Here is a 229636-nt window from a genome sequence, read left to right on the forward strand (position 1 = left end):
ATATCCTCCGTTTGCTGGAGGGTCTCGGGGCGAATATCCCGTGAGTCGAATAAATCGCCTGGAATCAGAATCGCGTCGGCGTCGTGTTCGCGTGCCTGGGAGAGGAATTTCTGAAACGAGAGTCGCCCATCGACTTCTCGTTGTGAGAGCCCATATTGCCGGTGACCGAGGTGTATATCGGCTGCGTGTGCTAAGCGCATAATCTTAGTTACTCCTTGTTGAGTGTTGTTTTCCGATGACCGTGTGGCACCAAAATGGCTGATAATTCTGCATTAATGTCCTATCGGAGATGAATAACGTCCAAGGAATTAAAACTCGTCCTACCGAGGTGAAAGTGGTCGGGACAGGTGGCTGAGGAAGGGGAAGCGAATCTGGACGCATTGTTCGCGCATATCGACGACGAACTAGATGTCACTGCACTTTCTGAGGATGCTGCCGAGCGGGACGGACCGCAAGCCCGAGTGACAGCACCGTCTGTCGCCGTCGCTGGCGGTGCTGGTCGAACAATTCGTAACATTTTAGCCGCGGAATTTGGTGTCGAGCCAGAGCAGGTCATCGACTTTCTACGGTCCGGTGACCCAGTGGACCGGCTCAATACGGCTGTTGAAGCAATTGAGTCTGCTGAAGAGGTCACGAAATCGGAGTACTACGGGCAGATTGTGTTTGTCCGACCAGCGTATCGCTACCGACTGACCGAGCTGGCGATGGAACTCGTGTAGTACCGCGAGAGGTGGACAGGGATCGAGGCGACTAGTCCCCGAACAACCGAGACAGGAATCCGCCGGAGTTGTCCGTATCCGATGCGTCTTTTGTGGTGGCTGACTGCTCGGTGTCTGTGCCGGTTTCGGCCGCTCCGTTCAGGAGGTCGTTGACGGAGTATCCGATCCACTCGGCGAATTCCTCGGGTGCGCCGATGTAGACGCTCGTGGACGATTTCTCGGACATGAACCGTTTGGGGAGACGCTTCTCGTAGTCGTACACCTCGTACTCTTCGCGGTCGAAGTCAGCTGTGATGGCATTCGGCTCCGACTCGAACGTGACACGGCCGCCTTGAATGTCGCGCTGCCACTTCAACCGTCCCGTGTCATACGTCTTCTCGGCCGGCTCGTCAGCGGGGAAGTACTCGGGCTGCTCTCGACCCGCTTTGTCGTAGAATTCACGGACGATGCGGCGAACGTCTTCGATAGTGCCGTTCCCATCGGTCCACGGTTGCTCGGTGAGCATTCGGCGGGCCACGTAACTGAAGATCGGGTTCTGCCGTTCCAGCACGTCCGAAAGGTCTTCTTGCGCTTCGCGGAAGCCCGGGTCCTCCGGGTTGGAGGGGAAGGAAACGTCCATGCTCAGGATTTTCATTCGGTTCCGAAACTCGGATTTCGGGAGCGCGTCATTGGTCGTGAATATGAGGCACGGCTGATCGACGCTGGTGGGCGTCCAGTCGCCCCAGTAGTTTCGGATTGGGCTCCACCGCTGGATCTTCTCCTTCTCCGCGTCGATGATGGCGTACGGGAAGCATGTGTCCCACTCGCGGACGCCGCGGACCTCCTTGACGCCGACGTCGTCTGCATCCACACCGGAGATAACTGTGTTGTCGGAGACGAGTCGCAGGATGTACTCGGTGAGCTTGTCCTTCCCCGCGTCGCTCTTCCCTTCGATGTACAAGTGTTGCAGGACGTTGTCCAGCGTCCGAGACGGAGACGACAACGCCTCGGCGTACTGGTTGGCGAACGGTGCCCAGAACCCGTAGAGGAACGCTTCGTACATCTGCGCCATTACTGCGGTCTCGGATTGCGTGTGGCCGTGGTTCTCGACGGTCTCGATGTAGTCTTCGATGGTTTCGAGGCAGTGATCCAGGACTTCGGGGGTCGGTTCGTCGGTGGCGACAAGAATCATTTCGTCATCCTCACCGATCACGACCTGCTCGGTCTCCGGTAGGACCGACATCGTCGGAATAGCCGTCGACTCCTTGACCTGGTTGTTATACGCACTCAACGGCGCGGTAATGCTGTGGTCCTCGACGGTCGCACCGCGGTCACGAAGACCAGCCCCGAACTCGTCGGCAGTGTCCTTATCCACCTTGCTGGTTCCCATCCGTATTTTCTCGTCGGGCGCACGAATCCGCGGACGGTCGAGTCCATCCCAGCCCCGTTTCGTGATCCGACTCGACGAGCCCGACGTCCGGTGACTCGTCGTCGTCCGGGTCGACGGACGAGTCTTCCTCGTCTGTGGGAGCGTCCGGCTCGACGACGTTTCGGTCGGCGTTCTCGGGTTCTTCGACGAACGCAACTGTCTCGTTAGCCTCCTCTGGGTCGTCGACGACGGCAGTAATTTGGTCGGCGACATCTTTCAGGTCCTCGACGGCGTCCTGATTTAGGGCGGCAGTGTCGCTCACGTCGAGGTCACCGGCACCAACCCAGTACTCGATGCGGTTCTCCCGCTCTTCCGGCGAATCGGCTTCCTCCAGCGCCTTGACGAGCCCTTCGAGGAGCGTCTGGTCGCTGTACCCCTCGCGGTACTCGTTGAGGAACCGCTCGAACTCTTCGTCCAGTTCGGTTCCGACGTCGGTCTTGAAAACGGATATCTGGTTCGTGTGGTACTCCCAGGAGTTCCGCGAGAGGTTGGCCGACCCTTGGACGAGCTTCACCGTGTTGTCCGGCATGACAATTCGGTAAATCTTAGAGTGGACAGTCTTTCGGTTCTTCAATCGAACCGTGAGTCGGTTGTCCTGTCGAAGTCGGACGAGAGACCTGGCTGTCGAGACTTCGCTCACCTGGTCGGCGTAGTTTTCCGCGTTCCCGATGAGCACGTCGAGCGAGCCGATGTCGTACTCGGTCAGCATCGTTACCATCAATTCGGGCGTCTCCGCGTACGTCACGGCGTCCACGTGACGAGCGCCAGCGAACAAATCGAGAAAGTCATCCCGCTCTTTCACCATCGTCAGGCGGTATTTCGCAGCCCCCGATCCGTAGAACTCCGGCATATCCGCGAACCTGTCGAACGAGATATTCGCTGTCAGTTCATCCATAAACACGGAAGCGGCCTGAAACGAATAAAAGCATGCCGTGGAGCGGTAGTGGAGCATACGCTGTAGACTCCCAGAGACACTTACCGAACCTCGCTATGGAGAGACTGGGAGGGGGCGATCACGACCTGGCGCGTCCACTCCACAGTCACGTCGAAGCTTATAATCTGTAGCACGATAGTTACGCTATGGCCTATCGATTCGTGCGGGCTCAGCCAAAACGTGATCGGTTGACCTCGTTACGTGAGCGATTAGATAGCGGTGAAATCGAGCAGATTGAGCCGTTTGGTCGTGCGATGACGACGGCGCTACAGCAGGCCCGGTTCGATCCTGCGAGCGGTGAAGCGGTCTGGGTTGAGGAGGATTACTGTTCTCCGCCACTGGCGATGGAACGCGCTGAAGTCCTTGACGACTACTTTACGGACATCACGATTGTTGACGAGGATGTAGATGAAGCAACGGGATGGGAACGAATTAACCATCTTCCCGGCCTCTGGAATCAGGTTCTTGACGAGGTATAGGTTTAATCTGGACGACCCAAAGCATCCCGACAGACGAGGCTAAATACCACTCCTGTCGCGGCGTCCGGTGCGACCATAGCTGTGTACCGGGTAGAACGGCAACCCCTTGAGTGGCTTACCTTTTTAATTCACAAGGTCATGAAACTGCATTACTCTGATGTCTCACACTGCTACAGAATCAGATTCTGTCGGCCGGTTACGACTGTCTACTGGTGAGTGCTACACCTCCCAAGATACCGAACGGGTTACCGATACCCAGAGCGGGGAAGTTGAGTCACCTGTCACGCCTTACGGGACTGAGAGACCGAGTGACAGTGATTGGGAACCAGCTCCGGATCGATTCGACGAGAGCACGTATGAAACCCTCGTAAAGAGACTTCGGACGGCAGCCGACGCTGTTCTTGATGCCCTCGATCCCCAGCTGCCCGAATCACTACAGGATCAGGTTACAGAGTGGTGCGAACTCCACGGGTTTGACAGTCCGGCTGCCAAGCGCACGCGAACAATCATCGCTCGGCAAGCTGTGCTGAACGTACTTCTCAAAACGTCACTCTACGAATGGCACCACCAACACAGTGACCTGCCATCGCTTCCTCCCAATGAGCGAGAGGCACTTCGACAAGCAGTGGATCAAACAGAGAATCCAGCGTTCAACGAGTACGTTCTTGATGAGCTGGTGTGGCTCGCTGACGACCTCGATCTCGAACCAGTGCTTAACGCTCGGGACTGGTTACTGGGGTCGGGAGAACCAGCTGAAACCATCGGCCGACTCTATGCGGACCTGATGTCGAACGACGACCGCCAGAAACTCGGCCAATTCCGGACGCCGCCGAACGTCGGGACGCTCATGCGGACGTGGGCAGCCGATGGCGATGATAGCGTACTTGACCCAGGGATGGGAGCAGGTGTCCTTTCGAGCCCACTCCACCCGCAGTGGGACCTGAGTACAGAACCAGTCCACGTACACGGGATTGACCGGAGTCGTCTCTCGCATCTCATGGGCACGACCGCGTTGACATTGTATAGGCAGGCGCACGAACCGCATGCGGCGGACTTCCTCGACCTCTCACCGGATGACCTACAGCGAGGTGTCGACGCGATCATCTGCAACCCGCCGTACACGAGTGGAGATTCACTCCCTGCAGCGTACAAAGACCGAATCAACACGCAAATCGAGCAATCGATCGAGAGCGAAATCAGCGCACGATCGCCGCTCCACGCGTACTTTTTCTACCACGCACGGCAGTTTCTCTCCCCGGCTGATCGCGCGGCATTCCTCACACCACTAAGCATCCTCACGGCGCGCTATGGAGAATCACTCAAGCGGTTCCTCCTGGAGACGTTCTCGATCAAGGCGTTCGTCCAATTTGATCCGGCTGGTGAACGAATCTTCCCGGACGCTCACACGACTGCCCTCATCACGTTCTTGGAAGCAACACCTGAGAACGAATCGGGTGGCAATACGCGGTTCATTCGCGTTGATGAATCAGTTGATGGGTACGATCTTCGTGTAGCAGTCGAGAACGGCACGCCAGGGAACACTGACTGGGGGTCGATCCATTGCGTGCCACAAGCACAGCTTGATCCGACCAAGAACTGGGAGGCATTATTCACCCCGACAGACATCGATACGAGCAATCTCACACGACTAGGAGAGTTCGTCACAGTTCATCGAGGGATGACAACTGGCGCAGTCGATTTCTTCTGCCTCTCACAGACCGAGGTAGACAATCTTGAACTCGACAACCAGTACCTGTCACGATTGATTCGGCAGCCGAGACTCGTCGACGGGTATGATTTCCGTGACGAAGACTGGGAGGCACTACGGGAGAGAGGGGAAGACGTGTGGCTGTTCGATCCTGACGCGATCCAAGCGATTCCGGAGTCAATTCACGTGTTCAGCGAGCAGGTAGCCGGTGACTCATCGGTACTACCCGACGACTCTGGCATGGTAGGGAATCTGCTCGCATATCTGCGCGACGGTGTCATGGAGCACGGTCTGCCAGGGACGACTGCGCTCGAAAACCGCCCGTACTGGTACCGGCCGGAGAGGCAAGACCCTCCTCGGGTGCTGGTTCAAAATGGGAGCCGAGACGGATTCACGTTCCGGCTGAATGAGACAGATGCCCGTAACATCCACAACTTCGATGGGCTCTATGACGTGACGGTGAATGAGACGGATCTGAAGGCGTTGCTCGCGTATTTGAATAGCGGCGTTGCCGAGCGTGTCGTTCGCAATCACACGCAGACACGGCAAGGTGGTTTTGAAAAACTGGGGCCAGGTACTCTCAAAGAACTGCCTGTAATCGACGTGACCGACATGGATGACAAGATGACAACTGACCTTGCTGACTCGTTCGATGCACTGCGAGAGACAGCACGACGCGACGGTGATTGCGAGCCCATCATTAATCGCATCGACGCTGTACTCCAGCAAATCCTCTGATTCAGAGAGCGTCTTTGACGCTATGACCGGCTAAGTGACCCTGACTCTCCGCTACGAGAATAGTAGCAGGTCAAGACGGCTACAGTGCCTCATTGTCGAGCCATCTCGGAGAAGTTCATACCGGCGAGGGCGTGGTGTCGAGGATATGGAACAGCGAATTTGATGAAGGACATAATCCTTTCGCGCGCGCGACCAGCTGGTACACGATCTGAGCGTCACCAGCTAGCAACGATATAGAACCGAAAGCAGAGTCTGGTCAACAGATTTAGAGGGAAGGTCAGGCCGTCAGTTCAACCCGCACCCGGAGAATCGATGCGCACAGTTCCGCAGGCATTTGAACTGTGAGTCTAATGCCGCCTCCCGGATTTGAACCGGGGACAGCTCGATCTTCAGTCGAGTGCTCTCCCAGTCTGAGCTAAGGCGGCCTGTACGGTTCTCCGTCGATAGCACAAAAAAGGATTTCGAATGGCGTCGCCGGTGTGGTACTGGGTGGGTACCGACCGGTCCCCCGTCGACGGTACTCGGTAGGGACAGTCTTCGGCCCGTATACTTGACGAACGGATATTCAAGACACACTTTTGCCGGTAAGCGGGTAACTAGTGGTTATGGCACCGCTTACAGAGGAAGCGGAATCCGAGGATCTCACGGCGGACACTATCCTCGAATTACTCGCGAACCGCCGTCGTCGGTACCTCCTCTACGCGCTCAGGGGCCGGACCGAGCACGTCGAGCTGTCGCGACTGGCGGAAACCGTCGCGGGGTGGGAACACGACGTGCCCCCGGACGAGGTGCCAAAGAACGATTACAAGAGCGTCTACGTCTCGTCCGTCCAGTGTCACGTGCCGAAACTCGCCGACGCGAACGTCGTCGATCACGATACGGACGATCACTCGGTCATCCTCGCGGAGAACTACGAGCAGCTCGAACCCTACCTCGAGGTCGTTATCCGGGACGAACCGGAAAACTCGACCCTTCAGCGGGCGCTCGAATCGCACACAGGCGACGGATTCTTCCGCTCCATTCGCGAAAACGTATCGCGACTGACGCACTGATTTCGACACTATGGCGCAGGCTCAAAATCGGAAATGGGTATTGGAAACCGACAACGCTTTCCTCACCGTTCGAACCCTCGCGTAGCGACCGAATCGGTCGCAGGCGGTGTATCGGAATCGGGTCGGGGACACTGATCATCCCCGCCACTCTAGTGGTGCGTGAAGGATTCGGGAGAGCCGATATCAACCGCTCCCGTCCGCACCAGGGTACGATCGAGTGGTATGGACCCGGCGAGACAGGTCGTCCCGTACCGCGTCCCGGTTCCCCGAATCGTTCGAGCCATCACCATGACTACCGACGGCACCTCGAACACCGATCCGCGCTCGTTCGCTCTCTTGACGCTCGCGTTCGGCGCGTTCGTCGTTCTCATGAACGGTCAGCCGACCGTCGTCTTCGTCGCGACCGCCGTCTCGATGCTCGTCTACTTCGGGGCCGACCTCTCGACGATCGAGATAGCCGACTGGCTCCGTATCCAGTTTCGGCCGTCGGATCGTGACGACGAGTGATCTTCGATCGGCGCAGTCGGACCCTGCTGTGGAGCGCGCTACAGCGACACGAGGAGATAGCCCACGGCGTCAGCTGTGGGAGGAGGTCACTCGTCTCGTTTCGCGGCCGGGTTCGTCACCGCGCCGTTGGCCGCCGATCCGAACGCCTGGCCGTACTTCGCGAGGACGCCCGAGGTGTAGGCGGGTTCGGGATCGTCACGCGCCGCCAGTCGGGACGCGATCTCGTCGTCAGAGAGGTCGACGGACAGGTCGCGATTCGGGATGTCGACGGTCACCGTATCGCCGTCTTCGATGGCGCCGATCGGCCCGCCGTCGAACGCCTCGGGTGCGACGTGGCCGATCATCGGCCCGCGCGTCGCGCCGGAGAAGCGGCCGTCGGTGAGCAGCGCGACGTCGTCCTCGTGACCCTGGCCGACGACGGCGGCCGTGACGCCGAGCATCTCGCGCATACCGGGCCCGCCGCAGGGCCCTTCGTTCCGGATGACGACGACGTCGCCGGACTCGATGTTCCCTTCCTGTACCCACGCCATGGCATCCTCTTCGCGCTCGAAGACGTGGGCCGGACCCTGGTGGTAGAGTTCGTCGTCACCGGTCACCTTCAGGACCGAGCCGTCGGGGGCGAGGTTGCCGCTGAGGATGACGAGTGCACCCTCTTCGTGGATCGGGTCCTCGATCGGGCGGACGACCGCCGGGTCGACCGTGTCGTCTGCCGGCAGCGAGAGCGCGTCGAGTTCGTCCGACAGCGTCCCCCCGGTGACAGTCATCGCGTCGCCGTGGAGCAAGTCGGCCTCGAGGAGCCGCCGGAGGACGACCGGAATCCCGCCCTGCTGGTGGAGGTCGGCCATCACGTGCGTTCCACCGGGGCGGACGTCGACGATGTGGGGCGTGCGCCGGGAGATCTCGTCGAAGTCCTCGATCGAGAGGTCGACACCGGCCTCCGCCGCCAGCGCGAGCAGGTGGAGGACGGAGTTCGTCGACCCGCCGATCGCGACGTCGAGCGTGATGGCGTTCTCGAACGACTCCCTGGTGAGGATGTCGGAGGGGCGTCGATCCGCTTCGACTGCCTCGAGTGCGAGTGCGCCCGCCTCGGCGACGATCTCGGCGCGTTCGTCCGTAACGGCGGGTGCGGTCGCGGAGCCCAGGGGAGCGAGGCCGAGCGCTTCGCTCATCGAGGCCATCGTGTTCGCGGTGTACATGCCGGCGCAGGAGCCGGGGCCGGGACAGGCGGCGTGTTCGAGTTCGTCGAGTTCCTCCCGAGAGAGGTCGCCCTCGGCGTGGGCGCCGACGCCCTCGAAGACGTCCTGAATAGTGACGTCGTCGCCGTGGAACTCGCCAGGGAGGATGGTTCCGCCGTAGCAGAAGACGGTCGGCAGGTCGGTTCTGATCGCCGCCATCATCATGCCCGGCAGGTTCTTGTCGCAGCCAGCAAGCGTCACGAGGCCGTCGAGACGCTCGCCGAAGGCGACGAGTTCGACGGAGTCGGCGATGACCTCACGGGAGACGAGCGAGGCCTTCATCCCCTCCGTGCCCATCGAAATCGCATCGGAGATGGTGATCGTTCCGAATTCGATCGGCATGCCGCCGGCTTCGTCGACGCCGGTCCACGCCGCCTTCGCGAGATCGTCCAGGTGGACGTTACAGGGTGTGACGTCGGCCGCCGGATTCGCGACGCCGATCATCGGCGAGGAGAGGTCACTCTCGTCGTAGTCCATCGCGTAGAACATCGCCCGGTGTGGCGCGCGATCGGGGCCCTCGGTGACGTCGTTGCTCGGCAGGTCTGGTGGTTTCTCTCGAGATTCAGGGATCTCCTGTGACATACTCACGTAGCGGCGCCGGAGAACCATAAGCCTCGTCAGTGGTGCAAAACTGGTCGGGTACCCGCCGGTCGGGGGAACATGTTTGCTGTGGTCGCGAGTGGATAGTTCGCCCATCCACGTGACCGGAAAATCGGTACTCGAACCGACACGTATAGGAGATGGCACCCGTCAAATCTGGTATGATCGAGTATCGCCCCCTCGGCGAGAACCACCGCGAAGCGTTCAGCGAGTACGTCAGCTACGGCTTCACTCCCGAGTCGGGCCCGGTGGACTTCGACCCGGACGAGGACGATCCCGAGCGGATGCAACTCGGCGCGCGCCGCGGTCTCTTCGATACCGAAACGGCGGACGACGATCCGCTGGTCGTCTGTCTGCACCACTGGTTCGACGCGCTCGTCCGCGGTGACCACCATCCCTCGCCCGGCCTCTCGATGGTCGCCTCTCCCCCGGAACACCGTCGGAAGGGCTACATCGAGGACCTCCTGGCCCGTTCGCTCTCGGAGTATCGCGACCGCGGCGATCGCTTCTCACTCCTCTGGCCGTTTCGCTACCGCTTCTACCGCCAGTTCGGCTGGGAGACCGCCTCCTCGCGCCACGCCTACACCTGCGAGCCGTCGGTTCTCTCGTTCGCGCGGGACCGACTCGACGAACCGGGCGAGTTCCGGTCGGTCGACGCCGACGAGTACGAGCTCCTCGCCGGCGTCTACGACGCGATGGCAGAGCGGTACGCCCTCTCGATCGATCGCTCTGACGACTGGTGGACTCATCGCATCTTCACGGGATGGGACGAGGACCCCTACGCCTACGTCTGGGAACACGACGGCGAGGTGCGCGGCTACCTCGTCTACTTCATCGAGGGATCGTGGGGCGACCGATCGATGCGTGTCCGCGATCTCGCGTTCCGCGATACCGAGGCCTTGCTCGCGCTCTGTGCGTACCTCGCGAACCACGACTCCCAGATTGCGGAACTCTCGTTCACCCTTCCAACCGACGTCCCACTTCGGGACCTCGCGACCGATCCAGACGAACTCGACTGCGAACTGTCGAACGGGCCGATGGCCCGCCTCGTCGACGCCGTCGAGACGCTCCCAGCGCTCTCGTTCCCGGCCGTCGACGCCGAGGTGACGATCGACATCGAGGACCCGCTCGTCGACTGGCACGACGACCCGATCCGGCTCGTCGTCGAAGACGGCACCTCGACGTGCGACCGCGTTCGCGGCGCCGACCCCGACCTCGCCATCGACGTGGGGACCCTCTCGCAGGTCGTCGTCGGCTATCGCATGGCGAGCGATCTCGAACGACTCGACGCGCCCGACGACGTCGTCGCGACGCTCGATCGACTCTTCCCTCGTGACCAGACGTACGTCGACACCGGGTTCTGACGGGTTCGACGCGAATTCTACGGGTACGTAGTTGCCAAATTCTGCGTCGGGCGTTCGCGACCGACGCAGAATTGCTGCGGTCAGATACAGTCACTCGACGTCGAACCGTTCGACGATCGCCCCGGTGACGTCGTCGGTCGTCGCGTCGCCGCCGAGGTCGGGCGTCCGTGGGCCCGACTCCAGCACGGACTCGACGGCCCCGCGAACCGCTCGCGCCTCGGCGTCGTAGCCGAGGAATTCCAGGAGCATGGCCGCCGAGAGGATCGTCGCGCTCGGGTTCGCGACACCCTCCCCGGCGATGTCGGGTGCCGTTCCGTGGACCGGCTCGAACAGCCCGCGCTCGGGCCCCAGATTCGCGGAGGGGAGGAGGCCGAGCCCGCCGACGAGGCCGGCCGCCAGGTCGGAGAGCACGTCGCCGGCGAGGTTCGGACAGACGACGACGTCGAACTGCGTCGGGTCGAGACAGACCCGCGTCGCGAAGGCGTCCATGAGGACCTCGTCGGGCTCGACGCCGCGATCGGTCGCCACGTCGAAGACGGCCTCGCGAAAGAGCCCGTCGGTCTCGCCCATCACGTTCGCCTTGTGGACGACCGTGAACGAGTCGGTCTCGACGTCCGCGAGGTAGGAACAGGCGAACTCGGCGAGTCGTTCGGATGCCGCGCGCGTCGTCAGGCGCGTCCCGGTCGCGACCTGATCGCTCAGTCGGTGTTCCAGCCCGGCGTAGACGCCTTCGGTGTTCTCGCGGAGGAAGACCAGGTCGGTCTCCGGCCGCACGGCGTCGACGCCGGGGTACGCTCGGGCCGGGCGAACGTTGACGAAGGAGTCGACGGCGCTCCGAAGGGGGAGGATCACGTCTGCGGCCGTCTCGCCCGCGGCGCCGAAGAGGGTCGCCTCGGCCGCTTCGACGGCCGCGCGCGTCTCCGCGGGGAGCGGCGTGCCCCGCTCTTCTGCGACGTGGTCGCCCGCCTCGTACGACGCGAATTCGAACCCCAGATCGAGCGCCTCGAGCACGTCGACGGCGGCTGGAACGACCTCCTGGCCGATACCATCGCCCGGGATCACGACGATCGTCTCGTCGCCGGTGCCAGAATCGACGCCTGCTGAATCGTCGCCGGTGCCGGGCTCGTCGCTCCGACTACCGGGCGCTCCGTCGGTCATCGCCCGTCACCGCCACCGGTCCCTCCCGATCGCCCGATACCGTCGCCGTGTTCGAGGTCGACGTAGGGGAGCGATTCGGCCGTCTGGCGAACGGACTCGGGGTTCTGGCGCATGAGCGCCGTCGTGTCCCAGTTGCCGTCGACGAGTGCCCGCCGCTGGGCCTCGTCCACAGAGACGTCGAGCGCCGTCTCGCCGTAGGTGACGGTCTCGTCCGCGACGGAGAGCGAGATCGTCTCGTCGGGATTGTCGTCGATCCAGTCCTGCAGCGCAGTGACTTCCTCGTGATCGGCCGTCACGGTCGGGATGCCCAGGCCGAGGCAGTTGCCCGCGAAGATCTCCGCGAAACTCTCGCCGACGATGGCGTCGATCCCCCAGCGCATGAGCGCCTGCGGGGCGTGCTCGCGCGAGGAGCCACAGCCGAAGTTCGAATTCACGACGAGGATCGACGCACCGGTGAATCGGTCGTCGTTGAACGGATGCTCGAGCGGGTCGTCGGTCTCATCAAATCGCTGGTCGAAGAACGCGAACTGGCCGAGTCCCTCGAAGGTGACCGCCTTCAGGAAGCGCGCCGGCAGGATCTGGTCCGTGTCGATCTCGTTGCCGCGGACCGGAATGGCGGTGCCACTAACGTGCTCGACCGGGTCCGGGCCGGCTGTAGCGCCGTCAGTATCGCTCATACCGTCACCTCCAGAGCAAGCTCTGGCGTACTCGCATGAACTCGCTTCGCTTCGTTCATGCGACCACCTCCGGAAGCGTTCGAACATCGGTAACGGTGCCGTTGACGGCCGCCGCGGCGACCATCTTCGGGCTCATCAGGACGGTCCGGCCGTCCGGACTGCCCTGCCGGCCGACGAAGTTGCGGTTCGAGGAGGAGGCACAGGCCTCGTCACCCTCGAGCTGGTCGTCGTTCATTCCGAGACACATCGAGCAGCCAGCGCCGCGCCAGTCGAAGCCGGCGTCGCGGAAGATTTCGTCGAGGCCCTCGCGCTCGGCGGCCGCCTTGACCCGCTGGCTGCCGGGGACGACCATCGCGCGGACGTCGGGGTGGACCTCGCGGTCCGAGACGACTTCGGCCGCCGCGCGCAGGTCGGCCAGTCGCGCGTTCGTACAGGAGCCGAGGAAGGCGACGTCGATCTCGTAGCCGTCCATGGTCTCGCCGGGCGAAACGCGCATGTGATCCTGGGCCTCCCGGGCGACCTCGCGCTCGTCGTCGGGCAACTCGGCCGGGTCGGGGATCGGCTCGGTGATGCCGACGCCCTGTCCCGGGGTCGTTCCCCAGGTGACCATCGGTTCGAGCGACGAGGCGTCGATCTCGACGACGTCGTCGTACGTCGCGTCGGAATCGGATCGGATCGACTCCCAGTAGGGTCTCAGTTCCGCAAGTCGGTCCGGGTCGTCTTCGAATTCGGGCGTCTCGGCTAGCCACGCGTAGGTGGTCTCGTCGGGGTTGACGTACCCGGCGCGGGCGCCACCCTCGATCGACATGTTGCAGATGCTCATCCGTCCCTCCATGTCCATCGACTCGATGGCCTCGCCCGCGTACTCGTAGACGTAGCCGACGCCGCCGTCGGTGCCGAGCTTGCGGATGATCGCGAGGATGACGTCTTTGGCGGTGACGCCCGGACCGAGTTCGCCGGTGATCTCGATCCGGCGGACGCGCTGTTTCTCCATGGCGACGCAGCCGGTCGCCAGCACGTCCCGGATCTGGGAGGTCCCGATGCCGAACGCGAGCGCGCCGAACGCGCCGTGGGTCGCGGTGTGGGAGTCCCCGCAGACGACGGTCGTCCCGGGCTGGGTCAGTCCCTGTTCCGGCCCGACGACGTGGACGATGCCCTGGCGCCCCGACTCGGGGTCAGAAAAGTCGATGTCCGCCGCCGAGACGTTCGCCTCAAGCGCCTGCATCATCTCTTCGGCCGCGTCGTCGGCGAACGGGCGCGACTGGTCGGCCGTCGGGACGATGTGATCGACCGTCGCGTGCGTGAGCGAGGGGTAGGCCACGTCGTAGCCCCGCTCTTCGAGCATACCGAAGGCTTGCGGACTCGTCACCTCGTGGACGAGGTGCAACCCCACGAACAGTTGATCCTGGCCGGTCGGGAGGGTCTGGACCCGGTGGGCGTCCCACACCGCGTCGTAGAGGGTTCCCTCGCTCATTTCGACCGGTCGCTCGATTCGCCGCCGCGACCGAAGGTCCGTACGTGACCGTCGACCGGTGACGTGTGATCTCTGTCCTTCACTCGCCGGGGCGTCTCGTCGTTGTCCGATGGCGATTCCGACGCGTCGGTTGGATCGTCCGTACTCCGCCGTCGGCCACCGTCCGTTCGCGCCGAGCGACCCTCGTGGTAGCGGTCGAACGTGCGTTCGGGGCCCTCGACTGGCGACGTGTGATCCCTGTCTTTGACCCGTCTCGGGGTATCTCCCCCGCTGCTTCGGCCGTTCGCCGACGGCCCGCTGATGTCACTCGCTGGCGTGGGATCGACAGCCGCTCGAGCGTCGCCCTCACTCGCGTCGGTCGGGTCGGGTCGGTGCGTTTCTGCCTCGGTTCGGTCGTGATGTTCTGTCTCCTCTGACATGGTCTCGCAGGTTCGGTCGCTTCTCGGTTCGGTTCCGGCCGCTCCGCCGTCTCGGGTCGGGTCCGGGTCGTTCGACGATCGGTTCGCGTCGCTCATCACTCGCCCTCCGCGTCGCCCCAGGCGAACAGCGTTCGCAGTTCGGCGCCGACGCGCTCGATCTCGTGGTTCGCTTCGGCCTCGCGATACTGGGTGTATGCCGGCCGGTTCGCCTGATTCTCGTTGATCCACTCGCGAGCGAACTCGCCGTTCTGGACGTTCGTCAGGATCTCGTCCATTCCATCGCGGTCGACGACGCTCTCGCCGCGGGTGAGGCCGCCGTACTCGGCCGTGTCGGAGACCGAGTTCCACATCTCCATGTGGCCACCCTCGTACAGCAGGTCGACGATGAGCTTGAGTTCGTTCAGACACTCGAAGTACGCCATCTCGGGCGCGTACCCCGCCTCGACGAGCGTCTCGAAGCCAGCCTTGATCAGGTCGGTGACGCCGCCACAGAGGACGGCCTGCTCGCCGAAGAGGTCGGTCTCCGTCTCTTCGCGGAACGTGGTCTCGACGACGCCGGCGCGCGTACACCCGAGCGCGTCGGCGTACGCAAGCGCCTGCTCGCGTGCGGTCCCGGTCGCGTCCTGGTAGACCGCCAGCAGGCCGGGCGTCCCCTGGTCGTTCTCGTAGTTACGACGGACCAGGTGGCCCGGCGACTTCGGCGCGATCATCGTCACGTCGACGCCCTCTGGCGGCGTGATCTGGTTGTAGTGGACGTTGAACCCGTGGGCGAACTGCAGGGTATCGCCCGGTTCGAGGTTCGGTTCGATCGACGCCTCGTAGACGTCTGGCTGGACCGTGTCCGGGAGCAGGACGCTCACGACCGACGCCTGCGCTGCGGCTTCGTCCGGCGTCGCGACTCGCAGACCGTCTTCCTCCGCGGCTGACCAGGAGGAACTATCCGCCCTGAGACCGACGACGACGTCGACGCCGCTCTCGGCGAGATTCTGCGCGTGTGCGTGGCCCTGCGAGCCGTATCCCAGGACGGCTACCGTCTCCCCGGAAATGTACTCCCTGTCGGCGTCCGCCTCGTAGTAGACTGTCGCGTCGAACGATGGCGACTCGTCGTCGACGTCCGTGCCGCCATCCGTGACGACTCGCTTCGGTCGTTCGGTTTCACCGTTGGTCCTCGCTCCGTCCACTGTCGTCTCGTGCGTCACGTCGTTCGCCGTCGTCCCGTCAGTCACGTCGTCCATTGTAATACTCTCAGTCACGTCGTTCAGCGTCGTCTCGTCCAGTACCGCCGTCGTAACCGTTTCCGTCGATCTGCCGGCGGTCGTCGTCTCGTCCCCTGTCGGTTCGCTGGTCGTCCGTTCGGATACCGTGACGGTCGTCCGTTCCGTCTGCCGTTCGGCCATCCGATCGACCGTCCGCTCGTGGTTGGTCCGTGCGTCGTCTGTCTGTCTTGTATCGTTCATGTAGTGGTCTGGTGATCTCTGTCTCGTTCTCACTTGGTCGGACGTCGCTCACCGCCGTCCGTTCGGGCCGCTGGTTCGGTCGGCACAGCACTCCCGTCGTCAGCGCTCGGTTGGGCCGTCCGCTCCCGGTCGTCGGTATCACAGCCTGGTGCAGGTTGTTCGCCCGGGGTCGTCGGCACGTCACCGCGCGCGAGGGCGGTTTCCCCTGTGCGAGCGATCTCGACGATGCCGAACTGTCGGTAGGCGTCGATCGCGGCGTCGATCCGTGCCTCGTCGCCGGTGAGCTCGACGGTGATCGTCCGCGGACCGGCGTCGAGCGTCTCGCCGTCGTACATCTCGGTGATCGCCTGGACCTGTTCCGGGGCGTCGCCGCGGACCTTCACGAGGACCAGTTCGCGGGAGACGGTCTCTCCCGCGATCTCGCCCGCCGAGATGACGGCCGAAAGCTTTCGGAGCTGTTTTTTGAGCTGGTCGATGCCCGGGTCGGTCTCCTCGACGACCATCGTGATCCGGGCGTGGCCGTCCACGGTCGTCGGTCCGACGGTCAGGCTCTCGATGTTGAACTGCCGGCGCGAAACAAGGCCGGACACTTGCGCGAGTACGCCCGGTTCGTGATCGACCAGGGCGGAGACGACCGCCCGGCGGGGTTCGTGCTCGGCCTCGACGACAGGATCGATCCGTATCCCGTCGGTGTTTCGTCGTGCCTCCGGGTGTGGCCGCTCGGACGGGGCCTGACCGGGAAGACTGGCGTTCTGTTCGCTCTCGTCGTCCGATCGACCTGTACCGTCGCCGCTCATAGGTGGTCCTCCGAGAGCGCGAACTGGCCGTTCGCCCCACCGCTGGGGACCATCGGCAGGACGTTCTCCTCCGGATCGACGTGAAAGTCGATCACTGACGGGCCGTCGTAGTCGAGTGCCGCCTCGACGGTCGCCGGGACGTCGTCCCGATCGTCGACGCGGAAGCCACGCGCACCGAACGCTTCTGCGAGGGTATCGAACGCCGGCACCCAGTCGTACTCCGAGGCCATCCGGCGGCCCTCGAAGAAGGCATCCTGCCACTGGCGCACCATACCGATGTGCTCGTTGTTGAGGACCGCGATCGTGACGTCGAGATTCTCACGAACGGCGACCGACAGCTCCTGTATCGTCATCAGGAACGAGCCGTCGCCCTCGAAACAGACGACGTCGCGGTCTGTCTCACCCGCCTCGTCCGCGGCGATTCGCGCCCCGATAGCTGCCGGAAGACCGTATCCCATGGTTCCCAGCCCGTGTGAGGACACCCAGGTGCGCGGCTCGGTGAACGTCCAGAACTGACAGGCCCACATCTGGTGCTGGCCGACGCCGGTCGTCACGATCGTGTCGTCGGCCGTGGCCGCGTCGAACGCCTCGACGACGAACTGCGGTTTCAGCGGCTCGTGGTCGTTCATCGCGTACGTAAGCGGATACGTCTCTTTCCACTCCGTACACTGTGTGCGCCAGTCCTCGGCAGCCGGTGGCGATTCGATCGCGGCCGACACCTGTTCGAGGACGGCACCCGCGTCGCCGACCAGCGGATAGTCCGCGTGGACGTTCTTGCTGATCTCGGCCGGATCGATGTCGACGTGAATCACGTCTGCCTCGGGCGCGAACGTATCGATGCCGCCCGTCAGGCGGTCGTCGAACCGGGTTCCCACGGCGATCAGGCAGTCGGTGTGCGTAATCGCCATGTTCGCGTAGCCGGTGCCGTGCATGCCGGCGAACGACAGCGCCAACTCGTCGTCCTCGGGGAACGACCCGAGACCCGGCATCGTCGTCGTCACGGGGATCTCGTACGTGCGCGCGAAGGTCGTCGCGACGTCGCTCGCATCCGCCGCGACGACGCCACCGCCGAACAGACAGACCGGCCGTTCGGCCGATTCGATCGCTCGAGCGGCCGCCTCGACGCCGTCGGGATCGGCGCGCGGGTTCCGTTCACCGTCCGATCGAGCCTCCGTCGACGTCGTGTCGTCGAACTCGGCGTGCTCGTCGACGTCGGCGAGCGAGACGTCCTTCGGGAGGTCGACCAGCGTCGGTCCCTGCCGGTCGCACCCGGCGCGACGAAACGCGTCTTCGACGACGGCACCGATGGTGTTCGGATCGTCGGCGAACGCGTTGTACTTCGTGATCGGGCGTGTGACGCCGATAGTGTCCGTCTCCTGGAACGCGTCGTTGCCGACGAGGTCCCTCGGGACCTGTCCCGTCAGCGCGAGCATCGCGTCGGAATCCATCTTGGCGTCGGCGATGCCGGTGACGAGGTTGGTCGCACCTGGCCCGGAGGTGGCCAGGCAGACGCCCGGTTCACCCGCGACGACCCCGTACGCGTCGGCCGCGTGGGCGGCCGCCTGCTCGTGAGCCATGGTCACGTGCCGGACCGACGACGACGCCAGCGCGTCGTACACGGGCATGATCGCCCCGCCCTGGATCCCGAAGGCCGACTCGACGCCGGACGCTTCGAGCGCCCGGGCGATGGCCTCCGCGCCGGTCGAGACGGGACCGTCGTCGTCCGTCTCGTGTGATCGATCCTGGTTCGTCTCCTCCTGTCGGGGATCGCTCTCGTCGTTCCGTGCAATTCCATCGTCGGTCGAATCCGCCGCTGCACCCCGACTTGCCGTTTCGTCTGTGTACTCTCTGTGCCTCGGCTTCGCGTCTGTCATGTGCGCATGTTCTCGGTAGGTTCGCGTGGGAAACTCGAACGCGAGCCGCGACGGCGATGGCCGGTGAAACCGACTCGACAGCCGCGTCGCTTGCGTTCGACGATACGTCCGGTCGGTGAGAATGGGGTGATGTAGGGGACTAGGCCCCTACAATAATCGAACCGCCGAGAATCGCAGCGACCGCTCCCGTGGCCGCGAACTGGACGTGCGTGGGAGCGTTCGGTCGCACTGTGCTCTGGCGAAAGCAGGCCGTTCGTATATAGCTTTCGCCGCTCGCAACGTTCGCACCGTTCGGTGCGGATCGTACCGGTTGCTCGGCGGATCTGGAACGTCGGTCGCTTCGACCGCCTGTCCGACAGCCGCACCGGTCTCGGCCCTCGTGGCGCGTCCGATCGGCGTCGCCGACGCATCGGCCATCGCGCCCACCGGACCGTGCCGCGGGGCGGTCGTCGAGGGGTCGAAACTGCCGACTGACTGGTGGGTGCGATCACCCGGTCGCGTGCGTCCATCAGATCGGCCCCTCGTGAACGCGTCGTCGGTCGACGTCGACCTCACTCGCGAACCGATCGACGACCTCCGCGGTCACCTCGCCTTCGGTGGCGCCGTAAGATTTGACGCGGGTCGCGACCTCGCGCACCTGCTCGTCGGTCGGATCGTACCCCGCCTCTCGCAGGTGCTTGCGAACGCTGTGGGTGCCGGTGTGTTTACCCAGGACGAACGCGCGCTCGGCGCCGACCATCTCGGGGGTCATCACGCCGGGTTCGAACGTCTCCGCGTTCTCGATCACGCCCGCGGCGTGGATGCCGCTCTCGTGACTGAACGCGTTCTCGCCGACGACCGGCTTGTTCCTGGGGACGGATACCTCGCTACGCGACTCGACGAGCGAGGAGAGTTCGACGAATCGGGTCGTGTCGATACCCGTGTCGATCCCGTAGACCGATTCGAGCGCCATCACGACCTCTTCTGCGGCGGCGTTGCCCGCCCGTTCACCGATTCCGTTGACCGAAACCTGTGCCTGCGCGGCGCCCGCCTCGATCCCCGCGACCGCGTTCGCCGTCGCCATGCCGAAGTCGTCGTGGCAGTGGACGTCGATCGCGGCGTCGGTGTGCTCGCCGACGAACTCGACCAGCTCACCCATGCGTTTCGGCGTACAGACGCCGACGGTGTCGGGGATGTTGATCCAGTCTGCGCCCGCGGACGAGACGGCCTCGACCATCTCGGCCAGGAACGCCGGCTCCGTCCGCGTGGCGTCCATCGGCGAGAACATGCACTCGACGCCCGCCTCGGCGACGCGTTCGACCGCCTCGACCGAACGGCGCTCGACCGCGTCACGCGTCGAGTGCATCGAGTCGGCGAGCTGTACGTCCGACGTCGACGCGAACACGTGAACCATGTCCACGCCCGCGTCGAGCGCCGCCTCGACGTCATCCTCGACGACCCGCGCGAGCCCGCAGACGGTCGTCTCGCACGCGCCAGCGATGTCGTGGACGGCCTCGAACTCCGCCTCCGAGTTCACCGGGAAGCCCGCCTCGATGACGTGCGTCCCCATCTCGTCGAGTACCGCCGCTATCTCACGCTTGTCCTCGTAGGTGAACGAGACGCGTGCTGCCTGCTCGCCGTCGCGTAAGGTGGTATCGAAAATCCGTGCGTCGTCAATCTCGGCTACAGTAGCCACTTCATTACCGTCGAAGAACTCGACTCCCCTGCCGGGTGACAGAGGCGCCCTCTGGTGTCGTCATTGCACCCGAATCAAATGAACGTATGAACTTAAACTCACGGGTCGAACTGAACGTTGCCTGCCACACCTGGTTTATAATGATATTTTATACTCTTCACGTTCTCCTGGCCCGGGATTTACTATCGAAGATTCGTCTTCGCCGACTGGAGGGCTCGGGCGAATTCGAACTGCGCCGTCACCTCGCTCCGCTCGGCGCCGTCTAATTCGAATCGCCTTCTCGTCAGAGTTCTGCCGCTCACGGTTTGCTCGCGGCAGACATATGGGCTCGGGCGGATTCGAACTACTCCCGAGAACCTGCTCGCTCCGCTCGCAGAACCTCCGTATAATTCGAATCGCCCTCACGTCACACCGCCGGCGCTCACGATTTGTTCGCGCCGGCAGGAGTGGGCTCGGGCGGATTCGAACTACGCCGTCACCTCGCTCCGCTCGGCGCCGTCTAATTCGAACCGCCCTCGATCACGAATTCGCGCCTCGCTGTCGCTCGGCGCAGAATTAGTGGGCTCGGGCGGATTCGAACCACCGACCTCGGCCTTGTAAAGGCCACGTCATAACCAGCTAGACCACGAGCCCGTATACACGGAAAGCGGTTCGGGGTGAATAACTGTTACTTTCTCGTTCGGGGGGTCGCGTCGATGGGTGCGTGTCGTCGGTCCCGGTCGACCTGCTTCGGGTCGATTCGTCCGGTTCGGTCGGCCGTCCTGTCGGTGTGGTCGAATTGCTATTTCGATTCGAAGGGAATATTTATTGGCGCGTATCCCACATCCCGGTGTAATGAGTGTCGAGTGGGAGGAAGACGATCCCTTCGAGGAACAACGGGACAAGATCGAGAACCCGATGAAGCGGCTGTTCCGCGAGTACGGGGCTCGGTACAAGTTCCAGGCGCTGGTCGGAATTTTCGCGAGTATCTTCGCTCGCCTGCTCGATCTATTGCCGCCGTTGATGCTGGGGATCGCGCTCGACTCGATCTTCCGGAACGAGGGGACGTTCTCCGAGCAGATTCCGCTCGTCGTCCTGCCAGACGGCTGGTTGCCCACCGACCCTGAGGGTCAGTTCTGGTTCACGATCGCCGTGTTAGTCGGCGCGTTCGGTTTCGGCGCGGTATTCCACTGGACGCGAAACTGGGGGTTCAACTCGTTCGCCCAGAACATCCAGCACGACGTCCGTACCGACACGTACGACAAGATGCAGCGCCTCAACATGGATTTCTTCTCCGACAAGCAGACGGGGGAGATGATGTCCATCCTCTCGAACGACGTCAACCGGCTCGAGCGATTCTTGAACGACGGAATGAACTCCCTGTTCCGGATGTCGGTGATGGTCCTCGGAATCGGCGGCTTGCTGCTGTGGATCAACTGGCAACTGGCGCTCGTCGCGCTCTTGCCGGTCCCGCTGATCGCCGCCTTCACGTACGTGTTCGTCAGGATCATCCAGCCCAAGTACGCGAGGGTCCGCTCGACGGTCGGGAAGGTCAACTCCCGACTGGAGAACAACCTGGGCGGGATCCAGGTCATCAAGTCGAGCACGACGGAGGACTACGAATCCGACCGCGTCGACGACGTCTCGATGGACTACTTCGACGCCAACTGGGACGCCATCGAGACCCGGATCAAGTTCTTCCCAGGTCTCCGGGTCATCGCCGGCGTCGGCTTCGTCATCACGTTCGTCGTCGGCGGCCTCTGGGTGTTCAACGGCACGGCACCGGGACCGTTCTCCGGCACGCTGACTGAGGGGAACTTCGTCGTCTTCGTCCTCTACACGCAACGCTTCATCTGGCCCATGGCCCAGTTCGGGCAGATCATCAACATGTATCAGCGCGCTCGTGCGTCGTCCGCGCGCATGTTCGGCCTGATGGACGAACCCAGCCGCGTCGAGGAGAACCCCGGCGCGACGGAACTCGAGGTCACCGACGGGCACGTCGAGTACGATCACGTTACGTTCGGATACGACGACGAGACCATCATCGAGGACGTCGACTTCGACGTCGAAGGTGGCGAAACCCTCGCGCTCGTCGGTCCGACCGGTGCCGGCAAGTCCACGATTCTGAAGCTCTTGCTGCGGATGTACGACATCGACGATGGCGAAATCCGGATCGACGGCCAGGACCTCCGGGACGTCACCCTCCGAAGCTTGCGAGAGCGGACTGGCTACGTCAGTCAGGACTCGTTCCTGTTCTACGGGACCGTCGAGGAGAACATCACGTACGGGACCTTCGACGCGACCCGCGACGAAGTGATCGAGGCCGCGAAGATGGCCGAAGCACACGACTTCATCGAGAACCTGCCCGAAGGGTACGACACCGAGGTCGGCGAACGCGGCGTCAAACTCTCCGGCGGCCAGCGCCAGCGCATCTCCATCGCGCGGGCGATCCTCAAGGACCCCGAAATCCTCATCCTCGACGAGGCGACCAGTGACGTCGACACCGAGACGGAGATGCTGATCCAACGCTCGATCGACAAACTCGCGGCCGATCGGACCACGTTCGCCATCGCACACCGCCTCTCGACGATCAAGGACGCCGACACCATCGTCGTCCTCGAGGGCGGACAGATCGTCGAGCGTGGCACCCACGACGACCTCCTCGACAACGGCGGCCTCTACGCACACCTCTGGGGCGTCCAGGCAGGCGAAATCGACGAACTCCCACAGGAGTTCATCGAACGCGCCCAGCGTCGGACCGCACGAACGGAGTCACAGCAGGACGACTGACCTCTCCGAACCGCGGCGGCGCTCGACGGATTTCATCTCAGAACGACTCCTGTTCCCGTTGCCCCTCCTGTCCCGGTGCCCCCTCGTCCTGCCGGTCCTCGCCGGGTGCCGGGGGCGTCCGGTCGCTGTAGTTCTTCCGCCCGATCGCCTCGTCGCCGACCATGGTCACGATCGCCTGTTCGACTTCGACCGGTGACTCGTACCGATCCTCGTTGAACGGTTCGAGCAGTTCTCGAAACGTCGTCGTCTCCTCTTCCATCGACAGTTCCTCGTCCCCGTACGCGTCGAGCAACTCGTCCTGGCTGGCGGGGTAATCGTGCTCATGGAGCTTGGTCCCGAGGTCGCCCAGCTCGACACCTTGCTCGCGATTTGAGTCGCTCATACCCGGTTCGTTGGGGGACCGTCGGAAACCCCTTGGCCCTGCCAACGCGTGTACGGGTGCCAGCTATCGGTCGGAACGCGGAGGTTCGCCGTTCCTGCACCCCGCAGAGACGGAGCTTACAAGGCCCGACCGCCCGTCGAGCCGGGTATGAACCTCGAACGAGCCGCGTGGCCGGACGCGGCCGATCTGGACACTGACCTGGCAGTCCTCCCCGTCGGGAGCACGGAACAGCACGGTCCACACGCGCCGCTCGGCACCGACACCCTGGCAGCGACGGCGGTCGCCGAGACCGGCGTCGAGGCGTTCGACGGCGATGTCGCGGTCGCACCCGCGCTCCCAGTCGGCGTCGCCGAAGAACACCGCCACTTCGCTGGGACACTCTGGCTCGAACCCGACACGTTCCGGGCTACCGTCCGCGACTGCGTCCGGAGCCTCGCACACCACGGGTTCGACCGCGTCGTCGTCGTCAACGGCCACGGCGGTAACGTCGATGCCCTAACCGAGGTCACCGCCGAGAGCAGCCGCCACGACGACGCGTACGCCGTCGCGTTCACCTGGTTCGAAGCCGTGGGCGAGCACTCGGCCGACATGGGTCACGCGGGCCCGCTGGAGACGAGCCTCTTGCGGGCGATCGATCCCGACCTCGTCCGCGAGGACCGCGTCGAGGAGGCTCGCGACGGAGCCGCGGACGGCTGGGGAGAGTGGGTGAGCCACACGAATCTCGCGCACGATTCGGCCGACTTCGCCGACAACGGCGTCGTCGGCGACCCGGCCGACGGCGACGCTGCACGCGGCGAGGAACTCCTCGAACTGGCGGCCGAGTCGCTCGCGCGACTCCTCGCTGCCGTCGAATCGCGGGATCTGACGGAGTCGTCACACCGAGAATAGGGATCGTTCGGTGACTCGATCACTCACTCCTCGTCTTCGTCCTCGTCGGCGTCTTGCAGCGTACTCCGGAGCCCCGGGATCGTCGAGGTGAGGTCCGATACCTGTTCGCCGGCGGTCTCGATGTCCTCGACCGTCGACTCTAGCGTCTCGATCTCTTCGGCGAGATCGTCGCCGTCGTCGAACGCGTCGGCGCGCTCGCCCATCGTGTACCACTTCTTGGCGTCACGGAGGTGGTCCGCGGCGTCGCCCGTGTCGAGTGCGGACTTTAGCCCGTTCAACGCACCGAGGACGTTGTCGGCGTCCGTCTCCCAGATCTCGTCCGCGGCGGGGAGGGCGTCGCGGGCGTCGGCCAGCGAGGATTCGACGTCCTCGCGCATCTCGGTCGCCGCCTCGCCGAACAGGTCGTCGTCGGTGAGTGAGGCCTGACTCATGCCCGACGGTACTTCGCCATCGGGGTTAAACGATCGCCCGAAAGTGAAAGTGAAAACTGGGTCGCGAAGTGGTTTACCGGCGATATTCTTTACGCCCGGGAACGTTGCCGAGTCGCGAAGCGCGTCGTCGACGCGTCGCGAACAGGGGCGTCTCGCCGACGAGGCGATACGTCTCCGAACCGGCTAGCCCGATTCGAGCCGTCCCCGAACCGAACAGTCGGAATCGGGACGTCGCCCACTCGATCAGTCGTCCCGGTCGGCTGGGCGGGAGATCTCCGTAACCTGCATCAGCGGATAGCCGTCCTCCAGCGCCATCCGGGCGGTGACGCCGCGCTCCTCGTACTCGACGACGACCTCGACCTCGAGGAATCGGCCGGTCAGCTCCGTGTAGTCGGCGCTCGACGCCGCGAGTTCGGCCCGGATCGCGTCGACATCGACCTCGACGCTGACATCCACGCAGTGGGGCTGGTTCTCGATCGATTCTTCCATCGCGCGGGCGATGCTGTCCGAGTTCGCGGGCGAGACGGGCGTCCCCGCGAACTGGTGGTACAGCGAGCCGAACTTGATCCCGGCCTCGAAACAGGCGACCTCTCCGGGCGTGGGCTCGGCCGCGTTGGGCGGGCTCTCCGGTGGCGTCTGATTCATGGCTGTTCGGTGGGTCGCCCGGGCAATGGACGTTCCGATCGACCGGCCATCGGTCCGCCGTCGGCTGGCGATTGCGCGGGCGTTTTTCACCGTGGTCGTCACCGCTCGTCCCAGACCGCAAGCTACGTATCCGGGTACACCTTTCGGACGGACGAATGGCACAGTCGGTCCTGTTGACCGGGGCGGCGGGTCGCGTCGGCTCGGCCGTCCTGGGCGAGCTTGCCGACGACTACGAGTGGCGGCTGCTCGATCGCGACCCGCCGACCGAGGAGATGCCGGGCGAGTTCGTCGTCGCAGACATCACCGACGAGGAGGCCGTCCGCGAGGCGATGGACGGCATCGACGCGGTGATACACCTCGCGGGCGACCCGCGTAAGGAAGCGCCGTGGTCCAGCGTGCTGCCGAACAACATCGACGGTACCCGCGTGGTCTACGAGGCGGCCATCGACGCCGGCGTCGATACGGTCGCGTTCGCCTCCTCGAATCACGCGGTCGGCCACTACGAGACTGACGAGCGCACGCCTGATATGTATCGAAAGGACGACGAGTTCCGCCTCGACGGGACGGAACTCCCGCGCCCTGGCAACCTCTACGGCGTTTCGAAGGCCACCGGCGAACTCCTCGGGCGGTACTACCACGACGAGTACGACCTCTCGGTCGCCTGCGTCCGCATCGGTAACCTCACGAAGGGTCACCCGCCGATCGACTACGAGCGCGGCCAGGCGATGTGGCTCTCCTATCGCGACTGTGCGCACCTCTTCGAACGCTGTATCGAGGCCGACTACGGGTTCGAGATCGTCTACGGCATCTCCGACAACGACCGGAAGTACTACTCGATCGACCGCGCGAAGGAGGTTCTGGGGTACGAGCCGCGGGACAACTCCGCGGAGTGGAACGGCGACGAACGAGTCGGGTCGGATCGCTGAAGCCCCTTCGACCGGGATCGTACGATCGCCGTACATGGAACCGACGGTTCGTTCCTTCCGCGACGCTCCTCCGCCTCCACCGCAGTGATTTCACACTCTCACTGGATAGATATTTGTGTGACGGCGCGAATGTAACGACGTATGGTACCGGCACTCGTCCTCGCCTTCCTGTTCTCCATGGCGCTCTTTGCGGCGTCGGCGATCCTCCTCGCCTGGTGGATTTACATCGACGCGACCCAGCGCGGGGCCGATCCGGCGTGGCTGTGGGCCGTCGCCACCGTCGCCCTCCCGGTCGTCGCGCTAGCGTACCTCGTTCACCGACGGAGGCTCCCGGGACGCACGGCGCCGATGGACCGCACCGAACGACTGGTCGGCACGATGTTCGTCGCGTCGTCGGCCGGCATCCTCGCGTCCGGGCTCGCTCCTCCGGATCCGATCACGCAGTCGGTCTACAGTCTCGTCCTGAGCGCCCTGGGGCTGGCGCTCGGCTACGCCCTCGTCTGGCGCCGCGGCTGGTCGACGGTTCGCCCGCGGCTGGCGACGTAGGATCACTCGATCACGCTGGGCCGTCTGTCGTCACTCGAAGAGGCCCTCGACGTCGCTCTCGCGGACCTCGCGTCTTTCGACGTGCTGTCCGAGTCGCTGGTAGACCACGTCTCGATTCGCCGGGTCGCCCGCAGCGAACTCACTGAGGAGCGCGAGAAACGGCGTCCCGGTTCGTTCTCGACCGAGTTCGTCTCCGAGAAACTTACCGGCTCGCTCGACGACCGCCCCGTCGTACCCCCACTCCTCGGCGAGGACCGCGGCGGCGACGGCGATCTCGGGCGGCGAGCACTCCTCCAGCGTCAGGATGTCGCCGTCGTGGGAGAGCGCGAGCGGAGCCCGTCGCTCGATCAGTGCCGGATCGTCGGCGAGGTCGGCGAGAAATCGCCGGATGGCGTCGACGTTACACCCGCGGTAGTCCGGCGGAAGGTCCGCCAGATACTCACCGGCGCTCCGCGCGAGGCCGACGCTTCCCTCCCAGTTACGACGCCGGGCGTGGTGGACGGCCGCCGTGAACTGGATCAACCCGTGGAGCAATCGTTCGTCGGCGGTTCCGGCTTCGAGGTCGAGCCAGTGGTCCTCCCAGGCGTCGTGGGCGGCGTGGTAGTGACCTTCGTTGTAGACGGCGATCCCGGCCCGGAGCGGGGTTCGCATGGTCGACTCTTCGAACGGTGTCGGCAAAAGCGATACGGGAGACGGACGGGTACAGATTCCACTCGTGAACGGGGTGTCCGGACGGGGCGAGCCTCAGGAGCCCCAGAAGTTCTCGCGGCTCCCGAGATGCGGGCGGGTCGGACCGTCGTCCGTCCGCTCTTCGTCGGTTTCCTCGTCGGTGTCCTCACCGTCGGTCGCGTCGTCGTCCTCGTCCGCTGCGTCGGTGTCCTCGCCGTCGGCTTCGTCCTCGTCGGGGTCGAGCGGGAGTCGCTCGACCTCCTCGCCACGGGCGTGGTTGCTGTGGACGCGGGTGATCTCGACGCGCGAGCGTGCTTTCGGGAGGACGCCGTCGACCATGACGATGAACCCGTCCTCGGTACGGCCGACGCCCGCGCCGCTTTCGTGCATGTCGACGATCTCGACGACGACTTCCTCACCGCTCTTGACGGGCTGGGTCTTGAGCTCGCTGATGGGCTGGTTGTAGTGGTTGCACCACTCCTTGCCGCCCTTGTCGCCGTAGTGCTGACACCCCATGCCAGCGATCCGCTCCGAAAAACTCGGACACTCGTCGGCGAGTGGACAATCTGCCATGGGTTCCGTAGCGGCGGCAGCGTTAAACCGCTTGCGTATCACGCACAGGGGGATAGACCTGCCGATTTCGAGCAGCGTCCACAGCCTCGCACTCAGGAACGGCGCTCGGCCAGTTCGTCACGACCAGGGACCGCGGTTCGGACAGCGGGCGCGATGACGGCGTGGGTACCGACCGGAAGCGATCGCTGTTCCCGGGAGACGTGATCAACTGTCGACGCGACGAATCCGGTTTCGAAAGCATTTACGGGCATGCGGACGGAGTTCGACGCGATGAAGATCCTCGTAACGGTCGCGGAGGTGGCCACCGTCGACGACGAGTTCGAGATCGACGGGACCGAGATCGCCGACCAGTACCTGAGCGCAGACTTGAACGAGTGGGACGATTACGCTGTCGAGGAGGCCGTCCAGCTGCAGGAGGAGGGCATCGCCGACGAGGTCGTCACGGTCACGATCGGGCCGGAAGACTCAGAACAGACGATCCGGCAGGCGCTCGCGAAAGGTGCCGACCGTGCGATCCGCGTCTGGGACGACGCACTCGACGGCGTCGACCTGCTCGACGTCCACGCCAAGACGGCGATCCTCCGGGCGGTCGTCGCCGAGGAAGATCCCGATCTGATCCTCTCGGGCGTCCAGACGGGCGACGACAGCTGGATGGCGACCGGCGTCTCGCTGGCGGAATCACTCGACTTCCAGTGGGCGGCCGTCGTCAACGCCCTCGACCACGATATCGCGGACGGCACGGCCGCCGTTCGCCGTGAACTCGAAGGCGGCGTCGAGGAACTGACCGAGGTCGATCTCCCGGCCGTGCTGACGATCCAGACGGGTATCAACGAGCCCCGCTACGCGAGCCTGCGCGGCATTCGACAGGCACAGCGAAAGGAACTCGACGCCCTGACGCTCGACGACGTCGGGCTCGACGCGGGCGTCGTCGAGGGGAGCCTCGAACTGACGGACATGTACGAGCCGGAATCGGAGAGCGAGGCGACCGTCTGGGAGGGCGGCGCCGAAGAGACCGCCGGGGAACTGGCCGAACTGCTCCGCGAGAAGGGGGTGGTCGCATGAGCGATCGAAGTGAGCGCCTGCGAGTACGCCAGCGTTCCGCTCTGGAGGTGGCAGCATGACGGACGTCCTCGCGATCGCCGACCACCGCCGCGGTGAACTGCGGCCGGTGAGCTACGAACTCGCGACGGCAGGGCGTGAACTCGCCGACGCGACGGGTGGCGACCTCCACCTGGCCGTCATCGGCGGCGACGTCGAATCCTTCGGGGAGAAACTCGCTCGGGATGGCGTCGACGTCGTCCACACTGTCGCCGAGGGCGAGGAGTTCAACCACGACGTCTACACGCAGACGATCGAGCAACTCTACGCGGCGCTCGACCCGCAGTACGTCCTCGCCCCCAACAGCGTGAACGGGCTCGACTACGCGCCGGCCGTCGCCGGTCGCCTCGACCTCCCGATCGTGACGGACGTCGTCGGTCTCGAACTCGACGGTGACTCCCTCGTGGCGACGCGCGAGATGTACGGCGGGAAGGTCGAGACGACGACGGAACTCGATGCGGGTGCCGCGCTCGCGACGATCCGCGAAGGTGAGTGGCCGGAGGCGGAGGGGACCGGCGAGGCCTCGATCGAGGCGTTCGACGTCGACATCGACGAGGACGCTGTCGGCTCGACCGTGACCGGTTTCGAGGAGGTCGCCGGCGGCGACGTCGACATCAGCGAAGCCGACCTGCTCGTCTCGATCGGTCGCGGCATCGAAGAGGAGGAGAATCTGGACCTCATCCGCGACCTCGTCGACGCACTCGACGCGACGCTCTCCTCGTCGCGTCCGATCGTCGACGCCGGCTGGCTCCCGGCGAACCGCCAGGTCGGCCAGTCGGGCAAGGTCGTGACGCCCGACGTCTACCTCGCAATCGGTATTTCCGGCGCCGTCCAGCACGTCGCAGGGATGAAGGGATCGGACACGATCGTCGCGATAAATACCGACCCCAACGCGCCGATCATGGACATCGCCGATTACGCGATCCACGACGACCTCTTCGACGTCGTGCCGGCGTTGATCGAGGCGTTCGAGTAGCGCGAGGTTCGGAGCGCCGAAGGCGCGAGAACCTCGGTATTGTGAACGGGGAACGGAGTGACCCGTGAGCTGCGAGGGTTGGAGCGCGAGGTTCGGAGCGCCGAAGGCGCGAGAACCTCGGTATTGTGAACGGGGAACGGAGTGACCCGTGAGCTGGGTAGGTCGGAGCGCGAGGTTCGGAGCGCCGACGGCGTGAGAATCTGGGAGTGTCGAGCGGGGAGCGAAGTGGGCCACGAGTCGCGACGATCGAGCCTCGCCAGACGGGAAGCACGACGGATTACACCGATACGAGGAGACCGCCCACGGCGTCAGCCGTGGGAGGATGTCACGCCGGAAGAGCGAGCGGTGAGTGGACCGAACCGTGAGCAGCGAAATCCTCGGCTGTGCGAGGGGAAGGACCACCCGCGAGCGGAGGAGTGAGAACCGCGAGTCCGACCGGAGTGATCGGCGGGCGGTGGGAGCCGAGTTGTGCCGGGTCCTGTAGAATTTCCTATTATTACACAACGGGGATTACTGTTGCTGTGTACCGAATTCTCGGCAGATAGGGCTCGGGTGTCGATTCTGTCGGTTCAACCGACAAATGTGTCACGGAATTACCAATCTCCGGAGTTATTATAATGGTACTATCTCAACCGTACCTCATGGTGGATCGCTACAAGAGACGAACGTACCTGGCGGGGTTGGCCGCAGGTGGTCTGGGCGGGCTGTCGGGATGTCTCGACAGTATTCCCGTGATCGGGTCCGGGACTGGCGAGGACGAGGTCGGTGGGTTGGATCGAACGATCAAACTAGGTCTGTTGCACTCGGTTACAGGTGATCTGCAACACGTCGGAACACCGATCCACAACGCGGGGCTCCTGCCGATAACGCAACTCGAATCGGCCGACGTCGCCCTCGAGTTCGACGTCGAGGAGGCAGACGCGGAGACGTCGCCGGCCGTGGGAGTCCGGAGGGCGCTAGCGCTCGTCGAGGCGGGATATCCGGCGATCAACGGCGCGCTGAGCTCCGACGTCACGTTACAGGCGACACAGCAGGTACTCATCCCGTACCGGACAGTGAGCTGTTCGCCGGCGAGCACGTCGCCGACCATCACGGCGTTGAACGACGGCGGTATGGTGTTCAGGACGGCCGTCTCGGATTCTCTCCAGGCGGTTGTCCTCGCCGATCAGGCGGCCGCTGAGGGACACGCCAGCGCAGCGACGATGTACGTCAACAACGATTACGGGTACCAGTTGAGTCGTGCGTTCGAGCGGTCGTTCGCTCACGACCACGGTGGAACGGTGGCACAACAGGTGCCGTTCGAACAGGCTGCGGACGGAGAGTCGGTCTCGTATTCCTCGGAACTGTCGCGAGCGGTCGATGGGGACCCGGACGTTCTCGTGTTGATCGGGTACACGAACAGCGGCGCCCAGTTGCTTCGAGATCTCGAGGCCAGTGGCGCTGACCCCGCCGTGCTCGTGACGGATGGTATGAAAGACGAGAGCCTTCCCGAGCGGGTCGACCACTCGATCGAACACGTCCGGGGGACCGCACCGCTCTCTGCGGGTCCTGGCAAGGAATACTTCGATCGGTTGTTCGAAGACGAGTACGGAGCCGACCCCGACAGTACGCCGTTCAACGCCCACAGTTACGACGCGACAGCGATCCTGTTACTCGCGAACGCGTTCGCCGGGACGAACGACGGCGAGGCGATCGGGGCGTCGATCGAACCCGTCACGAACGATAGCGGCGAGCGGATTCCGCCCGACGATCTCGCGAGGGGGATCGAACTCGCCGCGGAGGGCGAACTGATCGAGTACGTCGGCGCGTCGAGCGGCGTCCGATTCGACGAGAACGGTGACATCGCCGCGGCCAATTTCGAGTACTGGACGTTCGAAGACGGTGCGATAACGCAACTGGAGACGGTGACCATTGATGGGTAGTCTACACCAACTAGTGCTGTCGTTCGTCCGACGACGGTACCGAACGAAGTTCGTCATCTCCATCCTCGCGGTCGTCCTCGTTATCGGCCTCGTGGGTGGAGTCAGTTACGTACAGGCCGATCAAACGGTGCGGGCGGACTCGAACGAACAGCTACAGTCGACGGCGGAACTGCAAGCGAGTTCGATCGGGGACTGGGTCGAGACGATGGGCGTCCAGACACGGACGATTTCGGCCGCGGAGTCGCTCCGGTCGGGCGACGTTCAGGAGGTACAGGCCCACATCGTCGAGGAACAGGCACGAATGTCGGTCGACGTTCGCGCGATTCACTACGTCGACGTGGAAACGAACGAGATCGTCACGAGTACGACACCGTCCCAGCGTGGAATCGCCCTCGACGAGATCGACGAACCGTGGGCCCGTTCCGACATCTCGTCGTCTCTCGCGTTCGACGACGACGTCTGGCACACGGAGACGTCCTACGAGGACGACGTTCTCGAGGATCAGGTGATGGCGTTCGCGAGCCCGGTCAACGAGCGGTCCGACCGCGTCGCCGTCGTCATCGGCACGCTCGAGTATCGCGTCGAACAGCTACATCAGCCGTCGTCGGCTTCTTCGACGCGCATCGTCGATGCGAGCGGCGATCCAGTGTTCGAGTCCACAGACGAGGCCCAGCAGATGACCGTCGATCAGCAGTCACTCGCCGCGGCGATGGCCGGCCAGTCGACCGTGGATGACACTGGCGATCCGGTTGCGGCGTACGTCCCGGTTCCCAACAGTGAGTGGGTTGCAGTGACGACTGTCCCGGCCGAAGAGGCATACGGTGTCGCGAATTCGGTCGGGTGGAACGTCCTCATCCTGATCTCCCTGAGTCTCGTCTCACTCGGGGTGATGGGAGCGATTCTGGGCCGGCAGACGGTTCGTCCACTCAGCCGACTTCGCGACCGGGCAGCGGCCATGGAAGACGGAGATCTGGACGTCGATCTGGAGACCGACCGGGTCGACGAGATCGGGCGGCTGTTCGAGGGCTTCGACAGCATGCGGACGTCGCTGAAAGCCCGGATCGACGAGGCGACGACGGCCCGTGACGACGCTGAAGACGCTCGCGCCGAGACCGAAGCGATGAATCGCCACCTGGAGGCGACGGCCGAACGGTATCGTGCGGTGATGGCCGACTGCGCCGAGGGTGACCTCACCCGCCGGCTCGACCCGTCGAGCGAGAACGAGGCGATGAACGAGATCGCCCGTGCCTTCAACGACATGATCGCCGACCTGGAGGAGACGACGGCGCGCGCCCAGGCCTTCTCGCGGATCGTCGCCGAGGCCAGTCAGGACGTCACGGGGAGTGCGGAGGAGGTCAAGTCTGCCTCTAGCCAGATGAGTCGCTCGGTTCAGGAGATCTCGGACGGCGCCGAGAAACAACACGAGAACCTTCGCTCCGTCGCTGGCGAGATGGAGGGGCTCTCGACGACGACCGAGGAGATCGCCGCCTCTTCGAACGAGGTGGCGGACGTTGCCGAACGGACGGCCGAGACGGGTACCGAGGGACGCCACGCTGCACAGGACGCGATCGACGGGATGCGCGAGATCGAAGCCGACTCGGCGGATGCGGTCGCCGCGATCGAGCAACTCGAGGCGGAGATGGCCCAGATCGACGAACTGATCGAGTTCATCTCGACGCTCGCTGGCGAGACGAACATGCTGGCGCTGAATGCCAACATCGAGGCGTCTCGAAGCGGGGACGGCGGCGGCTCGGGTGACGGCTTCGCCGTCGTCGCTGACGAGGTCAAACAACTGGCCGCCGAGACGAAGGAGGCGGCCGAGGACGTCGAAGAACGCCTCGACAGTATCAAGTCCGAGACCGAAAGCGTCTCCGAGGCGGTTCAGCAGACCGCCGACCGGGTGACCGAACACGTCGATTCCGTCGAGAACTCGGCGAGCGCGCTCGAACAGGTCGCCACGTACGCGGCCGAGACGAACGACGGCGTCCAGGAAATCTCCGCGGCGACGGAAGAACAGGCCGCCTCGACCGAGGAAGTCGTCGTGATGGTTTCCTCGGCGACAGAGATTTCGGAAGAGACGTCGGACGAAGCTCAGCAGGTCGCTGCGGCGGCCCAAGAACAGACCTCGGCGATCACCGCCGTCAGCCAGCGGGCCGACTCGCTGTCTGCACAGGCCGAGGAACTGAGTGGCGCTCTCGACGGGTTCGACACCGACGTCGACATCGACGTGCAGGGCGTTGAGACGACGGCTGACGAATCCGCGTCGTCCGGTGACGAATCGAGCGTGGATGATCCCGATTCGATGACGTGGGATCCCGCCGAAGAGGCCGAAGAACCGGGACACTTCACGTTCGACGACTCGACGGACGCCTGACCGAGGACTCGGCGTCGTCGATCGTGGTTGTCGATCGCGCCGACCATCGTGTTGCCGGCAGTCCACGTCGGCCCATTTCAGGCAGGCAGTCCACGCCGGAACATTTTGGGCAGGTAGTCCACGCCGGCCCGTTTCGGGCAGGCAGTCCACGTCCGCACCGGTCGGGAAGGTAGGCTGCGTCGGTGGCTCTCGTGCCGACTGCCCGGGTCGCCGACATTCGTCACGTACTTTTTCGTCCCATCCCACTACCCGGTAATGGAGCGCCCAGTCCGCCGGCAAGCACTGATCGACGATCGGCTCGAGGCGGCCGTGACAAACGTCGAACCGCCGGCCCTTCGCGATCGTGTATCCGACACGGCGCTCGTCGGCGGCAAGCGAGTCCGTCCAATGGTGACGGTCCTCTCGTGTGAACTGGTCGGCGGAACGCCGGCCGACGCGCTCGACTTCGCCGTCGGGATCGAACTCGTTCACACGGCGTCGCTGGTGGTCGACGACATCATCGACCGGTCGCCGATCAGGCGCGATTCGCCAAGCGCCTGGAGTGCGTTCGGACACGACGCCGCCATCGTCACCAGCGACGGGTTACTCGGCGAGGCGTTCGCCCTGTTCTCCGCCGATCCGACGGCCATGCGAACGGTGACGGCGGCGATGGTCGAACTGGGCGAGGGGGAGGCGATGGAACTCGTCGCGACGCCGTCGACCGAGGCCGAGTACATGACGCTGGCCCGGCGAAAGACGGGCGCACTCTTTCGGGCGGCCGCCGCTCTCGGTGCGATAGCCGCCGATGCGGACCCCGAGACCGTCGACGCCCTCGGGGAGTACGCAGAGCGCGTCGGTGTCGCGTTCCAGATCCGCGACGACGTCCTGGACGCCGTCGCCGACCCGGAAACACTCGGAAAACCGACCGGGCGTGACGCCTCGCTCGATCGCCCTTCGCTGTTGCAGGTGACCGACCTTTCGCCGGACGCCGCGAACGAGCGTGCGCGCGAACAGGTCGACCTGGCTATCGACGCACTCGAACGCGTCGAACCCGTCGACCGGGACGCGCGGGCGTATCTCCTCGAACTCGCCGAGTTCGTCGTCGAGCGAGAACAGTGACCGCGGCGCGGGAACTCGATTCGTGTCGCCGTGCCGTCAGTCGGAGTCCGTCGTCTCGCCGGGGCTGACGATCACCGAGGTGATCCGGTTCCCGTCGACGGCGTCGACGGTGAGGGTGCGGTCGCCGACGGTGACGTCGTCGCCGACGTCCGGTACCTGGCCCAGTCGTTCGAGCACGGTGCCGCCCACGGTATCGACTTTGTCCGCCGCGATCTCCGTGTCGAGGCGGTCGTTGAGGGCCGTCACGGTGACGCCTCCGTCGACGACGTACGTCCCGTCAGAGCGCTCCCGGATCGAGGGCTCGTGTTCGTCGAACTCGTCGCGGATGTCACCGACGACGACCTCGACGACGTCTTCGACGGTGACGATTCCCTCGAAGGCGCCCCACTCGTCGACGACGGCCGCCAGTTGTCGTCCCTCTGTCTGGAACTGCGCGAGCACGTCGGTGACGCGGGCCGTCTCCGGGACGACGGGGAGATCGCGGGCGAGTTCCCTGGCAGTCGTCTCCGGGGTGGCCGCGTCTGGTTCCATGATGCGCACGATGTCCTTCGCGTCGACGAAGCCGACGATTCCGTCAGCGTCGCCGTCCTCGTCGAGGACGGGGTATCGTGTGTGGCCGATCTCGACGACCGTCCGTCGCATGGCCGCCAGGTCGTCGTCGGCGTCGAGGCTGGCGACGTCTGGTGCGGGGATCATGATCTCGCGGACGCTGACGTCGTCGAGGTCGAACACGCGGTGGATCATCTCGACTTCGTCCGGATCGACGTGACCTTTTCGACCCGACTGCGAGAGGATGGCGAGCAGCTCCTCTTCCGTGAACGTCTCCTCGCTCTCGGAGGCCGGCGGGACCCCGAGTAGGCTCGTGAAGCCGTTGGCCGCACCGTTGAAGACGACGATACCGGGGTACAGGACGTAGTAACTCATCTTCATCGGGAGCGCGACGAAGAGGGCGATCCGTTCCGTCTCGGCGATGGCGAACGTCTTGGGGGCGAGTTCGCCGAATACGACGTGTAAGAACGTGATGATCGAGAACGCGATGGCGAACGAGACGAGGTGGACCGTGCCGGCGGGCAGGAGCTCTCCGAGGATCGGTTCGATGAGTGCGGCGACGGCCGGTTCGCCGGCCCAGCCGAGCCCGAGCGAGGCGAGCGTGATGCCCAGCTGCGTGACGGCGAGGTAGTTGTCGAGATTCTCCATCGCCTCGTCTAGGATCCCGGCCCCGGTTCGACCCTCGTCGACGAGACGATCCACCACACTCGGTCGGATTCGAACGAGCGCGAACTCTGCGGCGACGAAGAACCCGTTCAGTGCTACCAGAATCAGTGCGATTCCAAATCGGCCGAGGGAGACGGCGATGTCTACCATCCGTTCCACCCGGATCCGATCCGTCGGGTCGGTGCGTCGGTCATACCGGTAGATGGACGTACCGACCTCCTAACCCTTTTCGTGTGCGTCGACGGTTCGTCGGAGCGGTCGGTTCCGGATCTTACTCGCCGACGTCCATCGTTCGTTGCGATGCGTCGGCGACGACGCGGGATTCGACGATCGCGAAGGTGAGCGTACTCAGGATGGCGAGGAGGGTTCCACCCGTCAGCGCCGTCGCGAGGGCCGTGACCGACGTGCGGCCGATGAAGAACCCGCTCACGGCGAAGAGGACGACGGCCATCGCGATCACGTAGAACGGTGCGTTGAGGTAGCGCCACTCCAGTCTGCCCCCGATGTACGCGTCGGTGAGCTGGCCGAGGCTAGTCGTGAGTGCGGCGGCCCCGTACCACTGAATCGACCCGTAGAGGAAGGCGGCAGCCCCGACCGGCAGCGAGACGGCGTTCTGGTCCGATCCGACGGTTCGTATCGTCTCGATTCCGCTCTGGCTCCCCAGGACGAGGAGGGCGATCGCGACCACGTACGCGATGATCGTCATCCGCCCCGCGTAGAGCGACCGGCGGAGGCTCTCGGCGGCGCCGTCGACGTACTCGCCTAGACCGAGCCCCCGCGAGATGAGGTAGAGACCGAGCAGGGTCGAGACGGAACCGATGACGAGTCCCGGGTACTCCAACAGCGCGCCGACGAGGGCGAGCGGATAGATGAGTAGCAGGATGCCGAGCGGGATCAGGATGGTCCCGCGGGTTTCCGGATCGGCCATGACCTGCTTGATGGTGTAGTACATCGACTCCAAGTTCTGTGCCTGTCGGACGACGACCCGGCGGACGCCGTCGACCGGCACGCGGGCGCGGATCACTGGGAGGACGGATTCGTCCTGCGCCCCGTCCGTGACGACGACGGTCGTGACGTCCTCGCCGGTCGAGAGACTCGCGAGCACCGTATCGACCTCGTCTCCGATCTCGCGACTCGCGCTGACTTCACCCTCCTCGTTTCCGGTCACGGCGGCGACTTCGACGCTCTCTCCACGGGCGTCGATTTCGTCGTAGACGTGCAGCCCCTGGAAGATCACGTTCGCATCCGAGTCCTCGGGATCGGCGGTCGCCAGTGCAACGGCGGCCTCCTCCACCGGTTCGCGTCCGATAACCGGCGTGGTAAAGCCGGTCTTGCGGCCGAGGTCGTCGTCCAGGTCGACGCAGAGGACCAGCAGCATCGGGTGGCTGTACGAAAGCCGGCTATATCCGTCTTCGGGGATCGTCGAACCGGGTTAGGGGTACGGATCGCGACCGCGGCGCGACCGTTCGGGTATCGCTGGAGTCGCGGTACCGTTCCGGCTGTACCGACCGAGCCGAGTCGCACTCCGGCTACACCGGTCGAGCCGAGTCGACGCCATCGATCTCGAACCGCGCGCCGCCCGATGTACTTTCGCCGACCGTCAGGGTCCACCCGTGTGCCTGGACGATCTCCCCGACGATGGCGAGGCCGATTCCAGTTCCGTCCGGCTCGGTCGTCACCCCTGCGTCGAGAACGTCCGCGTCGGGGAGGCCTGGGCCGTCGTCCTCGACGAAGAACCCGGGTGACCCCGTTGGTCGGTTCGACCCCGATTCGAGCCAGCCGACACGAATCTCCCGTGCCGACTCGTCCCTCGACCGGTCGGCGTCTTCCACCGCGGACGAGTCGCGGTCGGTCGGGCCGCGATCGTCGGTGATAGCGTGCTCGACGACGTTTCGAAACAGGTTCGTAAAGAGCTCGCACAGTCTGCTTCGATCGGCCGATAGGGTCCCGGAGACGTCGCGACGCAGCTCGACCGGTCCCTCGACGACGGCCCACGCCTCGTCGACGACGGCCTCGAGGTCGACCCGCTCGACGTCTCCGACGGTGTCGCCCTGTCTGGCGAGTGTCAACAGATCGTCGATCAGCCTCGCCATTCGATCGAGCGCCCACGATATCTCGGCGGCCGAATCGTGCTCGACGGCGTCTTCGAGGAGTTCTGCGTGCCCCTGTGCGACGTTGAGGGGATTCCGGAGGTCGTGGCTCACCAGGCTGGCGAACTGCTCGAGCCGGTCGTTCTGTCGCTCCAGTTCGTGCTGGTATCGGCGTTCGTCGGTGATCTCGCGGAACGCGTTGACGGTGCCCGTAAACGCCCCGTCGTCGAGCGGCAACAACGCCAGTGTCGCGCGGTAGATCTTCGTCTCGCAGTCGCGCGTGTGAAGTTTCGGTTCGTGTGTGATCTCCGAGACGTCAGTGTCGTCACTGAGCAGTGTGCGGACACGCTCGACGTAGGAGTCGGTCTCCTGGGGGTCGAAGTAGCCCCGCTCGACGAACGTCTGGAAGGGCTCGCCGACGATCTCGTCGGCCGCCTCCGAGAACGGCGCGACGAACTCGTCGTTCGCCCAGGTGATCGTCCCGGTCTCGTCGAGGGCGAAGAGGCCGATCGGTGCTGTCTCGACGATCGTCCGATAGCGGGCGAGTTCTCGCGTTCGCTGTGCCCGTTCCGAGACGTCTCGTACCACCCCGACCGACCCGAGTACGCGATCGCCAGCCGGTACCGGCGCGACGGTGGCCTCACCGACGCGCTCGTCTCCGTCCCCCGTTTCCAGGGTAAACTCGAACCTGTCGGGCGCCTCGTCGCCCGTCTCGAGCGCGGAGAGCAGTTCACTCGCTCGCTCGAAGTCGTCCCGTCCCACGAACGAACTGGCGTGCGATCCGACGAGATCCTCGCGGTCGTACCCCGAAAAGCTGGCCAGCGCGTCGTTGGCGAGAACGCACCTGCCGGTCGAGTCGAGCACGTACATCGGATCGACGGCCCGTTCGACGACCGTCCGGTATCGCCGCAGCCGGGTCGACTCGACCGACTCGGTCGACGGCGGCCGTGTCGCGTTCGCGTCGACGACCGATCCGATCCGTCGCGCGACGAGCGCCGGCGTCGCTCGGACCGTCTCGCGTCGGAAGACGTCAGCGGCCCCGTGGCGAGCGCCGCGGAGTCGTCTCCGTCGTCGGGGATAGTGGCGATCGTGGGGACGGCACCGACCCCGTCGGAGATCAGGCCGGCGAGTTCGTGGCCGTCGCACTCGACGACGAGGCAGTCTGGCCGCCCGTGAACCGCCCCCACCGATCCCGCCTGCCAGTCGTCGAGGGACCCGACGGTCAGGTCGAGCGGCGGTGACGCCGCCTCGATCGCGGCCCGCGTCTCAGACACGGCTCGCGGTTCGTCACCCACCCAGTTCACCCGGAGCGGCTCACGCATGCTGTTCGGAGAGGGTCTCTCGTCCCAAAAAGTTTCAGGCCGACCGAACGTCTCGACAGTCCGGGGGTTTCTCGTTCGAGCGCCACTGTGCCGACCGCTATCCTCGACTCCCGAGTTCGGCCGAGTGTCGTGGCTCGAAACCGCCGAGTTCGCGTCCGACGGAAACGGAACCGTCTCCGACCTGACCGCGTTGCTCGTCCGAGGGCAGACACCCTCGACAACCACAATCCGAGTCGTTTTTGCCCGTCGGGACGCAATCTCGCCCACTGAATGATCTCGAAGGGCTGCGAGCAGTGCGCCAACGGCGGCAAGATGGTGCTGTTCGTCTACGGCTACTGCGACCAGCGCGACTGCTTTTACTGCCCGCTCGGCGAGAATCGCAAGAACGTCACCGACGTCTACGCCAACGAACGCCTCGTCGAGTCCGACGACGACGTCATAGAAGAGGCCCACCGGATGGACGCCCTCGGAACCTCGATCACCGGCGGCGAACCCCAGGAGGCCTTAGAGCGGACCTGCCACTACCTCTCGCTGTTGAAAGACGAATTCGGCGAGGATCATCACACGCACCTCTACACCGGCATCCCCGGCGGCCGCGAGAACATGCGCCGTCTCTCTGAGGCCGGCCTGGACGAAATCCGTTTTCACCCACCGCTCGAACTGTGGGGCGACCTCCACGGCACGGAGTGGGAGGACATCCTCCACGTCGCCCGTGAGGAAGGTCTCACGCCCGCCTTCGAGATCCCCGGTATTCGACCCGAGACGGAATTTCTCGACTTTCTGGACGAAGGCGCCGCCGACTTCTGTAACGTAAACGAGTTCGAGATGTCCCAGGGGAACTACCGCCGGATGCAGGAAGAAGGGTTCGAACTCAAGGAGGACCACATGAGTGCCGTCGACGGTTCGCGCGAGGAGATCCTCGACGTGATGGGCGACCACGAGAAGGTCTACTTCTGTACGTCAGTCTTCAAAGACGCCGCCCAGCACCGTCGACGCCTCAAGCGCATGGCCCGCCAGATTCGACGCGAGTTCGACGACGTCACCGACGACGGTACCCTCGTCTACGGTAAGACACGGGCCGATCCGGAACGCTTCGACGCCCTCGGCGTCCCCGAGGAGTTCTACACCGTCAAGTCCGAACACGTCGAGGTCGCCTGGTGGCTCCTAGAGGAGATGATCGACGAAGGCGACCTCACGGACGGCGAAATCGTCGAGCAGTATCCGACCTACGACGGCCAGGTTGTGGAACGGACGCCCTTGGCTTGACCGCGAGCGAAGCGAGCGGCCTTTTTTGGTGCAGATTTTTGGAGGAGGGTGAGCGGAGCGACCCCGACGACAAAAAGGTGCGCGCAGATCGTCGAGCAGTATCCGACCTACGACGGCCAGGTGGTGGAACGGACGCCGCTGGTGTAGGCACCCTTCGACGCGAGCAAAACGACCTACTTCTCGACTATCCACACCTGTTCCTGACCCCCGCGCTCGAGCGGTTCGCCATCGAACCCGGCGTACACCGTCCAGTCGGACCAGCCGGTCGTTTCGCACAGGAGCTCGAACTCGCGTTTCGTAACCAGCTTGAGCCGGTACGCCGATTCGCTGACAACCGTGCCGTCGTGTTCGACGGTTCGGCGCTCCCTGACGATCCACTCGACGGCATCTTCGAGCTCGGCGAGCGTGGTGATCTGGTACGTCTGGCCGTCTCGCTCGAGCACTTCCGTCTGCGGTTCGCCGTAGCGCTCGGCGATCCAGTCGATGTCTGGGGTAAAGAAGTTGAGTACGAGTCGTCCGCCTGGGGCGAGCGCCTCACGGAGTGTTCGAAGTGCTGCCTGTTGATCCTCGAGGCGTATAACGTGGAGGAACGCGCGGAACGGGACGATGACGAGGGCGTAGTTGCGTTCCGGTTGGAAGTCGGTGACGTCCGCCTGGCGGACGTGTGGCGAGCCGTCGATGTCTTCGGCTCGCTCTCGGAGGACGTCGAGCATTTCTCTGGAGACGTCGATCCCGTACGCATCGACGTCAGCATGGAGCAATTCGAGGTAGATCCGGCCGGTTCCGCAGCCGACCTCGAGGACGGGACCGTCAGCCTCCCGGGCGAGTTCGACGTAGAACTCTCGATCGCCGATCTCCTGATCGGCGTAGTAGTCGTCGTAGATGCCGGCCCAGTCGTCGAAATGTTCCTTTGCAGGATGCATACCTCAATTCGTACTGTTACCGAGTAATACATTTCGGCGAGTTCTCCCGAACCCGTTCGAGGTGGTGGCCGGCCCGGCAATACGTCGCCCCGCCGGCGTGTGGATCTCCCTTCGATCAGTGTCACTCGATCTGCGTGGGATCGACGTCCGGGAGCGTGATGAGGTTCTCGCGGCCGATCCGGAGTTTCTCTATCTCGTCGTCGTCGTCCATCTGCGAGAGCAGTTGCGAGACCTTCGCGTTGGACCAGCCGGTCTCGTCCACGATCGCGGCCTGTTTCATACGGCCGCCGTTTTCGGTGAGCATGTGGACGACGCGCTCTTCGTCGCTCAAGAGCTCCGGATCGACGTCGCTCGTCTCCGCTTCGGTCGTCGTCTGTTCGACGGGGTCGTCTGCGGGCGGCGTCGACGGCCCGCCAGCGTCACCGTTCGACGATCCGTCGAGGAGCCGCTGGATCCGGTCCGGGAAGGCTTCGCTCGCCGGCCACCAGTCCGGCAGGGGCGCGTCGTCGTCCCACTCGTCGTCCCTGGTCCGAACGTACCAGATGAGGCCGCCCGCGACGGCGACGAGCGAGAGGCCGCCCAGGAGCAAGGGCCACGACCCACGGAGGAATCCCAGGACGCCGGCACGAGAGACGAGGACGATGTCGTAATCGTCGGGGCCGAGGAGTGTCGGCCCCTCCCAGACGATCCGGTTGTTGTCGATCCCGTGTGGTGTTCTGACGAAGTCGTGATTCTCCGGCGCCTGAAGGACCAGTCGCTGATTCGATCCGACCTCCGAGTACCAGGGGTCACCGGACGCGGTCAGGAACGTATCCTGCAGTCGGAGGTGACTGCCGTCTACCTCCGCGAAGTTCGTCCACGTGAAGCTGAATCTGAGGGTACCGACCTGCGTCTCGTTCGAGTAGGCCGTGGCGTTGTACCCGGCCACGTCGGACACCGGCCGCACGGTGGGGCGGTCCCAGCTGGCGTCCTGGATCGCCATCTCGCGTCCGGTTCGCTCCTCCGCGTACGGGAGGAACTGTGCGAACGTGGAGCGATCCGTCCTGACGTCGCGCTCGCCGGATCGGACTTCGTCGGCGAAGGTCTGGAACTGTTCGCGCTCGGACTCGTTCGCGAGGACGCGGTGATACTCGACCGTCCAGATGGCGTCCCCATCGTCCTGGAGTTCGATCACGATATCCTGTCGTTGGTCGTCTCGTTGGTCGTGGTCGTCGAGCGCAACCGCTGTCGTGGGGCCCACGGAGAGCAGGAGGGCAACGACGAGGGAGACCAGGAGGGCGGATCGGACCCGCATTGATGTGTTTCGGTGCGAGCCGGGGTCAAAAAACCCTTTCCATACGATCATGTTCACGCATCCGGCGTGAACTCCTCGCTGAACCGCAGAACGCTTCCAGGCCCGATCCATCGGTCCGACGCGGGTCGCGACGGTCGTGATCGTACTGGAGGACGGCAATCGCGTTCGGTGGTCACCCGGCCGAACGAAAGGACGACTGGTTTTTGTACCTGGACCCGAAACGACGGAATCGATGAGGTCCGCGCTACCCATCGTGATCGTCGCCCTCCTCGTCTCCTCACTCCTGTCCGTGGCGGTCGTCGCCGAGATGGGCACACCGGGCGCAGCGATCGACGAGGACGACAGACCGGCGTCGGTCGATGACCAGAGCCAGGTCGCGTTTCAGGCCGATCCCGCCGATACGACGAGCCGGCAGCGGCTCACCGGATCCTCCGTGAACGCCTATACCACGATGGGTCCGGATCTCGGGACGACACTCGCCGCCTCGAACGACGAACTCGACCAGGAGTGGCGGTTCCACGGCCTCGAGTACGAGTGGGACAGCCTCTCCCAGGAGGAACGGACGAAACGCGTCACCGCCTACACCGACCGTCTCTTGCAGCGCTCGGACGAACTCACCGAACGCGATCGGGCCGTCGTGCGTGCGATGGCAGACGGAGACGCCACCCCCGACCGAGTCGTCCGCACATTCGCCCGGAGTGATCACGAAGCCGAAATTATACTGGAGAATCTTGATCGCCTCTCCCAAACCGCCGCGTCTGTCCCCGATCTCAAAACCATCATCCGGCCTGTGAGAGGCACTATCGAAACACATGGAGGGCCCGTTAGGAGTTCCGCGTATAACACGCTTTCAGCAGCTGGATCGTCCGACGCGTCCACTATCATCCTCGTTGAGGTGGCAGAGTCAGGCGCCGTCGTCTCCACGGTGTCGGGTCAGTCCTACGCTCGGGGATCGCACCGGTTTGACAACCGTGCTTCGTCCGGCCCGGATCAAATCACGGATATATCCGGAGGAACCAACCGGCTCAATGTTCTGTACCCATGGGCTCGGAGCGACGAAGTGGATACTTCGAACTCCTACGATCAGTTCCTCTCGCAACATTTGTATTCATTCGAAATCCACCACGTTCAGGGCCGCCTCAGCGTCTATATGGACAGCCGGACGACCGACATCTTTCGCGAGGTGCAAGAGCTCCGACTGGACGAGGTGCCGAGCGAACCCATTGGTACCTGGTCCGGCGAATCGGCGGTCGTCTCGGTAAACGCTACCCCGTCGGGTGGGCCCCTCCACTTCAACGTGACCAATTCGACCGGCCACCCGGTCAACGCCACGATCCTGGCCGACGACCAGCCGATCGCCGAAACGGGTGAGGACGGGTCGACGTGGGTCGTCAGGCCGATGTCGGGCCAGGAGTTTACCGTCCAGGCCGAAGCGGAGACGATAGCCATCGATCCTGATAGCTAGGCCCTTCGACCGGGTTCGCCGTTGGATCGCTATCAGCGTTGGGACGGCCCGTCCGACGGTTCATGTAGGGAGACGCGGCGACGGGCCGTATGCCTCCGGCATGTTGTGTCGACTGTCAGTCGGACCGGTCGGTTGCGCCGATCGTGGGTCTCCTCGCGCTGCTATCGGTGACTGTCTTGCTCGGTGCCGTCGTTGCGATTGGCGTGGGTTCGTTCGATGTCGGTGGCGAGCCGTCATCCATCGTTGTGTCGGTCTCTGCGGAGAGCGAGACGAATCGGATCGTCCTGACCCATCGGTACGGGGAGCCCATCTCCGTGTCAGAGGTCGACGTCGAGGTTTCGATCGACGGCGAACCGCTCGCGACACAACCCCCTGTCCCGTTCTTCCAGGCGGACGGATTTCGGGGTGGGCCAACGGGTCCGTTCAACGAGCGAGCGGATCCACGCTGGGAGGTCGGCGAGCGGGCTGGGTTCGCGATCGCGGCGACGAACGCGCCGACGATCGGCCCCGGTGACGAGGTGGTCGTCACGATCGTCGTGGACGGGGACCCGATCGCACGTGCCAGTACTACTGCGGACTAACGATCGTACGTTCGGGCGAAAAACACGGTTTCGGGTGGAGTACGCGGCCGAGAACGCGGAGTCGGGTGTCGATACCCGGCTGGCGTCGGTAGCTACTCCGGGGCGCGACCCACCGTCGTGATGGCGACGTCCGGATCGTACGTCGGTCCCATCAGGGCGTGCTCGACGTCCTCGAATCCCGCCTGTGTGAACATGCGGTCGGCGTCGTCTTCGTCGTAGAAGAGCATGATCGCGTCGGCGAGTCTCTGGGTGAGCGTGTTCGATGGGTAGTTGGGACCGACGACGAGCACCTGACCGCCGGGGACGAGGACGCGGCGGAACTCCCTGAGCGTCCGGACGGGCTGGGGCCAGTACTCGATCGAACCCGACGACCAGACGACGTCGAACGCGTTCGTCTCGAACGGGAGGCGTTCGGCGTCGCCGAGATGGAACGAGACGGGCCCTCGTTTTCCGAACTTCTCGTAGGCCTTCTCGAGCTGGTGTGGACTCTGGTCGAGGGCGTAGACGTGGTCGACGTGTTCGAGGAGTCCCTCGGTACCGAACCCGGTCCCGCAGCCGACGTCGAGGACCGTCGGCTCGCCGTCGAAGTCGAGGAGCGAGAGTGCCTCTGTGCGCATCTCTTCGTTCCAGATGAACGGATTCACCCGGTCGTAGACCCGGGAGAGGTACTTGTAGAAGAGACGGGCGCGCGTCTTGTTCTCGAGTATTCCCATGACGTGGGGGTGGCAGGGCGCACACATAATGTCTGCTGATCGGTGCCGGTGGCTGGAATCCGATCGACGCCGATGATCGAACCGGACCGGACGGTGAAATCGACCGCGACGTCGGGCCGGCCGAGCTGTCACGAGCACGACGGATACAGGGATCGACGCCGACGAGCTTTCGCAACTACCTTATACGGCGCCCGGCCAAGATTCGGACGATTCGACCATGCCGAGGCCAGAGGTTCTCGACCGGATACAGTCGGCGGAGACAGCAGCCGACGAGATCGTCTCCGAGGCGGAAGACGATCGTGACGAACGCATCGCCGAGGCCAGGGAGCGCGCCGAGGAGATCCGCTCCGAGGCCGAGACCGAGGCTCGTGAAACCAAAGAGGCGCGTCTCGAGGAGGCCAGAGACGAGATCGACGCCGAGTGCGAGCGCATCCTCCGCGAGGGCGAGGCCGAACGAGAGGACCTCGCCGAGAGCGCGCGCGGACAGGTCGACGAGGTGACGGACTACGTCGTGACCCTGTTCAAGGAGGACGTCGATGTTCAGGCCTGAACAGATGGCGAAGGTGTCGGTGACGGGGTCGCGGGCGGTCATGCCCGCCGTCATCGAGACCGTCCACGACCTGGGACTCGTCCACCTCTCCGATTACGACGGCTCCTGGTCGGGCTTCGAGAACGGCGACCCGATCGAGGGCGCCGACGCGACCTCGGAGAAACTCGTCACCGTCCGGGCGCTAGAGAGTACGCTCGACGTCGATCCGGACGAGGTCGATCCGCAGGCGACCCTGCCCGACGACTGGGAGGATCGCCTCGAAGCGCTCCGCGTCCGCGTCAACGACCTGGACGACGAGCGCGGCGAGACGCGCGACCGACTCCGGCAGGTTGACGAGCGGATCGACCGCCTCGAACCGTTCGCGGACCTCGGGATCGACCTCGAACTCCTCTCGGGCTACGAGAGCATCGACCTCGTCGTCGGCGAGGGCGACGTCGGCGAAATCGAAACGGCACTCGACGCGGACGACGCGATCGCCGCCTACGAGACGTTCGTCGGCGGCGACGTCGTCGCCATCGCCGCGGCCCCCGCCTCCGACGGGCGTCCCCGGGCCGCCGATACCGAGGGCCTGATCGCGGACGCACTCGTCAGCGTGGAGTTCTCGTCGTACGAGGTTCCCGAGGTCGCCGAGACGCCGTCGGCCTACCTCGAGGAACTGGAGTCAGAGAAGGCCGATCTCGAATTCGAACAGGCGAAGATCGACGACGAACTGGCCGAGATCGCCGCCGAGACGGGTCCGTTCCTCCGTCGGATCGAGACCGAGCTGACGACCGACGTCGAGCAGGCCGAGGCGCCACTTCGCTTCGCGACGACCGAACGCGCGTTCGTCGCCGAGGGCTGGATCCCGGCCGAGCGCTACGACGCGTTCGAATCCGATCTTCGCGACGCCGTCGGCGACCGCGTCGAGATCGAGCAACTGGAGGTCGCCGAGTTCAGCGATCACGGCCACGACGACCACGAGGTCGGCGAACCCGACGAGACGGACCGTTCGAAGGCCGGCGACCGCGACCCCCAGTCGCCGGAGTCGGCCGCCGAGGACGAGCCCGAACGCGCGAAGGCGACAGATGGCGGCACGACCGGCGCGGCCGCTGGCTCGAGTGGTGCGGTGACGATGGACGAGAACCCGCCGGTCGTCCTCGACAACGTATCTCCGGCGCGACCGTTCGAGATGCTGGTTCAGATGGTCGGCCAGCCGAGGTACAGCGAGCTGGACCCGACATTCCTCGTCTTCCTCACCTACCCGTTCGCGTTCGGATTCATGATCGGCGACATGGGCTACGGTCTGCTCTACATGGCGATGGGATACGGCGTCTGGAAAGCGTTCGACTCAGATGCCGGGAAGGCGCTCGGAACGATCGGCATCTGGGCCGGCGCGTTCACCCTCATCTTCGGCTATCTGTACGGTGAAGCGTTCGGGACGCACCTGTACAACTTAAGCGAAGCGTTCACGTATCTGCCCCTCGAAGGCGTCCTCGCGAAGGGCCTGTTGATCACCGAGTGGGCCAACTTCTGGATCCTGCTGGCGATCGTCTTCGGGCTGGTCCACCTCAATCTGGGGCTCGTTATGGGCTTCGTCAACGAGCTGGACCACGGCTTGAAGGCAGCCGTCTACGAGAAGCTCTCGTGGATCCTCGCGATGAACGGCCTGTTCGTCTGGATCTTCAGCACGCATCTCGCCGGGGGCAAACCGGACCTGCTCTTCGGCGATGGGAGTCCATTCTACAGCATGGAGGCGTTCGAACTGGGATTCACCGGCTTCCCCGAAATCGTCGGAATCGCCGGACTCGTCGTGATGGTCGTCGGTCTCGTCATGGTCGGCATCGGTGAAGGGATCGCCGGGCTCGCCGAGTCTCCGGCGTACATGTTCGGCCACGTGCTGTCGTACCTTCGACTGACGGCTGTCCTGCTCGCGAAAGCGGGGATGGCCTTTGCCGTCAACCTGCTGGTGTGGGGCGCGTACGAACACGACGGTTCGACGGTATTCAACTATCCCACGTACGACGTCACACACGGCGGTTACGAGCAGGTGTTCCCCGGACTGATGCACCTCGGTGATGGCCCGCTCGTCTCGGCAATCGCCATCGTCGGCGGCGTGCTCGTATTCGTCCTCGGTCACGTCCTGGTTCTGGTGCTCGGCATCACCGCGGCGGGTATCCAGATGCTCCGCCTCGAGTACGTCGAGTTCTTCCAGAAGTTCTACGAGGGTGGTGGCGAGGAGTACGAGCCGTTCGGTCGAGACGGCGCGCCGACAGCAGACTGACGCTGTCGAACATCGTCTGTCTCGGACCGACGGAGCGTTCCGCTGGCGGTTCCGATAGAGTACAAATTCTTCCGAAATCGGGCTACCCAGCTTTTAGCGGTGTCGATTTCTTTCGAGGGATTTATGGGGTGTCCAGAGCCACGTACGACTGTTCACAGCCAACTGAACGTGCGGACTTCATCCAACAATGATCGAAAACCTACCCGAGCTGTTCGATACGGTACTGTCGACCGCTGCACCGACCAACGACCAGGACGTCGAAGTCGCCTCGTACATGGCTGGCGCCGCGGCGGCGATCGCGGTCGGCCTCGCCGCGCTCGGTTCCGGCTACGCAGAGCGCGGTATCGGTGCGGCGGCTGTCGGCGCTATCGCCGAGGACCGGGACATGTTCGTTCCGGGTATCGTCATGACAGTGCTGCCGGAGACGCTCGTCATCTTCGCCATCGTCGTCATCTTCCTGGTCTCCTAGCGACCACCCCTCACAATGAGTTTGGATACTGTCGTAGAGGACATTCGAGAGGAAGCCCACGCGCGTGCGGAGAACATCCGCGAGGAGGGCGAAACCCGCGCCGAGGAGATCGTCGCCGACGCCGAGGACGACGCCGCGGAGATCCGCGCGGAGGCCGAGCGAGAGGCCGACCGCGAGATCGAACAGCTGCGTGAGCAGCGACTCTCCAGCGCGGAACTCGAGGCCAAGCAGGAGCGCCTCGAGGCCCGCCGCGACGTACTGGGCGACGTTCGCGAGGCCGTCGAGGAGGAACTGGCCTCCCTCGAGGGCGACACTCGCGAGGAACTGACGCGAACGCTGCTTTCGGCTGCAAGCGACGAGTTCGAGGACGGTGACGACGTCCGCGTCTACGGCCGCGCCGAGGATCGCGACCTCCTGGAATCGATCGTCGACGACTACGACGGCTACGAGGTGGCCGGCGAGCGCGACTGTCTCGGCGGCGTCGTCGTCGAAAGCGAGGGCTCGCGGGTCAGAGTCAACAACACGTTCGACTCGATCCTCGAGGACGTCTGGGAGGACAACCTCCGCGAGATCAGCGGGAGACTGTTCGACCAATGAGTGCAGGTGCCTCGAATCCGGAGTTCGTCAACGCTCGCGTCCGGACGCGCCGAGCGACGCTGTTCGCAGACGAGGACTACCGGAAGCTGATCCGGATGGGGCCAAGCGGCATCGCGCGATTCATGGAAGAGCGCGAGTACGAAGACGAGATCAACGAACTCGGCGCGCGATTCTCGGGCGTCGACCTGATCGAGTACGCCCTCAATCGCAACCTCGCGAAGCACTTCGACGACCTGCTGGACTGGTCGGAGGGCCGACTGTACGACCTGATCGCCCGCTACCTGCGCAAGTTCGACGTCTGGAACGTCAAGACGATCCTTCGGGGCATCTACACCGACACGCCCGCCGAGGAGATCGGAACTGACCTCATCCGTGCAGGTGAACTCGACGACGCGCTCCTCGACCGGCTGGTCGAGGTCGACGACATCGAGGATGCGATCGAGTTACTCAATCGGACCATCTTTTACGACGCGCTCAGTTTGGCCTACGAAGAGTACGACAACACTGGCGCGCTCGTCCCGCTCGAGAACGCGCTCGACCGGACGTTCTACGAGCGCCTCCTGGGTGACCTCGGCCGACCGCAGGAGGGCCCCGAGGCGATGTACGTCGAGTTCCTGCAGGCCGAGATCGACTTCCGGAACGCCCGGAACGCACTCCGGCTGGCCAGAAGCGGTGCCGACCTCGACCCCGCGGAGTTCTACATCGAGGGCGGCGCCCTCTTTACGGAATCGGAACTGCGTCGACTGGTCAACGATCGCGAGGCGCTCGTGACCCACATCACCGAGGATCCGACCTACGGCGATCGGCTGTCGACGGCGCTCGATCGACTGCGCGAGGCAGATAGCCTCATCCAGTTCGAACACGCCCTCGACGCGGCGCTGCTCGAGTACTCCGACCGACTCTCGAGCATCTACCCCGTATCGGTCTCGGCGGTGCTATCCTACATCCTCGCGAAGGAACGTGAGGTCGAGAACATCCGCGCCATCGCACGCGGTCGCGAAGTCGGCCTCTCGGAGGACGAGATCGAGAACGAACTGGTGGTCCTATGAGCCAGGAGATCGCCGTCGTCGGCAGTGCGGAGTTCACGACCGGATTCCGACTGGCCGGCGTCAGACGCTTCGAGAACGTGCCGGACGACGACAAAGACGACGAGCTCGACGACGCGGTCGAGACCGTCCTCGACGACGAGGGCGTCGGCATCGTCGTCATGCACGACGACGACGTCGCGCACCTCTCGCGGACCGTCCGCCAGCGTGTCGAGACGAGCGTCGAACCCGTCGTCGTCACGATCGGCAGCGGCACCGGCGGCAGCGGACTGCGCGAGCAGATCAAACGCGCGATCGGGATCGACCTGATGGAGGAAGAAGACTAATGAGTCAGGCAACAGACACGGAGGCCGTCCGGGAGGACGGCGTCATCGACAGCGTGAGCGGTCCCGTCGTGACCGCCACGGACCTCGACGCCCGGATGAACGACGTCGTCTACGTGGGCGACGAAGGGCTGATGGGCGAGGTCATCGAGATCGAAGGAAACGAGACCACGATCCAGGTCTACGAGGAGACCTCGGGGGTCGGCCCCGGCGAACCCGTCGAGAACACGGGTGAACCGCTCTCCGTCGACCTCGGACCGGGAATGCTCGACTCCATCTACGACGGCGTCCAGCGCCCGCTCGACGCCTTAGAGGAGAAGATGGGATCGGCGTTCCTCGACCGCGGTGTCGACGCACCGGGTATCGACCTGGAAGAGACCTGGGAGTTCGAACCCGAGGTCGCCGAAGGTGACGTCGTCGAACCCGGCGACGTCGTCGGCATCGTCTCAGAAACCGTCACCATCGACCACAAGGTGATGGTGCCGCCCGATTCGGAGGGTGGCGAGGTCGTCGCCGTCGAATCCGGCGAGTTCACCGTCGAGGAGACGGTCGTCGAACTCGACACCGGCGAGGAGATTTCGATGCACCAGGAGTGGCCCGTTCGGACCGCCCGACCGGCCGCCGAGAAACGAACGCCGACGGACCCGCTCGTCACCGGCCAACGGATTCAAGACGGGCTGTTCCCGCTCGCGAAGGGCGGGACGGCCGCGATTCCGGGACCGTTCGGTTCCGGAAAGACCGTCACCCAGCAGCAGCTGGCCAAGTGGTCCGACGCGGACATCGTCGTCTACATCGGCTGCGGCGAGCGGGGCAACGAGATGACCGAGGTCATCGAGGACTTCCCGGAACTGCCCGACCCCCAGACCGGGAACCCGCTGATGGCCCGGACGTGTCTCATCGCAAACACGTCGAACATGCCCGTCGCGGCGCGTGAGTCCTGTATCTACACGGGTATCACGATCGCGGAGTACTACCGCGACATGGGCTACGACGTCGCGCTGATGGCCGACTCCACCTCGCGGTGGGCCGAGGCCATGCGCGAGATCTCCTCGCGACTGGAGGAGATGCCCGGCGAGGAGGGCTACCCGGCCTACCTCGCCGCGCGACTGGCGGAGTTCTACGAGCGCGCCGGGCGCTTCGAACTCCAGAACGGCGGCGAGGGATCCATCTCGGTCGTCGGCGCCGTGTCGCCGCCGGGTGGGGACTTCTCGGAGCCGGTCACCCAGAACACGCTGCGCATCGTCAAGACGTTCTGGGCGCTGGACGCGGACCTGGCCGAGCGCCGACACTTCCCGGCGATCAACTGGGACGAGTCCTACTCGCTCTACCGTGGGCAGCTCGACCCCTGGTTCAGCGACAACGTCGCCGGCGACTGGCCGGAGACCCGCCAGTGGGCGGTCGACGTCCTCGACGAGGAGGCCGAACTGCAGGAGATCGTCCAGCTCGTCGGCAAGGACGCCCTGCCGGAGGACCAGCAGCTGACCCTCGAAGTCGCTCGCTACCTCCGCGAGGCCTGGCTGCAGCAGAACGCCTTACACGACGTCGATACCTACTGCGAACCGGACAAGACCTACCGGATGCTCGAGGCCATCAAGACGTTCAACGACGAGGCCTTCGAGGCGTTAGACGCCGGCGTCCCGGTCGACGAGATCCAGGACGTCGACGCCGCCCCGAGGCTGAACCGGATGGGCACTGCCGAGGAGTACGACGAGTTCATCGACGAGATCGAATCTGATCTCGCCGAGCAGCTACGGGGGTTGTACTGATATGAAAGAGTATCAAACCATCACCGAGGTCAGCGGCCCGCTCGTGTTCGCCGAAGTCGACGAACCGGTCGGCTACGACGAGATGGTCGAGATCGAGACGCCGGCCGGCGCGACGCTGCGCGGGCAGGTCCTGGAGTCGAGCGAGGGGCTCGTCGCGATCCAGGTCTTCGAAGGGACCGAAGGGATCGACCGCAACGCGTCGGTCCGCTTCCTCGGCGAGACCATGAAGATGCCCGTCACCGAGGACCTCCTCGGGCGGGTGCTGGACGGTTCCGGGAACCCGATCGACGGCGGTCCGGAGATCGTTCCGGACGAGCGTCAGGACATCGTCGGCGAGGCGATCAATCCGTTCTCCCGGGAGTACCCCGAGGAGTTCATCCAGACTGGCGTCTCGGCCATCGACGGCATGAACACGCTCGTTCGCGGCCAAAAGCTCCCGATCTTCTCGGGATCGGGCCTGCCACACAACGACCTGGCGCTGCAGATCGCCCGTCAGGCGTCCGTGCCTGAGGAAGCTGAGGGTGACGGTGCGGATGGAGACGACGAGGGCTCCGAGTTCGCGGTGATCTTCGGTGCGATGGGGATCACGCAGGAAGAAGCGAACGAGTTCATGGAGGACTTCGAGCGCACCGGTGCGCTGGAGCGCTCGGTCGTCTTCATGAACCTCGCGGACGACCCGGCCGTCGAGCGGACGGTCACGCCGCGACTGGCGCTGACGACCGCCGAGTACCTCGCGTTCGAGAAGGACTACCACGTCCTGGTCATCCTCACCGACATGACCAACTACTGCGAGGCGCTGCGCGAGATCGGCGCCGCACGCGAGGAGGTCCCGGGTCGACGCGGGTACCCCGGATACATGTACACCGACCTGGCTCAGCTCTACGAGCGCGCGGGTCGGATCGAGGGTCAGGAGGGCTCGGTCACGCAGATCCCGATCCTGACGATGCCATCCGACGACATCACCCACCCGATCCCGGACCTGACGGGGTACATCACGGAGGGCCAGATCATCGTCGACCGGTCGCTCAACTCGCAGGGGATCGAGCCGCCGATCAACGTCCTGCCGAGCCTGTCGCGCCTGATGGACGACGGAATCGGCGAGGGCCTGACCCGCGGCGACCACGGCGACGTCTCCGACCAGCTCTACGCGGCGTACGCCGAGGGTGAGGACCTGCGCGACCTCGTCAACATCGTCGGTCGCGAGGCGCTGTCGGACCGAGACAACCAGTTCCTCGACTTCGCGGATCGCTTCGAGACGGAGTTCGTCCAGCAGGGCTTCGACACCAACCGGTCGATCGAGGAGACCCTGGGCGTCGCGTGGGATCTGCTCTCCATGCTTCCACCCGAAGAACTCAACCGCGTCGACGAGGAGGCCATCGAGGAGTACTACGTCGGCGACGAGGGCGAGTCGGTCGAAGCGACGGCGGACTGATCGGCGGCCCCACGCGCTTACTCGCGATCTTTCCACGTCCGATAGCGCCAGTGCTGTGGTGTCAGGGTTCGTGTTTCTCGTCCCCTTTTCAGTTCCAGCCGACGGATTCGTCGTCGTGGTCGTCGCCAGAGCGCTCGCCGGTCGATTCTCGGTCCACGCCGCGTCCACCACGCTCGATCGCGCGCCGTTCGGCTTCCTCACGATCCAGAACGGGCGGGTTCGACGTCTCCCCCTCGATCAGGAGCCACAGCAGGACGAACCCGACTACCGAGCCCACGAGTACGAGCGTGATCAGCGCGCCGGCTGCCATACGAATACGTGTCAGTCGAATCAACAAATACTTTGTTCCTCGGCAATCACTCCCGACTATGCACGACGGCGAACGCGGCTGTCCGAAGTGCGGCCACACGAAGACGGAGACCGACGAGATCGCCACGTCCGGCACCGGGCTCTCGAAGATGTTCGACATCCAGAACCGGAGTTTCCAGGTCATCAGCTGTACCAACTGTGGGTATTCGGAACTGTACCGCAGTCAGTCCTCGGGGAACATGATCGACCTGTTTCTTGGGTAAGTTCGAGCGACCGGAGTCGTCTGGTGACCGCTGGCCCGGGTCTGCCCGGCGCATCTGAAAACAGTTAACCGCCTGGGAGCGAAAGATGCGACCAAGATGGCCACCGACGTCAAGCCGACCCGCAAGGAGTTGATGGCGATCGAGGATCGCATCGACCTCTCCGAGCGGGGCCACGGCACGTTAGAGAAGAAGCGCGACGGGCTCATCATGGAGTTCATGGACATCCTGGACCGCGCCCAGGACGTCCGCGGCAACCTCGCCGACGACTACGAAGCGGCCCAGCGGACCATCAACATGGCTCGCGCGATGGAGGGCGACGTCGCCGTTCGCGGGGCGGCCGCGGCGCTGCAGGAACACCCCGAGATCACGACCGAGTCGAAGAACATCATGGGCGTCGTCGTCCCGCAGATCGAGTCCTCGCGCGTCTCGAAGAGCCTGGACCAGCGCGGGTACGGCCTCATGGGCACCTCCGCGCGCATCGACGAGGCGGCAGAAGCCTACGAAGACCTGCTCGAGAGTATCATCCTCGCGGCCGAAGTCGAGACGGCGATGAAGAAGATGCTAGAGGAGATCGAGACCACGAAGCGCCGCGTCAACGCACTCGAGTTCAAACTCCTGCCCGACCTCTACGAGAGCAAGGAGTACATCGAGCAGAAACTCGAAGAGCAAGAGCGCGAGGAAATCTTCCGCATGAAGAAGATCAAGGACAAGAAGGAAGCGGAGGAAGACGAAGACGCGATCGACGGCGAGGGGGCCGACCCCTTCGTCGCCGCGGACGTCCAGGAGACGGCGGCCGGAAGCGACTGACTTCGAAGTGCCCATTCTACTATGGTCTGTTCGTGCGACGTGGGGCCGATCGTCTTCGCCGTCCCCGACTCGCTACGCGCGTGTGGCCCCGATAGCGCGCCAGCCGCGTCGCTGTGCCCGACCTGCCTCTCCGTCGAACCTGTTTCCGATCCGCCGACAGACGACCCCGACTTCTCGCGGGTGAGCGACGCGTTCCCCGACGGCCGCGGCGGTGTCGCGATGGCGCTCACGATCGGTCTGCTCGACTCGCTCGCACACAACCGGGCCGAGATCGAAACGACGCTCGAGGCGGCCGAACGGGCCGGAGTGGATCCGCTGCTCGTCGTCGATCGCTTGCAGACGGACGACTCGGTCGATTCGGACATCGATCTCGAGCGCCGCCACGCGAAACTCGAGAGTTTGCTGTATTGACGTCGGTCCGAGACGGAGTACCCGAACGGTGTGTGGCGTATCAGCCACTCACTCATCTAACAATTCGTCCAGAATCTTTCGTTCGGCCGTTCGGATGTGCTGGTGGAAGGTCGCGGGACTGATGTCGAGCGTTTCGGCGACGTCTTCGCCGGAACTGTGACGCGGCCACTCGAAGAACCCGGCGTGATAGCCGGCTTCGATCGCGGCGAGTTGTCGTTCCGTGAGGATGGAATCGAGGATGGACGAGTAGTGCTCACCGGTCCGACGCTGGATCGACTTCTGGCGTCTGGTGACCGGTTCGAAGTCGGGATAGCACGCCTGTATATCCTCGACCAGACGATTGATGTCGGCACCCGGTGGCAGGTGTACGCGGGTGAACATGTCGCCGTCGACGAGTTGCACGTCGTCGACGTAGCCGCCGTTTGCGCTGACGACGGAGGGAATCGGCGCGTCCGAGAGGTGGGCTTTGAAGGTCGTCTCTTCGCCGTCGCGGGAGATGACTTCGTAGGACTCGTAGTGAGGCGTCTCCTCGGCGTCGACGAGAATCTCGATGGCGGAGAGGCCACCGTCTCTGGCGTTCCCGTAGAGGACGTACGACCCGTCACCGATGGGAATCGTCTGGCGGAACGTGGCCGTCCCGGTGAACGAGGTCTCGAGTCCGAGACTCGCGAAGAACCCGCGACACTGCAGGCCGATTTCGATGACCTCGTCGCTCGTCATCGCCCGTTTGCGTTCTGCGGCGGAGATGGCGTGGCCGACCGTTTCGCCGAGTTGCCCGACGACCGCTCGTTCGTCGTCGCCGAACGCGTCAGTTCGGCTCGAGTAGACGCCGAGAAGGCCGTACAGCGTCGACCCGTGGACGATCGGGATCGCCATGCACGACGTGATGTCGTGTGCGTCGAGTTCGTCGAGCCAGGGTTCGAACGCCGGATGCGAACAGACGTCGCGACACGCCTGGGGTTCCATCGTCCGGGCGGCGCGGCCGGCCGGTCCCTGCCCGTGTGGTGAGTCGGGGTCGGTGGAGATCGTGACCGAATCGACGTACCCGTCGAACCCACGCTCGACTCGCGGCGTCAGCTCCTCTATGATCGGGTCGACCTCGGCGACCCACGTGGCGACGTACGCGTCGGATGCGACCAGCCGATCACAGACCGCACGCTCGATCTCGTCGCGGGTCGATCCCTCGAGGGCGGCGGCCGTCACGTCGCGCACCACGTCGTTCAGGCCGTTCAGGACGGCCAGTCGTTCCTGCTGTCGCGCGAGCGTCGCCTCGCGTTCGTGGCGGTCGCGTTCGTCTCGCACGACACCGACCGCACCCAGCAGGTTCCCGTCATCGCCCCGCCAGGCCCCGAACGACGCCGATACCGGAACTGCAGAGCCGTCGGCCGTCTCCAGTTCGAACTCGAGGCAGAGGTCGATGCTCGTCGTCTCGTCGTCGGCCGACTGGAGCCGTTCGTCGATTCGATCCACGACGTCGTCGGGGCCGATCGTCGAGAGCGGACGACCGTGTACGCTCTCTCTACCGTACCCGACGAGTGTGGCGAACGCCTTGTTGACGGCCACGACCGTTCCGGCCGCGTCGATCTCCAGGACCGGTTCACCGATCACCTCGACGACGCGTCGGGCGAGCGACCCGGAGGCTTCGAACGACTCCCGGTCGTCGCTTTCGGATTCGATCGACGAGCGCCACCAGATGCGGTCGGAACCGTCCAGCGGCTTCGACTCGACGCGACTGTCGGTCGCGAGTGATTCCAGCCGATCGGCGACGACCTGTGGGTCCCGATCCAGTCGCGCTGCGATCTCGGTCGTCGTTACCGGCTCACCGGTCCCGACCGTCGAAAACATCGCACACAACTCGGCGTCGACGCCGTTCTCGTCGACCGGTGACGACATATGGCTATCCAGTACGGTCATCGGTTTAATAATTCTGCCGTTCGACGCCACCTCTGGCTACTATCTTCGGCTTACACGCCGGTCGAGTAGCGAAGGATCCCGGCGAATCCGCCGAACGCGTCGTAGAGCTGTTCGCCCTTCTCGAAGTCCGTCGAGATGAACTTCGTCTCGGTGCCTCGCTGTTCGGCGATCTCGATGAGGTGTTCGATCGCGTCCTCGCGTTCGGCCTCGTCGGTGGGTACCTCGCTTCCGCACTCACTGCAAGTGTGTTCCGGCGTCGACGTCCGTCGATCGATGACGTCGCGGTCAGTGGTGTCACACTCTGGACACTCGTAGCTGACGACGTCCTTGCGCAGATCTTCGCTGATCAGCAGCGTCTCGACCGAGCCCATGACGAGATTCCGTCTGGTCTCTTCGAAGCCGTAGGTCGCGAGGTCGCCCGCGTTGAGTTCCTCGAAGAAGGTCTCCATCTCACGTTTGTCCTTCATCACCTCGGCGTCGGCCAGGGCGTCTTCGGCGTTGTCGACGAGTTCTCGGAGGCCGGATTCGTCGGTGTAGGAGACGTCGAACTTGCCGATGACCGAATCCTGCAGTTCGTGGTGGAGGTAGTCGCCGTCCAGGAACTCCTCTTTGGTGGGAGACGGGCCGCCGACGAGGATGCCCTCGATGTCGTGTCGTTTCGGGACGAACAGGTCGTTCGCCATGCCGGCGACCTCCTGGTAGAAGTTGTCGATTGCCTCGAGTCGGAGGCGGGCGAATCGCTGGGCGGACTGGCCACCCTTGCGCTGTTTGCCGGGGACGAGCGAGGACGCCGACTTGACGGGTTCGATTCGCTTGCCCTTGAGCCACCCGACGTTGGCCTCTCGACGGTCGAGGACGACCAATCCGTAGAGACCTTGGTCGGTCAGCATCTCCTCTAACGGCTCCGTCAGGAAGTCCGAATCGCAGTGATAGCGGAACGACTCGACTGGCTGTGGGGGTCCTTCGAGCACCTGCGTGACCATCTCGGTCTGGCCACCGCCGGAGTCGACGGCGCCGGAGAAGAGCACCATGCCGTTATCAGGCGGATAGGTGTCGTAGTACTTGAGACGGTCTTTGATACTCGTCAGCGCGTCCTGGACGTTCGTGCGGGTCTGTTTCGACTTGATGTTCGAGGCTTCGGAGTGTTCCTGGGTGACGTGTGCAACGACGTCACTGATCTGGCGGTCGTCCGGGACGTAGATCGTCACCAGTTGGGTGCCGGATCCTTCGAAGTTCTTGAGGTCCTCGATCACCTTCCGGAACTCGTATTTTTTCCGGTCGGTTTGGCCCTCGGCTCCCTCGCTACTCATTGATAGATCGAAACGGAGCGATGGCTAAGTACCTGTTGACACTGTTTCCGTTGGCGTTCCGTCGGACCGACGTTTCGCCGACGGCTTCGCGGGTACCCCGTCGTTCGTCGGTCTCGTGTCGTCCGTTCATTGGTCTCGAGTCGTCCGTTCGTCGGTTCCACGTAGTCTGTCCGTCGGTTGCGAGACGTCCTCCCAAGTGTCACGGCCGCTCCAACCGGTCGTCTGCCGTCTGTCGGACGGGTCGCCACGATTTAAGGTGATCCCGGCCCACTGTGTCGATAGTGACAATGGCCCAGGAGACGGTGTACGCCATCGCGAGTGGGAAAGGTGGCGTCGGAAAGACGACGACGACGGTGAACCTCGGGACCGCGCTCGCCCAGGCCGGCGAGCGCGTCGCGATCGTCGACGCCGACCTGGGCATGGCCAACCTGGCCGGATTCGTCAGTCTCTCCCCCGGTTCGGCGACCCTCCACGACGTGCTGGCAGGTGACGCGACGATAGAGGAGGCGACCTACCGACTCGCGGAGAACATCGTGGGCGTTCCGAGCGGCAACGAGCTGGCCGACTACGCCGAGACCCAACCGGACGGTCTCGGCGACGTCGTCGACGCACTTCGCGACCGCGCCGACTACGTCCTGCTGGACGTCGGCGCCGGCGTGAGCCACGAAACGGTCCTCCCGCTGGGGCTCGCGGACGCGGTGGTTCTCGTTGCGACGCCCGAACCGGCCGCGATTCAGGACGTCAGGCGAACGATGGAACTCGTCGAACGGGTCGATGGCTCGATCGCTGGTCTCCTCGTCACCCGAACCCATCCGACGGGTGACGTCGATCCCGAGACGATCGGGGAGAAACTGGGGCTGTCCGTCCTCGGATCGATCCCCGAGGACCGTGCGGTCAGAGCCAGCGTCTACGCGGGGACGCCGCTCGTCGTCCACGCTCCGGAGAGCGACGCCGCTACCGCTTACCGCGAGTTTGCAGCGCGGCTGACCGGCGTCGAACTCGACGACCGGGTGCTCGACGAACCGGCGGCGTCGGGCGAGGACGCCGCCGCCCACGACGACGTATCGAGCGCGATCACCGACGCCGAGTCTGACGGTTGACCGCCACCCGGCGTCGGAAGGGTATTCCTCCGACTCCCCGTCTAGCGGCGCACATCCCGCCCAGGACCGCCGTCTGAGAGCCATCCGAAGCGACCCTAAAGAGATTGGGGTAACGGTAATGGTCGTCCGACTAGAGGGATTGCGTATGGGCACCCCCATCGAACCATCTACTGCCTGTGCGCTCCTCTCTGACCCCATACGGCGGTCCCTCCTGGAACTGTTCCGGGACCAGCCGGTGTGGTCGATCCAGGAGCTCGCCGTCGAACTCGCCCCCTACGAGGGTGCGTCACCGTCCGACCCCGACCGGAGCGTCGACGGAGTGCAGATCGACCTCGTCCACAACCACGTCCCGCGGCTCGTCGACCACGGCATCCTGGAGTGGGACACCCGATCGGGCGACGTCGTTCGGAGCGACAACTACGAGGCCATCGTACGCATCACCGATTTGACGGCAGACGACCACGAGACGGCGCCCGCGGCGATTCCGGACCGCCCGTGACGACGACAGGCGGTCGAACTACTCCCCGGCGGGGTCGGGACTGGCTCGACGGCTCCGCTCTGGTCGAACCGGTCCCCTGTCGGTCCCGCGAGGCGACACGTCGACCGCCTCCGAAGAGGGAGGCGAGTACTCGACCGTGGGTGACGACCCGATCCCATCTCGCGGCGGCAGTTGCAGGTCACTATCGTAGACGGACTCGACCGTGTGAGTGGATGTAACTCCTGGATGTACTGATACTCCGTACGGATACGACCGCCACGCGGTCCGAAGGAACGTCGCCGTCGGTTACATCGATCGCGGGGCGTCGACGCCGACGACGTCGAGGGCGTTGGCGATCGTGTGTTTCGACGCACCGACGAGGGCCAGGCGAGTCGTCCGTACGTCGTCGTCGACGTCGTCGGCGAGGACCGGACACTCCCGGTAGAACGTGTTGAACGTTTCGGCGAACTCGCGCGTGTAGGTCGCCACACGGTGGGGTTCGAGGTCGTCGGCGGCCTCCTCGATCACGTGCGGGAAGCGTGCGATCGTCTCGAGCAGGTCGCGTTCGGCCCTGGTGTCGAGCACGGACGAGTCGACCGCGTCGGTCAGTTCGATCAGGTCGTCGGTCGGATCCGTCCCCGCCTCTTCTAAAATGCCACAACAGCGGGCGTGGACGTACTGGACGTAGGGGGCGGACTGGGCCTCGAAGTCGAGCGCTCGATCCCACTCGAAGGTGATGGCCTTCGTCGGCTGTTTGGCGACGATGTCGTACCGGACGGCGCCGATGCCCACCTGACGTGCGATGCGTTCGACGTCCTCGTCGTCTATGTCGTCGTCGCGGATGCGATCGTCGAGGCGGTCTTCGACCTCGTCGCGTGCGCGCGAGATGGCCTCGTCTAACAGGTCGTCGAGATCGATGCCGGTTCCCGCTCGGGTGCTCATCCCTTCGCCGCCCGGCAGGTTGACCCAGGAGTAGAACAGCTGCTCGAGCTGGTCGGTGTCGTGACCGAGGAGTTCGAGGGTCCGTCGCAGCTCCTCGAACGTGAGCTCGTGATCCTCGCCGATGACGGTGACTGCGCGATCGAACCGGTCGAACTTCCACTCGTGATGGGCGACGTCGCGGGTCGTGTACAGCGAGGTGCCGTCGGCGCGCAGGAAGACGAAGGGCTTCTCCATCCCGAATTCGGTGAGGTCCAGTTGCCAGGCGTCGTCCTCGTAGAACGCCTCGTCGAGCGCTTGTAGGCGGGTGACGACGTCGTCTGTCGAGCCGTCGCGCATGAAGCGCGACTCCTTGACGAACTCGTCGAACGCCACTGGAAGGCGCGAGAGCGTCTCTCGCATCCCGCCGAGCACCTGATCGACGACCTCGCTCACGCGCTCGTAGGTCGCATCGTCCCCCGCTTCGAGTCCCTGCATGATCGACTCGATCTCGGCCTCGGCCGCCGTGGCCTCGTCCTCGGAGGCGTCTTCTAAGTACGCGTTACCCTCGCGGTAGTAGCGGACGAGGTCGTAGTCGGCCTTTTCGCGTTCGGGCTCGCCGAGGTCTTCTTCGTCGAAGGTCTCGTAGGCCCAGGTGAAGACGGCGATCTGGCGCCCGGCGTCGTTGACGTAGTAGTGGCGTTCGACGTCGTAGCCGGCGTAGTCGAGGACGGTCGCCACGGCGTCGCCGATGATCGGGTTGCGTGCGCGTCCGACGTGGACGGGTCCGGTCGGGTTGGCGCTCGTGTGCTCGACGACGACGGACTCCTCGCGGTCGGGGTGTCGTCCGTAGGTCGACTCGCACGCCGCGTCGAGCGTCTCGGCGTAGTACTCGCGACTCGGCAGGAAGTTCACGTACGGTCCCTGCGTCTCGACCCGGTCGACGTAGGTCAGGTCGACCGGCTCGATCTCGTCGGCCAGCTCGGCGGCGACCTGCGGCGGCGCCGCACCCATCTCACCGGCGAGTCGGAACGCGACGCTCGAGGCGAGAACGCTCTCCACGTCGTCCGGTGGCTCCTCGATCCCGAGATCGTCGGTCGGCAACTCGCGGGCGGCAAGTGCCGCCTCGAGCGCCGACGCGACCTCGTCGCGTAGCGCTGGGAACATACTCGCCCGTTTTCGCGGCGCGGGTATAGGAATGTCGGGTTCGACGTCCTCGTCGGTGATGGGGGTTGTCGTGAGTACCCCGTCGAACAAGGTACTGGGAGCGTCGTCGGTGCCTCAGAGCGTCTTCAGCCCGGAGCCGGTCAGCGGGACGACGATGTCTTCGTCCGCGTCGAGTTCACCCAGCTCGCGCAGGTGTGCCAGGGCGGCGGGGGCGACCGCCGTCGTCGGTTCGACGTAGAACCCGCCGCGGTGGAGTCGATCGAGGGCGTTTTCGACCGGACCGTCGCCGACGGCGATGGCCGTCCCGCCGGTCGCCTCGATCGCGTCGACGATCTGGCTCCCCCGTGCCGGCTCGCGAATCTGGATCCCGTCGGCGATGGTGGCGCGCTCCTCGTCGTCTTCTACGACGCGCTCGCCGCCGACGACGGTGACGATCGGGTCGTAGCCGACGGACTGGACGCCGATCAGGCGGGGCATCGCGTCGGTGATCCCCGCCTCGCGCAGGAGTTCGAATCCGCGATAGGCACCGAGGAAGAGCGTGCCGTGGCCGATCGGGAGCACGAGCGCGTCGGGGGCGGTCCACCCGCGCTGGGCGGCGGCCTCGAAGGCGAACGTCATCGTGCCGGCGTAGAACGCGGGGTTCCAGGCGTGACTGGCGTACCAGCCGGACCCTCGCTGGTAGGGGGCGTTCGGGTGGGCGTCGTCCTCGTCCCTGCCTTCGGGCGGGCCCTCCCCGTCGGTCCCTTCGACGGCGTCGATGCAGGCGGCGGTGACGTCCTCGCGGGACCCGGGGACGCGAACGGGGCGGGCGTCGACGCGCTGGATCGCCATCAACTTCGATTGTTTGACGTCTTCGGGGACGTAGACGTCCGCGGGGAGCCCGGCCCGCGCGGCGTAGGTGGCGATCGCGGCGCCCGCGTTGCCGGAGGAGTCTTCGATCACCCGCTCGACGCCGAGTTCGACGGCACGAGAGAGCGTCGTCGTCGCGCCGCGGTCCTTGAACGAACCCGTCGGGAAGACGTACTCCAGTTTGAAGTCGGCGTTCCAGTCGGGTGCGGAGACCAGCGGCGTAAAGCCCTCGCGGAAGGTGACGTGCGATTCGATCGGGAGGAACTCGAAGAACGTCCAGAGTCCGCGGGTGGTGTCGAGGCTCGAGAGTGGCCGGGGCTGACCCTCGGGATAGGGGCGATCGACGAACTCGAGGGCGTGACCGCAGCCACACCGCCAGGGCTCGTCGGGACCGGCCGCGTAGACCGCCCCGCAGTCGGGGCAGGTGAGATCGGACGCCATCAGACCGTGTCGACCTCCGTTCCGACGGAGCAGACGTACTCGCCGGTCGCGACCTGCGGCAGTCGACGCGTCCGCCAGACGATCCCGTCGGACTCGGCGTGGACCGTGGCCTTCGGTTCGCCGAACGGCGTCGTCACCGTAAACAGTTCGTCGCCGGCCTCGACCGTCTCCCCGAGGTCGCGGGCGAACGCGACCAGCCCGCCCGCCGGGGCGCTGTACTGGGCGAAGTCGTCGGCCCGTGTCTGGGGCTCGATCGTCGCCTCGCCGTCGAGAAAGCCGTAGTACCGGAGGACGTTGAAGACGCCCTCGACGCCGGTCCGGATGCTCGATTCGTCCCAGCCGACACAGCCGCCCAGTTCGGGATCGACCGTCGGCACCCCTTCGTCGGGGCCGACCCGGGCGAGCTGACCGTCCGGGCCCTTCTGATCCAGGATGTGCCCGGCGCCGAAGACCCGCGCGAGTCGCAGGCACTCGTCGTGGAGTCGGTGGCGCCGGCCACACCTGACGCGAACTTCGTCGATCATCCGACTCGTCGATCCCTGGTGGAGGTCGAGGATGAGGTCGGCGTCCCGTGCGATCTCGAACGTGGCAGCGGCGATCCGCTCGCTCGACGTCCCGGACTCGTCGCCGGGGTACGTCCGGTTCATCTTGCGGTCGTCGATGGGATTTCGGTGTTGTGCGACCTGATAGGCGTGGTAGTTGACGATCCCGACGAGGTAGATCGTGCCGGCGAGCTCCGCGGGGTCTATCTGTGGGACCACGCGCTGGAGGACGCCGACGCCGTTCAACTCGTCGCCGTCGCTCGCCGCCTGCACGTAGAGGGTCGGTCCGGATTCGGCGCCGTTTACCACGGCGACGGGAAGCCCGAACGGTGCACCGTCCCGGGTCTCGCCGACCTCCATCCGGCCGGTGTCGAGTTCCCCCGGGGCCGCAGAGGCCGTTCCCAGCGTCGTCATGGGATGGACGATGGGGGCGGCCATCTTTACTGGTTCGGTCTCTCCGACTCGATCGGTGTCTGCCGGTCACCCGAACCGCCGTCTACGGACCGGTGTCACAGGGTAACCGCACCCGGGGAGAACAGACAAGTATCGGTGACGTACACGCAACACACATGAGCGTCGACGAGGGGGTGACGGCGGACGAACCGGACCCGTTCGATCCGATCAAACAGTTCTTCGCGCTGGAACGGGACGTGCTCGTCCTCTCGCTGGCGATGTTCGCCTTCAGCCTCGGCTTCCAGATGACGGGCCGATACATGGCCGAGTACCTGTTCGCGCTCGGCGCCGGCGGTATTACAGTCGGGCTGTTCGGCACCGTCGGGAACGTCATCTCCGCGGTGTATCCCTATCCGGGTGGGGCGATCTCGGATCGTATCGGATCCCGGTACGCGCTGACGGCGTTCGGGCTGGTCTCGACGCTCGGATTCGGTATCTGGCTCGTCGCGCCCCTGCTCGCCGACGTCTCCGTCGGGCCGACGTCGCTCGCGATCGTCGCCGTCTTCGTCGGACTCGTCTTCTCGCAGGCCTGGAAGTCCTTCGGCCTCGGGGCCACGTTCGCCATCGTCAAGCAAGCGGTCCCGCCGTCGCGACTCGCCGCGGGCTTCGCGAGCACCGAGACCTTTCGCCGGACGGCGTTCCTGGTCGGTCCGTTGCTCGCCGCGTTCGTCTTCCTCGCGTTCGGCGAGCCCACGGCGGTTGCGCTCGACTCGGAGACGGTCGTCACCGCGTTCCAGTGGATACTCGGGATCGCGATCTGCTTCGGCGTGCTCGGAACCGTCGCACAGCACCTCCTCTACGACGCGACGGACGACAGCGTCGGCGCGTCGTTCGAGGGCCTCGATCGGATCGTTCGCGACCTCCGCAGCCTTCCCGACCCGTTGAAACCGCTCCTCGTCGGGGACGCGCTCGTTCGGTTCGCCAACGGGATGGTGTACGCATTCTTCGTCCTCGTCGTCACGCGGGAACTCGGCGTCGGCCTCTCCCTCCCGGTTTCGGTGCCCGTCATCGGCGGCGGTCTCTCGCCGCAGGCGTTCTTCGGCTTCTTGCTGGCGCTCGAGATGGTCGTCGCCCTCCTGGTCATGGTTCCAGCCGCGAAACTGGCCGAACGCGTCGGACTGAAACCCGTCGTGACGCTCGGGTTCGCCGTCTACGCGGTCTTCCCGATCCTCCTGATCTCGGCGCCCGCCGACGCCGGTGTCGTCGCCGCGCTCTTTGCGTTCTCCGGACTCAGGTTCGCCGGCTTGCCCGCCCACAAGGCGTTGATCGTCGGGCCCGCAGAACGGGGTGCCGGCGGTCGGGTCACCGGTTCGTACTACCTCGTCCGGAACGTCCTCGTGATTCCGAGCGCGGCTCTCGGGGGTCTCATCTGGGACGGCGTCTCGAATCCACTCACCGGGGAGACGCTCTTCGTCGGCGCACCGTCGCTCGCGTTCGGGATCGCCACCGTGATCGGGCTCGCCGGAACCGGGTACTTCCTCGTCTTCGGGCAGGAGTTCGAGGCGTACGCCTGAAACGGGACGCGAGGGGAGGCTCACTCGGGCCGTGAATCGCTTCGGGCGTCGCCGCTGAATCGAACCGTTAGGCCTCCTCAGAGGAACGGACGCCAGTAGTACGGACTGACGAACCCCTCGATCAGCGCGGCGATGGCGAGGAGGAGGCCCACGCCGAGCAGGACCCAGAACGCCCGCTCCAGCGCGTCGGCCAGGTCGACGCGACTCCCGGCGCCGCGCCAGGTGCGTACCCAGGTCGTCCCGAGGAAGATGCCGACGGCGCCTGCGACGACGATGGCGGGAATTTCGAACACGCCGTGCGGTGCGACGAAAGCGAGGAGTTCGAGCGGCGCGACTTCCGTCCGCGCCAGCGCACCGATGACGATCCCGTTGTACGCGAGCTGGGTCAGTGCCGGGACGACGGCGAAGAGTCCGCTGAAGCCCATCGTCAGCGCGACGGTCCAGTTGTTGCCGAAGAACGTGGCCGCCGCGACCGGTGCGGTGTGTCCCACGAGCCGACCGGCGATCGAACTCTCGAAGACACCCTCGAGCGGGCTCGCGAGGTACCAGCCGAGCAGGAGCCCGCCGACGAGCGTACTCGCCGCTACGACGTGCGTCCCCGGTCGTTCACGGACGAAGCCGGCGAGTTCGCGCACGCTGCGTCGAGTCCCGTCGCGAACCCGAGATCGGAACGGGCGGTTGGGGAACGTCTCGACCGGACCGATCACTCCACGGCCGCCGGCGTAGAGGGCCACCTTGAGGAGATGCAAGAAGGGCGTGACGGCGAGGGCGCCGACGAGACCGGGTCCGGCCGCGACGCCGACGACACCGAGGGTGGACACGATCACGCCGAACCCGACGTAGGCGACGAACGCGGTCACGATGTACAGCCCCGCCTCGACCGGCCGGTGTCGGAGGAAACTCGCGGCGTATCGCACGCCGCGGACGGCCGTGGTCTCGTCGACGACGACCGCCACCGGTGCGAACGCGAAGACGGTGGCGATCAGGAGCGCGCCGACGAGCCAACCGACGAGTCCGACGAACACGCCCGCGGGGCCGGCGACCGAGAGGAGCAAAGCGACGACCGTGATCCCGGTCCAGGCCGCCAGTTCGAGGAGGGAGAGACCGACGAACGAGAGCCAGTACCGGCGCGCGCCGGCGACTCCGTCGACGAGTCCGCGTCGATCGCGCAGTCGGCCCAGACAGGCCGAGAACTGGGCGGCGCCGACGGCCGCCGACACGAGCGCGACGACGACGATCGTCAGGGTCACGACGAACCCGACGATTACGACGACGGCCGGCGTCGCCAGCGGTTCGAGCGCCGCGAGCACCTCGTCGACCCACACCTCGAACGCGCCGGGCGTACTCTCCGGATCGGGCGGTTGATCGAGCCCACTGAGGTTTCGTCGTATCTCGGCGAGTCCACCGGTCACCGAGAGGTACAGTGCGACCGTCCCGATCCCGAGCAGCATGCCGACCTGCACCAGGCCCTGGACGGCCGTCGAGAGGAGGTACAACGGGAGGAGATCCGACGGCCGACCGAGCAGCGTCCGCCAGGCGGTCGAGAGGACGCGTCCGAATCGCATGTTCGTTCCTTCGCGAGAGTAAAGTTAAATCGTCCGACTCGTTCGGTGACGGGCCGACGCGGTCCGCTCCCGACGGGAGCTTGGTCCGTCGGCGTCAGGGCTTCGCGGACGGGTTCACCTGGTCGCCGCGACGTCACGGGCGCCCCCTGGGCCTCGTCTACACCGACGTTTCCCGGCCGCTTCGACGACACCGACGTTTCCGGGTCACGTCGTCTACACCGACGTTTCCCGGCCGCTCCGACGACACCGACGTTTCCGGGTCACGTCGTCTACACCGACGTTTCCCGGTCACGTCGTCTACACAGGTGCTCGACGGTGTCTCGGCTACGCAGGCACCCCACGACGATTCCCCGACCCACTGGCCTGATCCGTCCGGGGAGGGACGCTCGCCCGCCGAACGCTGCCAATTTCGCGGTAGTCTCCCCCGGGAACGGCAACTCTTTTCCACTACCGACCGAAAGTCGATGGTATGGCTGACGAGCTCACCAAAGGGCTGGAAGGTGTACTCGCCGCGGAATCCGAACTGAGCTCGATCGACGGCGATGCAGGCCGGTTGATCTACCGCGGCTACGACATCGAGGACCTGGCGGCCGAAGCGAGTTTCGAGGAGGTACTCTTCCTCCTGTGGCGGGGGCACCTGCCGACCCGTGCCGAACTCGACGACTTCACCGACGCGATGGCCGACGAACGGGCCGTCGACGACGCCGTCGTCGAGACGATCCGCTCGCTCGCCGCGGCCGACGAGGCGCCGATGGCCGCCATGCGAACCGCCGTCTCGATGCTCTCGGCGACGGACACTGACGCCGATGCGGCGGCCGACGATCGCGACGCCGCGCGCCGAAAGGCCCGCCGTATCGTCGCGAAGACCCCCACGATCCTCGCGGCCTACGACCGCGTCCGCCGAGACGAGGAGCCGATCGACCCGGATCCGACTCTGGGGCTCGCCGCCAACTTCCTCTACATGCTCACCGGCGAGGAACCGGACGCGGTGGCCGCCGAGACGTTCGACCAGGCGCTGATCCTCCACGCCGACCACGGCCTGAACGCCTCGACGTTCACCGCGATGGTCGTCGGCTCGACGATGGCCGACATGTACTCGGCCGTCACGGCCGGCGTCGGTGCCCTCTCCGGCCCGCTCCACGGCGGGGCGAACCAGGACGTCATGGAGGTCCTCTTCGAGATCGAAGAGAGCGACCTCGACCCCCGCGAGTGGGTCGAGCAGGCGACCGACGAGGGCCGGCGCATCCCCGGATTCGGCCACCGCGTCTACAACGTCAAGGACCCGCGTGCGAAGATCCTCCAGGCCCGGAGCGAGGAACTCGCCGCCAACGGCGACGACACGTGGTACGAGATCACGACCGCCATCGAGTCCTACCTCACCGACGAGAAGGGCCTCGTCGAGAAGGGCATCGCGCCGAACGTCGACTTCTACTCCGGGTCGGTCTACTACCAGCTGGGCATCCCGATCGACATGTACACGCCCATCTTCGCGATGAGTCGCACCGGCGGCTGGACCGCTCACGTCCTGGAGTATCAGGCCGACAATCGTCTGATCCGGCCACGCGGACGCTACATCGGCCCGGATGCCCGCGAGTACGTCGCGATCGACGAGCGATAGCGGCCTGTTGGCTGTCCTGCCCGTCGCCGTCGCCTGGGCCCGCGAGCGGCGACACGCCTATTGTCGACCGCCTGCACGTACCGGTATGGCCTCCGAGCGCCCGGTCATCGAGTCGCGGTCGCGACGCCTCCTCGCGTACCTCCGGTTCAATCGCGCTCGGATCGTCACGGACGTCTCGTTGCTCCTCGTCTGGATGTTCGTCGCGTCCGCGACGTTCGACTGGCTCGAACAGCCGCCCTGGTTGCTCTACGTCGTCACGTTCACGGGCGTCGTGCTGTACACGCGGGTGACGCCGACCTGGGAACGACCGTATCGAAGCCCCGACTGAGCGTCCGACACCGTCGTCCCGAGACGCGAGGGTGGTGAACCCGGACCGACGCGTTCAGACGCCGAGGTATCGAAGCAACGGGATAGCCATCGCCGCGGTCCACAGCAGGGCCCCGGTTCGGACGTGTCCCGGCTCCATCACCGGCGACCGGGCGGTCTGTGAAGCGCCAGCGGCGACGAACCCGAGCGCCGCGGCGAGTGCCGCCGTGTGGATGAACGTGTTGAGCGGGAGCGTGGTCACGCCCATGCTCGAGTAATCGAGAAACATGGCGACGACGAACCCCAGCGTGGAGGCGGTGAATGCGTGCGTCGCGGAGAGGTGGCGCGACCCGAGGTAGGTGACGACGGGGAGCCCGACGACCAGCGACGGGTAGAGGACGGCGACGATCGCCTTCGGCGGGGCGTCGGCGAAGAACTGTTCGGCTTCGACGCCGAGCACCCTGATCAGGGTGTAATAGGCGACGATGGCCGTCACGACGAGGAGCGCGGTGACCGTCTCCTGGACGGTCTCGTCGTTCCACCAGGCGGAGACGTTTCTTCGCTGGACCGTCCCCCAGCCGATCGAACCGAGCAGGAGAGCGGAGAGGACCGCAGGGATCCCGCTCCCGCGAAGGTGGACCACACTCATCCAGCCGTTCGCGTCGGCGCTTCGGTCGTTGCCGACGTTCGTACGGCTCAGTTCGTCGACGAACCACCGATCGGTGAACTCGGCGTCGACGTACGACTGCGATCGCTCGACGCCGTGGACGGTGTGGCGTAACTGAAACCAGTCCCAGTGCTCGTGGTGAGCCTGCATCGCCGTCCAGTTGCCGCTCGCCGGGTCGGTGTACGCCCGAATGTGGTGACGCGCGCCGAGATAAGTGCCGTCCTTGAGCTGGTACGACTCCGGGAGCCAGTAGCCGTTCCCGGACGGCGTCTCGACGTAGGTGTAGCGGTCGGCTCCGGCGGCCTGTCCCCAGGCGGTGGACGGCGTCTCGTTTCCGATCGGGACGGCTTCCCCGTCCGGGCCGACGTCGGCGTCTTCCGTCTCGAGTTCCTCCCAGTCGCCGATCGAACGCTCTCGCAAGTAGCGCTCAGTCACGTCGGCGTCGCCGTAGACGATCACGTTGAGCGCGAGCGTTCGCTGACTGGTCGTCTCGCCGCGGCTCGTGTACGGCCAGAGCTCGGACCCGTCTTCGAGCGTCTCCGTGGTGATCTCGGGCTCGCCGCGATCGGGCTCGTCGAGATCGGAACTCGCGATCGACCCGCCGACGGTCACGAGTAAGACGGCGAACAGGAGTGCGACCGCCGTCTGGGGCCGAATTTCGATCCGCACGGACACGTGTATGGCGGCCTCCGTCGAAAGCTTTTCCCACGGACGAGTCGGCTGTCACTCCCTCCCTCCTCCACTATCTGGATATAGAGAACGATAGGTGGAACTACCGAACTGACCTGTCGTACCCGTCCGGCCGGTGGCAACTGATCGAATCGCCGAGGTAGCGAGTCAGTGCATACTCACTGCGATACATACGGGTGGAGCGCCTCATCCGATTCGATGACGACGATGAGTGAGTACGTATCGCCCTGTGCCTCCGCAGTCACCGGAATCGTGACTTCACCATCCCGAGTCGTTATCGTGACTTCGAACGTTCCGGTCCGACGCTCGAGTCGGTCGATGACCTGTTTCGTTCCTGCATCGAACGCATCAGCCGCCGGCACTTCGATATCTGTCTCTACTGCCGTTTCGGCATTCCTCGTTATTTCTACCGCGGCTCTGACTCGTTCACGTCGTTTGTTAACGAGGAGGAAGTCATTGAACACTCGGTCGTTCGATTGGGGCGCAGCATTCTTCGAACAACCGGCGCTACAGGTGGTCAATCCGCAAACGATGCTGGCCAGCGTGTTCCGTCTATCCATCACGATTTTATACAAACAGTTCGCGTGACCAAACTTCGATCGCGTCCACCTCTATTCCATACTTTTGCAGCATTCGTTTCTTCTCCTCTACTTTCTTGACCGACTCCGTATTATTAAGGCTTATGTCTGAGGGCGATGTAAGTAAAACTACTGTATTTTAAAGAGGTTTGGGTAGCCATCCGCCTCGTACTGGGCTTATCTCTTTTTGTTGGGACGTTCTCGTTCGTCCATCATCCGAGCCGCCGTGCCCGCCCAGTCGCCGTACTGGAACCCGGCGACGACGACCAGGAGTGCCCAGGCGTAGTAGGCGACGATTCCCGCTCCGACGCCGATCACGCCGTAGTCGAGCACGATGGCGGCGACGTACGATCCACAGAGGTAGAACAGGAAGAGTCCGCTCGCCCGGGCGACGAACGGTATCTTCGTCTCGCCGGCTCCCTGTAACGCCCCGGCGATGACGATGTACGCGACAAGGAAGGGCGCGCTGATACCGTAGGTGACGGCGAAGGTGATCGCGTGGTCGACGGTCGTCGGATCGTCGGTAAAGATCGCGACGAACGCGTCGGCGCGGATGGCGAGGACGAATCCGATGAGGCCGACGGTCGCGAGGCCGAGCGCGGCGATCGACCAGCCCTCGAACCGCGCCTGGTCCGGCTTCCCCGCCCCGAGCGACTGGCCGACCACGACGCTCGCGGCGACGTTGTAGCCGCGGCCGAGCGGGCTCGTGATCTGCTGGTACACCCGTCGGCCGACCTGGTAGCCCGCGTTCACTTCCGTCCCGAGGAGCAACAGGAGCGAGTTGAACGGGAACTCGATGGCCGTCGCGACCATCCCTTCGGCCACCCGGGGCGTACTCACCGCGACGAGTTGCTTCGCCACGACCGGGTTTCGGGGGCGGACGAGACTGCCCTGGCGGAACGGACTGGCGATGACGACCACGAGGACGACGGCCGTGAACACGTTCGCGACGGCCGTCGCGATGCCGACGCCCACGATCTCCATCCGGGGGGCGCCGAAGAGCCCGAGCCCGAGGACGACCGACCCGGAGACGTTCGCGACGTTCGCGAGGACGTTGACGACCATCGGCGTCACGGTGTCGCCGGTCCCCTGCAGTGCGCGGGCGGCGATCAGGCCGACGTGGCGCGCCGGGGCCGTCACCATGACGATCGCCAGGTAGACGGCTCCGTACGCGACGACGTCCGCGTTGGCCCCCAGCACCCGGATGGCGAACTCGGGGAGTCCGAGCCCGAAGACGACGAACGGAAGCCCCGTGATCGCACCGAGTGCGATCGCCTGGGTGATGGCCTCGTCGCGGGTCGCGTCCGCGTCGCGGCCGGTGTCCTGACTCGACAGCGCGATCGCTCCGCCGCCGAGCCCGAGCCCGATTCGCAGCGGAAGACGTGCGTAGAGGTCCGCCAGCCCGATCGCCGTGATCGCCGCCGGCGAGAAGAACCCGCTGATGATGATGTCGACCGTCCGCATGAGCGTCCGCGTCGTTTGCTCGGCCATGATCGGCCACGCGAGCCCGAGCACGCGCCGCCAGACGGCGAACATTCGCGCGCGAACGCCCCGATCGCTCATACGAATCGAAATATTGGTGGCGATTTTAGTGTGCCGATAACGGAAAGACGGTGGACGCACTCGCTTCGGGTAGTGACCGCTGCACACGTCTGTTTCGTCTACGGAACGCTGACGGATCCGGACCGCGTCGCGACCGTTCTCGGATCGGACGAGCCGCTCGGACGCGACGCGGTCGACGCCATCGTCCGTGGGGACGCCACCCTCGAGGGACTCCACCGCGTCGAGGGCGAGTACCCGACGCTCGCTCCCGGTGGCCGTGTCGATGGTCGATTGCTCGTCGTCGACGACACCGGCCTCGACGCGCTCGACGAGTACGAGGGGGTCGATCGCGGACTGTACGCCCGCGTCGCCGTTCCCTGTTCGCATCCGATCGTCGAGGACGAGCGCGTCTGGACGTACGTCGGTGACCCGGAGCGCCTCGACGCAGACGCCGCGTGGCCGGGCGACGGTTCGTTCGCTTCTCGGGTACGCGCCGATCTCGACGATCGGGACGTCGTCGTGGGAATGCGTCGCTGACCTTCCAGCCGGAGACACCCTGTCGGCTTCGCCGAGGCGCTGGGCGACCGACAGCTGGCTGCCTAATCGGTGCTGGTCGTCGTCACGCAATTCGACGGAGCGTATCCCCATCGGCCGGTGTCCCGACCGATCGGCTCTCCTCAGGTCGTTGCCGACGCGTTTCGACCCTGCTCTCGTAGCACCCTCGTGATCTGTCCCTCTATTACCGTTGCGAATGACGAGCGTCTGCTAGGCGTCTGACGCCGCGGATACCCCGACGCAGTCGTGCGGTTACACTTTCACTCCGGGTCCCCTACGTTTATGGTTCCCCCGTTCCCGAATACGGATGCACGTCACACGCCGTGCATCCCAGTATTCCCTCTCGACCGTACCCGGCCCGAATCCTGTCTGTCCCGGGTCACCGCGATTGGGGTGGGCGCACCCGGCGAACGTCGGGTCGACGCCCGCGTCGACTACAACCCTTAACACACACCTGTGTGTACTCCAATTTATGCTCGAGTTCGACGACATCGAGGCCGCCCGGGAGCGCGTGGCCCAGACCGCTCGTGGGACGCCGCTTGCGTACTCGCACACGTACAGTGCGATGACCGGCGCGGAGGTCCACCTCAAACACGAGAACTTCCAGCGAACCGGTGCGTTCAAGATCCGCGGCGCGACCAATCGGATCGCCACGCTCTCGGCCGAGGCGAAGGAGAAAGGCGTCGTCACCGCCAGCGCGGGTAATCACGCTCAGGGCGTCGCCCTCGCTGCGACGCGCGTCGGCGTCGATTCGACCATCGTCATGCCCGAACACGCGCCGACAGCGAAGGTCAAAGCCACGGAGAACTACGGCGCCGAGGTCGTCCTCCACGGCGCGAATTACGACGCGGCCGCCGAACGCGCACACGAGATCGAGCGCGAGGAGGATCGCACCTACGTCCACGCGTTCGACGACGAGATGGTCATGGCTGGACAGGGCACCCTCGGACTCGAAATCGTCGAGGAGTGCCCCGACGTCGAGACCGTCGTCGTCCCGATCGGCGGGGGCGGGCTCATCAGCGGTATCGCTACTGCCGTCAAAGGCCTCGACCCCGACGTCCGCGTGATCGGCGTCCAGGCCGCCGGTGCATCCAGCGCCGCACCGTCGCTCCAGAAAGGCGAGCGCGTCGTCATCGACGAGGTCGAGACCATCGCCGACGGCATCGCCACGCGCTCCGTCGGTGAGCGCACCTTCGAACACATCCGAGAACACGTCGACGAAGTCGTCACCGTCACCGAGGCCGAGATCGCCGTCACCATGGTCTACCTTCTCGAGCGATCGAAGACGGTCGTCGAGGGCGCCGGCGCCGTCGGCCTCGCCGCAACGATCTTCGAGGCGTTCGACTACGACGAGGGCGAGGTGATCGTCCCCCTCCTCTCGGGCGGCAACGTCGACATGAACACCCTCACGACCGTCATCATGCGCGGCCTCGTCGAAATGGGACGCTACCTCAAACTGCGCACCGTCCTCCCGGACCAGCCGGGCTCGCTCGAGAAGCTCCTCGCCATCGCCGCGGGTCGCGGCGCCAATATCTACTCCATCCACCACGACCGCACCTCCCGCGAGATCGACCTGGGCGACGCCGAGATCGAACTCGACCTCGAAGTTCGCGGGCACGACCACGCCGACGCCCTCGTCGGCGCCCTCCGCGACGCCGGCTACGACGTCGAACGACTGGCCTAACTCCGAACCGACCGTTTACGCTACTCTCTCGTCGCGCCGCACGGCGCGTCGACGTTCGGTACTCAAACTCATCATATCCTGGACAAAAACGCGATTCAGGGAACGGTTTTGGTACTCTCTCTGGTACTCGATCGTATGGCATCAGATGCGAGCGAGACCGGGGCGGACGGGTTCGTGCCGGTCGTGGACGCTGCGGAACTCGAATCGGAGGGGCGGACACTCGTCACGCCCGAGGGGACGGCGATCGCGCTTTTTCACCACGAAGGGGAGGTGCGGGCGGTGGACAACCGCTGTCCGCACATGGGGTTCCCGCTGTCTGCGGGCACGGTCGACGAGGGCATCCTCACCTGTCACTGGCACCACGCGCGGTTCGAACTGTCCTGCGGGGACACGTTCGACCCGTGGGCGGACGACGTGCGGACGTACCCCGTCGAGATTCGAGACGGGACGGTCCACGTCGACCCGAACCCGCCGCTCGATCGCCCGCCGGCCGATCACTGGGCTGACCGGCTGGAGAGCGGCTTACAGGAGAACCTGCGACTCGTCGTCGCGAAGGCGACGATCGGGTTACTCGACGCCGGCGTCGACCCGCAGGACCCGATCACGACGACGCTCGAGTTCGGTACGGCGTATCGCGACGACGGCTGGTCGTCGGGGCTGACCATCCTCGGTTGCATGCCTAACGTACTGGAACCCCTGGCGCCCGAGGACCGAAAACGGGCGTTGTACACCGGCGTTCGACACGTGGCGGCCGACTGCGCGGGCCAGCCCGCCACATTCGCCCAGCCGTCCTTCTCGACAGCCGACGTCTCGCTCGACCGGCTTCGGTCCTGGTTTCGCGACTGCATCGAGGTCCGCGATCGGGACGGTGCAGAGCGCTGTCTGCGGACCGCCGTCGCGGCCGGGTACGACGACGCGGCCCTCGCGGACGTCGTCTTCACCGCGGCGACGGATCACCCCTACCTCTCGACGGGCCACACGCTCGACTTCGCGAACAAGGCGTTCGAGAGCCTCGACGCGGTAGGGTGGCCGGACGGTGGGCGGGTCGGAACGGGCGACTCAGCGACTGTCGCCGCCAGTGGTGACGGCCTCGTCGCGGACACCCTCGCCTCGCTGGTCGATCCACTCGCGAGCGCGACGCGCAGCGACGAGACCTCGTCGTGGCGCCAGCCGGTCGACCTCGTCGCCCTGCTCGCCGAGATCTACGGCGGCGACGTGACCGACACGAGCGGGCTGGAGACGCTCGTCGAATCCGGCCAGGACGAGTCGTGGTCCCGACCGGATTCCGTCAGGGAAACGCTCCTCGGCGACGATCCGGAGGCGATCGTCGCGGCACTCGGCGACGCGGTGCGAAACGGCGCCACGTCGGCGCAACTCGCGGCCGAAGTCGCCCGCGCTGCCACGACGCGCGTCGCTCGGTTCGGTACCGCGAACGAGTTCGGCGACTGGAACACCGTCCACCACACGTTCACCTACGCGAACGCGGTCCACCAGGCCGCGCGACGGACCGACGCGGTCGCGCTCTACCGTGGCGTCTTCGACGCGGCGACGAGCGTCTACCTCGATCGGTTCCTCAACACGCCACCGGCGCCGATTCCGGAGCCCGGCGACAACGAGACCGGTCGTGATCCGGACGCCATTCTCGACGACCTCCTGGCGACCTTCGACGAGGAGGGCCGGGTAAACGAGGCGGGCCGACTCGTCGCCGAATTCGTCGACTGTGGCGGTGACGAAGACGCCCTCCGGCGGACGCTCGGCCACGGGCTCCTCCGAGAGGACGCCGGTTTCCACACCCTCCAGAACGTGGAGGCTGCGTTCCGACAGCACACCCTCGCCGAGACCGAGGCAGACAGCCGCCTCCCGCTGATCGCGACGGCTCGCTACCTGGCGGCCCACTTCCCGACACGGCGCGAGGCCGAACAGACGTTCTCGATCGCCGCCCGCCTGAACCGTGGCGAGCGAATCCACGAGGCCGAGGACTGACCGTTCGGTGACCCCAGCCGCTCGCTTGCCCCGACCGGGAGTCCTTTTTGTTGGGACCGCTTCACACGCGCCATGGCTATACCCTTCACCGGGAAGTCCGCTCCGGACGCATCGAGAGCCGTGACCCCACTGCGCCCGACCCCACTTCGATCGACCCTGCGTGGACGATCGCGACCGAGGTGGCGACGGTGACCGCGGACGCGCTCGCCGCGACGATCGACGAGACCGAGGCGTCCTACCGGGACGACCTGTTCGACCTGCTCGCTCAGCCCAGCGTGAGCTCGACGGGTGACGGCGTCGACGAGTGCGCCTCGTTGCTGTCCTCGATCCTCGACCGACGGGGCTTCGACGAGGTACGCCAAATCGAGACGGACGGCTACCCGATCGTCTACGCGGAGCGGATCGTCGACGAGTCGCGTCCAACCGTCGTCTTCTACGGGCACTACGACGTCCAGTCGCCGTGGCCCGACGAGGAGTGGTCGTCGCCACCGTTCGAGCCGACCGTGCGCGACGAATCGATCTATGCCCGCGGCAGCGGCGACAACAAGGGACAGCACCTCGCGCACGCGTTCGCCGTCGACGCGCTGGACGCGGCCGTCGACGGACCGCCGGTGAACGTCACGATGCTCGTCGAGGGTGGCGAGGAGAGCGGTAGCGTCGGCCTGATCGAGTACCTCACCGGCGACCCGGTCGACATCGCGGACGCCGACCTCGTCTACGTCTCCGACGGACCGATGCACGCCTCGCGACGGCCGACGATCATCTACGGGAACCGCGGGATCATCTCGGTCGAACTGACGCTCCAGACCGCGAACGCGGACCTCCACTCCGGCAACTTCGGCGGTCCCGTGCCGAACGCGGCGAACGAACTCGTCTCACTGCTCGCATCGATGTACGACGGCGACGAGGTGACGATCGACGGCTTTCACGACGCTGTCGCGATCGCACCCGACGACCGCGATATGGCCCGGCAGATCCCGTTCGACGAGGCGACGCTCGCTGCCGACCACGGGATCGACCGTCTCGCGACCGATCGGTCGTACTACGAGCGACTCCTGCTCGAACCGACGCTCACGATCAACGGCGTCTCGAGCGGGTACGACGGCGAGGGGATGAAGACCATCATTCCGAACCGGGCGCGGGCGAAGATCGACTGTCGGCTGGTCCCCGACCAGGACCCCGCCCGAATCTTCGATCGCATCCGCGCCCACGTCGCGACCCGCCATCCCGACGTCGAGGTGACGAATATGGGGATGGCGCCACCGATGAAGACGCCGCTCGACACGCCCGCCGCTGACCCGCTCGCCGATGCGATGGCCGAGGTCTGGGACGTTGAGCCGGTCGAGATGCCGCTGCTCGGCGGGAGCCTCCCGGCGGCGTACTTCCGATCCGAACTCGACGTTCCCGTCCTCGTCGTACCGTACGCGAACCCCGATCAGGGGAACCACTCGCCGGACGAGCACCTCGACCTGGCGTGCTTCCGGAACGGCATCGAAACGACCGCCCGGTTCCTGACTCGCCTCGGCGAGAACACCGGGGACGATCCGTAACTGGCCCAGCAGGCCACTCCGAAACTGGAACCGTACCGTCTTGGTTCTACGGCGGGTACCCTCAGGCGGATGGAGGTCCACGTCTACTACGAGGGCGACGACGACCCGAAGAAGTGTACGGCTCGGCGGCTAGAACGCTTCGACGAGACGATACTCCATCGCTCGATGGGGGGCGTGCCCTACGGCGTCGTTCTCAACCCACACGCGGAGCAGGCCCTCTCGCCGGCGGATCGTGAGGAGGCGATCACCACTCTCGTCGCCCTCGATTGCTCGTGGGAGTCCGCCGGCGAGGCCGCATTCTCGATGCCCGGCGAACACCGTGCGCTCCCGTTCCTCGTCGCGGCCAACCCGGTCAACTTCGGTCGGCCGTTCCGGCTGACCACCGTCGAAGCGCTCGCGGCGGGCCTGTGGATCCTCGGCGACCCGGACCACGCCGAGGATCTCCTCGAGCCCTTCCGCTGGGGCGAGACCTTCCTCGAACTGAACGAAGAGCCCTTGCGACGGTACGCCGACTGTCGGGACTCGACCGAGGTGGTGGCCGTCCAGGACGAGTATCTCGTCGAGGAGTGAGTGGCTGTGTCGGTGTGCTCGCACCGATCGACCCGGACAATTATCATTGTGGAGTCATATATTTCGGGTATGGTGAGCCTCGGCCACCGTCCCTCCTCTACGATCGGAACCGTACTGGGCGCCCTCGTCGCACTCGTTGCCGTCGTCGGTACCCAGTTCCTCGGCTGGGAATGGGGCGACGGCCAACTCGTCCCGACAGTGATCGGGGCCATCGCAGCAGCTATCGCGATCGTGCTGATAACCCGACAGTACCTCTAATCCGTTCCCTACGAACCGGTCGCGGCCCGCGTTCACGGTCAGCGAAAAAACGGTCGCGTCCCGAACCCGTCCGTGACGTCCGTCAGGCGGTCGCTTCGAGTTCGTCCAGACTCTCCAGGGCCTGGATGACGGCCTGCCGGTAGTTCTCGACCGGGGAGTCGTACTCCTCGCGGGCGAGCTGGGCGTACTCGTTCGTCGGCGCGGTCGAGGCGCCTTCGGGGTCGTCACGCTGGTCCGCCCACTCCTGGAAGGACTCGATTCGATCGAGGGTCCGTTCTGCGGTCTCGACGACCCAGCGGTCGCGTGTCGCCTCGTCGGCGACCGAGATGGACTCCGGTCGGAGCGAGACGGTGATCGAGCCGTCATCGGGCTCGTAGGTTCGCGGCTTGCCGACGACGGCGACGTATTCGGGCGGCTCGGCCTCGCGGAGCACGGCCGCGGCCTCCGGCTGGTACTGGCCCGCGTACGCGAAGAACGTCCCCGTCGGATCGACGATGCGCCCGCGCCAGTACTCCGAATCGTCACCGACGTCCTCGGTTTCGGTGAGGGTGCCGACGGCGAAGACGCGGTTGGCGCGCTCGCCCGTGGGTAAGAGCGCGTAGTTGGGCGCGCGCTCGTCGTCCGATTCCTTGAACGTGTACGTCGCGTCGTTGAATTCCGTGGCGAAGACGCGGCGGGCGACTTCGCGCGAGAGTTCTGCCTGGCTCATGTTACATCGACCTCGCTCTGATCAGCAGGGGATCCGGATCCGCCGGCTCGGCGAGTTCCGAAACGTCGTCGGCGAGGACGTATCGTCCGAACGTCGGCCCCTCGATACGGTAGTAGGTTCCGATGATTTCGTCACCGATCTCGTCGGCGACGATCGTCGTGTCGAGGGCGTCCATCGCCATCTCCTTTGCCTCCTCGAGCGAGATACCGGTGAGCGCCTCCGTCGCGTCCTGGTCGAAGATGACCTCGTGGGCATCGATCCCGTCGTCGACGACGCCCTTGATTCGGAGGTCGAATTCACCCTCGACGTCGCCGTGTTCCGAACAGCGGCCGTTCTGGAGGACGCGCGTGCAGTCGTCCTCGGGACAGCGCTTGATCAGGCCGGAGCCGCTCTGCATGGCGACCATCGCCCCCTCGATCTCGGAGGTGTCGGTTCCGACCTCGATATCGTCGTCGAGTTCCTCGATGACGGTCGTCTTGTTCAGCTTCACCGAGTACCGGCCCTGGTACTCGTCCGTGACGACGTTCTCGAGGCGGTAGACGCCGCCCTCGTCGAGCGACGGGAGGTCGGACTTGGCCCACTTCGTGAACTTGATCGTCCCGCTAGGATCGCCGAGCAGACCGACCTGCGCGACGGAATCGCTGCGTGGCTCCCAGAGCTCGATCACCTTTACGGTCACGTCGACCCACTGTTCGGGCTCGTCGATCTCGGCGAGTTCGACGGATTCGCTGCCGCCGCTCGCGATGTCCTCGCGTTCGAGGCCCGCCTGTTCTAGGTAGTGATTGGTAACGCTTCGTCGGGCCTCCTCGACGGGGACCTTGTACTCGTCGACGAGCGTCGTGAGTCTGTCCTCGACGTCGGAGACGTCGACGTCTATATGGTCTGAAAACTGCTCGTGTATGTCCGCTGCGTGTTGGCTAACGTCGCTCATGGTGCTCGCCTCCTCTTGTGTTCACTGGGAGGCATACGTCGGTTGGGTCCCGATGGTATTTAAAGTGCCGTAACCGGGGCGGAAGTGATTCACTCTGGCGATTCGAGACGTCCACCCTGCCAGTGCAGGGCGTCGGTAACCGTCGGCGACGGGCCTATGTCGATCCCCGTCGAAGCACGCCCATCGACATGTCCAATCGGCGACGCCTGAAACGACTCCTCCGGCAGAAACTGCGGGCGGCCGGTCGCCAGTACGAATCGTTGCGACGCTCGACGGACGACCAGCTCGCCGAGGCCCGTGAGTCCTACCAGCACGCCAGGAATGCACGCGGCATTCCGTCCGACGAGGAGGGGCGAGCCAAAATCGTCTGCCGACGCTACGCGGAGCGCCGCGCGGCGCTACTCGACGAGGAGTTCCGTCCCGCCTGTTACGAGGCGGGCCATCCCGACTGCGACGGCTGCGCGGAGGACGTGCGAGACGGACGCATCGAGACGTGGTAAACGGGATGCGGCGATCAGAGTCCGTGGTGGTGACCAAACTGACGTGGCGGTCGAACCCGTTCGAACGCCGGAACACGCACGCCGACAGCCACGTCGCAGTGACGAACCCGTCTGACGAAGTGTTAAGTGGATTCGCGCGCCAATAGCTGGCAGGATGGGCAACAAGAACAAGACGATCTCGTTCCGGGTCAACGAGGAGGCGTTCGCGGCGCTCCAGGAAATCGCCGAAGAACGCGACATCTCGTTGTCCGCCGTCTTTCGGGACTACGTCGACACGCTCATCGAACACGACGGACAGGTCGCGGTCGTGCCGGAGGACGAACTCGGAGAGAGCGACGACGAGAACGCGTTCCCGCCGACCGTGGAGGTCCCGAAGAGCTTCTTGCGCGAACACGAGCGGCTCGAACTCGAAACCGAACACCTGCGCGAGCAGTTAGAAGAGCACAAAGCCTACGTCACCGACCTCCGGGACCGCGTCGACGACGACGAAGAGGAGGTCCTCCTCCTCGACGACCTGGACGAAGACGAACCCTACCAGCTCGGGTGACCGGCCGCGCTCGGTTACCGCCCGCCTCACCTCGCCAACTCGTTTTTCGCCTCGCGGATCTCGGCCTGCGTCTCCCGATCGCCGTCGACACCCGCCAGCGCTTCGGCCGCTTCGAGCGTTCGAACGCCACTGTCCAGGAACGAGAGCACGTCGCCCGCGTAGGCGTAGACCATGTAGTCGTCGCTCATCACGTCGACGATCGCGTCGGGGCCGAGCCCCTGTGCCCGGAGATCGAGGAGGTATCGAACGAACTTCCGCTCCGGGCAGCCGCAGTAGGGGTTGTCGTCGCAGTCGCAATCGAGGAAGTCACCCGCGAAATCGAGCACCCGATCGCGAGTCGCGTCGTCTAATTTCTCCAGTCCCTCCCCCTGGAAGAGCAAGTCGAGCGTCGCTCCCTTGAACGCCCCCTTCGGTACGTTCGTCTCGAGCTGGGAGGCGAGCTGGCGGTGATTCTTGACGTAGATCTTGTCGGTGATGGCCACGCGTTGGCCGAGCTAGCGGCCGCCCGGCGAAAAGTCGTTCGGGTCGGCGCCGGCCCGGCCCGAATCGGTCGGAGTTTCCGATACCGTGCGGAGATATCGCACACCTGCGACGAGGCGAAATGTATATCAGGCCCTCAGCGGGTAGTTGTGAACGCATACGTGTCCGGGTTGGGGTAATGGTTATCCTTCAGCCTTGTGGAGGCTGAGAAGCGGATTCGATTTTCGCACCCGGACTCATAATATTTCTTACATTTTCACGGGCAGCCTCGGCGATGCGACAGCGCACAATTATCGGAAAACGGAAATCACCCCGCCAACATTTACTATAATTCGATCGGATACTGAATCGATGTATCCGTGTCCGACATGTGAACGAACGTTCGCAACCAAGCGGGGGGAGGGCTGTTCACCACACGAGTGTCCACGACGAGCGCCTCCCAAATAGAACGTGCAACTACTGCGGCAACGAATTCCACTCTCCGTACGAGAAGGCGTACTGCTCCGATGAATGTCTCTCGAAGGCGGACTCGTACGCCGGTGAGAACAATCCAAACTTCCGCGGCGGGAAGGATGAAACCGAATGTGATCTCTGTGGCACGTCCTTTTCCTATTATCCATCCGAGAAAAAGGGTCACTATTGCGCTGAGTGCGTAGAGACTGCTGAATGGCGTGAGATGCCGCCACTCACGGGCGAGAATAATCCCCGCTGGTCCGGCGGCAAACGCGCGTTCGAGTGCGCCGTCTGTGCCGACCCGGTCGAACGCTACCCCAGCAACGCCACGGGCGAGGCGGTCCTCTGTAGCGAAGACTGCCGCCGAACGTGGCTCTCCGAGTCGTTCACCGGCGACGGCCATCCCAACTGGAAGGGCGGCGGCAACGAACCATACGGCGAGGGCTGGGCCGCGACGCGACGGGCGGCGCTCGAACGCGACGGCTACGCCTGCGTCCGATGTAGTACCGACGCCGACGCGCTCGGCCGCAACCCCGACGTCCACCACATCGTTCCAGTCCGACACTACATCGAGGCCGACGATTTCGAGAAGACCGACGCCCACACGCTGCAAAACGTCGTAACACTCTGCCCACCCTGTCACCGGAACGCCGACTTCGGTCACGTGTCGGCCGGGACGTTGCGGGAGCTGATCGCCGTCGATCCGCCGCCGAGGGTTCCCGCCCCGCCGGACGCGGTACCCGGCTGAGCGCCAGACTGGCGGGTACGCTACGTCAGTCGGCGAGGCGTTTGTTCATCGGCGATACCGACCCACTCTGCTGAACCACGTCGAGCGCGGTCATGACGTCCGACTGGGAGATAATGCCGATCAGGTCACCGCCGTCCGCTCCCCAGTCCGCTTCGGGCGTGACGACGAGTAGCTGGCCGACGCCCGCCTCGCGCATCCGTTCGATCCCGGTCATCACGTCGGCGGTCGGTTCGATCGTCGTCGGCTCGTCACGCATGATCTCTTCGACCGTGTAGGCGTCGCGCTCTACCTGTTTGACGTTCCGCGCATCGGAGAGCGTGACCATGCCGACGAGTCGGCCGCCGTCGATAACGGGGTAGGCGGTGTGGCGCTCCTGGAACATGCGCTGGACGAGTTCCTGGACGGTGGTGTCCACACCGACGGTTTGCAGTCGATCCGCTGGCGTCATGATATCGGCCACCGTGACGTCCTGGAAGGCGGCTTTCATCGTCACCTGCTGTGATTCGCCGGAGGCAGCGATGTAGACGAACAGTGCCACGGCGATCAGGACCGGATTCCAGGCGAACAGGCCGAACAGCCCCATCAGAACGGCGAAGAATTTTCCGACGGTGGCCGCCTGTCGGGTGGCTTTCGCGTACGGCTGGTTGCGCGCAAGTAGCGCTCGAAGGACGCGCCCGCCGTCCATCGGAAACGCCGGAAGCAGGTTGAATATCGCGAGTACGACGTTCAAAATTGCCAGGTAGGCGAACGTAAAGCGGAGTCCGGCTTGCCCGCCGGGGGTGATCTGGAACGCGACGAACGAACCGATCCCAATCAACACGGAGACGATCGGTCCGGCGATGGCGATCGCGAACTCCTGGCGCCAGTTCTCCGGCATATCCGAGAGCGACGCGATGCCGCCGAGCAGCCAGAGCGTGATCGAGTCGATCGGATAGCCGAAGCGCCGGGCGGTCAGCGAGTGGCCCAGTTCGTGTAACACCACGCCGGCGAACAGGCCGATCGCGGCGACGAACCCCCAGAGGTACGGCGTTAGCCCGCCCGTGAGGGCGGCGACCTCGATACCTGCCCCCACCTCGTTTAAGATCTCCACCACCCCCTCGATCTGGCGACCGATGATGATCGCGAACACGGGGAGAATAAGCAAGAACGTGACGTCGAGCTTGATGGGAATCCCGAAGAGCGATCCGATCCGAAAACTCTTCCACATACCGACTCCTACCGTCGGTGGCCCCTTAAACTGTCCGCCGATTCGCCGCGAAGCGCCCGCGTAGCGGTCGAGGCTGGGCTGATTCGGCCACCGCCTGTGTCGGCGCTGGCGACTGGATGGACGACGACCGTGGACACCGATCGCACGGCATCTGCGGTTCGAAGCCTTTATCCGCGTTCTGGGCTTCGGTTCCGGTAAGTAACCACAACCATGTCCGACAAACCCGCCTCAATGTACCGGGATATCGACAAGCCGGCGTACACGCGACGCGAGTACATCACCGGCATCCCGGGTTCGAAGATCGCACAGCACAAGATGGGCGACACTACAGCCGAGCCGGAGGACTACCCCGTCCAGATCAGCCTCGTCACCGAAGAGGCGGTCCAGATCCGCCACGGGAGTCTCGAAGCGTCCCGCCTCTCCGCCAACCGACACATGATCAAGAACGCCGGCGAGGGTAACTACAAGATGATCCTGCGCAAGTTCCCCCACCAGGTCATTCGGGAGAACAAGCAGGCGACCGGCGCCGGCGCCGACCGTGTTTCAGACGGCATGCGCCAGGCGTTCGGCAAGATCGTCGGCACCGCCGCACGCATCGACCGTGGTGACCGCATCTTCACCATCTGGTGCGACGTCGAGGACGCTGCCTTCGCCAAGGACGCCCTCCGCCGCTCGTACAACAAGATCACGCCACCGTGTCGGATCGTCGTCGAGAAGGGCGAGCAGAAGCTCATCTCCTAGGAACCGAACTTTTGCTCTGCGGGGCGCCTGGGGCGCCCCTCGGCAAAACTTCGATGAAACGCACTCCTCCTTCCGTTTCGGGCGCGTAGCGCCCTTCATATCAGTCGTCGGCCCGCTCACTCGGCTAGGGCCTCGTTCACGGTACGGAACTAGTGTAAACCAGCCTTCCCCGTGCTCGCACGTGGATCGCTGCCGCGATCACGCGCTCCCGGCCATCAGGATCGGCATGGCGATGTTGGGTACCCGTGTTGGTCCCCGAGAGTGATCCACGTCCCGGTGCCGCCTCGGATACCTTTTTGCGCTCGCGCTCGCTCGTTCGGGTATGCTGGAGCTCGCGGTGGCGAATCGGGAGGAGACGTTCGAGCGGATGCGAGCGCCGCTGGCGGAACGGGGTATTCGGGCGAATCACGTGCCGGTGAGCGAGCGGGTCGTTCCGCTGGGTGACGGTGCGTCCATCGACGCGGGCGCGTACGACGTCGGCTTCGTGTACCCGGGACGGTTGATGGAGGGCGGCGTGGCCGACGCGATGCTCGACGTACCGTGGCTGAACGGGCTGTCGGCGGTGGCGACGTCGCGGAACAAGGCCGGCGTGCTGACGCGACTCGATCGGGCGGGTCTGCCGGTCCCCGACTCCGTGTACGTTTCGAACCCGGTCGACGAGGGAGACCTCGTCGACGTGTACGAGCGTTTCGAGCCGCCGGTCGTGGTCAAACCCAACTCGACGACCCGCGGCGTCGGCGTCGCGAAGGCTCACGACCGCGATTCGTTCCTCGGAATCTGTGACTACCTCGGGCTGGTCCAGGACTACAAGGCGACGGGCGACAAATCCTTCCTCGTCCAGGAGTACCTCCCCGACGCGACCGATTACCGGGTGATGGTTCTGGAGGGTGCGTACGTGGGGGCGGTCGAACGCCGGCTTTCCGATACGGCCCGCGAGGCTGGCCAGTGGAAACACAACGTCCACCGAGGGGCCACGGCGAGTGGCGTCTCCCTCTCAGACGACCTGCGAGTGATCGCCGAATCGGTCGCTGAAACGCTCGAGATCGACCTTTTAGGGGTCGACCTCCTCGTGACCGACGACCGCGTCCTCGTCAACGAGACGAACGCGAGGCCGACCATCGACGCGGCGACGAAGTACGAACCCGACTTCTACGACCGACTCGCGGACGCGATCGAGCGGCGGGTCGCGTCGGCGTAGTCGGGGACCAGGCCGTGATACCGCGGGTCAGAAAAGAAAAAACGAACGCGACGACGCGTCGGTCACTCGAGACTAATTCCGGAACTCTGTTCTGCGGGTTCGAAGACGACCTCGAGGACGCCGTTGTTGTAGGTCGCGCTCGCGGTGTGTTCGTTTACCCGGCGCGGCAGGGAGACGCGCTCGTCGTACTCCCGGTGTTCGCTCTTGGCCGAGATGGTCAGCGTCTTGCCGTCACACTCGAGTTCGATGTTTCCCTTCTCGACGCCCGGAAGGTCGGCCACGACGCGAATCTCGTCGGCCGTATCGTGGATGTCGACGTGGGTGTCGGAGCCGAACCCGTTCTCGACCGTCGTCGCCGAGGAGTCGAACTCGACGTTCGCACCCTTCATCATGTCGTTCATCATCCGCTCGATCTCGCGAAAGAGGTCGTCGAAGGGTTCGTCGCGGTCGTCTCGTCTCATGACGGTAGGTTGCGCCCGCCCGTGCAAAAGCTTTCTGTCGGCGAACGGGTTCGACGGCGTCCCACCAGCGGGTTCGCCAGGCGCGGTCGGCGCCCGTCTCAGAGGCCGATTCCCATCGCGTCGTTCGTCGTCTCGACACTCTCCTCGGCATCTGCCGCACCGGTGACGGCGCGGATCGCGTCCACGTTTTCGGGGACGACGTCCGACTCCTGGTGGATGGCCTGGAAACAGTAGAGGTCGCGCCCTTCGGTCGAGACGGACTCCTCCCAGATGCAGTTCTCCCAGAGGTCGCCTCGCGGTCGGCCGACGTCGTGGGCGTACTCCTTCAGTTTGCCGGCGCCGTCGATGTCGAACTCGTCGGAAACGAGGAAGAGTCGGTCCTCGCCGGCGAACAGGTCCCGGACGTCGGCGGCGTCGACGGCCGTTTCGAGCGTCACGTTGAGGCTGTGGACGTGCATCAGGGTTGCCGGGACTTTCAGCCCGAGGGTGTCGACGTCGACGTCGGGGAAGATGGTGTTGACGTCGGGTCCGTGGTGGGAGGGCACCGTCACCGGGTTCGGGAGGATGTCGTTGATCGGGCCGCGGGAGGTCTGGCCGGGGTCGCCGCCGCGACGAACCAGCGTCGCGCGTACCTTCTCGATACCATAGGTCTCGGACAGCGGTGCGATGACTCGCGAGAGACCGGTCGTGTTGCATGAGACGACGCGCACGTGATCGGCGTCTACGGCGTCGGCGTAGTTCGATCGCGCGTTGAAGCTCACGTCGGCGACGTCGGCGTCCTCGCCCCCCTGGTAGAGCGCCGGGGTGTCGTACTCCTCGTAGAGGGTTTTGTTCTTCGCGCCGATGCCGCTCGGGGTAGCGTCGACGACGACGTCGGCCGCCTCGACGAGCGCTTCGACGGGTCCGGCGATCTCCATCCCGGCGTCGTCGAACTGGTCTGCGCGCTCTTCGACCGCCGCGTACAGCGGGTAGCCGCGATCGAGCGCCGCCTGGGCTTCGAAGTTGGGTCGCGTCTTCGCGACGCCCAGCACGTTCATGTCCGGCTGAGCCCGGACGGCGTCCGCGACCCGTTTGCCGATCGTTCCGTAGCCGTTTACCGCGACCTGTATCATATGCGCGACTCTCCACCAGCGATGGGGTTAATCGTTTCGAGGTCTCCGTGCGGTGCGATGACGCGACTCGTTCCGTCGATCGTCTCCCGCGTTCCGACCGTTGGCCGACGGAACCCGGCCCGTGTTCTTCGGCCGACGAAACTCGGCCCGTTCCTCCGTAAACCGTGACCCGATCCAGTGATCTGTGGAGTGTTCGTGCTCGTGCGACCGAAATCTGACCGTCTCTCGGCCCGGTCGCGATTGAGAACATCTTTCCGCGGGCCGTACCCATACGACCGCATGGAAACCGATTCGTCTCTGGAGGATCCCGCTCGAACCGCGGTCACGCAGTGTCTCGCCCTCGATCCGTCGGAGTCGTGCGTGATCGTCACGGACGAGAAGCGCCGTCAGATCGGCGAGGCCCTCTACGAGGTGGCGAGCGAGATCTCGGACGACGCGGTGATCGCGAGGTACCCGCCGGGTGACACCCACGGTAGCGAGCCGCCGGCACCGGTGGCTGCCGCGATGGCCGACGCGGACGTCGTGCTGGCGCCGACGACGAAGAGTTTGAGCCACACGCGCGCTCGCGGCGCGGCCAACGAAGCCGGCGCCCGGGTGGCGACGCTGCCCGGGGTCACACCGGCGGTGTTCACGACCGGTCTCGACGCGGACTACGACGAGATCGCCGCCCGATGTGCTGACGTCCTCGAACAGGTCGACGCGGCCGACGAAGTCCGCGTGACGGGCGACGGCGGGACCGACATCACGTTCGACGTGGCGGATCGCGAGTGGAACGCGGATACGGGTATCGTCCACGAACCCGGCGAGATGTCGAACCTGCCGGCGGGAGAGGTGTTCGTCAGTCCCGAGTCGGCCACGGGTACGTACGTCGTGGACGGGACGATGATGCCCCACGGACTCCTGGCGGACGGACGGACGCTCACGTTCACGGTCGAGGACGGACTCGTCACAGACATCTCGGACGACGACATCCGCGAGACGGTCGAGACGGCGGCCGAGGAGGTCGGCGACGCGGCGTACAACGTCGCGGAACTGGGCATCGGGACGAACGTCGCAGTCACCGAACTGGTCGGGTCGGTCCTCTTGGACGAGAAGGCCGCGGGGACGATCCACATCGCCATCGGCGACGATGCGGGAATCGGGGGCGACGTCGAGGCGCCGATCCACTTAGACGGGATCGTTCGCGACGTGCAGGTGTTCGCAGACGGGGCCGAGGTCTCGTTACCGGACCCCGACGTGTGAGCGCTCTCACGTAGGGTGACGGCAGTAGGGTGACGCCACTCCAGCGGTCCGTCACTCGCGTTTCAGCGCACACTCGATCACTCGCGCTTCAAACCCCTTTTACGCGCGTAGATTGTATCCGTCGTCATGAGTGACGTCGAGGATCGACGGGCCGTTCCGTGTCCGTCGTGTTCACCGGAGCTGGAGACCGTCCACGAGGTACTCTCGGGAGGCGGCGGCTCCCTGACGGTTCGGTGTGGCGAGTGCAGTCACGTCCACAAGGTACAGCCGACGAACGATCCCGAGGTGACGCTAGACGTCGTCGTCTCCCAGGGCGGCGAGTCGACGACGGCGAACGTGACGACGCCGGCGGACGAGCCGATCGCCGTCGGTGACGAGTTCCTGCTTGAAACCGACGAGATGCTCGCGACGGTTCGCGTGACGAGCGTCGAACTCGACGGACACCGACGCCGCGAGGAGGCGTCGGCCGACGACGTCCAGACCGTCTGGACGCGCGAGGTCGACAACGTCGCCGTCAACGTGACGATCCACCCGCAGGACGGCAGCCGAGACGACAGCCGCGCGATACCGATCCACGTCCCCGGCGATTACGAACTCGCCGTCGGCGAGACCGAGACGTTCGGCGACGACGAGTTCACGATCGACGCGGTCGTCGTTCGCGACGACGCCGACGACTACGACCGCGACCGCTACGAGATGGAGGGTGACACCGTCCTCGCCAAGGACGCAAAGCGCGTCTACGCCTGGGACGAGGCGTCGACGGCGTGGTCGGCCTGGTGAGAGCGCGAGTTTCGCTGGATCGTCGTTCCGCGTCGAACTGATCGGTGTTTCCGCACGCCCGTTCGCCTGCCACCTCCGACCTGTTCGCCTGCCACCTCCGAGCTGTTCGCCTACCTCCTCCGAGCTGTTCGAGTACCTCCTCCGACCTGGTCGGCGGTCTCGCTCGACGCGGTCGGTTTGCTACCCCCTCACCGGGTCCGGGGTACGTCGGCGAGGGAATCTCAGTCGACGAGCTGACGGGCTCAGTGAGCGATCTTCTTGCAAGCAGGGGCGTCGGACACTGTCGAACTCTGAGCCGCACTCACGCACTGCCGGTCCCTACGTGTGCGGATTGTCGCTTACTGCGGCCGGGAACTGCGAAAATAGCGTCGCCGTCGACGCAAGCGCGTCTTTGATAGTGGTCCATCGGATAGCCGACGTATGGATCGTGCCGTCCTCAGGGAGGACATGGTCGACAGCCTCCAGCACGAGACGAAGGCGGTCCTCTCGAACGAGGCCGTCGCCGTGGCCATGCGCGACGTCCCCCGTCACGAGTTCCTCCCCGAGTCGGTCGACGCCTACGCGGACCGCGCCTACGAGTACGAGGGGACCCGGATTCTCTCGCCGAGTGTCGTGGCACGGCTCGTCCAGGCGCTCGACCCGGATCGGGGCCACTCGGTACTGATCGTGGGCGCCGGCGTGGGCTACACGGCGGCCGTGGTCGCGGAGCTGGTCGGCGAGACGAACGTCACGCGGTCGACATCTCGCGGCCGATGGTGTACGCGGCCCGTTCGAACCTCGCGAGCGCCGGGTACGACGGCGTCCTCGTCGACTGCCGGGACGGGTCGCGTGGACTCCCGACCTACGCCCCGTTCGATCGGATTCTTCTCGAAGCGGCGGCGATCGAACCGCCGTCTGCGCTCCGTTCGCAACTCACCGCTGGCGGCCGACTCGTCTATCCTGAGGGGTCGACGGGTCAGCGCCTCGTCGTCGAACACGGCGAGGAGCGAACCGACCTCGGTCCGATCTCGCTCGCCCCGATTCTCGTCGACGGCGAACAGTCCGGGGCGATCGAGAGAAACCGGATGGCCCGCGAGGATACCGAGTACGCACGCCGTCGAGCCGAGCGACGCCGTGGCTGGCAACTCGACTGGATCGACTGGGAGTGACTGCGACGTCGCACCTGGGGGTCCGGTCGGTCGCCTACTGGGTGCTCGGTCGGGAAAGATCGGTGGTGTGTGGGGGTCCACCGAATAAGGGATTGGGGGGTGGGGTGGGTGGCGACTAGTACCGTCGTAGCGCCACTTACTGGTATAGCGGCGAGGGAGTTAAGAATAACCCCTAACTGTATATGGTAGTCAAATATATTACACTAATTGATTAAACCGTCCCGTGGCCCACCACTCACGATCGGTGCAGTCCATTACTTGTAACCGTTACGCACACCCTCGCTCACACCCGTTCAGTCCACTCGTCACTCGCCGCTTCTACTCGACCGCCCGTCCACTCGCCGCTTCTAGCTCACTCTCACCGCGTCCGGTCGGCCGCCTGCGCGACCGGAGAATCCCACGGTACCGTTCGTCGGCGTACTCACCCCTTGCTGTCCGGTCGGCCCTCGAGCACGCGATCGATGAGTTTCCGCTGTGCCGCACGAAGGTGGTAGTGGAACGTGGGAGGAGAGATGTCGAGGGCCTCCGCGAGGTCTTCTCCCGTGCTCTCGCGTGGCCAGTCGAAGAACCCACTGTAGTGAGCAGACTGGAGCGCCTCGAGTTGTTTGTCGGTCAGGACGTCGGTCAGTCGACCCGGGAACCGTCCGCCCGCCAGTTCGCTGGTGTGCTCCCTGCGAGCGGTCAGTTCGGTGTCCGGATACTGGTCCTGTACAGCTTCGACGAGCGATCGGGTCTCTACGTGCGGCGGAACGACCACTGTCACGGTCGTCTCGCCGGCGTTCGCGACCGCACCGGTCAGGCGCGCGTCGAACTCGGCGAGGGTTTCGAGCACGTTCGTCGAGGAGACGGTCACGTCGAGCAACGTGGACTCGTCCCCGCTCGAGATGACCGAGACGGACGCGACGGCTGCAAGCTCGTCGACGAGCGAGTCGATAGCGGTCGGTTCGTCGTCCGCCAGACGAACGAACAGTGACCGTTCTCCCCGCGTCCGCTCGAGGATCCCTTCGAGGTGGAGCTGGCGGTCGAGGATTTCACACAGCCGATTGAAGAGAAAGAGCTCGTCGCGACAGACGAGTTCGAGCTCGATTCGCTGGTCGGTTACCATCGCTCGCATACGCTCTGCGGTCCTGATCGCGTGGCCGATCACCTCTCCCAGCTCTCTGAGGACGTCCCGCTCTCGCTCTGCGACGGCGTCCACGGCGGTCGCGTAGATCACGACTGCCCCGTATCGGCGCTCGCGTCCGGTCAGCGGCACCGCCAGCACCGTCTGGAACCCGTGCGTGAGCGCGATCGTCCGTCGGGGATTCCACGACGGGTCGTCGAGCACGTTCGAGACGACTCGCACCCGTTCTTCGTCGAGGGCGGAATTGACCAGTGAGACCTCGGGCGCCGACTCGCCGTCGGCGCGGATCCGATCGGCGTACGCCTCGTCGATTCCGGCCCAGGCGGATGGGTCCGACGGATCGCGGTCGGGCGCGAGCCAGGCCGCGATGTACCGATCCCCTCGCGCGAGTCGTGCGCACACGGTCTCTTCGATCTCGTTCCGGGTCGTCGCCTGCGCGACACCCTGCGTAATGTCCCTGACGAGCTCGTTCGTGTGGTCGAGTCGTGTCAGCTCCTCGTTCTTGCGCGTCAACCGCCTATCGTGCTCGCGGAGCAACTGTTCGCGTTCGGCCCGGTCGAGTGCGGCTTCGGTGTTCGCGGCGAGTATCTGGATGAGTTCGGTCATCGTCTCGTCGAACCCCTCGCGAACCTCGCTTCCGGTCACGAGCACCCCGTGTGATCCCAGCGGAACGATCACTTCGCTCCGTCGACGCAGCTCGTCGGTTCCCTCCCGGTCGGCGCTCGCGTCGGGAACGTACGTCAGTTCACCGCTCGAGAACGCCGCCCAGATCTCTCCGTCACCCTGTTCGTACCTCCGATCGGAATCGAGCGTGTCCGAAGAACCGGGCGACGAGGCAACGTGTTCGAGCGCGGCCGTGGTCGGTTCGAAGCGATACGTCGCCACGATCGGCACGTCGAGGATGTCCCCTGCAGTCTCGACGAGGGCGCGATATATCTCCTCTTTCGTCCCGGCGCGCATCAGGTCCCGCGTCGTCTCGTGGAGGCCGGTGAGCGTCCGCTCGTAGCGTTGTTCGCTCTGGCGTAACTCCGTCTCGGCGCGGTACTGGGCGACGGCGTTTCGGATCTGATTCGCCAGCAGGGTGTACTGTTCGCGACCGGACTTCTTCTGGAGGTAACCCGTGACGCCGGCGGCGATGGCCTCGCTCGCGATCTCCTCCGAGCCCTTCCCGGTAAAGAGGACGAAGGGCAGGTTCTCGTCTTGCTCTCTGACGGCCTCTAGGAGTTCGAGCCCGGTCATCGTGGGCATGTCGTAATCACTGACCACGCACTCGACACCGCCGTCTTCGACCGCGGCGAGCGCGTCCGGGGCGGTGGTGACGGTCGTCACGTCGAACGATTCGTCGGTCCGGGAGAGCATCTCCGCCGCGAGCTGGACGAAACTCGGCTCGTTGTCCACGAGCAACACGGAGATGCGTTCGGTCGAGGTGGGCGCTGACACGATCGGTCGTACTCGACCGATGAACGCCTGTATACTAATATATTAGTGTACGTCGTACCGTCCGGCGTGTCGGCGGCCACTACTGGCCCCGCGTCGCGTCAGCTAGTGGTCACGCGTCGGGCGCCACTAGAACAGTTCGTTCGACACCGGGGTCGGGTTCCATGCTCTCGCAGGTCACGTCTCTATTCCGCTATTCGCGGTTCGTGCGGTATGGTGGGCGACGAACCACTGTTCGATTTCACCAGAGACGTTTCGAGACGCACCGTCATGCGAGCGGGCGGCGGACTGGCCGTCTTCGGCATCGCCGCCCCGGCCGAGGGGTCCTTCGTCCCGGAAGACTTCGACGTCACGCCGTTACAGGAAATGGAGGAGGTCGACGTCGAACCAGAGGGCCTCCAGTACTTCACGATCCAGCAGGCGCGGGTCGTCCACGACCTGACCGGCCGCATCTACCCGTCGGACGATATGGGCCCGGGAGCGCCCGAAGCCGGCGTCGTCTACTTCGTCGATCACCAGCTGAATTCGGCCTGGGGCCGCGGCGAGAATTGGTACATGCACGGGCCGTTCGCCGGACGGGACCCGACCGATCCGTTTCAGAGCGACGACGCGGCCGCGCAAGCGGATACCGACGTCCCCTGGGGGGAGACGACGCCGGCCCAGACCCAGGGGTGGCAGTACCCCCTCGCGCCGAACGAGGCGTACGATCGTGGCATCGCCGCGATCGAAGAACACGTCCAATCGGCGTACGACGCCGCATCGTTCGCCGACCTCGAGGACGAACAGCAAGACGAAATCGTCGCAGCGCTCGAAGCGGACGAGGTCGACACGTTCGAGGGGACGGGCATCTCTGCGGGCGACTTTTTCGCACTGGTGTATCAGAACACCCTCGAAGGAATGTTCAGCGATCCGATGTACGGGGGGAACCGCGAGATGGTCGGCTGGCGCCTGAAGGGGTTCCCCGGGACGCCGGGCGCCCTCGGCAGTTACCGGGACCTCATCGGGGACGGCGAGTACATCGAACTGCAGGAGGGCGACTACCGCGAACTCGCCGACGACGTCGCCTCCCTCGGTATCGGGGACGACAACGAGGTCCCGGCGAACGACCAGAGCGAGCAAGGACACGCCCACGTCCACGACGCGGCCGAAGCGGACTTTCCGAAGATCGTCGACCACGAGGCCGCTCGCGGCGACGCCGACCCGGACTCCGCTCCGGCGGGATCGATCGATGCGGCCGACGACGCGTCGACATCCGTCGATTCCACGCCTGACGGCCAATCGGACGCTGGCGACGGGTCTCCGGACGCGTCCGGGGCCGACGACGGGGGTGATGCGTGATGGTACAACAACTCGACCCCGTCGACGTCGTCACGGTCGGCGCCGGTTGGACCGGGGGCATCATCGCCAAAGAACTCGCGCAGAACGACTACCAGGTGGTGAGCCTGGAACGCGGCGGCGAACGGGAGACGGAGAACTTCTTCACCGTCCACGACGAACTCGGCTACGCCCTGCGGTACAAACTGATGCAGGACCTCTCGAAGGAGACGATCACCTTTCGGAACACGCCCGAAGAGACGGCCCTGCCGATGCGTCGCTACGGCGCGTTCCTCCCTGGAACGGGCGAGGGTGGCGCCGGCGTTCACTGGAACGGCGTCACCTGGCGGTTCCTCCCGTACGACTTCCAGATCCGGTCGCGGACGATCGATCGGTACGGGGAGGGGAAGATTCCCGACGACATGCAACTGCAGGACTGGGGCATTACGTACGAGGAACTCGAACCGTACTACTCCACGTTCGAGCGGACCGCGGGTATCGCCGGTCAGGCCGGGAACATCCAGGGCGAGACGCAGGACGGCGGCAACCCCTACGAGGGGCCGCGAGCGGACGACTATCCCCTTCCGCCCATGCAACAGACGCCGGCCCTGGAGCGATTCGCCGACGCCGCGTCCGGCCTGGACTACAACCCGTTCATGCAACCGTCGGCCAACCTCACGGAGCAGTATACCAATCCGGACGGGGTCCAGCAAGGGCAGTGTCAGTACTGCGGTTACTGCGAGCGCTTCGGCTGTGAGTGGGGCGCGAAAGCCTCGCCGATCACGACCGTCCTGCCAGCTGCGCGGGAAACGGGGAATTACGAACTGCGCACTCACGCTGACGTCATCGAACTGCTCTACGAGGGGAGCGAAGGGCGGGTGAACGGCGTCCGCTACGTCGACCGGGAGACCGGTGACGTCTACGAGCAGCGGGCGGAGGTCGTTGCCCTCACAGCGTACGTCCTCAACAACGTGCGCCTGCTCTTGGTGTCGGACATCGGCGAGCCCTACGATCCGGAGACGGGCGAGGGTGTCGTCGGGAAGAACTACTGCTACCAGAACTTCGGGGCGAACGCCACCGGCTTCTTCGACGACGAGGCCTGGAACCTCTACATGGGTGCCGGCGCGCTGGGTACGGCCATCGACGACTTCAACGGCGACAACTTCGATCACTCGGACGTAGACTTCATCCACGGCGGCAACGTCTCGATCAGCCAGACCGGCGCCCGACCGATCGCGAACAACCCCGTTCCGGAGGGGACGCCGGCGTGGGGATCCGAGTTCAAACGACAGTCCGTCGAGAACTACCACAGCACGCTCGGTATCTCCGCGCAGGGGTCCGTGATGCCGTTCCGAACGAACTATCTCGACCTCGATCCGAACTACACCGACGACTACGGTCGACCGCTCCTCCGGATGACGTTCGACTGGAACGAACAGGATCGAAACCTCGTCGAGTACATCGGACCCTACCTGGAGGAGATCGTACAGGAGATGGGTGCCGACACGGTCGAGGCGACGACGTCTCTGGAGGGGAGCTTCGACATCACGCCCTACCAGTCGACCCACAACACCGGCGGCGCGATCATGGGCGCCGATCCCGCCGACTCCGTCGTCAACAGCTACCTCCAGAACTGGGACGCGGAGAACCTGTTCGTCCCCGGCGCGTCTGCCTTCCCCCACAACAGCGGCTACAACCCGACGGGGACCGTCGGCGCGCTGGCGTTCAGGGCTGCCGAGGGCATCCAGGAGTACCTGAACGACCCACGTCAACTCGTCAGTCCCTAGCCGGCTCGCCTGTTTCACTGACCCTGGTCGCAGGCGAGCGATCGCTCGTTTGGCCCGCCTACGTCCCTCGCTGACTGTACGCGAAGACGGCCACGAACAAGACGCCGAGGGCGACGAACACACTCCAGTGTGCGACCGCCGAATCGGCCAGCGGTTCGGGGAGGTCGACCAGACCGGTCGCCTGCATCAGACCGAAGGCGACCAGGAGACCGCTGACGATCGAGACGAGGCCGATCGCGAGCCCCTGCTGCAGTCCCCACCGAGCCTCCCGGGACGCCTGCGCGCTGTCGGTCGTCGGCTCGTCGATCTCGCCGACCTCCGGATCGGTCCCGATGAGTTTCTCGTCGCGGCCGTCGGTTCGACCCGCCCAGTCACCCGACGCTCTTTCCGTGTATCCGAGCGATTCGCGATCGGCTCCGCTCGACTCGTCGCGGTCCCGTTCCCTCCGATCACGGTCGGCGTTCTCGTCGCTCATCGGTTCCCGTACGCGGCGACGACGGGTGATCGTTTCACCTGCATCCACAGGCCAGCGTCGTGCGACACTCACTGACGTCGCGGACGCCGGCCCGCCAGACGACCGGCCAACCGTCTCGGGTGTCACGTGGACACGCCAGATCGCCAGCCGGGAGAACGTACGGTGCTTCGTCACCCTGTGTCGGGCCCGCGACCTGTCCCAGGGCCGCTTCGACCGTCGCTCACTCGTCGGTAGGCCACTCGATAGCGCGCCAGTTTTCGGTAGAGGAGGTACCCGAAGCACCCGACGTACCCGAGGACGAAGACGACGAACGAGACGAGTTCGGGCAGCCCCGTGGCGACCTGAATCAGGCCGCTGCCGAGACCAACCGTGGCGTTGTACGTCGCGTGGATGGCCGCGGCGATGAGGAGCCCTTTGACGACGATCGGTCCGCGACTCCCGGGATTGAACTTCGCCAGCCCGAGGTAGTACCCCGCAAACGAGGAGTAGACGACGTGTCCGGGACCGGCCAGGGCGCGCGTCGCGGTGATGTCGCCCCCGACGCCGATCAGTCCCAGACCCAGGCTCACGCCGCCGACTTCGCCGACCGCTTGACTGATGTAGATCGCGTTCTCGATGGTCGCGAACCCGAGGCCGGCCATCGCGCCGTACACCGCCCCATCGATCACCGTCGAGAATCTGTCGTCGGTGTAGGCCCACAGCCGAACCGCGAGGAGTTTCACCGTCTCCTCCACCGGTCCCACGACGATGTAAAAGAACAGGACGACGCCGACGACGCCGAGCGACCCGAAGTACGGCTGTAGCACGCCGTTGAGGACGGCCGCGAACCCGGCCGTGACCACTCCCAGGAGAAAAGTGGCGGCCAACAACGATGCGGGCTCTCCGCCGCCGACGTCGCTCAGCCAGACGTACCCGGCCAGGACGAAGGCCGGCAGGATCGAAATGGCCGCGAGCACGCCGATAACTGGATCGGTCAGGGCGCCGATTCCGCCGATCGCGACGGCGGTCACCGACGCCAGCAGTATCACCAGCCCTTTTCCGACCCGTACGATCAGCCAGTAGAGCCACGACGAGACCACGTCGAGTCGCGAACGCCGCTCCCACGTCGCGATTCCGTAGAGGTCACGTCCGGTGTCGGCCTCCTGTAGGGGGTCCTGCCTCTCGTCGCCCATCATCGGTATCGTTCGTGAATATGGCCCTTAAGTGCCGTTGCTCGGAACGCACCGTCGACTCGCCCTGTCCACGAACACTCACGGAGTAGAAATCGAAGAAGACGCCCGAGGCGGGATTTGAACCACGCGAAGACGGTCACCCTCGCTCCGCTCGGGTGCTGCGTCTTCTCTACTTCAAATCCCGGTTCTGCCGCGCTTCGATTTCGGGTATTCGCGACACGGCTACGCCGGTCGCTCACGGAGTTGAAATCGAAGAAGACGCCCGAGGCGGGATTTGAACCGAAGCCAGACGTGCTCACTCACTACGCTCGCTGCGCGCGACTGGTAGGGCTCAAATCCCTTTGTAGGGTCGTTTCCGCTCACGAATGTCGAGCACACGCTACGCGGTGCTCGTCGAGATTGTTCGCGGAAGAAGACGCCCGAGGCGGGATTTGAACCGAAGCCAGACGTGCTCACTCACTACGCTCGCTGCGCGCGACTGGCAGGGCTCAAATCCCGCTTCTGCCGCGCTTCGATTTCGGGTATTCGCGACACGGCTACGCCGGTCGCTCACGGAGTTGAAATCGAAGAAGACGCCCGAGGCGGGATTTGAACCCGCGTCACGACCGTGACAGGGTCGTATGATGGGCCACTACACCACCCGGGCCTGCACTCAAACGTATCCGGGTGGTAAGTATAAGGCTTTCCAATCGAAGGCGGTGTGGTAGGGGAGAACGCGACACTCTTTCGGGGGTCGACGGCCGGTGTCGCGAGCCGCGTTCCGATCGGAGGTGGTGACGGGTGTTGCCGACGGACCGCGGCCGTTGCGCACGAATCAACAACATTGGAACCGTCGATCGCCCCCAAAGGGATTTATACGAGAGTGCGGTATCGAACCGTGTGAACGGTTGGGCCAGTTCGGGCCGCCCGGTCGAATAGCGACGCTACCCGAGCCCGGTTAGAAATTCTTAAATGCACGGGGCCGGTAACACGCTGTAGTATCTCGTGACAGCCACTTCTCTCCCGGTAGCTGACAGCCAGCCCCTGACCCACACATGGTAGACGTAAGCCAACACGAACTCGTGCCGGAGCACTCGGTTCTCGACGACGCGACCGTCGAGGACGTGCTCGACGAGTACGACATCGACCGCACAGACTTACCGAAGATCAAGCGATCCGATCCGGCACTTCCCGACGATGCCGAGGCGGGTGACGTTATCAAGATCGTTCGTGACTCGCGTACGACCGACACGGCGATCGTGTACAGAATGGTGGTAGACTGATGAGCATCGACAGAGCCGCACGCCGAGAGATCTCGCGGGAGTACTTCTCGGCCGAGCGACTCGCAGAGCACCACTTCCGCTCGTTCAACGCGTTCCTCACCCGCGGCATGCAGCGAGTGGTCGACGAGAAGGAGACGATCGACACCGACATCGGCGACAAGGAGGGTGAAGAGCCCGTCTTCGTCGAGCTGGGTGACGTTCGTGTCGTCACACCGCGCGTCCGTGAGGCGGACGGCAGCGAGGAACTGCTCTACCCCCAGGAGGCGCGCCTGCGTAACATCACCTACTCCGCACCCGTCTTCATGGAGATGGCCATCGTCAAGGGCGAGGAAGGCGACGAGCGCGTCGTCGACCAGACCGAGACGAAGATCGGCCGCATGCCGATCATGGTCGGCTCCGAGAAGTGTAACATCGCGGGTTTCACCGACGAGGAACTCGTCGAGATCGGCGAGGACCCCGCCGATCCCGGCGGCTACTTCATCGTCAACGGCTCCGAGCGTGTGCTGATGACCAGCGAGGACCTCGCGCCGAACAAGATCTTAGCGGAGTACGACACCAAGTACGGCGACGAGATCCAGGTCGCGAAGACCTTCTCACAGCGCCGAGGCTACCGCGCGCTCGTCCTCTGTGAGCGGACCCGCGACGGCCTGCTCGAAGTGTCGTTCCCCTCGGTCTCGGGATCGGTCAACTTCGTCACGCTCGTGCGCGCACTCGGGCTCGAATCGGACGAAGAGATCGTCCACAAGGTCTCGAACGACCCCGAGATCGTCAAGTACATGCTGGAAAATCTGGAGGAGGCCGACGTCCAGTCCGAGGAGGAGGCGATCGAAACCCTCGGTCAGCGCGTCGCTTCCGGGCAGGGCAAGAACTACCAGCTAAAGCGGGCGAACTACGTCATCGACCGCTACCTCTTGCCGCACCTCCACGAGGAGGGCGTCGACGAGGAGGACGTCCGGATCAACAAGGCGCACTACCTCTGTCGGATGGCCGAGGCGTGTTTCGAACTCGCGCTCGGCCGGCGCGATTCCGACGACAAGGACCACTACGCGAACAAGCGCCTCAAGGTCAGCGGCGACCTGATGAAGGACCTCTTCCGGACGGCGCTCAACAAGCTGGCCCGCGACGTGAAGTACCAGCTCGAACGCGCGAACATGCGCAACCGGAACCTCTCGGTCAACACGGTCGTCCGCTCGGACGTCCTGACCGAGCGTCTCGAACATCCGATCGCGACCGGCAACTGGGTCGGCGGGTGCTCCGGCGTGAGCCAGCTGGTCGACCGGACCGACTACATGGGCGTTCTCTCTCACCTGCGCCGATTGCGCTCGCCGCTGTCGCGCTCGCAACCGCACTTCGAGGCGCGAGACTTACACGCGACCCAGTGGGGTCGCATCTGTCCCTCCGAGACGCCCGAGGGCCCCAACTGTGGGCTGGTGAAGAACTTCGCGCAGGCGATGGAACTCTCCCAGAACGTCGCGGACGAACAGTCGCTCAAACGAGAACTGGCGTCGATGGGGGTCGAGGGGATCCCGGGCCTCGAACGCGCCGACCGAACACCGGCAGACGACTAACATGGCGAGTCAACAACAACGAGAGGCGAAGGTGTACGTAAACGGGTCGCTGGTGGGCACCCACCCGGACCCGCACGAACTGGCCGACCAGATCCGCGAGGCGCGTCGCGTCGGCGACGTTTCCGAGATGGTCAACGTCTCGGTGAAAGACCGCACGCGCGAAGTCATCGTCAACGCCGACGCGGGTCGGGCCCGCCGGCCGCTGATCGTCGTCGACGACGGCGAACCGCGACTCACGGAATCCGAAGTCGAGGCGGTGCGCAACGGTGACCTGTCCTTCGAGGACCTCGTCGCGCACGGCTCCATCGAGTTCATCGACGCTGAGGAAGAAGAGGACATCTTCGTCGCCGTCGACGAGGACGATCTCACCGAGGACCACACACACCTGGAGATCGACCCGCAGTTGATCTTCGGGATCGGTGCGGGGATGATCCCCTACCCCGAGCACAACGCGAGCCCGCGCATTACGATGGGCGCGGGGATGGTCAAGCAGTCGCTCGGCCTGCCGAGTGCGAACTACCGCATTCGGCCGGATACGCGCCAGCACCTGCTACACTACCCGCAGCTCTCGATGGTCAAGACCCAGACCACCGAGCAGATCGGCTTCGACGAACGGCCCGCCGCGCAGAACTTCGTCGTCGCCGTGATGAGCTACGAGGGCTTCAACATCGAGGACGCCCTCGTCATGAACAAGGCGTCGGTCGAGCGCGCGCTCGCTCGCTCACACTTCTTCCGGACCTACGAGGGCGAGGAACGGCGCTACCCAGGCGGCCAGGAGGACCGCTTCGAGATTCCCTCACAGGACGTCCGCGGCGCGCGCGGTGAAGACGCGTACACGCACTTAGACGAGGACGGACTCGTCAACCCGGAGACGCGCGTCGACGAGAACTCGGTCCTGCTCGGCAAGACCAGTCCGCCGCGGTTCTTAGAGGAACCCGACGATATGGGCGGTCTCTCGCCTCAGAAGCGCCGCGAGACGTCGGTGACGATGCGATCGGGCGAATCGGGCGTCGTCGACACGGTCACGCTGATGGAGGGCGAGGACGGCTCGAAGCTCTCGAAGGTCTCCGTGCGCGACGAGCGCATCCCAGAACTCGGCGACAAGTTCGCGTCACGACACGGCCAGAAGGGCGTCGTCGGTCACCTGGCGCCGCAGGAGGACATGCCGTTCACCGAAGAGGGCGTCGTGCCCGACCTCGTCGTCAACCCGCACGCGCTTCCCTCGCGGATGACCGTGGGCCACATTCTCGAGATGATCGGCGGCAAACTCGGTTCGATGGAGGGTCGCCGCGTCGACGGCACCGCGTTCCTCGGCGAGGACGAGGACGAGCTTCGCGAGGGTCTGGCTGATGCCGGGTTCAACTCAGCCGGCAAAGAGGTCATGTACTCGGGCGTGACGGGCGAGAAGATCGAGGCCGAGATCTTCGTCGGCGTGATCTTCTACCAGAAGCTCTACCACATGGTCTCGAACAAGCTGCACGCCCGCTCGCGCGGGCCGGTGCAGGTGCTCACGAGACAGCCGACCGAGGGGCGCGCCCGCGAGGGCGGGCTACGAATCGGGGAGATGGAGCGCGACGTCTTCATCGGCCACGGCGCGGCGCTCACCTTGAAGGAACGCCTGCTAGACGAGTCAGACCGCGAGTTCATCAACGTCTGTGGCAACTGCGGGATGAGCGCGGTCGAGAACGTCGAGCAACGCCGGGTCTACTGTCCGAACTGCGGCGAGGAGACCGACATCCACGAGATCGAGATGAGCTACGCCTTCAAGCTCCTCTTAGACGAGATGAAGGCGCTCGGTATCGCCCCGCGACTGGAACTAGAGGACGCCGTCTAAGATGAGACAGAGCACACCAAAAGACATCGGATCGATCGACTTCGGGCTCATGGAGCCCGAGGAGTACCGTGACATGAGCGCGACGAAGATCATCACCGCCGACACCTACGACGACGACGGGTTCCCCATCGACATGGGCCTCATGGACCCCCGCCTCGGCGTGATCGACCCCGGACTCGAGTGTAAGACCTGCGGGAAGCACTCCGGGTCGTGTAACGGCCACTTCGGGCACATCGAACTGGCCGCACCGGTGATCCACGTCGGCTTCACCAAACTCATCAGGCGCCTACTGCGTGGCACCTGTCGCAGCTGTTCACGTCTGCTGCTCACCGAGGACGAACGCGACGAGTTCCGCGACCAGATCGACGAGTCGCGCAAACTCGGTCGGGACCTAAACGACGTGACGAAAGCCGCGATCCGGCAGGCGCGAAAGAAGGATCGCTGTCCGTTCTGCGGCGAGATCCAGTACGACATCGAACACGAGAAGCCGACGACCTACTACGAGGTCCAGGAGGTTCTCACGAGCGAGTACTCTCAGCGCATCGCGGGCGCGATGCAGGGTGACGAGGAGGAAGGCATCGAGCGCACGACGCCGGACGAACTCGCCGAGAAGACCGAGATCGACCTCACACGGATCAACGAGATCCTCTCGGGTTCGTTCCGTCCGCGCGAAGAACAGCGCGAGGCGATCGAGAAGGCGTTGAGCATCGACCTCACCGACGAGGACACGAACAAGCTGATGCCGAGCGACATCCGTGACTGGTTCGAAGCCATCCCGGACGAGGACATCGAGGTGCTCGGCATCGACGCAGAGCGCTCACGACCGGAGTGGATGATCCTCACCGTGTTGCCGGTACCGCCGGTGACCGCGCGACCGTCGATCACGCTCGACAACGGCCAGCGCTCGGAGGACGACCTCACCCACAAGCTGGTCGACATCATCCGCATCAACCAGCGGTTCATGGAGAACCGCGAGGCGGGTGCGCCACAGCTGATCATCGAGGACCTCTGGGAGCTCCTGCAGTACCACGTCACCACGTTCATGGACAACGAGATCAGCGGGACGCCGCCGGCCCGACACCGGTCCGGGCGCCCGCTAAAGACGCTCTCCCAGCGCCTGAAGGGTAAGGAAGGGCGCTTCCGCGGTAGCCTGTCCGGAAAGCGGGTGAACTTCTCCGCCCGAACCGTCATCTCGCCGGACCCGACGCTCTCGCTCAACGAGGTTGGCGTGCCCGACCGAGTCGCCACGGAGATGACCCAGACGATGCTCGTCACCGAGCGCAACGTCGAGGAGGCGCGTCGCTACGTCGCGAACGGGCCGAACACGCACCCCGGCGCGAACTACGTCCGCCGCCCCGACGGGCGGCGACTGAAGGTGACCGAGAAGAACGCCGAGGCGCTGGCCGGGATGACCGAGCAGGCCGACGAGGAGGGCGTTCAAACTGTGGGCCCCGGCTGGGAGGTCAACCGCCATCTCGTCGACGGCGACATCATCATCTTCAACCGCCAGCCATCGCTCCACCGGATGTCCATCATGGCCCACGAGGTCGTGGTCATGCCGTACAAGACGTTCCGACTGAACACCGTCGTCTGTCCGCCGTACAACGCCGACTTCGACGGCGACGAGATGAACATGCACGCCTTACAGAACGAGGAGGCCCGTGCGGAGGCCCGCGTCCTCATGCGCGTCCAGGAGCAGATCCTCTCGCCCCGCTTCGGTGAGAACATCATCGGCGCCATCCAGGACCACATCTCTGGAACCTACCTGCTGACCCACGACAACCCGCACTTCAACGAGACGCAGGCACTCGACCTCCTGCGGGCGACCCGGGTCGACGAACTGCCCGAGCCCGACGGCGTCGACGAGGACGGGGTCGAGTACTGGACCGGCCACACCGTGTTCTCGGAGCTGTTGCCGGACGACCTGACCGTCGAGTTCACCGGGACCGTCGACGACGTCGTCATCGAGGACGGCCAGCTCGTCTCCGGCACCATCGCCGAGGACGAGGTCGGCGGCTTCGGCGGGGAGATCGTCGACACGATCACGAAGGCCTACGGCAACACCCGTGCACGCATCTTCATCAACGAGCTGTCGACGCTCGCCATGCGGACGATCATGCACTTTGGCTTCTCGATCGGGATCGACGACGAGACGATCGAACCCGAAGCGCGCGAGCAGATCGACGAGACGATCGACGAGGCCTACGAGCACGTCCAGGAGCTGATCGAGGCCTACGACAACGGCGAGCTCGAGAGCCTGCCTGGACGCACCGTCGACGAGACGCTCGAGATGAAGATCATGCAGGCGCTCTCGCGTGCGCGTGACAACGCCGGGACGATCGCGGAGGAGCACTTCGAGTCGGACAACCCGGCAGTCGTCATGGCCGAATCCGGCGCCCGCGGATCGATGCTCAACCTCACCCAGATGGCGGGATCGGTCGGCCAGCAGGCGGTTCGCGGCGAGCGCATCAACCGCGGCTACGAGGACCGAACGCTGAGTCACTACAAGCCAAACGACCTCTCCGCGGAAGCCCACGGGTTCGTCGAGAACTCCTACACGGCCGGACTCACGCCGCGTGAGTTCTTCTTCCACGCGATGGGTGGTCGCGAGGGGCTGGTCGACACGGCAGTTCGAACCTCGAAGTCCGGCTACCTGCAGCGTCGTCTCATCAACGCGCTCTCGGAACTCGAAGCGCAGTACGACGGTACCGTCCGGGACACCTCCGACACCATCGTCCAGTTCGAGTTCGGCGAGGACGGCACCTCCCCGGTCAAGGTCTCCTCCGGCGACGACTTCGACATCGACGTCGAGACGATCGCCGATCGCGTCATCGAGTCCGAGTTCGAAGACGAGGCCGAGAAGTCGCAGTTCCTCGGAAGCGAGCCGCGACAGACGAACCTCTCCGAACACGCGGACGATCGACTCGTCGAGAACGCGGGGGTGAGCTCCGATGACTAGCGCGAGCGCGCTCGGGCTCGACGACGACGTCGAAGCCGTCGTCGAAGATACGGCGCTTCCGCCGCGACTCAAAGAACGCGTCTACGAGACGTTGGCCGACCGCGACGGTGTGACCGTCGAACAGGCCGACGAGGTCGCACGTGCCGTCGAGAACCGGTACCTGGACACGCGGGTCGACCCGCTCGATCCGGTCGGAACGGTCTCGGCGCAGTCGATCGGCGAACCGGGAACCCAGCTGACGATGAACACGTTCCACTACGCGGGCGTCGCGGAGATCGACGTCACGCAGGGACTGCCGCGACTCATCGAACTGGTCGACGCCCGGAAGACGCCTGATACGCCGATGATGACGGTCCACTTAGAAGAGGAGTACGCTACCGAACGCGAGATGGCCCACGAGGTCGTCTGGAACTTAGAGGCGACGAAGATCCTCGCGCTGGGCGACGTCTCGACCAACGTCGCCGACATGCGCGTCGTCATCTCGCTCAACGCCGATACGTTACAAGAGCGGATGATCACGGCCGAGGAGGTCGCCGAGATCATCGAAGACCAGCTCGGCGTGAAGACGGTCCAGAACGGGACGACCGTCGAGTTCGGCCCGGAAGAACCGTCCTACCGGGATCTCCTCCAGCTCGTCGAGGAGCTGCGCGACATCACGTTCAAGGGGATCGAGGACATCTCGCGGGTCGTCATCCGCCGTGAAGAGATGGACGAGTCGCCGTTCGACGCGGACGAGGAGTTCGTCCTCTACACCGAGGGGTCGGCCTTCGGCGACGCGCTCGCGATCGAGGGTGTCGACGCGACGCGGACCACGTGTAACAACATCCACGAGATTCACCGCAACCTCGGCATCGAGGCCGCTCGCGAGACCATCATCGAGGAGACCCACAACACGCTGGCCGAGCAGGGTCTCGACGACGTCAACGTCCGCCACCTGATGCTGGTCGCGGACATCATGACCAACGAGGGAACGATCGAATCCATCGGTCGTCACGGCATCTCCGGTGCGAAAGACTCTGTGCTGGCACGGGCCGCCTTCGAGGTGACGGTCAACCACCTGCTCAACGCCGCGATCCACGGCGAGGTCGACAAACTACAGGGCGTCACCGAGAACGTTATCGTCGGCAAGCCGATCAAACTCGGGACCGGCGACGTCGACCTCCGGATGGGGTCGTCGAAGAGCCGCTCCGACTGATGGACCTGACGCTCGACGACGAGGCGCGCCGGTATCTCGCCCTCTTCGAGGACGTGACCGGCGCTCCGGGTCGGGACTGTATTCACATCGACGATCGGCTGGTAATCGTCGTCGCGCGCGGTCACATCGCGGAGGCGATCGGCCGTGGCGGCGAGACGGTCGAACGGTTCGAAGATCGCGTCGACGTGCCGGTCAGACTCGTCGAGTACGCCGACGACCCGGCCGACTTCGTCGCCAACGCGCTCGCGCCCGCCGCAGTGTACAACGTTACGATGAGCGAAAACGATGGGACGGTGGCGTACGTCGAGGTGGCGGACGAAGACCGCGGCGTGGCGATCGGGCGGGACGGTCGGACGATCGAGACCGCACGGATGCTGGCCGCCCGTCACTTCGACATCGACGACGTCCAGTTGACGTGACCGGGTCGGTCGCGTATCCGTCCGACCGTTTTCGGACGCTTTCAATCAGGGTACCGCGGGTGCTGACTTCTTTCTCTCTCACTCTCTCTGCTTCGTGGTGACAATTCGCACGTCCTGGTCGACACGTTCCGTTCGAACAGGTCCGGTCGGATGAGAATGCTTATGGGGACGAACACGGCATTCACGTGATAGATACGTGCCGCTCGATCGGCGTCGACGATCGATTTCCCCTCCAGAATCATGGCCTTACGCACCGTCCTCCTCGTAACCGTCCTCCTCGTCTCGCTCGGGTTCGTCGGGACGTGTGCGGTCTGTCTCGACCGCTCTCGCGTCCGACACACCGTGGGTACCGTTCGGCCCCGACTCCGCGACATCGCTCCGTACGTCGGCGTCGCGGCCGGCTTTCTCCTCCTGAAGTTCCTCTTCTCGGAGCACCTGGTCCGTCTCTCGATGTGGATCGGCTGGGACGTGACTGACGACATTTACGCACTCGAAGGTGCGTTCGTCGCGTCCCTCCAGTCGGTCGTTCCCGAGGCGATGATCGAACCGGCGTCGATCCTCTATATGTTCGGCTTTCCGTACCTGCTCGCGACGGCGCCGATACTCTACGCGACCCTCCCCTCGCTTCGTCGACTCAAGGAACTGCTGATCGCATACCTGCTCAACTACGTCGTCGGCGGCATGCTCATGTACACGCTGTTCGTCGCGTACGGACCGCGAAATTACCTCGATTCTGTACAGGGACTCATGTACGACTTCTACCCCGAGACGCAGGAACTGACCGCGGCTATCGCGGACAACACGAACGTCTTCCCGTCGCTCCACACGTCGCTTTCGGTCGTCGTTCTGCTGTTCGCGTGGCGGACCCGCAAACAGTTCCCCCGGTGGTCCGTCCTCTCTTCTCTCGTCGCCAGCGGCGTCGTCTTCTCGACGATGTACCTGGGGATTCACTGGGTGATCGACGTCGTCGCGGGGATCGTCCTCGCGCTCTGGAGCGTCGTCACGGCGGAGCGGGTCGTCGATCGGGTCGAAGGCGACCGGAAGCGCCGGACGACGGATCGGGACGTCGCCATCGGCTCCGACGTCGACGTGGGCGATTGACCGCCGGTCGAGCGCGAGTCGCGTCTTCCAACGCGGCCCACGCCGCGAGGACTCCGCTCCGCGTCCGAAACGCCACGAGATCCCTTCATCGACCCCCGTCGAGCGCTCTCGTCGTCTCGTTTCCGATCCAAAAGGGGACGCTTAAGTGCGTTCGTCGGATAACGACGGGTACTATGGCAAACGGCAAATACGCCGCGCGGAAGCTGAAGAAGGACCGCCAGACACAGCGGTGGTCCGACTCGGACTACGCGCGACGCGCTCGTGGCCTTCGCGAGAAGTCGGACCCGCTCGAGGGTGCGCCGCAGGCCCGCGGCATCGTCTTAGAGAAGATCGGCATCGAGGCGAAACAGCCCAACTCGGCCATCCGAAAGTGTGTCCGGGTCCAGCTCATCAAGAACGGCAAGCAGGTCTCGGCGTTCTGTCCCGGCGACGGCGCGATCAGCTTCATCGACGAGCACGACGAGGTCACCATCGCCGGCATCGGTGGGGCGAAGGGTCGTGCGATGGGTGACATCTCCGGTGTCAACTACAAGGTCGAGAAGGTAAACGGTGTCTCGCTCATCGAACTGGTCCGCGGGAACGCGGAGAAACCGGTGCGATAACCATGAGCGCCGACGACCAACCCGAACCCGACGCACCCGCTGGCGGCGAGGAATCGGACCTCTCCGCGAAGCTCTTCGGCCGCTGGGAGATCGCCGAGATCGAGTACAACGACCCCTCGACCAAGCGTTACATCTCCGTGACGCCCGTGGCCCACACCGCGGGTCGCCACGCCTCGAAGCAGTTCCAGAAGTCAGAGATCTCCATCGTCGAGCGATTCATCAATCGCCTGATGCAGACCGAGGAGAATACCGGCAAGAAACAGCAGACGCTCAACCTCGTCCGCGAGGCGTTCGAACTGATCTACGAGCGTACCGACGAGAACCCGATCCAGATCCTCGTCACCGCCGTGGAGAACGCCGCGCCGCGCGAGGAGACGGTTCGCCTGAAGTACGGCGGCATCTCGGTCCCGAAGGCAGTCGACGTCGCCCCCCAGCGCCGCGTCGACCAGGCCCTGAAGTTCCTGGCCGAGGGCGTCCAGAGCGCCTCGTTCAAGTCGCCCACCTCTGCCGAGGAGGCCATCGCGAACCAGCTCGTCGGCGCCGCCGAGGGCGACGTCGGCACCTACGCCGTCGGACAGAAAGAGGAGAAAGAGCGCGTCGCTGCCGCCGCGAGATAACGTACGCTTCGCGATTTTCTGTCGTATTCCTTCGACCGCGACGAGGAGAGCGATCGCCGACGGCGTGGACCGTATCGCTCAGTCCGACTGCTCTGCGAGCCGGGCGTACGCGTCCCATGACGGGTCTACGTGCGGATGCTCGAGTCGGTCGCCGTCGACCATCACGCCCGTCCCGTCCTCGACGCGGCCGATCTCGGCCACCGGCGTTCCCCGGTCCGTGAGCGCGTCTCGGACGGCGTCCACACCGTCCGGCTCGACGGCGATCACGAGTGAGCCACAACTGGTCGCCGCCCAGGGGTCGATCTCCAGGTGGTGACAGACCGCGGCGACGCCGGGGCGCATCGGGACGGCCTCGCGTTCGACCGAGAAGCGAGCATTTGCGCCGTCGGCCATCTCGTTCAACGCGCCGGCGAGGCCACCTTCGGTGACGTCGTGCATGGCTCGCACGGGGCCCGCCGCGGCAGCGGTGAGGGCGTCACGGACGCTGAATACCTCTTCGAGGCGATTCTGGGCCGCTGCGACGGTCTCGGCCGGGAGATCGAGTTGTTCTGGAAAGCACGTACTCAGGAGTCCGACCGCCTCCGCGGCGGGTCCCGACGTCAACAGGAGTCTGTCTCCCGCTCGCGCACCGTCCGGGCGGACGATATCGTCGTGATCGCCGACCCCCATCGCCGTCGCCGCGCCAATCCACGGGTAGGAGACGTCGCCGTATCGTGCGGTGTGGCCGGTCACGACCGACACGCCGAGGTCGACGCACTCGGCGTGGATTTCCTCCCACACGGTCGCGAACGAGTCGTCGGTCATCGACGCCGGCAGGGTGAAACAGATCGAGAGGTGCGTCGGCGGGACGCCGCTTACCGCGACGTCCGCGAGGACGACGTCGAGCGCGAACCGGGCCGCCCGCTCGTAACCGAGATCGGGCAGGATCGAGAGCGGGTCGGTCGCGGTCACGAGCGCCCGGCCGTCGACGTCGACGACGCCGAAGTCGACGCCGTGTGCCGGTCCGAGAGCGACGTCTGTTCGGTCGGCGCCGAGGTTCGACGCGATGTAACGCTCGAAGAACGGTCGGTCGATCTTTCCGAGGTCGGACACGACTGGGACGTCGGCTACCGTCGGCTTAGCGATGGGGGTTTCCGCCGCCTCGATGTGAGGCCCCGGCGGCGCCGTTCGGCGTGGCGAATCTAACCCGGACGAGCGGTCGCAGCCGGGTGAACCGGCTCAGGGGTTCGGACCGACGATCGTCACGACGATGCCCGGAATATGCAGTACCGGACGGGAAGTCAGGCAACGTCGGCACCGAGGCAGTCGTTCGGTGTCATCCTGGCCGTGTTGTTCTCGTGCGACCATCGGACCGTCGTCGCGTTCGTCGCCTGCTCCTTCGCCGTTCGGATCGTCTGTATCTTCACCTTTCGTATCGGCAGACGCGGATGCGGTACCGGTCTCGGGTTCGTCCCGTCGTGCGTCGAGTGGTGGCCGGCCCTGCCAGTTCGACCGCCCCGGAGCGCCCCAATCTATACGTCGTATTCGACCGAACCTGGCGGTATGTCCGACGACGGGCCCTCGTACGGCCGGGAGCGATTGATCGAAGTCTATACCCAGGGGATGCTGGCCGACGAACGGCCTTCGATCCCGCCGCGCTTCGACGATCTGGAGGCGGCCGCCCGCGAGGCGCTCGACCCGGACGCCTACGCGTACGTCGCGGGGAGCGCCGGCGCCGAACGGACCGATGCGGCGAACCGAGCGGCGTTCTCTACCTGGCGGCTCGTCCCCCGAATGCTTCGTGACGTCGCCGATCGCGACCTGACGGTGTCGCTGTTCGGAACCGAGTACCCGGCGCCGGTCGGCCTGGCGCCGATCGGCGTCCAGTCCATCATACACGACGAGGGCGAACTGGCGTCCGCTCGCGCGGCCGCCGACCTCGGCCTCCCGTTCGTCTCGAGTTCGGCGGCCTCGGAACCGATGGAGGACGTCGCCGACGCCGTCGGTGACGGCCCGGCCTGGTTTCAGCTCTACTGGAGTTCGAACCGGGACCTGACGGCGAGCTTCGTCGATCGAGCCGAGCGCGCGGGCTACGACGCGCTCGTCGTGACCGTCGATACGCCGATCATCAGCTGGCGCGAGCGAGACGTCGAGCGGGGCTACCTGCCCTTCCTCGACGCGGAGGGCGTCGGGAACTACTTCTCGGACCCCGTTTTCGAGGAACTGCTGGGGCAGGACCCCGTAGAAAACGTGGGTGCGGCGGTCATGCAGTTCGTCGACGTCTTCGGCGACGCGTCGCTCACCTGGGAGGATCTCGCGTGGCTTCGTGACCTGACCGACCTGCCGATTATCGTGAAGGGGATCGTCCACCCCGAGGACGCCGAACTGGCCGTCGAATCTGGTGCCGACGGCGTGGTCGTCTCGAACCACGGAGGCCGGCAGGTCGACAACGCCCTGCCGGCGATCGAAGCGCTCCCCGCTGTGGTCGACCACCTCGAAGCGGTGGGCGACGGCGACGTGCCCGTCTGCTTCGACAGGGGCATCCGGCGCGGCGCCGACGCCGTGACCGCGCTGGCGCTCGGTGCCGAGCTGGTCTTCCTCGGACGGCCGTACGTATACGGACTGGCGATCGACGGCGAGGACGGCGTCCGCGAGGTCTGCCGGAACTTCCTGGCGGACCTCGATCTGACGATGGGGCTCTCGGGGTGTTCGAGCGTCTCGGAACTCGACCGATCGATGCTGGTTCGGAGGGGTGAGGTGCCGTTCGGGGACGGTACCTAGTCCGCCGCCGGTCCGTCCCCGTCGACGTACGACCGGGTCGCCGCCTAACGCTAACCGCTTGTCGAATCAATTCTTTGTCACCGCTGCCTCCCACGATCTGTAAGTGCTAGTCTCGAGTTCCATCCAGCTAATCGAGTGCCTGCTCCACTCGTGTGTGAAACGTGAGCCGATCCGCTCGTACCAGTAGCGTGGCCGTTTTCGAAGTGATGTGGATTGGCCTTCAATTTCGGACCGAGGGGAGACGGCGATGGGCGGGCAATCGCCGTCCGCTCTAGGGTATCGGCATCTGCCCGATGAACAGGGGCGTCTCTTCGAGGTATCCCTGCGGTTGCACCGCCACGAAGACTACAACGTCGCATCAATCGACTTCGCGCTCAATGAACGCATCGCCGAACACTCCGATGGCGAGAGCCGGATTCAGCCGACAATGGGGCGCCGGTCTCCGTCATATTTCTCGTACCACAGGAATAGCCGTCGCCCACCTCCAATACGGAGGTGCTATCGTAACAGATTGAAAAAATTACTTATACTAAACACAGTATGATATGCTGTGAGTAGAGGTCATATTACGTTTCAATCGTTGGTTCGATCTTCCGTCCAGGTAGCGCTCCTCTGACAACTCGCAGACGAACAGGCATCGGTATCCGAACTGGAGTCGACTGTCGGTGCGACGCGACGAACGGTGTTGGGAAATCTGAACCGACTCGAAGCCGATTGGTGGGTTGGACAGTTGAACGATCGATATTATCTCAATTCTATCGTGAAGTTTTTCGTCGACGACCACGCGGCATCTCTCGAGCGTGCAGAACCAATCCAAGAACTCGTTTCCCAGTTCGATTCGATACATCCGGCGCTCGCAGTGACACTCGTCGATGGTAGCGCCATCGAGGTCACAGCCTCGCCGCTCGTGACCGTCCCAATAGCCACTCTCGTACGCTCCGTTTGGATCGTCGGACCGCTCCTGATTGGAGACGCCGTCTTCCGTCGGGAGGTTATCCACACGTGAGTAACGGAACCGATCGAAACGGCAATCCCGACGACAGCGTGCCCCGTGCGGTATTTGCCTTCGTGTTGAAGGAACTCCGCCATTTCCGCCGATCGTGGGGGGTAGTACTCGTCGTTGTCTATCTCGCCGTCTCGGTTCGTCGGATCGCACGTGGCGTGACTCCGCCAGCGGGGACCAGCCAGGGCGGCAGATACAGCACCTACACGTATCTCGACGTTCCCGAAACGTTCGACGCCGTATACGCCGTGTATGGGTTCACGAGCCCCTCCTGGCACGTAAATTCGTTGTTGTTTTTGGTGCCATTGATCGGACTGCTACTCGGGTACGGGACGATTGCGACCGAGCGCGAAACCGGCCAGTTGTTCACGTCGTTGTCGCTCCCGTCTCCGCGCAGTACAGTACTGTACGGGACGTACTTCGGACGGGCAATCGTACTCGCTTGTGCGATCGGTGTCGTGCTAGCCGTCGGGTGGATCTCCATCACGAATCGGTTCGAAACGGTGTCCGTGTGGCGATACCTGGTTTTCTCACTCGCGACGATCGGGTACGGACTCGTTTGGCTGAGCATCGGAGTCGCAATCTCGGCAGTGTTCTCGACGGCCCGGCGGGCGGCTGCGGGTGTCTTCGTCGCGTTCGGCTACCAGCTCCTTCCAGTACACGAAGTCGTTCTCGGACTCTCACCCCTGTATCCGTACTATCACGTGATCGACCCTCGACAAGCGTATCTCGTCCTCGTCGCCGCTCCGTACGACCATTTGATTCCGAAAACGCACGTCGACGCCGTACTCGGGAGCGGCGGTTTCGGATCGTACCAGATGTCCACCGAATTCGCGGCGGATGCCGTCCCCTGGTTCTTTTCGTGGCCGATCGCTGTGGCGGTACTCGCCCTCTGGATCGCCTTCCCGCTGTGGTTCGCCTGTAACCAGCTCGACCGACTAGAACGTACGTCCAATTCATGACCGATTCCTCAGATTCGACCGCGAAGAACTCGAAAACGCCACACGGACGTTTGGCGTCGTGGCTGCACCCGACGACCTGGATTTCGATCTGACGATGCGGCTTTTTGGCGGTCGAGCGTCTCGGAACTCGACCGATCGATGCTGGTTCGGACGAGTGAGGTACTGGAGGGAGTTAGTAGGGTGATCGAATTGGTGGCAAATCTCCGGCTGCCTGCGATTCTCGTCGATTCAGGTGTTTCTTCGACTCCCAGTGATCCTGCACTCGCCCTTATTTTCCTCCTCAGTCAGTCCTCTCATTCAGCTGTTTCGTCGTTCGGGTGGAACAGTTGGTGTATCGAGCGCTGGTTGTGTTGGCTTGGATCCTTTTTCCGCCAATTTTTGAATCGATAACCACGATTATATAGTAGAAGGGAACACCTACCATTTTACATTTCTTCAATATGGGAAATATTTTAACCAATAGTATCTAATGGTCATACACCTCCATGAATGATAGCCCAGTTGGAATGTTGGTTGGGTCCCCAGTTCGGGTTCAATTGCTCGCAGAACTGGTCGAATCCGCACAAACCGTTACCGAACTCGATGCTGAGATCGACGCGACGCGGCGGACTGTGCGTAGAAATCTGAGCCAACTCGAAACCGAGGGGTGGATACGCCGGTCAGAACAGACGTATTCCGTCGTGCCTGTCGCGGAGAGCTTTATCTCCGAACTCCTCGAGTATCACGAACGCGCAGCGCGCCTTCACGAACTCGTCTGCGCTCTCGAACACATACCGACCGATCGGGTGGATGTGCCATCCGATGTATTAGTTGACTGTGAATCGGTCGTTCGACACCCTTCTGACCCTGCCGGCCCACAAGACGAAGTTCTCTCAGCCGTCAGATCCGCTTCTACCGTTTTAACTTTCGTTCCGACAGTAACGAAGCAACTCGTCGATGCGCATGAAACCGCTCTCGGAGTGGAGAACCAAGTGGAGATTATCGTGGGCTCGACTGGACTAGAGTGTATTCGGTCGTCGGACGTGATCGATCCGTCGTCCGCATTTCTCGGATCACTATACGTATACGAACACCCAATGGAGCCCGTTGGGATCGTCCGTACAGATGACCGAACGCTGCTGCTGAGTTACGATGGATACGGGACGCTGCACGCTCTCGTATCCGGTTTTCATCCCCAGTTTCAATCGTGGGGATCTGGATTTTACGAGACCGTCCGGAAGAATTCAGCTGCAGTCGACCGGACCGACGTTTGATCCGCTGTCCTGTCTGTCTCGGGTGACGAGGGGTGTCGTAATGACGGCCCGTAACGAATGACAGCAGATATCATTTAATTTGATGCTCCTCTAGTACTGAACGTCATGCAAGATGACGATCAGAATCCGTCCGGAATCGACCGCCGTTCGCTCCTTCGACGTGCAAGCACGGGCGCTGGAGTGCTGCTCGGTGTGAACAGTATCGGGACGGCTACGGCTCGGAAACGAAATTCGTGGACGTTCGATGTGGAGGTTGACGACATCACTGGACTAACGTCGGCATCGATCGAAGTACAAAAACAGGGCACTCGGGGAACAGTGATCCACAGATTCACGTACGATTCAGAGACGGTTGCCAAACTGGATCGGAGAACGGGTGCATCGTTGGCACTTGAAACGACGGATTTGTCGGCTAGACCGGCGGACAAGCAAGCGCAGACTGACGCCAGGAATGTCCCAAACGCAGAACAAACCATCAGTCCGGACGAGCTCGACCGAGCGACGGTAGCGATCGAATCGAGAGAAGCAACCATCGAGAGAAACAGGAGCAAGACAGCCGCTGGCGTAGAAAGCGACTGGGATCTAATGGCCTATGCCAATACGACTTCCCCGCGCTGTGGAACGCTTGCGGAGTCGGACGTGCTCATCGACCAGCACTTTTACTCGGGCCTCAATTACTACTTCGATGATTCGGAGCTGTCGGCCGACGGTCTTGGATCGGACTGTCCCTGGTGGATCCCAATTGAAACCGAGTGGCACCTGGGTTCGACTGGCCATGATCACGGAATGAATACTATCACCGCAGAAGCAGCGTTCTATAATGACGATTTCCCGGACCGGGGATCGGTCGATTCGGACCACTCGTATGATCTGACTGCTGGCGGGGAGTATGACATGGAAGTGGTGAACACTGGCGCCTGGTCAAGCCTTCTCCTCGAGGTGAAAAGTGATTCAGGTCTCGAAAATGTATGAATTGATAATATATTTAAGTGATGGTGTGCATAAAATAGGTATATAGGAGAATATGACTTTCAGTTCTATTGCGTCGATATTTTCAATCGAATTGAGACAGCACTATCGGTCGCGACGGACGGTGGTGACTGTCACTATCGTGACATTCGTCTGTACGAACCTCTCGTTCAACGCCCTCCGGGTCACCGACGTTGCTCGAGGGCGACAACTTGGAACACACGATCAGTTTTATCTCCGTTCAATCGGCAACGACCTCTTTTTCCCTGTCATGGCGTCGGTGTCGACCCTCCAGCTCTTTCTCGTCTGTTTCGCAACGCTTCTCGGTGCCGGGACGATCGTCGGTGGCCGTGAGGACGGAACGCTTCGAACGCATCAGTCGTTGCCCGTCGGTCGACGAGCGGTATTTCTCGGCCACGTTCTCGCCCGTCTGACGGTCGTGGCGACCGTGCTCGCCATCGTCTACGGTCTCACACTCGTCCAGGCATACCGGAGCGGCCTCACCCCGTCGCTGACGACCGGAGTTACCTTTATCGGCGTCGTGGTCGTCCACTTGGCCGGCTTCGTCGTCGTCGGTGTCGCGCTGTCGACGATTCGACGCCGGCGCAGCGTCGTCTTCGCTGCGGCGCTGGTGGCCGCGGTCGGACTGTTGCTGGTGTCACTTCCGCTTTCGATGGTTTCTCCTCGGCTGACCCTCATCGGTCCTGGGCCAATTTTCAGTACGCTGGTCGCCAGCCTTGACGATCGCGTGTACACAGCATTTCAGGTCGCACACGGGGGCGGAAGTACTGCCGTTAATTTCACCGTGGTTGAAATCCCGTTTTACGCCTCGACGAGCGCAGCCCTCCTCTCTCAGGCTCTCTGGATCGTCATTCCCACCGTTTCCGGACTCATTCGGTACGAACGCTGTGACATCAACTAACACTGACCATGACTGACACCGATCTCATCATCGAAACCGAGCAGCTCACGAAGCGGTTCGGACCCGTCACTGCTGTTTCCGACCTCGATATCGAGGTGCCAGCGGGTTCCGTCTACGGATTTCTCGGCCCCAACGGCGCCGGGAAGTCCACGACGATCGATATGCTCGTGGATCTCGTCCACCCCACGAGCGGCGCCGCGCGGTTGTTCGGGCTCGATACCCGATCGTCCCCGGTCGAGATTCGACGGCGAACCGGCGTGTTGCTGGAGGGATTCACCCCCTATCCGACGCTATCGGGGCGCGAGCACGTCTCGCTCGCGGCGTCGACGAAGGACGCCGCGGTCGATCCAGCGACCGTTCTCGAGCGCGTCGATCTCCACGAGGCGATGGATCGACGCGCAGGCGGGTACTCTCGGGGAATGACCCGGCGTCTCGGGCTCGCGATGGCGCTCGTCGGCGAACCGGACCTGCTCGTCCTCGACGAGCCGACGGCGGGGCTCGACCCTCACGGCGTGGTGGTGCTTCGACGAATCATTCGCGAGGAAAACGAGCGGGGCGCGACCGTCTTCTTCTCGTCGCACGTCCTCTCGCAGGTCGAGGCGGTCTGCGATCGGGCCGGCATCCTCTCTGACGGCCGGCTCGTCGCCGAGGACGACGTTCAGGAACTGCGCGAAACGGTCGGCGGCGAGACCGTCCTCCGTGCCAGGATTCGAACCGACGGACCCATGTCGGCGGTTCGCGACCGCGTCGACGACGTCGATGGCGTGCAGGAGGTTCACCTCGAAGACGGCGAACTCGTCGCCGTCTGCGAAAGCGAGGCGGTGATTGCACGCGTTCTGTCCGCGATCGACCAGTCGGGCGCCACGGTTCCCTCGTTCGAGACCGATGGGCGGTCGCTCGAGCGCGTCTTCGAATCGTACACGGACGAGGTGTGAACGTGCGCTTCCGACGCTGGCTACGGACTGCGACGACCGCTGCACGGACGGACCTGCTCGCGCTCGGCCGCTCTCGTGCTGTCGGGATCGGTGCTGTTCTGTTTGCACTCGTGGTCGCGCTTCGGATCTGGACGATTACGCCCGGTGTGAAGGGTGAAGTGCCGGGGTATCTCGTGCTGTTCGACCCCGGTGCTGGAACGCCGGAACCAACCGCGTTCGTTATTTTCGGCCTCGGTCGCCTGATGCCGGTGATTCTTTCGTTCGTCGCCGTCGGCTACGGTGCCGGTGCGATCGCTGGCAGCCGCCAGGCCGGAACGATCCGTACGCTCCAATCGCTTCCTGTCTCGCGGTCAAACGTCGTCGTCGGCACGATGTTCGCTCGACTGAGTGCTATCACGGTCGTCGTCGTGAGCGGGCTTCTCTCCGGTGCGATCGTCGCAATGTACCGATTCGGCGAGTTCTCGGCGGGACCGTACGCTTCGTTCGTCCTCGCGACCCTCCTGTTCGCGATCGTGTTGACCACGTTTACCGTCTCGGTCTCCACCGTCGTTTCGACGCGGCTGCGAGCAATCGCGTTCTCTCTCGGTCCGCTCGTGCTCGTGTCGGCGTTCGGCGGCGATCGCGGCCTTCCTCTCCCCGTCCGGTCGTCCGTGCTCGTCCAGCCGTATCACCTTCTCGTGTCAGCTTCTCACGAACAACTCGTCGCGATCCCACGAATCGAACACGCGATCGTCTCCGGACGAACCGGTCGGACGATCGATACCGGGACCCTCGAAACGATCGATCTCACTGCGGGGGCGCCCGTCTACCTGACGGACCCGGGTGCCGTCGGTTCGTTACTCTGCTGGGGATTGTTCGTCCCGCTGGCGATCGTCTGGTATCGCCGGGTGGATCTGTGAGTTTACGATCGACGAGGCACGTCAGATCGACCGATCAGTCCGCCGCCGGTCCGTCCCCGTCGACGTACGAGCGCGTCGCCTGCACGAGGTGGCGCCGGTAGCCGCTCGGGTCGGGATCCGCTCCGAGTTCGCGAAAACGTCGGCGGAACCCGTCGGCGTCGACGCCGGGGGCGTCCATCGCGGCCGCGTGCGCGAGGTCGTACAGTCGGTGGTCGTCGTCCACGAGGTCGTGGCGTTCGGCCAGCGCGACGGCGAAGGCGGCGTTGACGGCCGTGATATCGGGGTCAGAGCCCGACGTGATGCGCTCGAAGCCGGCCCGCGGCGGTGTTCGCGGTCGGTCGGCGATGGCCGCGGCCAGGCTCGCCTCCAGGTACGACAGGAGTTTCTCGCCGGGCCCCACCGAGAGGGTGATGTCGTCCGCGTAGATGTCCTTCATGTGGTTGGCGATCTGGTAGCAGTGTGTGAGCTTCCGCCGCTCGACGTGGCGGCCGGTGAGGGCGAGGTAGAGCGCCTCCTCCGTCGACTGGACGTGCGAGGGGTGGTCTTCCTCGTAGCGAGCCATGTGGGCGAACTCGTGGAGGGCGAGTTCGCGGGCCATCGCCGACGAGGCCGCCTGTCGAGAGATGTTGAGTACGTGACGGTCGTCGTAGTGACCGGCCCAGGTTCGTTCGTCGGGATCGTCCCGAAGGTGGACGTAGACGGGTAGCGAGAGCTCTCGCTCGGTTTCGAACAGATCCCGGGCGCCGAGAAACGGTGCGGCGGGCCCCGATCCCTGTACGTGCAGTTCCATGGTGACGAATGCAGGGTGCTACCGCATAATAGCGTTGCGGCGATTCGCTCCCTGCGACTTGCCCTGGGTTCGACGCTGGCGTGGTGGCCGACGTTCGATCCGCGTCGTTCCGTGCGTGACACTCGCACACGAAAACTGGGCGCCTGGGACGTGGAACACGAACTGGCGCCACCCTCGTCCGCGATTCGAGACGCCGTCACTTCGTTTCACTCGTGACGAGCGTCGCATCTGGCGAACCGGACCGCCAGATGCGAAACAGCACCCTTTTGACCCCGCTACCGGTACGGGTGAGTATATGGGCCGACGCAAGAAGATCGTACAGGAGTGTGAACGGTTGATGGACGAACCGGAGAACATCCGGAACATCGCCATCGCCGCTCACGTCGACCACGGCAAGACAACACTTTCGGACAACCTACTGGCTGGGGCCGGCATGATCTCCGACGAGACGGCCGGCGAACAGCTCGCGATGGACACCGAAGAGGACGAACAGGAACGCGGGATCACCATCGACGCGGCGAACGTCTCGATGACCCACGAGTACGAGGACACCAACCACCTCATCAACCTCATCGACACGCCGGGCCACGTCGACTTCGGTGGCGACGTCACCCGCGCGATGCGCGCCGTCGACGGTGCGCTCGTCGTCGTCGACGCCGTCGAAGGAGCGATGCCACAGACCGAGACCGTCCTGCGACAGGCGCTGCGTGAAGGCGTCAAACCGACCCTGTTCATCAACAAGGTCGACCGCCTCATCTCCGAGCTCCAGGAGGGGCCCGAGGAGATGCAGGAGCGACTCCTCGCCGTCATCCGCGACGTCAACGAGCTCATCCGTGGCATGACCGAGGAGATGGACGACATCGACGACTGGACCGTCTCCGTCGAGGACGGTACCGTCGGATTCGGTTCCGCGCTGTACAAGTGGGGCGTCTCCATGCCGTCGATGCAACGAACCGGGATGGACTTCGGCGACATCATGGAACTCGAGCGCAACGACGAGCGCCAGGAGCTCCACGAGCGCACGCCCCTGTCGGACGTCGTCCTCGACATGGTCTGTGAGCACTTCCCGAACCCGGTCGACGCCCAGCCGATGCGTATTCCGCGTATCTGGCGTGGCGACGCCGAGTCCGAACTCGCTGGGACGATGCGACTCGTCGACGAGAGCGGCGAGGTCGTCCTGATGGTCACCGACATCGCGATGGACCCACACGCCGGCGAGGTTGCCTCCGGCCGCGTCTTCTCGGGCACCCTCGAGAAGGGCCAGGAACTGTACGTGTCGGGAACCGCGGGCAAGAACCGCGTTCAGAGCGTCGGCATCTACATGGGTGGCGAGCGCGAGGAAGTAGAGCAGGTTCCGGCCGGCAACATCGCTGCCGTCACCGGCCTCCGCGACGCCATCGCCGGCTCCACCGTCTCCTCCGTCGAGATGACACCGTTCGAGTCCATCGAGCACATCTCCGAACCCGTCATCACGAAGTCCGTCGAGGCCCAGACGATGGACGACCTGCCGAAACTCATCGAGACGCTCCGGCAGGTCTCGAAGGAGGACCCGACGATCCAGATCGAGATCAACGAGGACACCGGCGAGCACCTCATCTCCGGACAGGGTGAACTCCACCTCGAAGTCCAGACTCAGCGTATCGAGAAGAACCAGGGCATCCCGGTCAACACCGGCGAACCGATCGTCGTCTACCGCGAGGCCGTCCAGCGCGCCTCCGACACGGTCGAGGGCATCTCGCCGAACCGGCACAACCGCTTCTACATCTCCGCCGAACCACTCACCGACGACCTCGTCGAGACGCTCAAACGCGGCGAGGCCTCGATGGACATGCCCGAACTCGAACGACGCGAGGCCCTGCAGGAGGCCGGCATGGACAAGGACGACTCCCAGAACGTCGAGCAGATCCACGGCGCGAACATCCTGCTCGACGAGACGAAGGGGATTCAGCACTTGAACGAGACGATGGAGCTGTTCATCGAGGGACTCGAAGAGTCCCTCGACAACGGCCCGCTCGCGAACGAGCCCGTCCAGGGCACCCTAATTCGCCTGCACGACGCGAAGCTCCACGAGGACACCATCCACCGCGGCCCCGCACAGGTCATTCCGGCGACCCGCGAGGCCGTCCACAAGTCGCTGATCGACGCCCACATCGCCATGAAAGAACCCATGCAGGACGTCCGCATCGACGTCCCGAACGACCACATGGGTGCTGCCTCCGGCGAGATCCAGGGCCGCCGTGGCCGCGTCGACGACATGTACCAGGAAGGCGACCTCATGGTCGTCGAGGGTATCGCGCCCGTCGACGAGATGATCGGCTTCGCCAGCGACATCCGGAGCGCGACCGAGGGCCGGGCCTCCTGGAACACCGAGAACGCCGGCTTCGAGTTCATGGCCGACTCGCTCCAGCGCGATAAGATCATGGAGATCCGCGAACGCAAGGGCATGAAGCTCGAACTGCCCCCGAGCATCGATTACTTCTAACGAACTTTTTGCGGTTCGGGTGCGCGAAGCGCACCCCTCACCGCAAAAAGTTCGATGAAAAAGAGCCGCGAGCGCAGACGCGCTCGCGGTGAAACGGCGCGCAAAGCGCGCCGTACGCTGCCGCGCCGGGTGGTTGTTGGGACGCTGGGATTACTACGGTCGCGGCGAACTCGACCATAGGTAGCTTCACCAGTCCAAACCTAACTAATAGCTCGGTTCTTCGATCGGTAGTTACAGCGAGGCCAGTCAGGTCACTGTGCTGTGGATCGTGCCGACTCCAAATCCAATGAAATGGGCCACCCGATCGAATCGACCGTCCTGATCGAACCGGCTGACGCATCCGAACTGATCGTATCGGCGGAAATATCCGAACCGATCGAACCGGCTGAAGCGGTCCTGTTCGTACCGGCCGGGAAACCGACTTCGGGCGAGGGGTGGCGACTCCCGGACAGTCGGTTTAAACGACCGGTCTATCCGGGACGGAGGATTATGTAGTCGTGGAACCACGTGCGGTCGTGACTTCGACGTACGACGCGTATCGGTCGGCGCTCTCGGGCGAGTCGTTTCCTCTGGCGTATTTCGACCGAGACGCCTTCGAGGCGAATCTTCGGACGACGCGGCGCCGTGCGGGTGGGCTCCCGGTCCGGGTCGCCTCGAAGTCGATCCGCTGTCGCGCCGTTCTCCGCGCGGTACTCGACCGAGACGGATTTTCCGGCGTCATGTGCTACACCGGCCACGAAGCCGCTCACCTGGCGGCGGACGGGTTCGACGATCTGCTGGTCGCCTATCCGATCGTCGACACAGCCGAGATCGCTGCGGTCTGTTCAGCGATCGACGACGGCGCCCGGATCGTTCTCATGGTCGATTGTGCGGCCCACGTCGAACGGATCACCGGAGTGGCCGAAGCGCACGGCGTCACCGTCCCGCTCTGTCTCGATCTCGACGTCTCCACCGAACACCTCGGGATCCACTTCGGCGTCAGGCGGTCGGGGATCCGTTCGGCGAGCGCGGCGCTCGAACTCGCGCGGACGATCGCCGACGCATCGGCCGTTTCCCTCTCGGGAGTGATGGGCTACGAGGGCCAACTCGCTGGGCTCCCGGACGACGATCCGTCGAACTCGGCCCCGAAGAACGCCGTCGTGCGCCGCCTCAAGCGCCGATCTGAGCCGATCGTCCACGAGCGCCGCCAAGAGACGGTCGCCGCGCTCGACCGCGAGGGATTCGACCTCGACTTCGTCAACGGCGGCGGAACCGGCTGCTTCGAATCGACCAGGCAGGACTCCTCGGTGACGGAACTCACCGCTGGCTCCGCGTTTTTCGCGCCCGCCCTGTTCGATTACTACCGCGGATTTTCCTACGAACCCGCCGCAGGGTACGCGATCGAGGTCGTTCGACAGCCAGATCCCGACGTCTACACCTGTCGGGGCGGTGGCTACGTCGCGAGCGGACCACCGGGGGTCGATAAGACACCGACGGTCTACCTGCCCCGCGGGGCGTCACTGTTCGACGCGGAGGGTGCCGGCGAAGTGCAGACGCCGATCGCGTACGACGGCCCGCACGACCTGGACCTCGGCGATCCGGTCTTGCTCCGGCACGCCAAAGCCGGCGAACTCTGTACGCATTTCGAGTACTTGCACGTGATCGACGACGGCGAGATCGTCGACCGATATCCGACGTATCGCGGCGACGGGGCGTGGTTCGTGTGACGGGATCGGATCGGGACCCGGACGAGGCGACGATGGGGTCGAGCGGGGACCCCGGGCGCTGGCGGAACTGGTCCGGATCCGTCTTCTGTCGTCCCGATCGAGTAGTGCGGCCGAAGACGGTCGATGCGATTCGCGCCCTGGTCGAACGCCACGCCGGCGAGCGTTCGATCCGAGTCGCCGGCTCCGGGCACTCCTTCTCCGCGGTCGTCCCGACCGACGACGTGCTCGTCTCGCTCGAGCGATTCACCGGCGTCAGGTCGGTCGAGTACGACCGCCGTCGGGTGACCGTCCGGGCTGGGACGAGGCTCGCCGAACTGTCGGAGACGCTGTCGGTCCACGGGCTGGCGATGACGAACCTCGGCGACGTCGACCGCCAGACGGTCGCTGGCGCGCTCGCGACCGGCACCCACGGCACCGGTATCGACCTCGGCATCCTCCCGACCCAGATCGCCGAGATCGAACTCGTGACTGCCGACGGCGAGATCAGAACCCTCTCGGTCGACGATGGTGACACATTTCGGGCGGCACAGCTCTCGCTCGGAACCCTGGGGATCGTCACGGCGGTCACGCTCGACGTCGAACCGGCCTACCGATTGCGAGAACGCACCTGGACGGCCCCACTGGAGACGGCCCTCGAGGATATTGGGACCATTCGCGATCGGCACCGACACGTCGAACTGTTCTGGTTCCCACACGTCGACGTGGCGCTGGTCAAGATCCTCGAGAAGACGGACGAACCGACGACGTCGTCGCCGGTTCCGGCCGGCGTCGCGGAGGGGGCGACGAACCTGGCCTGGGGGGCCGTCTGCCGGCTCTCGAGTCGATTGCCACGCCTGTCACCGTCTCTCGCGCGACTCGCCGGTGGGGCTCTCTCTGGCGGCGAGACCGTCGGCCCGAGTCACGAGGTCTTCGCGTCGAGTCGCGAGGTCCGGTTCAACGAGGCAGAGTTCGCCGTTCCAGCGGCGGACGGGCCGGCGGTCCTTCGACAACTGCGCCAGCGCGTCCTGCCGTCCCACCCGGAGATCGTCTTTCCGATCGAGTTCCGCTACGTCGCCGGGGACGACATCCTGCTCTCGCCCGCCACCGGTCGGGACGCCGCTTACGTCGCCGTCCACGCCTACCACCGCAAGCCGTTCCGGTCGTACTTCGAGGCCTGCGAGTCGGTCTTCGACGCGTTCGACGGCCGGCCGCACTGGGGAAAGTGGTACTCGCTCGACCGGGCACGGCTCCGCGAGCGCTATCCGGAGTGGGACACGTTCGAGTCGGTTCGTCGGCGCTTCGACCCTGAAGGGACGTTTCTGAACGATCAGTTGAGTGCGCTGTTCGATCCGGCGTAGGGAGAGCGCTTCTAACCGGGTGTGATCGCGTCTCTCTTCTCTCGGGGGAGGCGCGGTTCGCCCTGCCGGCGCCGGAGCCAACCGCTCACGGCACGACGGCGGCGACGATTTTGGATTCGATCCGGCGGATGTGTTCGCCGACGTTCGCCTCCGAGGTGCCGAGTCGTTCGGCGATCTCCTCGTAGGAGGTCTCCCGGGGCTGTCGATAGTAGCCCAGCTCGACGGCTGCCCGGAGGATCTCGCGCTGGCGATCCGTGAGGGAGGCGTAGACGCGATTCGGGCTGGGTTCGTAGGCGCCGGTCCGTTCGACCTCCATCGAGACCGACTCGGGAACGCGTTCGAACAGCCCGCGGACGCGTTCTTCGTCACCGACGAGGGTGACTCTGATCGAGCCATCGGGGCGAAACTCGATCGGTCGGTCGATCGCGAGCCCCAGCGCTCGAACGCCTCGAAGGAGTGCGGCCACCGTCTCGTGGTGGGTGCCGTGGGCGTAGACAAACGCGCCGGCGCCGTCGTGACTCGGCGCGACCGCGACGTCGCGGGGCTCGTGCGTTCGGAGCAGTGCTTCGATCCGTTCGGGCGGTCCCCGCACTTCGTACAGTGTGACGACGGAACCGTCGGGGAGCAGGCGGACGTCGTATACTGGGCCGTGTGCGAGGTCGGGGTCCTCGAAGACGTACTCGTCCGTCTTGCCGAGCCACTCCTCGGGCGAGAGCGAGAGGGTTACGAATCGGAGCGGTGCTGGGTCCATCTCGTTCTTCTCTGGCTGTGTCGTGGTGATACTTAGCGTTTTGCTCGGGTGGGTGCCGATTCACACGTCCATCCACGGCGCCACCCTTCCGGTAGCCGTGTGTAATTATTATAAAAATAGCCATTGTATACAGGAGGGGAAGCTATTGGTATTGGTAGTATCTCTCTCCCATGGTCCGTAGCACCACCTCGACTCGAACCGCGAGTGATCGAGCATGAGCGACCGACGACTGGATCGGCGGCGATTCGTCGGCTATGCGGCGGCCGCATCGGGGCTAGCCACGAGCGCGTCCGTCGCTGGAGCGAGTGACTCGTCGGACGGAACTGGTGCCGACCGTGGGGCAACGACCGACGGCCTCGACGGTGCAAACACGGGCGAACTCACCGCCGGTGCGGCGGTACGAGATATCACGCCAGCGAACGGGCAGCCCTTCTTCGGTTACGCACGACCGGACATCTTCGCGAGCGGCGTCTCGGTTCGCCTGTACGCGCAGGCGCTCGTCCTCTCGGACGGCGTCCGGAAGGTCGCCATCGTCGGCGCGGACCTCGGGCGGCCGGCGGCGCGCGAAATGGTGCTCGAACATGCCCGACCGCTCGGGTTCGATCGTGACACGGTCCTTTACGCGACGTCGCACACGCACGCGGGGCCCGACGACGTCGGCGACTGGATCGCGGCTCAGATCGGCGACGCGATCGCCGCGGCCGACGCGAACCGGCGACCGGCGCGGGCGGCCTGGGCCGAGGCGGACGTGCCCGACAACAGCGTCAACCGGTCGATCGAGGCCCACCTCGCGAACTACGGGCTGGACATTCCGCCGGGTGAGGGATCGCCGGAGGACCACCCCGTCGATCCATCCCTCGCCCGGGATGCGAGGCTCCGCCTGCTCCGCGTGGAGGGCGTCGACGGCGCGCCGATCGCCGCCTGGACCTGCTACGCGAACCACCCGACGACGTTCACCCCGGCGAACCGGACCTACTCGGCCGATTTCCCGGGCGTGGCCGCGCGCTGGTTCGCCCACCGGTTCGACGATGGCGTGGCGCCCATCACGCTGTCGGCGGCGAGCGATCTGGGCGATCAGATCACGCACTACGACGACTACGGGATGTACGCGCTGGCCGAGCGGACGGCCGTCCGCGTCGAGTCGGCGATGTGGGCGGCCTGGGGGGCCGCCGGTGACGATCTCAGCAGCGATCTGCCCGTCGGCGGTCGATCACGAGTGATCGAGTACGACGGCCAGTCGGTCGACGACGGCGACAAACGCGTGGGGAGTACGGGACTCGTCGGCAAGCCGATCCTGAACGGCGGGGAGAACGGACCGACGCCGTTCTCGGGACTCGAACTGGAGGGTGAACGCCTTCCCGAGTGGCTCGCTCACCCGGTTCAGGGTCGCAAGATCGTCCTCGCGCCGGCGCCCTGGTCGCCCGAGGTCGAGGTACAGGCGATGCGTCTGGGGGACAGGCTGCTGGTAACCGTCCCCGGCGAACCCACGGTGGCGATGGGCCGGCGGATGGAGGCCGCGGCCGCCGACGCGGCGCCGGACGACGTCACGGACGTCACGGTCGTCGGCGTCGCGAACGGCTACAACGGCTACTTCACCACCCCCGAGGAGTACGACCAGCAGCATTACGAGGGCGGCCACACCGTCTTCGGCAAGTACGCCTCGCTCCTCGTCGAACGCCACCAGCGCGAACTCGCGGCCGAACTCGCCGACGACCTCGGCGACGCACTGGACCCGTCGGGATCGCGGCCGTCGGGCCCCGAGGCCCCCGTCGGTGCAGGCGCTGACGACGGGTCCATCACCGCCGAGCCGCGGGCGACCGTCGAACGGATGGCGACCGTCGGGGTCGAGTGGTCCGGCGGAAGCTCGGGTGCAGACCGGCCGGTTGGCGACCCGTTCGTGATCCTCGAACGGGCCGTGGCCGGATCCGACGAGTGGGTGCCGATCGGCGACGACCGCGGCCTCGGCTTCGTCTGGACCGAGTGGTACGGCAATTACGCGGCGCGCTTCGACGTCCCGCCGGACCTGCCGACCGGGACCTACCGGTTCCGCGTCAACGCGGCCCGGTACGATATCGCGAGCAATCCGTTCGAGGTGGTCCCCTCGACCGGACTCGCGATTCGCGGCGTCAGAACGACCGAGCCGACGTCGGCCGGGTCGGTCGAACTCGTCGTCCTCGCCCAGAACCCGCCGCCGGATCCAGACGACAACCTGCGTACTCGCCTGCGCTCGCCCCATGGCGGGACGGCGACGATCGAGGTGAACGGCGAATCGAACGAGGCCTCCTGGAGCGACGCCGCAGGCGGCTGGGTCGCGACCGTCCAGGACGTTGCCGAGGGGGACGTCGTCACGATCCCAGCGGGCGGTCTCGAGGACGCGTTCGGCAACCGGTCGGGCGATGCGGTCGAGCTGACGGTCGGCGAGGTGGCCGACGTCGAGTGGCCCGAGAACATGACGGTCGGCGGTGGAGATCCGCCCGGCCTCTTCGGAATCGGTCGGATCCCGATCTGACGGGCTGGCCAGACGGGAACGTATCGCCGATGGGAGTGGTCGGGTTCGCGCCAGTCTTATTACAGTATATTACGAAGTATTGCACATGCCGATCAGCATCGATCGATTCGAGAACGACGCCGCGGGTGCGCTCGATCTGGCGGAAGGAACCCAGCCATACCGAGTGCTCCAGTTTCTGGCGTCGAACGCGGATCAGGCGTTCACGCAGGGTGAGATTCACGAGGCAACCGAAATCAAGCGCGGGAGCGTCGGTGCCGTCCTCTCGCGGCTTGAAGCGCGCGGGCTGGTCAGACACCGGGGCCGCTACTGGGCGGTCGGTGACGACGATCGCCTGGCATCGTTCGCCGCGCAATCTGGCGCGAGTTCTGTCTCGACGACGGACGATTTCTACGACGAATAAATGGCGCCCTACGAGCGTGGTGATGTGGTCAAGGGACCGGATCTGTTCGCCGATCACTCGTACCGACCGTTCGTCTGCGTGAGCGATACGACCCATCCGTTTGCAACCGAGGAGGCACTCTACGCGGCGTTGACGTCGACGCCCCGGCCCGAGGCGATTGCCCTCGAAGCGGCGGACTTCGAGAGTGGTGGACTCCCACGCGAAAGTTACGTCAACCCGTGGACGATCGCGTCGATCCGACACGCCGATATCGACGGCCGAGAGGGCCGACTGACCGAATCCACAATTGACGAAATTGCGCGTCAGTGTGGCCGGCATCTCGGCCTCGACGTATAACACACGCCGCTTTCTGGCGGTTCACCCCGAATCCAGCACCGCCAGCACCTCGGGCGCCTCGTACACCTTGTTTCGCTCCTGTCCGGTCGTCTCGACGACGATTCCTTCTGCCTCCAGCGCTTCGATGGCGTCGTAGACCGACGGTTTCGAGCGGCCGGTCGCCTCGACGGCGCGCGGGCCGGTGAGGTAGGGCTGTTCGAAGACGTAGTCGACGAGTTCGCGGGCGGTCGGGAAGCTGGGAAACGTCGCGCGATAGGTCTCGCGGAGGTCCGTCAGCGCGACGCCGCAGTCGTAGGCGTCGATAGCTTGCTCGGCGATGGCGTCGAGGACGAACACGACCCACTCTTCGTAGGCGCTATCGGTGCTGACTTCGAGGAGTTTCTCGCGATAGGCGACCCCGTGGCGCTTGAAGTACGCGCTGAGGTAGAGGTACGGGCCGGGCAGCAGGCCGGCGTCGTAGAGCTGGAGCATGATGAGCAGGCGACCGAGGCGGCCGTTGCCGTCGCGGAAGGGGTGGATCGCCTCGAACTGGTAGTGGACGAGCGCGGTGTCGACCAGCGGCGGGAACTCCCCGCGGCGTAGGTAGGAGAGACACTGTTCGAGCAGGAGCGGCACGTAGTCGGGACTGGCGGGGACGAACGAGGCGCCGTCGGGGCCGTCACCCCGCGCACCGATGTAGACCGGGACGTCGCGTAACTCGCCGGGTCGGTCCTCCTCGCCGCGGACACCGCCCAGGAGTTTCTCGTGGAGCGTCCGAATCAGGTCGACGTCGATCGATTCGCCCGCGTTCAGGCGCGCGAAGCCGTGGGTGACGGCGTCGACGTAGTTGTACGCCTCGCGGACGTCGGCCAGTTCCGCCGCGGCGCGCTTCGGCGAGGCACCGACCTCGTGAGCGTAGATGTCCGAGATCGTCACGTTCGTCCCCTCGACCTGAGAACTCATCGCGGCCTCGCGGTGGACGAACGGGGCGATGAGGAGGGTGGGGTTCTCGAGGTGGCGCTCTAGCGTCGCCAGCCGACCCAGCGCGTACTGGGCATCGCCGTAGACCGCGAGTACGTCTTCGGTCACCTCGAGATCCGGCGGGAGGCTCGCCGGCCGGTGACACGGCAGCCCGTCGTAGTCGTCGATCTGACCGGGCCCCTCGGCGAAGTCCGCTGGATCCATCGTACTACTGGTCGGTGTGGGCCCACTTAAGTTATTGGTTCACCATTTACCCTAACTACTGGGTCAATCGACCGGTCGCCAGTTAGTCCCGGCGGTCGGCCAGCCACGCGCCGGCTCCCATCGACGCCAGTTCTCGACGTCGATCAGTGCGCCGACATCGACGAGAGGACGTTGACGCAGTAGACGCCCCCAATGATGAGGGCGATGCCGATGACCCCGGGGAGATCGATCGGGTCGTCGAAGGCGACGAGGCCGATCGCGGCGACGCCGACGATCCCGAGCGCCGCCCAGGTGGCGTAGACGACGCCGATCGGCAACTCCTCGAGCGTCAGGGAGAGCAAGTAGAAGGCCAGACCGTAGCCGATCACGACGACTGCGCTCGGGATCGGCCGGCTGAACCCCTCTGAGAGATTGAGCGCGGTCGTTCCCACGAGTTCCGAGACGATCGCACCGGCGAGCAACGCGTACGGGTTCATGGCGCTTGCTTTTCTGCGGGGTGGTATGTGGGTAGTCAAATGCGGCGCCACTTGCAGCGGGTTGTCAACCCCGACATGCTCTGCACAGCTCGGCCCGTCCCCGAGTTCCCACAGGACTTATTTCGTCGAGTGCGACGGCTCACTCGTGAGCGAGCTTTCAGAACTGGGGCTCTCCAGTTACGAGGAGCGAGCCTACCGGGCGTTGCTCTCGCTCGGATCGGCCACGGCCAGTGACGTCGCAGTGCGCGCGTCGGTACCGACGGGGCGCATCTACGACGTTCTGAACGGCCTCTCCGCCCGCGACCTCGTCTCTATCCGCGCCGGGACGGAGCCGACGATCTACGAACCGGTCGATCCCGAGACGGCCGTCGACCGCTTGCTCGACGCACGCACGCGCGAACTCGACCGCCGCGAAGCCGAGCTTCGGGAGGTAGCCGACTCGGTCCGGTCGACCCTCGCGCCCACGGTGCCAGCCAGCGCGACCCTCTGGCGGACCGACCTCGGGAGTGAGGACGCCCTCGCCCTCTGGCGCGAGCAGGTGAAGGCAGCGACCGACCAGTACCGGATGGCCGTCGGGCCGCCGTACGACGCCGCCGACTGGGAGACCTACGCCGCCGAACTGGGGCCGGCCGACCGGATCGACGGCGACGTCTCGGTTCGAGTGTTGCTTTCCGAGGCCGTCAGCGCTCGCCTGTCTGACAGCGAGATCGGGCCACTGCTCGACGAACTCACGGATCTCGAAGTCCGCGTCGCGGCCGACGTCCGACTCACCTGGTACGTCGTCGACGAGGTCGAGTGCTGTCTCGACCTCCCGGATCTGTTCGAACCGGCCGCACGGCTGGGGATCGCACTCTCCCGCGAGGAGTCGTTCGTCCAGGAAGCGATCGAACGATTCGACCGCGCGTGGGAGGCGGGGACGCCGATCGATACCCATCTACCAGGACACGACTAGCGTCATCCCGCGATCGAACGGGACCGACGCTCGCGTGCAGTCGGTTCGAAACCACGGCAGAGCGAGACGATACTCGCGCCCGGTATCGGCTGGGATTCGATGCCGGAACGCATCCGACTCCCAGAGTGTCTCTCCTGTGCGACGGTGGGGCGTACACTCGCCGAACTCGACTTCCGGTGGGGCGTGGTCACGGACTCCCGCCCCATGCCGAGCGACCCATCGTCGGTACGCCCCGGAACTCGAACACCCGCAGCCGACGTCGGACGAACCCGACCGACGAATCGTGTCTGTGGGTTTCTATAAATGGATAATAACTAGTAGCGGTGGGTGTTTATTGCAACTATGGATGACCACGAACGGTCTTTCCGTCACCGGAAACTATATGGCCGTTTCATCTAGTTTCCGTCGATGAGATTCACGTACGTCTATCCAAACAGGTAATAGTTAAAGAATGAAAAAATGTTAAAATACGAGTGGATGGTGCTGTGTGCCAGGCGCACGGTGTGTTCGACTGTGCCACACGGCCACGTGATCGTGCGAGCGGGCCTGGAGGGCGACGGACGAGGCGACGCGACCGTCACGAAGCGTGTCGCGGCGGCCCCTGGTCGGTACGAGACGGTGAGCGAGTGCGGGCGACGATACCCGCGTGACGTGGGCGGAGGTGTCGGACGTCAGCGCACAGTGTGCCGTCGATCACTATGTCACTCGGAACACCAACACGACGGACGGTACTCAAAAACGCCGCGGCCGGCGCGGCTGCAACGGGAATCGCGGGAACGGCCCTGGCGGAGCCGACCGGGCGGACGCTCGTCGGACTGCAGCCGAGTAGCGACGTCTCTGTCGCTACGGCGCAGGCCGAGTCGGTCCACCGGGAACTGGACTTCGGCGACATCGGCACGGTCGTCGCCGGGACCTTCTCGGATACCGCCATCTCGGCACTACAGACCGACCCCAACGTCAGGTACGTCGAAAAGGAGGGCCGCATGCACGCGCTGGCCCAGGACCTGCCGTACGGGATCGACATCGTCGAGGCCGACGTCGCCCACGACAACGGCGACACGGGCGCCGGGGCGGACATCGCCATCATCGACACCGGAATCGACCAGGATCATCCCGATCTGCAGGCCAACCTCGGCCAGGGCGCCGACTTCACGGGGACGGGGTCGTGGGACGACGACAACGGCCACGGTACCCACTGTGCCGGGATCGCGGACGCGGACGACAACACCGAAGGCGTGGTCGGCGTCTCCACCGAGGCGACGCTCCACGCGGTCAAGGTCCTCGGGAGCGGCGGCGGGGGAAGCTTCTCGGATATCGCAGCCGGCATCGAGTGGGTCGCCAACCAGGGGTACGACGTGGCCTCCCTCTCGCTCGGCGGTTCGACGGGCAGTTCAGCGCTGCAGGACGCCTGTCAGTACGCCTCCAACAGCGGCGTGCTGGTCGTCGCCGCGGCCGGCAACGACGGGGAGTGTTCGAACTGCGTGAGCTACCCGGCGGTCTACGACACGGTGATGGCGGTGAGCGCCACCGACTCGAACGACGAGATCGCGTCGTTCTCCTCGACCGGTCCGGAGATCGAGATCGCCGCGCCCGGCGCGAACGTCAATTCGACGTACAACGACGGCGGCTACACCAGCCTCGACGGCACGTCGATGGCGTGTCCGCACGTCGCCGGCGCCGGCGGCCAGTTGATGGCCAACGGGTACTCGAACACGGATGCGCGCCAACAGCTGACGAGCACGGCCGACGACATCTGCCGGTGTCCGGAGGACGCGGGGGCCGGTCGGCTCAACGTCGCGGCGGCACTCGGCCACCAGTCGCCGTCGAACTGCAACGGGTCCACCGATTGCCAGAACGACGGCGGCGGTGGCGGGTGCTTCATCACGACCGCGACCGCGGGCGAGGGCGAGACGCTCGATTCGCTCAGGCGCTTCCGCGACGAATCGATGGGCGCGACGCCCCTTGGCCGGGGGCTCGTCGGACTCTACTACCGCATCAGTCCACCCATCGCCGACACGCTCGAACGCCACCCGGAGAGCCTGACGAGCCGGGCCACCCGTACGATCGTCGACGCCTGCGCGTCGCTCTCGGATCGGCAGGACGAGACCGACTCGACCGTCGAGAGTGCGTCACTGGGCGTCGTGCTCACGATGCTGTACGTGGTGGGTATCGCTGTCGGCGCCGGTGGACACCTGGGAATCCGCGCCCGAGAACTGGGCGAGCGCACGTAGAACGGGCTCCGGCCGCTACTGGCCGAGCTTTTCCCGGGAGATGGAGACGCCGGTCGGCGTGACGATGATCTGGTCGTCGCCCTTCTGGACGATGTCGCCACCGACCTCGTGGACGACCTGTCGGAGCTCGTCTAGGACGTGCTCGACCGTCTTGTCCTTCGTTCGGAGACGGGTGATGTCCGCGACGACCATGTCGCCGTCGTAGACGGCGTCTTTGATATCGATCGTCGCGGACTGGCCGTCGATCTCGGCGAAGCGGACGCACATCGCCGCCTCGCCCGACTCGGCGGCGATGTCGTCGACGTCGAGTTCTACGTAGTCCTCGGTCGTTCTGGTCCCGCCACCGCCGAGAATTTTGCTCATAAGTCCCATGGAAAGCACGTCCCCCGCCGCGAGTATAATACTTACGTCAGACGGAGTTTCACGCGCCGAGCGCTCCCGCCGTCGCTGTCCACGCCGCGAGTCGACGCCGTCCCCTTTGCAGGGTGACACCACCGATTTGCGAGTCGCCTCCGTCCGCTTCGCGATCGGCACCCTGGCCGACGAGAGCGCCGTCGCGACTTCACACACCCGTGCAGACGTTCGTCACTCCCTCGTACGTCGCCGTCTCCGATCCCGTGGCCGACCCGACGACGACTTGGAGTTACGACGATCTCTCCCATTGCGTTCGAAGCCCGTGTGCGGCTGCGACTTGCGATCCGAAACCGATCCGGGAGATATACTTGTCTGGACGGCCTACGGCCGCCATGCATCCCCTAGACGAGACTGATCTCGAGATTCTCCGATTGCTCGGCGAGGACGCACGCCGCCCCTTCAGCACCATCGGCGACGAGGTCGGTCTCTCGGGACCGGCCGTCTCCGATCGCGTGACCCGGTTGCGGGAGGCGGGCGTCATCAACGGGTTCACCGTCGACGTCGACCGGTCGCAGTTGCAGGCGGGCGTGCCGGTGTTCGTCCAGGCGGCGGTACCGTCAGACGCCATCGCGGAGCTTCAGAACCGGGTCGAGTCCGACGAGGCGGTCGAACACGTGTTTCTGACGGCAGACGGTGATCTCTGGTTCTACGCGCGCGCCCAAGTTCAAAACGTCCGACAGTGGATCGACGACCTGTTCGATGGCGAGACGTCCGTCGAGTACTCGGTTACGTTGATCGACGACGTCGCGTGGCGACCGTCGTTCGGCGGCACGGCCTTCGCACTCACGTGCGCCGAGTGTGGGAACACGGTCGACAGCGAAGGCGAATCAGAACGGATCGACGGGCAACTGTATCACTTCTGCTGTTCGTCGTGTCAGGGCCGGTTCGTAGAGCGCTACGACCGGTTCGAGGCCGGCGCGTGACCCTTTGAATTCGAAAGAAGGGGCCCGGTATCACTTTGCTATCTAAGTAGAAAGCGGGGTAAGGGAGTGGAACGTATATTGACCCAATGAGTACCCGAACCGCGCGGCTCGAGATCCAGGGGATGAGCTGTGCCAACTGTTCACAGTCTGTCACCGACGCGGTGGAAGCGCTCGACGGCGTCACCGAGGCAGCCGTCAACTTCGCGACGGACGAGGGCACAGTCACGTACGATCCATCGGCGGTCTCGATCGCCGAGATCTACGACGCGATCGAGGCAGCCGGGTATCACGCCCGCCGGGAGACGGTCTCGATCGGCATCGCGGACATGACGTGTGCGAACTGCGCTGCGACCAACGAGGAGGCCCTCGAACTGGTCCCGGGCGTCATCGACGCGGAGGCGAACTACGCGACGGACGAGGCGCAGGTCGCGTACAACCCAGCGGCGGTCTCCCGCGAAACGTTGTACGAGACCGTCGAGGAAGCCGGTTACACGCCGATCCGCGGCGAGGGTGACGACGAGTCCGAACAGGACCGCCGGGACGCGGCGCGAAACGAGGAGATCCGCAAACAGCTCCGATTGACCCTGTTCGGCGCGATCCTGTCCGTTCCATTCCTGTTCTTCCTGACCGATCGGTTCCTCCTCGGTGGGACCGTCTTCCCTGACGAACTCTTCGGGTTCGAGTTCGAGTGGGTCGGATTTCTGCTCGCGACGCCCGTCCAGTTCGTCCTAGGGCGGCCCTTCTACGTGAACTCCTACAAGGCCATCGTCAAGAACGGGCGCGCGAACATGGACGTCCTCATTGCGCTCGGTTCCTCGACCGCCTACGTCTACAGCGTCGCGGTGTTACTCGGGCTGGTCGCCGGCGAGACGTACTTCGACACGGCGGCGCTGATCCTCGTGTTCATCACGCTCGGGAACTACCTCGAGGCGCGCTCGAAGGGCCAGGCCGGTGACGCGCTCCGGAAACTCCTCGAGATGGAGGCGGAGACGGCGACGGTCGTCCGCGAGGATGGCAGCGAGGAGGACGTTCCACTCGAGGACGTCGTCGTTGGCGACCGGCTGAAGGTGCGGCCGGGCGAGAAGATTCCCACGGACGGTGTCGTCGTGGACGGCCAATCCGCCGTCGACGAGTCGATGATCACCGGCGAGTCCGTCCCCGTCGAGAAGTCAGATGGCGACGAGGTCGTCGGCTCGACGATCAACGAGAACGGCGTACTGACCGTCGAGGCGACGAAGGTCGGCGGGGATACCGCCCTCCAGCAGATCGTCCGCACGGTAAAGGACGCCCAGGCGCGTCAGCCGGAGATCCAGAACCTCGCCGACCGGATCTCGGCGTACTTCGTCCCCGCGGTCATCGCGAACGCCCTCTTCTGGGGGACCGTCTGGTTCTTCTTCCCCCAACCGCTCGCGGGCTTCGTCGACTGGCTCCCGCTGTGGGGCCAGGTCGCGGGCGGCCCCGCGGTTGCCGGCGGAACTATCTCCGTCTTCGAGTTCGCCATCGTCGTCTTCGCCTCCGCGGTGCTCATCGCCTGTCCCTGCGCGCTCGGTCTCGCGACGCCCGCGGCGACCATGGTCGGGACGACGATCGGCGCCCAGAACGGTGTCCTGTTCAAGGGCGGTGACATCCTCGAACGCGCCAAGGACGTCGACACCGTCGTCTTCGACAAGACGGGAACCCTCACCGAAGGCGAGATGGAACTGACCGACGTCGTCGTGTTCGACGGAGACGGTGCGCCCGCGGCTGACGGTGGCGACCCGGCCACGGACGGCGGTCAACTCGAAGCACAACATCGCCGTTCCGAAGACGACGTCCTCGCACTCGCTGCGGCGGCCGAGAGCGGCAGCGAACACCCGCTCGCCCAGGCGATCGTCGACGGCGCCAGAGCGCGGGGCCTCGACATCGACGAGCCCGACGCGTTCGAGAACGTCCCGGGTCACGGGATTCAGGCGACGGTGGGCGGTCGTGAGATCCTCGTCGGTAACCGGAAGCTCCTCCGGGACGCGGGGATCGACCCCGAACCAGCCGCCGAGACGATGGAACGCCTCGAGAACGAGGGCAAGACGGCGATGCTGGTGGCTATCGACGGCGACCTCCGCGGCGTCGTCGCCGACGCCGACACCGTCAAGGAGAGCGCGAAAACGGCCGTCGCCGCCCTCCACGAGCGCGCCGTCGACGTGATGATGCTGACCGGCGACAACGAGCGGACGGCCCGTGCGGTCGCGGAACAGGTCGGGATCGATCCGGAGAACGTCCGGGCGGAGGTCCTCCCCGAGGACAAATCCGACGCGGTCGAGGCGATCCAGGACGAGGGCCGCACGGCGATGATGGTCGGTGACGGCGTAAACGACGCGCCCGCGCTGGCGGTCGCCCACGTCGGGACGGCGATCGGTAGCGGCACCGACGTCGCCATCGAAGCCGCGGACGTCACGCTGATGCGCGACGACCCGGTCGACGTGGTGAAGGCGATCCGGATCTCGGACGCGACGCTCCAGAAGATCAAGCAAAACCTCGTCTGGGCGCTCGGCTACAACACGACGCTCATCCCGCTGGCCTCGCTCGGGCTGCTCCAGCCCGTGCTGGCCGCCGGAGCGATGGCATTCTCGAGCGTGTCGGTCCTGTCGAACAGCCTGTTGTTCCGTCGGTACACGCCTGACGAGGAGTACCGCCTCCTCTACAGGTGGCGGTAGGCCGCGGAGGCGGGTCCCTCGCCCCCCTCGTCAGCCGCCGATGGATGACAGATAACTGTCACACATCGCGCCGCCGGTGTGAGTAGGACGACGGTCTCAGTGCGCAGCGCTGGCGCTCGACACGGTCGGCAGGACGTCGTCACCGGAAGTACGATGGTAACTTTCGAACCACAGTTCTACCGACCCGACGACTTTGGATTCGAAGTAGCAAGGAAGAAAACGGTCACTCCCGTAGTACGAGAGGATGGCAGAAAGGATCACTGTCGACGGAATGAGTTGCGGACACTGTGAACAAACGGTCGAAGACGCGCTCGAAGACGTAGACGGCGTGACGACTGCGAGCGCAGATCACGAATCGGGTGCTGCGACCGTCGAAGGGTCGGCGGACACCGACGCGCTGGTCGAGGCCGTCGCAGACGCCGGGTACGACGCCTCCCCGTGAGGGAGGGTGTCGTCCCGAGACGCGCCGTCTCACTCACAGCGACGTCACCTTTCGGTGCACCCCTGACTGGTGTCGATTGACGATCGATGCGGCGGACCACGCCGGCCGCCTGTCGCACCGGCGGCGCACGCGAACGACGGGTCGGCCGGTCTGGGGTGTGTCTGCACCCCTCGTTGGGTCCGTCGGGCGCGGGTGTCCCCTCGTTGGACGAACACCTGATCGCACGGCGCAACCACTGGGCTGTCCCGTGATTGGGGAGCGACTCGCAGCTGGTCCTGCGGGATCCCCTCTCGTTCGCCCCGGCTCACTCCCCGGCGTGGCGGAACGCGTCCTCGACCGTCCCGACCACGCGCTCGAATCGGTCGCGAACCTCGTCCCCGATCGAGTCCAGCGCGGCCGAGTCGGTGAGCCCGACCAGTTCGGTCGCATCCACTGCGCTCACGGCGATCGATCCCTCGTCGGTTTCGTAGACCGCGACGTTGCAGGGGAGTAACGCCCCGAGCTCGATCTCTTCGTCCAGCCCATCGCGAGCGAGCGCCGGATTGCACGCCCCCAGAATTCGGTACTGGCGGAACTCCTCGTCGAGTTTCTTCGCGAACGTCGCTCGAACGTCGATGTCACAGAGGACACCGAACCCTTCCGATTCGAGCGCCTCGATCGTCTCGTCGACGACGTCGTCGAAGTCACTCTCCACGGTCGTCCGTATTGTGTAACCCATGCAATACAATTGTCGGCTGGATGGCTTAACGGTGTGGGTACGGACCCGCCGGTGTGCGACAGACCCCGACTGTCGTGGCGGAGCGGGTGGGACGACGGTCGCCACCGTACGCTGGATTCCGCCTCGTATTGCCTCGAAACCCACAGTTATGCCGCCGACGCCACTGGTGGCGTCCATGACGTTCAGCGTCTGCGTTCACGAACCCTACGAGGCCGACGAGGGCTGCGAGCACCACCGGTTCGGCGTCGCGGTGACGACGCGGCTGCCTGCTGTGGGCCGTCTCTGTCCGTTCGTCACCGAGAACGGAGCCATCGCCACACAGAGTCACGTGAACGTCGATCTCGGTCGCGACGGAATCGCCTACGTCGACGACGGCCTCGCGGTCGACGACGCGCTCCCCGCGTTACTCGCGGCAGACGACGGTGCACCACTGCGCCAGCTCCACGGCGTCGACGCCGAGACCACGTTCGTCTTCTCCGGCGACGAGTGCGGTCCTTGGTACGGACACCTCGATGGCGATCGCTACACCGTGGCCGGCAATCTGCTGGCCGGCGAATCCGTCGTCGAGGCCGTCGCCGAGACCTACGAGGCCCAGCGTGACGAGGACAGACCGCTCGAGGAACGCCTGATAGACGCCCTCGAGGCGGGTCAGGTCGAAGGCGGTGACAAACGCGAGGGCCTCTCCGTACAGAGCGCTGCACTGCTGGTCGAAGATACCGAAGCGTACGAGTTCGACCCCTCGACGCGCGACCTCCGGATCGACGCCAGTCGCCAACCGATCGCAGACCTCCGGGAGACGTACGAACTCGCCGCCGAGGCCCACGAGACGCTCCTCGAGCGGGTGGCGGAGCGTGACGAGGAGACGCCTTAGCCGACAGACGGATCGGGTGTAGCACCGATCACCCGCTGAACGTGTACAGGTCGTCGCCGACGAAGTGAAGCGAGTCGATTACCTTGCCGGAGTCGCCGAGCAGGTCGTCACTATCGACGCGCGAGCGACCGACGGCGAGCACCTTCTCGTGGGACTCCTCGGCGATCAGGACGAGATCCCCCTCGGTGACGTCGCCGCGGACGTCGGCGATACCGGGCCGCATCACGTCGGCGCCGTCGCTGACGAACGAGACGGCGCCGGCGTCGACGATGACGAGCCGATCGGACGGCTCGGTGGCGTTGGCTCCGCGGACGGTCAGGAACGGCTCCTCGTCGAAGTACGCGACCAGTGGCTCGCCGTCGACGAGGACGACCTCCCAGTCGGAATCTTCGAACTCGACCAGTTCGTAGGCGTCCCCGTCCAGATCGACGCCGAGACGGTCACCGACGGCCGTCTCGACCGCCGAGACGTCGTCGCTTCGGAGGTGGTGGCGCGATTTCACCTGCATACTCGCCCCTTCCGCGCGCGCCCATTTAACGAGTGAGGTTCGCCCCGAACGGAGTGGTTCGCCCCGAATCGGCTCGTCTCGCCGAGCGGGTCTCCGGACGAGCTTTTCGTCGCTCGGGGTCGAGAGAGGCGTATGGTCGCACTCCTCGGTGGCGACGGCACCGACCGCATCGAGGCGCTGACCGACGGGGTACTCGCCATCGTGCTCACGCTGCTCGTCTTGCAGTTCGAGGTGCCGGACGTGGACCCCTCGGCGCTCCCCGGCGCGCTGGCCGACCAGGAGACGCTGGCCGTCAGTTACGTGCTGAGCTTCGCCATCGTCGGTCTCTACTGGACGATTCACCACAATCTCTTCCGTGATATCGTCGAACACGATCGCCTCCTCCTGTGGCTCAACCTCGGCTTCTTGCTATCGATCTCCTTTCTCCCGTACCCGACGGAGGTGCTGGGCACGTACGGGACGACGTTCGCCTGGGTCCTGTACGCCGTTAATCTCTCGCTGGTCGGCATCACGCTGACCGCCGTCTGGGCGTACGCCGCCCACGCCGGGTTCACGTCCGACCGGATCGACGCCCGTCTCGCTCGCCTGATCACGATTCGCGGGCTCATCTCGCCGGCGACGTTCGCGCTCTCGATCGCCGTCGCCACCGTGAACCTCTCGCTCGCGTACGTCGTTCCCGCCCTCATTGCGCCGCTTCAACTACTCTGGGTCCGGTACTACGGGCGCGCGACCGAGGCACTGGAGCGGTGAGGGTCGAACCGCCACCGGCTCCAGCTGGCCGGTGCTGAATCGCTGCGGAGCGGAAATTGGTGGGTCGACCGCGTCGGGCAAACCACTATTCCGTCACCCGTGGTAGCCCGGCATCCGACACCCGAATGGCCACCGAGTACGTCTTTATCAGCGACCTTCACATGGGTGGCGAGGAGCAACTCACTACGCTCGACTGCGAGGCGGAACTCGTCTCGTTTCTCGCCGACCTCGAAGGACGCGGCGGCGACGTCGAACTGATCATCAACGGCGACGCGTTCGGTCTCTGGGAGTACGACGACGTGTCGGACCGGCCCGATACCGCGTCGAGTCCCGCGAAACTCGATCGAGTGATCGAGGACCACCCGCGCGTGTTCGAGCAGTTTCGCGCGACCGGCGAGGCGATCGATATCACGCTCATTCCGGGCAACCACGATTACGATCTCGCGTGCTCACAGTCCCACGTCGATCGGCTCGCTGCGTACAACATCTCGCTGGAGCCGGCCATCGCCATCACACGGGAGGTGGGTGATGCCCGAATCTGGATCGAACACGGCCAGCAACACGACTCGAACAACCGAATGCCGGACTGGGGCAACCCGGACGCGCTGCCGGTCGGGTACTTCGTCGTCCAGCGAATCGTCGACGCCGCGGGCCGCTACTCGGATCGTGCCAGGGGCAACTGGCTCCGGGACATCCAGTCGGTCACCCCGATGGAGGAGATCCCGCGCTGGCTCTTCTCGAACTACTTCTACCGGGAGATGAGTCCGGTCCTGCGGGCGATCGTCGTCCCGCTGTTGTTGTTCTTCAACATCACGCTGGTGTACCTGGTCGGGACCGTCTTAGAGAGCGTCGGCCTCGTCCCGCGGTGGCTGTTCACCGACAATCCCGTCGTTCACGCCCTCGGCGTCGCCGACATCGTCCTCGAACTCATCGTCTCCATCAACGTCGTGATCGTCGCGATCCTGCTGTTGCTCGCGGTCCCGCTGTGGTTTTTCAGACGGGATCTCAGACACACGCTCGGGCGATTCGGCGTCATGCTGTCCGGCGTTCGCGTCGGCCAGGGGGACGAACCGTTCCTGAACGCCGCGCACGCTGTCTTCGAGTCGCACCCCGACGTCGCCGTCTACGTTTACGGGCACACCCACCGCGCGTCGCTCACCCGGTGGGGCGACCGTGTCGTCGTCAACACCGGCACCTGGTTGAAGAAACTCCAGCACGTCGAGACCTGGTTTTCCCGGTTGCCGGGCGTGTATTACCCGACGTTTCGATTAACCGCGGTTCGCATCGTCGCCGAGGACGACCGGATCGTCGTCGAGTTCGACGAGATCGAGCGGGACGACCCGGCGGATCTCACGCGATTCCAGCGACTCGTCGCCCGCCACCCGCCGGCGCCGAATCCGATCCCCGACCGAACGGTGGTCGATCCCGACGGTCCCCTCGACGTGCCAGCGGACGATGACGACTGAACGCGACCGAAGCACCGTGCTGTACGGCCGCGGCCGATAGAAGTGCCGACGCGGTGGTCCGGCTCTGACCGGCCGGATGGCCACACGCCGGCTCCCGGGAAGATGGGCCTCGAAATCGTTGGGCTGCTCGAACGGGTCTAGAGGTCGGTTCGGTCGAAGCGCAGGTAGCCGACGAGGGGAAGCAGGACGATCCAGGCCAGCAGGACGATCGCGGCGAATTCGATGCCAGAACCGCTCCCAGCGAGCGCGATCGACTCGGCGGTCGATTCGGGAAGCGTCCGGACGAAGATCTCTTCGACGGCCAGGTTCGGCGACAGCGTCAGGACGTACTCCGTCCACCACGGCGAGGTGGCTGGCTGCTCGAACCCATTTAGCAGGTACGCGAGGCCCGAGGGAACGATTCGCCAGGCGAGGACGAACATGAGGTAGACGCTGAAGGTGGCGACCGAGGCCCACGATGGCGAGCGAACGCTCGCCGAGATGGCGATCCCGGCGGCCGTGTAGGCCAGTGCGAGCGCGAGCGAGACGAACAGGAACGTCATGTACGCCGCTCCGGGAACCGTCGCTCCCATGAGGACGACGACCATTCCACAGGCCCAGAGGCCGGCGACGATCACTGTCGCGACGACCAGAAATCGGCCCACGTACCCGCCGAGGACGAGGTCTCGACGGTGGTGGGGAAATCCAAGCAGGAGTTCCAGCTGGCCGTTGTGCCGGCGCTTGACGATGGTCTCGTAGGAGAGCATGAGCGCGACGGCTGGAATGATGTACGTGCCGAGCATTCCGATCAGCATGATCAACTCGTTCGGTGAGCCGAATCCATCGTTCACCGAGTTCGCGTGGATGTAGCCGAGCAGGCCGAACATCGCACCGAACAGGACGACCATTCCGTAGAGCTGGCGGTTCCGCCGGAGGTCGCCGATCTCCTTCTGGGCGATCAGCGTCCAGCTCATCGCTCACCCTCCGTGTAGGAGACGAAGAGATCTTCGAGCGACGTCTCCTCGGTGGTGAAGTCGCGGATCACCAGGCCGGCGTCACGCAGTTCGTCGAGGACGCCCAGCTTCGCCTCGCGGCGGCAGGTGACGACCAGTTCGTCTCCGCGCCGGCTGACGGCGTCGACTCCGTCGATCGACTCGACGACGGCGCCTGGTTCGGCGACGGATCGCTGGCCCGGATCCGCGGTCGCTCGTCGGCTCGACCCCGAGGTCGACGGCCCGACAGTCTCACTGGGAGTTCCAGTCGCCTCCGCCGTCGCGGTGCCACCGGGGCGTCCGGTTGGTTCGGTCGGTTTGGTCGCATCAGGATCGAGCGTCACGGTCAGTGTGCCCGTTGCGCCGACGCCGTCCCGAAGGCCGTCGATCGTGTCGACGGTGAGCAGTTGGCCGTCGCTCAAGATTCCGACGCGGTCGGCGACCGCCTCGACCTGTTCTAGGATGTGACTCGAGAAGAACACCGTCGCGCCCCGGTCGCACTCCTCGCGAACGATCTCGCGCATCGTCCGGACGCCGTGCGGATCGAGTCCCGTCGACGGTTCGTCGAGGATGAGCAGGTCAGGGTCGCCGACGAGCGCCGTCGCGAGGGTGAGCCGCTGGGCCATCCCCTTCGAGTAACCCGTCGCCAGGCGATCGGCGGCGTGGGCCACGTCGACGCGTTCGAGCAACTCGTCGGGATCGTCGTCGGCCGCGTTCGCCTCGATGGCGTACTCGACGTGCTGGCGTCCGGTCATCGTCTCGAAGGGGGCAAAGCCCTCGGGGAGAACGCCGGTCTCGCGTCGGACGGCGACGGGTTCGGTCGCCACGTCGTGGCCGAGGACCTCGACGTGGCCGTCGGTCGGGTGCGTATAGCGCAGGAGGATATCGATCGTCGTCGACTTGCCGGCCCCGTTCGGGCCGAGGAAGCCGAAGACCTCGCCGCGCTCGACGGTGAGGTCGATGCCGCGGAGGGCGGCGACGTCACCGTAGGTCTTCGTGACGCCGCTGAGTTGGATGGCGGCCATGGACGGTGGTTTCCGTCCCCAACGTGTAAGCGTTGCCATCAGTCTCTGTCGCCACAGTGAGACAGTGTGAGTCCGGGTCCCGACACGACTTTCACCCGGTCGCTCCAAGGAGGGGCTATGAGCGACGACGAACCGGTCGGCGGGGAGACGCCGGCCGCAGACGACGCCGAGAAAGCGGCCGCCGACGAAGTCGACGACGCGGCGACCGCGGACGACGGGACGGCCGAGACCGACGAGGCGGCCGACGCCCAGGCCGAAGCCGGCACGGCCGAGGGGCAGGGTCCCGTCCTGATCGACGAGGAGCTGGCCCGTCACCTGGATAACAAACGGGAGGAACTCTTCGAGAAGTTCGAGATCCGCGACGAGTTCCCCGAGGCGGTCAGACAGGAGGCCGAGGAACTGACGGGTGACGTCCAGGACGACATCGACGAAGCGATCGACGACCGGCGGGACCTGCGCGACCTGCCGACGTGGACGACGGACCCGATCGACGCCCAGGACTTCGACGACGCCATCTCCGTCGAAGAGCGCGAGGAGGAGTACGTGCTCTGGGTGCACATCGCGGACGTCACACACTACGTCAATCCCGAGACGGCGATGTGGGACGAAGCCGTCGAGCGCGGGAACACGGTCTATCTGCCGGGCTACACCATCCACATGCTACCGCCGATCCTCGCCGAATCGGTCTGCTCGCTCGTTCCCAACGAGGAGCGCTTCGCCCACACGGTCGAGATGCACCTGGACAAGGAGCATCTGGGCTACGAGTCGATCGACATCTACAAGTCCGTCATCGAGTCCGACGAGCGCCTCACCTACAGTCAGGCCGAGAACAGACTCGACGACCCGGACGCCCCGTTGCACGAGGAGAACGCGCTCGTCTACGAACTCGCCGACCAGATGCACGAACAGCGCAAGGAGGACGGTTCACTCGTCCTCAACCCCTCTCGCGATCGGGCCCACACCATCATCGAGGAGTGCATGCTGAAGGCCAACAAGGCCGTCACGCACACGCTCATGTGGGATCGCGGCGTGGAAGCGATGTACCGCGTCCACCCACAGCCGAGCCCCGACGAATGGTCGAAGGCGCTCCAGGAGATCCAGGAATTAGACGGCGTCTCGATCCCCGGCGACAAGTGGGACGACCCGCGAAAGGCCGTCAACGCCACTCTGGAGGAAGCGCCCGGCCGCCAGCTCGACAAGATCCAGTGGGCCGTGATGAAGGTGATGCCCCGCGCGAAGTACATGAACGACCCCTTCGGCGGCCACCACGCGCTCAATTTCGAGATCTACGGCCACTTCACCAGCCCCATCCGCCGACTCTCTGACCTGATCAACCACTGGATCGTCTACCAGAACGACGTTCCGGAGAACCTCGTCGCCCTCTGTGACCGCGCCAGTGACAAGCAGAAAGACGCCGAACAGTGCGAGCGCGAGTACAAACAGTTCCTCCAGGAGGTCGGCTTAGACCCGATGGCGGTCAACAATCGGGGTATCGAGGTCGTGGATTCAGCGGACGCTGAGACGACGATCTGACCAGTTTTCGGTATCGGTGTCGTCGCATCGTTCACACGGAGGGTCCCGCGAATGCTGGCGTCTGGCTGGTCGGTCGGTTGGGGATTCAATCGGTCACTGTCCGTACCGACTCAACGGCCACGCGACCTCGGAGGATGTTTTGCTGCGTGCCCTCCCCGACACCGGCTTTCTGTTATCTCATTTTTCGTTTAAGAACTCATCAATCCCACTCAACAGTCGCTGAATAGTTTCCGCTCCGGTGAACGGGTTCAGGAGGACAACTCGCAGCCATCGGCTGTCACGATATGTCGGTGCCGATACGAAGATGTCGTGCTCGGAGAGCAGCGTCTGTTGGAGTCGATCGTTCAGGTCGTCGCGCTCCTCCGGCGGACACCATTCTGGCACCGCCCGGAAGCAGACGAGGTTCAGTTCTGGCTTGCTGGCGAGTTCCAAACTGTCGTGCTCGACGATGCGGTCGCAAATCACGGTCGTCAGGCGATAGCCCTCGTCGATCAGCTGTTCGAGTCCGTCACGGCCGAGATGCTGAAAGGTAAGCCAGAGTTTCAGGATTTCTGCCCGTCGTGTCCCCTGCACGCTCAGTTCGCCGCGATTCGGGATTGCATCGTCGCCACGCATGTACGGGGCCCCGATCCGGAACTCCTCCTGCAGGACGTCGGCGTCCGCGAACAGCGACATCGCACAGGTCTTGGCGACGTAGCACCACTTCTGGGGGTTGAACGTCACCGAGTCGGCAGCGTCGATTCCATCGAGCCGGTCGCGTTCGGCGTCTGAGAACACGAGGGCCCCGCCGTAGGCCGCGTCGACGTGGAACCACAGATCGTGTTCGTCGGCGATATCCCGGATCGCTGGGAGCGGGTCGATGTTCCCCGTTGTCGTTGTCCCGGCTGTCGCGACGATACAGAACGGTGCGTTGCCGTTCCGTTTCGCCCGCTCGATCCGCTGGTCCAGCGCGGCCGGATCCATTCGAGAGTTGTCGTCCGTCTCGACCGGGATGACGGCCTCGGTCCCGAGTCCGAGCAGCATAGCGGCTTTCTGTAGCGACGTGTGTGCGACCTCCGACGCGAACAACACTGGCTTGCGATCGACACCGGCGAGCCCTTTCTTGTGCACGTCGAAGGCTTGATTCCGGGCGACCGAGAGGGCGTGGAGATTCGCCAGACTGCCGCCGCTTGAAAGCACCCCGCCGGCGTCAGGCCCGAGACCGAATTCGTCGGCGATTTGCTCGGTCAGCTGGACCTCGAGTTCGGAGAACACTGGTGACATCTCCACGCTCAGCATGTTGTTGTTGACTGCCGATGCGACGAGATCGCCCAACACGGAGACCGTCGTCGGCATCGTGTCCATGTGGCCGATGTATCCGGGATGGGCGGGATTCATCGAGTCAGTAACGATCGTCTCGAGGTCGTCGAGCACGTCATCCTGGGACCGTGACGAGTCCGGGATCGTATTCGAGGGGATGGTCGACCCCTCCGGCAACGGCGATCGGTTGTCGGCTGCTTCGAGTTGCTCGAGGAGTTGATCGATGACGTCCGCAGCGAGGTCACGGACGGCCGCAGCGTTGCCACCGCTCGGATCGATAAATCCCGCTTGCGGAATGGTGGACTGATTCACGTCTATCCACAGATCCGCAGTGAGTTTGAATATGTGGTCTCGTCGAACGAAATTGAGAGCCCCTCCGCAAATCCTGGAGTCCTCTTTCCACGCAGTCGCCGAGGGATCGATCGTACACCCTCGCAGCAGACACCGTCGAACGGTGTGTCAACAGGGTCGATACGGTCGGCTCGCGGACGAACCCTCCCCTCAGCGAAAGCGACCCAACAGCGAAGTGACGCTCGTCGCCTCCGCAGCGATGGCAAATCCGAGCAGACTCACGCAGGTTCCCCAGACGATACTGGCCGTTCCCGAGTTGGTGAGTGCGAGATCCACACCGCCGAAGACGAAGAACGCGGCAAGAAGCAGATACACACCCGTTGCAAGCGTCGCGAGCATCGCATCTTTCGTCGCGGCATAGACAGTGGCGTAGAGTGCCTCCTGGTCGAAACCAGGGGGCATACCACCGTCGGTGGCCGCTTTCTCTTTCGCGTCCATGTCCGTGGTTTTACTGACTACGAATATATACGTTTACCGCCGAGACCGATCTGAAACTAGTTAGTTGGCTCCTCACACTTCCGCGCGTCGACGCCCTCGGCAGTACGAGAATTCAACTCGGTGGCGACCGCCGTCGACCACTCATTTGAACACCGCACAAAACCGACTTCCGTTCGGACGAGAGTGCGCTGCACACCGTTTTCCGTTGTCGGACGAGTATTGGTCGATACCGGTGGGTGTATGCGTTTGAATTATTGCGTTTCGAACGACGTGAGTACCTCGTTCGTCGTGTACGTCTCGACCAGATTCTGTTCGTCGAAGTCAGCGTCATCGCTCCAGATCGCTGCCTCCTGATCGACCGCACACGCGAGATACAGGACATCGTCCGGATCGACGTCGCCGATCGCTGCTCGTGCCGGCTCGATGGCCGGATAAAATTCGTCGACGGAGACGACGTCGATATACTGGAACAGAAGATCGATAAACTGTTCGACTCTGCCGGGCTTCATTCCGGATTTTTCGACGATCAGCGCCTCGTAGTTCGCGACTTCGGTACGGACGAACGCGGGCGTCAACAGACTGGATTCGATCGTGACGAGGAGTTCCCGCGTCTTCGAATCCGCGATGAGTGCAGAAATGACCACGTTTGCGTCGACTACTAGCCTCATTCGCCGAATCTACGCCAATTCTTCTTCGGTGCGTTCCCGCCCACCTTCGTTGATCTTATCGGCGATTTCCTGCACGTCGCTTTCTGTGAGGTCGCTCTCGCTTGTGAGTTGGTCCATCACTTCGAGCGCGTCGACTTTTTCTTGGATTGCATGCCGCGTGACCGCACTCCAGTTGATCTCCGGATGTTCTTCCATTCGGTCTTTGAGGTCGTCGGTCACGTTGACCGTGATGCTCGGCATACAGGACTCTATGAACACACAGGATACTGTGCTTTTCGGTGCCTTCACTTTTCTACTCCTTTCACGGACGCTGCAGTAGTCGCTCCGTTCGGAGTCGCGACAGTGCATCCGATCCGGTTGTCCGACTCGATAGTTTCCCGCGGCGGTTCACAGCCCCTTCTCGTAGATGTACTCGCGCACCTCGCCGTCGCCGAGGACGCTCTCCTGCTCGCCGACCCGCTCGAAGCCCTGGGCCTCGTAGAACGAGACGCCGACGTCGTTGTCGGCGAGTACCTCGAGCCAGAGCGTCTCGAAGTGTGGACCGAGTTCGCGTTCGACACGTTCGAGGAGGCGACTTCCGATGCCCTCGCCCCAGACGCGCGGCCGTGCGTAGATCCGCGAGAGCTTCGCCGTGCCTGTGCGGTCCGGGTGTGGGCCGGCGTGGGCGAAGCCGACGATTTCCGACTCGGTTGTCGTCGACTCGTCGCCGTCTGTACCGGGTCGAGCGCTGTCGACGTGGGGGGCGTCGTCGCCGTTGGGTGAACCCACTCGCTCGAAGACGAGAAACGTCGCGTCGTCCCGGCCGGCGGCGTCCATGATAGTGTCGGCGAGCGAATCGAGTGCGTACCACCGGTCGATCGTCCGGTCGACCGTCTCGGCCCCGACGACGTCGTCGTAGGCGGCGTGCCAACTCTCGCGGGCGACGGCCTGCACGACCGCCCCGTCGTCCGGGCGGGCCACACGGACAGTGTCAGTCACACACTGCGATCTGCACGGCGGGGAAAAAAGCGTTCGCTCGGACGTAGTGGGGTGTCGTCTCGTCGAGACGGAGGGCCGTTCGAGTCGCGATCGACCGGATCGATTCCGATCGCGACGACCGATCCGTGCCGGCTGTTGGGAGCAGCCGACGCGAAGTCGTGTTATCGAAGCCGTGCGCCGACGGCGGTGAGCAGGCCGAACAGCGCGGCGATCGGCCCGAAGCCGGGCAGCGAGTCGGCGCCGGGGAGCGAACTGCCGCCCTCGGAGTCACCTGTGTCCTCGCCGGAGATGGTCATCGTCCGCTCGGAGAAGTGGTCGATCGCGACGGCAACTGTCGCCTCTCCCCGGGCTTCGTTCGTCGAGGTGACCATGTAGCGCGGCTCTTCGCCGGCCGCGCCGGCTTCGAGTTCGGACATCGTACTGGCCTTCGCGGCCGCCTCGCCGTCGACGGCGACCGAGAGGTCCTCGAACGAACCGACCGCCGCCTCGGAGACGGTCGTCAGGACGACCGTTCCCTTGCTAACAGAGCGGTCGATCGTGACCTCGACCTGGTTTGCCGCCTCGGTGCTCACTTCGGTCGTCGTCTCTTCGCTGTAGGTGACCGTCTCGCTCACGAGTTCGCCACCTCGCTGTTCGACGGCGAGTTCGGCCGCAGCCGAGCCGTTCGCGATGAGGGCCTCTTCGGCTTTCGCCTGGTCGTCTCGTTCCCCGTCGGCGTAGGAGCGGAAGACGAGCGTCGCGTCGCCCGGGTGATCCGCGGCGACGTTGCCGTCGTCGGTGACCGTCACCTCGCCGTCGCCGACGACGATGAACGCCCCGTCACGCTCGCCCGAATCGACGACGACCGTATCGCCCTCGTTCGACGCCGAGGCGCCGCTCGCGAGATCTGCTTCGACGACCTGCGAACTGCCACCCGCAGGGACGACGAGGTGGCCCTGCTGCGTGTCGTGCGCGGATAGCTCGGCGCCGCTCTGGGCGCTGATCGTCGCGCTGGTTTCTGTCTGGGCGGCCAGCGAGAGGCCGGCCCCGTCGATGTCCACGATCGCGCCGAGCCCGATGGCGCCACCGAGGCCGGTGTCGGACCGGGACTGCACGCGAACGTCGCTGAACGTCTCCTCGCCGTCGACGCTGTAATTCGCGATCGCGTCTCCGTCGACGGCGAAGTCGACGTGGGCACCAGCGTAGGTGTCGTTGGCTTGCGATTCCTCGGTCGCCATCACCGTTCCCGGGACGGCCATCGCGAACAGGCTCGTCACCAGGAGGAGGGATAGCACGGCGGCTGTCGTGCGGGTCATTGCGTCCGGGAGTGTCGTCGTCACGGAAAAACCCCTTCTGGCAAAACCGTCCACACGTCCCGAACTGCGTCCGCCGCGAGGGTCGAGACGGGTGGTGCCGTCTCACCGCGAAACCATCGGAACGCCGTCGGAGACGACCGATTCGACCTCGGACTGCGAAAGACGTGCCACGTCGCCCGGAATCGTTCGTTTGATCGCCGCCGTCGCGGCGGCGTACTCCAGCGAGCGCTGGACGTCGTTGCCGGCGAGTCGGCGGGCGAGGAACGCGCCGGTGAACGCGTCGCCCGCGCCGATCGGCTCGATCGTATCGGTCTCGAACGCGTCCTGGTCGTGGACGACGCTATCGTGCCAGGCGAGTGCGCCCTGACTCCCGCGCGTCACGACGACCGTCGTGAAGTCGAACTGCGAAGCCAGTTTGTGTGCGAGCTGGCGGTGGTCGCCCTCGAATCCCAGGACGGTCTTTGCGTCCCGAGCGGCGATGATCAGGACGTCGACGCCGGGAAAGAGTCCCGTCAGTGTCTCCTGGGCCTCCTGGGGCGACCAGAGCTTGCGTCGGTAGTTGACGTCGAGTGCGGTCGTCGTTCCGGCCTCTCGTGCCGCCTGGAGGAGGTATTTCGTCGTCTCACGCAGTTCCGGCGAGAGCGCTGGCGTGATACCGGACGTAAAGAAGACGCGGGCGTCGCGTAGCTGATCGAGATTGAGCTCGTCCGGTGTCGCCGTCGTGACGGCGCTCCCCTCACGGTCGTAGACGACGTTCGACCCGCGGGGATCCCCACCCGTCTCGAGGTAGTAGGTGCCGACCCGGCCGGTGCGACTCCAGGCGACGTCGGTCCGGATGCCGTACTGGTGTAACTCTCCGACGACGCGCTTGCCGAGGGGCGTCTCCGGGAGCTTCGACAGCCAGGTCGAGACGGCGCCCAGCCGTTCTGCCGCGACGGCGACGTTACTCTCCGAACCTGCGGCCTGCACCTCGAAGGAGGTCGCTGCCTCGAGGCGGTTGTCTCCCGGCGGTGAGAGTCGGAGCAACGACTCGCCGAACGTGACGAGATCGCTCATCGCACCCTCGGCACCCGCCGGCGGGGCACCCTCGTCCGCGTGTGGTAGTCACTCATAGGCGGTGCCACGAGAGGACGTGTCATAAGTGGTGGCCTTTCTGTACCGACGGCGACGGAGGATAGCCGCCCTTGTGCCGATTCAACGACCCCTATCTCGTGCTGAATGTCTGATCTTTACAATCGGCTACTCCACCCTCGCGCTCAGTGTGACACGCCGGTCGCCCGATTCGCGTCTCAGGTCGCCGTTACGAGGTAGTCAGTGGTGTCGGCGCCATCGGTATCGGAGTCGTCGGTTTCCGGCGTCGGCTCACACACTAGATCGTATCCGAACGCGCCGAGCAGCGACAGGCTCGCCTCGACGTGGTCGGTGACGGCCGGGATCCGGACGCGTCCGCCGGCGAGTGCGAGCGGGACGAGCAGCTGGTCGGCGAGGTGTCGATCTACCGGGGTCGCCCCCGAAACGAGACGAATCGCGGCGGCTGCCGCCTCCTCGCCGACTCGCTCCGCCGGCTTCCCCCGCTCGCCGAGGCCGTCGGTTCCCGCGATTCCGGTCTCGAAGTCGAGCCGACAGCCGATGGCCGACCCGGGCGAGTCGCTTTGCGCGGTCGTCACCACGCGCTCGGTGACGAGATCGTCGTCCCGCCCAGTATCGACCGCTCCCTCCAGCCGATCCATCGCCGCCTGTAACTGGCGCTCGGCGACGTATCGATCGGCGAGCGAGGCGGATTCGGTCGAGTAGAGGCGCACCCCGCGGAGTGGTCCGCGTTCGCCGAGTCGGATCGGGTCCAGACGCGAGGGCGCGAGGTGCAGCGTCACCTCCCCGCCGCCCGCGGGATAGAAGCCGCGCCGGTCGACCGAGAGGGCAGCCTGCAGTCCGAATCGCCGCAGTAGTGGTAGCTTGACGCGGCGGTAGTAGTCGAGCGTCGGCGACCACGTCACGTCCGTCCCGCCGGTGGCGGTGAGGGTGAGCGGGCTGGCGAGCCGCGTCGCGAGCGGGAGGACGGCGTCGAACAGGAGAGTGACGCTACCGGCGGTCCCGATGTCGACTGCGTACGTGCCACCCGGAATGTCGTCGGGTGGCGTTTCGGACTCAGTCTCGCCGAAATCGCCGGCTTCCCACTCGTCCCCGTCGTCCTCTCGTCCGGGATCGTCGGCGGTTTCGGCAGGGACGTCGACGGTTTCGGCAGGGACGTCGACGGTCCGTCTGGGATCGAACGTTACCGTCTCGCTTCCGATGTCGAGGGTCGTTCCGTCCGCTCCGTAGCCAGCCGAGCCGTCCGCTCCGGTGACGTCCGCGTCGCAGATTGCTGCCATCGTCTCGACGACGGCGAGATGTTGTGGTCGCAGACCGGGCGTCGATCGGTCGCCACGGACGTTTTCGATCCGAACGGCGCATCCCTGTATTCCGGCGAGTGACAGCGCCGATCGCAGGAACTGCCCGCCTGCGTCGGTCCCGTCGAGTTCGAGCATACACGGGCGTTCGGGGGCGGGCGGTATCGGTGTGTGGGTTCGTTCGGACCGGCCGAATTCGGATGTTCTACCCGCCGTGGCCCGGGTAATCTCGCTCGAAGCGCTCCTCGATCTCCGTCTCGTCTACGTGGACGATCACGGGACGGCCGTGCGGGCAGGCGTAGGGATTCCGGCAGTCGTCTAAGGCGTCGAGCAATTCGCGCACCGACCCTTCGTGAAGCGACGTGTTTCCGGTGATCGAGGGATAACACGCGAGGTCGCCGAGGAACTCGTCGGCCATCGTATCGACGGTTTCGGCACCGGTTGCGCCGTCGCCGGTCACGATCGCGGCGAGCACGTCTCTGAGCTGGGCGGGGTCGAGCGTCTGGTCGAAGACGGCCGGGACCGCCGTCACGGCGACGGTACGCTTGTCGACGCGGTCGGCCCGGAAGCCGAGTTGCGTGAGGGCCTCGGCCACGTCCGCGAACGCGGCCGATTCGGCCGCCGTCAACTCGAGTTCGACGGGATCGGCGAGCGCCTGCGCGGCCGGATTCTCGGCGACGGCCCGCTGCAGTCGCTCGTAGTTCACCCGCTCGTCGGCCGCGTGCTGATCGATCAGCGCCAGCCCGTCGGGCGTCTCACAGACGAGATAGGTGTCGTGGAGTTGTCCGATGACGCGCAGCGGCGGGAGCGTCTCGTACTCGCTCTCGATCTCGGCGACGTCGCCGTCTAACGTTCGCTGGTCGCTCGTAACGGCGAACTTCCGAGACGGCTCGGCGAGTGATCGTGAGTCGCCCTCGGAACCGCCCGTCGGCGTCGAGGTGTCGGTGCCGTCTGTCGGTGCTGTAGAACCGGAACCGTCCGTCGGTGCCGTAGAACTGGAATCGCCTGTCGGCGTCGGGGAACCGGAATCGCCCGTCGGCCCCGGGGAACTGGAATCGATCGACGATCCGGCGTCGGGTGAGTTGTCGACGTCCACTGCAGTGTCGGCCGGAGAGTCGGGTCGACTGCCCTGGGTTCCGCGTGCCGATTCCGACCGTCGGCCGTCCGCAGTCACGGTTCCGTCCGTCCCCGTACTCTTCGCTACCACGTCGGTCCCGTCTCCGCGGTCTCGACTCGCTGCGTCTGCGTCGTGCACTGAGGCCGTCTCGCTCTCTGAGACGGTCTCGCCGCGTCCTGCCTCGTCCTCGGGCACTACGACTCCATCACTGGAGCGCGTCGGATCCGTGTCCGTACGGTGGGACGCCGATTCGGGCTCTACGGTCGCTTCGTCGGGTTTCGACCGCCCACGCGGTGCGCCCGATCGGAGGAGGCCGTGGTCGAGCAGCGCGGATTCGACGGCCGAATCGACCTGTCGACGGACGGCGTCGGCGTCGTCGAAGCGGACCTCGCGCTTGCGCGGGTGGACGTTGACGTCGACAGCCTCGCCCGGGACGGAGAGAAAGCAGACGACGAAGGGGTAGCGGTCGGTTCCGAGCTGGGTGCCGTAGGCGCCCACGATCCCGTCGCGGATGGCGTCGGCGGTGATCGCGCGGCCGTTGACGTACGTGGCGAGGTACTCCCGCGTCGAGCGATTGGTCTCGGGGTGGGAGACGAGGCCCGAGACGGACTCGACGGGCCCCGTCGGGAGGTCGTCGCCGCTCGCCTCGACGGGGATCATCGAGGCGGCGACCTCGCGACCGTAGACCGAAAGCACCGCGGCCTGGAGGTCGCCCTGCCCGGTCGTCGCGAACACCTCGCGGCCGTCGTGGGTCAGCGAGATCGCCACGTCCGGGTTCGCCAGGGCGTACCGGGTCACCACTCGGTTGACGTGGGCGAACTCCGTGGCTTTCGTCTTGAGGAACTTCCGCCGCGCGGGCGTGTTGTAGAAGAGGTCGGTCACCTCGACCGACGTTCCCTCGGGGCAGCCGACGGGGCCGACGCTCGTCACTTCGCCGCCCTCGTAGACGAGTTCGGTGCCGGTGGCGTCGGTTCCCGTCGTCTCGGTCGCGCTGCCTCCATCACCGTTCGCCCGCGGTCGACTCCGGATGCGCAGTCGCGAGACTGAGCCGATGGTGTGTAACGCTTCGCCCCGGAATCCCAGCGTGGTGACGCCGCCCTCCAGGTCCTCTAGATCGGCGATCTTGCTCGTCGTGTGCTGGCGGACCGCGGCCCGGAGGTCGGCCTCGCTCATCCCCAGTCCGTCGTCGGCCACGCGGATCAGTTCCGTCCCGCCCGCCTCGACGGTGACGTCGATCCGGGTCGCGTCGGCGTCGAGGCTGTTCTCGACGAGTTCCTTCACCGCGCTCGCGGGCCGCTCGACGACCTCGCCGGCGGCGATCCTGGCGACCGTGTCCTCGTCGAGCCGGTGGATGTCGGTGTCTCCGTCCATTGGTGAAGCCGAGTCTGAAGTTGGTTGGTCGGCTACCCCTATGAGTGTGTTCACTCCGGTGCGATCCACCCGGAACGGCGTCTACTCTTTCGCCCAAAACGGTTCCGACACGTCAAGATGTGACTCACTCACGCTAGAAACAGTTACTTCGGTACGATCCTATTCGAAGTCAATGATCGACTCGGCACTCGCGGGGCTGATGGGGGTCTTCACGGACGTCCCGCCCTGGCAGACCACCACGCTGCTGATTGGCGCCTCGCTCGCCGTCGCTCTGGCACTGGAATTCCTCGTCCTTCGGGGTTTGCTCCGCCTCTCGAAGCGGACGGAGACCAAGTACGACAACATCCTCGTGAGCGAACTCAGGTTGCCGCTCGTGGTGACCGCGGCCCTCGCCGGCGTGTTCGTGCTCACACAGGTCGAGTCCGTCCGCGAGAACGTCCTCTTCGATCCGGGGCAGCTTCAGACGTTCTTCGGTAACCCGTCGCTCTCGGTCATCGTCCTCGCGTGGGCGGTCGCGGCCAACCGGCTGGTGAATCGAATCGTCGAGACGGTCAACGACGAGCACTCCCGCTTCGACTTCGCGCCGGTCTTCTCGAACGTGTGGACGCTCGTGGTCGTCGGCGGGACCGTCGTCGTCCTGCTCTCGGTCTGGGGATACAGCATCTCGCCGCTGCTGGGCGCAGCCGGGGTCGCCGGCATCGCGGTCGGGTTCGCCGCCCGGGACACCGTCGCCAACTTCTTCGGCGGGATCGCATTGTACTTCGACGACACGTACAAGATCGGCGACTTCGTCGAACTCGACACGGGGGAGACGGGAACGGTCGTGAAAGTCGGCGTCCGGTCGACGACGCTCATGATGCGCGACGAGGTCCTCGTCACCGTTCCGAACTCGGTCCTGAACGCCACGCGCATCATCAACCACTCCGGCCCGCAGCGACGGCGCCGGCTCAAAGTCCCGATCGGGGTCGCCTACGGCACCGATATCGACGCGTTCGAGGAACTGGCCCTCGCCATCGCCGACGAGGAGGCGCTCGTTCTCGACTCCCCGAAACCCCGGATGCGGTTTCGTGCGTTCGGCGACTCGGCGCTCGAGTACGAGTTGCTGTGCTGGGTCGGCTCGCCCACGCGCGTCAAGAAGGCCCACCACGAACTCAACCGGGAGATATACAAGCGACTGCTGGACACGGGGATCGAGATCCCGTACCCGAAGCGGGACGTCCACGTCGTCTCCGAGGAGTCGCCGGACGAGACGGCTGAACCGAACCACGAGTCCGGCCTGACGGTATCGCACGACGACGCGACGACGGGCGGCGCCTGATTTCCACGAAGACGCCGCGAAGTTGGCGCGCAACGGACTGGCCGGCGAAACCCCGGCCACGCTACAGCGATGTGGTGAATTCAGTGGCATGGTGACTGTCACGACCGCACCCAACAGACGCTTTGTCGCTCGTCGTGGGAGGCAGACCCGACCCATGGGTGACATCGACGTCGCGATCGGAGTCGACGCGGACTGCGTCGCCGGCTGGCTCGGTTCCTACGGAGGCGCGGACTCGCCGGCGGACCTCTCACGCGGGCTCGCGGCCGGAAACGAGGGCATTCCGCGGATGCGGACGCTCTTTGACGGGGAAGGAATCGACACGTCGTGGTACGTTCCCGGCCACACGCTGGAGACGTTTCGCGACGAAATCGAGGCGGTGGCCGCGGGGGGCCACGAACTCGGGGTGCACGGCTACTCTCACGAGAACCCCACCGACCTCTCGCGCGAACAGGAAGATGAGATTCTCGCGGTTTCGATCGAACTGATCGAGGACGTCACCGGCGAGGCGCCCGTCGGCCACCGGGCGTCGTGGTGGGAGTTCAGCGAGAACACGCCGGAACTCGTCCAGAAGCACGGGTTCGACTACGACAGCAGCCTGATGGAGCGGATGTTCGAACCGGGCTGGATGCGCGAGGGAGACAGCTGGGAAAAGATCGACTACGAGGAGGACCCAGACAGCTGGATGACGCCCTACGAGTACGGCGAGGAGACGGACGTCGTCGAGATCCCGATCAGCTGGTACCGCGACGACATCCCGCCGATGCTGTTCATCAAGCAGCCGATCTACCACGCCGGCTACACGGACCCAGAGATGATGTACGAACAGTACTACAAACGCCAGTTCGACTTCCTCGCCGACCGCCGCGGCGCCGGCGTCTACACATTCACCATCCACCCGGACATCCACGGCCTCCCCCACATGATCCCGCTGCTTCAGGACTTCATTCGGTACGTGAAGGGCCACGACGACGCCTCGTTCGTCACGCTGGAGACGATCGCCGAGACGTTCCGCGACGACCCGTCGGTCTACGAGAGTGAGACCGACTACGTCTAGTCGATCGTCCGGACACTACGTCTAGTCGTTCGTCCCGCTCACTTCCTCGTGCGGTCCGGCGAACGCGTCTCGGATCCACTCGCGCTCGTCTGTCGGCTCGTCGAACTCGCGCTCACTCGCCGCGGTGATCGCCAGCGAGAGCCTGAGTCGGGCCTTTCCGGTCGCGAGGTCGCCGGCGAAGATCGCCCCGTGGTCGCGAAGGGTCCGCCCGCCGCCGTCGCCGCCGTAGACCGGCGACGTTCGTCCAGCGAGACAGCGGGACGTGACGACGACCGGAATCCCCTCCTCGATCGCCGTCGCGACCGCGTCGCCGATCGGGGCGGTCACGTTGCCGAGGCCAGTCCCTTCCACGACGATACCGTCGACGCCGCGGTCGATCGCGGCCCGGACGAGCGTGGCGTCCGCACAACTGGTGCTCTTGATCGCGACGACAGTGGCTGATAGTGTGGCTACTGAAATCGGGTCCGTCTCGCTCTGGGGCCGTCGGCGGAGCGCGACCCCGTTGCGGTCGACGACGGCGACCGGCCCGCGACCGGGGGAGCCGAACGCCGCGAGTCGGGAGGTGTGGACTTTCCGAACCGCACGCGCCGAGTGTACGGTTTCGTCGAACGCGACGAAGGTACCGCCGGCTCCGCGGTCGTGGTCGCGGAACGCCCGCGCGGCCCGGACCGCCGTCAGCAGGTTCGACGGGCCGTCCGCACTCACCTCGTCCGGCCGTCGCTGGGCACCTGTCAGGACGACCGGCGTCTTGGGCTGGACGACGATATCCACGTAGTAGGCGGTCTCTTCCATCGTGTCGGTGCCGTGGGTCACGACGACGGCGTCGACCGACGGGTCAGCGTCGAGGTCCCGCACGCGCTCGCCGATCGCCTCGAGCGATTCGGCGTCCATCTCGTAACTCGGGGCCTGGACGACGTCCTCGACGGTGAGGTCGGCCAGATCCGAAAGTGGCGGGACGGCTTCGACGAGCTCCCGGCCGCGTTTCGTCGGACTCGCCCCGGAAGCGTCGTCGCCGGCGGTGCTCGCGATCGTGCCACCCGTCGCGAGAACGGTCACGTTCATGTGGGCAATTGGACGACGCGTGGGGAAAAGGTAGGTGCGGTGGTCTGTGTGGGGATGATGGTCCACCAGCGGAGATACCGTGGGCTCGATTCGTTCAGCTGTCGAGACCCAGTTCCTCGGGCGACATGACGTTACCCACTGGCGGAACGCCCTTCGCGGTGATCGTCTCGCCGGTGACGAACGAGGCGGCGGGGCTGACGAGGAACTGGACGATGTCGGCGATCTCCTCGGCGTGGCCGATGCGTCGGTCCGTCTCCTCGCGCGCGGGCATATCGTCGCTCTGGACGCCGAGGGTCTCGGCGACGCCGGGTGTCTGGACCAGTCCGGGTGCGACGCAGTTGACCCGGACACCGTCGCCGGCCCACTCCGCAGCGAGCGTCTCAGTCAGGCGGATGATCGCCGCTTTCGCCGCACCGTAGTGGCTCTCACCGGGCGCGGCGTGCTGACCGTTCACGCTCGAGAGATTGACGATCACGCCGCCGTCGCTCTCGCGCATGACCGCGCCGGCGAGCTGCGAGCAGTGGACGACGCTCGTCAGGTTGAGGTCCAGAATCGTCTCCCAGCCGTTCTGCGAGATGTCCTCGAAGGGGGCGACGAACTCCCCGCCGGCGTTGTTCACGAGAATATCGACGTCACCGAACGCGTCGACCGTCTCGTCGACGAGGGCCTCGACCGCCTCTCGATCCCGGACGTCGCACTCGACGGCGAGGGCCGATCCGGCTCCCGTTTCGGTATCGATGGCCTCCGCTACCGGCCCAATCCGATCCATCGACCGCGAACAGATCGTGACGTTCGCGCCGCCGGCCGCGAGCGTCCCCGCGATCGATCGTCCGATTCCCCGACTCGCACCCGTGACGATGGCGGTCTTGCCCGCCACGCCGAAGTCAGGCTCGTGCATCGTCGGTACGTCTTCGGCCCGGGCGATAGGTGTGGCGCTTCCGGCGGGTACCCGCCCACGTGACCTCGGACCGTCTCACGACCTCCTCCGCGCCACGAACGATCGCAGGTCCGCCCGAGTCCCGGTCGAAGCCGTCTCGACCGCGTACGCCGCGCACGCGTTGCCCAGAGCGAGTGCCGTCTCCCAGTCCCAGCCGCTGGCGCGGCCGACCGCGAGACCGGCGCTGAACCGGTCGCCGGCGCCCGTTCGCCGAACCGGTCGATCGACCTCTAGCGTCTCAACGCGCCGAACGCCACCCCGCGTCGCGGCCATCGCCGCGTCGACGGCGTGGACGACGACGGCCGAGACGCCGGCACTCTCACGGACTCGATCCAGCCGCCCCCGATCGCCGTCCGCCTGGACCGACCCGTCCTCGACTCGCTCGACGAGTCCGCCGAACTCCGTCTCGTTCACGCTGAGGACGACATCGGTCCGCTCGTCTAGCCGTCCGAGCGCGTCGAGGAGCGAGAGCGCCTCGCCTCGGGGGCGACGCCGGATCGAACCGGGATCGAGAACGAGCGTTCCTGCCTCGAGCGGGACCGCGGCGAGCGTCTCCAACGCGCGGGCGAGGCCGTCGACCGACGCCCAGTTGCCACAGCAGATCGCGTCCGCGTCGAGGGCGTCGCCGACCGTTGGGTCGGGGCTCGCCGCCTCGAGATCCGCGAGCGACCAGTTTGCAACGGCCGGCGACCGCTCCGCGAGCAGGAGGTCCTCGTCGTCGAACGAGAAGATCGAGACGTGCGCCGGCTCTCCCATCGAGTGGGTTTCCATCGGGAGGTCGTCGAAGACGGGGTCGTCGAGGTGGCCGTAGCACACCGTCTCCGCGTTCAGGGCGTGAGCCTGCTTCGCCATGTTCACCGCTTGTCCGCCACTCTCGCGGGAGAGTTGCTCGAGCGGTACGGACTCGTGGTTCCCGCGACCGAGCCGGTCGGCGAACGCGTCGCGCGTCGAAATCCGTTCGCCGCGCTCGTCGAACACGTCGTAGTAGGTGTCCACGCTGCCGTCGGGGAGCGTGACGATCCGAGGTTCTGTCGCGTCGGTCGCGAGTCGCTCGGCGAGCGCGCCGTCGGTCATACCGGCGACGGGTCCGCCACCGATAAAAAACACTCGCGCCGACGCGCTACCGATCGTCCCCGAGGCGCGTCTGCAGCTCCTGAATCCGCGAGGCCAGTTCGATTGGCGGCGTCGCGTTCACGTCCAGTGATTCGAGTTCTTCGAGGACGGCCTCGGTGTCGGGATCCAGTGCAGGCTGGTCCGACGTCGGCGTTTCGGCTGCCGCGGCGCCCGCCGCGCCGCCGTCGGTGGTCGCCGCGTCGGGGGCTCCACCATCGGCCCCCGGGCCGGCGTGCACTGACGGCTCGGACGCCGACGCAGTCTGCATGGTCCCGCTCTCTAAGTCGAAGACAGCCTGGACGGGCTCGGACGACCCGCCGCCACGCGCCTCGATGGCCTTCTCCTCGCGCAAGCGGTCGAGGACGTCTCGGGCGCGGTCGACGACTGGGTCGGGAACACCCGCGAGGTCGGCGACGTGGATCCCGTATGAGCGGTCGGTCGGCCCCTCACGAATGGTGCGCAGGAAGGTCACGTCGCCGTCTCGCTCGTCCGCCGCAACGTGGACGTTCGCCACGCGCGGGAGGTGTTCGCCCAGGTTCGTCAGCTCGTGATAGTGCGTCGCAAAGAGCGTCTTCGCACCGACCTCGTTGTGGAGGTACTCCGTGGCCGCCCAGGCGATGGAGATGCCGTCGTACGTCGCGGTTCCACGGCCCACCTCGTCCAGGATGACCAGCGAGTCCTCGGTCGCGGCGTGGAGGATGTTCGAGAGCTCGTTCATCTCGACCATGAACGTCGAGCGCCCCTGTGCGAGTTCGTCGAGCGCGCCGACGCGAGTGAAGATGCCGTCGACGAGGCCGATCTCGGCCTCGCGGGCGGGGACGAAGCTGCCGACCTGCGCGAGCAGGACGATGCAGGCCACTTGGCGCATGTACGTGGACTTTCCCGACATGTTGGGACCGGTGACGACGACGAATCGGGGTTCGTCGCCACGATCGGCGCCCGACGGCTTCGCCGCGCCGTCGCGGCCCTGACCGTCGCTGCCGTCACCGTCGTTTGCTTCGACCCGCCCCAGCCTGGCGTCGTTCGGCACGAACTCGGTGGTCTGCTCGACGACGGGGTGGCGACCCGCCTCGATATCGATCCCGTCGCCGTCGTGTAGCTCCGGGCGGACCCACCCGTTCTCGGCGGCGTGGGTCGCCAGGCTGGCGAGCGCGTCGACCGTCGCGAGCGTGCGGCCGACGTCCTGGAGGAGTTCGGCGCGGTCGGCGACGCGCTCGCGCAGTTCGCAGAACAGTTCGTACTCCAGGTCGTGCCGTCGCTCCTCCAGCCGCAGGATCTCGCGCTCTTTCTCGTCGAGCTCCGGCGTCGTGAATCGCTTCGAGCTCTTCAGTTGCTTGATCTCCTCGTAGCCTTCGGGGACGCCGTCTGCGGCCGATCGGCCGACCTGGATGTAGTACCCATCGGTCTTGTTCCGACCGACGCTGACGTGCGAGAGGCCGTGCTGGTTCGACTCGCGGTCGGCGAGCGAATCGAGCCACGCTCGCAGCTCTTCGTGGCGTTCGATCAGTTCGTCGAGGTCGTCGTCGTAGCCGTGCTGGATCACCTCGCCCTGGGTGATCGTCGAGGGCGGTTCCGCGGCGAGGGCGGCGGCGAGCGACTCGCGCAGGGCGGCCGCCGCCTCGCGGTCGGGCTCGTCGACGATCTCGAAGAGCGGCGACTCGGCGAGTTCGGGCGTCGACTCGATCGTCTCGGCGATCCGGGGTAACACGGCGAGGGTGTCTCGCACCGAACACAGCGCGCGGGCGTCGGCGCTGCCGTGGGTGGCGCGACTGGCCAGCCGCGCTAGGTCGGCCGTCTCGCCCAGCGCCTCGCGCATCTCGTCTCTGGCCAGCGCGGCCGAGGCGAGGGCGGCGACGCTATCCTGGCGGCGCTCGAGCGTCTCGAGCGAGCGACTGGGCCGTTTGAGCCACTCGGCGAGCCGCCGGGCGCCGGCGCTCGAGTCGGTGTGATCGATGGTGTCGAACAGCGATCCGTCGCGCTCGCCCTGCATCGTCTCGGTGAGTTCGAGGTTGCGCTGTGTCGTCGCGTCGAGCGTCACGTGGTCGTCGCCGCGGTGGGTCCGCAGGCGCGTCATCGAGGCGAGCACGCCGGCGGCCGTCTCTTCGACGTACGACAGGACGGCACCGGCTGCCGCCACCGTCGGCTCCGGCAGCTCGAGGCGGTCGACTGGCTCCGCACCGAACTGTTCCCGGACGGCGTGGGCGGCCCGCTTCGGGGCGAACGCCTCCGCTTCGTGGAGGCTGAGTGTCGCGTCGGTCCGTTCCCGAAGCGCCCCGAGGAGCGTATCGTCGTTTCGCACCGTCGGCCCCGGGAGCACCTCGACCGGGGCGAATCGGTAACACTCTGTCAGCACCTCGTCGACGTCCGCGGCGTCCGCGACGAGGAACTGGCCGGTCGTCACGTCGGCGAATGCGAGGCCGTACGCGACGTCCTCGTCGTCGAGTGGTCCACCGGTGCTCGCGGTCGCCCCATCGTCGTTCGCCCACTCGGCGTGCGCACCGCTCGCACTCGAACCCAGGTCGACGCTCCGGTCGGCCGCCACGACGGTGGCGAGGTACTGGGCGTCGGCGTCGCGTGTCTCGAGCAGGGTCCCTGGCGTCACCACGCGTTCGATCTCGCGAGCGTGGCCCGTCTCGGTCTCGTACTGTTCTGCGACGGCGACGCGAAAGCCGCGCTCGACCAGTGCCGTTAGGTACGGCGTCAGGTCGTCGTAGGGCACGCCGGCCATCGGATAGGACTGGCCCTGCGAGGACTTCGAGGTGACCTTGAGGTCCAGTTCGTCGCCGACGATCTCGGCGTCCTCGCCGAAGAACTCGTAGAAGTCGCCACACTGCATCGCGAGTAGCTCCGCGTCGGTCTCGCCCTTCAGCGAGAGAAACTCCCCGACGATCCCCGTCGCCTCGGTCATACGAGACCGGTGGGCGTCGACCGGGAAAACCGTGCGGGTTCGACCTGCCTGCGGTGCCCGTCGCCGTTCGAATACCGCTGCGAGTGAACCGATTACGACACCGACGAGTCGCACGTGGCGTCGGACGTCGCCTCGCTTGGATCGTCAGCAGCGTCCGTCCCCGGGCGGTCGTATTCGTCGGTGGCGGGTTCACTGCGGTCGGTGTCGCCGTGGTCGGCGGGTGGGCTGTCTTCGATGCCGTCGTAGTAGATGTCGAACTGTGCGCCGCCGTCGACCGACTCGGTGACGGCGAGCGACCAGCCGTGGGCCTCGACGATCTGGCCGACGATGTCGAGGCCGAGTCCGGTGCCGTCCCGGTTCGTCGTGTAGCCCGACTCCAGAACTGCATCCCGGTCGTCTTCGGGGATCCCGACGCCGTCGTCGGCGACGTAGAAGCCGACCTTCTCACTGGTTTCGGGAGCGGCTGATCGCCCGGTCGCCGAAGCCGGCGCGTCGTCGACGTCGATCGTCCCGACGGTGACGGTGACGTCGGCGCCGCCGTGCTCGACGGCGTTGCGAAACAGGTTCTCGAGCGCCTGGGTGAGTCTGGACCGATCGGCGGCGACGCGGTGATCGCCGGTCTCGATCCGCAGCGACGCGTCGGCGGTGTCGACACCGTTCCAGGCGGTGTTCACGAGAACGGCGAGGTCGACGAGGCTGCGTTCGGAGACGACGTCGCCGTGTCTGGCGAGCGTGAGGACGTCCTCGATGATGTGTTCCATCCGGTCGAGCGAGGTCTCGATCTCGTCGAGTTCGGGGTCGTCGTGGCGCTCGGCGAGGATGGAGAGGTAGCCGTCGGCGACGTTCAAGGGGTTCCGGAGATCGTGGCTGACGACGCTGGCGAAGCGATCGAGACGTTCGTTCTGGCGTTCGAGTTCTCGTTCGTAGCGGTGGCGTTCGGTGACGTCGCGGAGGATGAGCAGTTGGCCGACCCGCCGGTCGCCGTCGGTCAGGACGGTCGTCTCGACCGTGAGGTACGTCGGCGTCCCGTCGATCGTGAGTTGGACCGCGGTCGTGGCCGTCTTCTCACCGTCGTCGGTCGTCACCCGTCCGTCCGTGTCGAGCCAGCCGGCTATCTGCTCGGGCAGAACGGCGTCGAACTGTCGGCCGAGGGCCGCGTCGCAGCCACCGCGGACGTACGTGTCGGCTTGTGGGTTCGCGTCTACGACGCGCCCGTCGCCGTCGAGGACGACGACGCCGTCGGTGATGTGCTCGATCACCGCACCCCTGGCGATCGGCAGCAGGTCGGTCAGGCGATACCTGAACACGGCGACGGCGAGTGCCCCGGCCGCGACGGTGAATCCCAACGAGGTCGGTTCCATGTCGGTGTCCGCGAGGACGTATACGACGTTGCTCACCCAGGGAGCGATCGCAGCGATCATGAGCAGCGTCGCTTGCCCGCGATAGAGGTCGTTCGACCGGCGGATGAACCCGGCGAGGAGAATCGTCCCGATGGCGAGTAGTCCGTAGGCGTACAGCACGTAGGCGTAAAACCCGAGGCCGTTTTCGAACACGTAGCCGACAGGCGTCACGTCCGAGGGGACGATCTCCGTCCACAGCAGCGAGTGTGACGTTCCAGTAAGGGCGAGCAGGTACAGGACGGCGGGGACGATGTAGAGTGCACCGAGACGGCGGCGCGTGAGAAACTCGTCTGAGTCGGTGTAGACGATGGCGAAGAGGAAGACCGTCGTCGGAACGATGGCGACGCCCAGGTAGTGGATCGTCTGGGTGACGAGGATCGTCGCTTCGCGACTCTCGACGAGCATACTCGCGAGATCGCCGCCGGTCCACAGCGCGATTCCGGCGGTGAGTAACGCGAGCACTCTCGTTTCGTCGTGCTCGGGGTTTCGAAGCGCGAGACCCGCGATGACCCCGCTCGTGACAGCGCCGAGCGCGACGGCCACCATGTACGCGGTGGCGAGAGTTACCATCATCACGAAATTGTGGTCCGCCGATATAACGGCAGCGGCCATCGCCGATCGCCGAGACCGTCGCGATGGCCCGGTAGTGGGCGGCACAGATCAGGACGGCCGTGAGTGAACGCCGGTCGCCTCGTCGCCGTCCGGCTCGTGAGCGGGTTCGTAGCGGATCTCGAAGCGAGCACCGCCGTCGATCGACTCGGTGACGGCGAGCGACCAGCCGTGGGCCTCGACGATCTGGCCGACGATGTCGAGGCCGAGTCCGGTGCCGTCCTGGTTCGTCGTGTATCCCGATTCGAGGACGTCCTCGCGGGCATCTTCGGGGATCCCGACGCCGTCGTCGGCGACGTAGAAGCCGGCGCTCTCGCTGGTGTCTGGGGCAGCCGATCGCTCGCCGGTCGATCCGTCCGTGCCGTCGGCCGCGATCGTCCCGACGGTGACGGTGACGTCGGTGCCGCCGTGTTCGACCGTGTTGCGAAAGAGGTTCTCGAGCGCCTGGGTGAGCCGGGAGGCGTCGGCGGCGACCCGATGACCACCGGTCTCGATTCGGAGCGACGCGTCGGCGGTGTCGACGCCGTTCCACGCCCGATCCGTGATCGTCGAGAGTTCGACGACGGTCCGATCGGAGACGGCGTCGCCGTGTCTGGCGAGCGTGAGGACGTCCTCGATGATGTCCTCCATGCGATCGAGCGAGGTCTCGATCTCGTCGATCTCGGGATCGTCGTGGCGCTCGGCGAGGATGGAGAGGTAGCCGTCGGCGACGTTCAAGGGGTTCCGGAGGTCGTGACTGACGACGCTGGCGAAGCGGTCGAGGCGCTCGTTCTGGCGCTCGAGTTCGCGCTCGTAGCGGTGGCGTTCGGTGACGTCGCGGAGGATGAGCAGTTGGCCGACTCGCTGGTTGTCGTCGTACAACGTGGTTTTCGTGGCCGAGAGCTGCCGCGATTCGCCTCGCTCTCGGACGCCGACCGTGGTCGAACGGGTCGGGCCCCTGCTCGCTGTTCGATTGTCACCCGTCTGCTCGGCGCTGCCCTCGTCTGTCACCAACTCGTCCTCCCCGTCAGTATCGGCCGCGAGCCAGTCGGCGACGGTCGCCGGGAGCACCGCCGTCGCGCGCTGTCCGAGTGCGCGTTGTGGATCGAGGTCGAGAAACGCGGCGCCGCTCGAGTTCACGTCGCTGACGCGCACCTCCCGGTCGAGGACGACGACGCCGTCGGTGATCTGCTCGAAGACGGTTCGCCTGGCGATCGGACTGATGTCGATCAGCCGATATTCGAGCACCGCGACGGCGAACGCTGTCGCCGAGATGGCGAAGCCGAGCGAGGTCGCATTGATCTCGACCCAGCCGGTGACGTAGAACACGTTGCTCGCCCACGGTGTGAGTGCCCCGACGAGGAGGGCGACGATCTGCCCGCGGTAGAGCCCCGTCGAGGCGGCGAGGTACGTGCCGAGGATTCCCGTGGCGATCGCCAGGAGGAGGTAGCTGTAGACCGTAAACACGACGTAGGCCGGGCCGTTGTCGAACGCGTAGCCGCTCGGCGGTTGCGTCGACGCCTCGATAGCTGTCCAGATCAGCTGGTGTGCGGGATTGGTGAGAACCAGGCCGACGGTCACCGCTGGAACGACTGCAAGCCCGGCGACGCGGGCCGGCGTGAGCGACCACCGATCGGTGTAGATCACGACGAAGCAGAAGATGGCGACCGGTACGACCGCGACGCCGACCCAGCTCACCTGTACCCATCGGATCGTGGCCGACCGCGACACGACGAGCGCACTCATCAGGTCGCCGCCCGCCCAGATCGCCATTCCGGTCGTGAGCACGGTGAGCGCGAACGCGTCCGTCCGCTCGCGATGTTGCACCGCGAGCGCCGCGATCCCGAGGCTGACGACCGTCGCGATCCCGAGCCCGACGAGGTAGGCGGTTTCGATCGCCGACACTGCTCACCTCTAGGTGTCTCCGAAAATAAAGCCGATGGCTCACAGACGGCGAAGCTGGCCTCCGACCGCGGTCTTGCCGTCCGTCAGCTGATCGAGCAATCCCAGCTTTCGAGCGACGATGTTGCCCGCGAAAACTCGGCGCACCCGTCAGCCGGATGCCGGCTCCCGTCAGTACAACGGTGCCCCCGGGGAAACTCCGAACCCGTCGTCCGGACTTACGAGCACGGGATACCCTTCGTCGCTGGGGACGCCGACGGTCAGCGCCTCCGATTCGAAGCCTGCGATCCGGACCGATCCCAGGTTCGTCGCACAGAGCACCCGCCGGCCGACGAGGTCGTCCGGGTCGTAGTGATAGTCGAGCTGGGCCGCGGACTGGATCTCCTCGTCGCCGAGGTCGATCCACAGTTTCGTCATCGCGTCCTTGTTCGTCTCGGGGAACGACTCGGCGTCGACGACCTCGCCGACGCGGAACTCGGTGTCGAACGGACTCTCGACCATACGCCCCACTCCGCGCGATTCGACAAAAAGCTGCCCCGAGATGCTGCCCCGGGATCGTCTCGACCACTCGCACGCGCGGCCGCGCCGCTTGATTACTCGTCGGACCGGTGATCGAACTTACTCGACGGACCGGCGGTCGAACTGCGGGTTGACCGCGCCGGGTCCCTGCCCGACGCCGTAGTGGTGGGCGATCGCCTCGGCGACGAAATCGGTAGCGCCGCCGACGGCGTCGACGAGGTCGTCTCCGCGAGCCAGTCGGGCGGCGATTGCGGCCGAGAGGGTGCAGCCGGAGCCGTGCGTCGCCTCCGTGTCGACGCGCTCGTGCTCGAACGTGGCGACGATCGCGCCGTCGACGAGTTCGCCAGCTCCCTCCCCAGTGGTGCCTGTCGCGTCGTGGGTTTCTACAGCGTCCGGATCAGCGACGAGCACGTCCGTGATCGTCTCGCCAGGGACGTGCCCGCCCTTCACCAGCGCGGCGTCGACGCCCGTCTCCAGGAGTCGACGGCCCGCTTCCACCGCCCGGTCGACGCCCGTGATCTCGACGTCGGTGAGGACCGTCGCCTCGTCCGCGTTCGGCGTGACGACGGTCGCTTCGGCGAGCAGTTCCTCGTACGCGGCCTCGGCGTCCCGATCGAGGAGTCGATCGCCCGACGTGGCGACCATGACCGGGTCGACGACGACCGGGAACGTCGCGTCAGCGGCGCGATCGGCGACGAGTGAGACGATCGCCGTCTCGGCGAGCATCCCCGTCTTCGCGGCACCGACGGCGAAGTCGTCGACGACGGCGTCGATCTGGGCCGCCACCGCCTCGCGGGGCAGGACGTGTGCCGATTCGACACCACGGGTGTGCTGGGCCGTCACGGCCGTGATCGCCGACGTCCCGAAGACGTCGTGGGCTGCGAACGTCGACAGATCCGCCTGGATTCCGGCCCCGCCGCCGGAGTCGCTCCCGGCGATGGTGAGGGCAACTGGCCGAGCGTCGGGTTGTGGCGGTCGCATACGGAGACCTACCGGCCGGTGGTACAAATCCGTGGTGAATTCGGTTGCGAGTCGACGGTCGACTGGCTCCGGGTACCACTTCTGAATACCATATTCGACCACGAATCCACCACGCGTGTCGAACGGTTCTCCGTCGTACGACAGTGGTTTTTGACACCGTTCGGTGTAGACCGGCCCATGAGTGAGGAGAAACCGGATCGACTCAGTCGCAGCGGTACGAGCCGCGGGAACGAGCGCGTCGGGCGTCGATCGTTGCTCAGCGCGAGTGCCGCCGTCGTTGCGGTCCTCGGGCAGGGGCGAGTTGGCGACCCGGTGCGCGGACGGTCGCAGATGCCGTCGCCCGATTCGGGAGCTGACACCGTGTCCGCCGAGGACGGACGACGAAGCGAAGATGACTACGAAGTCCAGCGTGTGGTGGCAGACGAGTCGGGCACCATCCAGTTCGCCGTGCCGAACGCGTGGGACGACGTCTCTGGGACGCCCGTCGAGGGTCACCCGTTTCTCGTCGCCTCGCCTGATCTGAACGGATACGCTACATCCTGGGACGTACCTGGCATCGAGGTCTCGGTTCACCGACTGGCCCGAGACACACCGGGCGCAGAACTGGACGAGTTACCGCAGTACGGCGGCGCCTGTACGGACGGCGGTCGCCAGCAAACGCGGGTACCGGGGTACGAGTTCCTGACACAGGGGTGGTTCCACTGTGGGGGAGACGGAACGACGTTCGTGGCGATGGCCGGGAGCGCCACGTCGGACACAGCTGCTGACGCCCGAACCGGCCCCGGTGACGAGCAGGAGGCCCGGAGCGGGGACGGTTCGAACTCGACGTACGGCATCGTCGTCGGGGCGCAAGGCGTTACTGAGCGAGACCTCGGTGCGATCGCCGGAGCGGTCCACTCTCTCGATGCCCACCGACCCGACGATCGGGTCATCCAGGCAGCGCCTCGGGTGACGGAAGCATCAGCGAACGGTGTGGAAGGTCGATTGGCCCCAGGGGAGTCGATTGCAGCGGAGATTCCACCGGGAACCGCGTGCCATCGCTACGCAATCGACGACGTGGCGGCCGGTGATCGGGTGCGCGTGGACGGCAGTCGAACTGGCGGGCAAGGCCTCCAGGGGTTCTACCTAGTCGAAGCAGGCGAGCGTGTCGGCTTTCCGACGGCGATCGACGCAGTGATGAGTAGCCCACACGGGATGAACATCCTGACCGGCGCGGCGGGGCCGTTCACCCTCTCCGGGATGGTTCGCAGTGCCGAATCGGAACTCGTCCTGATGATTCTTCCTGGTCCGTTTCCGGAGGGGAGTGGACCGTACGAACTCGCAATCGAACGGATGGCCCGGTAAGCGTCGGCGCCAGCAGGTCCGGAGACCGTCGCCAGACGGTTGGTGGTACGACCAGTATCACCGACGGATTCATGCGTTGGTACTATTCAGTAGTCGTATGATCGAAACGATATTTCTGTCTACCCAGTACATCAGTTTGGGGTCTTTTGTCGGCCAACTCGTCGTCATTGCGAACGTCGTCATGGCGATCTGGACGTTCGTAGACGCGTTCAGTTGGGAGCAGGACGGCCGGCACCCGATGATGTGGGCCGTCGTCGTCTTCCTCCTCTCGATCGCTGGATTCTTCCTCTATCTGATGCTCGGGAGGCACGCCTCGTCTCAGGCGGCTGACGGACGGCAGTCGAGACCCTGATCGAAAGTGGCTCCGTGGGACGATCTGTGCCGGCACTGGGTATCGACCAATACGTGGCCGCTCACTCACCAGCGCCGATCTGTTTCTCGGTTTCCCGTCGCCTCTCTCACGAGAGCACGGCTTCGACGGCGTCCATCGCGCGATCGACCTTCTGGACGTCGGCGTTGTAGCCCATGTGGCCGATGCGGAGGATGTCGTCCGCCATCTCGCCGAGCCCGGTCGCCAGCACGACGTCCTCGTCCGCAGCGACACGCCGCTGTACGCGAGCAGCATCGCCTGGGAGCGAGAACGCGGTGACCGTGGGAGACGCCCGTTCGGCGTCGGGATACAGTTCGAGGCCGAGTTCGGCCCCGCGTTCTCGGCAGCGCTCGGCGGCCGCCTCGTGACGCGTGTAGACGGCCTCGACGCCCTCGTCGAGCACGAGGTCGACCGCCGTGTCGAGCGCGGCCACGTTCGCGCCGAGGTGCGTGTACGGGAAGCCGTCGGAGACGTCGCGCCACGGCAGGAAGTTCGTGTACAGTGAGGTGGGCTCACGCGACTCCATGCGCTCCCACGCACGATCGCTGATCGCGGCGGTCGTCAGTCCCGGCGGCGCGGAGAAGCACTTCTGCGACGCACCGAGGCAGACGTCGATCCGGTCGGTCGGAACGGGCGTCCCGCCGAGCGAGGAGACGGCGTCGACGACGGAGACGACATCGTGATCGTCGAGCAGGTCCAGCACCGGTTCGAGGTCGTTTATCGCGCCGGTCGGCGTCTCGCAGTGAACCATCGTCGCGATCGCGAACGGCTCGCCGGCCGCGTCGGCGCCGTCGAGTGCCGCCTCTATCGCCTCCAGGTCGTAGCCCTCGTCGAACGGCGCGTCGACGAGTTCGGGGTCGCCGTCGTACGACTCGACGAAGTCGGCGAAGCCGTCGCCGTAGAGCCCGTTCGAGACGCAGAGGACGCGATCACCCGGTGCGACCAGTGAGTCGATCGCCGTTTCGAGCCCGAGGATTCCCTCGCCTCCGGGCACGACGACGTCGTGGTCCGTGTCGTACACCTGCGCGAGCTTCTCGCAAAGGTCAACGTAGCGTTCGGCGAACGCCGGATCGACGTCCGGATTCGGTTGTGGTTCGGCCATCGCCTCTCTGACGGCGGGCGCCACTGCCGTCGGCCCTGGCGTGAACAGCATACTCGTCCTGCGTCGCGCTGGAAGGAGGCAGTTTCGGTCGTGGTGACGACTGTCGTGCGTGGCGTCGCCAGTGTCTCTTCTCGTCGCTCGTGATTCACTGATTCACTCGTATGCCGGGTGTCGTCCGCATTCACGTACCCATTCTGAGGAGTCTTCAGACGGGTCGGTGCAACCGTGACGTCACCGGATCGTCCGGACTTGTGTGCTCGATAGAACCCGAACGGTTTTACTTTCGAACAAATAAATGAAAGCCACTCGTGGATACAGATGAACGGATGGATGGACCCCCAGAGCGTGCGTCGCTCTCACCCATCCCGACCGACGAACAGCCGCGGCCCGACGACGGCCCGGTTGTCGACGAATCGATATCCTATCAGCGTCGCCTCAACGAACTCTACCGGTCCGACAGCTATCACGAGCAAGTGATCGGCTTCTGGGCGAAGTTTGCCTACGAGTTCGCCGTCAAATCCGTCCCGATCGCCCTCGTCGTAGGTGTCGGGCTGTCGTGTCGGTGGCTCGGCGTCGTCTCCGTGGGCTACCTGGATATGCTCTCGTGGGGTGCCGGCATCTCCGTCTCGCTCACGCTGGTGGGCTGGTGCATGAGCGAGGGCGATCGATCTGTTCGCGCCGGATCGACCGACGGCCGACCTTAGAGGTGTTGACGCTGCCGGGTGCCGATGACTGGAAGCGACTCGACCATGGGCTGCTGGACGTCGAGTACCGAGGTGAGGACGAAGACGACACTCGCGAGAACGAGCGATCCCGGCGTCCAGAGCCCGCGTCGCAGGCCGAGCAGATCGAGGACGGGATAGTACGTCGCCACGAATGCCGCCGCGTACGGGAGGTCGACGACTGCCGCGGCGGTGGTTCCGGCCAGCGTTCCGAGGGCGATGAACACGGCGGCGAAGGCCACAGCGATCAAAAGCAGTGCGAAGAGGCTCCGGGAGGAGGCGACGTGTGTCTGGTCCGGGTTGTACTCGCCCGCCCAGACGTCTTTGACGTACAGGACTGCCAGGTGGAAGACGAGACTCACGACGGCGATACCCATCATCGGGACGGCTGCCGGGTAGAGCTCGAGCAGCGCCAGCACCAGCGCCGATCCGGTGAGTCCGAACAGGACGGAGACGGAGACCAGGACGCCCGCGTAGGCCTCCCAGTACGCTACCGCCGTCCGCGGAAGTCCAGGATACTCTGTCGTCGGTGCACCGTCGTGTGAGTTCGATCGCGCCATTGTAGTCTGTCGTCGTCGAGGGGTGTGTCAGCTGTCGTCGTCGAGAGACGTATCAGCTGTCGTCTTAGAGAGACGTGTCAGGGAGACCGCTGCTGTCGCCGATACGTCGGACCCCGTTCGTTTGCGGGAATCACGAATCGAGTGATAAATGTACTGGTTCGTCGCGTGTACTTATGCCCGTTGGTGACTGTTACCACACGTTCCGACGGGACCGAGCGTCGAACGCTTTCGACTTCGTGTTCGGTCTACGCTGGAACGGCCCCGTCGGGGTGGTGAGACCGGAATTGGGTGCATCGATACGGGCCAGTACGCAGGGTATACGGTGAGAACGCCGACGCTACATCGTCGCACGGTCCGTGGGCGTCACGCAAGGCGTGGTCGTGGGTCGGCGGAGCTGGTTCCGCGTCCGCAGGGGCCGGTAACGTCTGTCCGTCGAGTCCACGTCGTGACTCGGGGTCGGTCCGACCGGCCGTCGTCGCTGAGTCGGATCGGTACTGCGACGGCGGTGGTCGAGGGCCGTCCCGGACGCGGTCTCAGTGCGTCGTGACGTGACTACCACTCGGCGTAGACGAGGTACTCGACGCCCTCGTACGTAAGGAGCCACGTCCCGTAGAAACTGTCCTCCGAGATCCCCTCGTGTTCCCGTATGCGATCGACCACGGAGTGAAAGGCGTCGGTCTCTTCGAAGTAGGCGCCGTCGATCGCCTCCTCGACCACCGCCCGTTCGTCTTCAGAGAGACCGGAGAGGGTGAACAGGTACCGGTCGCGGATCCGATCGGCGAAGGACTCGACGTCCGGGGCGACCTGCGTGACCTCGTACCGGAAGTCGCCGCCAGTCGTCGTGCGGGAGACGGTGTCGACTCGATACCGATTCCCGTCGACAACGATGATGTCGTACCCTTGCTCGGGGACGAGGACCGACTCGGTTTCGATCCCGTCGGCGATTCCGTAGTCGATGCCGGCGTCGTATCCCTCACTGTTCGGGGGCTCCTCCTCCGTGATCGGTGGATCGAGCCGCTGACGGTCCACTTCGGGAAGTTCGTCGAACTGGATCTCACCCAACTCGGCCGTCGTGTTCGTCGGATCGAAGTCGATGCGGACCTCGTAGACCGTCATCTCGACGGGTTCCGTTCGCGTCTCGTTCACCTCGTAGACGCCGCCCTCGAACAGGACCGTGTCGTCGTGGTCGAACAGTTCACGCCGTCCGCGCCGGGTGGCGGATTCGTTTTCGATGGCCGCCGAGACGACCGAATATTCCTCGTCACCAGGGTCGGGACTGATCGAGAACTCGTCGGCGATGTCCTCGTCCGAGGCCTCGTCGAAGTCGAGGACGACCGGCGGATGACCGCACCCGGCAACGGCGACGGAGAGGAGGGCAGCCCCGCTCGCGAGGTACTGACGACGTCGCATATTCTTCCTATCTGATATATCGGGATAAGCTTTCTGTTGACGGCGCCAGAACGGTGGGGTCGATTCTCCTCTGGGGCCTGACCGGTCAGCCGTCCGCGCGGGCTTCCTGCACCGTCAGGGCTGGGAGGTCGCCAAACCGGCCGTTCGACCCGTTCTCTCCCCTCTAGCTGTCGCCGGTCGGGAGTTTGGGTGCGATGAGTCCGACGAAACTGTCGATATCACGCGTCTGGTACCAGACGGAGCCGGGACCGGTGAAGTCGAAGACGAGCCCCTCCCCGCTGAGCAACGTCGATTTCAGCCCGCCGACGCGACGGGTTTCGAACTCGACGCTGTCGTCCCAGGCGATCAGATGCTCGTTGTCCAGCGTGTACGACTCGCCCGCGTCCAGATCGAGGCGTTCCAGACCGCCGTAGGCGTCGATGAACGCGGTGCCGGTCCCCTTCAGTGCCAGCGGGGTGAGACTAGCCCCGCCCAGCATCGACTTGAGCCCACCGAACTCGGAGTCGACGTCGACTCCGGTCGTGGACGCGAGGAAGGCCCCGTCCGTGGTGTACAGCGTCTCGTCGTTCAGTTCGTGTTCCATGACGTCCCCAGGGGTGGGTGGTGCGAGCCGCAACTCGCCGGGTCCACCCTCGGCGGTGAACTCGTTGACGACGAGCGATTCACCGCCGAGCACCGACTTCGCGGAGCTGAGCAGCCCGTCGCGGCTGCTCGTCGTCTCGATCGACACGGTGGGGGAGTGACCGACCAGCGCCCCCGGTTCGGCGCGGATCGTCTCTCCGGACGTGAGTTCGACGACGATGTGCGTGAACGACGGTCGATGGGTGAACGTTGTGTCCATAGCGATCGTCTCCTCGTGCGAGGGAGGATGACCCCAGTAGCGTATCAATCTTGTCATATCGAATACATCGTCGGACGAGCGGGCCGCCACGAGTCGTTCGACGCGACGCGTCCGGTACGCTGTCGACCCGGGCGTGCGAGTCGACAGTTTCTCACGTCCGGCCCCCGTCGATTCGATAATGGCGCCCTCTCGAGTCCTGTCGCGCCCGTCCGACCCCGAGGTGGCCGTCTTCGTCTCCGGTGTGGTCAGCATGGGGCTCGAGATCCTGGCCGGGCGGCTCATCGCCCCCCAGTTCGGCAGTAGCATCTACACCTGGGGCAGCATCATCACGGTCCTCCTCGCCGCGCTGAGCCTCGGATACTGGCGCGGCGGGAAGCGTGCCGGGTCGGCGTCGAACCGGCGACTCACCTGGATCATGCTCGCCACGGCGGCCTACGTGGCGTTCGTGGTGTACGCCAGCGACACGCTGTTGTTCTATTCCGTGCAACTCCCGCTACCGGCCCAGTACGCGTCGGTCCCGGCCGTCACCGCCCTCTTCGGCCCACCGACGTACCTCCTCGGGTTCGTCAGCCCGTACGCGGCAGAGCTCTCGGTGAAGGAGGGGACGGGCGAGGCGTCCGGCCACGTCTACGCGCTCGGGACGATCGGCAGCATCGTCGGAGCCGGTGCGACGACGTACGTCCTGGTTCCGACCCTCGGCATCGACGCGATCGGTCTCCTCTTCGGCCTCCTCTGCGTCGGGACGGCTGTCGTCCTCTCACTCTCGCCGACGGAACTCGACGGGCTCGGGGCCAGTTTCGCCGTCGTGGTCGTGCTCGTCGTCGCCGTCAGCGCGGGGTCGGTCGGTCTCGATCCGCGCGGCGAGGTCGTCTACCAGACCCAGACGCCCCACCAGGAACTCGAAGTCGTCGACGACGACGGAGAACGATGGCTCTACCTCGACGGCGCGACCCACAGCGCGATGGATCTGGACGACCCCGACCGACACGTCTTCGAGTACACGACGTACTTTCACCTCCCGCTCCTGTACGCCGAGGACCCCTCCTCGATCGAGAACGTCCTGTTCATCGGCGGCGGGGGCTACACCGGCCCGACGGACTTCGAGCGAACGTACGACGTCTCCGTCGACGTCGTCGAACTCGACCCCGAGGTGACGCGGGTCGCGAAAGAGTACTTCGAGCTGGAGGAGAGCGAGAATCTCACCGCGCACACGGGGGATGGCCGGCAGTTCCTCCGCGAGGCGGAGACGACGTACGACCTGATCGTCCTCGACGCCTACCAGAAGACGCAGGTCCCGTTGCACATGACCCAGCTGGGGTTCATGGAGCTCGTCGAGGACCGCCTCTCAGACGACGGTGTCTTCCTCGCGAACGTCATCTCGGCACCGCGTGGCTCGGGGTCGGCGTTCTACCGCGCCCAGTACAAGACGATCGACGCGGCCTTCCCGTCGACCGACAGTTTTCGGACGTCGCCGTACGACTCGGTCCAGAACGTCGAGATCGTCGCCACGAAGCGGGCGAAGACCCTCTCCGAGTCGGACCTCCGGGCGCGCAACGACGCCCGCGACGTCGGCGTCGATCTCGAGGGGGCCGTCGCCTCGAAGCTTCCGGAACCCGAGACTGACGACGTCCCGGTACTGACGGCGGATCACGCTCCCGTCGACAGTCTCCAGGCTGCGACCGTCGACCAGGAGTACGTCGTCGAGGAGACGGCGGACGAGTCGAGCCCGCGACCGGGGGTGGCGTTGCCGTCGTGGACTCCGGTCGTAACCGTACCCGCGTTGGCCCGGCCGTCGTCGCGTCGTGGTCTGTCGTGAACGCCTGCTACACGACCGTCTTCGAGGTATCCGACCGTCTTCCAGGCTGTCCGGGTGCAGAGCGGCCCATTCCCTCCGTGCTGCTGACACGTGTCGACAGAATCCGGTAACAATTGCACGAACTTTCCGAATGTGCCTGGTTTTTGTTGACAATCTCGACAGTGTACGGAAAGATATAAGTACTATGTTTGGTATTTCAAATTCACCACGACGTGTGTGAGAGAATGATTATCGGGGTACCAGGCGAGACGGTCGACGGCGAGACGCGAGTACCGCTCACGCCATCGCTCGCCGCGGAGCTTGGCGACGATGGATTCGACGTGTGTATCACCGCCGGCGCGGGAGAACGCGCCGGCTGGTCAGACGACGAGTATCGGGAGGTCGGGTGCGATGTCGTCCCGGATCGGTCGACGGTGTTCGATCGGGCGGACGTGCTCTTCCAGGTGCGCGGCCTGGGAGCCACGCCTGAGGACGACGCCGACCGGTACCGGGACGACCAGCTGGTCGTCGGTCTACTCGGTCCGTATTCGATCGACGACGAATTATCCACGCTGGCCGAGCAGGACGTGACCGCCTTCGCGCTCGAACTCGTCCCGCGGATCAGTCGCGCCCAGTCGATGGACGCCCAGTCCTCGATGGCGAGCATCGGCGGGTACAAGGCGGCGGTGATGGCTGCGGAGGCGCTCCCGAAACTGTTCCCCATGCAGATGACTGCCGCCGGGACGGTCCGACCGGCGGACGTCTTCGTCGTCGGCGCCGGCGTCGCCGGACTGCAGGCGATCGCCACCGCCGACCGTCTCGGTGCGAACGTCCGGGCCTACGACATTCGTCCCGAGGTCAAAGAGGAGGTCGAGAGCCTCGGCGCCGAGTTCGTCGAACTCGACCTGGAGACCGACGACGCCTCCGACGAGGAGGGTCACGCTCGCGAACAGGACGAGGAGTTCTACCGGAAACAGCGCGAGATGATGATCGACGTCGTCGGCGACTCGGACGTGGTCATCACGACTGCCGCCGTTCCTGGTCGCCCCTCGCCCGAACTCGTCACGAACGAGATGCTAGACGGGATGGCCGACGGCTCGGTCGTCGTCGACCTGGCCGCTGCGGGCGGCGGCAACTGCGAACCGACCGTCGCCGACGAGACCGTGACCTACGACGGCGTCACGATCTTCGGCCCGACGAACCTCCCGGCGACCGTCGCCCGAACGGCCAGCCGGCTCTACGCGAACAACGTGACGAACTTCTTCAGGAGTCTGCTCGATGACGACGACACGCTCACGATCGATACGACCGACGAGATCGTCGACGCGACGCTACTCGTCCACGACGGAACGGTCCGGAATCCCCACGTGGACGACGAGGCTGCGGACGAAACGGCGGACGACGATGGTGACGACTCGACGGACGACGATGGCGACGACTCGAGGGACGACGATGCGGACGGTACGGAGGCAAACGATACCGATGGAACTGCTGGTGGCGATAGAACGGAGGACGACGATGGCGAGTGAAAGTGCGGGATCGGTCGAACGGACCGACCCGGGTTCGCCCGATCCACTGACCGCCGTCGGAGCCGCCGGAGGTGGTGAGCGATGAGCGAGTACGTAACCTACCTCACGTTCTTCGTGCTGGCGGCCTTCCTCGGCTACTCGGTCATCACGAAGATCCCGGCGACGCTGCACACGCCGCTGATGTCCGGGTCGAACGCGATCACCGGCATCACGCTCGTCGGCGCCGTCGTCGTCGCCGGCTCGGGCGAGACGACGATCGCGACGGTTCTCGGTTTTCTCGCGGTCGTCATGGCGACGGTCAACGTCGTCGGCGGCTACCTCGTGAGTCACTACATGCTCTCTGACTTCCACGGAGGCGGTGAGTAGGATGGTCGAACTCCTCGGAGACACGGGCCTCTCGCTCGTCTACCTCGTCGCGGCGATCCTGTTCATCCAGGGGTTGCGCGACATGACCCACCCACGGACGGCCGTCCGGGGCAACCTCACCTCCGCGGCCGGGATGTTCGTCGCCGTCGCGGCGACCGTGATCGCGTTCGAGATCCTCGATCCGGCGATCCTGCTCGCCGGACTCGTGGTCGGCGGTGCGATCGGCACCGTCCTCGCCGTAAAGGTCCAGATGACCGAGATGCCCCAGCTCGTCGGGTTCTTCAACGGGATGGGCGGCGGCGCGTCCGCCCTCGTGGCGGGTGCGGAGGTCGTCCAGCTGGGGTCGGCCAACGGTGGGGCGATCCCGGCGGAAGTCGGCGTCGCGGCCGCCGCCTCGGGGATCATCGGCGCCGTGACGTTCACCGGCAGCCTCGTCGCCGCCGGCAAGCTTCACGGCCTCGTCACCGGCTCGGCCATCCGCTACACTGGCGAGCACGTCGTCAAGGCCGCCCTCCTCGCAATCGCGGTCGCCAGCGGGCTCTACATGATCGTCCAGCCCGACGTCCTCGCCGGCGTCCTGCAGGGGTCGGCCGTGCCGTCGTTCTGGCTCCTGCTCGTCGCCGCGTCCGTCCTCGGCGTCACGCTGGTGATTTCGATCGGCGGCGCGGACATGCCCGTCGTCATCGCCCTGCTCAACGCCTACTCTGGCCTCGCTGCGGCCGGAACCGGCTTCGTCCTCGGAAACAGCGCGCTCATCATCGCGGGGACCCTCGTCGGTGCGGCCGGCATGATCCTGACGGTGATCATGTGCGAGTCGATGAATCGGTCGCTCACGAACGTCCTCTTCGGCGGCTTCGGCGAGGCGGGGACGAGTGACGACGAGGTCGACGAGATCTACGAGGGCAACATCACCGAGACCTCCCCGACGGAGGTCGAGATGCTGCTCGATACCGCAAGCCGCGTCGTCATCGTTCCCGGTTACGGCATGGCCGTCGCGCAGGCCCAGCACGCCGTGGCGGAACTTTCGGAACTCTTAGCCGAGAACGACGTCGACGTCGAGTTCGGCATTCACCCCGTCGCCGGCCGAATGCCAGGCCACATGAACGTCCTGCTCGCCGAGGCGGACGTCCCGTACGACCGGATGACGGAACTAGAGGAGGTGAATCCCACGTTCGCCCAGACCGACGTCGTCTTCGTCATCGGGGCGAACGACGTGGTCAACCCGCTCGCGAACACGGACGACTCCAGCCCGATCGCCGGCATGCCCGTCCTGAACGTCGCGGAGGCCGGAACCGTCGTCGTCAACAAACGCAGCCTCAGCCCCGGCTTCTCGGGGATTCCCAACCCGCTCTTCGCCGAGGACAACTGCCTGATGCTCTTCGGGGACGGCCAGGAGATGGCCCAGGAAGTCGTCGGCGAGTACAAGGAGTCACACTGAGGAGCCGGAAAGCCCACTGCGGGGCTGACATCGAGCCACACCGAAGGGTTGTCGTTCTGGGCGGTGCCTCCGACGTCCCCTCCGCCTCCGAACTCCGCGCACACCGATCTGCCTGTAGCCGGGGGCTTTTCTCGCCGGCCCTCCGATACCGCGCCATGCAGGGTACCGGCGTCCCCATCGTCACACCGTTCACCGCCGACGGCCGCATCGATCACGACCGCCTCGCCTCGCTCGTCTCCTGGCTGGAGGGGGCGGGCGTCGACTTCCTCGTCCCGTGCGGTTCCACGGGCGAGGCGCCGCTCCTCTCGGCGGACGAACCCCGGGCTGTAGTCGAGACCGTCGCCGACGCGTCCGACGGACCGGTGCTCGCCGGCACGGGTCGCGAGGGGTACGATTCCACCCTCGCGACGACCGAGGCGGCGGCCGAGGCGGGTGCCGACGCAGCGCTCGTCGTCACGCCGCCGTACTACAATCCGTCGGCCGAGACGCTCGAATCGTACTATCGCGACGTCGCCGACGAGAGTCCGATCCCGATCTACCTCTACAGCGTCCCGAAGTTCACCGACGTCGCGCTCGATCCGGAGACGGCGGCCCGCCTGGCAGCCCACGAGAACGTCGCCGGCATCAAGGACTCCGCCGGGAACGTCGATCACCTCCAGCAGACGGTTCGCCTGACGGCGGACGAGACGTTCGACGTCCTGGTCGGCAGCGGCGGTGTCTACGCCTCGGCGCTCGACGTCGGCGCCGACGGCGGCATTCTGGGTGTCGCGAACGTCGTCCCCGAACGGGTCGCCGAACTCGCGGCCGCCCACGCTCGCGGGGACGGTGAGGCCGCCCGATCCATCCAGTCGACGGTCGCGGAACTCAATCGCGTGGCCGTGAGCGAGTACGGCGTCCCGGGCGTGAAAGCCGCGCTCGAACTGCGCGGTCGACCCGCGGGGAGCCCGCGTCGACCGCTCCGGTCGCTCGATGCGGACGGACGAGCCGCCGTGGAGGCGCAACTGGATCGGATCGGGGTGGTGTAACCGGGCGCCACAGGCGCGCACGTCTACCGGGAGCGACGCCGCACAGCCGAGGGACGCTGAACACGCACACGCTTTTTTCTGCGCGGATCGAAGGTCGCCCGATGACCACCTGGGCCGACCTCTTCGAGCGCGCCGCGCCGGCGGACGCCGACGTCGACGCGATCCGGGACACCCTGCATCGACAGCGAACCGACGACCGCGATCCGGCGCCGAACGGCGACGGAGACGATGGGGACGGTGACGATGTCTGATCGTCCGAACCCCGCCCGGGTCGTCGCCGACGCGGACGTCCTCGCTGCCGACCTCCTCGTCGACGGGGAGGCACGCGAGGCGCTCGACTGCGTCCGCCGACACTCCTGGGTCGAGCTGGTCGCGAGCGACCACCTCATAGACGACACCGAGGCGCTCGTCACGGCGCTCGCCGACGCTTCTCTCGCGGCGGACCACCGTGAGCGGCTCACCGCGGAGCGTGTCTCCGTCGAGCACCCGCCCGACGACCACCCGGCGCTGGCCTCGGCGTACGCCGGCGAGGCCGCCCACCTGCTCTCGTACGACGATCGGCTCACCTCGGCGGCGGCCGGCCTCTCCATCAAGCCACGTGTCGACGTGAGCATCCGTCCGCCGGACGCCTTCGCACGACTGTTCGACCCCGAAAGCCTTCACGAACACGTCGAGGGGGGCACGTATCCGGGTCCGGACCGCGATCCGCGTGCGTGAGGTGCGCGTTCAGGCGTCGACCAGCGGGGCACGGCGTCGATCCACTCCGAACGCGCCCGTCCGGCGGCTCAGCGTTCCTCGGCGAACCACTCGGCGAACGCGGCGAACGCGCGTCCACGGTGTGAGATCGCGTTCTTCGCTTCGGTGTCCATCTCGGCCATCGTCGTCCCGTTGTACGCGAAGATCGGGTCGTAGCCGAAGCCACCCTCGCCGCGCGGCGAGACGATCGTCCCCGCCACGGTCCCGACGAACGTCTCGACGTCTGGATCGGCGGGATCACCCGACGCGTACGCGATCACCGATCTGAATCGAGCGCGCCGGTTCTCTTCGTCGGCCGCCAGTTGCCAGACGCGCTCGATGCCGAGCGTGTCCTCGACGTACGCGGAGTACGGTCCCGGGAAGCCGTCGAGCGCGTCGATCGCGAGGCCCGAATCCTCGACGACGACCGGGTCGTCTCCGCCGAGTTCGCGGTAGGCCTCGACGGCGCCGCGGCGCGCGATCGCTTCGAGTTCGGCCGCCTGGATCTCGTCGTAGTCGTAGGCGACCTGTTCTACGTCCGCGATCCCGTCGAAGTACGCCCGTGCTTCCCGGACTTTGCCCTCGTTGCCGGTGACGAATCGGATGGTCATGGTCGGGTCGGCGTGGGCCACGAAAATAGTCGCGTCGGTTACGCGTCGGGAACGGCCGGTCGCACTCACTTCGCACTCACTCGTCGTCGACGAGGACCTCGACGGGTTCGCTCTCTCCGTCCGCGTCGGGTTCACCACGGCCGCCGCTCTCGTTCCACAGGAGCACGGCCGCGACCCCGACGACGAGCCAGGAACGCCAGTTTGCCAGGTTCAGCGTGTAGCCGACGCCGAACGGCTTCTCGACGAGCATCCCCTCGCCGGGTTGCCAGTACGACGAGAACAGACGGCCGATACTCGGTCGCTCGAAGTTGTACGGAATCCCCAGAATCTCTCCGGAGGTCGGTTTGTCTGCCATACCGACGGATACGACGCGAAGGGTCAAGAGTATTGTGTGCTGGTGCGTCCCTCGCGGACGCCGTCGTCACTCGCCGACGTAGCGCCCGCGCCCTTCGACGTCGGCGAGTCGATCCAGCACCCGTTCGTCGCCGGCCTCGCGATAGGCCCCGCGCAACGCCGCCCGGAGCGGTTCGGGTTCGCTCGCCGTCCCGACGAGGCTCTGGTCGAAGACGTGCAGGTCCATCGCGTAGTCCTCGACGTGGTCGGTGTGGTAGCCGAGGCCGAAGTCGATGAGGTAGGTCGGCTCGCCGTCCACCGGCGACGCGTTCGATCCCGCCCGAGACGTCTCGGACCCCGTCTGGCCCGGGCGGTCGGTTCCGGGTCCGGTCACCCTGACGTTTCGCGTCGTCGGATCGCCGTGGACGAACCCGGCGGCGTGAATCGCCGCCAGGTGTCGCCCGACGGCCCGGACCCGCTCGACGGAGAGCGCGTCACGGAGGTCACGATCGCCCACGTACTCGTACGTGATCGTCGACGTGTACGGGTCGACGTCGCGGACGACCGGTGTCGGAACACCGACCCGACGCGCCTGACTCGCGAGTCGCGCTTCGATCGCCGTGCGCTCGCGTCGGAGCCGCGCGTCGAGGGTGGGGTGGCGGTAGGTCTTCTGAATCCGACGCTTCGTGACGACGCCGGCCGCCCGGTCGACGGTGACGACGGCTTCCGCGCCGTCGACGGTCCGCTCCGGCGGCTCCTGCGAGACGAGCGGCCGACCGGCGTTCTCTCGCCAGGAGACCGGTACCTCGTCGGGACGGAAGTCCGGATCGACCGCCGACTCCTCGATCGGAACGGTATCACCCGCGGCGTACATCTTCGCGCCGAGGACGGCGATCATGCCCGCGTTGTCCCGGAGGAAGCGGGGTTCCGGTGCGTGAAACGACGCATCGCGAGCCGCGCACATCTCCGAGAGCATCTCGCGCAGTCGCTCGTTCTGGCCGACGCCGCCGCCGAGGACGAGTTCGTCGCTCCCGGTCAGTGACAGCGCGCGCTCTGTGACTTCAGTCAGCATCGCGAAGATCGTCTCCTGCAGTCCGTGACAGACGTCTTCGACGGGAACGCCGTCGTCGTATGCGTCCTTGGCGGCCGACATGATCCCCGAGAAGGAGAAGTCCATTCCCTTGACGACGTAGGGGAGATCGACGTACTCGCCGTCTTCCGCAGCCGCCTCGACCTTCGGCCCGCCCGGGTGGGACCAGCCGACGTGGCGGGTGAACTTGTCGATCGCGTTACCGACGCCGGTGTCCATCGTCTCGCCTACGACGCGGTAGCGCCCGTTCCGGTAGGCCAGCAGGTGGGCGTTCGCGCCGCTGGCGTTCAGACAGACCGGATCCGAGAAGTCGGCGGTGTGGCGGCCGATTTCGAGGTGAGCGACCATGTGATTGACGCCCACCAGGGGAACGTCGAGCGTCTGGGCGAGTGTGCGGGCGGCCGTCGCGACGATGCGCAGGCACGGACCGAGTCCCGGTCCGCGCGAGAACGCGACGGCGTCGATCGGCGGGTCGCCGGAGCCGTCCGACGCTTCGTCGGCGCCGTGGGCGGCGTCTCCGTCGCCACCGTTCGCTGCCGCCAGCTCCCGGGCGTGTGAGAGCGCCGCCTCGGCGACCTGTGGGATGGCCCCGTGCATGTGTTCGGCGGCCTCGCGTGGATGGATGCCGCCGCTCTCGGGCTGATAGGCGTCGCTCTCGATGTACGTCGAATCGGTCTCGGAATCGTAGACGGCGGCGCTGGCCGCCCAGGCCGTGCCCTCGATCCCGAGGACGCGTAGTGAGTCGCTCACGGTCGATCGCGCCTACAGAACGCTATCGAGCGGTTTCCACCGCCCGCTCACGGCGCGGTGTGCCGTTCGTGATAGTCGATGCCCCTCGCTGCGCTCGGCGCATCGCTACTCCCACTCGGTGTAACCGCACTTGCCGCAGTGGCGGCGGTCGCCGTGTTCGGCGAGATACACGTCGCCGCAGCGCGGGCACTCGTCGCGCTCGACGGTTCCATCGTCGGCGTAAAGTTCGTGACGGCTCATCTCAGGCCTCCTCCGCTTCGGCGTCCGCCTCGTCGGCAGCGTCGTCCGCGTCGACGCCGATCTTGTTGCGGTCGAGCATGTGGTCCTGTTCGACCTCGATCGCGGAATCGGCGGTGTCGTACACCTTCGCAGCGCCGACGGTCTTTCGCATGCCGAACTTGGTATCGAGGTTGCGGACGACGACCTCGTTCGCGTCCTTGTTCAGCTTGGCAGCGAGACTGTCGCGGACCTGGAGCCGAGACGGCGTGGCGTCGTCGTGGGTCAGTTCGAACGTAACGTCCGTCCGATGCAACATGGGGTTCTCGTCTTCTTCGATGATGTCGACGTCCATGATGTCACTCAGTTACCCTACTATCCCCCGGTCGGCGCTAAAAGGATTTCGAACCGGCTACCCCGTCCGTCTCGTGTTCGATCCGGTTCTGTCCAGTTTGAGCCACCTCGGTAGCCGGACCACGGTGTTCGGAACGTGGTCGAAACGCAACAGGAATTTATACGGGACCGATCGTACCCTCAGTAAATGCCCTCCAGACGTCGTTTCGTCGCCGGGACCGGGGTGGTCGTCGCCGGGGCGTCGGTCGGTCACACCGTCGCGTCGGCGGGGCTCGAACCGGCTCCCGCCGATTGGCCGTTGCCGCGATGTGACGCCGCCTGCACCGGACACAATCCGGCCGGTTCGGGTCCGACCGACGGCGTGGCAGTTCGCTGGGAGCACGAAACCGACGACACGTTCGCCGGCCCAGCGCCTCCGATCCTCGTCGACGGCACGCTCTTCGCCGTCGGTCGAGAGACGATCGCCGCGTTCGACGCCGCGACCGGCGAGAAACGCTTCGACAGACCGGGTTCGTACGTTTCGGCGCCCGCGTGGGTCGGCAGCGACGTTTACCGGACCGACTCGCTCGCGGTGATGGGTCGGACCGGGATCTTCGGTCTGAACGCAGGTGGGGGCTACGAACTGGCGGGCTGGTCGATCGGGACCGAACGCTGGCACGCGCCCGGTCGGGATCCGTCCAGTCGGTTGTACGCCTCGCCCGCTGAGCACGCACCGGTCGCGACCGACGGTACCGTCTTCGCGGCCGTCCCGGAGACGAACCGCGTCGTCGCGCTGGACGCCGATAGCGGCCGCGTCGAGTGGCGCCACGCGGTCGGGGATCCCCGCTCCAGTCCGCTCCACCGGCCGGCGGTGCGCGACGGCGTGGCCTTCCTCGCGAAGTGGCCACACGACCTTCACGCGGTCGACGCGGACACCGGCGAGGTACTGTGGAACGTAACGGTAGACGTCCGACTACTCACTCCGCCGACCGCCACCGGTTCGGGCGTCGTGATATCCGGCCGAGACACGACTGCTCTCGTCGATCCGCGGGACGGGCACACGCGGTGGACGTACGACCACGACGGCAACGTGACCGATGGGAGCGCCGCCGTCGCGGACAACACCGTCTTTCTGACCGACGGCGACGGCTTCCTTCACGCGGTCGACCTCGCGAGCGGCGATGCGGTCTGGTCGGTCGAGTACAACCGCCAGGTCGACCCGATCGTCGCCGACGGCGTCGTCTACGTCGCGTACAACTGGACGAACGACGTGACCGCCTTCGACGCGGCGACGGGTGACAGGCTGTGGACCTGGGAAGGTCCGGCCGGGCCCTCCCAGCCGATCGTCGGCGACGGGGTTCTGTTCGTAGTCGGGTTCGATCGGATCGTCGCCCTGGAGGAGCCATGACGGGAGCGAATCCGACCGACCCTCGCGACGGGGAGACCGGCGATACCGGGGGCCACGAGAACCGGTCAAGCCTGGCGAGCGGCTCCCTCGAACGCGCCGCCGGCCGACTGGTTCGCGATCCGGTCACACTCCTCCCGTTCGCCATCGTCGGTGTGTTGCTCACCGGGATCGACGCCCTTCGACGGCGGGACCCGATCCCCTCGGTGGAGTGGGCCACTGTTGCCGACCGTACGATCCACGTCGAGTATTCACTCTATCCGGGTCCTCGGTCGCACACGATCCGTCCGTTCGTGGCGCTGATCGATCTCGACGTCCCGTACCTCCTGTGGGCCGTCGGGCTCGAACTCCTGGCGACCGGGGCGATGGTGATCGCCGGCGTCGTCGTGATTCGCCGGGCGCTCGCGGAGCGGGGAGTCGACGTCCCATCCGTTCGCGATCGGGTCGGCGCTTATCTCGGATTCGTGGTCGCCGTCGACGTGCTCGCCCGGTTCGTCGGTGGTATCGGCATATTTCGAGCGATGCCTCTGGTCATCGGAGTGCCGGTGTTGATCGTGGCGGCTGTCGTCGGTGTCAGGCTCTTCCTGGTTCCCGCCTCCCTCGTGGCCGGTCGATCCCTTCCGTCCGCGATCGGGCACAGCAATCAGCTCTCGTTCGGGCACGGATGGTCGTTCCTCGGATTGATCCTCGTCTTCGGGCTGGGGACGTGGCTGCTCGCGAGCGTTCCGGCCGTCGGAACGATCCTCTCCGGGCTGGTGGTCGCGCCGCTACAGGCCGTCACCCTCGCTGTGGTCTACGAGCGCGTGTCGAGGGGGAGTGGCGAAACGTCACACGCAGCCGGTTAGGCTCGTCGAACGATCATCCCGTGGGGAACCTGGCGCTCGAACGCGTCGTCCCACTCGATCGGAACGGCTCGCCAGGTGTCGCCGAAGTCGCCTGACCGATAGAGGCCCCGATTGTTCGCCCCGTAGACGACGCCCGTTTCGTCCGTCGTCGAGAAGACGGTCCTGACGACGCCGTCGCCGGTCGGCAGGCCGCGGTCGTCGAGGCGCTCCCACGCGGCCTCGCCGTCGAGACGGTAGACGTGTGACTCGGCGGAAACCGGCGTGTGTGCCTTCGAGGCGCCCGACGCGCTGGAGACGAGCACTCGCTCGGGGTCACCGGGGTCGGCGACGACGGACCAGCAGTAGCGGTGATCGAGGCCGACTTGCGGGTGATCCCAGGTCTCGCCGCCGTCGATCGACCGGGCGAAGCCGTCGCCCGCAGCGGCGTAGACGAGCCCGTCTCGGTCGGGGGACGTCTCGAGACTGTGGTTGTCTCGGCGCGCGCCGGCCGGCCGTTCGCGCCACGTCTCGCCGCCGTCCGTACTCAGGAGGAAGGCACCGGCCTCGATGCCGACGTACAGCCGATCGGGATCGAACGGGTCGACTTCGATCCAGCGGACGTGGTGGGTGTCGGGTCGCGGCGGGAAGAACCACTCCGGCTCCGAGGACAGTTCTCCGATCCCGTCGAGGTGGGTCCACGTCTCGCCACCGTCGCTGGACCGGTAGAGTCGGCTGGGTTCGGTCCCGGCGTAGTACGTTTCGGCGTCGTGCGGTGACTGCGAGAGCGCCATCACCGGATCGTCCTCGCCGACGTCGAGGTCGTCGACCCGATCGTCTGTCACCCGGAGACACCCGCGTTCGAACGTGCCGACGAGGACGGCTCTCGGGTCGTCCGAGGCACCTGCGAGACATTCGAGTCGGCCAGTGTCGAGCGGTGTCGTCGCCAGCGTGGCGGCGCCACCGGCGTCGGACACGGTCAGCAACCGGTCGTCGAGCGCGAGGTGAACGATGACCATACGTGCCGTCCGGCCGCAGTCGTCATGGTTCTTGGGAGCCGGTCAGGCCCGCCCCGAAGCGGCGGATACGACGCGATTGAGGGGCTCACGGAGGTGTGTAGGTCGTCCGTCTTACCCATTCTAATGGCCAAATCAATTATACCGGGTCGGTGAGATTCTCCGACAGACCCCCGAATGCATCCCCGGCTCGCACAGGTCCGACGTGGATTCTGGAACCACCTCGTCACGCTCGTCGGCGTCACCACACTCGTCGTCACGGGGGCGTACGGGGCGCTGCGTGGTGTCACCTCGACACCCGTCCTGCTCGACGTGATCGTGCCGGTGCTCGTCGGGGTCGGTCTGGTCGTCGACGGCGTCAGAATTCGGTACCAGGCGACATCACCGCGGCGGACGAAACTCGTGGCGACCGGAGCGGTCGCGTTCGCGCTGCTCGGTACCCTCCTCTCCGGCTGGGCAGTCTTCCTGGTCGAGTTGCGCCTCGGCCAGGTCGTCGATACCCTGCAGGTGGCGCTCCTCGGCGGGACCGGCGGTGCCGTCGTCGGTGCGACGATCGGTCACGTCTACGCCTCGCTGTCGGCGAAGAATCGAGAGATGGTGCGGCTCTCGCGCGCGATGGATAGCTCGATGGACGGAATCGCCATCATCGAGGACGGCGAGCACGTTTACGTCAACGACGCCTACGCGGAACTGTACGGCTTTCCCGGACCGTCGATGCTGGAGGGTCAGTCGTGGTACCGCCTCTATACGAGCGACTCGCTGGCGACCATCGAGCAGGAGGTCATTCCGCAACTCTCGGAGCAACACTACTGGCGTGGGCGCCTCGTCGGACGACGGGCCGACGGGACGACGTTCCCGAAGGAGGTTACCTCCTCCGTCATCGACCGCGGAAACGTCATCGTCGTGCGCGACGTTTCGATCCAGCGCCAACGCGAACAGCGAATACAGGTGCTCAATCGGGTTCTCAGACACAATCTCCGGAACGCCTTTACGGTTATCCAGGGTCACGCCAACCTCCTCGCCGAGAAAGCGCCGGACCTGGCGGCCGATCACGTCCACCCGATCCGCGAGGAGATCACGGACCTGCTGGCGACCGCCGACAAGGCGCGCGGACTCGAGCGCACACTCGGTGACCAGCGCGAACCCCAGCCGATCGAGCCCCCCGAGGCGATCCGGATGGTCGTCGATCGCGCGACTGCGACCTATCCCGACGCGTCGTTCCGTTCGCGTGTCGAGGAGACCGGCCTGCCCACGGTCGACGAGCGCATCGTCGAGGCGCTCAACGAACTGGTCGACAACGCGGTCGAACACACGCCCGATCCGGAACCGACCGTCGAGGTCGGCGTCGGAACGGCCGACGTGAGCGAGGCGACCCACCTCGAGTTCACGGTCGTCGACGACGGCCCCGGCATCCCCGAGGCGGACCAACGAGCCATCATCGACGGCGAGGAGACCCCGCTCGAACACGGCTCCGGGCTCGGTCTCTGGCTCGTCAACTGGATCGTCTCGAACAGCGGCGGCGACATCACGTTCGACGAACCGCCCGGCGGCGGCACCGAAGTGACCATCTCGTTCGTCGAGGACGACACCCCTGCCTTCGACGGCGTCGGCGAGATGGCGGCGGCTTGACCGCGGAGTGGTGATGCGGGGTAGCTGGGTCGAGATCGTCTCTCACGGGGTACCGGGCGGCGTAACGCCGAGGCGCCCCTCGACGAACGCGGCGACGTCGGCGGCGAACGCCTCGACCTCGTGCCAGTCAGTGAATTCGACGTCTCCGGCGGCGTCCGCGTCGGACAGCTCGGACATGGTCCGATTGACGATCCCTCTCATCATCAGCCGTTTGAGGAACCCGTACTTCGAGTAGCGCAACGCGCCCCCGAAGCGACCGATTCGATCGGGATGCCACCCGGTATCCTCGATGAATTCGTCGACGTATCCGGCCGCCTGTGCGTCCCCCTCTTCGGTTGCCGACGAGAGTGACACCTGAAAGAACGCGGTCGGTTTCGCCGCCAGCGCGTCCCGATTCGTTCGGACGAAGTCGGCGACCGTCTTCTGGTGTGTGCCGGCGTGGACGGACGCCCCGACGAGTACCGCCTCGAAGTCGTCGACGACTACGTCTGGCGGCGTTTCGTCGGCGTTCACCGCGGTGACGTCGTGTCCGCGCTTCGCGACAACGTCGCCGATGCGAGTCGCCACTTTCTCGGTCTGTCCCTCACCGGTTCCGTAGGCTATCAAGAGTGAAACCACGTCGTATCACCGGTTCAGCTACGCTCCCGATCCGTAAAATACCGCCCCGGGTCTCCGAATGCACCGGTCCGAATCCCGAACGGGATCCAGGCACCTCAGTCGTCGTCCGTCGCGGGCGCACTCACCGGTTCGACGCGCTGGCCGCGCGGGCCGTCCAGGTCGACGTCGGGAAGGAGATCCCGAAGGTACTGCCCCGTGTAGGAGTCGTCGTTCCGGGCCACTTCTTCGGGCGTCCCCGTCGCGACGAGTTCGCCGCCGTGTTCGCCGCCCTCGGGACCGAGATCGACGATGTGGTCGGCGTTCTTCACGAGGTCGAGTTCGTGTTCGATGACGACGATGGTGTTGTCGTTGTCGGTCAGGCGGTGGAGCACGTCGATCAACTTGCGCTCGTCCGCCGAGTGCAGGCCCGTGGTTGGCTCGTCGAGCAGGTAGAGCGTGTTACCGCTGTCCTTCTTGCCGAGTTCCTCGGCGAGTTTGATGCGCTGGGCTTCTCCGCCCGAGAGCGACGTCGAGGGCTGGCCGAGGCGCATGTAGCCGAGCCCGACGTCCTTCAGGAGCTGGAGCCGGCGGCGGATCTGGCTCGAGGACTCGAAGAAGTCGTAGGCCTCCTCGACGCTCATGTCGAGGACGTCAGAGATCGTCTTGCCCTTGTAGGTGACGTCGAGCGTGGCGTCGTTGTAGCGCTCGCCGCCGCAGGCCTCGCAGGGGACGTAGACGTCCGAGAGGAAGTTCATCTCGATCTTGACGGTGCCCTGGCCGCCGCACTCCTCGCAGCGTCCGCCCTTGACGTTGAACGAGAAGCGCCCGACCTCGTACCCGCGCTGTTTCGCGAGCGAGGTCTGGGAGAACAGCTCACGGACGTGGTCGAAGACGTTCGTGTAGGTCGCCGGGTTGGATCGCGGGGTTCGGCCGATCGGCGACTGATCGATCAGACGGACCGTCTCGATCTCGTCGATCCCCTCGATCGCGTCGTGCTCGCCGGGGACGACGCTCGTGTTGTTGTTCATCTCGCGGGCGAGGCCCTTGTAGAGGATGTCGTGCATCAGCGTCGACTTGCCCGACCCCGAGACGCCGGTGATCGCGGTGAAACAGCCGAACGGGAGGTCGACGTCGAGGTCGGCCAGGTTGTGCTGGCGAGCCCCCTCGATGGTGAGGTGGCCGTCGGCTTCGCGGCGCGTCTCGGGCACCGGGATCTGCTTGCGTCCGGAGAGGTAGTCGCCGGTGATCGACTCGTCGCAGGCTTTCACCTCGTCGATCGGGCCGTTGACGACGACCTCGCCGCCGCGCTTGCCGGGGCCCGGACCCATGTCGACGATGGTGTCCGCCCGGCGCATCGTCTCTTCGTCGTGTTCGACGACGATGAGGGTGTTGCCGAGGTCGCGAAGCTCCGCTAAGGTGTTCAACAGTCGGTCGTTGTCGCGCTGGTGGAGCCCGATCGAGGGCTCGTCGAGGACGTACAGTACGCCGACGAGGCCAGCACCGATCTGGGTCGCGAGCCGAATGCGCTGACTCTCGCCGCCCGACAGCGTCGAGGCCTCGCGATCCAGCGTGAGGTACTCCAGACCGACTTCGACCATGAAGCCGAGCCGCGCGCGGATCTCCTTCAAGATCTCCTCGGCGATCGTTCGCTCGCGATCGGTGAGGTCTGCCTCCATCGATTCGAAGTGTGCGAGCGCGTCGCCGATGCTCATCCCGTTGATCGCCGTGATCGCGGTGTCGTCGACCAGCACGGCGCGCGAGGCGGGTTTCAGTCGCGTCCCGTCGCAGGCCGGACACGCCGTCGCGGACATGAAGTCCTCGATGTGCTCGCGCGTCGAGTCCGAGTCCGTCTCGAGGTACCGGCGCTCCAGGTTGGGGATGACGCCCTCGAAGCGCTTTCGCTTGCGACGGGTGCCGCTCTTGGTCGAGCGCTCGAAGAGCACCTGTTCGCTCGTTCCGTAGAGGAACGCCCGCTGGATCTCCTCGTCCAGCTCCTCGAACGGCGTCGACAGCGAGACGCCGAAGTGCTCGGACACGGCGTCCAGGCGAGTCTGGTAGTACGACCGGTTGTAACTCCAGGGCTCGAAGACGTGCTTCAGCGGCTTCGAGGCGTCCTGAATCACGAGGTCCTCGTCGATCTCCTTGGTCTCGCCCAGCCCTTCACACTCCGGACAGGCGCCGTGCGGGGAGTTAAAAGAGAAGCTGCGCGTCTCGATCTCCGGGATGTCGATCCCGCAGTGGGTACAGGCCAGTTCCTGCGAGAACTCGACGACGAGACGGTCGTTCGCGTCGGTTGCGCCGGCTTCGTCGTCGGCATCGTCGTCGGTTACCGCACCGAGATCACCCGTCCGGCGGGCCTCTTCGCCGAGGTACTCCGCCGCGTCTTCTGGCGGGTCGGGTAGGATCAGCTTGAGGACGCCGTCGGCCTCGTCGAGGGCCGTCTCGACGCTGTCGACGATCCGCGGACGGTCCTCGGGGCCGACTTTGACACGGTCGACGATCACGTCGATCGTGTGGTCGTAGTTCTCGTCGAGTTCCGGTCGATCGAGCGTGAGGTCGTGTTCCTCGCCGTCGACCTCGACGCGGGCGTACCCCTCCGAGACGAGTTCGTCGAACAGATCTTCGAACGCGCCCTTCTGGTCGCGGACCACGGGCGCGGCGAGTTTGAGGCGGGTCCCTTCGGGCAACTCGAAGATTCGCTCGACCATGTTCTGGGCCGACTGCTCGCCGACTTCGCGGCCGCACTCGGGACAGTGGGGCGTCCCAACGCGGGCGTAGAGCAGGCGAAGGTAGTCGTGCAGTTCGGTCACGGTCCCCACCGTCGAGCGGGGGTTGTTCGCGGCGTTCTTCTGGTCGATCGAGATGGCGGGCGAGAGGCCCTCGACGGTCTCGACCTGGGGCTTGTCCATCTGGCCCAGGAAGTTCCGGGCGTAGGCGGAGAGGCTCTCGATGTAGCGTCGCTGGCCCTCGGCGTAGATCGTCTCGAAGGCGAGCGAGGACTTGCCCGACCCCGAGAGGCCGGTGACGACGGTCAGCGACTCCCGGGGGATCGAGACGTCGAGGTCTTTCAGGTTGTGCTCTTCGGCACCGCGGACCTCGATGTACTCGGCGGTCATCTACCAGTCGACAGCGCCCGGAGTAGGTAAGGACTGTCGGTTCGGAACGCTACCGGAGTGAAAGTGAAGCGGGGGTTCGTGTGCGGACCGCTGACCGTCCAGACCGATGTCAAGCCGCAGGCACGATCGTCACCGGAACCTCAGCCGTCCGGGCCAGCCGGTCGGCGGTACTTCCGAGGATCGTCCCCGTCACGCCGTCGGCGCCGCGCTGGCCGACGACGAGCAGGTCGGCGCCGACGTCGTCGGCGTACTCGGTAAGCGCCTCGGCCGGTTTGCCCCGACGTACGTCGCCGCGGATATCGACGTCCTGGCCGTCGTAGGCGCCGACGACGTCGTCGACGAGCCCTTCGGCGGCCTCGTTCAGATCCTCGACGTCGGCGATACCAAAGCGCATCGGACTCCCGGCCGATTCGACGACCGTGACGACGTGGACCGTCGCGTCCGTCGCTTCGGCCAGCGAGAGGGCGTGTTCGAGTGCCCGTTCGGCCTGCTCGCTGTCGTCCATACCGACGAGGATCGCCTCGTACATGGGTCGCGGTACGTCCCCGCCCCGGAAATCGATGTCGTTCGCTTTCGTCGAGTCGTCGTTCCGATGGCAGGCGACCGGGAACCAGTGTTCTGAACTGACCTGTCGCGTCGCCAATCGCTCGACACGCCTTTCCGTATCGGGCGCGTACCGTGACGGATGGACACCCTCGTTCCAGCGACGACCGGTTCGGCGACACTCCTGGGAATCGGCGCGCTCGTCCTCCTCGTAGTCGTCGTCACGCTCTGGCAGTCGGTCAGGTTCGTCGACGCCTACGACCGCGAGGCGCTGACCGTCTTCGGCGAGTACCGGAAACTCCTCGAACCGGGGTTGAACGTCATCCCGCCGTTCGTCTCGCGCACGTACCGGTTCGACATGCGGACCCAGACGATCGACGTTCCACAACAGGAGGCGATCACGCGGGACAACTCCCCCGTCACGGCGGACGCGGTGGTATACATCCGCGTCATGGATGCCAAACGGGCGTTCCTCGAGGTCGACGACTACATGCCCGCGGTCTCGAACCTCGCCCAGACGACGCTACGGGCCGTCCTCGGCGACATGGAACTCGACGACACGCTGAGTCGGCGTGAGAAGATCAACGCGCGCATTCGCGAGGAGCTCGACGAACCCACCGACGAGTGGGGGATCCGCGTCGAGAGCGTCGAGGTCCGCGAGGTCACCCCCTCGCCGGACGTCAAGGGAGCGATGGAGAAGCAGACCTCCGCCGAGCGAACCCGGCGAGCGATGATCCTCGAAGCCCAGGGGGAACGCCGCAGCGCCGTCGAGAAGGCCGAAGGTGACAAACAGAGTAACATCATCCGCGCACAGGGGGAAAAACAGAGCCAGATCCTGGAGGCACAGGGTGACGCCATCTCGACCGTCCTCCGGGCCAAATCTGCCGAGTCGATGGGCGAGCGCGCCGTCATCGACAAAGGCATGGAGACGCTCTCCGAGATCGGCCAGGGTGAGTCGACCACGTTCGTCCTCCCACAGGAACTCTCCTCGCTCGTCGGTCGCTACGGCAAGCACCTCACCGGCAGTGACGTCGCCACGGACGACGGTACGCTCGACAGTCTCGAGTTCGACGAGGAGACGCGCGAACTGATCGGCCTCGACGACATCGCCGAGATGATCGGCGAGATCGACGCCGAAGCCGAGATGGACGTCGAGGCGATGGAGCGACAGGCCCAGGCCATCAAGGAGGGACAGGACGTTGGCGCCGACGAGACGGTCGACCGCTCCGAGTCCCCCGAATCGGCCGAGTAGGGAGACTCACTGTTCGCCGACGGTGGAACCGCGACTGGTACATTCCCGATCCTACTGGTACAGTTTCGATCCTACTGGTACATGCCCGATCCTTTCGAACGGAAGCTCTGCTCTTCGTCGCCGCCCTGTCCCTTTCGCTGCGCTTGCTGGAACTGGCTCGCGACCTGCTTCATGCGCTGCTGGATCTCTTCGGCCTGCTCGTCGAGCGGCGTCGTGTCGACCTCGAAGTCGACGAGGGGTTCGAGTGCGTTCTCGATGACGGCCTTGGCGGAGCCCGGATCGGGCAGTTGCGGATGGGCGCGAACGACGAGCAACGCGGCCGGGACGTCGGCCTGGTAGCACGCCCGGACGAGCGCGCCGGTCACACCGCCGACGACACCGCGTTCGTCTGCGACCGGAATATCCGCTGCCTCGAGCTCGTCCCTGATCGCATCGGTCGTCGCGATGCCGGTGACACTTCCCAGTTGGGCCTCGGAACTCGCCGGTGCAGCGGCGATGAATATGGCCTTGCCGATCTCGTTCGCGACGTCTTCGATGACACACTCGCTGAGGGGCTCGTAGGCGCTCTCTGGGATCGTCAGATCGCTCTGGAGCGTCATCACCGACGGCTCACCGCAGCCGTATACACGGACCAGATCCTGAACCAGTCCCTCGTCGAACGTCGCCACCGGCGGAAAGGCCTCGGAGGTGATGTTTCCGCAGTGGGAGAGGTCGAGCTGGTCGTTCAACAGGTCGACGGCGATCGAGGCGACGAGGCCGTGACCCGGCAACCCTTCGATGAGCGTCGGTTCCTGACCGCTGAAGTCGGCGAGTTGTTCGTAGGCCGCGGATGGATTGGACGACATGTCACCACCACGTTGGGTGACCACTGACAAGGTTCTTTGCAACGACACCGTCCCCGTGAGCACCGACCGTCACGGGCGCTCGTCCTGTCCGGCTACCGATCCGATCCGTCTTCTCGGACCCGAGTAGAGACGGTCATCGTGGGATCGAACTCCCGGTGGGTCCCCGCCTGCGATACCGGTTTCGTCTATCGGTAGCAATTTAGGAGCCTGGGCCGCACTCACTCGTACGCGTTTCGCCGTCAGTGATCGACCCCGAACAGTGATCGACCCCGAACAGTGATCGACCTCGAACAGTGACCGACCCCGAGCAATGATCGACCCCGAACAGTGACCGACCTCGAACAGTGATCGACCCCGAATCGACGGCGGAATCCCGACCGACCCACCCGCGCTGACGACAAATGTACCAGGACATCGAAACCGCGCCGCGAAGCGAACTGACCGACGTACAGAGCGATCGGCTGCGAGAGACGGTGCGACGCGCCTACGAGAACGTGGCCTTCTATCGCGAACGGCTGGACGACGCAGGCGTCTCACCGGACGACGTCGAGTCCATCGACGATATTACGACGCTGCCGTTCACGCGGAAAGAGCACTTCGAAGCGCAGTATCCGGACGGCCTCTTCGCGGCAGACCACGAGGACGTCCGGCGTATCCACGCCTCGTCCGGAACGACGGGGAAACGCAAGATCGTCGGATACACCGAGAACGACCTGCAGGTCTGGCGCGACGTGATGGCCCGCTCGCTGGCCGCCGCCGGCGTCGAATCCGGTCAGACGGTCCAGAACGCCTACGGCTACGGTCTGTTCACCGGCGGTCTGGGTTTTCACGATGGCATCGAGGAACTCGGGGCGACGGTCGTCCCGACCGGCGGCGGGAACACGGCCGGCCAACTGGAGATGCTCCAGGACCTGGACGTCGATGCGCTCGGAAGCACTCCATCGTACTGCCTCTACCTGGCCGAGGCGGCCGAAGAACGAGGCATCGACCCGCGCGACCTGCCGCTGTCGACGGTGATCATCGGCGCGGAGCCGTTCACCGACCCGATGCGCGAGGAGATCGAGGACGCGCTGGACGTCACGGCGATCGACATCTATGGCCTCTCGGAGCTCATCGGCCCCGGCGTCTCCGTCGAGTGTGCCGACGCCCAGGACGGAATGCACGTTCAGGAGGATCACTTCTATCCCGAGATCGTCGATCCGAAGACGGGCGAACCGCTCCCCGACGGTGAGCGAGGCGAACTCGTGTTGACGTCGCTCACCAAGGAGGCGCTCCCGGTCGTTCGGTATCGGACCGGCGACGTGACCAGTCTCACCCACGAGGAGTGTGCGTGCGGTCGAACGACGGTCCGGATGGACAACGTCAGTGGCCGCGTCGACGACCTGCTCATCGTCCGCGGTGTCAACGTCTACGCCAGCAGTATCGAGGAGGTCGTAGTCGAGATCGACGACGTGGCGCCGTACTACCGCATCGACCTCTACCGCGAGGGTGCGCTCGACACGATGGAGATCACCGTCGAGCGCCACGAGAACGCCGACAGAAGCGCCGAGGAAATCCACGATCTGATCGATAGCCGGCTTCACGAGATCCTGGACGTCACGGTCGACGACCTGTCGGTCGTCCCGTACGGCGAGATCGACCGCCAGGAGACCGGCAAGGTCCAGCGCGTCTTCGACCACCGGTAGTCACAGTCGACCACCGGTAATCACAGTCGAACGCGGCTCCCCGGCCGGGGTTCGAACTGCCGGTCGCCCTTCCGATCCGTACTCCGTCCGGTGTCGATCACGACGGCGGCGCGAGCCTCTCGTGGCGTGCCCGTCGGTCCGACACTCGACACAGCAATCCCCTCCCGCACGCCTTCAGAACCGTTATCGGAATCGGCGACCGACCGTCCGGTATGTCTCGCGCCGACGGGTACGCCCACGGAACAGGCGACCACTGCGGGTCGACCTCGCTTCGAAACCTCGCGACGCACTACGGCTGGGGACTCGACGAGCCGACCTGCTTCGGTCTCGCGTCGGGCCTCGGCTTTACGTACTTCGACCTCGCGGAGAGCCCGCACCGCGGCTTCTTCGGCCGTCCGCTCTGGATCGAGGACACCTTCTTCGATCGTCTCGGAGTCGGCTACGACCTCCGCCAGCCGGGCGTCGCGCCCGATGGATCGACCGACGACGACCGCTGGGACGCGATCGTCGACCGCCTGCGGACGCGGACGGCCGCCGGCGACCCGGTGATGGTCTTCACCGACATCTATCACCTCGCGTACTTCGACACGGGGACGCACTTCGCTCCGCACACGCTGCTCGTCGTCGGCGTCGACGGCGACGAGGCGATCCTCTCGGACAGCGAGTTCGACGCACCCCAGCGCGTCCCGCTCGCCGACCTACGTTCGGCGATGGCGTCCGACGCCGTGTTCGACCTCGGGTACCGCCACCTCGTCGTCACCGACTCGGAGCCGACGGTGGACGTCGCCGACGCCGCCAGGTCCGCGATACGGGACACGGCCGCGTACATGCTCGACCCGGACGCGGTGGATCGACCGCTCGGACGTGGTGCGCACGGCGTCGACGGACTCCGCGCGCTCGCCGACGACGTCCCGACGTGGCCCGACCTGCCCGACCCGCGGTGGACGGCTCGATTCGCCTACCAGAACGTCGAACGCCGTGGCACAGGCGGCGGGACGTTCCGCCGACTCTACGCCGCGTTCCTCGACCGGTTGGTCGACGACCTCCCGCCGATCGACGTCGAACTGGTCGACCGCACCACGACACTCGCCGACGAGTGGACGGCGATCGGTACGACGTTCGAATCGGCGAGCGAACTCGACGCGGCGACAGAGCCGGCCTTCGAGGCACTCCTCTCGGAGGCGAGCGAGTCGCTCCACGACGTGGCTGACGCGGAAGAACGCCTGTTCCGGGACCTCGTCGCCGCTGTCGGCCAAAAGGTGTGAACGGCCTGGTGCTGAGAGCAGGATTCGCCGGAGCCTCAGCGACGAAATCCCGCATCCTCCCCTATGGAGGGGATATACACGACCCTTTGGGAACTGGTCCCAGTTTTCCGATACTGTGTTAAACCGTGACGTACTATCGTGCGACTCGATCCCGGGCCCGTCGATCGTCGGTCGACGGTGTGCCGATCGATGAGACGACGTCCGCCCCGTCGGACTCACGTCCTTCGTCGTCGAGCGTGTCCTTCGTCGTCGAACTCACGTCCGTCGTCAGACGTCTTCGGGTAACCAGCCGCCGTCGACTTCCACGTTCTCGCCGCTCACGTACTCGTTTTCGGGGTCGAGAAAGAACAGTACGGGCCGGGCGACGTCCTCGAACCACGCCGGACGGCCTCTGGGGAGTTCGTCGGGAAACTCCGCCGAGTTCTCGACGACGTAGGGTGAGACGGCGTTGACGGTGATGCCGTCGTCCTGCGTGTCGGCGGCGAGCATCCGCGTGAACATGAGGACGCCCGCCTTGGCGGCGAAGTACGGGAAGTTCGTCGGGTTGACGAGCCCCTTCTCGGCGGAGGCGTAGCCGACGTTGACGATGCGGCCGAACCTCCCCTCGCGCATCGGGGGAAGCGCGCGCTTCGAACACAGCCAGGTCGCCGTGAGATTGGTGTCGAACACGCGGTGCCAGGTCTCGAGATCGATCTCGGCCCAGTTGACGGGCGCGAAATCGCCGACGTTGTTGACCAGGCATTCGACCGAACCGAGATTCGCCTCGACCGAACTGAAGAGTTCGTCGACGCTGTCGGGATCTGTCACGTCCGCCTGTACGGTCGTCGCCGCCGGGGCACCCCGGTCGCGGGCCGTCTCGGCGACACGTGCCGCGGCGTCCGCGCTCGTGTGGTAGTGCACGGCGACGCGGGCGCCACACTCCGCCGCCGCGAGGACGAGCGCACGGCCGAGCCCGCGCCCACTTCCGGTGACCAGCACCGTCCGTCCGTCGAGATCGAGTCCGTCCATACGCACCGTTCTGCGTCGGGGCGGTTAGCTGTAGTGGCGTCACCGTGGGTTGCGGCGGTGCGTTCGGTCGGGTCGACCGGAGCGATCACTTTCATTACGGATGCGTTCGATGCCGTGATATGAACGACTCGCTGGCCGACCTGGTCTGTCGCTTCCTCGCCGACCCCGGCGCCAGCGAGTGTGATTCCCCGCCTGCTGACGAGGGATCGGCAGCGACGCCGGCCACCATCGCAGCGGGTATCGGTATCGCTCCGACCGACGTTCGACGCCGTCTCGACCTGCTCGAGACGCTATCGGAACTCGTCGATGAAGGCGTTCTCTCGGAGACGATCCACTCCGTTCGAGACGGACGCGATCGCCAGTACTACGGGCTCACCGAGCGCGGACGCGAACGCGCTCGCGGCCCTCGTCGGGAACGACTGGCGCGACCGGCGGACCGTCCGGACCCTGCATCGTCCCGGCCGGAACGGAAACGTGACGATCCGGGAGTCGAATCCAGCTCGGCTGGCGACGACCCTCGTCCGGCCGACGAGTCGGCTCGACGCCGACCGTGGAGAAAGCCGACCGACGATCGAATCGTGGGGCGCGAAGACGAACTCGACACGCTCCGTGAAACGCTCACGTCGATTCGCCGGCGCGGCGGTCGGACGCTGGTTCTCAGCGGAGATCGCGGGGTCGGTAAGACGACGCTCTGTTCGGCACTCCTCGGTCACGCTGCCGACCGCGACGTCGCTCGCGGTCGCGCCCGGTGTCGTGGCGACACCGACGAGCCGTTCGAGCCGCTCCGTCGGGCGATCGAGGACGCCTTCGGGGAACCGGTCCCGTCCTCGCTGTCGGACCCGTCGGCGACGCCGGTCGGCGACGGTGCGTCGCTCGCTGCCAGGCGCTCGGCTCTCGTCCGATCGGTTGCGGAGACGGTCTGTGACCGAACGATCGATCGTCCAACCCTCCTCGTCGTCGATGGGCTCCAGGACGCCGACGCGTCCACGCTCGCGCTCTTCGAACGAATCGCGAGTTCGGCCGCGGCGTGGGTTTACCAGCTGTTGCTCGTCGGGACGTATCGGCCACGCGAAGTCGGCGAAGCGACGTCGCTCGCGGCGACGCTAGCTCGCCTGTCGGACCACGATCGGGTCGACGAGCTGGCGATCGAACCGTTCGATCGGACGGAGACGGCCCACCTCGTCTCCGAGGAACTCGGCGACGACGTCGCCGAGTCGGTCGTCGATCGCGTTCACGAATCCACTGGTGGCACCCCGCTTGCACTCTCGGAAACGCTCGCCTGGCTGGCCGACACTCGCGTCGATTCGGGCCCGTCCGACGCACAGGACGGGTCGGCCGACGAACTCGACCTCCCCGCGGGACTCGAGCAGGCGTTCGACCGCCGGATCGAGTCGCTCGACGATGTCGGGCGCGCGGTCCTCGAGGCGGCTGCCGTCCTCGGCGATCCGATCGACGGCGAGACGGTGCGCTCGATCGTCTCCCCGTCCGACGCTACCGTCTCGACGTACGTCTCGCTCCTCGTCGACGCTCGACTCCTCGCCCGGGCGGACGACGAGGCGATCGTGTTCCCCAGCGACGTCGTTCGCGAGACGGTCGTCGATTCGCTCGGCGTCGACCGCCGACGCGAACTCCACGCCAGGGCGGCAGACGCGCTCGCCGCGGCGGACGCCCCGCCGGCGACCATCGCGCACCACCGCGCCGAAGCCGGCGACCTGTCGCGCGCGGTCGATCGATTCCAACGGGCGGCCGAGCGTGCCAGTCGACGGTACGCGGGTGACACTGCCATCGAGCTGTACGGCCGAGCGCTCGACATCGCCACGGAACTCGGGGCGGACCGGCGGATCGCCGACCTGCACCTGTCGCTCGGGGAGACGCACGTCAATCGGGGTGCATACGACGCGGCCGCCGAACGCTTCCGCGCGGCACTCGCCCAGGCGGCCGACGCCGAAATCGAGTCCCGGGCGCGCCACCGACTCGCCGAGATCCGGGTGAAACGCGGCGACGTCGAGGCGGGTATCGCGACCGCGACGACCGGACTCGCCGCGGTCACGGACGCCGTTCCCGCGTCGGATCGGTGTCGATTGCACCGCGTGCTGGGGTGGGGCCGACTCCAGGACGGCGACCTCGACGGGGCGAGAGTCGCGTTCGAGCGACAGGCGTCGGTCGCGGCGGCGGCAGACGATCCGACACTCCGTGCGCTCGCCGAGCACGATCTGGGGACGCTCGCCGGCATGACTGGCGACATCGACGAGGCGGAAACGCGACTCTCCGCGGCCGTCTCGGCGTTCGATCGGCTCGAAGATCCCGGTCATTGCGCGAAGTCGCTGACGAACCTGGCACTGGTCTATCGCCGGAGCGGCGGGCTCGACGCCGCCCTCGAGGCGAACGAACGGGCGCTAGCGATCCAGCGCGAGTACGGCTATCTCGAGTCCCTGCCGGACTCCCGTATGAACCAGGCGGAGCTCCGTCTCGCTCGAGGGGACCTCGCGCTGGCGGTCGAGTCGTACGAGGCCGCCATCGATGCCGCGACGGACTCCGGACGGCAGGAACGAGCGGCGATGGCGCGAACGAACCTGGCGGACGTACTGACCCTCCAGGGACGGATCGGACTCGGGTTTCACCGCTGTCAGGAAGCGATCGACGCCTTCGAGCACCTCGACGCCTCGGACGGACTCGGCACCGCGCACGCGTCGAGGGCGCGAATCTACCTGATCGCGGGCGACACCGAGACGGCGTGTGCGGACGCCGAACACGCACTCTCGATCGCTCGCGACCTCGGGAACGCCGATCGGATCGCGGACGCCCGGGACGTGCGAGGTCGAGTCGCCAGAGCGATGGGCGAACTGGACGCCGCGACGACACACCACGAAGCGGCCGCGTCACTCGCCGCTGACGGCGGGAACGACGTCTCTTCGATCCAATACCGGATCGAGTTGCTCGCCGATCGACTCGCCGATCGAACCGCGGCCGCTCCGTCCGCCCTGCTGAAAGACGCTAAGGCCGTCGTGGCTGAGACGACAGAGCGCGTCCTCGAGGCCCGGGCCCGGACGCGTCTCGCTCGGGCCTGCCGTCGCTGCGGCGAGTACGATCGTGCCGAGCGAGTCCTCGACGAGGCACATCGCGCTCAGGCGGAACTCGGCGTCGTCGTGGATCGCTGTGAAACCGTCCTCGCACGCAGTGCCCTCGAACGCGACACGGATCGGCCGACCGCGGCGGCTGACTCCCTCGGCGTGGCGAACGCACTGATTCAGGAGTATGGACTCGAGTGTTACGCCGACTGGACCGACAGGCTCCGCAGGCAACTCGAGTGAGGGTGCACTATCGCGGCCGCCACCAGCGACCGGCCCGACCGTCGGTGAATCGGTGGTGCGTCCTCACGCGTGTCGGTGACCGGATCGCCCCGTTTACTCGGCCGGGACTCCCTCGAACCGGTCTCCGTTACTCGGCGTCGGTTTCCATCCGGCGGAGGGTGAGGGTGACGACGGCGCCAGTCGGGTCGTTCTCCCGGATGTCCATCTCGCCGTCGAACACCTGGACGATCCAGGACGTCAACCAGAGGCCGAGGCCGCTCCCGTGTGTGAGCTGCGTCGGCATCGCCGTGCCGAGGACGAACGATCGTTCTTCCTCCGGAACGCCCGGTCCGTCGTCCGCGACGGTGAGATCGACCCAGCCGTCCTGCCGTGCGTCGGTGGCGGTGATTTCGACGGTGGGTTCTGCGCCGTCGTTGTGAACGATCGCGTTCTCGACGACGTTCTGGAGAGCGATCTCGAGCGGATCACCCGCGTCGAGTTCCCCCTCCGCCGTGATCGTGACGTCGATCGACGCCGACGGATACCGCTCGCGTGCCCACTCGGCACAGTCGGTGACGAGCCGATCGACGTCGACGCGATGACCGCCGTCCGGGGCCGTTTCGATCGAGCGTTCGAGGGTGCGGACCGTCTCACCGAGTTTCGAGAGCCAGGTGGCCGCGCGTCGTATCGTTCGCAGGGCCTCTCCGTGTTCGTCGTCGACGGCCGGTTCGAGCGTCTCCGCGTAGCCTGCGATGATGTTGACGTTGGTTCGGAGGTTGTGTCTGAGCGCCCGGTCCATGACGGCGAAGATTTCCTCGCGTCGCTGGCGTTCGGTCACGTCGCGGAGCACGCCGACGGCGCCGGCGAACCCGTCGTGGCTCGGCCTGAGCGCGAGCGAGTTCTCGACCGTGAGGTGGCGACCGTCGGCCGTCACGGCGACGCTCTCGATCGTCTCTCGATCGGCCGCGTCGTCGTCGAGGAGCCCTCGAAGCGATTCGGCGATCGAGACGGCACCGTCGTCGGTCGTGATCTCGGAGAAGTGGACGTCGGATTCGGCGACGGTAACCCGGTCGATACCGAAGCGCTCCTCGAACGCCCGGTTGACGAACGTGAGCGTCCCCGTCTCGTCGGTCGCGTAGACGGGATCCGGGACGACCTGCATGATGGTCTCGTACTGCTCGAACGTGCTCGTCGGGGGTACCGGATCGGTCGCCTCGTCCGTCCTGGCGCGGTGCGCGTTGGAGCGGTACCCGTCGTGCGTCGGACGGAAGTGAATCAGGTGTTCGCTCTCTGCGTCCGATTCGGGCACGACGTACGGCTCGAACCGCTCACTGCTGCCCTCGGACGTCCCATCGACGGACTCGCCGTCTGTGGCCGCCTCCAGGTACTCGTCGGCTCGCCCCCCGACGAGCGCGTCGCCGTCGCCGAACACCGTCCGGGCGCGATCGTTGGCCGCGACGATGTCGCCACCATCGACGCGAATCAGTGGATCGGGGTGGTCGTCGAACCCGCGGCGCCTGCTATGGCCACCGTCGGCGCGCACCGGTCCGTGTGCGTCTTCGGAACCGACGTCGGGCGTCACTGTTTCGCGTACAGGTGCTTCGATACGCCACCCGCCCACTCCGTCGATTCGACGCCCGGTCCTCATCTCCGTAGACGACGGCAGTGAGGAACCTATAGGTTGTGGCGTTCACCGGCAGACGGTGTCGCGAACCGAGCCGTCGTTCGGGCTCCCGCTGTCGCTGTGGCGTTAAGTGGATGGCCGCCGTTCGAACCCGTGAATGTCGTACTACGCGGGGATAGATCTCGGGGCGACGAACCTCCGTGCGGTCGTCGGCGATCCCGCAGGCGAATCCCTCGCGATCCGCCGACGGCGGACGCCGCAGGGACCGTCCGGTATCGACGTCACCGAGGCCGTACTGGAGACGCTTCGCGACGCGTGCATCGAGACCGGGATCGAACCGGCGTCGATCGACGCCGCCGCGATCGGGTCGATCGGACCGTTCGACCTCGCCAACGGGGCCGTCGTCGATCCGGCCAATCTGCCCGATACGATCGACCGGATCCCGCTCACCGGTCCCGTCGAGCGACTCGTCGAGACCGACCGCGTCGCGTTACACAACGACGCGACGGCGGGCGTCATCGGCGAGCGCTTCTACGCCGATCGTAACCCCGACGACATGTGTTACGTGACGGTCTCGTCGGGGATCGGTGCGGGCATCTGCTGTGACGGGTCGGTCCTCTCCGGCTGGGACGGGAACGCCGGCGAGATCGGCCACATCGTCGTCGATCCCGCCGGCCTCCTGCGGTGCGGTTGCGGGCGCCCCGGTCACTGGGAGGCATACTGTTCCGGCGACGGGATTCCGGCGTACGCACGAGCGATCGCGGACCGCGAACCCGGCGTCGAGACGTCGCTCCCCCTCGAGTCGGACGATTTGGACGCCGAGAGGGTCTTCGACGCGACGGGTTCCGATCCGCTCGCAGACCTCGTCGTAGACCGCGTCGCCGACTGGAACGTCGTCGGAATCGCCACCCTCGTTCACGCCGTCGCACCGATGGTCGTCTCGATCGGCGGTGCCGTCGCGACGAACAACCCCGGGGCGGTCGTCGAACCGATCCGCGAGCGACTGGGCAGCGCCGTCATCTCGAACGTTCCCGAGGTCAGGGTGACGGCGCTCGGCGACGACGTTGTCCTCCGTGGCGCGCTCGCGAGCGCGATCACCGGTGGAACGGGTGACGTCTCCGAACGCACGCAGACCGGGTGACGTCACCCAACCAACCGCACTGCGATGACCGCACTCGCCAGCGGTGTCGACCCTTCCGAACGCCCCATCGGGTCTCGTTGCTGTGTCGACGAGTTACTCGTCCCGCCGAACCCGACCGGGGAAACCCCAACGTATACCCTTACTCGATTCCTATAGCGACCTATGACCGCGGCCGAGTCCGGTGAGTCGGATCCGCTCCGCGAGCGCGTCGAGCGCTGGCTCACGGCGCAGATGCCGATCATCCAGATGCACGGCGGGACCAGTGCCGTCAGGACGGCCGACGCCGAGACAGGCGAGGTGGTGATCGAACTGGGCGGCGGCTGTCGCGGCTGCTCGATCAGTGACGTCACGACGGGAAACATCCAGGCCGAACTCCTTACGTGGGACGAGATCGACGACGTCACCGTCAGAGTCCCCGACGCCCGCGAGCAACTCGGCGGCCCCGACCAGGCCGAATCCATCATGGGTATCGATCGAACCGAAGGCGGTCGTGGTGACTGGGGCTCGTCGAACCCCGGAGCGGATCACCTATAGCGTGGCCTCTCCTGTCGTTCGTGATTTCTCCTGTAATTCGTACTCCTTCTGTCGTTCGTCGTCTCCCCTGTAGCTCTTGATCTCTTCTGTCGTTCGTCGTCTCCCCTGTAGCTCTTGATCTCTTCTGTCGTTCGTCGTCTCCCCTGTAGCTCTTGATCTCTTCTGTCGTTCGTCGTCTCCCCTGTAGCTCTTGATCTCTTCTGTCGTTCGTCGTCTCCTCTCTGGCCCGTGGTCTCGCTGCTGACGACGGCCATATTTGAGACAGGCTATACACTTTTACTACGGACACGCCTTCGTTCGAACATGCCACAGCGTGGCGGTGTGCGTAGCACTGGTGAGACCGATGAGTGACGCGAACGCCGACGAGTCGTCGCAGCCGTCGCCGACGGGCGCCAGTGAGCGGACAGCGTACACGCTCCGCCTCGAACTCGAGGACGAGCCGGGCAGGTTACACCACGCGCTCGGGCCGATCACCGAACACGGCGGAAACTTGCGATCGATCCACCACGAACGAGGCAACCGAACGCCGCGCGGGACGATCCCTGTGGAGATCGTCATGTCGTGTTCACCCGCGCAGTTCGACGCGCTGGTCGAGAGCCTCGAAGCGGCAGACGTGACGGTGATCGAAGCCGGTTCGCGACGGTTCGAGCGGACGGTCAACGTCGTTCTCGTCGGTCACCTCGTCGACACAGACCTCTCCGATACGCTCTCGCGGATCGAGGCGTTCGAGTACGCCTCGGTCGTCGACGTTTCGCTCGCGGCCCCGGAGGGAACCGAGGGTGTCTCGAGTACGCGCGTCCAACTCGCCGTCGACGACGGGAACGTCGAGCCGGCAATCGACGCGATCAGGTCGGTGGCGGACGAGAAGGACATCGCGGTCGTCGAGCCGCTCCACGAGGGTGATCGGTGATGTCCGGTCACCGACTCGCGATCGTCGGCGCGGGCGCGGTCGGTCGGTCCGTGGCCGAACTCGCGGGCGAATACGGTCACGACGTCGCGGCGATCGCCGATTCGACCGGGGCGGCGGTCGACCCGACTGGGGTCGACGTGCCGTCTGTGCTCCGTCGGAAACGGAGCGGGGAGCCGGTCGGCGACGACGCACCGGACGCGCTCTTCGAGAGCGACTACGACGTACTGGTCGAGGCGACGCCGACGACACTCGGCGACGCACAGCCGGGATTCGGTCACGTCGAGCGAGCGCTCGCCGCCGACCGACACGTCGTGCTGGCGAACAAAGGGCCGGTCGCCGAACGGTACGAAGAACTTCGCCGGCTCGCGGCCGAGAGTGAGGGCTCGCTTCGCTTCGAAGCGACGGTTGGCGGGGCCATCCCGATCCTCTCGACGATCGAGGATCTCACGCCCGCGGCGGTCACCGCCGTCCGCGGCGTGCTCAATGGGACGGCCAACTTCGTCCTCAGCCGGATGGCGAGCGAGGGACTCGTCTACGACCACGTCCTCGCGGAGGCCCAGGACATGGGCGTCGCGGAGGCGGATCCGTCGTTCGACGTCGACGGCACGGACGCGGCGCTCAAGTGCGTGATCCTGGCGAACGTCCTCTCGGATGGCGGTCACTCGCTCGACGGGGCGGACGTGACGGGTATCGAGTCGATCACGCAGAGCGCCCTCGAACTCGCCGCAGAAGACGGACAGACGATACGACTCGTCGGTGAAGCGAGTCGCGACGGCGTTCGCGTCGGTCCGCGGCTGGTTCCGGAACACGGCCCGCTCGCGGTCTCCGGCACGCGTAACATCGTCCAGATCGAGACCACGCACGCGGGGCAACTCCACAACAGCGGTCGGGGTGCCGGCGGCCCGGAGACGGCCACCGCGATCCTGGCGGACGTCGAACGTCTCGAGTAACTCATCGATGCGGTCGTCGATGTCCTCGTCTCGGAGACGGTGTTCCCCGCCAGATCGTGTGACAGTGACGCAAACCGCACGACGGCATCGGGGTGGCCTGATACGACTTTCGAAATGGTTTTAACTACTTCCGGCCAACAAACCCGGTATAAGCGCCTTTGCGCGTGAGCTACAACAATGAGCGACAAACCACACCAGAACCTGGCCATTATCGGCCACGTTGACCACGGGAAGAGTACGCTCGTGGGCCGACTCCTCTACGAGACAGGGAGCGTCCCGGAGCACGTCATCGAACAGCACCGCGAGGAAGCCAAGGAGAAGGGCAAGGGCGGCTTCGAGTTCGCCTACGTCATGGACAACCTCGCCGAGGAGCGCGAGCGCGGTGTCACCATCGACATCGCCCACCAGGAGTTCGACACGGACAAGTACTACTTCACCATCGTCGACACCCCTGGCCACCGCGACTTCGTCAAGAACATGATCACCGGTGCGTCGCAGGCGGACCACGCCGTCCTCGTCGTCGCCGCCGACGACGGCGTCGCGCCCCAGACCCAGGAGCACGTCTTCCTGTCGCGCACCCTGGGTATCGAGAAGCTGATCATCGCGATCAACAAGATGGACGTCGTCGACTACTCCGAGGACGACTACAACGATGTCGTCGACGAGGTCAACAAGCTCCTCAAACAGGTCAACTTCCAGGTGGACGATAACTCGTTCATCCCGATCTCGGCGTTCGAGGGCGACAACGTCGCCGAGACGTCCGACAACACGCCGTGGTACGACGGCCGCACCCTGCTCGAGACGCTCAACGACCTGCCGGAGACCGAAGAGCCAACGGACGCACCGCTTCGCCTCCCCATTCAGGACGTCTACACGATTTCGGGTATCGGGACCGTCCCGGTCGGACGTGTCGAAACCGGTATCATGAACATCGGCGACAACGTCTCCTTCCAGCCCAGCGACGTCGGCGGCGAGGTCAAGACGATCGAGATGCACCACGAGGAGGTGCCCGAGGCCGGTCCCGGCGACAACGTCGGATTCAACGTCCGTGGCATCGGCAAGGACGACATCCGCCGCGGTGACGTCTGTGGTCCCGCCGACGACCCGCCGACGGTCGCCGAGACCTTCCAGGCCCAGGTCGTCGTCATGCAGCACCCCTCGGTCATCACGGCCGGCTACACGCCGGTCTTCCACGCCCACACCGCCCAGGTCGCGTGTACGATCGAGTCCATCGACGCGAAGATGGACCCCTCGAGTGGTGAGGTTACCGAAGAGAACCCCGACTTCATCCAGTCGGGCGACGCCGCGAAGATCACGATCCGGCCGCAGAAGCCCCTCTCGATCGAGGCGGCGAGCGACATTCCGGAACTCGGCAGCTTCGCCATCCGCGACATGGGCCAGACCATCGCGGCCGGACAGGTCCTCAACGTGGACGAGAAATAAATGCAGCAAGCACGTGTCCGTCTCGCCGGGACGAGTCCGCAGGACCTGGACAACATCTGTGACGACGTCCGCGAGATCGCGAACAACACGGGCGTCAACCTGAGCGGTCCGATCCCGCTCCCGACGAAGACGCTCGAGATTCCCACTCGCAAGTCGCCCGACGGCGAAGGGACGGCGACGTGGGAGCACTGGGAGATGCGCGTCCACAAGCGCCTGATCGACCTCGACGCGGACGAGCGTGCGCTCCGTCAGCTCATGCGCATCCAGGTGCCGAACGACGTCTCCATCGAGATCGTCCTCGAAGACTGACCGGCACGCGCTGTTCGGATCGTCACGCGCACGGTTCTCGCGCTTTCTCGACCGCGAGTGACGTCTCCGTCCGACCGATTTAGGTGACGGCCCGCGAAGAGCCGGTATGACCGGGTCCGGGAGTCCGATCGTCGAGACGCTGGCGGTGTTCGTCGTCGTGTTCGTCCTCCAGTGGGTTGCGGGGCTGTTCAGTCTCGCGTTGGTGGCCGGGTTGTTCGTCCTGGCGCCACCGCTCGAGGCGAATCCCTGGACGATCGTGACGAGCGTCTACGCCCACGAGAACCTGTCTCACCTGCTCTCGAACGGCGTCGCGCTCGTGTTGTTCGGCTGGCCGATCGCGCGGGCGACGACACGCCTGCGCTTTCACCTGTTCTTCGTGACGACGGGTGCGATCGCGGGCGTTTCCCAGGTGGTCCTCTCCGGCGTCGTCGGCAACCCAACGGCCGTCCTCGGTGCGAGCGGCGCGGTCTTCGCGCTGATGGGCTACCTGCTCGCCGGCAATCGTCTCTCCGACGGATTGGCCGCGCGCGTTCAGGTGTCGCCGGTACTCGCACTGTTCGTCTTCGTCGTTCTCGGGGTCCTCATCACCCTCGCGACGGCCGCTCCGCGTGTCGCCCTCATCGCACACTTCACCGGCTTCCTCGTCGGCGCGATGGCTGGCCGCGCCGGCCTGCTCGAAGTGCCCCGACGACAGCGGCAGTTCGGGTAGCGACCGAGTCCCCGTAGTCAGTTGCTAGCCACCACCGTGACGCCGTCTCCGAAACACAAGCTACTAATAGCACACGCGGTTACGAAATCGCGAGGGCTCGTAGATCAGTGGCAGATCGCTTCCTTCGCAAGGAAGAGGCCCTGGGTTCAAATCCCAGCGAGTCCACTATTCTTCGCCGCGAGCAAACTCGCGAGCGGCGTGAATCGTCGTCGACGCTGGATTTGAAGCCCTGGAAGTCGCAGCCCGGAACGGCCGAACGTAGTGAGGCCGCAGGCCCGGTACGTCTTCCTCCGGGTTCAAATCCCAGCGAGTCCATCAGAATTCTTATACATTTCGAAGTCTCTCGATAGCCACAGGCTCCGACGTTCTCGGTCCAATTTGCACTCATGGTGGTGAGAAATCAACAGCCGATTTTGAGAGTGAGACGACGGTATTTGTTTCGCGCCATCGCAGTCAGTCGATTGTACCGAGTGAAACGGGGTGGTCTGCGTGAGCGCGGACCGTTCCGATACCGGCCCCGACGTTTTCCGAAAGCGGGTCGCACTCTCGCCCCGACCTGCCACAAACGGGTTACACTCGCCGGTTGCGACGAATCGGTTCACACCGTTCTCAGCCGTTGGTAACTGACGGGGTGGGCGACGGTGACGGACGCGTTCGTTCCCGCGTCATACCTGTATGACGTCGAGACGCGATCGACGTTCGTCCACCCAGCGAAACTGGCGAGTGCCATCGAGGTTCGCGAGGCGGTCGAGAAAGCGTGGGTGAATCGGCGTGAGCCGCGTCGTCGAGCGCGACGATTGCGAGCGTTGCGGCGAGCCGGCCGCGGCGACGAGTCGCCTGTGTCCCGAGTGCGTTCGTGAGGTGCGGAAAGCGCGGGGTGATGTGCTGTGAGCTCCCGTGCGCATCTCGGCGAGATCGAGAGTCCGAAGGCCAGCGGTGACGCGATCGAGGCGAGCCTGATTCAGGAGATCGACGCGTTGGGCTACGTGGGCGATCGGACGGCCACCTGGCACGACGCGGAGACGACCGGTCTCCTGGAGCCGTCGACGACGCTGCCGTTTTTCGGAATCGTGGTCGTCGAGATGGAGACGCCGATCGATCCGAGCAGGAGGTAGCACAACTCGTGTGGTCGCACGTGATCGATTCGGAGTCGGTCGACGTATCGGGAGGTGGGCGGCCGTGACGCGCCCCGATCCGCACCTTTCGCACCCGAGAGAGGGTGACCTTCCGAATGGTGACCTGGCCGTCGTCAGAGACCGACAGCTGAGCAACTCGGCTGCCATCGTGCCTTCCGAAAATCGAATGCTGTACGAGTGCCTTATGGAGGTTCTATGGGCCAGCTACGTCCCCGACACGATGCCGGCGACTCTCGCGGTGGCGTGCGAGGACCTGACCGCCGAACAGCGCCAGGAGATCGCCAAGACGCTCTCGACGAGAGCTATCACGTTCGAAACAGAGGTGAGCGTGAGTGCCGAGAAGGAATAGCGTTCGAGCCGGTCACCAGCAGGCTTTTGCGAGCAGGTGTACAATACGACCGTATGAGCCTCACTGCAGACGACTTCACTGGGTTCACGACTGGCGACCCTGAAGACGACGAGGACGAATCGCTGGGTGATGCGCTCGCGGAGCTGGCCGTCGACATCGAAACTGATGCCGTCGAAGCGGTCCGGGACGCTCGCGAACGGACATGAAACTCTTCCTCGATACCAACGTTATCGTTGCAGCTGTGACGCGCGACACGGAGCGGTCAGAGACCGCTATCGCTGTGCTCAATGACCTCGACGAGACGTACACGTCCGTGCTGAACCTGATGGAACTTCGGAGTGTCCTCACGAAGAAGAAAGGGTTCGAGCGCGACCGAGTCAGCCGAATTTAGCAGCGCGTTGCGTCCCGGACCACTGTTACCTTCCCTGATGCCTCCGACATCGTTGCAGCGAACCGCCTCCAAGATGAGACGCTGTTGTATCCGATGGATGCGCTCGTTCTCGCCGCCTCCGATGCCGTCGACGCGACGCTCCTCTCATTCGATGGTGAACTCCGGGATCACGGTGCAAAACGACCGCAGGACCTCATCTAACCTGAATTCGACCGCCGTGCCGTTCTCGCCCCTGACCCACCCCGCCGAAACCCCGGCCAACGCGCGCGGGCACGAGGCCCAGTTTCGTCGCGACATCGTTGTCAACGGTCACGGTTTCCCGCGGTCGAGGCAGGGTTCGAGCCGAGAAAAGTACCGTTCATCGGGTTCTACAGTCCGAGTATCTGCATCTCCCGACCCGAGTGCACGGGTTCGGTACCGATTCTGTCCGACGGTTACTGACGAAACGGAGGTCCCGCAATGACGGGCTTGCCCCTGCGTCGGATCGCGACGCCGTCGAAACGCAACCGTCGAGCCCACATCCACTGTCGACGGACCTGCTGCAGGTCGTGACGAGACCGACGATCTTGGAGGCGACCACGGTGTGGAGTCAGTACGCTCCGATCGTCGTCGCCACGCGATCGGCCAGGTACCGCTCTATGTCTCTCTCACGCCACCCAGCCGGAGAGAGCACGCTCTCGGCCGCTCGAACGAGTTCGGTCGCGTAGAACTCTGCGTCGTAGCGGTCGATCTCCTCGTGGGGAAGCTGTACGCGGTCGCGGCCCGATTTCGAATCGTCGACGACCACGTACTCGACGGGTTGGCCGGGTTCGCGACCGATCCCGGCGGCTTCAGCTCGCTCCAGTGCCGCCACCGACCGCGTCGATTGCGTGTACTCATCCAGTCGCTTCGAACTACGAACCTCGATCACGAGCTCCATCGGGGTCACCTCGCCCGCTCGAAGCCGCTGTAACTGCCGGTCGAGGCGATCGCAGACGGCCTCCGGTGACCGCGTCGAATCGAACACATCGATCAACTCGCGCTGGCACTCGGCGACGAACGCTGGCGTCGAGTGCTGGCGCACCTCGATCCCGCGAAACTTGTATTCGCCGTCGCGCTTCCGGCCGAAATACTTCGTCAGCGCGCCGGCCTCGCTGTCGGCCATCGGGACGAACGCCACCCAGTCGAACGCACCCTCGTACTCTAATCGAATCCCGGCGTCGGCGGTAATCTCGCGGGCGACGTCGTCGAGATCCGTCTGTGCCATCTCGTCGCGGGCCTGTACCCACAGGCTGTCGACGATTCCGTGGACGACTCGCCAGCCGTTGGCCTCCAGGGTCTGCTTGGCCTTCAGGAGGATCTCGCGGGCGTAGGCGTTGATCGCTTCGTGACACTCGATGCGACCGAACTTCGCGTTCGAGAAGCCCTGATAGCCGAAGCAGGAGACGAGGATCCACTTGATCGCGTCCGACGTCTGTTGCAGCGCTTCCTGCCGCCCCGGATCGTCCGTCTCTTCGATGTCGGCCTTGATCGAATCTCGGTCCGAGATCAACGGCTCGAGGACGTCCGCCAGGTAGCCCCGTTCGTCGCAGATCGAGTAGCCGAGCCCAGGGACGTCATCGCGATCGGCGTGACACTCACAGCAGATCGTCTCCGGACTCACGTTCCGCGTGACGATGATATTCGGGTAGAGACTCGAAAAGTCGAGTTCGTGGACGTCTTCGTGGACGCCGACGTCGGGCGCGAACGTGTAGCCGCCGCGGTCGGCCTCGTGCAGCGTCCGCATCGGCTTGAAGAACTCGTGACGCCAGGACGTCCACGGCGTCAGAACGTTCCGCGCTCTCGCCTCGGCGATCTGGATCGCCGTGAGGACGTTCCCGATCGACGCCCACGCTGTTTCCTGGAGGGGTTTTCGGGATCGTCGAGCGAGGTCGAGGATGCCCTGAAGGCCTGATTGTTCGTAGAAGAACGTGTTCGAGCGGTCGACGATCGCTCGGCCGGGGACGTTGTACCGCGCCGGAGAGTGTCCGACCTGCCCGTAACTCTCGAAGGTCGACGCACCGGCGAGCGTCTGCCACCCTGGGCGCCGGCCTAGCTCGAAGTCGTCTCGCCCGACCGCCTCGGCCGCGTCGTACAGACGGGGGACGAGCTCGCTCGACGAGAGTACGAGCACGTCCGGGTCGCGACGGTCGAGAGCGCGCTCGACGCCGTCGACCACCGCCTCGGGGTCGTCGGTAACAGTCTTCCCGCCGACCGACAGCGTCGAGTGGACGTCGTCGACCATCGCGGTCGCCGGTGCGGTGAGTTCGAGCGTCCGCAGGTCCCGCGCCGGCGCCGGGGTCTGGCCCGTTTCGAGACAGTAGCGAAACTCACGCGAGAAGTCCACGTCGAAGCACTTCACGTCCCCCGGCCGGCCGATGTCACGGAGGGAGGACGCGAGTTCGTCGACGGCGTCGATATCCGGCACGTCGATCCGGAGGACGGGTTCGAGACCGTGTCGCCAGCCGCGCCGCCACGGCTCGAGTTCCATCTTCGTCGCGAGCGGATGCGGATCGAGGCGATCGGCGAGCCCCTCGAACGACAGGTCGCCGTCAGGGATGGCGTAGATGGTCGGTGTAAACTCCGCGTTCGAGACGGTTTCGACGCCGTCCGGCGTCGCGTGCCACTCGACGACGCCGTCGTCCAGGTAGTCGACTGTGAACAGCCCTTCGGTCATGACTCGCACTCGTCGAGCGCCCCGTCGACTGCGTCGAGGCGCTGTTCCACTTCCGCGAGCCGGCGTTCTTGGGCGAGCGCGATCGAGACGAGCAGCGCGACCATCGGGTCGGTCGGGTTCTGGTAGCCGGCGGCGTCGGCGTACTGACGGCCGTGTTCGAAGAGCCGGTCGAAGTGTGGCTGGTCCTGGTGACGCAGTGCGCGTCGGTAGTCGCCCCAGCGCTCTTCGATCGATCGCACGTGGTCTCGGTAGGTCGGGTTAGTGCGCCCCACTGGTCCTCACCTCCGTCGAGGCGCCGGCGTAGAGCGGTTCGCGTGCGCGTACGACCTCGCCCCAGCACACGGGCGTCGTCTGCATCCAGCCGTCTTCCTGGGGATAGACGTGCGTCTCGACGTCTTCGCTCTCGAACCGCGGCCCGAGGGGCGTCGACCGATAGCGGACGGTCCGAGACGTGGTTTCCGATACCGCTTCCGATACCGCGTCGTCGGGAGCGCGGGTGATCAGGGGGGGATACTCGTGTTCGCGGGCGAGCCGACCGAGCCGCGCCAGTGTCCGAAGGGGCAGGTGATCGACGACGGGGGAGTGAAACGGCGTTATCGGGTCGTCCGAGTCCAGGACCGTGACGCCGGCTTCGGGATCCGGGAGATCTGCGGTCACAGATTTATTGAATTGGTGCACACTCGGCCATTTATCTTAGATTGTTGTATCGATCGGGGTCCGATTTCCGATATTTCCGAAACGGTTCCCCGTTGCACTCCGTGACGTCTCAGCCCCGGTGGGGCACGGAGGACGGTATCAGACGGTCGAGAACCTGCCAGAGACCCGCCACTACGGGCATGGGGCGAGCGTCCGGTCGCTACCGACCGGACCGATTCTCGGGAGAGAAGCGTCAAGCGGTCGGTCACCGCCGTCGTCCGAGCGGTCAGACGTCGCCGGCGATCTCGTTCGGCCGGTCGCGTCTCGAGAGGTAGGCGGTCAGGTCGGTCGTCGAGAGCATGCCGATGACGCCTTCGGTATCGTCGACGATCGGGACGTGCTTGAAGCCGTGGTCGATCATCAGCTCGGCCATCTCGTGGACGGAGTCCTGGGCACTCGCCGTCACGACGTCTTCGGTCATGTACGCCGAGACGGGCGTCCGGTCCTTCGGCTTTCGCTCGGCGACGATTCGAACGAAGTCGGTGCCGGTGAGGATGCCGCAGATCGCGTTCGACTCGTCGACCACGACGGCCGATCCGATGTCGTGCTCTAACATCGCGGTCGCGGCGTCCTCGACGAGGGCGTCCGGAGAGACCGTGTACACGTCACTCGACATGAGTCGGGCGACGAAAATGTCTTCCATGCCAGTACGACACAGGTCCCGCGGTAAAAACGTTTACTCGCCGGTCGGATTCGCCGCGCCGGCCCTGGGTTCCGGTCTGCAGACATTCACGCACGGAGTCACGGTATCCGCGTCGACGCACTCACACAGATTAAGGACCGTCGGCCCGAACTCCCGCCGATGATCGAGGGGACGCTGTGTTTCGTCGTCGACGACGATGAGGTGTTACTCATCGAGAAACGCCGCGGGCTCGGCGAGGGGTGGTACAACGGGCCGGGCGGCAAGCGCGAAGACGGCGAGACGATCCGCGAGTGCGCGGTCCGGGAGACTCGCGAAGAGGTCGGTATCGACGTCGACACTCCGGCGCTCTCGAAGGCGGGCGAACTCACCTTTCGGCTCGACGGTGACCCGCAGATCCACTGCCACGTCTTCCGGACGCACCGGTTCGACGGCGACCCGCGCCCCTCCGAGGAGGCCCGTCCCAAGTGGTTCGCGATCGACGAGGTTCCCTACGACCGGATGTGGGAGGACGACCGTCACTGGCTACCGGGGGTGCTCGACGGACGAACGGTCGACGGCACCTTCCACTTCGAGGGCGGTGAGCCGCTCGACGAGGCCGATTTCGTCGATTACGACATAGAGTGGGACGTATCGTTCGACGAGTGAGGTGCGGTCACGAGCGGGTCGGATCGGGCCAGGGGTGAGTCAGACCGGGTTAGGGAACGAGGACGACTTTTCCGTGACTCTCGCGATCCTCGATGAACTGGTGAGCGTCTGCGGCCTCCGTGAGCGGGAACGTCTCGCCGACGATCACCTCTAGGTCGCCAGATTCGAAGCCACTCGTGAGGTCGGGGACAGCAGCCATGACCCGGCTGGGGTCGTGACTGGACGCCTGACCGAGGTGAAAGCCGATGACGCGCTTGTTCTCGAAGAGGAGGCGACGGTTCTCGACGCTGGCGGGGACGCCGCTGGCGACGCCGTAGGTGACGAGTCGCCCGAAGTGTGCGAGTGCGTCGAGGCTCCGGTCGAACACGTCGTCGCCGACGCTTTCGAGGACGAGGTCGACGCCCTCGCCGTCGGTTTCGTCGTCGACGACGTCGCGAAAGTCGACGTCGGTGTACTGGATGGGGTGGTCACAGCCGAGATCCGCGGCGAGGTCGAGCTTCTCCTGGGTGCTCGCCGTGCCGAAGACTTCCGCCCCGGCGTTCGAGGCGAGCTGGACGGCGGCGGTGCCGACGCCGCCCGCAGCGGCCTGGACGAGGACCCTCTCACCCTCCTCGAGTCCGCCCCAGCCGAAGAGACAGCTGTGGGCGGTGAGGAACTGGACGGGGAAGCCGGCGGCCTCCTCGAAGCGCATCCATCCGGAATCGGGAACAGCATCTGCGCGTTCGCGGTGACGTACTCGGCGTAGCCGCCACCGCCGAGCATCGCGACGACACGGTCGCCTTCGTCAAGTCCGACGCCCTCACCAGTCGCGTCGACGGTACCCGCTGCCTCCATCCCCGGGACGTACGGTGCGTCTGGTCCACCTGGATAGACGCCGCGGCGTTGCATCACGTCGGCGAAGTTGATCCCCGCCGCTTCGACGGCGATGCGGACCTCGCCCGGGCCCGGCTCCGGTTTCTCGCGCTCTGTGACTTCGAGTGCGTCACTGTCGCCGTACTCCGTGACCTCGATTGCCTGCATAGCAGGTCGTTCGAGGGCTGGATGCATAAACGACTGACAACCGACGAAAACCGGCGCCGCGTTCAGGCCGCAACCGTGTGCAGTATTTCGCGCCTGTGTGGCTTCGGTTCGTTCACTCATCGCACCGTCCAGACAGTCGATCAACACGACCGTTTCAGGACCGTTACCCAATTCGTCTCTCTACGTCTGCGTCGAATGCTTCACGGTGTGTCGCAACCGCTTCTCGGAGATCGGACCCGTCCCACGCGCCGAATCCCTTCATGGGTCTCTATTCCCCGAAGATGATACTTGTAGTTGCCGCCGCAATGGAAGCGCGTCTGTCCCACCCGCCCGGCCTTCGCATCGTTTAAGACCGCGCTACCTGACGTTGCGTGTATGAGCGATGACGCGCAGGATCTCGGGATCACCGAGTCCAAGTCACACAAGCCCGGCGAGTGGTACGCGGAGGTCGTCCAGAAGGCGGATCTGGCCGACTACGCGCCGATGGGCGGCTTTATCGTCACGAAACCTCGGGGGTACGCCCTCTGGGAGGGAATTCAGGACGCGTTAGACGGCTGGTTCAAGGAGACCGGCGTCGACAACGCCTACTTCCCGATGTTCATCCCGGAGAGTTTCTTAGAACGCGAGAAGGACATCGTCGAGGGGTTCGACCCCGAGGTCGCCTGGGTCACGCAGGGCGGCCACGACGAGCTCGAAGAACGCCTCGCGGTGCGCCCGACTAGCGAGTCGATCATCGCACCGTTCATGGCCGACTGGATCCGCAGCCACCGAGACTTGCCGATGCGACTCAACCAGTGGTGTTCGGTCGTCCGCTGGGAAGCCACGGAGACCAAGCCCTTCTTCCGCACCAAGGAGTTCCTCTGGCAGGAGGGCCACACCGCCCACGCGACCGACGGCGAGGCCTGGGAGGAAGTCTGGACCCGACTCGACCAGTACGCGCGCGTGCTGGAGGAGGTACTCGCAGTGCCGGTTCTCCGGGGGAGGAAGCCCGACCACGACAAGTTCCCGGGCGCGGAGACGACGACCTGCGTCGAGGCGCTGATGCCCGACGGCAAGTCCGTCCAGAGCGCGACCAGTCACCACCTCGGCCAGAGCTTCGCCGAGGCGTTCGACATCACCTTCGCCGACGAAGCCGAGGACGAACAGACCGCGTTCACCACCTCGTGGGGACTGTCCTGGCGCGCACTGGGCGCGATGATCATGACCCACTCAGACGATCAGGGGCTGGTCCTCCCGCCCACGATCGCCCCCACGCAGGTCGTCATCGTCCCCATCTGGCAGGCCGACACGAAAGAGGACGTCCTCGAGTACTCCGAGGGCATCGCCACGGACCTCGAGACGGCCGGGTTCAGCGTCGAACTCGACGATCGCGACGAGCGCAACCCCGGCTTCAAGTTCAACGAACACGAGCTCAACGGCGTCCCGCTCCGCCTCGAGATCGGCCCGAACGAGGTCGACGACGAGGAGGTCACGCTCGTCCACCGCCCCGACAGCGAGCAGACCGTCGCCGACCGCGACGGTATCGTCGACGCGGTCGACGCCCACCTCGACCAAATCTTCGAGAAACTCTACGACGCGGCCGCGGCGAATCTCGACGAAAACGTCCGGGAAGCCCACTCCCCCGAGAAGATCCTCGGGACGATCGGCCAACACGGTGGCTACGTGAAGACGCCGTGGTGCGGCGACGAGGCTTGCGAGACCGTCATCAAGGACGAAATCGCGGCCGAGATCGTCATGCAACCCGTCGACGATCAGGGCGGTGCCTCCGCGGGCGAACCCGTCCGCCCCGACGAAGACGCGACCTGCGGCGTCTGTGACGAACCCGCCGACGAGATCGCGTACTTCGCAAAGTCCTACTGAGCCTGCCTCACGCGGGATCGACTACCATCCGTCGACGGCTGCGGCGGCTCTACGGCCTGTTTCCTGGATTCTGATAACCATTGGAACCTAGAAAACATCACTTTTCCACACAATCTTCCACAAACGGGGGTGAAAAACGCGATACCAGCTCTTTTTGCCCCGCCGAATCCGCGTTCTATTCACACTTGAATCGTAGTGTCGGCCGTCAGGCCTGAATAATGCGGTATTTCCCCGGTATTCTTTTTACCCTCTAGCAGCGTTGTCAGGGATATGGGAACTTCACCGCGGACGTCACACGCGATGCCGGCGGACGACGCGCTGAGTCATCGCGTCGTGTACGCCATCGCCGAACGCGAGGGCGTCGAACCGGAAGCGCTCGAACCGCCTCTGTACTCTGCCATCGACCCGGAAGCGCTCGATTTGCTGTACGAGAGTGCAGACGAGTCGCTTACGGTCTCGTTTTCCTATCTCGGATACGACGTCCACGTCGACGCGGACGGGACGGTCTCCGTCGATCCGTAGGCCGCTGACGACCGACGGCACACGGAACGCTCACCATCGATCCGTAGGCCGTTGACGACCGACGGCACACGGAACGGACCGACTACGCGTCGTGGAGCTCGAACTCGATCCGCTCGACGTCCGCGCCTTTGGAGGTCCGGTTGGTGATCTCTATCCGTCCGATCTCGCCGAGCCGGTCGACGTGGGTCCCGCCGCAGGGGCACATGTCCCACTCGTCGATCGCGACGACCCGGAGCGGATCGACGTGGTCTGGAATGAGGTGCAACAGCGAGCGGCCCTCGTCGACCTCGCGTTCGACGTCGTCGCGGGCTCGATTCTCCTTCGTGACGGCCAGGTCGCGGTCGATGGCCTCGTTCGATCGGCGCTGAATGTCCGCGAGATCGTCTTCGTCGAAGTCGGCCGGTTCGAAGTCGATGCGAGAGCGATCGGGGTGGATCTGGTTGCCCGCCGTCTCCGCGCCGTACTCGTTCAGGACGACGCGGGACACCACGTGTTGAGCGGTGTGCATCCGGCGCAGACGCTCGCGGCGTTCGGCGTCGATCGTACCGGCGACCTCGGTTCCGGGTTCCGGGACGTCGCCTTCGATCGAGTCGACCTCGTGGCGGACGTCACCGTGATCCTTCCGGACGTTCGTCACCGCCGCCGACCCGTCGTCCCACTCGATCCGTCCGTGATCGGCCGGCTGGCCGCCCCCTTCGGGGTAGAAGTACGTGCCGTCGAGGACGACGTACTCGTCGGTCGCCTCGGTGACGGTCGCAGTGAACTCGGTGACGCCGTCGGAGTCGGGCAGGTAGCGAAGCTCCGTCATCGTGCGGGCCGTTCGCACGCGATCCTCAAATAGTGGGCGCCCCCGGCAATCGACCGTCCGCAATCGTGATGGGTACGACGCACGTTGGATAGCGTGATGCGCTCTCGTCCACCCGACGACGTCGGATTCGACGTGCGCGACCTCCACGTCTTCACCCGTGGATTGAGCGCGCTCGTTCCGCCGTCGCTCGCACGCCGTGCCGTGGCGATTTCGGTGCGAACGGACCGGTCGACCTACGCGTGCAGCGATCCGGTCGAACTCGAGATCGTGATCCGCAATCGCCTGCCGCTCCCGATCGACGTCCCGACGACCGAGCAGCGGCTGTTCGGCTGGCGGTTCGACGGCCTCCTCGAAGCCAGCGAAGAATGCGTCTTTCGTGCCCCGTCGCCGAACGAACTGTCCCTTCGCGCACGCGAGCGTCGAACGATCGAGCGGGTGTGGGACGGCTCGATTCGACGCGAGGGGGACCGAACGCACTGGGAGCCGGTCGAGCCGGGAACGTACGAGATCGAAGCCTTCCTCACGACCGACCCCGAGACGACTGACGCGACGACCGTCACGTTCGAACAGTCGTGAACCGCGCACCGCCGACCGATCAGAGCCGGGATGCGATCGACCGATCGAACGGCTCCGGTATCGATCGGTCGAACGCTGGTCACGCGCTCCCAACCTGAATCGATCGGATGCTGCGTGATCGGCCGTCGCCGGCTCACTCCTCGCGAAACAGGTGGCAGCCGACCCGGTGACCGCTCGCGTCGGCTGGCGCCGGCGTCGGTTCGACGGCCGCACAGATGCTCTGCTCGCTGAAGGTGTTCCTGAGGAGCGTCGCAGCCGATTCCCACTCGTCAGCGACGAGGCGGTCGATGGCGTCGTCGATGGCCGACCCGGCCTCGCCATCGGGGATCGATCCGTCGAAGAACATAGATTCGACGGCCGCTCGACACGCGCTCGCATCGGCCGATTCCGGGAGCGCGAAGGAGCGCCGGTCGACCGCCCGCACGAACCCTCGCGTGTCGGCCCACTCGATCTCGTCCAGATCGTAGGTATCGAGCCGGTAGTCGGCGACGGAATCGTCCAGGTTCCGTTCGTCGAACGAGACCGCCCCGGGGTCGATGAGCTTCGGACAGCGCGTCCGGAACCGACACCCGGACGGTGGATCGATCGGACTCGGAACGTCACCGTCGATCGGCGTACGGTCCGTGGATCGACGCGGGTCGGGAACCGGGATGGCGTCGAGTAACGCCTTCGTGTACGGGTGTCGCGGGTCGTCGAACACGGCCTGCGTCTCGCCGAGCTCGACGACGTGACCGAGATACATCACCGCCACGCGGTCGGCGACGTACCGGACGACGCTCAGGTCGTGGGAGATGAAGAGGTACGTGAGTCCGAACTCCTCCTGGAGTTCGTCCATCGTGTTCAGGACCTGCGCCTGCACCGAGACGTCGAGCGCACTGACCGGCTCGTCGCACAGCACGAAGTCGGGATTCGTCGACAGGGCGCGAGCCAGGTTCAATCGCTGGCGCTGACCGCCGGAGAACTCGTGGGGGTAGCGGTTGTAGTACTCGCGTTTCAACCCGACGGTCTCTAGCAGCGACATCGCGCGCTCGCGTCGCGCCGCCCGCTTCGACGCACCGTCGGGGCGCGCTTCGTCCGCCGGCAGATCGTGTGCTCGCATCGGTTCTTCGACGATCTGGCCGACCTTCATCCGCGGGTCGAGCGACGCCTGTGGGTCCTGAAAGATCATCTGCATGTTCCGGCGCAGCGGGCGGAGCGCCGCGTCGGAGTGCTCGGTCAACTCGACGCCCCGGTAGCGGACCGATCCCGCGGTCGGGCGCAACAACTGCAAGACGGTACGGGCGAGTGTGCTCTTTCCGCAGCCGCTCTCGCCGACGAGGGCGAGCGTCTCCCCGGCGCGAATGTCGAAGGAGACGTCGTCGACGGCCTCGACGTCGTCGCCGCCGCGGAGGCTCGCGAGGAGCCCCGACTCGGACCTGAAGTACTTGGTGAGACCGTCGATCTCGAAGAGCACGTCGCCGTCGTCGACCGGCCGGAGTTCGGAGACGAGGTCACTCATCCTGACTCACCACCGTCGCGGCGGTCTCGATCGGACTACTCTCCTCGTAGGCATCGTCGCCGTGTTTGATGCAGGCGGCGGTGTGTCCCGACCCCTCGCCGACGTCGATAGCCGGTGGGTCTACCGTTCGGCAGGCCTCGCGGGCTGCAGGACACCTGGTGTGAAAGCGACAGCCGACCGGCGGATCGGTCGCGGCCGGCATCGTTCCGGCGATGGGTTCGAGCGTTTCGATCTCGCGATCGGTTCGCGGAATCGACCCCAACAGTGCCTCCGTGTAGGGGTGTTTGGTGTCGTGGAAGATCTCGTCGACCGTCCCTCGTTCGACGATCGCCCCGAGGTACATGACGTTGACGCGGTCGCAGATCTCCGCGACGACCCCCATGTCGTGGGTGACCCAGATGAAGCTCGTCCCGAACTCCGCCTGTACGTCCGCGACCAGGTCGAGGATCTGGCCCTCGACAGTGACGTCGAGAGCGGTCGTCGGCTCGTCGGCGATGATGAGTCGCGGCTCACAGCCAAGCGCCATGGCGATCAGCACGCGCTGGCGCATCCCGCCGGAGAACTCGTGGGGATAGTCGTCGTACCGCGACTCGGGGCGCGGAATTCCCACCTTTCGGAGCATGTCGATAGCCTCCGACGTGGCGTCGGCCGTCGACAGGTCTCGATTGAGCTGGATGAACTCTCGAACCTGGTGGCCGACCGTGTAGACGGGATTCAGACTCTCCATCGGGTCCTGAAAGACGACCGCGATCTCGTTGCCGCGGACCTCCTCGCGGATGGCCGACTCGGAGAGCGTGTCCGACCGAGGGACGAGTTCGTCGCCGTCCGTCTCGAAGCCGACGAGCGTCAGACCGTCGTAGGTCACCTCGCCCGCGACGATCTCGCCGGGGGAGGCGATCATCCGCACGATCGAGCGGACGGCGACGCTCTTTCCGGCGCCCGATTCGCCGACCAGTCCGACGATCTCCCCGGGTTCGACGTCGAACGAGATGCCGTCGACGGCGCGAACCACGGCGTCCTCCGCGTAGAACTGCGTCTTCAGGCCGTCGACGGAGAGGAGCGGCTGGTCAGTCATTGTCGATTCGTGGATCGAGGGCGTCTTGCAGCCCGTCGCCGAGCAGGTTGAATCCCATCACGGTGAGTAGTATCGCGAGACCGGGCCAGATACTGACCCAGACGTTCGAGTTCATCTGTCCCTGTGCGCGCTGGAGCATCTCTCCCCAGTCCGCCGTCGGCGGCTGCGCGCCGTACCC

The 229636-nt window shown here is 65.4% G+C and carries 207 protein-coding genes, 4 tRNA genes and 5 pseudogenes (2 of these 216 running past the window's edge); 118 read left to right on the forward strand and 98 right to left on the reverse strand.

The window, feature by feature from the left end; translation table 11 throughout:
* Positions 1–200, reverse strand: the 5' portion of a protein-coding gene (locus tag NO366_RS08420; protein WP_256533883.1) for a metallophosphoesterase family protein. It extends 1177 nt beyond the left edge of the window; the window shows 200 of its 1377 coding nt (coding positions 1–200); it begins with the start codon at positions 198–200; the stop codon falls past the left edge of the window.
* A 147-nt stretch (positions 201–347) separates the two neighbouring features.
* On the opposite strand from NO366_RS08420, the gene NO366_RS08425 reads away from it, so the two are divergent.
* Positions 348–719 (forward strand): hypothetical protein, encoded by a 372-nt coding sequence (locus tag NO366_RS08425; RefSeq protein ID WP_256533884.1) that lies wholly within the window; start codon positions 348–350, stop codon positions 717–719.
* A gap of 31 nt (positions 720–750) precedes the next feature.
* On the opposite strand, the pseudogene NO366_RS18640 reads toward NO366_RS08425, so the two are convergent.
* Positions 751–3022: pseudogene (locus NO366_RS18640) on the reverse strand (phospholipase D-like domain-containing protein).
* Between the two features lie 185 nt (positions 3023–3207).
* Between NO366_RS18640 and NO366_RS08440 the strand changes: the two are divergent.
* Together NO366_RS08440 and NO366_RS08445 are read left to right on the forward strand one after the other, a co-directional pair.
* Positions 3208–3540, forward strand: a complete 333-nt coding sequence (locus tag NO366_RS08440) for a hypothetical protein (protein ID WP_256533887.1) — start codon at positions 3208–3210, stop codon at positions 3538–3540.
* 625 nt (positions 3541–4165) lie between these two features.
* Positions 4166–5986, forward strand: a complete 1821-nt coding sequence (locus tag NO366_RS08445) for an Eco57I restriction-modification methylase domain-containing protein (RefSeq protein WP_256533888.1) — start codon at positions 4166–4168, stop codon at positions 5984–5986.
* Between the two features lie 351 nt (positions 5987–6337).
* On the opposite strand, the gene NO366_RS08450 is transcribed toward NO366_RS08445, so the two are convergent.
* A tRNA-Phe gene (locus tag NO366_RS08450) sits at positions 6338–6411 on the reverse strand.
* A gap of 180 nt (positions 6412–6591) precedes the next feature.
* Between NO366_RS08450 and NO366_RS08455 the strand changes: the two genes are divergently transcribed.
* Together NO366_RS08455 and NO366_RS08460 are read left to right on the forward strand one after the other, a co-directional pair.
* Complete coding sequence (locus tag NO366_RS08455) at positions 6592–7038, forward strand: DUF7344 domain-containing protein (protein ID WP_256533889.1); 447 nt, start codon at positions 6592–6594, stop codon at positions 7036–7038.
* 222 nt (positions 7039–7260) lie between these two features.
* Positions 7261–7545, forward strand: coding sequence for a hypothetical protein (locus NO366_RS08460; protein ID WP_256533890.1), 285 nt, complete (start codon positions 7261–7263; stop codon positions 7543–7545).
* 86 nt (positions 7546–7631) lie between these two features.
* Here the strand turns inward: NO366_RS08460 and ilvD are convergent, their stop codons facing one another.
* Positions 7632–9362, reverse strand: coding sequence for a dihydroxy-acid dehydratase (gene ilvD, locus NO366_RS08465; RefSeq protein ID WP_256533891.1), 1731 nt, complete (start codon positions 9360–9362; stop codon positions 7632–7634).
* Between the two features lie 179 nt (positions 9363–9541).
* On the opposite strand from ilvD, the gene NO366_RS08470 reads away from it, so the two are divergent.
* Positions 9542–10744: a GNAT family N-acetyltransferase gene (locus tag NO366_RS08470; RefSeq protein WP_256533892.1), complete on the forward strand. Its 1203-nt coding sequence runs from the start codon at positions 9542–9544 to the stop codon at positions 10742–10744.
* Between the two features lie 90 nt (positions 10745–10834).
* Here the strand turns inward: NO366_RS08470 and NO366_RS08475 are convergent, their stop codons facing one another.
* The 9 genes from NO366_RS08475 to NO366_RS08515 all read right to left on the reverse strand — a co-directional run bounded on the left by NO366_RS08475 (position 10835) and on the right by NO366_RS08515 (position 20908).
* A complete protein-coding gene (locus NO366_RS08475) occupies positions 10835–11902 on the reverse strand; it encodes an isocitrate/isopropylmalate dehydrogenase family protein (protein WP_256533893.1) in 1068 nt (355 codons plus the stop codon).
* Positions 11899–12579, reverse strand: coding sequence for a 3-isopropylmalate dehydratase small subunit (leuD, locus tag NO366_RS08480; RefSeq protein ID WP_256533894.1), 681 nt, complete (start codon positions 12577–12579; stop codon positions 11899–11901). Before leuD ends, NO366_RS08475 begins: the two co-directional genes overlap by 4 nt.
* A gap of 55 nt (positions 12580–12634) precedes the next feature.
* Positions 12635–14053: a 3-isopropylmalate dehydratase large subunit gene (gene leuC / locus NO366_RS08485; protein ID WP_256533895.1), complete on the reverse strand. Its 1419-nt coding sequence runs from the start codon at positions 14051–14053 to the stop codon at positions 12635–12637.
* On the reverse strand, positions 14050–14568 hold the full coding sequence (locus NO366_RS08490; RefSeq protein WP_256533896.1) for a hypothetical protein: 519 nt from the start codon (positions 14566–14568) through the stop codon (positions 14050–14052). Before NO366_RS08490 ends, leuC begins: the two co-directional genes overlap by 4 nt.
* Positions 14568–15653 carry a ketol-acid reductoisomerase gene (gene ilvC, locus NO366_RS08495; RefSeq protein WP_382274127.1) on the reverse strand — a complete coding sequence of 362 codons (1086 nt, stop codon included), beginning with the start codon at positions 15651–15653 and terminating at the stop codon, positions 14568–14570. Before ilvC ends, NO366_RS08490 begins: the two co-directional genes overlap by 1 nt.
* A 305-nt stretch (positions 15654–15958) precedes the next feature.
* The gene (gene ilvN / locus NO366_RS08500) at positions 15959–16726 is read right to left on the reverse strand and encodes an acetolactate synthase small subunit (RefSeq protein WP_256533897.1); all 768 of its coding nucleotides are present in this window, start codon (positions 16724–16726) and stop codon (positions 15959–15961) included.
* A complete protein-coding gene (gene ilvB / locus NO366_RS08505; RefSeq protein ID WP_256533898.1) occupies positions 16723–18600 on the reverse strand; it encodes a biosynthetic-type acetolactate synthase large subunit in 1878 nt (625 codons plus the stop codon). Before ilvB ends, ilvN begins: the two co-directional genes overlap by 4 nt.
* Positions 18601–19108: 508 nt before the next feature.
* A complete protein-coding gene (locus NO366_RS08510; RefSeq protein WP_382274129.1) occupies positions 19109–20317 on the reverse strand; it encodes a LeuA family protein in 1209 nt (402 codons plus the stop codon).
* 517 nt (positions 20318–20834) lie between these two features.
* Positions 20835–20908 (reverse strand) — tRNA-Val (locus NO366_RS08515).
* Positions 20909–21109: 201 nt separating this feature from the next.
* On the opposite strand from NO366_RS08515, the gene NO366_RS08520 reads away from it, so the two are divergent.
* Positions 21110–23044, forward strand: coding sequence for an ABC transporter ATP-binding protein (locus NO366_RS08520; RefSeq protein ID WP_256533900.1), 1935 nt, complete (start codon positions 21110–21112; stop codon positions 23042–23044).
* 37 nt (positions 23045–23081) lie between these two features.
* Here NO366_RS08520 and NO366_RS08525 read toward each other — a convergent pair whose 3' ends face one another.
* On the reverse strand, positions 23082–23426 hold the full coding sequence (locus tag NO366_RS08525) for a DUF5789 family protein (protein ID WP_256533901.1): 345 nt from the start codon (positions 23424–23426) through the stop codon (positions 23082–23084).
* A 147-nt stretch (positions 23427–23573) separates the two neighbouring features.
* On the opposite strand from NO366_RS08525, the gene NO366_RS08530 reads away from it, so the two are divergent.
* Entirely contained in the window at positions 23574–24314 is a 741-nt protein-coding gene (locus tag NO366_RS08530) for a creatininase family protein (protein WP_256533902.1), read from the forward strand.
* Positions 24315–24337: 23 nt separating this feature from the next.
* On the opposite strand, the gene NO366_RS08535 is transcribed toward NO366_RS08530, so the two are convergent.
* Positions 24338–24745, reverse strand: a complete 408-nt coding sequence (locus NO366_RS08535; protein WP_256533903.1) for a DUF5790 family protein — start codon at positions 24743–24745, stop codon at positions 24338–24340.
* Positions 24746–24988: 243 nt separating this feature from the next.
* Complete coding sequence (locus NO366_RS08540) at positions 24989–25390, reverse strand: dihydroneopterin aldolase family protein (RefSeq protein ID WP_256533904.1); 402 nt, start codon at positions 25388–25390, stop codon at positions 24989–24991.
* 155 nt (positions 25391–25545) lie between these two features.
* Between NO366_RS08540 and azf the strand changes: the two genes are divergently transcribed.
* Both azf and NO366_RS08550 read left to right on the forward strand, forming a co-directional pair.
* Positions 25546–26316 (forward strand): NAD-dependent glucose-6-phosphate dehydrogenase Azf, encoded by a 771-nt coding sequence (gene azf, locus NO366_RS08545; RefSeq protein WP_256533905.1) that lies wholly within the window; start codon positions 25546–25548, stop codon positions 26314–26316.
* Positions 26317–26457: 141 nt separating this feature from the next.
* A complete protein-coding gene (locus NO366_RS08550; protein ID WP_256533906.1) occupies positions 26458–26862 on the forward strand; it encodes a hypothetical protein in 405 nt (134 codons plus the stop codon).
* Between the two features lie 30 nt (positions 26863–26892).
* On the opposite strand, the gene NO366_RS08555 is transcribed toward NO366_RS08550, so the two are convergent.
* The 3 genes from NO366_RS08555 to NO366_RS08565 form a co-directional block, all read right to left on the reverse strand.
* Positions 26893–27513, reverse strand: a complete 621-nt coding sequence (locus NO366_RS08555; RefSeq protein WP_256533907.1) for a DUF309 domain-containing protein — start codon at positions 27511–27513, stop codon at positions 26893–26895.
* Positions 27514–27606: 93 nt separating this feature from the next.
* Positions 27607–28104 carry a TRAM domain-containing protein gene (locus NO366_RS08560; RefSeq protein ID WP_256533908.1) on the reverse strand — a complete coding sequence of 166 codons (498 nt, stop codon included), beginning with the start codon at positions 28102–28104 and terminating at the stop codon, positions 27607–27609.
* Between the two features lie 92 nt (positions 28105–28196).
* Positions 28197–28355, reverse strand: coding sequence for a hypothetical protein (locus NO366_RS08565; protein ID WP_256533909.1), 159 nt, complete (start codon positions 28353–28355; stop codon positions 28197–28199).
* Positions 28356–28374: 19 nt separating this feature from the next.
* On the opposite strand from NO366_RS08565, the gene NO366_RS08570 reads away from it, so the two are divergent.
* From NO366_RS08570 to NO366_RS08590, 5 genes are all read left to right on the forward strand, one after another.
* Positions 28375–29166, forward strand: coding sequence for an electron transfer flavoprotein subunit beta/FixA family protein (locus NO366_RS08570; RefSeq protein WP_256533910.1), 792 nt, complete (start codon positions 28375–28377; stop codon positions 29164–29166).
* A gap of 55 nt (positions 29167–29221) precedes the next feature.
* On the forward strand, positions 29222–30178 hold the full coding sequence (locus tag NO366_RS08575) for an electron transfer flavoprotein subunit alpha/FixB family protein (protein WP_256533911.1): 957 nt from the start codon (positions 29222–29224) through the stop codon (positions 30176–30178).
* A 641-nt stretch (positions 30179–30819) separates the two neighbouring features.
* Complete coding sequence (locus NO366_RS08580; protein WP_256533912.1) at positions 30820–32100, forward strand: ABC transporter substrate-binding protein; 1281 nt, start codon at positions 30820–30822, stop codon at positions 32098–32100.
* Positions 32093–34474, forward strand: a complete 2382-nt coding sequence (locus NO366_RS08585) for a methyl-accepting chemotaxis protein (protein ID WP_256533913.1) — start codon at positions 32093–32095, stop codon at positions 34472–34474. Before NO366_RS08580 ends, NO366_RS08585 begins: the two co-directional genes overlap by 8 nt.
* 255 nt (positions 34475–34729) lie before the next feature.
* On the forward strand, positions 34730–35572 hold the full coding sequence (locus NO366_RS08590) for a polyprenyl synthetase family protein (protein ID WP_256533914.1): 843 nt from the start codon (positions 34730–34732) through the stop codon (positions 35570–35572).
* A 36-nt stretch (positions 35573–35608) separates the two neighbouring features.
* Here the strand turns inward: NO366_RS08590 and NO366_RS08595 are convergent, their stop codons facing one another.
* From NO366_RS08595 to NO366_RS08605, 3 genes are all read right to left on the reverse strand, one after another.
* Positions 35609–36937: a hemolysin family protein gene (locus tag NO366_RS08595; protein WP_256533915.1), complete on the reverse strand. Its 1329-nt coding sequence runs from the start codon at positions 36935–36937 to the stop codon at positions 35609–35611.
* 121 nt (positions 36938–37058) lie between these two features.
* On the reverse strand, positions 37059–38165 hold the full coding sequence (locus tag NO366_RS08600; protein WP_256533916.1) for a DUF373 family protein: 1107 nt from the start codon (positions 38163–38165) through the stop codon (positions 37059–37061).
* A 151-nt stretch (positions 38166–38316) separates the two neighbouring features.
* Positions 38317–39747 carry a PAS domain S-box protein gene (locus NO366_RS08605; protein WP_382273972.1) on the reverse strand — a complete coding sequence of 477 codons (1431 nt, stop codon included), beginning with the start codon at positions 39745–39747 and terminating at the stop codon, positions 38317–38319.
* A 722-nt stretch (positions 39748–40469) separates the two neighbouring features.
* Between NO366_RS08605 and NO366_RS08610 the strand changes: the two genes are divergently transcribed.
* Positions 40470–41465: a radical SAM protein gene (locus tag NO366_RS08610; protein ID WP_256533918.1), complete on the forward strand. Its 996-nt coding sequence runs from the start codon at positions 40470–40472 to the stop codon at positions 41463–41465.
* A 48-nt stretch (positions 41466–41513) separates the two neighbouring features.
* Entirely contained in the window at positions 41514–41612 is a 99-nt protein-coding gene (locus tag NO366_RS18735) for a DUF8061 domain-containing protein (protein WP_484496877.1), read from the forward strand.
* Between the two features lie 26 nt (positions 41613–41638).
* Here NO366_RS18735 and NO366_RS08615 read toward each other — a convergent pair whose 3' ends face one another.
* Positions 41639–42388 carry a class I SAM-dependent methyltransferase gene (locus NO366_RS08615; RefSeq protein WP_256533919.1) on the reverse strand — a complete coding sequence of 250 codons (750 nt, stop codon included), beginning with the start codon at positions 42386–42388 and terminating at the stop codon, positions 41639–41641.
* 121 nt (positions 42389–42509) lie between these two features.
* A complete protein-coding gene (locus NO366_RS08620; RefSeq protein ID WP_256533920.1) occupies positions 42510–43682 on the reverse strand; it encodes a helix-turn-helix transcriptional regulator in 1173 nt (390 codons plus the stop codon).
* 232 nt (positions 43683–43914) lie between these two features.
* Between NO366_RS08620 and NO366_RS08625 the strand changes: the two genes are divergently transcribed.
* Together NO366_RS08625 and NO366_RS08630 are read left to right on the forward strand one after the other, a co-directional pair.
* Entirely contained in the window at positions 43915–45147 is a 1233-nt protein-coding gene (locus tag NO366_RS08625) for a DUF7096 domain-containing protein (RefSeq protein ID WP_256533921.1), read from the forward strand.
* 89 nt (positions 45148–45236) lie between these two features.
* Complete coding sequence (locus NO366_RS08630) at positions 45237–45728, forward strand: type IV pilin N-terminal domain-containing protein (RefSeq protein WP_256533922.1); 492 nt, start codon at positions 45237–45239, stop codon at positions 45726–45728.
* Positions 45729–45820: 92 nt separating this feature from the next.
* On the opposite strand, the gene NO366_RS08635 is transcribed toward NO366_RS08630, so the two are convergent.
* Positions 45821–46441 (reverse strand): methyltransferase domain-containing protein, encoded by a 621-nt coding sequence (locus NO366_RS08635; protein WP_256533923.1) that lies wholly within the window; start codon positions 46439–46441, stop codon positions 45821–45823.
* Between the two features lie 217 nt (positions 46442–46658).
* On the opposite strand from NO366_RS08635, the gene ahaH reads away from it, so the two are divergent.
* The 8 genes from ahaH to NO366_RS08675 all read left to right on the forward strand — a co-directional run bounded on the left by ahaH (position 46659) and on the right by NO366_RS08675 (position 54884).
* Positions 46659–46991 (forward strand): ATP synthase archaeal subunit H, encoded by a 333-nt coding sequence (gene ahaH / locus NO366_RS08640; RefSeq protein WP_256533924.1) that lies wholly within the window; start codon positions 46659–46661, stop codon positions 46989–46991.
* Complete coding sequence (locus NO366_RS08645; protein WP_256533925.1) at positions 46978–49251, forward strand: V-type ATP synthase subunit I; 2274 nt, start codon at positions 46978–46980, stop codon at positions 49249–49251. The genes ahaH and NO366_RS08645 overlap by 14 nt, the downstream gene beginning before the upstream one ends.
* Before the next feature lie 187 nt (positions 49252–49438).
* A complete protein-coding gene (locus tag NO366_RS08650; RefSeq protein WP_256533926.1) occupies positions 49439–49720 on the forward strand; it encodes a hypothetical protein in 282 nt (93 codons plus the stop codon).
* A gap of 15 nt (positions 49721–49735) precedes the next feature.
* Positions 49736–50317, forward strand: coding sequence for a V-type ATP synthase subunit E (locus tag NO366_RS08655; protein ID WP_256533927.1), 582 nt, complete (start codon positions 49736–49738; stop codon positions 50315–50317).
* The gene (locus NO366_RS08660; protein WP_256533928.1) at positions 50314–51366 is read left to right on the forward strand and encodes a V-type ATP synthase subunit C; all 1053 of its coding nucleotides are present in this window, start codon (positions 50314–50316) and stop codon (positions 51364–51366) included. The genes NO366_RS08655 and NO366_RS08660 overlap by 4 nt, the downstream gene beginning before the upstream one ends.
* The gene (locus NO366_RS08665) at positions 51363–51689 is read left to right on the forward strand and encodes a V-type ATP synthase subunit F (protein ID WP_256533929.1); all 327 of its coding nucleotides are present in this window, start codon (positions 51363–51365) and stop codon (positions 51687–51689) included. Before NO366_RS08660 ends, NO366_RS08665 begins: the two co-directional genes overlap by 4 nt.
* Positions 51689–53452: an ATP synthase subunit A gene (locus NO366_RS08670; protein WP_256533930.1), complete on the forward strand. Its 1764-nt coding sequence runs from the start codon at positions 51689–51691 to the stop codon at positions 53450–53452. Before NO366_RS08665 ends, NO366_RS08670 begins: the two co-directional genes overlap by 1 nt.
* Before the next feature lies 1 nt (position 53453).
* Positions 53454–54884, forward strand: coding sequence for an ATP synthase subunit B (locus NO366_RS08675; RefSeq protein WP_256533931.1), 1431 nt, complete (start codon positions 53454–53456; stop codon positions 54882–54884).
* 88 nt (positions 54885–54972) lie between these two features.
* Here NO366_RS08675 and NO366_RS08680 read toward each other — a convergent pair whose 3' ends face one another.
* Positions 54973–55194, reverse strand: coding sequence for a DUF8143 family protein (locus NO366_RS08680; protein ID WP_256533932.1), 222 nt, complete (start codon positions 55192–55194; stop codon positions 54973–54975).
* Between the two features lie 58 nt (positions 55195–55252).
* On the opposite strand from NO366_RS08680, the gene NO366_RS08685 reads away from it, so the two are divergent.
* The 3 genes from NO366_RS08685 (at position 55253) to NO366_RS08695 (ending at position 56674) form a co-directional block, all read left to right on the forward strand.
* Positions 55253–55456 carry a zinc ribbon domain-containing protein gene (locus NO366_RS08685; protein WP_256533933.1) on the forward strand — a complete coding sequence of 68 codons (204 nt, stop codon included), beginning with the start codon at positions 55253–55255 and terminating at the stop codon, positions 55454–55456.
* Positions 55457–55552: 96 nt separating this feature from the next.
* A complete protein-coding gene (locus tag NO366_RS08690; RefSeq protein WP_256533934.1) occupies positions 55553–56263 on the forward strand; it encodes a V-type ATP synthase subunit D in 711 nt (236 codons plus the stop codon).
* 21 nt (positions 56264–56284) lie between these two features.
* On the forward strand, positions 56285–56674 hold the full coding sequence (locus tag NO366_RS08695) for a DUF6276 family protein (RefSeq protein ID WP_256533935.1): 390 nt from the start codon (positions 56285–56287) through the stop codon (positions 56672–56674).
* A 48-nt stretch (positions 56675–56722) separates the two neighbouring features.
* Here the strand turns inward: NO366_RS08695 and NO366_RS08700 are convergent, their stop codons facing one another.
* Both NO366_RS08700 and prf1 read right to left on the reverse strand, forming a co-directional pair.
* Positions 56723–58567 (reverse strand): bacterio-opsin activator domain-containing protein, encoded by a 1845-nt coding sequence (locus NO366_RS08700; protein WP_256533936.1) that lies wholly within the window; start codon positions 58565–58567, stop codon positions 56723–56725.
* 71 nt (positions 58568–58638) lie between these two features.
* On the reverse strand, positions 58639–59898 hold the full coding sequence (prf1, locus tag NO366_RS08705; protein WP_256533937.1) for a peptide chain release factor aRF-1: 1260 nt from the start codon (positions 59896–59898) through the stop codon (positions 58639–58641).
* Positions 59899–60185: 287 nt separating this feature from the next.
* Here prf1 and NO366_RS08710 point away from each other — a divergent pair, with 287 nt between their 5' ends.
* On the forward strand, positions 60186–60998 hold the full coding sequence (locus NO366_RS08710) for a MinD/ParA family ATP-binding protein (RefSeq protein WP_256534012.1): 813 nt from the start codon (positions 60186–60188) through the stop codon (positions 60996–60998).
* Positions 60999–61143: 145 nt separating this feature from the next.
* On the forward strand, positions 61144–61497 hold the full coding sequence (locus tag NO366_RS08715; protein ID WP_256533938.1) for a DUF7344 domain-containing protein: 354 nt from the start codon (positions 61144–61146) through the stop codon (positions 61495–61497).
* 285 nt (positions 61498–61782) lie between these two features.
* On the opposite strand, the gene argS is transcribed toward NO366_RS08715, so the two are convergent.
* The 3 genes from argS to NO366_RS08730 form a co-directional block, all read right to left on the reverse strand.
* A complete protein-coding gene (gene argS / locus NO366_RS08720) occupies positions 61783–63561 on the reverse strand; it encodes an arginine--tRNA ligase (RefSeq protein WP_256533939.1) in 1779 nt (592 codons plus the stop codon).
* A gap of 114 nt (positions 63562–63675) precedes the next feature.
* A complete protein-coding gene (locus tag NO366_RS08725) occupies positions 63676–64851 on the reverse strand; it encodes a pyridoxal-phosphate dependent enzyme (RefSeq protein ID WP_256533940.1) in 1176 nt (391 codons plus the stop codon).
* The gene (locus tag NO366_RS08730; RefSeq protein ID WP_256533941.1) at positions 64851–65807 is read right to left on the reverse strand and encodes a succinylglutamate desuccinylase/aspartoacylase family protein; all 957 of its coding nucleotides are present in this window, start codon (positions 65805–65807) and stop codon (positions 64851–64853) included. The genes NO366_RS08725 and NO366_RS08730 overlap by 1 nt, the downstream gene beginning before the upstream one ends.
* Positions 65808–65962: 155 nt before the next feature.
* Here NO366_RS08730 and NO366_RS08735 point away from each other — a divergent pair, with 155 nt between their 5' ends.
* A complete protein-coding gene (locus NO366_RS08735; RefSeq protein WP_256533942.1) occupies positions 65963–67360 on the forward strand; it encodes an MFS transporter in 1398 nt (465 codons plus the stop codon).
* 77 nt (positions 67361–67437) lie between these two features.
* Here NO366_RS08735 and NO366_RS08740 read toward each other — a convergent pair whose 3' ends face one another.
* Complete coding sequence (locus NO366_RS08740; RefSeq protein ID WP_256533943.1) at positions 67438–68925, reverse strand: stage II sporulation protein M; 1488 nt, start codon at positions 68923–68925, stop codon at positions 67438–67440.
* Positions 68926–69394: 469 nt separating this feature from the next.
* On the opposite strand from NO366_RS08740, the gene citZ reads away from it, so the two are divergent.
* Together citZ and NO366_RS08750 are read left to right on the forward strand one after the other, a co-directional pair.
* A complete protein-coding gene (gene citZ, locus NO366_RS08745; protein ID WP_256533944.1) occupies positions 69395–70543 on the forward strand; it encodes a citrate synthase in 1149 nt (382 codons plus the stop codon).
* Positions 70544–70628: 85 nt separating this feature from the next.
* Positions 70629–70871, forward strand: coding sequence for a DUF8119 family protein (locus NO366_RS08750; RefSeq protein ID WP_256533945.1), 243 nt, complete (start codon positions 70629–70631; stop codon positions 70869–70871).
* A gap of 54 nt (positions 70872–70925) precedes the next feature.
* On the opposite strand, the gene NO366_RS08755 is transcribed toward NO366_RS08750, so the two are convergent.
* From NO366_RS08755 to NO366_RS08765, 3 genes are all read right to left on the reverse strand, one after another.
* Positions 70926–72185 carry a hypothetical protein gene (locus NO366_RS08755; RefSeq protein ID WP_256533946.1) on the reverse strand — a complete coding sequence of 420 codons (1260 nt, stop codon included), beginning with the start codon at positions 72183–72185 and terminating at the stop codon, positions 70926–70928.
* A 179-nt stretch (positions 72186–72364) separates the two neighbouring features.
* On the reverse strand, positions 72365–72670 hold the full coding sequence (locus NO366_RS08760; RefSeq protein ID WP_256533947.1) for a hypothetical protein: 306 nt from the start codon (positions 72668–72670) through the stop codon (positions 72365–72367).
* A gap of 291 nt (positions 72671–72961) precedes the next feature.
* Positions 72962–74347, reverse strand: coding sequence for an MATE family efflux transporter (locus tag NO366_RS08765; protein WP_256533948.1), 1386 nt, complete (start codon positions 74345–74347; stop codon positions 72962–72964).
* Between the two features lie 72 nt (positions 74348–74419).
* On the opposite strand from NO366_RS08765, the gene NO366_RS08770 reads away from it, so the two are divergent.
* The 6 genes from NO366_RS08770 (at position 74420) to NO366_RS08795 (ending at position 80926) form a co-directional block, all read left to right on the forward strand.
* Positions 74420–74863, forward strand: a complete 444-nt coding sequence (locus tag NO366_RS08770; RefSeq protein ID WP_256533949.1) for a gamma-glutamylcyclotransferase family protein — start codon at positions 74420–74422, stop codon at positions 74861–74863.
* 490 nt (positions 74864–75353) lie between these two features.
* Entirely contained in the window at positions 75354–76565 is a 1212-nt protein-coding gene (ilvA, locus tag NO366_RS08775; RefSeq protein WP_256533950.1) for a threonine ammonia-lyase, read from the forward strand.
* 135 nt (positions 76566–76700) lie between these two features.
* Positions 76701–78548, forward strand: a complete 1848-nt coding sequence (locus tag NO366_RS08780; RefSeq protein WP_256533951.1) for a Rieske (2Fe-2S) protein — start codon at positions 76701–76703, stop codon at positions 78546–78548.
* A gap of 188 nt (positions 78549–78736) precedes the next feature.
* On the forward strand, positions 78737–80098 hold the full coding sequence (locus NO366_RS08785; RefSeq protein ID WP_256533952.1) for a M20/M25/M40 family metallo-hydrolase: 1362 nt from the start codon (positions 78737–78739) through the stop codon (positions 80096–80098).
* A 69-nt stretch (positions 80099–80167) separates the two neighbouring features.
* Complete coding sequence (locus tag NO366_RS08790) at positions 80168–80668, forward strand: DUF367 family protein (RefSeq protein WP_256533953.1); 501 nt, start codon at positions 80168–80170, stop codon at positions 80666–80668.
* A gap of 69 nt (positions 80669–80737) precedes the next feature.
* Positions 80738–80926 (forward strand): multidrug transporter, encoded by a 189-nt coding sequence (locus NO366_RS08795; RefSeq protein WP_256533954.1) that lies wholly within the window; start codon positions 80738–80740, stop codon positions 80924–80926.
* A gap of 82 nt (positions 80927–81008) precedes the next feature.
* Here NO366_RS08795 and NO366_RS08800 read toward each other — a convergent pair whose 3' ends face one another.
* Complete coding sequence (locus NO366_RS08800; RefSeq protein ID WP_256533955.1) at positions 81009–81635, reverse strand: RPA family protein; 627 nt, start codon at positions 81633–81635, stop codon at positions 81009–81011.
* Between the two features lies 1 nt (position 81636).
* Positions 81637–82566: a replication factor A gene (locus NO366_RS08805; RefSeq protein ID WP_256533956.1), complete on the reverse strand. Its 930-nt coding sequence runs from the start codon at positions 82564–82566 to the stop codon at positions 81637–81639.
* Between the two features lie 188 nt (positions 82567–82754).
* Here NO366_RS08805 and NO366_RS08810 point away from each other — a divergent pair, with 188 nt between their 5' ends.
* Both NO366_RS08810 and NO366_RS08815 read left to right on the forward strand, forming a co-directional pair.
* Positions 82755–83066 carry a DUF7091 family protein gene (locus NO366_RS08810; RefSeq protein ID WP_256533957.1) on the forward strand — a complete coding sequence of 104 codons (312 nt, stop codon included), beginning with the start codon at positions 82755–82757 and terminating at the stop codon, positions 83064–83066.
* A gap of 154 nt (positions 83067–83220) precedes the next feature.
* Positions 83221–83613 carry a DUF8146 domain-containing protein gene (locus NO366_RS08815; RefSeq protein ID WP_256533958.1) on the forward strand — a complete coding sequence of 131 codons (393 nt, stop codon included), beginning with the start codon at positions 83221–83223 and terminating at the stop codon, positions 83611–83613.
* A gap of 26 nt (positions 83614–83639) precedes the next feature.
* Here the strand turns inward: NO366_RS08815 and NO366_RS08820 are convergent, their stop codons facing one another.
* Positions 83640–84095: a DUF5814 domain-containing protein gene (locus tag NO366_RS08820; protein WP_256533959.1), complete on the reverse strand. Its 456-nt coding sequence runs from the start codon at positions 84093–84095 to the stop codon at positions 83640–83642.
* 674 nt (positions 84096–84769) lie between these two features.
* Here NO366_RS08820 and NO366_RS08825 point away from each other — a divergent pair.
* Positions 84770–85294, forward strand: a complete 525-nt coding sequence (locus NO366_RS08825) for an HNH endonuclease (protein ID WP_256533960.1) — start codon at positions 84770–84772, stop codon at positions 85292–85294.
* 25 nt (positions 85295–85319) lie between these two features.
* Here NO366_RS08825 and NO366_RS08830 read toward each other — a convergent pair whose 3' ends face one another.
* A complete protein-coding gene (locus NO366_RS08830) occupies positions 85320–86501 on the reverse strand; it encodes a site-2 protease family protein (RefSeq protein WP_256533961.1) in 1182 nt (393 codons plus the stop codon).
* Between the two features lie 210 nt (positions 86502–86711).
* On the opposite strand from NO366_RS08830, the gene NO366_RS08835 reads away from it, so the two are divergent.
* A complete protein-coding gene (locus NO366_RS08835; protein WP_256533962.1) occupies positions 86712–87242 on the forward strand; it encodes a 50S ribosomal protein L16 in 531 nt (176 codons plus the stop codon).
* A gap of 322 nt (positions 87243–87564) precedes the next feature.
* A complete protein-coding gene (locus NO366_RS08840; protein WP_256533963.1) occupies positions 87565–88440 on the forward strand; it encodes an ATP-grasp domain-containing protein in 876 nt (291 codons plus the stop codon).
* Positions 88441–88502: 62 nt separating this feature from the next.
* Here NO366_RS08840 and NO366_RS08845 read toward each other — a convergent pair whose 3' ends face one another.
* Together NO366_RS08845 and NO366_RS08850 are read right to left on the reverse strand one after the other, a co-directional pair.
* A complete protein-coding gene (locus NO366_RS08845) occupies positions 88503–88901 on the reverse strand; it encodes an Hsp20/alpha crystallin family protein (RefSeq protein WP_256533964.1) in 399 nt (132 codons plus the stop codon).
* Between the two features lie 98 nt (positions 88902–88999).
* Positions 89000–90013 carry a type II glyceraldehyde-3-phosphate dehydrogenase gene (locus tag NO366_RS08850; protein WP_256533965.1) on the reverse strand — a complete coding sequence of 338 codons (1014 nt, stop codon included), beginning with the start codon at positions 90011–90013 and terminating at the stop codon, positions 89000–89002.
* A 279-nt stretch (positions 90014–90292) separates the two neighbouring features.
* Between NO366_RS08850 and NO366_RS08855 the strand changes: the two genes are divergently transcribed.
* From NO366_RS08855 to NO366_RS08865, 3 genes and pseudogenes are all read left to right on the forward strand, one after another.
* Complete coding sequence (locus tag NO366_RS08855; protein WP_256533966.1) at positions 90293–91255, forward strand: aminopeptidase; 963 nt, start codon at positions 90293–90295, stop codon at positions 91253–91255.
* A gap of 126 nt (positions 91256–91381) precedes the next feature.
* A complete protein-coding gene (locus tag NO366_RS08860; protein ID WP_256533967.1) occupies positions 91382–92035 on the forward strand; it encodes an HVO_0476 family zinc finger protein in 654 nt (217 codons plus the stop codon).
* Positions 92036–92455: 420 nt separating this feature from the next.
* A pseudogene (locus NO366_RS08865) lies at positions 92456–93183 on the forward strand (protein-L-isoaspartate O-methyltransferase family protein).
* A 421-nt stretch (positions 93184–93604) separates the two neighbouring features.
* Here the strand turns inward: NO366_RS08865 and NO366_RS08870 are convergent.
* Entirely contained in the window at positions 93605–95746 is a 2142-nt protein-coding gene (locus NO366_RS08870; protein ID WP_256533968.1) for a bacterio-opsin activator domain-containing protein, read from the reverse strand.
* A gap of 210 nt (positions 95747–95956) precedes the next feature.
* Between NO366_RS08870 and NO366_RS08875 the strand changes: the two genes are divergently transcribed.
* Complete coding sequence (locus NO366_RS08875) at positions 95957–97081, forward strand: gluconate 2-dehydrogenase subunit 3 family protein (protein WP_256533969.1); 1125 nt, start codon at positions 95957–95959, stop codon at positions 97079–97081.
* Positions 97081–98844, forward strand: a complete 1764-nt coding sequence (locus NO366_RS08880) for a GMC family oxidoreductase (protein ID WP_256533970.1) — start codon at positions 97081–97083, stop codon at positions 98842–98844. Before NO366_RS08875 ends, NO366_RS08880 begins: the two co-directional genes overlap by 1 nt.
* 58 nt (positions 98845–98902) lie before the next feature.
* Here NO366_RS08880 and NO366_RS08885 read toward each other — a convergent pair whose 3' ends face one another.
* The 3 genes from NO366_RS08885 to NO366_RS08895 form a co-directional block, all read right to left on the reverse strand.
* Entirely contained in the window at positions 98903–99319 is a 417-nt protein-coding gene (locus NO366_RS08885; protein WP_256533971.1) for a hypothetical protein, read from the reverse strand.
* A 170-nt stretch (positions 99320–99489) separates the two neighbouring features.
* Positions 99490–100491 (reverse strand): PrsW family intramembrane metalloprotease, encoded by a 1002-nt coding sequence (locus tag NO366_RS08890; RefSeq protein WP_425493221.1) that lies wholly within the window; start codon positions 100489–100491, stop codon positions 99490–99492.
* Between the two features lie 573 nt (positions 100492–101064).
* Positions 101065–101137, reverse strand: a tRNA-Asp gene (locus tag NO366_RS08895).
* A 388-nt stretch (positions 101138–101525) separates the two neighbouring features.
* Here NO366_RS08895 and NO366_RS08900 point away from each other — a divergent pair.
* The 9 genes from NO366_RS08900 (at position 101526) to NO366_RS08940 (ending at position 112048) form a co-directional block, all read left to right on the forward strand.
* Positions 101526–101753, forward strand: a complete 228-nt coding sequence (locus NO366_RS08900) for a DNA-directed RNA polymerase subunit H (RefSeq protein WP_256533973.1) — start codon at positions 101526–101528, stop codon at positions 101751–101753.
* On the forward strand, positions 101753–103321 hold the full coding sequence (locus NO366_RS08905; RefSeq protein WP_256533974.1) for a DNA-directed RNA polymerase subunit B'': 1569 nt from the start codon (positions 101753–101755) through the stop codon (positions 103319–103321). Before NO366_RS08900 ends, NO366_RS08905 begins: the two co-directional genes overlap by 1 nt.
* Position 103322: 1 nt before the next feature.
* Positions 103323–105155: a DNA-directed RNA polymerase subunit B gene (gene rpoB, locus NO366_RS08910; protein WP_256533975.1), complete on the forward strand. Its 1833-nt coding sequence runs from the start codon at positions 103323–103325 to the stop codon at positions 105153–105155.
* 1 nt (position 105156) lies between these two features.
* Positions 105157–108114, forward strand: a complete 2958-nt coding sequence (locus NO366_RS08915) for a DNA-directed RNA polymerase subunit A' (protein ID WP_256533976.1) — start codon at positions 105157–105159, stop codon at positions 108112–108114.
* Positions 108107–109309 carry a DNA-directed RNA polymerase subunit A'' gene (gene rpoA2 / locus NO366_RS08920; RefSeq protein WP_256533977.1) on the forward strand — a complete coding sequence of 401 codons (1203 nt, stop codon included), beginning with the start codon at positions 108107–108109 and terminating at the stop codon, positions 109307–109309. Before NO366_RS08915 ends, rpoA2 begins: the two co-directional genes overlap by 8 nt.
* Entirely contained in the window at positions 109309–109728 is a 420-nt protein-coding gene (locus tag NO366_RS08925; RefSeq protein WP_256533978.1) for a NusA-like transcription termination signal-binding factor, read from the forward strand. The genes rpoA2 and NO366_RS08925 overlap by 1 nt, the downstream gene beginning before the upstream one ends.
* Positions 109729–109968: 240 nt before the next feature.
* On the forward strand, positions 109969–110829 hold the full coding sequence (locus NO366_RS08930; protein WP_256533979.1) for a phosphatase PAP2 family protein: 861 nt from the start codon (positions 109969–109971) through the stop codon (positions 110827–110829).
* A gap of 173 nt (positions 110830–111002) precedes the next feature.
* A complete protein-coding gene (locus tag NO366_RS08935) occupies positions 111003–111431 on the forward strand; it encodes a 30S ribosomal protein S12 (protein WP_256533980.1) in 429 nt (142 codons plus the stop codon).
* Between the two features lie 2 nt (positions 111432–111433).
* Complete coding sequence (locus NO366_RS08940) at positions 111434–112048, forward strand: 30S ribosomal protein S7 (RefSeq protein WP_256533981.1); 615 nt, start codon at positions 111434–111436, stop codon at positions 112046–112048.
* Positions 112049–112126: 78 nt separating this feature from the next.
* On the opposite strand, the gene NO366_RS08945 is transcribed toward NO366_RS08940, so the two are convergent.
* Positions 112127–113140 carry an AIR synthase family protein gene (locus NO366_RS08945; RefSeq protein ID WP_256533982.1) on the reverse strand — a complete coding sequence of 338 codons (1014 nt, stop codon included), beginning with the start codon at positions 113138–113140 and terminating at the stop codon, positions 112127–112129.
* A gap of 450 nt (positions 113141–113590) precedes the next feature.
* Here NO366_RS08945 and NO366_RS08950 point away from each other — a divergent pair, with 450 nt between their 5' ends.
* The 8 genes from NO366_RS08950 (at position 113591) to NO366_RS08985 (ending at position 121751) form a co-directional block, all read left to right on the forward strand.
* A complete protein-coding gene (locus NO366_RS08950; protein WP_256533983.1) occupies positions 113591–114808 on the forward strand; it encodes an alpha-hydroxy-acid oxidizing protein in 1218 nt (405 codons plus the stop codon).
* A 760-nt stretch (positions 114809–115568) separates the two neighbouring features.
* Entirely contained in the window at positions 115569–115814 is a 246-nt protein-coding gene (locus tag NO366_RS08955) for a hypothetical protein (protein ID WP_256533984.1), read from the forward strand.
* Positions 115815–115876: 62 nt separating this feature from the next.
* Positions 115877–116773, forward strand: a complete 897-nt coding sequence (locus NO366_RS08960; RefSeq protein WP_343217330.1) for an ABC transporter permease — start codon at positions 115877–115879, stop codon at positions 116771–116773.
* A 485-nt stretch (positions 116774–117258) separates the two neighbouring features.
* On the forward strand, positions 117259–118026 hold the full coding sequence (locus NO366_RS08965; protein WP_256533985.1) for a helix-turn-helix transcriptional regulator: 768 nt from the start codon (positions 117259–117261) through the stop codon (positions 118024–118026).
* A gap of 105 nt (positions 118027–118131) precedes the next feature.
* Positions 118132–118998 (forward strand): hypothetical protein, encoded by an 867-nt coding sequence (locus NO366_RS08970; RefSeq protein WP_256533986.1) that lies wholly within the window; start codon positions 118132–118134, stop codon positions 118996–118998.
* Positions 118999–119050: 52 nt separating this feature from the next.
* Positions 119051–119917 (forward strand): ABC transporter permease, encoded by an 867-nt coding sequence (locus NO366_RS08975; protein WP_256533987.1) that lies wholly within the window; start codon positions 119051–119053, stop codon positions 119915–119917.
* Positions 119918–119925: 8 nt separating this feature from the next.
* Entirely contained in the window at positions 119926–120852 is a 927-nt protein-coding gene (locus NO366_RS08980) for an ABC transporter ATP-binding protein (RefSeq protein WP_256533988.1), read from the forward strand.
* Between the two features lie 2 nt (positions 120853–120854).
* Complete coding sequence (locus tag NO366_RS08985) at positions 120855–121751, forward strand: ABC transporter permease (RefSeq protein WP_256533989.1); 897 nt, start codon at positions 120855–120857, stop codon at positions 121749–121751.
* Positions 121752–121785: 34 nt separating this feature from the next.
* Here the strand turns inward: NO366_RS08985 and NO366_RS08990 are convergent, their stop codons facing one another.
* Positions 121786–122541, reverse strand: a complete 756-nt coding sequence (locus NO366_RS08990; protein WP_256533990.1) for a DUF5781 family protein — start codon at positions 122539–122541, stop codon at positions 121786–121788.
* Positions 122542–122836: 295 nt separating this feature from the next.
* Between NO366_RS08990 and NO366_RS08995 the strand changes: the two genes are divergently transcribed.
* The 3 genes from NO366_RS08995 to NO366_RS09005 all read left to right on the forward strand — a co-directional run bounded on the left by NO366_RS08995 (position 122837) and on the right by NO366_RS09005 (position 128066).
* Positions 122837–125023, forward strand: coding sequence for an elongation factor EF-2 (locus tag NO366_RS08995; protein WP_256533991.1), 2187 nt, complete (start codon positions 122837–122839; stop codon positions 125021–125023).
* 515 nt (positions 125024–125538) lie between these two features.
* A complete protein-coding gene (locus NO366_RS09000; RefSeq protein WP_256530458.1) occupies positions 125539–126729 on the forward strand; it encodes an alanine racemase in 1191 nt (396 codons plus the stop codon).
* Entirely contained in the window at positions 126726–128066 is a 1341-nt protein-coding gene (locus NO366_RS09005) for a D-arabinono-1,4-lactone oxidase (protein ID WP_256530459.1), read from the forward strand. Before NO366_RS09000 ends, NO366_RS09005 begins: the two co-directional genes overlap by 4 nt.
* Positions 128067–128151: 85 nt before the next feature.
* On the opposite strand, the gene NO366_RS09010 is transcribed toward NO366_RS09005, so the two are convergent.
* The gene (locus NO366_RS09010) at positions 128152–128817 is read right to left on the reverse strand and encodes a helix-turn-helix domain-containing protein (RefSeq protein WP_256530460.1); all 666 of its coding nucleotides are present in this window, start codon (positions 128815–128817) and stop codon (positions 128152–128154) included.
* 214 nt (positions 128818–129031) lie between these two features.
* Between NO366_RS09010 and NO366_RS09015 the strand changes: the two genes are divergently transcribed.
* The 3 genes from NO366_RS09015 (at position 129032) to NO366_RS09025 (ending at position 132062) form a co-directional block, all read left to right on the forward strand.
* A complete protein-coding gene (locus NO366_RS09015) occupies positions 129032–131326 on the forward strand; it encodes a neutral/alkaline non-lysosomal ceramidase N-terminal domain-containing protein (protein ID WP_256530461.1) in 2295 nt (764 codons plus the stop codon).
* A gap of 85 nt (positions 131327–131411) precedes the next feature.
* Positions 131412–131726, forward strand: coding sequence for a MarR family transcriptional regulator (locus tag NO366_RS09020; RefSeq protein ID WP_256530462.1), 315 nt, complete (start codon positions 131412–131414; stop codon positions 131724–131726).
* Positions 131727–132062: a type II toxin-antitoxin system PemK/MazF family toxin gene (locus tag NO366_RS09025; RefSeq protein ID WP_256530463.1), complete on the forward strand. Its 336-nt coding sequence runs from the start codon at positions 131727–131729 to the stop codon at positions 132060–132062.
* A gap of 21 nt (positions 132063–132083) precedes the next feature.
* Here the strand turns inward: NO366_RS09025 and NO366_RS09030 are convergent, their stop codons facing one another.
* Both NO366_RS09030 and NO366_RS09035 read right to left on the reverse strand, forming a co-directional pair.
* Positions 132084–133226, reverse strand: a complete 1143-nt coding sequence (locus NO366_RS09030) for a Fic family protein (RefSeq protein ID WP_256530464.1) — start codon at positions 133224–133226, stop codon at positions 132084–132086.
* A gap of 143 nt (positions 133227–133369) precedes the next feature.
* Complete coding sequence (locus NO366_RS09035) at positions 133370–133702, reverse strand: DMT family transporter (RefSeq protein WP_256530465.1); 333 nt, start codon at positions 133700–133702, stop codon at positions 133370–133372.
* Positions 133703–133847: 145 nt separating this feature from the next.
* Between NO366_RS09035 and NO366_RS09040 the strand changes: the two genes are divergently transcribed.
* Together NO366_RS09040 and NO366_RS09045 are read left to right on the forward strand one after the other, a co-directional pair.
* Entirely contained in the window at positions 133848–134654 is an 807-nt protein-coding gene (locus tag NO366_RS09040; RefSeq protein WP_256530466.1) for a TrmB family transcriptional regulator, read from the forward strand.
* A gap of 698 nt (positions 134655–135352) precedes the next feature.
* Entirely contained in the window at positions 135353–136885 is a 1533-nt protein-coding gene (locus tag NO366_RS09045; RefSeq protein WP_256530467.1) for a S8 family peptidase, read from the forward strand.
* Between the two features lie 15 nt (positions 136886–136900).
* Here the strand turns inward: NO366_RS09045 and NO366_RS09050 are convergent, their stop codons facing one another.
* On the reverse strand, positions 136901–137257 hold the full coding sequence (locus NO366_RS09050; RefSeq protein WP_256530468.1) for a cell division protein SepF: 357 nt from the start codon (positions 137255–137257) through the stop codon (positions 136901–136903).
* Positions 137258–137631: 374 nt separating this feature from the next.
* On the opposite strand from NO366_RS09050, the gene NO366_RS09055 reads away from it, so the two are divergent.
* The 3 genes from NO366_RS09055 to NO366_RS09065 all read left to right on the forward strand — a co-directional run bounded on the left by NO366_RS09055 (position 137632) and on the right by NO366_RS09065 (position 141354).
* Complete coding sequence (locus NO366_RS09055) at positions 137632–138222, forward strand: AsnC family transcriptional regulator (protein ID WP_256530469.1); 591 nt, start codon at positions 137632–137634, stop codon at positions 138220–138222.
* 86 nt (positions 138223–138308) lie between these two features.
* Positions 138309–140912, forward strand: a complete 2604-nt coding sequence (locus NO366_RS09060) for a heavy metal translocating P-type ATPase (protein WP_256530470.1) — start codon at positions 138309–138311, stop codon at positions 140910–140912.
* Positions 140913–141156: 244 nt separating this feature from the next.
* Positions 141157–141354, forward strand: a complete 198-nt coding sequence (locus NO366_RS09065) for a heavy-metal-associated domain-containing protein (RefSeq protein ID WP_256530471.1) — start codon at positions 141157–141159, stop codon at positions 141352–141354.
* Between the two features lie 304 nt (positions 141355–141658).
* Here NO366_RS09065 and NO366_RS09070 read toward each other — a convergent pair whose 3' ends face one another.
* Positions 141659–142072, reverse strand: a complete 414-nt coding sequence (locus NO366_RS09070; protein ID WP_256530472.1) for a DUF302 domain-containing protein — start codon at positions 142070–142072, stop codon at positions 141659–141661.
* A 175-nt stretch (positions 142073–142247) separates the two neighbouring features.
* Here NO366_RS09070 and NO366_RS09075 point away from each other — a divergent pair, with 175 nt between their 5' ends.
* Entirely contained in the window at positions 142248–142943 is a 696-nt protein-coding gene (locus tag NO366_RS09075) for a DUF1028 domain-containing protein (protein ID WP_256530473.1), read from the forward strand.
* Positions 142944–142971: 28 nt separating this feature from the next.
* Here the strand turns inward: NO366_RS09075 and NO366_RS09080 are convergent, their stop codons facing one another.
* The gene (locus NO366_RS09080) at positions 142972–143451 is read right to left on the reverse strand and encodes an RNA-binding protein (RefSeq protein WP_256530474.1); all 480 of its coding nucleotides are present in this window, start codon (positions 143449–143451) and stop codon (positions 142972–142974) included.
* Between the two features lie 132 nt (positions 143452–143583).
* On the opposite strand from NO366_RS09080, the gene NO366_RS09085 reads away from it, so the two are divergent.
* Complete coding sequence (locus NO366_RS09085) at positions 143584–144201, forward strand: TMEM175 family protein (protein WP_256530475.1); 618 nt, start codon at positions 143584–143586, stop codon at positions 144199–144201.
* A 125-nt stretch (positions 144202–144326) separates the two neighbouring features.
* Complete coding sequence (locus NO366_RS09090; protein WP_256530476.1) at positions 144327–145667, forward strand: metallophosphoesterase; 1341 nt, start codon at positions 144327–144329, stop codon at positions 145665–145667.
* A gap of 137 nt (positions 145668–145804) precedes the next feature.
* On the opposite strand, the gene NO366_RS09095 is transcribed toward NO366_RS09090, so the two are convergent.
* Both NO366_RS09095 and NO366_RS09100 read right to left on the reverse strand, forming a co-directional pair.
* Entirely contained in the window at positions 145805–146620 is an 816-nt protein-coding gene (locus NO366_RS09095) for an ABC transporter permease (RefSeq protein WP_256530477.1), read from the reverse strand.
* Positions 146617–147663 (reverse strand): ABC transporter ATP-binding protein, encoded by a 1047-nt coding sequence (locus NO366_RS09100; protein WP_256530478.1) that lies wholly within the window; start codon positions 147661–147663, stop codon positions 146617–146619. The genes NO366_RS09095 and NO366_RS09100 overlap by 4 nt, the downstream gene beginning before the upstream one ends.
* A 117-nt stretch (positions 147664–147780) precedes the next feature.
* Here NO366_RS09100 and NO366_RS09105 point away from each other — a divergent pair, with 117 nt between their 5' ends.
* Entirely contained in the window at positions 147781–149196 is a 1416-nt protein-coding gene (locus NO366_RS09105) for an RNB domain-containing ribonuclease (protein ID WP_256530479.1), read from the forward strand.
* Positions 149197–149373: 177 nt separating this feature from the next.
* Here the strand turns inward: NO366_RS09105 and NO366_RS09110 are convergent, their stop codons facing one another.
* The 9 genes from NO366_RS09110 to mutL form a co-directional block, all read right to left on the reverse strand.
* Entirely contained in the window at positions 149374–150807 is a 1434-nt protein-coding gene (locus NO366_RS09110; RefSeq protein WP_256530480.1) for a pyridoxal phosphate-dependent decarboxylase family protein, read from the reverse strand.
* Between the two features lie 189 nt (positions 150808–150996).
* Positions 150997–151284, reverse strand: coding sequence for a hypothetical protein (locus NO366_RS09115; protein WP_256530481.1), 288 nt, complete (start codon positions 151282–151284; stop codon positions 150997–150999).
* A gap of 251 nt (positions 151285–151535) precedes the next feature.
* On the reverse strand, positions 151536–151952 hold the full coding sequence (locus tag NO366_RS09120) for a PIN domain-containing protein (RefSeq protein ID WP_256530482.1): 417 nt from the start codon (positions 151950–151952) through the stop codon (positions 151536–151538).
* A 9-nt stretch (positions 151953–151961) separates the two neighbouring features.
* Positions 151962–152192 carry a hypothetical protein gene (locus tag NO366_RS09125; RefSeq protein WP_256530483.1) on the reverse strand — a complete coding sequence of 77 codons (231 nt, stop codon included), beginning with the start codon at positions 152190–152192 and terminating at the stop codon, positions 151962–151964.
* Positions 152193–152339: 147 nt separating this feature from the next.
* Entirely contained in the window at positions 152340–152930 is a 591-nt protein-coding gene (locus tag NO366_RS09130) for a GNAT family N-acetyltransferase (protein ID WP_256530484.1), read from the reverse strand.
* Positions 152931–153091: 161 nt separating this feature from the next.
* Positions 153092–154225 carry a hypothetical protein gene (locus NO366_RS09135; RefSeq protein WP_256530485.1) on the reverse strand — a complete coding sequence of 378 codons (1134 nt, stop codon included), beginning with the start codon at positions 154223–154225 and terminating at the stop codon, positions 153092–153094.
* A 102-nt stretch (positions 154226–154327) separates the two neighbouring features.
* Positions 154328–155281 carry a bifunctional 2-dehydro-3-deoxygluconokinase/2-dehydro-3-deoxygalactonokinase gene (gene kdgK1, locus NO366_RS09140; RefSeq protein ID WP_256530486.1) on the reverse strand — a complete coding sequence of 318 codons (954 nt, stop codon included), beginning with the start codon at positions 155279–155281 and terminating at the stop codon, positions 154328–154330.
* Positions 155282–155514: 233 nt separating this feature from the next.
* Positions 155515–156750 (reverse strand): RNA 3'-terminal phosphate cyclase, encoded by a 1236-nt coding sequence (rtcA, locus tag NO366_RS09145; RefSeq protein ID WP_256530487.1) that lies wholly within the window; start codon positions 156748–156750, stop codon positions 155515–155517.
* Between the two features lie 67 nt (positions 156751–156817).
* A complete protein-coding gene (gene mutL / locus NO366_RS09150; protein WP_256530488.1) occupies positions 156818–159100 on the reverse strand; it encodes a DNA mismatch repair endonuclease MutL in 2283 nt (760 codons plus the stop codon).
* Between the two features lie 172 nt (positions 159101–159272).
* Between mutL and NO366_RS09155 the strand changes: the two genes are divergently transcribed.
* Together NO366_RS09155 and NO366_RS09160 are read left to right on the forward strand one after the other, a co-directional pair.
* Positions 159273–160418 carry a mechanosensitive ion channel family protein gene (locus NO366_RS09155; RefSeq protein WP_256530489.1) on the forward strand — a complete coding sequence of 382 codons (1146 nt, stop codon included), beginning with the start codon at positions 159273–159275 and terminating at the stop codon, positions 160416–160418.
* A gap of 154 nt (positions 160419–160572) precedes the next feature.
* The gene (locus NO366_RS09160; RefSeq protein ID WP_256530490.1) at positions 160573–161472 is read left to right on the forward strand and encodes a polysaccharide deacetylase family protein; all 900 of its coding nucleotides are present in this window, start codon (positions 160573–160575) and stop codon (positions 161470–161472) included.
* Positions 161473–161493: 21 nt separating this feature from the next.
* On the opposite strand, the gene NO366_RS09165 is transcribed toward NO366_RS09160, so the two are convergent.
* The 8 genes from NO366_RS09165 to thiD all read right to left on the reverse strand — a co-directional run bounded on the left by NO366_RS09165 (position 161494) and on the right by thiD (position 172882).
* Positions 161494–162534 carry an asparaginase gene (locus NO366_RS09165; protein WP_256530491.1) on the reverse strand — a complete coding sequence of 347 codons (1041 nt, stop codon included), beginning with the start codon at positions 162532–162534 and terminating at the stop codon, positions 161494–161496.
* A gap of 94 nt (positions 162535–162628) precedes the next feature.
* On the reverse strand, positions 162629–163432 hold the full coding sequence (locus NO366_RS09170; protein WP_256530492.1) for an SDR family NAD(P)-dependent oxidoreductase: 804 nt from the start codon (positions 163430–163432) through the stop codon (positions 162629–162631).
* A gap of 75 nt (positions 163433–163507) precedes the next feature.
* A complete protein-coding gene (locus NO366_RS09175) occupies positions 163508–164545 on the reverse strand; it encodes a PfkB family carbohydrate kinase (RefSeq protein ID WP_256530493.1) in 1038 nt (345 codons plus the stop codon).
* A gap of 46 nt (positions 164546–164591) precedes the next feature.
* The gene (mutS, locus tag NO366_RS09180) at positions 164592–167492 is read right to left on the reverse strand and encodes a DNA mismatch repair protein MutS (protein ID WP_256530494.1); all 2901 of its coding nucleotides are present in this window, start codon (positions 167490–167492) and stop codon (positions 164592–164594) included.
* 92 nt (positions 167493–167584) lie between these two features.
* Positions 167585–169462 (reverse strand): histidine kinase N-terminal 7TM domain-containing protein, encoded by a 1878-nt coding sequence (locus tag NO366_RS09185; RefSeq protein ID WP_256530495.1) that lies wholly within the window; start codon positions 169460–169462, stop codon positions 167585–167587.
* Positions 169463–169552: 90 nt separating this feature from the next.
* A complete protein-coding gene (locus NO366_RS09190) occupies positions 169553–171385 on the reverse strand; it encodes a histidine kinase N-terminal 7TM domain-containing protein (protein ID WP_256530496.1) in 1833 nt (610 codons plus the stop codon).
* A gap of 168 nt (positions 171386–171553) precedes the next feature.
* Positions 171554–171883 carry a tRNA-binding protein gene (locus NO366_RS09195; protein WP_256530497.1) on the reverse strand — a complete coding sequence of 110 codons (330 nt, stop codon included), beginning with the start codon at positions 171881–171883 and terminating at the stop codon, positions 171554–171556.
* Positions 171884–172000: 117 nt separating this feature from the next.
* Positions 172001–172882, reverse strand: coding sequence for a bifunctional hydroxymethylpyrimidine kinase/phosphomethylpyrimidine kinase (gene thiD, locus NO366_RS09200; protein ID WP_256530498.1), 882 nt, complete (start codon positions 172880–172882; stop codon positions 172001–172003).
* Positions 172883–173059: 177 nt separating this feature from the next.
* On the opposite strand from thiD, the gene NO366_RS09205 reads away from it, so the two are divergent.
* Both NO366_RS09205 and NO366_RS09210 read left to right on the forward strand, forming a co-directional pair.
* Complete coding sequence (locus tag NO366_RS09205) at positions 173060–174226, forward strand: hypothetical protein (RefSeq protein WP_256530499.1); 1167 nt, start codon at positions 173060–173062, stop codon at positions 174224–174226.
* A 97-nt stretch (positions 174227–174323) separates the two neighbouring features.
* The gene (locus tag NO366_RS09210; protein ID WP_256530500.1) at positions 174324–174578 is read left to right on the forward strand and encodes a PLD nuclease N-terminal domain-containing protein; all 255 of its coding nucleotides are present in this window, start codon (positions 174324–174326) and stop codon (positions 174576–174578) included.
* A 106-nt stretch (positions 174579–174684) separates the two neighbouring features.
* Here the strand turns inward: NO366_RS09210 and NO366_RS09215 are convergent, their stop codons facing one another.
* Positions 174685–175749 (reverse strand): pyridoxal-phosphate-dependent aminotransferase family protein, encoded by a 1065-nt coding sequence (locus NO366_RS09215; RefSeq protein ID WP_256530501.1) that lies wholly within the window; start codon positions 175747–175749, stop codon positions 174685–174687.
* A gap of 275 nt (positions 175750–176024) precedes the next feature.
* Between NO366_RS09215 and NO366_RS09220 the strand changes: the two genes are divergently transcribed.
* Positions 176025–176402 carry a hypothetical protein gene (locus NO366_RS09220; protein WP_256530502.1) on the forward strand — a complete coding sequence of 126 codons (378 nt, stop codon included), beginning with the start codon at positions 176025–176027 and terminating at the stop codon, positions 176400–176402.
* Here the strand turns inward: NO366_RS09220 and NO366_RS09225 are convergent.
* The 3 genes from NO366_RS09225 to NO366_RS09235 form a co-directional block, all read right to left on the reverse strand.
* A complete protein-coding gene (locus NO366_RS09225; protein ID WP_256530504.1) occupies positions 176399–176980 on the reverse strand; it encodes a hypothetical protein in 582 nt (193 codons plus the stop codon). The two genes, NO366_RS09220 and NO366_RS09225, sit on opposite strands and share 4 nt — an antisense overlap.
* Before the next feature lie 552 nt (positions 176981–177532).
* Positions 177533–178390, reverse strand: coding sequence for a hypothetical protein (locus NO366_RS09230; protein ID WP_256530505.1), 858 nt, complete (start codon positions 178388–178390; stop codon positions 177533–177535).
* A 163-nt stretch (positions 178391–178553) separates the two neighbouring features.
* On the reverse strand, positions 178554–179231 hold the full coding sequence (locus NO366_RS09235; protein WP_256530506.1) for a TIGR00266 family protein: 678 nt from the start codon (positions 179229–179231) through the stop codon (positions 178554–178556).
* 178 nt (positions 179232–179409) lie between these two features.
* Here NO366_RS09235 and NO366_RS09240 point away from each other — a divergent pair, with 178 nt between their 5' ends.
* The 7 genes from NO366_RS09240 to NO366_RS09270 all read left to right on the forward strand — a co-directional run bounded on the left by NO366_RS09240 (position 179410) and on the right by NO366_RS09270 (position 186101).
* Positions 179410–181047, forward strand: a complete 1638-nt coding sequence (locus tag NO366_RS09240; protein ID WP_256530507.1) for a spermidine synthase — start codon at positions 179410–179412, stop codon at positions 181045–181047.
* Between the two features lie 224 nt (positions 181048–181271).
* Positions 181272–182555, forward strand: coding sequence for a Re/Si-specific NAD(P)(+) transhydrogenase subunit alpha (locus tag NO366_RS09245; protein ID WP_256530508.1), 1284 nt, complete (start codon positions 181272–181274; stop codon positions 182553–182555).
* Between the two features lie 81 nt (positions 182556–182636).
* On the forward strand, positions 182637–182921 hold the full coding sequence (locus tag NO366_RS09250; protein ID WP_256530509.1) for an NAD(P) transhydrogenase subunit alpha part 2: 285 nt from the start codon (positions 182637–182639) through the stop codon (positions 182919–182921).
* Between the two features lies 1 nt (position 182922).
* Positions 182923–184359, forward strand: a complete 1437-nt coding sequence (locus tag NO366_RS09255) for an NAD(P)(+) transhydrogenase (Re/Si-specific) subunit beta (RefSeq protein WP_256530510.1) — start codon at positions 182923–182925, stop codon at positions 184357–184359.
* A gap of 155 nt (positions 184360–184514) precedes the next feature.
* Positions 184515–185384 carry a dihydrodipicolinate synthase family protein gene (locus NO366_RS09260; RefSeq protein ID WP_256530511.1) on the forward strand — a complete coding sequence of 290 codons (870 nt, stop codon included), beginning with the start codon at positions 184515–184517 and terminating at the stop codon, positions 185382–185384.
* 101 nt (positions 185385–185485) lie between these two features.
* Positions 185486–185635, forward strand: a complete 150-nt coding sequence (locus NO366_RS09265) for a hypothetical protein (protein ID WP_256530512.1) — start codon at positions 185486–185488, stop codon at positions 185633–185635.
* Positions 185628–186101: a DUF7384 family protein gene (locus tag NO366_RS09270; protein WP_256530513.1), complete on the forward strand. Its 474-nt coding sequence runs from the start codon at positions 185628–185630 to the stop codon at positions 186099–186101. The genes NO366_RS09265 and NO366_RS09270 overlap by 8 nt, the downstream gene beginning before the upstream one ends.
* 68 nt (positions 186102–186169) lie before the next feature.
* Here NO366_RS09270 and rdgB read toward each other — a convergent pair whose 3' ends face one another.
* The 5 genes from rdgB to NO366_RS09295 form a co-directional block, all read right to left on the reverse strand.
* Positions 186170–186730, reverse strand: coding sequence for an RdgB/HAM1 family non-canonical purine NTP pyrophosphatase (gene rdgB / locus NO366_RS09275; protein ID WP_256530514.1), 561 nt, complete (start codon positions 186728–186730; stop codon positions 186170–186172).
* A 76-nt stretch (positions 186731–186806) separates the two neighbouring features.
* On the reverse strand, positions 186807–187085 hold the full coding sequence (locus NO366_RS09280; RefSeq protein ID WP_256530515.1) for a DUF5808 domain-containing protein: 279 nt from the start codon (positions 187083–187085) through the stop codon (positions 186807–186809).
* Between the two features lie 66 nt (positions 187086–187151).
* Positions 187152–188903 carry a bifunctional N(6)-L-threonylcarbamoyladenine synthase/serine/threonine protein kinase gene (locus NO366_RS09285; protein WP_256530516.1) on the reverse strand — a complete coding sequence of 584 codons (1752 nt, stop codon included), beginning with the start codon at positions 188901–188903 and terminating at the stop codon, positions 187152–187154.
* A 105-nt stretch (positions 188904–189008) separates the two neighbouring features.
* Positions 189009–189143: a 30S ribosomal protein S27ae gene (locus NO366_RS09290; RefSeq protein WP_256530517.1), complete on the reverse strand. Its 135-nt coding sequence runs from the start codon at positions 189141–189143 to the stop codon at positions 189009–189011.
* A 1-nt stretch (position 189144) separates the two neighbouring features.
* Positions 189145–189474: a 30S ribosomal protein S24e gene (locus tag NO366_RS09295; protein ID WP_256530518.1), complete on the reverse strand. Its 330-nt coding sequence runs from the start codon at positions 189472–189474 to the stop codon at positions 189145–189147.
* 186 nt (positions 189475–189660) lie between these two features.
* Here NO366_RS09295 and NO366_RS09300 point away from each other — a divergent pair, with 186 nt between their 5' ends.
* Positions 189661–190860 carry a PQQ-binding-like beta-propeller repeat protein gene (locus tag NO366_RS09300; RefSeq protein ID WP_256530519.1) on the forward strand — a complete coding sequence of 400 codons (1200 nt, stop codon included), beginning with the start codon at positions 189661–189663 and terminating at the stop codon, positions 190858–190860.
* Positions 190857–191702: a hypothetical protein gene (locus NO366_RS09305; protein WP_256530520.1), complete on the forward strand. Its 846-nt coding sequence runs from the start codon at positions 190857–190859 to the stop codon at positions 191700–191702. Before NO366_RS09300 ends, NO366_RS09305 begins: the two co-directional genes overlap by 4 nt.
* On the opposite strand, the gene NO366_RS09310 is transcribed toward NO366_RS09305, so the two are convergent.
* Positions 191699–192697, reverse strand: coding sequence for a WD40/YVTN/BNR-like repeat-containing protein (locus tag NO366_RS09310; RefSeq protein WP_256530521.1), 999 nt, complete (start codon positions 192695–192697; stop codon positions 191699–191701). The two genes, NO366_RS09305 and NO366_RS09310, sit on opposite strands and share 4 nt — an antisense overlap.
* Positions 192698–192871: 174 nt before the next feature.
* Here NO366_RS09310 and NO366_RS09315 point away from each other — a divergent pair, with 174 nt between their 5' ends.
* The gene (locus tag NO366_RS09315; RefSeq protein WP_256530522.1) at positions 192872–194323 is read left to right on the forward strand and encodes an ATP-binding protein; all 1452 of its coding nucleotides are present in this window, start codon (positions 192872–192874) and stop codon (positions 194321–194323) included.
* A gap of 42 nt (positions 194324–194365) precedes the next feature.
* Here NO366_RS09315 and NO366_RS09320 read toward each other — a convergent pair whose 3' ends face one another.
* The 3 genes from NO366_RS09320 to NO366_RS09330 all read right to left on the reverse strand — a co-directional run bounded on the left by NO366_RS09320 (position 194366) and on the right by NO366_RS09330 (position 198565).
* The gene (locus tag NO366_RS09320) at positions 194366–194941 is read right to left on the reverse strand and encodes a flavodoxin domain-containing protein (RefSeq protein ID WP_256530523.1); all 576 of its coding nucleotides are present in this window, start codon (positions 194939–194941) and stop codon (positions 194366–194368) included.
* Between the two features lie 95 nt (positions 194942–195036).
* Positions 195037–198036, reverse strand: coding sequence for an excinuclease ABC subunit UvrA (gene uvrA / locus NO366_RS09325; RefSeq protein WP_256530524.1), 3000 nt, complete (start codon positions 198034–198036; stop codon positions 195037–195039).
* 109 nt (positions 198037–198145) lie between these two features.
* Complete coding sequence (locus NO366_RS09330; RefSeq protein ID WP_256530525.1) at positions 198146–198565, reverse strand: universal stress protein; 420 nt, start codon at positions 198563–198565, stop codon at positions 198146–198148.
* 156 nt (positions 198566–198721) lie between these two features.
* Here NO366_RS09330 and NO366_RS09335 point away from each other — a divergent pair, with 156 nt between their 5' ends.
* Positions 198722–199831, forward strand: coding sequence for an SPFH domain-containing protein (locus NO366_RS09335; RefSeq protein ID WP_256530526.1), 1110 nt, complete (start codon positions 198722–198724; stop codon positions 199829–199831).
* A 71-nt stretch (positions 199832–199902) separates the two neighbouring features.
* Here NO366_RS09335 and NO366_RS09340 read toward each other — a convergent pair whose 3' ends face one another.
* A complete protein-coding gene (locus NO366_RS09340; RefSeq protein WP_256530527.1) occupies positions 199903–200676 on the reverse strand; it encodes a proteasome assembly chaperone family protein in 774 nt (257 codons plus the stop codon).
* Positions 200677–201077: 401 nt separating this feature from the next.
* On the opposite strand from NO366_RS09340, the gene paaK reads away from it, so the two are divergent.
* Positions 201078–202361, forward strand: coding sequence for a phenylacetate--CoA ligase PaaK (gene paaK / locus NO366_RS09345; RefSeq protein ID WP_256530528.1), 1284 nt, complete (start codon positions 201078–201080; stop codon positions 202359–202361).
* Positions 202362–202573: 212 nt separating this feature from the next.
* Positions 202574–203626: a BtrH N-terminal domain-containing protein gene (locus tag NO366_RS09350; protein WP_256530529.1), complete on the forward strand. Its 1053-nt coding sequence runs from the start codon at positions 202574–202576 to the stop codon at positions 203624–203626.
* Between the two features lie 267 nt (positions 203627–203893).
* Here NO366_RS09350 and NO366_RS09355 read toward each other — a convergent pair whose 3' ends face one another.
* Complete coding sequence (locus NO366_RS09355) at positions 203894–204634, reverse strand: SDR family NAD(P)-dependent oxidoreductase (protein ID WP_256530530.1); 741 nt, start codon at positions 204632–204634, stop codon at positions 203894–203896.
* Positions 204635–204753: 119 nt separating this feature from the next.
* Here NO366_RS09355 and NO366_RS09360 point away from each other — a divergent pair, with 119 nt between their 5' ends.
* Positions 204754–207945 (forward strand): ATP-binding protein, encoded by a 3192-nt coding sequence (locus NO366_RS09360; protein ID WP_256530531.1) that lies wholly within the window; start codon positions 204754–204756, stop codon positions 207943–207945.
* A gap of 127 nt (positions 207946–208072) precedes the next feature.
* On the opposite strand, the gene NO366_RS09365 is transcribed toward NO366_RS09360, so the two are convergent.
* Positions 208073–209506 (reverse strand): sensor histidine kinase, encoded by a 1434-nt coding sequence (locus NO366_RS09365; protein ID WP_256530532.1) that lies wholly within the window; start codon positions 209504–209506, stop codon positions 208073–208075.
* Positions 209507–209705: 199 nt separating this feature from the next.
* Here NO366_RS09365 and NO366_RS09370 point away from each other — a divergent pair, with 199 nt between their 5' ends.
* Positions 209706–210689, forward strand: a complete 984-nt coding sequence (locus tag NO366_RS09370; RefSeq protein WP_256530533.1) for an ROK family protein — start codon at positions 209706–209708, stop codon at positions 210687–210689.
* A 162-nt stretch (positions 210690–210851) separates the two neighbouring features.
* Positions 210852–211223 carry a NifU family protein gene (locus tag NO366_RS09375; protein ID WP_256530534.1) on the forward strand — a complete coding sequence of 124 codons (372 nt, stop codon included), beginning with the start codon at positions 210852–210854 and terminating at the stop codon, positions 211221–211223.
* Here NO366_RS09375 and NO366_RS09380 read toward each other — a convergent pair.
* Entirely contained in the window at positions 211214–211477 is a 264-nt protein-coding gene (locus NO366_RS09380; protein WP_256530535.1) for a hypothetical protein, read from the reverse strand. The genes NO366_RS09375 and NO366_RS09380 overlap by 10 nt on opposite strands.
* Positions 211478–211566: 89 nt before the next feature.
* Between NO366_RS09380 and NO366_RS09385 the strand changes: the two genes are divergently transcribed.
* The 10 genes and pseudogenes from NO366_RS09385 (at position 211567) to NO366_RS18645 (ending at position 217621) form a co-directional block, all read left to right on the forward strand.
* Positions 211567–212133 carry an ACT domain-containing protein gene (locus NO366_RS09385; protein WP_256530536.1) on the forward strand — a complete coding sequence of 189 codons (567 nt, stop codon included), beginning with the start codon at positions 211567–211569 and terminating at the stop codon, positions 212131–212133.
* Positions 212133–213083: a homoserine dehydrogenase gene (locus NO366_RS09390; protein ID WP_256530537.1), complete on the forward strand. Its 951-nt coding sequence runs from the start codon at positions 212133–212135 to the stop codon at positions 213081–213083. Before NO366_RS09385 ends, NO366_RS09390 begins: the two co-directional genes overlap by 1 nt.
* A gap of 177 nt (positions 213084–213260) precedes the next feature.
* A complete protein-coding gene (tuf, locus tag NO366_RS09395) occupies positions 213261–214526 on the forward strand; it encodes a translation elongation factor EF-1 subunit alpha (protein WP_256530538.1) in 1266 nt (421 codons plus the stop codon).
* Positions 214527–214835 carry a 30S ribosomal protein S10 gene (gene rpsJ / locus NO366_RS09400; protein ID WP_114577418.1) on the forward strand — a complete coding sequence of 103 codons (309 nt, stop codon included), beginning with the start codon at positions 214527–214529 and terminating at the stop codon, positions 214833–214835.
* A 106-nt stretch (positions 214836–214941) separates the two neighbouring features.
* Positions 214942–215544, forward strand: a complete 603-nt coding sequence (locus NO366_RS09405) for a rhomboid family intramembrane serine protease (protein WP_256530539.1) — start codon at positions 214942–214944, stop codon at positions 215542–215544.
* Positions 215545–215637: 93 nt separating this feature from the next.
* A tRNA-Ala gene (locus NO366_RS09410) sits at positions 215638–215709 on the forward strand.
* A gap of 722 nt (positions 215710–216431) precedes the next feature.
* Positions 216432–216644, forward strand: a pseudogene (locus NO366_RS09415) (hypothetical protein); the annotation flags it as partial.
* A gap of 79 nt (positions 216645–216723) precedes the next feature.
* Positions 216724–217029 (forward strand): hypothetical protein, encoded by a 306-nt coding sequence (locus NO366_RS09420; RefSeq protein WP_256530540.1) that lies wholly within the window; start codon positions 216724–216726, stop codon positions 217027–217029.
* 53 nt (positions 217030–217082) lie between these two features.
* Positions 217083–217235 carry a hypothetical protein gene (locus NO366_RS09425; protein WP_256530541.1) on the forward strand — a complete coding sequence of 51 codons (153 nt, stop codon included), beginning with the start codon at positions 217083–217085 and terminating at the stop codon, positions 217233–217235.
* Positions 217232–217621, forward strand: a pseudogene (locus NO366_RS18645) (PIN domain-containing protein). Before NO366_RS09425 ends, NO366_RS18645 begins: the two are co-directional and overlap by 4 nt.
* A gap of 388 nt (positions 217622–218009) precedes the next feature.
* On the opposite strand, the gene NO366_RS09435 reads toward NO366_RS18645, so the two are convergent.
* From NO366_RS09435 to NO366_RS09450, 4 genes are all read right to left on the reverse strand, one after another.
* A complete protein-coding gene (locus NO366_RS09435; protein ID WP_256530543.1) occupies positions 218010–220115 on the reverse strand; it encodes a type B DNA-directed DNA polymerase in 2106 nt (701 codons plus the stop codon).
* Positions 220112–220387, reverse strand: a complete 276-nt coding sequence (locus NO366_RS09440) for a DUF8156 family protein (RefSeq protein ID WP_256530544.1) — start codon at positions 220385–220387, stop codon at positions 220112–220114. Before NO366_RS09440 ends, NO366_RS09435 begins: the two co-directional genes overlap by 4 nt.
* Positions 220374–220772, reverse strand: coding sequence for a hypothetical protein (locus NO366_RS09445; RefSeq protein ID WP_256530545.1), 399 nt, complete (start codon positions 220770–220772; stop codon positions 220374–220376). Before NO366_RS09445 ends, NO366_RS09440 begins: the two co-directional genes overlap by 14 nt.
* A gap of 265 nt (positions 220773–221037) precedes the next feature.
* Positions 221038–221454 (reverse strand): CBS domain-containing protein, encoded by a 417-nt coding sequence (locus NO366_RS09450; RefSeq protein WP_256530546.1) that lies wholly within the window; start codon positions 221452–221454, stop codon positions 221038–221040.
* 159 nt (positions 221455–221613) lie between these two features.
* Here NO366_RS09450 and NO366_RS09455 point away from each other — a divergent pair, with 159 nt between their 5' ends.
* Entirely contained in the window at positions 221614–222099 is a 486-nt protein-coding gene (locus NO366_RS09455; protein ID WP_256530547.1) for an 8-oxo-dGTP diphosphatase, read from the forward strand.
* Between the two features lie 49 nt (positions 222100–222148).
* Here NO366_RS09455 and NO366_RS09460 read toward each other — a convergent pair.
* A pseudogene (locus NO366_RS09460) lies at positions 222149–223119 on the reverse strand (quinone oxidoreductase family protein).
* A 375-nt stretch (positions 223120–223494) separates the two neighbouring features.
* Here NO366_RS09460 and proS point away from each other — a divergent pair.
* Together proS and NO366_RS09470 are read left to right on the forward strand one after the other, a co-directional pair.
* Entirely contained in the window at positions 223495–224979 is a 1485-nt protein-coding gene (gene proS / locus NO366_RS09465) for a proline--tRNA ligase (protein ID WP_256530548.1), read from the forward strand.
* 270 nt (positions 224980–225249) lie between these two features.
* Positions 225250–225501 carry a HalOD1 output domain-containing protein gene (locus NO366_RS09470; protein ID WP_256530549.1) on the forward strand — a complete coding sequence of 84 codons (252 nt, stop codon included), beginning with the start codon at positions 225250–225252 and terminating at the stop codon, positions 225499–225501.
* Between the two features lie 82 nt (positions 225502–225583).
* Here the strand turns inward: NO366_RS09470 and NO366_RS09475 are convergent, their stop codons facing one another.
* Complete coding sequence (locus tag NO366_RS09475) at positions 225584–226309, reverse strand: alanyl-tRNA editing protein (RefSeq protein ID WP_256530550.1); 726 nt, start codon at positions 226307–226309, stop codon at positions 225584–225586.
* Between the two features lie 96 nt (positions 226310–226405).
* On the opposite strand from NO366_RS09475, the gene NO366_RS09480 reads away from it, so the two are divergent.
* Positions 226406–226885, forward strand: coding sequence for a DUF7974 family protein (locus NO366_RS09480; protein WP_256530551.1), 480 nt, complete (start codon positions 226406–226408; stop codon positions 226883–226885).
* Positions 226886–227018: 133 nt separating this feature from the next.
* On the opposite strand, the gene NO366_RS09485 is transcribed toward NO366_RS09480, so the two are convergent.
* The 3 genes in view from NO366_RS09485 to NO366_RS09495 are tightly spaced (each overlapping or abutting the next) and all read right to left on the reverse strand, a layout consistent with a single transcriptional unit that may run on beyond the window.
* On the reverse strand, positions 227019–228383 hold the full coding sequence (locus NO366_RS09485; RefSeq protein ID WP_256530552.1) for an ABC transporter ATP-binding protein: 1365 nt from the start codon (positions 228381–228383) through the stop codon (positions 227019–227021).
* On the reverse strand, positions 228376–229458 hold the full coding sequence (locus tag NO366_RS09490) for an ABC transporter ATP-binding protein (RefSeq protein WP_256530553.1): 1083 nt from the start codon (positions 229456–229458) through the stop codon (positions 228376–228378). The genes NO366_RS09485 and NO366_RS09490 overlap by 8 nt, the downstream gene beginning before the upstream one ends.
* Positions 229451–229636 carry the 3' end of an ABC transporter permease gene (locus tag NO366_RS09495; RefSeq protein ID WP_256530554.1) on the reverse strand. It continues 849 nt past the right edge of the window, so the window shows 186 of its 1035 coding nt (coding positions 850–1035); its start codon lies off the right edge, out of view; its stop codon occupies positions 229451–229453. Before NO366_RS09495 ends, NO366_RS09490 begins: the two co-directional genes overlap by 8 nt.

Origin of the sequence: Halovivax cerinus (genome assembly GCF_024498195.1) — an archaeon.
GTDB classification, from domain to species: domain Archaea; phylum Halobacteriota; class Halobacteria; order Halobacteriales; family Natrialbaceae; genus Halovivax; species Halovivax cerinus.

Excerpts from the sequence above, each read along its gene's own strand:
- NO366_RS09245 (WP_256530508.1), top strand. The coding sequence starts at position 181,272 with ATGATTATCGGGGTACCAGGCGAGACGGTCGACGGCGAGACGCGAGTA.
- NO366_RS08660 (WP_256533928.1), top strand. The coding sequence starts at position 50,314 with ATGAGTGCAGGTGCCTCGAATCCGGAGTTCGTCAACGCTCGCGTCCGG.
- NO366_RS09470 (WP_256530549.1), top strand. The coding sequence starts at position 225,250 with ATGGGAACTTCACCGCGGACGTCACACGCGATGCCGGCGGACGACGCG.
- NO366_RS08625 (WP_256533921.1), top strand. The coding sequence starts at position 43,915 with ATGAGGTCCGCGCTACCCATCGTGATCGTCGCCCTCCTCGTCTCCTCA.
- NO366_RS09295 (WP_256530518.1), bottom strand. The coding sequence starts at position 189,474 with ATGGACGTCGACATCATCGAAGAAGACGAGAACCCCATGTTGCATCGG.
- NO366_RS08940 (WP_256533981.1), top strand. The coding sequence starts at position 111,434 with ATGAGCGCCGACGACCAACCCGAACCCGACGCACCCGCTGGCGGCGAG.
- NO366_RS09165 (WP_256530491.1), bottom strand. The coding sequence starts at position 162,534 with ATGAACGTGACCGTTCTCGCGACGGGTGGCACGATCGCGAGCACCGCC.
- NO366_RS09195 (WP_256530497.1), bottom strand. The coding sequence starts at position 171,883 with ATGGTCGAGAGTCCGTTCGACACCGAGTTCCGCGTCGGCGAGGTCGTC.
- NO366_RS09170 (WP_256530492.1), bottom strand. The coding sequence starts at position 163,432 with ATGCACGAGCCTGACTTCGGCGTGGCGGGCAAGACCGCCATCGTCACG.
- NO366_RS08655 (WP_256533927.1), top strand. The coding sequence starts at position 49,736 with ATGAGTTTGGATACTGTCGTAGAGGACATTCGAGAGGAAGCCCACGCG.
- NO366_RS09385 (WP_256530536.1), top strand. The coding sequence starts at position 211,567 with ATGAGTGACGCGAACGCCGACGAGTCGTCGCAGCCGTCGCCGACGGGC.
- NO366_RS09215 (WP_256530501.1), bottom strand. The coding sequence starts at position 175,749 with ATGCTGTTCACGCCAGGGCCGACGGCAGTGGCGCCCGCCGTCAGAGAG.
- NO366_RS08635 (WP_256533923.1), bottom strand. The coding sequence starts at position 46,441 with ATGGGAATACTCGAGAACAAGACGCGCGCCCGTCTCTTCTACAAGTAC.
- NO366_RS08765 (WP_256533948.1), bottom strand. The coding sequence starts at position 74,347 with ATGAGCGATCGGGGCGTTCGCGCGCGAATGTTCGCCGTCTGGCGGCGC.
- mutS (WP_256530494.1), bottom strand. The coding sequence starts at position 167,492 with ATGACCGAGGCGACGGGGATCGTCGGGGAGTTTCTCTCGCTGAAGGGC.
- NO366_RS08690 (WP_256533934.1), top strand. The coding sequence starts at position 55,553 with ATGGCCACCGACGTCAAGCCGACCCGCAAGGAGTTGATGGCGATCGAG.
- NO366_RS08600 (WP_256533916.1), bottom strand. The coding sequence starts at position 38,165 with ATGCTGCTGGTCCTCTGCGTCGACCTGGACGACGACCTCGGCCGCAAG.
- NO366_RS08860 (WP_256533967.1), top strand. The coding sequence starts at position 91,382 with ATGAGTGACGTCGAGGATCGACGGGCCGTTCCGTGTCCGTCGTGTTCA.
- NO366_RS08475 (WP_256533893.1), bottom strand. The coding sequence starts at position 11,902 with ATGACCGACGGAGCGCCCGGTAGTCGGAGCGACGAGCCCGGCACCGGC.
- NO366_RS09085 (WP_256530475.1), top strand. The coding sequence starts at position 143,584 with ATGGTCGCACTCCTCGGTGGCGACGGCACCGACCGCATCGAGGCGCTG.
- NO366_RS09115 (WP_256530481.1), bottom strand. The coding sequence starts at position 151,284 with ATGGACGCGAAAGAGAAAGCGGCCACCGACGGTGGTATGCCCCCTGGT.
- proS (WP_256530548.1), top strand. The coding sequence starts at position 223,495 with ATGAGCGATGACGCGCAGGATCTCGGGATCACCGAGTCCAAGTCACAC.
- NO366_RS08645 (WP_256533925.1), top strand. The coding sequence starts at position 46,978 with ATGTTCAGGCCTGAACAGATGGCGAAGGTGTCGGTGACGGGGTCGCGG.
- NO366_RS09350 (WP_256530529.1), top strand. The coding sequence starts at position 202,574 with ATGTCTCGCGCCGACGGGTACGCCCACGGAACAGGCGACCACTGCGGG.
- NO366_RS08630 (WP_256533922.1), top strand. The coding sequence starts at position 45,237 with ATGCCTCCGGCATGTTGTGTCGACTGTCAGTCGGACCGGTCGGTTGCG.
- NO366_RS08490 (WP_256533896.1), bottom strand. The coding sequence starts at position 14,568 with ATGAGCGACGCGAACCGATCGTCGAACGACCCGGACCCGACCCGAGAC.
- NO366_RS08840 (WP_256533963.1), top strand. The coding sequence starts at position 87,565 with ATGCTGGAGCTCGCGGTGGCGAATCGGGAGGAGACGTTCGAGCGGATG.
- NO366_RS08460 (WP_256533890.1), top strand. The coding sequence starts at position 7,261 with ATGGACCCGGCGAGACAGGTCGTCCCGTACCGCGTCCCGGTTCCCCGA.
- NO366_RS08740 (WP_256533943.1), bottom strand. The coding sequence starts at position 68,925 with ATGCGATTCGGACGCGTCCTCTCGACCGCCTGGCGGACGCTGCTCGGT.
- NO366_RS09055 (WP_256530469.1), top strand. The coding sequence starts at position 137,632 with ATGCATCCCCTAGACGAGACTGATCTCGAGATTCTCCGATTGCTCGGC.
- NO366_RS09025 (WP_256530463.1), top strand. The coding sequence starts at position 131,727 with ATGGCGCCCTACGAGCGTGGTGATGTGGTCAAGGGACCGGATCTGTTC.
- NO366_RS09435 (WP_256530543.1), bottom strand. The coding sequence starts at position 220,115 with ATGACCGAAGGGCTGTTCACAGTCGACTACCTGGACGACGGCGTCGTC.
- NO366_RS09260 (WP_256530511.1), top strand. The coding sequence starts at position 184,515 with ATGCAGGGTACCGGCGTCCCCATCGTCACACCGTTCACCGCCGACGGC.
- NO366_RS09095 (WP_256530477.1), bottom strand. The coding sequence starts at position 146,620 with ATGAGCTGGACGCTGATCGCCCAGAAGGAGATCGGCGACCTCCGGCGG.
- NO366_RS08990 (WP_256533990.1), bottom strand. The coding sequence starts at position 122,541 with ATGGAACTGCACGTACAGGGATCGGGGCCCGCCGCACCGTTTCTCGGC.
- NO366_RS09370 (WP_256530533.1), top strand. The coding sequence starts at position 209,706 with ATGTCGTACTACGCGGGGATAGATCTCGGGGCGACGAACCTCCGTGCG.
- NO366_RS08735 (WP_256533942.1), top strand. The coding sequence starts at position 65,963 with ATGAGCGTCGACGAGGGGGTGACGGCGGACGAACCGGACCCGTTCGAT.
- NO366_RS08710 (WP_256534012.1), top strand. The coding sequence starts at position 60,186 with ATGGCCCAGGAGACGGTGTACGCCATCGCGAGTGGGAAAGGTGGCGTC.
- NO366_RS08670 (WP_256533930.1), top strand. The coding sequence starts at position 51,689 with ATGAGTCAGGCAACAGACACGGAGGCCGTCCGGGAGGACGGCGTCATC.
- NO366_RS09290 (WP_256530517.1), bottom strand. The coding sequence starts at position 189,143 with ATGAGCCGTCACGAACTTTACGCCGACGATGGAACCGTCGAGCGCGAC.
- rpsJ (WP_114577418.1), top strand. The coding sequence starts at position 214,527 with ATGCAGCAAGCACGTGTCCGTCTCGCCGGGACGAGTCCGCAGGACCTG.
- citZ (WP_256533944.1), top strand. The coding sequence starts at position 69,395 with ATGGCTGACGAGCTCACCAAAGGGCTGGAAGGTGTACTCGCCGCGGAA.
- NO366_RS08805 (WP_256533956.1), bottom strand. The coding sequence starts at position 82,566 with ATGAGCGACGTTAGCCAACACGCAGCGGACATACACGAGCAGTTTTCA.
- NO366_RS08915 (WP_256533976.1), top strand. The coding sequence starts at position 105,157 with ATGAGACAGAGCACACCAAAAGACATCGGATCGATCGACTTCGGGCTC.
- NO366_RS09035 (WP_256530465.1), bottom strand. The coding sequence starts at position 133,702 with ATGAACCCGTACGCGTTGCTCGCCGGTGCGATCGTCTCGGAACTCGTG.
- NO366_RS09030 (WP_256530464.1), bottom strand. The coding sequence starts at position 133,226 with ATGGATCCAGCGGACTTCGCCGAGGGGCCCGGTCAGATCGACGACTAC.
- NO366_RS09175 (WP_256530493.1), bottom strand. The coding sequence starts at position 164,545 with ATGACCGACGGCGCGCTCGCCGAGCGACTCGCGACCGACGCGACAGAA.
- rpoB (WP_256533975.1), top strand. The coding sequence starts at position 103,323 with ATGGCGAGTCAACAACAACGAGAGGCGAAGGTGTACGTAAACGGGTCG.
- NO366_RS09240 (WP_256530507.1), top strand. The coding sequence starts at position 179,410 with ATGGCGCCCTCTCGAGTCCTGTCGCGCCCGTCCGACCCCGAGGTGGCC.
- NO366_RS09355 (WP_256530530.1), bottom strand. The coding sequence starts at position 204,634 with ATGGACGGACTCGATCTCGACGGACGGACGGTGCTGGTCACCGGAAGT.
- NO366_RS08700 (WP_256533936.1), bottom strand. The coding sequence starts at position 58,567 with ATGTCGTCACCGGTCGACGAGAACGGCGTCGACGCCGAGTTGTGTGCG.
- NO366_RS09225 (WP_256530504.1), bottom strand. The coding sequence starts at position 176,980 with ATGGCGCGATCGAACTCACACGACGGTGCACCGACGACAGAGTATCCT.
- NO366_RS09340 (WP_256530527.1), bottom strand. The coding sequence starts at position 200,676 with ATGTCGTCCAATCCATCCGCGGCCTACGAACAACTCGCCGACTTCAGC.
- NO366_RS08615 (WP_256533919.1), bottom strand. The coding sequence starts at position 42,388 with ATGCATCCTGCAAAGGAACATTTCGACGACTGGGCCGGCATCTACGAC.
- NO366_RS09300 (WP_256530519.1), top strand. The coding sequence starts at position 189,661 with ATGCCCTCCAGACGTCGTTTCGTCGCCGGGACCGGGGTGGTCGTCGCC.
- NO366_RS08900 (WP_256533973.1), top strand. The coding sequence starts at position 101,526 with ATGGTAGACGTAAGCCAACACGAACTCGTGCCGGAGCACTCGGTTCTC.
- rpoA2 (WP_256533977.1), top strand. The coding sequence starts at position 108,107 with ATGACTAGCGCGAGCGCGCTCGGGCTCGACGACGACGTCGAAGCCGTC.
- NO366_RS09330 (WP_256530525.1), bottom strand. The coding sequence starts at position 198,565 with ATGTACGAGGCGATCCTCGTCGGTATGGACGACAGCGAGCAGGCCGAA.
- NO366_RS09060 (WP_256530470.1), top strand. The coding sequence starts at position 138,309 with ATGAGTACCCGAACCGCGCGGCTCGAGATCCAGGGGATGAGCTGTGCC.
- NO366_RS08965 (WP_256533985.1), top strand. The coding sequence starts at position 117,259 with ATGAATGATAGCCCAGTTGGAATGTTGGTTGGGTCCCCAGTTCGGGTT.
- NO366_RS08995 (WP_256533991.1), top strand. The coding sequence starts at position 122,837 with ATGGGCCGACGCAAGAAGATCGTACAGGAGTGTGAACGGTTGATGGAC.
- NO366_RS08930 (WP_256533979.1), top strand. The coding sequence starts at position 109,969 with ATGGCCTTACGCACCGTCCTCCTCGTAACCGTCCTCCTCGTCTCGCTC.
- NO366_RS08580 (WP_256533912.1), top strand. The coding sequence starts at position 30,820 with ATGGTGGATCGCTACAAGAGACGAACGTACCTGGCGGGGTTGGCCGCA.
- NO366_RS09255 (WP_256530510.1), top strand. The coding sequence starts at position 182,923 with ATGGTCGAACTCCTCGGAGACACGGGCCTCTCGCTCGTCTACCTCGTC.
- NO366_RS08950 (WP_256533983.1), top strand. The coding sequence starts at position 113,591 with ATGTCCGACGACGGGCCCTCGTACGGCCGGGAGCGATTGATCGAAGTC.
- NO366_RS09160 (WP_256530490.1), top strand. The coding sequence starts at position 160,573 with ATGGGTGACATCGACGTCGCGATCGGAGTCGACGCGGACTGCGTCGCC.
- rtcA (WP_256530487.1), bottom strand. The coding sequence starts at position 156,750 with ATGCTCGAACTCGACGGGACCGACGCAGGCGGGCAGTTCCTGCGATCG.
- NO366_RS08780 (WP_256533951.1), top strand. The coding sequence starts at position 76,701 with ATGGCATCAGATGCGAGCGAGACCGGGGCGGACGGGTTCGTGCCGGTC.
- NO366_RS08875 (WP_256533969.1), top strand. The coding sequence starts at position 95,957 with ATGGTGGGCGACGAACCACTGTTCGATTTCACCAGAGACGTTTCGAGA.
- NO366_RS09315 (WP_256530522.1), top strand. The coding sequence starts at position 192,872 with ATGCATCCCCGGCTCGCACAGGTCCGACGTGGATTCTGGAACCACCTC.
- NO366_RS09105 (WP_256530479.1), top strand. The coding sequence starts at position 147,781 with ATGAGCGACGACGAACCGGTCGGCGGGGAGACGCCGGCCGCAGACGAC.
- NO366_RS09020 (WP_256530462.1), top strand. The coding sequence starts at position 131,412 with ATGCCGATCAGCATCGATCGATTCGAGAACGACGCCGCGGGTGCGCTC.
- ilvN (WP_256533897.1), bottom strand. The coding sequence starts at position 16,726 with ATGAGCGGCGACGGTACAGGTCGATCGGACGACGAGAGCGAACAGAAC.
- NO366_RS08830 (WP_256533961.1), bottom strand. The coding sequence starts at position 86,501 with ATGTGGAAGAGTTTTCGGATCGGATCGCTCTTCGGGATTCCCATCAAG.
- NO366_RS09045 (WP_256530467.1), top strand. The coding sequence starts at position 135,353 with ATGTCACTCGGAACACCAACACGACGGACGGTACTCAAAAACGCCGCG.
- NO366_RS08530 (WP_256533902.1), top strand. The coding sequence starts at position 23,574 with ATGAACCTCGAACGAGCCGCGTGGCCGGACGCGGCCGATCTGGACACT.
- NO366_RS08810 (WP_256533957.1), top strand. The coding sequence starts at position 82,755 with ATGTCCAATCGGCGACGCCTGAAACGACTCCTCCGGCAGAAACTGCGG.
- NO366_RS09205 (WP_256530499.1), top strand. The coding sequence starts at position 173,060 with ATGAGTGAGGAGAAACCGGATCGACTCAGTCGCAGCGGTACGAGCCGC.
- NO366_RS08525 (WP_256533901.1), bottom strand. The coding sequence starts at position 23,426 with ATGAGCGACTCAAATCGCGAGCAAGGTGTCGAGCTGGGCGACCTCGGG.
- NO366_RS08550 (WP_256533906.1), top strand. The coding sequence starts at position 26,458 with ATGGTACCGGCACTCGTCCTCGCCTTCCTGTTCTCCATGGCGCTCTTT.
- NO366_RS08980 (WP_256533988.1), top strand. The coding sequence starts at position 119,926 with ATGACTGACACCGATCTCATCATCGAAACCGAGCAGCTCACGAAGCGG.
- NO366_RS08885 (WP_256533971.1), bottom strand. The coding sequence starts at position 99,319 with ATGAGCGACGAGAACGCCGACCGTGATCGGAGGGAACGGGACCGCGAC.
- NO366_RS08520 (WP_256533900.1), top strand. The coding sequence starts at position 21,110 with ATGAGTGTCGAGTGGGAGGAAGACGATCCCTTCGAGGAACAACGGGAC.
- NO366_RS09010 (WP_256530460.1), bottom strand. The coding sequence starts at position 128,817 with ATGGACCCAGCACCGCTCCGATTCGTAACCCTCTCGCTCTCGCCCGAG.
- leuC (WP_256533895.1), bottom strand. The coding sequence starts at position 14,053 with ATGAGCGAGGGAACCCTCTACGACGCGGTGTGGGACGCCCACCGGGTC.
- NO366_RS08570 (WP_256533910.1), top strand. The coding sequence starts at position 28,375 with ATGAAGATCCTCGTAACGGTCGCGGAGGTGGCCACCGTCGACGACGAG.
- NO366_RS09375 (WP_256530534.1), top strand. The coding sequence starts at position 210,852 with ATGACCGCGGCCGAGTCCGGTGAGTCGGATCCGCTCCGCGAGCGCGTC.
- NO366_RS08650 (WP_256533926.1), top strand. The coding sequence starts at position 49,439 with ATGATCGAAAACCTACCCGAGCTGTTCGATACGGTACTGTCGACCGCT.
- NO366_RS09230 (WP_256530505.1), bottom strand. The coding sequence starts at position 178,390 with ATGCGACGTCGTCAGTACCTCGCGAGCGGGGCTGCCCTCCTCTCCGTC.
- NO366_RS08590 (WP_256533914.1), top strand. The coding sequence starts at position 34,730 with ATGGAGCGCCCAGTCCGCCGGCAAGCACTGATCGACGATCGGCTCGAG.
- NO366_RS08675 (WP_256533931.1), top strand. The coding sequence starts at position 53,454 with ATGAAAGAGTATCAAACCATCACCGAGGTCAGCGGCCCGCTCGTGTTC.
- NO366_RS09250 (WP_256530509.1), top strand. The coding sequence starts at position 182,637 with ATGAGCGAGTACGTAACCTACCTCACGTTCTTCGTGCTGGCGGCCTTC.
- NO366_RS09100 (WP_256530478.1), bottom strand. The coding sequence starts at position 147,663 with ATGGCCGCCATCCAACTCAGCGGCGTCACGAAGACCTACGGTGACGTC.
- NO366_RS08725 (WP_256533940.1), bottom strand. The coding sequence starts at position 64,851 with ATGGCGTCCGATCTCACCTGCCCCGACTGCGGGGCGGTCTACGCGGCC.
- NO366_RS09360 (WP_256530531.1), top strand. The coding sequence starts at position 204,754 with ATGAACGACTCGCTGGCCGACCTGGTCTGTCGCTTCCTCGCCGACCCC.
- NO366_RS08715 (WP_256533938.1), top strand. The coding sequence starts at position 61,144 with ATGGGCACCCCCATCGAACCATCTACTGCCTGTGCGCTCCTCTCTGAC.
- NO366_RS09390 (WP_256530537.1), top strand. The coding sequence starts at position 212,133 with ATGTCCGGTCACCGACTCGCGATCGTCGGCGCGGGCGCGGTCGGTCGG.
- NO366_RS09210 (WP_256530500.1), top strand. The coding sequence starts at position 174,324 with ATGATCGAAACGATATTTCTGTCTACCCAGTACATCAGTTTGGGGTCT.
- tuf (WP_256530538.1), top strand. The coding sequence starts at position 213,261 with ATGAGCGACAAACCACACCAGAACCTGGCCATTATCGGCCACGTTGAC.
- paaK (WP_256530528.1), top strand. The coding sequence starts at position 201,078 with ATGTACCAGGACATCGAAACCGCGCCGCGAAGCGAACTGACCGACGTA.
- rdgB (WP_256530514.1), bottom strand. The coding sequence starts at position 186,730 with ATGACCATCCGATTCGTCACCGGCAACGAGGGCAAAGTCCGGGAAGCA.
- NO366_RS08730 (WP_256533941.1), bottom strand. The coding sequence starts at position 65,807 with ATGACGACGCTGGGAACGGCCTCTGCGGCCCCGGGGGAACTCGACACC.
- mutL (WP_256530488.1), bottom strand. The coding sequence starts at position 159,100 with ATGGACGGAGACACCGACATCCACCGGCTCGACGAGGACACGGTCGCC.
- NO366_RS08825 (WP_256533960.1), top strand. The coding sequence starts at position 84,770 with ATGCCGCCACTCACGGGCGAGAATAATCCCCGCTGGTCCGGCGGCAAA.
- NO366_RS08455 (WP_256533889.1), top strand. The coding sequence starts at position 6,592 with ATGGCACCGCTTACAGAGGAAGCGGAATCCGAGGATCTCACGGCGGAC.
- thiD (WP_256530498.1), bottom strand. The coding sequence starts at position 172,882 with ATGCGACCGCCACAACCCGACGCTCGGCCAGTTGCCCTCACCATCGCC.
- NO366_RS09480 (WP_256530551.1), top strand. The coding sequence starts at position 226,406 with ATGCGCTCTCGTCCACCCGACGACGTCGGATTCGACGTGCGCGACCTC.
- NO366_RS08595 (WP_256533915.1), bottom strand. The coding sequence starts at position 36,937 with ATGGTAGACATCGCCGTCTCCCTCGGCCGATTTGGAATCGCACTGATT.
- NO366_RS09155 (WP_256530489.1), top strand. The coding sequence starts at position 159,273 with ATGATCGACTCGGCACTCGCGGGGCTGATGGGGGTCTTCACGGACGTC.
- NO366_RS09050 (WP_256530468.1), bottom strand. The coding sequence starts at position 137,257 with ATGGGACTTATGAGCAAAATTCTCGGCGGTGGCGGGACCAGAACGACC.
- argS (WP_256533939.1), bottom strand. The coding sequence starts at position 63,561 with ATGTTCCCAGCGCTACGCGACGAGGTCGCGTCGGCGCTCGAGGCGGCA.
- NO366_RS09125 (WP_256530483.1), bottom strand. The coding sequence starts at position 152,192 with ATGCCGAGCATCACGGTCAACGTGACCGACGACCTCAAAGACCGAATG.
- NO366_RS08535 (WP_256533903.1), bottom strand. The coding sequence starts at position 24,745 with ATGAGTCAGGCCTCACTCACCGACGACGACCTGTTCGGCGAGGCGGCG.
- NO366_RS09335 (WP_256530526.1), top strand. The coding sequence starts at position 198,722 with ATGGACACCCTCGTTCCAGCGACGACCGGTTCGGCGACACTCCTGGGA.
- NO366_RS08555 (WP_256533907.1), bottom strand. The coding sequence starts at position 27,513 with ATGCGAACCCCGCTCCGGGCCGGGATCGCCGTCTACAACGAAGGTCAC.
- NO366_RS08795 (WP_256533954.1), top strand. The coding sequence starts at position 80,738 with ATGGTGAGCCTCGGCCACCGTCCCTCCTCTACGATCGGAACCGTACTG.
- NO366_RS08540 (WP_256533904.1), bottom strand. The coding sequence starts at position 25,390 with ATGAATCAGACGCCACCGGAGAGCCCGCCCAACGCGGCCGAGCCCACG.
- NO366_RS08855 (WP_256533966.1), top strand. The coding sequence starts at position 90,293 with ATGGAAACCGATTCGTCTCTGGAGGATCCCGCTCGAACCGCGGTCACG.
- NO366_RS08905 (WP_256533974.1), top strand. The coding sequence starts at position 101,753 with ATGAGCATCGACAGAGCCGCACGCCGAGAGATCTCGCGGGAGTACTTC.
- leuD (WP_256533894.1), bottom strand. The coding sequence starts at position 12,579 with ATGAGCGATACTGACGGCGCTACAGCCGGCCCGGACCCGGTCGAGCAC.
- NO366_RS08750 (WP_256533945.1), top strand. The coding sequence starts at position 70,629 with ATGGCCTCCGAGCGCCCGGTCATCGAGTCGCGGTCGCGACGCCTCCTC.
- NO366_RS09120 (WP_256530482.1), bottom strand. The coding sequence starts at position 151,952 with ATGAGGCTAGTAGTCGACGCAAACGTGGTCATTTCTGCACTCATCGCG.
- ilvB (WP_256533898.1), bottom strand. The coding sequence starts at position 18,600 with ATGACAGACGCGAAGCCGAGGCACAGAGAGTACACAGACGAAACGGCA.
- NO366_RS09015 (WP_256530461.1), top strand. The coding sequence starts at position 129,032 with ATGAGCGACCGACGACTGGATCGGCGGCGATTCGTCGGCTATGCGGCG.
- NO366_RS09305 (WP_256530520.1), top strand. The coding sequence starts at position 190,857 with ATGACGGGAGCGAATCCGACCGACCCTCGCGACGGGGAGACCGGCGAT.
- NO366_RS09425 (WP_256530541.1), top strand. The coding sequence starts at position 217,083 with ATGAGCCTCACTGCAGACGACTTCACTGGGTTCACGACTGGCGACCCT.
- ilvD (WP_256533891.1), bottom strand. The coding sequence starts at position 9,362 with ATGTCACAGGAGATCCCTGAATCTCGAGAGAAACCACCAGACCTGCCG.
- NO366_RS08975 (WP_256533987.1), top strand. The coding sequence starts at position 119,051 with ATGACTTTCAGTTCTATTGCGTCGATATTTTCAATCGAATTGAGACAG.
- NO366_RS09455 (WP_256530547.1), top strand. The coding sequence starts at position 221,614 with ATGATCGAGGGGACGCTGTGTTTCGTCGTCGACGACGATGAGGTGTTA.
- NO366_RS08610 (WP_256533918.1), top strand. The coding sequence starts at position 40,470 with ATGATCTCGAAGGGCTGCGAGCAGTGCGCCAACGGCGGCAAGATGGTG.
- NO366_RS08790 (WP_256533953.1), top strand. The coding sequence starts at position 80,168 with ATGGAGGTCCACGTCTACTACGAGGGCGACGACGACCCGAAGAAGTGT.
- NO366_RS08665 (WP_256533929.1), top strand. The coding sequence starts at position 51,363 with ATGAGCCAGGAGATCGCCGTCGTCGGCAGTGCGGAGTTCACGACCGGA.
- NO366_RS08835 (WP_256533962.1), top strand. The coding sequence starts at position 86,712 with ATGTCCGACAAACCCGCCTCAATGTACCGGGATATCGACAAGCCGGCG.
- NO366_RS08890 (WP_425493221.1), bottom strand. The coding sequence starts at position 100,491 with ATGGGCGACGAGAGGCAGGACCCCCTACAGGAGGCCGACACCGGACGT.
- NO366_RS09135 (WP_256530485.1), bottom strand. The coding sequence starts at position 154,225 with ATGACCCGCACGACAGCCGCCGTGCTATCCCTCCTCCTGGTGACGAGC.
- NO366_RS08695 (WP_256533935.1), top strand. The coding sequence starts at position 56,285 with ATGGTCTGTTCGTGCGACGTGGGGCCGATCGTCTTCGCCGTCCCCGAC.
- NO366_RS09380 (WP_256530535.1), bottom strand. The coding sequence starts at position 211,477 with ATGGCCGTCGTCAGCAGCGAGACCACGGGCCAGAGAGGAGACGACGAA.
- NO366_RS08680 (WP_256533932.1), bottom strand. The coding sequence starts at position 55,194 with ATGGCAGCCGGCGCGCTGATCACGCTCGTACTCGTGGGCTCGGTAGTC.
- NO366_RS08605 (WP_382273972.1), bottom strand. The coding sequence starts at position 39,747 with ATGTACGTGCTCGACTCGACCGGCAGGTGCGTTCTCGCCAACGACGCG.
- NO366_RS09310 (WP_256530521.1), bottom strand. The coding sequence starts at position 192,697 with ATGGTCATCGTTCACCTCGCGCTCGACGACCGGTTGCTGACCGTGTCC.
- NO366_RS08935 (WP_256533980.1), top strand. The coding sequence starts at position 111,003 with ATGGCAAACGGCAAATACGCCGCGCGGAAGCTGAAGAAGGACCGCCAG.
- NO366_RS08845 (WP_256533964.1), bottom strand. The coding sequence starts at position 88,901 with ATGAGACGAGACGACCGCGACGAACCCTTCGACGACCTCTTTCGCGAG.
- NO366_RS08800 (WP_256533955.1), bottom strand. The coding sequence starts at position 81,635 with ATGAGCCAGGCAGAACTCTCGCGCGAAGTCGCCCGCCGCGTCTTCGCC.
- NO366_RS08560 (WP_256533908.1), bottom strand. The coding sequence starts at position 28,104 with ATGGCAGATTGTCCACTCGCCGACGAGTGTCCGAGTTTTTCGGAGCGG.
- NO366_RS09235 (WP_256530506.1), bottom strand. The coding sequence starts at position 179,231 with ATGGACACAACGTTCACCCATCGACCGTCGTTCACGCACATCGTCGTC.
- prf1 (WP_256533937.1), bottom strand. The coding sequence starts at position 59,898 with ATGAGTAGCGAGGGAGCCGAGGGCCAAACCGACCGGAAAAAATACGAG.
- NO366_RS08575 (WP_256533911.1), top strand. The coding sequence starts at position 29,222 with ATGACGGACGTCCTCGCGATCGCCGACCACCGCCGCGGTGAACTGCGG.
- NO366_RS08815 (WP_256533958.1), top strand. The coding sequence starts at position 83,221 with ATGGGCAACAAGAACAAGACGATCTCGTTCCGGGTCAACGAGGAGGCG.
- NO366_RS09475 (WP_256530550.1), bottom strand. The coding sequence starts at position 226,309 with ATGACGGAGCTTCGCTACCTGCCCGACTCCGACGGCGTCACCGAGTTC.
- NO366_RS09490 (WP_256530553.1), bottom strand. The coding sequence starts at position 229,458 with ATGACTGACCAGCCGCTCCTCTCCGTCGACGGCCTGAAGACGCAGTTC.
- NO366_RS09265 (WP_256530512.1), top strand. The coding sequence starts at position 185,486 with ATGACCACCTGGGCCGACCTCTTCGAGCGCGCCGCGCCGGCGGACGCC.
- NO366_RS08565 (WP_256533909.1), bottom strand. The coding sequence starts at position 28,355 with ATGCCCGTAAATGCTTTCGAAACCGGATTCGTCGCGTCGACAGTTGAT.
- NO366_RS09080 (WP_256530474.1), bottom strand. The coding sequence starts at position 143,451 with ATGCAGGTGAAATCGCGCCACCACCTCCGAAGCGACGACGTCTCGGCG.
- ilvA (WP_256533950.1), top strand. The coding sequence starts at position 75,354 with ATGCTCGAGTTCGACGACATCGAGGCCGCCCGGGAGCGCGTGGCCCAG.
- NO366_RS09075 (WP_256530473.1), top strand. The coding sequence starts at position 142,248 with ATGACGTTCAGCGTCTGCGTTCACGAACCCTACGAGGCCGACGAGGGC.
- NO366_RS09450 (WP_256530546.1), bottom strand. The coding sequence starts at position 221,454 with ATGGAAGACATTTTCGTCGCCCGACTCATGTCGAGTGACGTGTACACG.
- NO366_RS08470 (WP_256533892.1), top strand. The coding sequence starts at position 9,542 with ATGATCGAGTATCGCCCCCTCGGCGAGAACCACCGCGAAGCGTTCAGC.
- NO366_RS09270 (WP_256530513.1), top strand. The coding sequence starts at position 185,628 with ATGTCTGATCGTCCGAACCCCGCCCGGGTCGTCGCCGACGCGGACGTC.
- NO366_RS08850 (WP_256533965.1), bottom strand. The coding sequence starts at position 90,013 with ATGATACAGGTCGCGGTAAACGGCTACGGAACGATCGGCAAACGGGTC.
- NO366_RS09065 (WP_256530471.1), top strand. The coding sequence starts at position 141,157 with ATGGCAGAAAGGATCACTGTCGACGGAATGAGTTGCGGACACTGTGAA.
- NO366_RS09405 (WP_256530539.1), top strand. The coding sequence starts at position 214,942 with ATGACCGGGTCCGGGAGTCCGATCGTCGAGACGCTGGCGGTGTTCGTC.
- NO366_RS09090 (WP_256530476.1), top strand. The coding sequence starts at position 144,327 with ATGGCCACCGAGTACGTCTTTATCAGCGACCTTCACATGGGTGGCGAG.
- NO366_RS08620 (WP_256533920.1), bottom strand. The coding sequence starts at position 43,682 with ATGCGGGTCCGATCCGCCCTCCTGGTCTCCCTCGTCGTTGCCCTCCTG.
- NO366_RS09485 (WP_256530552.1), bottom strand. The coding sequence starts at position 228,383 with ATGAGTGACCTCGTCTCCGAACTCCGGCCGGTCGACGACGGCGACGTG.
- NO366_RS08880 (WP_256533970.1), top strand. The coding sequence starts at position 97,081 with ATGGTACAACAACTCGACCCCGTCGACGTCGTCACGGTCGGCGCCGGT.
- NO366_RS09185 (WP_256530495.1), bottom strand. The coding sequence starts at position 169,462 with ATGGTAACTCTCGCCACCGCGTACATGGTGGCCGTCGCGCTCGGCGCT.
- NO366_RS08970 (WP_256533986.1), top strand. The coding sequence starts at position 118,132 with ATGCAAGATGACGATCAGAATCCGTCCGGAATCGACCGCCGTTCGCTC.
- ahaH (WP_256533924.1), top strand. The coding sequence starts at position 46,659 with ATGCCGAGGCCAGAGGTTCTCGACCGGATACAGTCGGCGGAGACAGCA.
- NO366_RS08925 (WP_256533978.1), top strand. The coding sequence starts at position 109,309 with ATGGACCTGACGCTCGACGACGAGGCGCGCCGGTATCTCGCCCTCTTC.
- NO366_RS08440 (WP_256533887.1), top strand. The coding sequence starts at position 3,208 with ATGGCCTATCGATTCGTGCGGGCTCAGCCAAAACGTGATCGGTTGACC.
- NO366_RS08585 (WP_256533913.1), top strand. The coding sequence starts at position 32,093 with ATGGGTAGTCTACACCAACTAGTGCTGTCGTTCGTCCGACGACGGTAC.
- kdgK1 (WP_256530486.1), bottom strand. The coding sequence starts at position 155,281 with ATGAGCGATCTCGTCACGTTCGGCGAGTCGTTGCTCCGACTCTCACCG.
- NO366_RS08685 (WP_256533933.1), top strand. The coding sequence starts at position 55,253 with ATGCACGACGGCGAACGCGGCTGTCCGAAGTGCGGCCACACGAAGACG.
- NO366_RS09220 (WP_256530502.1), top strand. The coding sequence starts at position 176,025 with ATGGATGGACCCCCAGAGCGTGCGTCGCTCTCACCCATCCCGACCGAC.
- NO366_RS09070 (WP_256530472.1), bottom strand. The coding sequence starts at position 142,072 with ATGGGTTACACAATACGGACGACCGTGGAGAGTGACTTCGACGACGTC.
- azf (WP_256533905.1), top strand. The coding sequence starts at position 25,546 with ATGGCACAGTCGGTCCTGTTGACCGGGGCGGCGGGTCGCGTCGGCTCG.
- uvrA (WP_256530524.1), bottom strand. The coding sequence starts at position 198,036 with ATGACCGCCGAGTACATCGAGGTCCGCGGTGCCGAAGAGCACAACCTG.
- NO366_RS09280 (WP_256530515.1), bottom strand. The coding sequence starts at position 187,085 with ATGGCAGACAAACCGACCTCCGGAGAGATTCTGGGGATTCCGTACAAC.